Raw genomic sequence first — 230,686 nt, forward strand, 5'->3', positions numbered from 1 at the left:
TGGATATCTACAACGTGGAGCGGCCGCATCATGCGTTGAAATACAGAACCCCCGATGCAGTGCATCGGGGGTTCTGAGTGGAGAAATGCTAGCCGAAAATGTGTAAACCTATTTCAGGACTAGACATATGTCCCAATTACGTGTTGCATGGGGTGCCCCAGCGCCTCATGCAAACACGCTTTGATATTCCCCCCCTTCCGTAACGTTCCAGCATCCTGCGCCAACCCAGGTAATTCTTCAGGTAGTGGGTCGCCACGCCATGGAACCGCTCCATCCACTCTTTCAACCGATGGTGATATCCGTTTACATGCTGGATGTGATACGCACCAACCACCCGTTCGCCCCGACGATTGTGCTCCACCTGATGGGTCACCCCCTGCGCTTGACTGAAACTGGCATACGCGCCCGCACCATCGCTACACAGTACCGCGTCAGGTGAAACCAAGGGCTTCAAGACCGCTATCACTGTTTCGGCATTCATCTTATCCAGCTGAAAATCCGCATGGTGGCCTGCCCGGTCTTGTACCACCATCACCGGAATGTAATCCGGCCCGGTTCCACGGGTTCGCCCTTTACCACCGCGATGCCGTGGCGGACGCGGCAGTCCCCGTTGCCCCTTGAACGATTCGAGGAAGAAGGTCTCATCAACCTCAATGATGCCCTCTTCCCGTGTGGCTTGATGGGTTGCCATCGCGCGCAAGAAGCGGTGACGCCAGAGGAAGGCGGTATTTTTGCTGACGCCGCAACGCAGCGCGGCCTGACGGACGGTCAGCCCTTCAATGAGGGCCTGCGCGTAGTCCTCCCAGCACTGGGCTTTGCGCAACCGGGCCAGGGGCGTTTTGGTGAGCACGGTGCTGGTGCGCAGACACAGTTTGCAACGGTAGCGGCGCAGTCCCCGACTCCATCCCCAAGGCGCCAGCTGAGCAGGAGCGGCCTGACAATGAGGGCAACCGCTGCATGCTGGTAACTGGGTATTGAGTGAGGTAATGGCGTGTGGCGCCGTGAGCTCCTGCTGGGCAACACGGCGCTGGCGCAGGGTAAGCAGTGGAAAGAGGGATAACAGGTGTTGAAAGGCTGGGGTATCCATGATGGTAGACCTCAAGGTGATGGCCTACTTCAAGCTTAGCCTTTCAACACACAATTGGGACAGAGCCTTTTTTATTGGCTGCGAGTTATTGGTGATAGGGATCACTTAAGGGTGAGAGCAGACCGGGCAGTCGGGGCGTTTTGGCAGTTTCATCTCGCGGAAGGTGCCAGTAAGGCCGTCGATCATCAGGAGGCGGCCGCTGTAACTGCGGCCCATCCCCGCCAGCAGCTTGATGGCCTCCAGCGCTTGCAGGCTGCCGACCAGTCCGACTACGGGGGCGAGCACCCCCGCTTCGACGCAGGTCAGCGCCTGCTCGCCAAACAGGGCGCTGAGGCAGGCGTAACAGGGTTCACTCTCCTGCCAGGTAAAGCTGCACAACTGCCCTTCGAGCCGGATGGCGGCACCACTGACCAGCGGTACCCCGTGTTTGCGCGCGTATTGGTTGAGCAGATTGCGGATGGCCAGGTTGTCGGTGCAATCCAATACCAGCTGGTGCCGGGGCAACAGAGCATCGAGCAGTGCCTCGTCGGCAACCGCGGCGTGAGTCTCCACTTTGAGCCAGGGAGTGAGGGCGCGCAGCGCCTCTGCCGCTGACGCCACCTTGAGCTGGCCAATGCGCGCATCCGTGTGCAGCACCTGGCGTTGCAGGTTGGAGAGTTCCACCTTGTCAAAATCCACCAGCGTGAGCTGGCCGACCCCGGCCACCGCCAGATACTGGCTGGCGGCGCAGCCCAGGCCCCCCGCGCCAATGACCAGCACGCTGGCCTGTTTGAGCGCCTCCTGCCCCTCGAAATCGAAGGATTTGAGCACTATCTGGCGGTTGTAGCGCAAGAGTTCTGCGTCAGAGAGAATGTCGTTCACAACAGCAAGCTCCCGAACGGCTCGACGGTGACGGTTTCCCCTGCCGCCACCTTGCCCCGCTCACGCTCCAGCACTATGTAGCAGTTGGCGTGGGACAATGAACTGAACACGGCGGAATCCTGGGAGCCTGTGCTGCGCACTTCCAGGCCGTCTGGCCCCTGGCTCAGGATGCCGCGCTGAAAATCGAGCCGCCCCGGGGCTTTTTTGAGGGGCTCGGCAGCGACGGCCAGCAGTTGCAGCGGACGCTCGAATTGCTGGCCGGCCAGCTTGGCCAGCGCAGGCTGTACCAGCTGATCGAAGGTGACCATGGCAGAGACAGGATTGCCCGGCAGGCCAAAGAACCAGGCGCGGGGCAGGCGGCCGAAGGCGAATGGTTTGCCCGGCTTGATGGCCAGTTTCCAGAAGCCGATCTCGCCGAGCTCCTCCAGCAACTGCTTGGTGAAGTCTGCTTCACCGACCGACACGCCACCCGTGGTAATGAGGGCATCGGCCTCGCTGTCGGCCCGCAGGAAGGCGGCGCGAAGGGCAGCAGGGTCGTCCGGTATGATGCCAAGGTCGAGGCACTCACAGCCAAGGCGGCTTAGCATGGCCTTGACCCCGTAGCGGTTGGAGTCATAGATGTCGCCGTGGGCGAGCGGGGTACCGACCGGCTTGAGCTCGTCCCCCGTGCTGAAGATGGCGACTTTTAGCGGGCGGCGCACCGGCACGGTGGCGATGCCCAAGGAGGCCAGCAGTGGCAGCTCTCGCGGGGTGAGGCGGCAACCCGCACTCAGTACGCTGGCCCCCTCGTGAATGTCTTCCCCGCGGCGGCGGATATTCTGGCCCAGGGTGGGCGGCACCAGAAAGGTGATCTGGTTGCCGTCGGCCTGCGTTTCTTCCTGCATCACCACCGCATCCGTGCCTTCTGGCACGGGCGCGCCTGTCATGATCCGCACACAGTGACCGGCGGGCCACTCCCCCTGATAGGGCTGACCGGCAAACGCCTTGCCTGCCATGGTGAGAGGAGTGCCGGAAGCCAGATCCGCCAGCCGCACTGCGTAACCGTCCATGGCCGCGTTGTCGAAGGGAGGCACTGACAGAGGGGAGGCGATATCGCCAGCGATCACGCGGCCAAGGGCGTGGGGCAGGGGCACTTGCTCTGTGTCGCAGCAGCAGGCGAGTTGGTCCAGCATCCCTTGCAGGGCATCGCTCAGGGGGAGTAGTCCGCTGGTATCAAATCCCATCGTCATTACCTCTTTGGTGTGGTTGAGGGCAGATTATCCCAAAAATCAGTGTGGATGGGCAGGCTTATCAAGGGCTGGCACCAGGTTGTCTGGCACAGGGTGGTGGTGGAATTGCGGTGGAATAGAGGTCGTTTGTCGCAACCCTCCCCGTATGGGGTGGGTCATCAAGGGGTAAAACCCGACGGATTGGCATAAAGTCAGGAGACGGACTTGAGTTAGCTTGAATTATGGCAATAATCGCCGTTTACTATTGCGCCACAACAAAGTGCCGCCACAGACAAGGTGGCCATTACAGTCCCTGAGCGTGGGAGAGGAACAAGATGACGAGCTTAAGCCAGGAAGCCCTGTTGGTCAGGGCAGCCCTCGAGGCCGAGGGCCTCGAGACACCTCTGGTGGCCAATGCGTTGAATGGTCAGCAGAAGAAGGAGAAGATCGAAGGCCACATGCGCGCCATCATGGAGACGCTGGGGCTGGATCTGACCGATGACAGTCTGGCGGAGACGCCGCACCGCATCGCCAAGATGTACGTGAACGAGATCTTCTCCGGTCTCGATTACACCACCTTCCCCAAGGTGACTGTGATCGAGAACAAGATGAAGGTGGACGAGATGATCATGGTGCGGGATATCAGCCTCACCAGCACCTGCGAACACCACTTCGTCACTATCGACGGGCTGGCCCATGTGGCCTATATCCCCCGTGGCAAGGTGATCGGGCTGTCGAAGATCAACCGCATAGTGCAGTTCTTCGCCCGCCGTCCCCAGGTTCAAGAGCGCCTCACCCAGCAGATCCTGCTGGCGTTGCAGACCCTGCTTGGCACCAAGGATGTGGCCATCAGCATCAAGGCGACCCACTTCTGCGTGAAGGCTCGGGGCGTGATGGATTCCACCTCCTACACCACCACCACCTCCCTCGGTGGTGTGTTCAAGACCCAACCCGATACCCGCGCCGAGTTTCTGGGCGGTTTGAAGGGCTGATCTGTCGGGAGGCATGGCACCATGGTGTCATGCCTCCTTTCTCCCTCTTCAGCTCATGGGGCCTGTCGGCCATCTCTCCTGTTTCATCCACAAATTTCCTTAAGGGATTGACCGGTGCGGTCGATATACCTCGGTATGGTTCACTTTGGCTCTCTTTTTGGCCCATGCTGAGCCGCAAGGGACGGGCATCTGTGGTTATGTTGGCCGCAGCCATGCCTCCCAGCAGGCCTGAACGGGCTTGTCAGGCAGGCACCCCGCACCCTTGAAAGGTTCTCGCCTCGTTCATGTAAGGATACATATTCATCAGGGCTGGATGAGCCGCCATGGAGGGCAGTCACAGATCCGTGCCGACAGGCGCGGATCAAGCGGGCGCTATCTGTTCACTCATATCCAGGACATACCATGAATACCAGTACCATGACCATAGGCAAGAAGCTCACCGCCGGCTTTGCCGTGCTCGGCCTGATGGTGGCCTTTATTGGCGGCTTCTCGCTGCTCGAGTTCAGCAACATGAACCGGGCCGCCATCGGTTTCACCGACAGCATTTTGCCCGCCGTCAACCGCACCAGCGCCATCGGCGAGAGCATCAGTGATCTGCGCCGCTATGAGCTGGGATTCTTCCTGGTGGCTTCGGATCCGCAGAAAAAAGCGAAGTATCGCAGCGAAACCAGCCGCAGGTTTGAACAGGTCGTCCAGCAACTGGTCGAGCATGACGCCACCATCTGGGCGGAAGATGTGGAAGAGCGCCGCACCTTCGATACCGTCAAGGCTGACTGGGCCCGCTACGCGGCGCTGCACCAGCGGGTGAAGCAGTTGCAGGATAGCGATCAGCTGGCGGCTGCCCAGCAGGTCTTCATGAGCGAGGGGATCCCGCTCTACCTCAACCTGACCAAGTCGGTCAGTGACCTCATTCGCATCAACCATGGCTATGCCAAGGCGTCGCGCAAGGTGGTGGTGGCCGCTTATGACTCCGCCAAGTTGAGCGTCACCGTATCGCTGTTAGTCGGTCTGGTGCTGGTGGTCGCCCTATCTGTGGTGCTGACCCGTCAGATCCGGGACCCCCTCATCATGCTGGCCCGTCAAGCTCAGCGCATTGCCAACGGCGATCTGGGCAAGGGGGAGTTGCAGGAGTGGATCCAGGACAACCGCTTCAACCGCGACGAGCTGGGTCAACTGGGCTCGGCGCTCAACCGGATGCAAAACGCGCTGGCCAATCTGGTGAGCGAAATCGCCGGTTCGGTGAGCCAGCTCAGCAGTGCTGTGGAGGAGGTGAGCGCCATCTCCGAACAGTCTGCCACCGGCATGGCCCGCCAGCAGAGCGAGGTTTCCCAGGTGGCTACCGCCATGAACGAGATGCAGTCCACCGTCAATGAAGTGGCTCGCAATACCACGGATGCCATGAGTGCGGCCAAGGATGCTTCCCATACCTCGGCCCAGGGCAACCAGGTGGTGAGCAGCGCCATCAGCAGCATCGAGGATGTGTCGGTCAAGATTGAACAGGCGGGCGCCGTGGTGCAGCAGCTGGAGACCGACAGCGCCAACATCAGCATGGTGCTGGACGTTATTCGCGACATCGCCGGCCAGACCAACCTGCTGGCGCTCAACGCCGCCATCGAGGCCGCTCGCGCCGGTGAGCAGGGTCGCGGTTTTGCGGTGGTGGCGGACGAAGTGCGCTCCCTGGCGCAGCGTACCCAGGACTCCACTGCCGAGATCAGCAAGATGATAGAGCTGCTGCAGAGCCGCGCCGCCGAGGCGGGCAGCGCCATGCAGCTGAGCCGTCAGCAGATGCAGGCGAGCGTCGGGTTGGCGCGGGATGCGGGCAGCAGCATAGATACCATCAATGGGGCCGTCACCCAGATCACCGACATGAACACCCTGATCGCCACCGCGACCGAGGAGCAGAATGCGGTGACCGAGGAGCTCAACCGCAGCATAGTCAACATCCACAATGCCGCCGACGAGAACGCCCAGGGGGCGCAGCAGACTGCCCAGGCCTGTGTCGAACTGAGCAAGCTGGCCACCTCGCTGCATCATATGACCCAGCGCTTCACCCTCTAGGGGCAAACCCGTCACTTAACGGGTGACCGCTGTTATAAAACAAGGCCCCGCCAAATTGGCGGGGCCTTGTTGTTTCTGGCGATCTTGAGCATGGAGTACGTCAGCTCAAGCCGACTATCTCGCCGTCTTCGTCGATATCGATATGGCGATAGGCAGGCAGACTGCCGAGTCCCGGCATTGTCATGATGGGGCCTGCCAGCGCATAGACGAAACCGGCACCGGCGCACAGCTTCACCTCGTCGATGGGCACCTCGAAATCGGTCGGTACCCCCTTCCTGGCTGGATCGTGGCTGATGGAGAGCGGCGTCTTGGCCACGCAGATGGGCAGGTGATCCCAGCCTGCGGCCGAGAGCGCTGCCAGCTGTCGGTGCGCCTTGTCAGAGAGGATGACACCACGGCCGCCATAGCCGCACTCCACCAGGGTGGCGAGCTTGGCACACAAGCTCATCTCATCGGGATAGAGCAGCTGGATCTGGCTTGGCATCTCGCAGGCGGCGACCACTGCCCTGGCCAGTTCACTGGCGCCCGCACCGCCCTCTACAAAGGCGGTAGATATGGCTGCACCACAGGCACCGGCTTGGCGCGCCTCGCGCATCAGCAGATCCAGCTCGGCCTGGCTGTCGGTAGGGAAGCGGTTGACCGCCACCACCACGGGCACGCCATAACGGCGGGCATTGTTGATATGCCAGGCGAGATTGGCGCAGCCTTTCTCAAGGGTGGGCAAGTCTTCCCCCAGCAGGCTCGCAGGCAGCGGCTGGCCCGGGCGGATGTCGAGCAGGCCGCTGTTGGCCTTGAGGCCGCGCACCGTTGCCACCAGTACCACGCAGGCCGGCGTGATGCCGGACTGGCGGCTCTTGATGTTGAAGAACTTCTCCAATCCCATGTCGGAGCCAAACCCGGCCTCTGTCACCACATAGTCGGTCAGTTGCAGCGCCATGCGGTCGGCAATCACAGAAGAGTTGCCGTGGGCTATGTTGGCAAAGGGGCCGGCGTGCACCAGCACAGGGGTCTGCTCCGTGGTCTGCATCAGGGTCGGTTGCAGCGCGTCTTTGAGCAGCACCGTCATGGCGCCGGCGACTTCCAGCTGCTCGGCCGTGATGGGGTTGCCCTGGCTATCGAGGGCCAGCTGGATGCGGCCGATGCGTTCGCGCAAGTCTTTCAAGTCGCTTGCCAGCGCCAGAATGGCCATCAGCTCGGAGGCGGCGGTGATGACGAAGCGATCCTGGCGTTCAACGCCATCGGCGGCGGCCCCCTGCCCAATCGTGAGGTGGCGCAGGGCGCGATCGTTCATGTCGAGGGTGCGCGGCCAGAGGATGTTGGCGGGATCGATATCGAGCCGTGCCAGCCCCGTCCTGGTGGTGAACTGACTGCCGAGTTTGGTCTCATGGAACAGGCGGGCATCCAGCGCGGCGGCCGCCAGGTTGTGGGCGGCGGTGAGGGCGTGGAAGTCACCGGTCAGGTGCAGGTTCATCTCCTCCATCGGCACCACCTGGGCGTGACCACCCCCAGCGGCGCCCCCCTTGACCCCGAATACGGGACCGAGACTCGGCTGGCGAATGGTGGCGATGCTGGGCTGGCCTATGTGGTTGAGCCCCATGGAGAGGCCCAGGGTGGTGACCGTCTTGCCCTCGCCAAGGGGCGTCGGCGTGATGGCGCTCACCAGCACCAGCTTGCCCGCTTTTTCGCCGGGCTTGCTGGCGGCTTGCTTGAGCAGTTCGAGACTGAGCTTGCCCTTGTAGTGGCCGTGAGGGCTGAGCAGATGGGCCGGGATGCCCAGGCGCGAAGCCAGGGCCTGGATGGAGAGACGGGGGGACTGGCGGGAGACCTCGATATCGCTTAGCATCAGCACCTCGTTGGCATGTCAGGTCAAATATGCGGCGCAGTCTAGTGGAATCAACAAGGTTATCCAATGAGTAATAACATTTTGTCCGGCAGTCGTGAGCTGCATCTAACCCCCATACTGCTGGATCTCAATGCGCTCTACCATCCGCCCAAGCGGCCGCTGACTGCCCTTGGCGTGATCAGCGCCTTCATGCCGCTGTTTGGTTATGGCTGGCAGGCGATGACCCAGGATCCCGAGACCCACTTTCGCCATGAGATTGGCAAACGCATCAACAAGCACAAGACGGATGAGGCCAACCTCATTCTGATGTTGCAGCTGGCCGGCATGCTCGATTGCCACTGCCTGCACATCACGCTGCCCTATGCCCTCGGCGAGGAGCCGCTCGCCACCTTGCAGCGCCGTCTGCCGCGCTGGCAAATAACGCAGACCGATCAACTGCTGGTGGCCGAGCTGCCGTTGCCCGCCGCACCCGCATCTCCACAGTCCGACACCTCTGCATCATAAATCCCGGCACTGGCTCACGCTTTGCGATCCCAGTAGTGAGGCGCCAGGTAGCGCTCCTGCACGAACTCGATAAAGCAGCGCACCTTGCCGGAGACGAATCTGCGATGAGGGTAGAGGGCATAGAGACCCACCTGCCCCTTCTCCCACTCCGGCAGCAAGGGAACCAGCTCCCCTGAACGCAGCGCATCCCCGACGATGAAGGTGGGCTGCAAGATAATGCCCTGATGATCGCAGGCGGCCCGGGTCAGGGCCACGCCATTGTTGGCGCGAAGCGGCCCCTGCGGGCGCACGCTCAGCTGTTCTCCCCCCTGCTTGAAGACCCAGTCAGGCTGGGTCAGGGTATAGATGAGGCAGTCGTGCTGCTTGAGATCCTCGGGGCTGTTCGGGGTGCCCCTGCGGGCCAGATAGGTGGGGCTGGCACACACCTCCAGCTTCATCATGGCCAGCGGCTTGGCGACCAGAGAGGAGTCCGGCAGGTTGCCGATGCGCAGCGCCAGATCGAACCCCTCTTCCACCAGGGCCACCCGCCGGTCGCTGTACTCTATTTCCAGTTTCAGATCCGGGAAGCGTTCACGAAACAGCGGCAGGGCAGGGGAGAGATGCAGGTAGCCAAAGTCCATCGGTACCGATAGCTTGAGGGTACCCTGGGGCTGCTGGTTGTTGCGGGTGAGCTGGCTGTGAGTCTCTTCCAGCTCTGCCAGCAGGGCCTGGGAGCGCTGGTAGTAGAACTGTCCCGCCTCAGTGGGGTTGACCTGACGGGTGGTGCGCGACAGCAAGCGGGTGGAGAGGGACTCCTCCAGTTGCTGCATCAGCTTGGAGGTCATGGCGACCGAGATGCCGAGCTGGTTGGCGGCCTTGGTAAAACTCTGACATTCCACCACCTTGATGAAGGTGCGCATGGCGGCTATCTGGTCCATCTTTCACTCTCAGTTGATAATTATTTTAATAAATCGCTGATTATCTATTCCGATATGGAGGTTAGCATCTTGGTTGTTGTTGTGAACCCCCAATATGAAGGAACGAACGGATGAAAATGACTCAGGCCCTGCTGGCCTCCTGCCTGTTTATGGCGGCTCCCCTGATGGCGGCCGATTACGACGTCGATGCGGCTCACACCACAGTCCAGTTCAAGGTGGGACACCTCGGCTTCTCCGAGCTGGTAGGCCGATTCAACACCTTCAGCGGCACCTTCAGTATGGACGATGCCAACCCGGCAGCGGCCAAGGCGAGCTTCGAGATCGATGCCGCCAGCGTGGACTCCAACCATGAAGCCCGCGACAAACACCTGCGCAGCCCCGATTTTCTGGACGTGAAGCAGTACCCCAAGATGACCTTCGTCAGCACAGCGTATGAAGGGACCAAGGAGAAGGGCGTATTGAAAGGCACCCTGACCCTGCACGGCGTTTCCAAGGAAGTGGCGTTTGACCTGGTCAAGATTGGTGAAGGCAAGGATCCCTGGGGCGGCTATCGCAGCGGCTTCAACGCCTCCACCACCATCAAGCGCAGCGACTTTGGCGTGAACTACATGTTACCGGGTATCCCGGACGAGATGAGCATCAATCTGTTCGTCGAAGGTGTGCGCAAGTAATGGGCGCAGCACTCTTGCTACAAACCCTGGCGGCCCCTTTGGGGGCCGCTTTGCTGTCATGGCGCTGGCCACGACTCGGGTATCTGTGGGGCGCCCTGGCGCTCTGGCTGGTGGGCTGCCTGCTGGGTGGCGTCTATGGCGTGCCGGTCAAGGCGTGGCAGTGGCTGCCACTGACCTTGCTGGTGCCGGCGATTGCTGCGCAACTGGCAGACAAGCGGGCCGCGTTGTTGCTGTTCGCCGGGCTCGGTGCCCTGGTGTGGTGGCAGGGGCTTGCCTCTGTGTTGACCAGTGAACCGCGCATCTGGCTGGCGTTGCTGCCTGCCATCGTCTGGGTTGGCTGGACTGATCTGCGTGGTGACAGCCGGGAAGGGCTGGGTTTTGCCCTTGGCTTTATCTGGTTGGCGCTGGTGATCGGTATCGATGGCAGCCTGCTGATTGCCCAGCTGGCCGGGGCGATCGCTGCCTTTGCCGGTTTCCGTGCCCTGATCGCTGTGTTTGCGGGTGTGACCGCCACCCCTGCGGCCCTGGCCCTGGCGCTCGCCTTTATGCAGATGCTTGCCTGGCAGTATGTTGAAGTACCACTCACTGTCTTGCTGCCGGTCTGGCTGCTGCCCCTGCTGGAGTGGACCCTGCGAAACAAACCTTGGCTACAGCGCTGGCTTGTGCTGATCCTGCTGGCGGGTGCGGGCACGGGGTTGAGTCTGTGGAAGGTGTGGCCCGAGGCCTCTCTTTACTGATTTTTAGCATAAAAAACAGGCTATTAACGCTAAAGTTGCCGACCTCGTCATAGTCTGTACAGATAAAGATTGAGCCACTTGGTGGTTTCAGATAAAAAGGATTTTCAATTATCTGGACACACACAGAACCCGGTCATGCCGGGTTTTGTTTGCCTGCATGTTTGCGGCGCGCTAAGGAGGCCACAGTTGCGCAGTCAAGGATCTGAGCATCTGTTTTTTCGCCATTTCACCGAGCAGGGACGTCTCGACGGTCTCTGCATCCTGCTGGTTACCCATCTGCTTCCCGATCGCCCCCAGTTTATCCAGGCCCTCGCGCAAATCGGGCGGATCGGCGCCATCTTGCCCAAACCCAAGTCAGTACACGGACCGACCCTGACCTGGGCCCAGCAGCACTATCCCGTGCTGCCACTGAACCGGCAGTGGACCAATGCGCCGCAGGGGGTGATCGATCATATCGCCCCCTTGGTCGCCCCCCACGAGCGGCTCATCATACTGGATATAGGTGGCTACTTTGCCAAGACCCAGGCGACCCTGAGCGAGTATTTCGGTCCCCGTTTTCTCGGTGTGGTGGAGATGACTGAAAATGGTCATCAGCGCTACGAGCAGGAGGTGCTGGCCACCCCTGTCATTTCGGTGGCGCGCAGTCCCCTCAAGCAGGCCGAGGATATCCAGATTGGCCTGAGTGTTGTTTATTCCGCCGAGTCGCTGGTCCGTACCCTCAACCGTACCTTCAACGTCTGCCAGGCCGCCCTGTTTGGCTATGGCAAGGTGGGGCGCAGCATTGCCCGCGAGCTCAGGTGCCGCAATTTGCACCTGGAGCTGGTGGAGACAGATGTGCTGCGCCAGGTGGAGGCGCTCTCCCACGGCTTCAAGCTGGTGGGAAAAGAAGAGGCCCTCAGCCGGGCCGAGCTGGTGATCTGCTCCACCGGCAACGGCTCGCTGGACCTGGCCGATTTGCAGCGATTGCGCCCCGGCACCATGCTGGCGTCGGTCACCTCGGCCGACGACGAGTTTGCATTTTGTCTCTCCCAGTTGCCCTGGCCAAGCCAGGAGGTGTGCCCCCATGTACTGGCGCTGACGCGCCCGGATGGCAGCCAGATTTTTTTGCTCAATCGGGGGGAGGCGGTCAACTTCGTCCACGGCGCCGTCATCGGCGAATATGTCTATCTGGTGCTGGCGGAGATCATCGAAGGGGTGCGCCAACTGGCGCAGCAATCCATGGCCCCCGGCCTGTTCGATCTGCCGCAATCGACCATGCGCACCATAGCCCGCCACTGGTTGGCCGATTTTCACGGGGTCAGCCAATAAGCGAGGCAGGTCGCGCATCTGCTTTTTGAGCAAGGCATGGCGGGCGGTTATTGGTTTATCATCCGCTGGCCGATTTTTATGGAGTGATTCAATGACCGACGTACAGATCCCCATCAGCAAGCCCCGTATCGAAATTCGTTACTGCACCCTCTGTCGCTGGATGCTGCGCGCTGCCTGGCTGGCCCAGGAGCTGCTATCCACATTTGACAGCGATCTTGGCGAGGTGGCGCTGGTGCCTGCCAGCAAGGGGGAATTTCGCATTCTGGTGAATGGCGTGCTGGTGTGGGACAGGGTAGCCGACGAGGGTTTTCCCGAGGCGAAAGAGATCAAGCAGCGGGTGCGCGACATTATCGCCCCACAGCGGGATCTGGGTCACTCGGATCGCAAACCTGCCGGTGAGTGATGGCCGGGGATCGAATATAACAATGTGGATATAAGCGATTCGGATACAAACAGGGAGGCGGCGGCCTCCCTGTTTGTTGTCTGCCCGTCACTGTCTGTGGCGTATGCTCAGGCGCGCGCCGCTGTGGCAGCGGGTGTCCTGCCTTGTTCATCCAGATGGGGGCCGTCGGGCTGGTCGCCAATCTGCTGGCTGCCGATATAGCGGGCCCGCTTGTGGGGTTTGATGCGACTCACGTCCACCCACACCAGGCCATCGATGCAGTGGTTGAAATCGGGGTCGATGCCAAAGTCCATAAACTGCACGCCTCCCGGTTCGCACAGCTCGGAATACTGCTTGTAGAGGGTGGGGATGGCACAACCCAGGTTGTCGAGCCTGGCCTTGAGCGCCTTGAGATCCGTCCCGTAATCCTGCCCCTCAAATAGCGGCAGCGTCTCGGGATAGGGGCGACGGGAGGGGGCCAGCGCCAGCTCGGGGGCAAAGTGCTGGCGATAAAAGCTCACCAGCAGATCCTTGGCCGCTGGCGGCAGGCTGCCGGAGAGTGAGACGGGTCCGAACAGGTAGCGGTAGTGGGGATAGCGGGCCAAGTAGGCGCCGATGCCGAACCAGAGGTAATCCAGTCCCCGTTTGCCCCAGTAGGCGGGCTGAATAAAGCTGCGGCCCAGCTCGATGGCCAGCTCAAGTCTTGGCAGCAGCCTGGCTTCAAAGCCGAACAGGGTGTGGCTGTAGAGGCCATCCAGTCCCTTGCTCGCCATCAGCTCGGCCACAGGGGCGAAGCGATAGGCGCCTATGATCTCGAGCCTGGCCGGATCCCACAGGATCAGGTGGTGATAGTCATCGTCGAAGCCATCGAGATCCCGCCGTTTGCCCGAGCCTTCCCCCACGGCGCGAAAGGCGATCTCCCGCAGACGGCCGAGCTCGCGCAGTATCACCGAATGGCTCAGCTCATGGCGCCGGTAGAGGTAGATCCCCTGACCATCGGGGGTGTGGCCGAGAGCTTCACTCGCCTCTATGGCCTGTTTGAGCTGACGGCGCTCCTCCGGCTGGGCAATGGGGGCCTCTGTCGCCAGCTTGCCCTTTTTACCTCTCCCGATGCGATAGAGGTGGCTGCGCACCAGTTGCGCCGCCGTCTTGGCGGGCAGGTCGCGAAAGCTGTCGACGGGAATGCGCGCCCCTATGGTGACGGGGATGCGCCCCCCTTGCTGGCGAAACAGTTGCTTGACCAGCAAGAGCCCCGCCCAGGCGTTGTTGAGCCAGGCGCCGAGATAAAACCCCAGGCCATTGCGCCCGCCGACGTGAATGGGCACCAGCGGGGTACGGGTGCGTTGGGCCAGCTTGATAAAGCCCCCTTGCCAGGGGCCATCCTTCACCCCCTTGATGCTGAGTCGCGACACTTCGCCGGCGGGGAAGATCACCAGGGCCCCCTCACTGGCCAGATGCTCGCCCATGGCCAGGATTGCGCGCCTGTCCGTCTTGCCATGCATGTTGTCGACCGGCAGCAGCAGCGGGCGCAGCGCCGTGAGTTGTGCCAGCAGCTGGTTGGCGACTATCTTCACGTCCGGCCGGATGCGGCCGAGCAGGCGCAGCAGTGCCAGCCCGTCCAGCGACCCTATGGGATGGTTGGCCACAATGATGACCCGGCCGCTGCTGGGTATGTGCTCCAGCTCCGCCTCGCTCACCTTGTAGTCAAAGTCGATCTGTTGCAGCGCCTGCTCGACAAAGTCGAGGCCGCGCAGATGGGGGTAGCTGCTGGCAAAGTGCTGGAAGGCCTTCTCGTGCAGCAACCAGCGCAGGCCCTGGCCAAGCAGGGGGCGCAGCACTGGGTTGTTCGAGAGATGGGGAAGGTGCTGTCGTAGCAGGGTATCGACGCTGAACATGGGGCTGGGCTCCGGTGATCCTTTGCCCCAGCATGTGCCGCCTCTGTTCCCGCTGTGTGTCGGCGGTATGACAATTTTGTGGCAGGGGCTGCTTGTTACCCCGGTACTCGCATTTCCTGTTTCCCCTTTTCTTGGTGTCGGCAGGATAACAATGTTGTGGCAGGGCTGCTTGTTACCCTCGTTCCCTCTCTTTGCTGGCCGCGAAATGGCCGTGTGATGGTGGGGCGAGCGCATTGTCTCGCCCCGCACGAACCCGGGTTATCCCCGCCAGGCGGAGGTCAGCCGTACCAGCGCCACCAGGGTGGCGACCGCTTTTTCCATGGATTGCAGCGGGATGAACTCGTGCTTGCCGTGGAAGTTGTGACCGCCGGTGAAGAGGTTGGGGCAGGGCAGCCCCATAAAGGAGAGGCGGGCCCCATCGGTGCCGCCACGGATGGGTTTGATCTTGGGCACCACGTCGGCCGTCAGCATGGCCGCCCTGGCCAGCTCGACTATGTGCATGTGCGGCTCTATCTGGCTGCGCATGTTGCGATAGCTGTCGGTCAGGGTGAGCTCGATGCGGGCCTTGGGGGCATCCAGCTGTAGCGAGGCGACCCGCTCCTTGAGCTGGGCCTTGCGGGCGGCGAAGGCGTCATCATCAAAGTCGCGGATGATGTAGTGCAGTGTGCTCTCCTCCACAGTGCCGCTCATCTGGGCCAGGTGGAAGAAGCCCTCGTAACCGTCAGTACACTCCGGGGTCTGCTCGGGGGGCATGGCGGCATGAAAGCGGGCGGCCAGGGTCTGGCTGTTGATCATGCTGCCCTTGGCGGTGCCGGGGTGAACATTGTTGCCCGTGATGCGCACGGTGGCGCTGGCGGCGTTGAAGTTCTCGTATTCGAGCTCCCCCAGCTCGCCACCATCGACGGTATAAGCCCATTTGGCCGGGAATCTGTCCAGGGGGAAGAGATCGGCGCCACGGCCTATCTCTTCATCCGGGGTGAGACCGACCCAGAGATCGCCGCGGGGGATGTCGGGGTGGGCCAGCAGATAGTCGATGGCGGTGAGGATCTCGGCGATCCCGGCCTTGTCATCGGCCCCCAGCAGGGTAGAACCGTCGGTGGTGATGAGATCCTGCCCCAGGTAGTTTTTCAGGCAGCGGTATTGGCGAATGGCCAGTACCTCGTCCCCCTTGCCAAGGCAAATATCGCCTCCCTGATAGCTTTCGATGATCTGGGGCACCACCTGCTCGGCGGCGTAATCGGCTGTGTCCATGTGGGCGATGAGGCCGATGGCAGGGGCATCCGGCTGGTTGCCTGGCAGGCAGGCAGTCAGGTAGCCGTGCTCATCCAGGGTGACCCGGGTCAGCCCCATCTGCTCCATTTCATCTCGCAGGGCCCGGGCAAAAATCAGTTGCCCCTCGCTACTGGGACAGGCGGGATTGGTCGCATCGGAGCGGGTATGAAAAGTCACGTAACGCAGAAAACGCTCAAGCAGGGTATCCATTGGCAAGCCTCACACTTCAAACCGGTAATGAAGGGCCATTTTGGCCAATCAGGTTGCGTGTCTTACTGCGTCAGCGCAGGTTTCCCCCATTTTCTGACGCAGCGGCCTGGGAGGGATTGAGTCGGAGGTGGCAGTTTGTTGCCATTTTTCATGCATAAAAATAGCGTTTTTATTGATACGCAAGCATCGCCATAACGACAGGAAATCCCCTGAACTGCCCCCTGACAAGGCATGCAGCCTGCCATGCCCCGAGAGCAGGCTTTTCATGGGGGGCAACCGCAGGGGAATATTCTGCGCCATCCCAGAGCCAGCCTGCCTGGCAGCAAGATTTGCTCACCTTATTAAAAGCAGTTTTTGAACACTATTTTTTATTGTCACCGCTGGCGGTAAGTGTGTACACTCCGCGCCGATCCAAGGGTAACTCTGAAGCAGGCAGATGCCACCAGAAACCTGAAAGATCATACGCCTATAGGGCGAGGCACGCAGAAACGACAGACACTGCTGGGGTATGGTTTCTTTAATACCGGTTAGGCTCCGGTATCAGGGAGAACAACGGACACTCATTAACCATCTGACCGAGTGAGCCAGCGGCTCATCATCTTCCCTTGTCATGGGCGGTCACTGGTGTTGGGTAGGCTGTGGTTGTTGTCGTCTATCAACACGCTTGCGTGCTGACGCCTTCGCTTCTCTTCCTTGAAACCTCCCTTGTCGTTGTGATGGTGCCGAATGATGAACTGACGGCGTGGCTGATGCTGTCTGTCATCAAAGTACCGCGGCGCCCCCGTTAAGGTGGCACCGCATACCGTTGAGCTTGATGTAAAGCCACCAGCCCCACATCAAGACTCGTTACTTCCCAAGATCCACCAGGCAGCCTTTGGCTTGCCGCGATGTGCAATAGCTGGATGTGATGGAAGGTAACAAGTGGTGAAACGAAGGCGGTCATCCGTCGCGCTTTCATGACTCGTTGCTGTTCAGATCCCACCAGGCAGCCTTGGCTTGCCGCAACTTGCAATCGATGGTCTGGATGTGATTGAGGGTAACGAAGGCGGCCACTGGTCGCTCATTTGCGAGGCATAGCCCATGACTAACTGGTCCAGCAAGGACTCCTTGAAGGTCTACAACGTTCCCTACTGGGGTGCGGGTTTTTTCAACATCAATGACGCCGGTCATGTGACCGTCGCTCCCGACAAATCGCGCCCTGATGCACACATTGTCATCTCTGATGCCATCGAACAGTTGCGCCAGTCCGGTTTGACCACTCCCGTGTTGCTGCGTTTCCCCGACATCCTCAAGAGTCGGGTCGATGCACTGTTCAACGCTTTTGGTCAGGCCATCGAGAAGTCAGGCTATGAAGGGGATTACCTCTGTGTTTACCCGATCAAGGTAAACCAGCAGAGTCGAGTCATCGAGACCATCAGCCAGTCTTACAGCGACAAGCCACGTCTTGGCCTGGAAGCGGGTTCCAAACCGGAGCTGCTGGCCGTGCTCTCCCATCACCATGAGCAAGGCTCGGTGATCGTCTGCAACGGTTACAAAGACCGCGAATATATCCGCCACGCCCTGCTCGGCAACCTGATGGGCCACAAGGTCTACATAGTGGTGGAAAAACCCTCCGAACTGGAAATGGTGCTGGACGAGTCAGCTCGCCTCAACATCAAGCCCAATATCGGGGTACGTGCCAAGCTCGCGTCCACCGGCTCCGGCATGTGGGAATCGAGCGGCGGCTCCATGTCCAAATTTGGTCTCTCCGCCTCCCAGATCCTGGCGCTGGTCGAGCGTCTGCGCAGCCTGGACAAGCTGGATTGCCTGCAACTGCTGCACTTCCATCTGGGCTCCCAGATCGCCAACATCCGTGACATTCAGGGCGGTATCCGCGAGTGCGGTCGCTTCTATTCCGAGTTGCGTCGTCTGGGTGTGCCCATCGACGTGGTCGACGTCGGCGGTGGCCTGGGTGTGGACTATGAGGGCACTCGCTCCCAGAGCCACTGCTCCGCCAACTACAGCCTGTCCGAGTACGCCAACAACGTGGTGTGGGGCATCGGCGATGTGTGCCGCGAGTTTGATCTGCCGCACCCGACCATCATCAGCGAGTCTGGCCGTGCCCTGACCGCTCACCACGCCGTGCTGGTCACCAATCTGATTGGTGCCGAAGGGGTGGAGATGAGCGACATCAGCGCGCCGGATGAGGATGCGCCGACCCTCTTGCAGAACATGTGGCAAGGGTGGCTGGACCTGCGCGGTGAAGATCCCTCTTTGCTGGAGATCTTCCACGACTCAGTGGCGGATCTGGGTGATGTGAATGCCCAGTACACCATGGGCTTGCTCAATCTGGAGCAACGCGCCTGGGCCGAGATGCTGCACCAAAACACCTGTCTGGCACTGAAAGAGATGCTCAACCCGGTCAACCGCAACCACCGCGCCCTGGCCGACGAGCTCTCCGAGAAACTGGCCGACAAGTGCTTTGCCAACTTCTCCCTGTTCCAGTCCCTGCCTGATGCCTGGGGTATCGGTCAGGTGTTCCCCGTGATGCCGCTGACCGGGCTCGATCGTCCGCTCAGTCGTCGTGGCATCCTGATGGACATCACCTGTGACTCCGACGGTCAGGTTGAACACTACGTCGATGGCCTGGGTGTTGAAAGCACGCTGCCGATGCCGCAGTATGAAGAGAACGAAGTGTGCTACGTCGGTTTCTTCCTGGTCGGTGCCTATCAGGAGATCCTGGGGGATCTGCACAACCTGTTCGGTGACACCCACTGCGCGGAAGTGTGTCTCGATGAAGAGGGCAAGATGGACATTCGCAATGTGGTGCGCGGCGATACCGTCGACCAGCTGCTGCGTTACGTCAACATCGACCCCTCCGTCATTCGCGAGAACTACCAGCGTATTGTCTCCCACCCGGCGCTGGATGACGCGACTCGCAAAGCCCTGCTCGACGAGCTGGAGCTGGGTCTGCAAGGCTACGCCTATCTGGAAGACGAATAAGCCTCAGGCTTGTTCACCCCGTCGGTGGAAACAAAAAGACGGGAATGAAAAAACGGCGCCTTCGGGCGCCGTTTTTGTTGATGGCATCTCATCCCCTTCCCGAAAGCAGGGAAGCGGACAGCCATCTTCATATGAGTGGTGGATGGCGGTAGTGCGCGGCTCAGGGCACGGATCCGGCAGATATCCGCCTCAGCCAGCCTCTTCCCTTGATCTGCATCAAGCCTGTCGCGGGCGGGTTATTTTACGGTCAGGAGTGATGTGGGTGGTATGTAACAAAAGGATGTGACTATGGAACTGGAAAGGGACCCGAGATGCTATACCGACCTCTGTATCGACGGTAAGTGGTACCACTATGACCACTGCAGCACGCATGTCTACATGCTGATGGGGGGCGCGGCCCCGAGTCTGGAGCTGACCCATGAGCCCCGCAGCGAAGAGGAGCTGATCGAGATGCTCCAGCAACTGGCCCGCTTCTGACGCAGGCTGTCTGCGGCTCGTCACATGGCCATCGGACACCTTGCCGCGATGGCCACTTATCGTCTCTTGCTGGTTTTCTGCTAACGATGCCTGCTGGCGACTTCGGTTAACGAGTCTTGTCAGCGTGTTTTGCCGCCCAACAACCCCTTGCCGACGTCCATCAGGGCGATCGCCGCAGCGTAGCCACTGTCTGATTTGCCCATCTCGTCTGCCACGTAGAGGAAGTTGGATTTGTATTTCTCGACGGCCTCACTGCGACTCGCGGCATCGATAAAGTCTTCTTGTACCTCGAATCCCTGCGCCAGCAGCGCCTCTTTCTCGGTCAGAAAGGTGGGGGAGGCCATGTCGATAAATGTGTACTGCTGCCGGTTGGATGCCGGAATGGAGAAAAACTGGTATCTAGCCATGTGCGATTCCTCGCCTGTACGGGTGATAAATGATGTGACCTTCTTCTCGTCGAACTGTCCCCTTGGGCGCCATGATAAACGGCCATAAAAAGTAACGTTCGAGTCTTGTTTTTGCTCGAGATTACCCTGACTCAAAGCACGGCACAACGAAAATGTGCGACTTTTTTCGCCAAGAAAAAAATGAAGTGTTTTCCTCCTCCTGACAATGAAAGTCAGGCCCACTCTGGTCAGGTTTTCATGGCCGCACTGTTTCAGCGCGCATAGCTTGGGGGATTGCCCCGGCCGATTGAAGCCTGGGTCCTGCTCGTCTTGTCCCGTTTGTATCTGTGTCCGTACGGCACATCTGTTATCATCATGGCCTTTCATGCCACTTATCTAATTGAACTTGCTGGAGAAACCATGTCTCGAACCCTTTATCTGCTTCGTCACGGCCAGACCCGCTATAACGCCGAGCAGCGGTTGCAGGGGCGCTGCAATTCCGACCTGACTGACAAGGGGGAGGTGCAGGCCACCGCCATGGGGGCTCGTCTGCGCGACGTGCTGGACGAACCCGCAGGCTGGACTCTCTACGCCAGCCCCCTTGGCCGAGCTCGGCAGACGGCGCTGTTGGTGTGCCAGCAGCTGGGGCTCGATAGTGAGCGCATCGTCTGGGATGAGCGACTGGTGGAGTTGAACATGGGGGAGTGGGAGGGCTGCCGGGTATCGGATCTGGTGGCAGCTCACCCCGAGCTTGATATCAGCCAGCCGGACTGGTATCTGCAGGCGCCCAGTGGTGAAGATTTTCAATGCATACAGCGCCGGGCCCAACAGTGGCTGCAGGATGATCGCATTGCCGAGCGCGCCATCGTGGTTTCCCACGGTTTGTTTGGCGCCATGCTGCGCGGTGCCTATGCCGACATCGACTACACCACCACCTGGTCACAAGACCTGCCGCAGGATGCTTTCTTCAAACTCAGCGGCGGCCAGATCGAGCGGATTGAGTGCTGACCCCGACGAAAACGGCTCGCCACTGGCGAGCCGTTTTCTTTAACAGGAGTTAGCCAACCGCCAACTTTGCTGCTTCTTTCCACATGAAGGGAGGCATCGGAGTAGCCAACCGCCATTTGATGTTCATCGGCTGGCTGCCGCTATGGGAGATGTACTCCACTTCGCCAAAGTTCACAAAGCCAAGGGTGCGGCCAAATTCATCTTTGCTCTGCTCACGGACGAACAAAAACAAGCGCTTACCCTCTGCTCTGTGTTGAATGTAACTCAGGCCCTTACCCCGCTCGGGGCGAGCGCTGTTTTGGCTCTGCCAATGGAACAGTGACTCATTGATGGCGTAGTCGTGATAACGGGTGGTAGGGGAGAAGTGCTGCTCCGTTTTGTTCAGGGTCACGAACAGCAACTCGATATTTTGCTCTGCGATGACATACACCCCTTCTCTAGCTGGTGGTTGCTGCTCGAAACTGGTAGCACCAAAGCCAACCAGCACCTGCTCTCTGGCATATCGGGCATGCAGTTGCAGCGGATTACCGGGAAGGTCAGGCATGGCTAGTTGTTCGTGCTGCACCCGATTGATCAGCATGGGTAGCAGGTCTGCCAACTCGGCCCTTAACGCTGGTTGATTGAGTTGTTTCAGGCTGTGTGCCAAGGAGCTAAAGCCTGCGTTGGGGCCGCTCTGTTGCCAGAAGTCGTAGTGGCACATCAACGCCATACGTTCATCGTGCTCAGCCGTTAAGGTAAAGGCATCTGCTACCAAGGTTTGTAAGAATTTCAAGTAATGGAGCGCATCGCAGCCTAGTAGCCGGGTTTTGATGGCCCGGGTGTAGAGGGTAGATAGCTTCTCATCGCTCATTTCAGAAATGCTATGGTTGCGGGCCTGTTTGACCAAGGTGCTCCAGTTACCGCGCTTGTAGATCTCCTCAATGCTGATATGAGGGTAAAACTTCAAAAAGTTCGCCAACGTCAGCGGTAAATCGCAATCCTGCGAGAAACGGCGGATCAGGCCCATGAGTCGCGAGGTATTGAGGGTCGCCTTCTTGATATTGCTCAGAATTAACTCTTGGGTCTGTTTTGAGAGCTCGATGCGGCAGCCCAAGGGCGCGTGAGGGAAGCCCTGTTTGATTTCGTGGCTGATCGCCTTATTGGTTTTACCCACCAGTGCCCGAAATTTCTGGGCAAAGTCATATTCCGCATGGGCATTGCCAACAAAGTCCAACACGGTGCAGCACTCTTTATTGCTCGCCAGCCGCAGGCCCCGCCCTAATTGCTGCAAGAAGATGGTGAGGCTTTCCGTTGGTCGTAAAAACAGCAAGGTATCGACTTCCGGGATATCGACACCTTCGTTAAAGATGTCCACCACGCAGAGAATATTGATAACGCCGGTACGCAAATCCTGTTGTTTACTATGGCGCTCGTCTCGGTTATCGCTGGTGAGGATGTCAGCCTTGATGCCCTTCAATAAAAATGCCTTGCACATAAAATCGGCATGTTCGCGGCTCACACAAAATGCCAGCGCTTTGATCTTGGTAATATCGGTGACGATCTCATCGAGGCTCTGGACTATCTTCTGTACCCGCTGCTGATTGTGGGTATAGATATTGGTGAGCTCAGTGATGTCATAACGACCATGTTTCCAAGCGACTTGGCGCAAGTCAGTATCATCATCGATACCAAAATATTGGAATGGGCAGAGATGGCGACGATTGATGGCCTCGGGCAAGCGGATTTCTGCTGCGATCACACCACAAAAGTCAGCAAGAATATCACCGCCATCATGGCGCTCTGGCGTTGCGGTCAATCCCAACAGAATGTGAGGATCAAAGGCTGCGAGCAAACCACGATAACTGGCCGCCGCAATATGGTGAACCTCATCGATGACGATGTAATCGAAATAGTCTGGGCTAAGGCGCAACGTAGCCAGCTGGTTATTCAAGGATTGCACCGAGGCAAATAGCTGACGGTAGTGGGTTGGCACGGCGCCGCCGACCAAGAGTTCGCCAAAATTGGATTGCTTGAGCACACCGCGGTACGAGGCCAATGCTTGGCGCAAGATCTCCTCTTTGTGGGCGACAAACAGAAACTTGGCGTCGGGTTTGGTTTTCAGAAAACGTGCAAAATCAAAGGCGGAGATCAGGGTTTTCCCTGTACCGGTGGCCGCAACCACCAAGTTACGAAAGCGCTGGTGTAAAGAGCGCTCCATCGCCAATTGCTCAAGGATCTCCTGTTGATGGGGAAACGGCGTGATATCAAAGAAATAGGCAGGACTATTTTTGTCACCATCCCCACGGGCCTCTTGCAGCGCATGCTTTAATTTCGTGCGGCTTTCGAGCTTGCCATCGAACAGCTCAAAATCATCGGACTCCCAATAGGTTTCAAAGGTACTCAGGGATTTCTCAATAATATGAGGGATCTCTTGCGAGGTGATTTTTAGGTTCCACTCCAAGCCACTGGTGAGGGCAGAATGAGAGAGGTTGGATGAACCTATATAGCCGGTATGAAAGCCAGTATTTCGGCAAAAGAGATAGCTTTTGGCATGCAACCGCTCGCGCTGGGTGTTATAGCTGAGTTTGACTTCAGTGTTGGGCAGGCTAGCTAAAAATTCGACCGCCTTGGCGTCGGTTGCCCCCATATAAGAGGTGGTAATCACTTTTAATTGGCGGCCGCTGCGAGTGAACTCTTCCAGCTCATGACGGAAAATACGGATACCTGCCCATTTGATAAATGAGACCAGCCAGCAGATGCTATCTGCCGATAATATCTCCCGTTTAATCTCCGACTCCATCGACAAACCCGCATTGCTGCCGCAGAACAGCTCACTTTGCGTCAGACCTGTCAGAGGGAAAATATCCTCGGCATATTGCTTTAAATTGGCTGAGATGGGGCTATCCAACTGGTAGAGCGCCGTCAGAATTTTTCCCTGACTATTGATGAGGTTCTCGCCAATAAAGTCTGGGTCTTGCGTGCGATCCTTTAGCCAAAGCAATAACTGGTTAGCCAGCTCAATCTGCCGTTGCAGCTGATCCTCTCCAGTGACCGAGCCCACCGCATATTCCAAAACCCGGCTCAGAAATCGCGATAACCAGACTGCCGCTTCGGCAGGTTCAAGCTGGCGTTCCCCTACGTAAAAGCGCTCGCGGTCGAGTCGAGATGTCAGCAGTTGAGTAATGAGTTGTTCATAAATACCGCATTGTTGCATCGCACACAGGCCTTGAACGTTGTACATGAGGGTGGCGAGAAGAGTATCATTTTTCCCAACCAAATCAGTAAGCTGTTGTCGCCTGTTACTCGTTTGAAAATCGCCCCGGTTTTCGGTAATAAAGCCCGGCAGTGACAACCACAGGGAGGTGGTGATGGATCCGGTTTCTTATCTTTTTTCGGCCTATCTCAATCTGGTACAGCAGCAGGTGTCGGATCACTACGGCACAGAGCCCAAGACGTTGGTGGTGGAATATGAGGGGGAGCAGGTGCCCTTTGCTTTCCAGTTTTGGCAGATCCAACCCAAAAGCGTCTGTCGCTCTTATGAACAGGATGTGCGGCGCTTTAGCCAGTGTACGGTCAAGGCGGCTGCTCTGTTTCAGACGCTCTGCGATGATCTGACTCGACAGGATGATAGCAGCTGGCAACTGCCCAAATTTCGCACCATGTACTGCTCGGCGGCTATCAGCTATCGGCCAATGATTGCGGAGATTGGGGATGCCCAGCAGAGTCCGGCCAAGCTGGCGGAGCGCGCCTGCAATCAGGCGATTTTGGCTGCGATGGACAGTGACGATGAGACCTTACTGGCCCAGCGCGACAAAGCGTGCGCCGCGGTGCAGTGAGGCGGATTTATTTGACAACATACTCACTTGGCTTGTCTGTGCGCGCCACGACACACATCCGCTTCTCCTTGCCGGGTATGATGGGGTTGCTCACGGTTGTGGAAAGCGTCGGGCATTCATGGGCATATGCCTGCTACATCAGCCAGATCACCACCAGGAGGAACCATGATCAGCCACATCGACCATCTGGTATTGACGGTTAGTGATATTGAGCGGGCCGTGGCGTTTTACAGTTCGGTGCTCAAGATGGAGGCCATCACCTTTGGTGCAGGGCGCCGGGCGCTGCGTTTTGGCAACCAGAAGATCAATCTGCAATTGCCGGGGCAGGAGTCGCGCAACCGGGCTCAGGTGGGGGCGGGGGATCTTTGCCTCATCACCCGTTGGCCGCTGGCACAGGTCATCGCTCAGCTTGCCAGCCACGGGGTGGCGATAGTCGAAGGGCCCGTCACCAAGAGCGGCGCCTGCGGGCCCATCGAATCAATCTATTGCCTCGACCCGGATCAGAATCTTGTCGAGATCAGCCGCTATCCTTGAGCCCGGCTGTCAGCTGATTGCCAACTCCTGCTTCTTGTCGCTTGCCTAAAAAGGTAAATCCGGCGTGTCTGTTTCCTGTAAAAACGTCTCTATCTCTGCCTCATAGGCGGCATCGGTGCGCTTGTCGCTGGCCGGTTTCGCCTGGGGTGAGGCGAGTGGCGATGGGGGCTGAAGGGGCGCCGCCAGTGTCTCCATGACCCTCTCTTGCAGATAGGGATAGAAGGGGTTGGAGGAGGTGCGGGTGAGGGCGCCTGGATTGACGATCAACATGCCGCGCTCCCCGCGCAGGGCCAGCCCGCCCAGGTTGATACCGTACTGGTTCATTTGCTCCGGGCGCGGCGCCATGCCGTAGAGGGGATCGTCCATGGGGAAGGGCAGCGCCACGTGGGAGAGGGAGTAGATCTCCTTGGGGTAGTCGATGCCAAGGGGGCGAACTTGCTCGAGCATGCTGCCTGCGACCATCGTTTTGGCCTGGGTCTGGGGGCTGGACGCCGCCTCGTTGCCCACCACTGTCAGCCGATAGGGCTGGGGCTGGCTCGGCAGCAGATGGCTAAGGGCCAGCTCGGAGGCACTATTGAGCAAGGGGCCGAAGACAGAGCCGCGATTGATGTCGAACAGCACCAGCTCGCTGCCGTTGGCCGGCAGAAAGTGGTAGAGATCGGCGATGATGGAGCGGGTGCTGACCGTGTAGTCCATCACCGACTGGAAGGTGAGTGCCGGCGGGAAGGCCGCCAGTTCACCGCTGGTTGCCAGTTGGCGCACCTGCTGCTGAATGGCGTGGGTCAGCCGGTAGGATTGACGTGCCCCGTTGACCGGGAAGGAGTTGTATTTGAACGGGTTGAATTCGGGCATGATGCCGAGCCAGGCCGCGTTGGCAAAGGCGGGCAGCAGGGCGGGTACTGCCTTCAATCCGGCGAAACGGGCAAAGCGGGTCACCCCTATCATGGGGGAGATGAGCACCAGCCGATCCGGCCTTGCCAATGTCCCCGTTTTGTCTTCCAGCGCATCCAGCGCGTATTTCACCGCCAGCGCGCCGCCGTTGGAAAAACCCACCAGATGCAGTGGCAGCGGGCCCGGGGCTTGTACTCTGGCCTCGCGCACCGCCAGTCGTGTGGCCGCCAGCCAGGTCTCCCACGCCATATTGACCAGCCCGGCCGGCACTGTGCCGTGGCCGGGTATGCGCAAACCAAGGGCGATAAAGCCCCGCTCGCGATAGCGCTGGGCCAGGTGGCGCAGGCTGTAAGGGGAATCGGTCAGGCCGTGCAGGAACACGGCTACTCCCTTCACCTCGCCCTCGGGGCGCAGCAGGTAGGAGCGATTCCAGTCGTCTTGAAAGCGGGCTGGGTTGATGGGCGAGCCCTGATAGTAGCGATTGCCCGCCAGCTGTTGCTCCGGCGGCGTCTTGGCGACCACCTCCTGCTCCACCAGATCGAACAACTGTTGCTCGCGGGCCTGATAGGCTGGCCAGTCGCTGCTATCCAGTTCGTCGGCGCTGAGCTCGGGGGGAATAAAGGTATGCCACAGCTGCAGCGGCGCAGCCTGCCAGGCGAAGTAGGCGATCACCCCCCAAGCGACCAGCAGCGCAAGCAAGAGGGTCAGAAGAGAGCGGCGAAGGAGGCGACGGGTACGAGCCAGCATGGTGTGATCCCTGGGCGATGGCGGTCGGGGCGAACTGCAGTCAAGCTGGCTCGCCGTGTCTGTCTGAACAGTTCAAACCTTGAAGCAAGGCTTAAAGCCTAATGTAAACAAGGTGATAAGTACAGGTGGCGGGCGATCGTCAAGACCATGAAAAGACGGCAGCCCATGGGCTGCCGTCTGGTGTTGCACGTCGTGCTCAATGCTTGCTGATGGCTCATCCTTGCCGGGACTAGCAGACTCCCTGCGCCAGCATGGCATCGGCCACCTTGACGAAACCGGCGATATTGGCGCCGCTCTCATAGTTCACGTGGCCCTGCTCCTCTTCACCGTAACGCACACAGGTGGCGTGTATGCTGGTCATGATCCCCTTGAGGCGGGCATCCACCTCCTCCCGTGTCCAGGAGAGGCGCTGGGCATTCTGGCTCATCTCAAGCCCGGAGGTGGCGACGCCCCCTGCATTGGCCGCCTTGCCCGGGGCAAACAGCACCTTTGCCTCATGAAAGACTTTGATGGCGGCGGCGCAGCTCGGCATGTTGGCGCCCTCGGCCACCAGCTGTACGCCATTGGCGACAAGTGCGGTGGCGTCTTCTTCCCCCAGCTCGTTCTGGGTGGCGCAGGGCAGGGCTATCTGGGTCGGCAGGTGCCAGGGTGTGCGGCCACTGAAATACTCCAGCCCCTGATCATGGGCATAATCGGCGATACGCTGGCGTTGCTCGTTCTTGAGCTCCATCAATCTGGCGAGTTTGTCGGGGGTGAAACCGTCAGGATCATAGACTGTGCCACCCGAGTCGGAGGCGGTGATCACCTTGGCACCCAGCGCCATCGCCTTCTCGATGGCATATTGCGCCACGTTGCCGGAGCCCGACACAGAGACAGTCATGCCCGCCAGCGACTGGTCACGGTTGGCCAGCATGGCCTCGACAAAATAGAGCAGGCCGTAGCCGGTGGCCTCAGGGCGAATGAGGCTGCCCCCAAACGAAAGCCCCTTGCCGGTGAAGATACATTCGGCGCTGTTGGTGAGCTTCTTCATCATGCCTGCCATGTAGCTCACCTCGCGCCCGCCCACCCCGATATCGCCGGCAGGCACATCGGTATTGGCCCCCAGATGACGGTAGAGCTCCAGCATCAGCGCCTGACAGAAGCGCATCACTTCCCCCTCGCTCTTGCCCTTGGGGTCAAAATCGCTGCCGCCCTTGCCGCCACCCATGGGCAGGGTAGTGAGGGCGTTCTTGAAGGTCTGCTCGAAGGCGAGGAACTTGAGCACAGAGAGATCCACAGAGGGATGAAAACGCATGCCCCCCTTGAAGGGGCCGATAGCCGAGCTGTGCTGGATGCGATAGCCGCGATTGACTTGCACCTTACCCTTGTCATCGACCCAGCTTATTCGAAACTGGATAAGTCGCTCCGGCTCCACCAGCCGCTCCAGCAGGCCCTGTTGCAGGTAGCGGGGGTGACGTTCCACGTAAGGCCAGATGGAGGCGATCACCTCGCTCACTGCCTGAATAAATTCCGGTTGATGGGGATTGCGGCTGGCCACCTGGGCCAGAAAATCCGCCTGAGATAGGGAATGACTCATCTGTAACTCCTGTAGTGAATGATGAAATTGGCCTCTTGCCAGAGAAAAGCGCATGCCGTGCATCCAAATTTATGATTTGTGTTGGGGATGAATGCGGACAAAAATTCTATCTTGTACCGAGTTTGCCAACGATTGTTGGATTAGCCGCCGAAAACGACAGAATGCAGACAGGGTCATGGCAAGATAATTCGCGCAGATTTGAATCTTTTTATGCGTTTTTATTTAATAAATAGCAAGGTGCTTCTTTATAGGATGTGGCGTGATGGCAAGCGGGCTGCATATTGTGTGAATGTTACATGCCCGCGCCGAGCGCCGTTTTTCTGTCCGGCCTGCGACCGTATTTTGTGTTTTTTTCTCAGCCCTCTGGATCCTGACCCCGTCGTCTGGTCCGCGTTATCAGGAAATAGGCTTGCGGTATGCGGTGATGAGAGTGGGATCCAGGCACACAGGACCGGAGTGGGTGACAAGTATCCGGCGTGCTGGACGGGGCAATATGCTACTGTATCGGCGTTTTTTGATGGTTAAGCTGGCCTTGGCCTTTTTGAAGATGGAATGGTATGCAGAACTTTGACGTAGTGAGCCGGCTGATGCAGCAAACAGCCTCCCCGACGATGCCGGCACCGGCAACCGTGCAACTGGATGGGGCTATCAGCCTGTGGCAGGTGACCCATGCTGGCTAATGAATCCATGCGCCTGAACAAGTACATCAGCGAGAGCGGCATCTGCTCGCGCCGCGAGGCCGACCGCTTTATCGAGCAGGGTCAGGTCTTTATTAACGGCAAGCGGGCCGGGATCGGCGATCAGGTGTTTGCCGGGGATCTGGTCAAGGTCAATGGTCAGGTGATCGAGGCGCGGGAAGCCGACAGCCTGGTCTTTATCGTGCTCAACAAGCCGGTGGGCATAGTCTCCACCACGGAGGCGGGCGAGAAGGACAATATCGTCGATTTCGTCAACCACAGCACCCGTGTCTTCCCCATAGGGCGGCTCGACAAGGACTCCCAGGGGCTCATCTTCCTGACCAACCACGGCGATCTGGTCAACAAGATACTGCGGGCGGGCAACGATCACGAGAAAGAGTACCTGGTGACCGTCGACAAGCCGGTGACCGATGACTTTATCAAAGGGATGGGGGCCGGTGTGCCTATCCTCGGGGCCGTCACCAAGAAGTGCAAGGTGAAGAAAGAGGCGCCCTTCGTGTTTCGCATCACCCTGGTGCAGGGGCTGAATCGCCAGATCCGCCGCATGTGCGAGCACTTCGGCTTCGAGGTGACCAAGCTGGAGCGCATTCGCATCATGAACGTCAGCCTCAAGGGGTTGCCGGTGGGCGAGTGGCGCGATCTGACCGACGATGAGCTGATCGAGCTGTTCAAGCTGATTGAGGACTCCTCCTCCGAAGTGAAACCGGCCAAAGGCGACAAGCCCAAGGTAGCCAAAGCCGCTGTTGCTCAAACCGGCAAAGCGGCGCAAGGCAAAAAGCCGCGCCGGGATGATGACCACGAGATTGGCGGCCGCCCCAATGTGCCGGGCCCGGAAGCCTTCGAGAAGAAGATCCCCGTGGGCAAGGGGGCTGTTGGCAAAGGCGGCACCGGTAAAGCCGCCACGGGCAAAGGCAGTGCAGGTAAAGGGGCGCCCAACAAGGGCAGCAAACCGGCCGCAGCCAAACCGCGTGCCGGCCAGTCCGGCCGCCAGAAGAAGGGGCGCTGAGGCGTAACCCTGAGCTGCGTCAGCCTCCCCATTTGTTATCCCCAAAAACACCGGCCTCAGGCCGGTGTTTTGGTATCTGCATACAGGGATTACAGCTCGTCGCGGGGTGTGGTGACGTAGTCAGGTAGTGTGCTGATCGCGCGCTCCTCTTGTAACACAGTGGCAGGATCAAGGTTTCCACCCACGTTGCGCGGATCCGTCGGTATGGTGGAGGGGATCACCACCGCCTGCTCCGCCAGGCGCCATCCCAATATGGTTTCGAGGCGTCCACCTTCTTCTTCCGGCCCTGTGATGGCGTCCAGTTGCAGCGGCAAGGGATGCCCAATCAGGCGACTGACCTCATCAACAGCATCAGAGGACGCCAGTGTCAACGAAGTGGCATAGAGACGGGGCAGGGCGGTACGGGGAACATAGACCCGTAACAGGACGCCATTGCGGATCCGTCCCCGCTCATCTGCGTCCTGATCCTGGGCGTAGCCATAGGCGAGGGCAGGATCTCCTGCGACATAGAAGCCTTGCCAGGGGGCTATCGAGGATTGATCGCGCTCGTGAACGCCTTCAAACACTATGCTGTGGGCCGCTTCGATAAAAGTGCCGTGGTAGCCGACAAAGGCATAGCCACTGTCAATCAACTGTTGATGGGCCTGGCTTAGACGGGCCATCGACCAATTCTGGGTGCCAGCCGTTGTAAAACGGACGCTCTCCCCCTCACCCAGGAAGTTGGCACCATTCGGATAATCTCGCTCTTGCAGGGCATTGGCACTGTCGGCCGGAGAAAGGCAATTGAGATCTGCAGCCGGACAGGTGAGATTGACGACATCTGCGCTGGCAGCTTGCTCTTGAGTATTGTCTGCATGCTGTCGGGTAAAGGCGTCACTCTGGGCGGCGGCCATGGTCAGGGCCAGTCGCGCCTGGGCCGGGTTTTCCCGAATGGCTTGTGCCAGCTGCCCTCGGGGGGTTGAACCATCCTCGGGAGTGGTGTGGCTCAGCGCCTGGGCAATCACGGAATCAAGCTGGGACCATGGCAAGCGTGTCAGGATATAAAGGGTGATCAGATTGTGGACCGGGTAGCCGCATTGGCTCAGTTCTTCCCAGCCTCTGGGTTGACGACTGCGCGCCAACGCTTCGAGCGGAATGGCACACACCTGATGGGTGGTCAGGGCTGCCAGGCTGTCGGCCTTGGCAAAATGGAGGCGATGGCTGATGGCGGTAGGGACAATATGGGTGTCGTGAGAAGCCGGAGTCCCAGCCAGTATCCGATAAACCTTGCCTTCCCAGGTATCACCCAGATTACAGCTGCGTTGAGATAGATAGTTGTAAACCGCATCCAGCGGGTCCAACAGGCAAAGCACCTTGCCGGTATGCCACTCGCTCCAGCGCTTTTGGCGACTGTGATGGGTCGGCGCGGCCACGAAGCCGACTCCCGCAGCGCTGAGGGTGAGTGTGCGGTTGACTTCGTTGTTTTCAACATGTCTGACATAGAGTGTCGCGTTTTTTGCCATGTTGCGCAGCAGAGCGTCACTGACTTCGATGCTGTAAATGGGGGAGATGTGGCTGATGTCGGAACCTGCATCCAGCTCATGGAAGAAGACCTTGATGCTGGCGGGCGCTTCATTCCCGACGGGCACCAGCCAGTGCAGGGACCAACTGCCCTTCCCCTGTCTGTGGTAGCTGTAACTGCGAGGCTCCTTGCCTGCGGTGGCGCTGGTTAGCGTGATGCTTGAGCCATCGCTGCGCAGGGTCAGGGCATTGTCGATGGCGAGTTTGAGGCTGTTGCTTCCTTCACCCAGCACCATGGAGTAGTGCAATACGCCTTGTTCTGCTTGTTCATCAAGCAAAGTGGAGAGATCGAGTTGGCTGGATCTGACACCTTGGCCAAGGTCCAGGTTGCAGCGGGTTGCGCACTCCTGCCAAAGATTGAATGACTCTTCCGCCATGGCCGGTGAGATGACACCGCCTAACATGGCCAAGCCACTGAGTAGAGAAGCCCATTTTGCATTTTTCCGCATGTTTTTACCTTCTGGTGATATCAGGGCCACTGGTGTGTGGCGTTGTCTTCCTTGGTGATTACGACATCATCCCTGCCAGACGAAATGAGAATTATGCTCGTCTGAGCTCCTCACCATAACGGCCCATAATGCTGGGGCAACCCTCCATATGGGGTCGGTTAATATGTTTAAAATCAATGTGATATGAAATCATCTGTTGATGATTTACACAGCTGGCAGTGGTGAAGGGCATGATGGCAACCGTTTTGCCAGCGAGGAAGCGGGCAGGCAGGAGACATCCTCACCCGGTCGGGGTGAGGATGTGCTGATGCAGAAGGGTCAATTGACGGCGACGGGGTTGGGGGCCTGCTTGGCCAGCCCCATTACGCTGGGGTAGTGGCGGGGATCCAGGCGCAGCACCAGCAGGCTCATCAGCGCCAATCCCCCCAGTTGCCACTGCCAGGCGGCCGCGAAGTCGCCACTCAGATGATGGAGGCGGGCCGCAACCCAGGGGCCGGTTGCCGCCAGCATAAAGCCGAATCCCTGCATCAGGGCGCTGAGGGTGCCGGCGCGGCGCGGGTCAGGCAGGTGATCCAGCGCTATCACCATGATGAGGGAAAAGCTGCCGCCAAGCCCGGCGCCGCACAGCATGCACCAGAGGATGGGGGCGGCTTGTGGGGCGAGCCAGAGGCCGCCAAATCCTGCTACCTGCATGATGATGGCAAGGCCCATCCAGGGGCGGCGATCTGTGTTGCGTGCCGCCAGCAGTGGCAGGCCGAGACCGCTGGCTGTCTGGGCCAGCGCCAGCCAGGCCACCAGCTCGCCTCCCTGCTGGGCGCTCCACCCTTGCGCCATATAGGCGGGCGCCAGCCAGGCGACCACGATGCCGTAACCGCTGTTGATGATGCCAAAGCAGCCGATCAGCAACCAGCTGCGGGGCAGGGTGATCAGCCGTTGCTCGCCGTGGGGAATAGCCACCACGGCGGCGCTTGGCAGGCGGACTTTCCACCCTAGCCAGACCATGGCCAACAGCACCGGCAGGCTCCACAGGGCAAGCGCCCGCGACCAGTCGAGGCTTGCCGCCAGTTGCGGGGTGAGGCTGGCTCCCAGCGCCCCGCCTCCCATCATGCAGGCAGAGAAGATCCCCATCACCAGTGGCACCTTGTGGGCGAAGCTCTGCTTGATAAGGCCGGGCAGCACCCCTTGCACCAGCGCCGAGCCGAGGCCACAAAGCGCCGCGCTGGCGATCAGCAGGGCGCCGCTTTGGGCATCAAAGCGCATGGCGTTTCCCATCCCCAGCAGCAAGAGAGCAGCCCCCAGCAGTTGGCTTGGGCCCGTGAGGCGGCGCAGGCCAGGTGTGATCAGCACGCCGACGCCGATAAGCCAGAGGGGCAGCAGGGTGAGCCAGGCCAGGGTATCCATGCCGAGGCCAAGGCGGTTGTCTATCGCTTGGGCCAGCGGCCCTATGGCGGTGAGAAAGGGACGCAGATTGAGGCCAATCAGGATCACCAGCACCAGCAGGGCCAGATCCTGCTTGCTGTGGTGCAGGGTGCTGGCGGGCAGGTCCTTACTCATGGGCTGGTTCCGCCTCTGAGTTGTCTCCATAGAGCGCGGCGGCGGCGAGGGCGACTGGCAGCTTGATGAGGGGCAGAGGTGGCGGGCTGAGGGGCAGTCGCAGCTTGTCATAGCTCGATGTGCTGTCAAAGCCGAAGGGGGCCGCATCATGGTTATCAAAGGCGTAATAGACGGCGCGGATGCCATTCATCACCAGCGCACTCAGGCACATGGGACAGGGGTGACCGCTGGCGTAGACGATGGCCCCCGCCAGCGGCCCGGATTGGCTGGCCTGGCGCAGGGCTTCCAGCTCCGCATGGCGGGTGGGGTCACCCTCCAGATGCATGGTATTGACGGCGCTTGCCACCAGTCGGTCATTTTGTACCAGCAGGGCCGCGAAGGGGCGACCTCCTCGCTGCCGATTCTGCAGGGCCAGTTGCAGCGCCTGCTCCAGCCACTCTGGATGGGAATGGGCCGTGAGGGCGGTCAGCGACGAGACAAGGTGGGAGCCGGCGGGCTCGGCAGGAGAGTGGGGCATGAGAGAAACCTTGAACCTATGGGGGAGCAGACCAGCCTAGTGGCGCCATCAATCATTTGGAAATTAAATGATAGAATGACATCCAGTAATTTTGTAAATGGAGAATGCCATGCTGGATCCCCTGTTGCTGCGCAGCTTCGTCGCCATCATAGACACCGGCAGCTTCACCCGTGCCGGTGAGCGGGTGCACCTGACCCAGTCCACCATCAGCCAGCAGATACGGCGCCTCGAGCAGCAGCTCGGCTGCCCGCTGCTGGACAGAAGTGGTCGTCAGGTGGTGACCACGGCGGAGGGGGAAAAACTGCTGGGGCTGGCCCGCCGCATTCTGGCGCTGCTGGCAGAAGCCGAGGCACAGGTGACAGAAGCGAGCCTGCAATTGAACCTGGGGGTGCCGGAGGATTTCGCCGCTGGCGCCATTGCCCCCGTGCTGGCCGCATTTGCTCGCCAATATCCACAGGTGCGGCTGGAGGTACAAAGTGGCCTCAGCCACGGGATTTGGCAGCGCTTCGAGGCCGGTGAGCTGGATCTGGCGCTGGTCAAGCAGGGCCGGGGGCGAGGAGCACCACTCGCCAGCTGGCGTGAACCCCTGGCCTGGGTCGACAGCCGCGACTGGCCTGCCTGTGATCGCGATCCCCTGCCGCTGGTGGTGTTCCCAAGTGAAGGGCTCTATCGACGCCAGATCACGGATGCGCTCGATGGGCAGGGGCGGCGCTGGCGCATCGCCTATGTCAGTGCCAGCCTCGCCAGCTTGCAGGGTGCGGTGAGCGCCGGGATCGGGGTCAGTCTGCTGCCAACACGCCTGTTGCAACCGGATCAGGTGGCTCTTTCGCACTGGCCCAGGATCAATCCGGTCGAGTTGGCCCTGCATCTGGGGGCGGAGCGGGGCGAACCCCTGGCCCGCCTCAGCGAGGCCCTGATCGCCCTGTGCGACCAGGTGATGGGGCCTGCCTGAATGGGTCGGGCGCGCTGTTGAGGGGCCAGCTTCAGGCCATGGCCTGGCGCGGCACAACAGCGAGCCAGAGTTCCACTTCGCCGCTGCCGGTGTGGGGGTCATATTCGGCGCCATAGCGCTCGAAGTCGGGCTGGTGGGCAGACTGGTAATCCGATTGCGCCAGCCAGTCCAGTGCCTGCTGCCAGGTGTTTGGCATGGTCGAGACATGACCCTGATGCAAAAAGACGGCATAGGTCTGGGGCTGGATGCGCATCCGCCCCAGCGTCTTGGGCAGTACCTCCAGCGCGGCGACTTCCACCGCGCACATATATTCGCATTCCGTGGCGGTCACGCCGCAAATGACGCCATAGGCATGCTCCCCCAGCTGGCCCGGCAGCGGGCCCAGGGCGCTGAAATCGCGCCACTGACCGCCGAAGTCGGCGTGCGCGAATGCATGATGGCGACGCAGGCCGCCAAACAGCATGGGGCGGCCACTTTCGAAACGGATGGGATCTGTCATCTTGCCTCCTGTGCGGGGTGAGGCGGCAGCGCTGCCGCCCTCAGTGATCCTTGCCTTCCTTGAGCTTGCGTTGATAGTCCTCGGACACGATGGCCAGCGCAGCCAAGGCCAGCGCGGGATCGATCCGGTTGGTTTCCAGCAGCTCGATAAGATCCACCGCCAGCTTGACCTCGGGCGGGGCATTTTCCAATGACATGACAGACTCCGTAATGGGAAAAGCGCCATTATACAGAGCCGCACCCGGATAGGGACCGGCCCTGTATCACAGGGGATGAAGGGCTCAGAGGTGCTGACGCATCTCCTTGTCTATCTCCTCGCGCAGGGCCATCAGTTTTTTGGCGTATTGCTGCAAGCTCAGATCGGCGGCCGAGACAGGTTGCCACTGGGGCACCCTGGTCGGTGTGCCCGTCTCGTCCATGGCGACGAAGATGATGATGCAGTGGGTGGTCTTGTGGCGCTGCCGGTCCGCTGGATGGCGGCTGTAGACATCCACCGACAGGTGCATGCTGGTTGTGCCTGTGTGGATCACCTGGGCGTGTACCTCCACCAGTTGGCCTATCTGGATGGGCCGCAGGAAGCGGATCCCCCCCACGTAGACGGTGACCGCATAGCCGCTGCACCAGCCGGCGGCGCAGGCGTAACCGGCCTGATCGATCCACTTCATCACCATGCCGCCGTGCACCTTGCCGCCAAAGTTCACGTCGGCGGGTTCTGCCAGAAACTGCAGGGTCAGCTCGCGGGGTGGGGTCATGCTCTCTCCTTGTCTTGACATAGTCGCGGTACCGGTTGGTTCATTGGCGCCATGGCGGGCCTGAGAAGCTGGCCAGCATTTATGTCAGGTATACCGCGAATGGCGACAAGATGCACAGCGCCCGGCGTGATATTGGGCGCGTATTCACTCTTGGTTCATAAACTCGGCGCAAGCATGGGGGGTCAATTGCGAGGAGTCATGATGAAACAAATGCTGGATCAGTTGTTGGGCGCTGGCAAAGGTTGGCTCAACGAAGGCGGCGACAGCCGCAAGGCGCAGATGAAGGGTATGGCGCAGGGCGGCTTGGCTGCCGGTGCCATGGCCTTGCTGCTCGGCAACAAGAAGATCCGCAAGTATGGCGGCAAGGTGGCGGCGGTGGGCGGTGCAGCGGCCCTCGGCGGGCTGGCCTACAAGCTTTATCAGGATTGGCAGGCCCAGCAGTCGAGCCCGGCGCAACCGACCCAGCCCCTCGATACCTTGCAGGGCAATGCGCTGGATGCCCGCGCAGCCTTGCTGGTCCGCGCCATGGTGGCGGCCGCCCGGGCCGATGGTCATATCGACAGTGCCGAGCGCGAGAAGATCCAGCAGTACCTGACCGAGCAGGGTCAAAGTGATACGGCACGCTGGATTGATACCGAGCTTGCCCGCCCCCTCGACCCTCATGCCCTGGCGCGTGAGGTGACCGACATGGAGCTGGCCACCGAGGTGTACCTTGCCTCCTTGCTCGCCATCGAGACGGATCACTTTATGGAGCGCGGTTATCTCGACGAGCTGGCCCGTGCGCTCAAGCTTGATGACAACCTCAAGAGCAGCATAGAGCGGCAGGTAGCCCAGCTGGCGCAGCCGGCCTGATCCCCGTCACGAACAAGGATTATCGACAAGGCCCCGTGACGGGGCCTTGTCGTGTCTGGTCACCGGCCGAAGGCCGATCGAGCCACTTCTTATCGGAGTGGGCAGCCACTATGATGGATCCTCGACCAAAAGGGAGCAGATGAGACCGTCTCATCGTCAGGGCACAGAGGCAAGGAGAGCATCCATTGGAAATACGCAAGGCACAGGAGCCGGACATCGACGCCATCCTCGAGCTGAACCGGCAGATAGGAGAGATCCACTATGAGCACTATCCCGAGGTGTTCTGCCCGCCTTCGCCAGAGGAGCGGGCATTCTTGCTCACTGCCATCGCCGCCGAAGGGCGACTGTTTTGCGTTGCCGAGCTGGATGGTGCTGTGGTGGGTTTTCTGACCGCGCGCATCGACATCAACGAGAGCATCCCGTTTCTCAGCAAGCAGCCCATCTGCCGCATCGGCTCAGTGGTGGTCGATGAGGGGCACCGCTCGCAAGGTATCGGCAGGGCGCTGATTGCTCACTGCGACCACTGGGCCAGGGCTCACGATGCCCACCAGATCCGGCTGGAGGTGATGGCCTTCAACGAGCGCGCCAAGGCGCTTTATGAAACATTAGGGTTCAAGGTGCAGTCACAGATCATGGCCAGATAAGTCGCGTTGTCTCCCACACAAAGGCCCGTTACAGGCCTCTGTTGTTTGCTTTTTCTGGTGAGTCATCTTCTGCCGGGCTCTGCTTATACGTTGCCGATATTGAGTGGCAGAATAATATCTAACTGTGCTGGTTTTAATGAACAAATGAAATTGTAATGCAGGGCTGGAACATTTTGTAACAATTTATGGAGTTGTAAAGGAATGTAATTCGACTCTTTACTTGTGGCAGGTGTGATCATGCGTTTAAAATGCACTGCGCATATCGTAGGCGCTGCTAAATAAAATCAACCACTGTGCAAGATAATATTGGCTAGTTACCTTTATGTTTTTCTTGTCAGAAACCGGATTGGTTTTACTTCCGTATTGTTTGTTCTTTTATTGGGAGATTGAGATGAAGATTTCTATTATCGCGACAGCATTGGTACTGGCTGGTTCATGTTTCGCTGCAAACGCTTCAACGGTTGGGGACATCGCCGTATATGCAACAGCAAAATCGCAAGGATCAATATCGATAGGAACTAAAGATGCTTACACAAAAACCTTTGAAATTGCTTTGGCAAAGCTATCTGGTAATGACATCGATTTATCAAAAACTTGCTTGAAAGCATACGCCAAGAATAATCAGGAGTTCAAGTTAGATACCGTTGATGAAGCCCTGGTTTCAGGTGTTCTGAAAAAGGGTGATATGGTGAAAGGGATTGCAGTATTTGCTGATAATAATGATGCTGTCCTTAACGCTGCACTGGTAAAAATATCTGATAACTGTCATTAAACTTCACCCTCAACTTATGATGTTGGAATGCCAGTCGCATACGCGACTGGTTGGGGAGATTAAATCGTGATTAAGGTTTATGCCGTTTTTATACGCATACGTTAAGCGCATTTTCCAAACATTTCATGTGCCATGGAAAGTGACGCTTATTCATACGAAGAGCTTTGCTTAAGTGTGGCGTCGATAAGCCCGGCCAGTTTGATCAGGGCGCTCTCCAACTGCTCGCTCCAGGGATGGGAGCTGTTGAGGCGCAGGCAGTGGTTGTACTGCCCCTGACTGGAGAAGAGCGCGCCGGGCGCCAGTGAAAAGCCGCAGGTGAGCGCCCTGGCGTGCAGTGCCCGACTGTCGAGACGGGTGTCAAACTCCAGCCAGAGGAAGTAGCCGCCATCGGGGGCGCTGATGCGCACTTCATCCGGAAAGAGGCGCAGCAGGGCGGCCCGCATCTGTTGCTGGCGCTGGGCCAGGGTGTGGCGCAGACGGCGAAAGTGGGCATCTACCCCGCCCTGGCGCAACATCTCGGCCAGTGCCAGCTGGCTTGGCACATTGGTCGACAGGGTCGACATCAGTTGCAGCCGCTGAATGCGCTCTGCATGGGGCCCTGCCACCACCCAGCCGACCCGAAAACCAGGGGCCAGGCATTTGGAAAACGAGCTGCACAGCAGGCTGTCGCCCCGCACATCCCAGCATTTGAGCGGCTTGGGCCGTTCACGGCCAAAGTAGAGATCGGCGTAGACGTCGTCCTCCACCAGTGGCACCTCATGCTGGCTCAGCAACTGCATCAGCGCCTGCTTGTGGTCGTCTGGCATTGTGTGGCCCAAGGGGTGCTGCACATTGCCCATCAGCCAGCACGCCTTGATGGGGCGCTGGGCCAGCGCCTCGGCCAGCAGGGCGAGATCTATGCCCACCCCCGGGATCACGGGGATCTCCACCGCATTGAGTTTCAGCCGCTCTATGGCCTGCAGGGCGCCATAGAAAGTGGGGGATTCCACCACCACCCAGTCCCCCGGCTCTGTCAGTACCTGCAAGCTCAAGGAGAGTGCCTCCATGGCCCCGGTTGTGATGATGATCTCCTGCGGGCTCACCGCCAGGCCATCACTGGCGTAGCGCTGGGCGATGGCGCGGCGCAGCGCCTCGTTGCCGGGAGGCAAATCGGCTACTGTGCTGAAGGGATCGAGTTTGCGCATGCAGCTCGCCAGTGCGCGCCCGAGCTGGGGATGGGGGAACAGGGTCGGATCGGCCACCGACATGCCCAGCGGCACCAGTTCCCGTGACTTGCTCGCCTGCAGCACCTCGAACACCAGATCGTTGATGTCCACCGAGCCTGTGTAGTGCGCTTGCTGCTGTGTGCTGGCTAGCAGCGGGGAGGGGGCGGCCTTGACGTAGTAGCCGGACTGGGGCCGCGCCAGTATGAGACCGCGGCTTTCCAGCAGCTGATAGGCCTGCAGCACCGTCATGGGGCTCAGATGGTGGATCTTGCAGCTCTGGCGGATGGAGGGAATGCGCTCCCCCGCTTGCCAGACGCCGCTCGCTATCTGTTGTTGCAACTGATCTGCCAGCTGGCCGTAGAGGGACATGGGGCACTCAAACTGTTATAGGTGTAATTCACTATAACTGCATCTGTTATAGGTGTCATGACCCATGGTGTACTTAACGGACGAGAACCTGTCTGTTAAATGCAACATAGAGAGTCATGCATGATAAGCCTGGATGATGTGGTCAGCCTGTCCCGAATACAGTTCGGTGCGACGGCGATGTTCCATTTTCTGTTTGTGCCCCTCACACTGGGGCTGTCCTGGATCCTGGTGATCGCCGAGTCGGCCTACGTGATGACCGGCAAGGTGATCTACAAGGACATTACCCGCTTCTGGGGCAAACTGTTTGGTATCAACTTCGTGATGGGAGTGACTACGGGGATCACCCTGGAGTTCCAGTTCGGCACCAACTGGGCTTACTACTCCCAGTATGTGGGGGACATCTTCGGTACCCCGCTGGCGGTGGAGGGGCTGATGGCCTTCTTCCTGGAATCCACTTTGGTCGGCCTCTTTTTTTTCGGCTGGGACAAGCTCTCCCGCGGTCAACACCTGCTGGTGACCATGCTGGTGGCGCTCGGCTCCAATCTCTCCGCGCTCTGGATCCTCATTGCCAACGGCTGGATGCAGAACCCGGTGGGCGCCGAGTTCAACCCCGTCACAATGCGCATGGAGCTGGTGGATATCGCCGCCGTGCTGTTCAACCCTGTGGCTCAGGTCAAGTTCGTGCATACGGTGGCGGCGGGTTATGTGGCGGCGTCCCTGTTCGTGATGGGGATCAGCAGCTGGTATCTGTTGCGCCGGATGGAAGTACGCTTCGCCCTGCGATCCTTCGCCATCGCTTCGGGCTTTGGTCTGGCCGCCATCCTCTCGGTCATCATACTGGGTGACGAGTCGGGCTATACCTCGGGGGAGGTGCAGAAGGTCAAACTCGCCGCCATTGAGGCGGAGTGGGAGACAGAGCCAGCCCCGGCTGCCTTCACCCTGTTCGGCTGGCCCGATCAGGATGCCGAGACCACCCATGCCGCCGTCAAAATCCCCTACCTGATGGGCATCATAGCCACCCGTTCCTTCGATGAGGCGGTGACCGGCATCAAGGATCTCAAGGTGCAGCACGAGGCGCGGATCCGCAGCGGCATGCTGGCTCATGATGCGCTGGAAGCGCTGAGGGCAGATGGCAGCAACGCAGCCGCGCAGGCCACCTTCGAGCGTCACCGTCATGATCTCGGTTACGGCCTGCTGCTCACCCCCTATGCCAGGGAGATCGGCAAAGCAGATGAAGGGGCCATTGCCAGGGCCGTGGCGGACTCAATCCCGCAAGTGGCGCCACTGTTCTGGAGCTTCAGGCTGATGGTGGGGATAGGCATAGTGCTGCTGGTGCTGTTTGCCGCCTCTTTCCTGCAACTGTGTCGTGGCAGACTGGTGCAGTCGCCGCGCCTGCTCAAAGTACTGTGCTGGAGCATACCCCTGCCCTGGATTGCCATAGAGGCGGGCTGGTTCGTGGCCGAGTTCGGCCGCCAGCCCTGGACCATCAGCGACGTGATGCCGGTGTCTGCCTCCGTCTCCTTGCTGCAACCGGGCCAGCTCTGGTTCAGTCTCATCGCCATCTGTCTCATCTACACCAGCTTGCTGGTGGTAGAGCTGTTCTTGTTGCGTCATGTGATCCGCAAAGGGCCTGCCAGCCTGCAGACGGGTCGTTATCAAGGTGAAGTGTTGCAAAACGGGAGTCCTGCCTGATGGATTACGAAACCCTGAAATTGGTCTGGTGGGGGCTGGTGCTCTTCATGCTCATCGGCTTCGTGGTGATGGATGGCTTCGACCTGGGGGTTGGCCTGCTGTTGCCCCTGGTCGGCAAAACAGACGATGAGCGGCGGGTGCTGCTCAACAGTGTGGGCCCTGTGTGGGAGGGCAATCAGGTGTGGCTGATTGCCGGTGCAGGCGCCCTGTTTGCCGCCTGGCCCCTGGTCTATGCCGCCGCCTTCTCGGCGCTCTACGTGCCCTTCATGTTCCTGCTGTTTGGGCTTTTTCTGCGCCCGGTCGGCTTTGACTATCGCAGCAAGCTGGCCTCACCCCGCTGGCGACGCTGGTGGGACAGAGCCCTGGTGACGGGAGCCCTGCTGCCGACCCTGGTGTTTGGTGCGACGCTCGGTTTTCTGCTGCAAGGCTTGCCGTTTCGCTTCGACGCTGCCCTGCGCATCCACTACGGTGCCTTTGAGTTTCACTGGCCCTTGTTGTTGACCTGCATGGGCACGGCACTGGCCCTGCTGATGCTGCACGGTGCCAGCTTCTTGCAGTGCAAGACGCAAGGGGTTATCGCCGAGCGCTGCGCCCGTCAGAGCCTCTGGCTCGGCCCCCTTGCCAGTGGCCTGTTTGCCCTCGGCGGCGTCTGGCTCAGCCAGATGGCGGGTTACCAGATAAATGAGATAGGTGATCTTAATGGTGCCCTCACGCCGCTGATGAAGCAGGTGGGGCTGGCGCCGGCGGGTTGGTTCACCAACTTCCTGTCGTACCCCTGGCTCTGGAGTGTGCCGGTCCTCGGCCTCTTGCTGCCCATGGTGAGCACGCTGGCAAGCAGTTTTGGCCGGGCGCGGCTGGCCATCCTTGCCAGCGGCGGTGCCTGCGCCACCATGATGCTGACTATCGCCATCGCCCTGTTCCCCTTCGTACTGCCCTCGTCGCTGGATCCGTCGAGCAGTCTGACCCTGTGGGATGGCACCTCCAGCGAGCGCACCCTCTTCATCATGCTGGGGATAGTCGCCGTGCTGATGCCCATCAATATCGGCTACACCTTCTGGGTCTACCGGGTGGTGCGGGGCAAGGTGAGCACCCAGCAGGTGCGCCAGCACGGCCATAGCCTCTACTAACTCAACTAAAGGGACATCTCGACTATGTGGTATTTCACCTGGATATTGGGGCTGGGGTTTGCCCTGTTGTGCGGCTTGGTCAACCTGCTCTGGCTGGAGGCCCGCTGGGCCGCTGACGAGGATCTCAAGGAGTCTTGAGTCCGCTATCGCTGTTTTGGATATGGAAAAGGCCGACACCCAGTGTCGGCCTTTTGTCTGCACAAGGGTTAGCGTGCCAGCGCCAGTCTGGCTTCGCGCCGCTCGCTGACATGGGTCAACCCATAGGCCAGCAGCACGATAAGGGCACCAATCCAGGGGGTGTGCATCAGGCCAAGGTGTTCCACCACTAAGCCACCCACCACGGATCCCAGTGCTATGCCGACGTTGAAGGCGGCGATGTTGAGGCCGGAGGCGACATCCACCGCATTGGGGGTATGGCGCTCGGCCTGTTGCACCACCAGCACCTGCAAGCCTGGCACGTTGCCAAAGGCAAAGGCGCCCCACACCAGCACGGTCAGCACCGCCAGCACAGGGTGTGGCGCAGTGAAGGTCAGCACCAGCAACACCAGCGCCAGACCACCGAACAGCAGTTTCAGGGCGGGCAGGGGGCCGAGTCGGTCTGCCAGCTTGCCACCCCAGATGTTGCCAAAGGCCACAGAGACACCGTACACCAGCAGGATCAGGCTCACGGCACCGGCACCAAAGCCGCTCACCTGCTGCAAGATGGGGGCGAGGAAAGTAAAGGCGGTGAAGGCGCCGCCGTAACCCAGGGCTGTCTTGGCATACACCAGCAGCAGCGGTTTCTTGGTCAGCACGGCGAGCTGTTCGCGGATGGTCGAGGCCGCCCCCTTGGGCAGGTTACTCGGGATCAGCAGCAGGCTGCCCACCATGGCGATGACCCCGAGCAGGCTCACTACCAGAAAGGTTTCACGCCAGCCAAACACCTGACCAATCCAGGTGCCGAGTGGCACGCCGGTCACCAGCGCCACTGTCAGGCCGCTGAACATGATGGCGATGGCGCTCGCCGCCTTCTCTTTGGCCACCAGGCCGGTGGCTATGGTGCTTCCCACCGAGAAGAAGACCCCGTGGGCCAGACCTGTCAGGATGCGGGCAACGATCAGGCTCTCGTAACCCGGTGCCTGCCAGGCCAGCAGGTTGCCGGCGGTAAAGAGCGCCATCAAGCCCACCAGCAGCCACTTGCGCGGCAACTTGCCGGTGAGCGCAGTCAGCAGCGGCGCGCCTATGGCCACCCCCATGGCATAGAGGCTGACCAAGAGGCCCGCCGAGGGCAGCGACACATTGAGTTGTTCTGCAATGGTGGGAATGAGCCCCACGATCACGAATTCGGTGGTGCCGATCGCAAAGGCACTTAAGGTAAGGGCAAATAACGCCAGTGGCATACAAACTCCTTGGATAGTGACTCCCGACGGGAGAAGGTGGCCAGTATGCCGAGTCGCTTTGTTGGCAAAAATGACGGTGACATCAAATTACTTTTGCCAAATCAGCATCAATAGGCGGCGTGACTGCACCACAATCGACCCGCGTGATCGCAGGTCGCGAGCGGGAGGCTGGCATGACCAAGGAGTAAGAGCAGTAGGGCGAAACCTGGCTGACAAGTGAGGGTGGCAGCAGGCAGCAGAGGGCGGGATAACCTGTGACCGGGATTGGCGCGCGCCGCAGCAAGGGGTGGCAAGAGCGGCAATAGAAAGCGGGAGGCACTGTGCCTCCCGCTGGTTTTTTGCTGATTCTCTCAGACCCTTCTTTGCGCCCTGCTTCCCGAATGGGAGAAGGAACGAGGATGCACAGGCAATGACAAGACGTCGCTTTGCCCTCACGCGCTCTCACAGGGCGAGGACAAAGCCTGTTTAGTCCCAAGCCGGTGCAAAGTCGGGGTCGGCGCAGCGTTCACCTCGCTCCAGGGTGGCGATCTGGGCCATCTCTTCACTGCTCAGGGAAACCTCGAGGGCAGCCAGATTGGCGGCCTGATTCTCCCGCTTGGTGGAGCTCGGGATCACCGTCATGCCCTGGGCCAGCAGCCAGGCCAGCGACACCTGGGCTGCCGACACCTTGTGGTACTTGCCGATCTCCATCAAGATCGGCTCACTCAGCACCTTGCCGTAAGCCAGCGGCATATAGGCGGTGATGGCGATGCCCTGCTCCTGGCAGAATTCCACCACCTTGCGGTTTTGCAGCAAAGGGTGGATCTCTACCTGCTGGTGAGCGATGGCGCCGGGACCCAGAATGTCGATGGCTTCTTTAAGCTGGGTAACCGTGAAGTTGGAGACCCCAATTTCCCGGGTCAGGCCCAGGGATTTGGCTTCGGCCAGTTGCTCCAGATAGACCGCCATCGGCACCTCGTCGTTGGGGGAGGGCCAATGGATCAGCGCCAGGTCCAGATAGTCGGTGCGCAGTTTCTGAAGGCTGGTCTTGAGGCTGGGGATCAGCTGGCCCGGGCCGAACTCGCTGGTCCACACCTTGGTGGTGAGGTAGATATCCGAGCGGGGCACCGAGGTCGTCGCCAGCACCTCGCCCACTTCGCTTTCGTTGTCGTAAATCTGGGCAGTATCGATATGGCGATAACCGAGCGCCAGACCGGTATTCAGGGTTGCAAGCAGTGGCTCACCTTTCAGGCGAAAGGTGCCCAGACCCATGGCAGGCATTTTCATCATCAATTTCCTCAAATGGGGTGTTTGGCCCTTGCCCAGAGCAAAGGCGTTGGCTTGGTGCAAAGGCCGTGGCGGCGGTGCAAGTTGGCAGCGCCATCGTCAACGAGTCTCGGAATACTCAGGCCGGCAGTCGGCGGTAATTGCGAATATTGCTGCTGGCAAACCAGGGCTCGGCCCTGGCGATAAAGTCGAGGAAGTGAGCTTGCTGCTGGTGGGCCGTGAGCGCGGCTTCGCTCTCCCACTCTTCGTGCAGCATCCAGCAGTGGGGATTGTCCCTATCCTGATGCAGCTGGTAGCGCTGGCAGCCAGATTCCCGCAGGGTGGCCGCCATCAGCGGCTCAAGGGCGGCCCGGAACTGGGCGGAAAATTCGGGTTTGGCTTCAAGTTGGGCAATCACAATCACGGGTGATGACATCTGAACCTCCTTGCTAAAACGAAGGTCAGTATGCCTGCCGCAAGGGGAGGGGAATAGGGCAACAGTCGCAAAACACTATTGAGAAAAAAGCAGCAATGAAAGCGCAGACGCTGCATCAGAGGCCGATATGGGTGAAGGGTTAATAGGGGGGAATAGAGAAGGGGACGGCTGGCGCGCCCCCTTGCCATCAGGCATTGGCTGGCTCGGACCAGACCGCAAATTCATTGCCGCTGGGCTCGACAAAGTGAAAACGGCGGCCACCGGGGAAATCAAACAGGGGGCGGTTGATGGTACCGCCATACTGGCTCACCTTGGCCTGGGTTGCCTCTATATCTGCGCTGTAGAACACCAGCAGGGCGCCCCCCTGAGCTGTGTGGCTGCACAGATCCGCTTTATAGAAACCACCATCCAGCCCCTCATCGGCAAAGGCGCAGTAGTCGGGACCGTAATCGACAAACTGCCAGCCAAATACGGCTTGAAAGAAGGCTTTGGTGGCCGCAAGATCTCGCGCCGCAAACTCCACATAGTTCAGTTTTTCATGGGTTTTGATCATGAGGGGTCCTTGTTGATTGTGGTGGTTATTTCGGTTGCCAGCGTTGCTGGGTGCGGCGCGTGGACTGCGGCAAGGCATCCCAGGGGGTCAGCTTGAGCTGCTTGCGGCGCACCAGCAAGAAGATCGCCATCAGCAGACCGACCCCTATGCCGAACAGCAGGCTTTGGCGCAGGGCGAATGCCGGGGTCACCTCATCTTGCCAGCCGAGGTACCACATCAACAACCCCCAGAAGGCGCCGATGGGGAATCCCATCGCGAGCACGTTGACCAGAAAGCGCTCATGGTGGGGCGGTCTGAGTCGCAGCCCCAGTCTGCGCAACACTCTGAACAGTGGCGGGTTGTAGTTGAGCATCTGCACGCCCTTGTCGGCCAGTTCCCTATGGGCGGCGGCCAGCCTGTTTTCGAATGTCATTAGGTCGTCCTTGTCATGGGTGGCGCCATACGATGCCGCTTTGGCAGCATTGTACCGGCAAAGGGAGAGTCTGGTTTGAGCTGAGCATCACGTTATTTATCTGTGGAAATAAAGAATTTGGGATCATGACGACCTTGCCAACCCTGAGCGATTACACCTATAAAGACCCAATACTCTTGCCTGGATAACAGCAATGAAGACCCATTCTGATGAACTGACCCTGTTCGTGGCCGTGGTGGAGGCGGGCAGTTTTCGCCAGGCGGCGGAGAACCTCGGCATGGACAACTCTGTGGTGAGTCGCGGCATCAAGCGGCTCGAGGAGAAGCTCGCCACTCTGCTGCTCAATCGCACCACCCGTCGGGTCAGTTTGACGGAGGAGGGGAGCTGGTTCTATCAGCGGGCGGTAAATATCCTGACCGAGATGAGCGAGGCGGAGGGGCATCTGTTGATGCGCAAGGAGCAGCCGGAGGGAATATTGCGGGTCGATGCGGCCACCCCCTTTATCCTGCACCGGCTGGTGCCCATCATAGGCGAGTTTCGCCGCCGCTATCCCGCCATCGAGCTGCAACTGCACAGCTCGGAAGGTTTCATCAATCTGATGGAGCGGCGGGTAGACATGGCCATTCGTATCGGCGAGCTGACGGATTCTTCCCTGCGCGCCTTGCCGCTGGGGCGTTCGCGGCTGCGGCTGCTGGCATCCCCTGCGTATTTGAACGAACGTGGCACACCGCGCCAACCGGCGGATCTGCTGGCGGGCCACGAACTGCTGGGTTTTTTGCATCCCGATCACCTCAACCACTGGCCGCTGCTCAGTGTCGAGCAGGGGGATCGCTTCGCCATCACCCCGACCCTGCGGGCCAGCAGCGGCGAGACCCTGCGTCAGCTGGCGCTGGCGGGGCAGGGGATCGTCTGCCTGTCGGACTTCATGACTGGGCCGGATCGTGCAAGCGGGGCTCTGGTGGAGGTGCTGGCTCGCAGCAACAGCGGTGCCTCGCGTCCCGTCAATGCGGTCTTCTACTCCGATGCCCAGCGGGATATCCGGTTGCGGGTCTGGCTCGACTTTATCAAGGAGCAGATCGGCAGCCATACCCTGTGAGGGGGGAGTGGGAAGGGCCGCCCCCTCCCGGCTTCCCCTTTGCAGGGGGGAAGACGTCGCTGGCACCCAGCCGTGACAAGGGGAAGGGAGCTGACTGGCCGGCAGATATACGTTGCCAATGGCCGGAGTGGATAAAGAGCTCAAAGAAGAGGCCGACATCGCTGTCGGCCTCTTTGTTTGTTCATCTCGGAAAGATGTCGGTTGCCCGATTAATCCTCTTCGGCCCAGCGGCGTGAACGCTCAACCGCTTTCTGCCAGCCGTGGTAGAGCTTGTTGCGCTCTTCGTGGCTCATCTGCGGGATGAATTCACGATCCACGCTGAACTTGTCTTCCAGCTCGTCAGAGCTCTTCCAGAAGCCGACGGCCAGACCGGCCAGGAAGGCGGCGCCCATGGCGGTGGTCTCGATACGGGTCGGACGCACCACAGGGGTGTGCATCATGTCGGACTGGAACTGCATCAGGAAGTCGTTGGCAACCGCGCCGCCGTCTACCTTGAGGGCGGCCAGCTTGATGCCGGAGTCCTGCTGCATGGCATCCAGCACATCACGGCTCTGGTAGGCGATGGATTCCAGCGCGGCACGAATGATGTGGTTGCGGTTGGCGCCACGGGTCAGGCCGACCATGGTGCCGCGAGCATAGGGATCCCAGTAGGGTGCGCCCAGGCCGACGAAGGCCGGCACCAGATAGACGCCGTTGGTGTCACCCACCTTGGAGGCGAAGTAGTCGGTATCGCGGGCATCGTGGATGAGTTTCAGCTCGTCACGCAGCCACTGCACGGTAGCGCCGCCCATAAAGACAGCCCCTTCCAGCGCGTAGTTCACTTCCCCTTTCGGGCCGATGGCGACCGTGGTCAGCAGGCCGTTGCTGGAGCGAACCGGCTCTGTGCCCGTGTTCATCAGCAAGAAGCAGCCGGTACCGTAGGTGTTCTTGGCCATCCCTTTTTCGAAGCAGAGCTGGCCGAACAGGGCAGACTGCTGGTCACCGGCAATGCCGGCGATGGGGATGCGGGAGCCGCCGCCACGGGTGGTGTAGCCATACACTTCGGAAGAGGGCTTGACCTCTGGCAGCATGGACAAGGGAATGCCCAGCTCGTCCAGCATCTTCTCGTCCCACTTCAGGTCGCGAATGTTGTAAAGCATGGTGCGGGAGGCGTTGGTCGGGTCGGTGACATGCACTTCGCCGTTGGTCATCTTCCACACCAGCCAGGTGTCTATGGTGCCGAACAGCAGCTCGCCGTTCATCGCCTTCTCGCGGGCCCCTTCGACGTTGTCGAGGATCCACTTCACCTTGGTGCCGGAGAAGTAGGCATCCAGCACCAGGCCGGTGTTCTCGCGAACATACTCTTCCAGGCCACGGGCCTTGAGCTCTTCGCAGATGGCTGCGGTGCGGCGGCACTGCCAGACAATGGCGTTGTAGATGGGTTTGCCGGTGGCCTTTTCCCATACCACTGTGGTTTCACGCTGGTTGGTGATGCCGATGGCGGCAATCTCTTCGCTGCGCAGGCCAGTCTTGGCCAGTACTTCGGTGAAGACGGAGGACTGGGTCGCCCAGATCTCCATGGGGTCGTGCTCTACCCAGCCCGCTTTCGGGTAGTGCTGGGTGAATTCGCGCTGGGAGGTGCCGACGATATTGGCATCCTGGTCAAACACGATGGCGCGGGAGGAGGTAGTACCCTGGTCCAGAGCGACGACATATTTTTTTTCAGCAGACATGATGTTCTCCACGTTTTTATTTTCCACGTTGTTACACGTTGGGGAGGGCCGCTCTTATGCGGCGGCCTCTTCTTTGGCGGTTTGGGCAGCTTGCTCGGTGGCGGCAACACGGTTGCCAGGCACACAGGGAGCCAACACTTTCACATACAGGGCGGTACCAAGCTGGGCACCGACGATGGGGCCAAGGATGGGCACCCAGAAGTAGGGGTTGTCACGACCACCAGTCATGGCCACGTCACCCCAGCCTGCCAGGAAGGCAAACAGTTTGGGGCCGAAATCACGGGCAGGGTTCATGGCAAAGCCGGTTAACGGGCCGAGGGAGGCACCGATCACGGCGATCAGGATACCGATCAGCAGGGCGGCGGCGAAGCCTTTGGGGGCGCCGTTGTTGTTGTCACCCAGCGCCATGATGCCCAGCATCAGAACGGCGGTGATCACCAGCTCGACCGCGAAGGCTTGCATGTTGGAGAGCAGGGCGTTCGGGTAGGTGGAGAAGATGCCGGCGGAGCCGAGGCTCTCGACGCTGCCGCGTACCACGTTGTGGGTCACTTCCCACTGGGTGAACAGGCCGCCATAAAGGAAGTAGACAAGGGCGGCGAAGCTGAAGGCACCGGCGACCTGAGCGATGATGTAGGGCACCACTTTACGCTTGTCGAACCCGCAGAAGGTCATCAGCGCCAGGGTCACGGCCGGGTTCAGGTGGGCACCTGAAATACCGCCGGTCACATAGATGGCGATGGCGACACCCAGACCCCAGGTAATAGAGATTTCCCATTGTCCGAAGTTGGCACCGGCCAGCACCAGGGCGGCCACACAACCGACGCCGAAAAATATCAGCAGGCCGGTTCCGATAAACTCGGCGATGCACTCGCCAAGCAGGGTATTGGGTCTTTGTATGCTCATACTTTTATTCCTTATATCCACCCAGAGTAGGTTTGATGTTCCGTTTTGTTGTTTTTTCAGTCCCATTACTGCATCCGAAAACGTTTTTTCTTGTTTTTTGAGCTGACGCAAACGTTATGCTCGTTTGCGCTCGTTCTCGGACGAGAGAGAAAATAAACCTAAATCGGCCATTCACCACTCCCTCCCCGCAGGAACTGTGGACAAGATCCCATTCATTGCTAAAAAAATGTGACGGAAAGCAAGTTGCAACAGGGCTTATACCACTTAGTGGGTACCGCTATCCCTTGCCCTGCAAGGGATAGCCGCTGATGAGTGTTTACTCATTCGGCGCTTTATTTTGTAATAAAACTGCAATATTTGAGCCTCCATCACAGATTAAATGTTCACATGTGAGCACAATAGGCTCGCTTTCGAATCAGGACTCCTCTGGTTGGTCAGCATGGACAGGGCACCCTCAACCGCCCACAACAACAATAAGGAAGCAGAACATGCTTAGTCTCTTCAGGCCTGCACCACACATAGACAGGCTTCCGGCCGACAAGGTCGACCCCTTCTACAAACGCATGCGTTGGCAGGTGTTTTTCGGGATCTTCTTTGGTTATGCCGGTTACTACCTGGTACGGAAAAACTTCAGTCTGGCGATGCCTTACCTGATCGAACAGGGATTCTCCCGCGGTGATCTGGGCCTGGCCCTGTCCGGGGTTTCCATTGCCTATGGTCTGTCCAAGTTCCTGATGGGGAACGTGTCTGACCGATCCAACGCCCGCTACTTCCTCTCTGCCGGTCTGCTGTTGTCGGCCGGTATCATGTTCATGATGGGGACTGTGCACTGGGCTACCTCCAGCATCGCCATCATGTTCGTGCTCTTGTTCCTGAACGGTTGGGTACAAGGCATGGGCTGGCCGCCCTGCGGTCGCACCATGGTGCACTGGTGGTCACAGAAAGAGCGTGGCGAAGTGGTCGCGGTCTGGAACGTGGCGCACAACGTCGGCGGTGGCCTGATTGGCCCGCTGTTCATCCTGGGGATGGGCTGGTTCAATGACTGGCGCAGTGCCTTCTATGTACCGGCTGCTGCCGCTGCCGCCATTGCGGTGATCGCCTTCTTCGTGATGCGTGACACCCCGCAATCGGTCGGTCTGCCGCCCATCGAGGAGTACAAGGACGACTATCCGAAGGACTATGACGCCAGCCACGAGAAGGAGTTTTCCGCCAAGGAAATCTTCATGAAGTACGTGCTGCACAACAAGCTGCTGTGGTACATCGCCATTGCCAACGCCTTCGTTTACCTCATTCGTTACGGTGTGCTGGACTGGGCTCCGACCTATCTGAAAGAGGCCAAGGATTTCACTGTCGACAACTCTTCCTGGGCCTATTTCCTGTACGAGTGGGCCGGTATTCCGGGCACCCTGCTGTGCGGCTGGATCTCTGACAAGATGTTCCAGGGCCGCCGCGCCCCGGCCGGCATCCTCTTCATGGTGCTGGTCACCCTGGCTGTGCTGGTCTACTGGCTCAACCCGGCGGGCAACCCCACCGTCGACATGCTGGCTCTGGTCGCCATCGGCTTCCTGATCTATGGTCCCGTCATGCTGATCGGTCTGTATGCACTGGAGCTGGCACCCAAGAAGGCAGCCGGTACCGCGGCAGGCTTCACCGGGCTGTTCGGTTATCTGGGTGGTGCAGTGGCGGCCAACGCCATGCTGGGCTATACCGTTGACCACTTCGGTTGGGATGGCGGTTTCATGGTGCTGACCGCGTCTTGCGTGATCTCCATCATACTGCTGGCCATGACCCTCAAGCATGAGAACATCGCCGTCGCTGCCAAGAAGGCGGCTGCCGATAAGGCATAAAACGTGATCCTGCCCTTATCGATCCGAAAAGGGATCAGGTAAACTGCCAAAGGCCCCGCATCTGCCGGGGCCTTTTTTCGTCTCATCATCGGAGTTCAAGCGTGAAGCAAACCCAACGACATCTGGAGATACTGGACGTCCTGACGCGGCAGGGCTTTGTCTCGACGGAGGATCTGGTGACCCACTTTGACGTCAGCCCCCAGACCATTCGCCGTGATCTGAACGATCTCGCCGAACAGAACAAGATCCGGCGCCATCATGGCGGTGCCTCCCTGCATTCGAGTACCGTCAATACCGCCTACAGTGCCCGCAAAGTGATGCAGCTCAAGGAGAAAGAGCGTATCGCCCGCGAAGTGGCCGCCAATATTCCCGATGGCTCTTCCCTCTTCATCGACATAGGGACCACCACGGAGGCCATCGCCCGCGCCCTGCTCGATCACCGCGAGCTGCGCGTGGTGACCAACAACCTCAACGTCGCCAGCATTCTCACCGCCAAGGATGACTTCACCGTCATCATCGCCGGTGGCGAGATCCGCAACCGGGATGGCGGCATAGTGGGGGAGGCGACCCGCGATTTCATCGGTCAGTTCCGCATGGATTACGGTGTCATCGGTATCTCGGGCATCGACAATGACGGCTCTCTGCTCGATTTCGACTACCACGAGGTGAAGATTGCCCAAGCCATCATAGCCCACTCCCGCCAGGTGTTTCTGGCCGCCGACCACACCAAGTTCGGTCGCAACGCCATGGTCAATCTGGGCAATCTCAACCAGATCCACGCCCTGTTCACCGATCAGGAGCCACCGGAGAAGCTGATGCGGCTCATGTCCCAGCACCAGATCGAATGCCATATCTGCTGAGTCACCGTTAACCCCTCTCTGGCACCAGGCCGCCATGACGGCGGCCGCTTTTTCCCCTGTTTTCCTCTTCCTCCTGCTGTTTTCCGGCTTACTACCACCCTGGGTATGAGCGCGATCTCGCGCACGCTATTTTGCCAGCCAGCCCCTTGCTGACGTCCTGATCACCGACTGGCAGCATTTTTAGCATTGCCAAAACAATCGCGATCACATTTTCTCCATAAAATGTTCGTTTATCATTTTTTCATGCTCTAATATGAGCGAAATCAAACATTGCTGTCATAGCAAACCCAAAATAAGAAAGAGTAGGTGAACATGAGCGAACATTATGATCTGGTCGTCGTTGGCGGCGGCATCAATGGGGTGGGCATTGCGGCTGATGCAGCGGGTCGGGGTCTGAAGGTTGCCCTGTTCGAGGCACAGGATCTCGCCTCTGCCACCTCCTCCAACTCCAGCAAGCTGATCCACGGCGGCTTGCGTTACCTCGAACATTACGAATTCCGGCTGGTGAAAGAGGCCTTGGCTGAGCGGGAAGTGCTGCTTGGCATGGCACCGCATATCGCCCGCCCCATGCGTTTTCGTCTGCCGCACCGCCCGCACCTGCGTCCGGCCTGGATGATACGTGCCGGCCTCTTCCTGTATGACAACCTGGCCAAGCGCGACAAGCTCAAGGGCAGTTGCGGCGTGCGTTTCCTGCCTCAGGACGGCTTGACAGCCGGTATCAACAAGGGTTTCGAGTACTCGGATGCCTGGGTCGATGACGCCCGCCTGGTGGTACTCAACGCCATGATGGCGCGTGATAAAGGGGCCGAGGTGCAGACCCGCACCCGCTGCATCAAGGCGGTGCGCGGCTCCAAGCACTGGACGTTGACTCTGGAGCGGGAAGGGGGCGAGCAGTTCACCGTCACCTGCCGTGGTCTGGTCAATGCAGCCGGTCCCTGGGTCAAGACCTTCTATGACGAGAGCCTGCACGAGAAATCCCCGCGCGGCATTCGCCTCATCAAGGGCAGCCATATCATAGTGCCGCGTATCCATGAGCGCGAAGAGGCCTATATCCTGCAAAACGAAGACAACCGCATCGTCTTTGTCATCCCTTATCAGCAGGATTACTCCCTGATCGGCACCACGGACGTGGAGCACAAGGGCAGCCCGCGCGAAGCCAAGATCAGCGACGCCGAAATCAACTACCTGTGCAAGGTGGTCAACGCTCACTTTACCCGCCAGATAGCACCCAAAGATGTCATCTGGACCTATGCCGGCGTGCGACCGCTCTGCGATGACGAGTCCGATTCCCCCCAGGCCGTGACCCGTGACTATACCCTCGAGCTCTCCGGTGAATCCGACGGCGCGCCACTCTTGTCCGTGTTTGGCGGCAAGCTCACCACTTATCGCAAGCTGGCCCAGGCCGCCTGCAACAAGCTCAAGCCCTGGTTCAGCCAGATGGGCGAAGACTGGACCGCCACCAGCCGTCTGCCCGGTGGTGAGTTTGATTGCTCCACTACCGAGCTGGCCCGTGCCTATATGCTCGAATTCGACTGGCTGGATGAGCGCAACGCCCGTCGCATCGCCGAGGCCTATGGCAGCCACGCCCGCCTCTGGTTGCACGAGGAGCGCGGCCAGCACTTTGGGGCCGGTCTGTACGAGTCGGAAGTGCGTTATCTGATGAGCCGCGAGTGGGCCCATTCGATGGAAGACATACTGTGGCGCCGCAGCAAGCTGGGGCTGCGCCTCTCCCTGCCTGAGCAGCAGCAGTTGCACGCCTGGCTGGAACAACATCAGCACGCCTTGCCCAAGGCAAGCTGATGAAGAAGCGGGCGGCCCCTTGGCCGCCCGTCGTTAAAATGCAACAAACCTCTGCTATAACAAACACCTACACCAAATAAACAATAACAAAGAGCACCTCGCATGAAAAAAATCTCTCTCTCCCTGATTGCCCTTGGCCTGGGGGCCGCCCTTGCATTGCCCGCTCTTGCTGCCGACGAAGGCAAGATAGTGATCGCCCACCGTGGCGCCTCAGGCTATCTGCCCGAGCACACCCTGGCATCCAAGGCGCTGGCCTATGGCATGGGAGCCGATTATCTGGAGCAGGATCTGGTGATGACCAAGGATGACCAGCTGGTGGTGATGCACGATCACTTCCTCGATGGCATCACGGACGTGGCCGAGCGTTTCCCCGGTCGGGCCCGCCCGGACGGTCGTTACTATGTGGTGGACTTCACCCTGGCCGAGGTGCGCTCCCTGAGCATGACGGAGCCGTTCCAGCTGGTGGATGGCAAGCAGGTGCCCGTTTATCCGGCCCGCTTCCCGCTCTGGAAGTCCAGCTTCAAGATCCACACCTTCCAGGAAGAGATAGAGATGATCCAGGGGCTCAACAAGAGCACTGGCAAGAACATCGGCATCTACCCGGAGATCAAGGCCCCCTGGCTGTTCCGCCACGAAGGCAAGGACATCTCCAAGGCGGTGCTCACGGTACTCAAGGAGTACGGCTACACAGGGAAGGATGACAAGGTCTATCTGCAGTGCTTCGATGCCAACGAGCTCAAGCGCATCAACAGCGAACTGATGCCCGCCTTAGGCATGGACTTGAAATTGGTGCAGCTAATGGCCGAGACCGACTGGAACGAGACCATGGTCTATGACGCCAAGGGCCAGGCAACCCCTTACGACTATGACTGGATGTTCAAGCCGGGGGCCATGAAGACTATCGCCGGCTACGCGGAAGGCATAGGCCCCTGGAAGCCGATGATAGTCACGGAGCCGGGCACCCCGGGCAAACCTGTGTTTACCGGCATGGTGAAAGAGGCCCACGCCGCTGGCCTTAAAGTACACCCTTATACCTTCCGTCAGGATGAGGGGCAGATCCCGGCCTACGCCAAGGATTTCAGCGATCTGCTCAACATCTTCCTCTATCAGGCCGATGTGGACGGTGTGTTCAGCGACTTCCCGGACAAGGCGGTCGACGCCATCAAGGCACACGGAAAATCATAAAAGAAGAGCAAGACGGGAACGCAAGCGGGGCCAGGTGCCCCGCTTTTTTTATAAAATGGTGGCAAGGGCAGGCATGGGATAGTGGTCGAGCAGCGCTGACGGCAGTATCAGGGTGTAACTATATGTTTACGGTTTTGTCGGGTCATGGGCTTTTTACTCGCTACTTTCTGGCTGTTTAGGTCGCCTTGCTGGTCGTTTATCCACCTGTTAGACAGTTAATCCGCTAGTTTCACTTGATTGTTTGTTTTTCCTTGGTAAGGTGAGGGCGGTTGCGTAACAAAGCGCTGACTTGTGTAAACAAATGAATACACCCAGTGCAATTGGCTTAAATACTGTAGAGAGAATGAGAAAATGCAAAGAGACCCCTTGAACAACATCCATATCCAATCCGAACAAGTGATGATCACGCCTGCCCAGCTCAAGGAGAAGCTACCCATCTCCGACCAGGCGCTGGCTTTCGTGCAAGGGGCCCGCACTGCCATCGCTGACATCATCCACCGTCGTGATCACCGCCTGCTGGTGATCTGTGGACCCTGTTCCATCCACGACATGGACGCCGCCAAAGAGTACGCAACCAGACTCAAAGCGCTGCATGATGCCTATCAGGATTCTCTCTACATTGTCATGCGGGTCTACTTTGAGAAGCCGCGCACCACGGTCGGCTGGAAGGGCTTTATCAACGACCCGAACCTGGATGGCACCTTCGATGTGGAGCTGGGGCTGCATCGCGCCCGTGAGCTGCTCTGCTGGCTGGCGGAGCTGGAATTGCCGCTGGCGACCGAGGCGCTCGATCCCATCAGCCCGCAATACCTGGCCGAGCTCTTCTCCTGGTCGGCCATCGGCGCCCGTACCACAGAATCCCAGACCCACAGGGAGATGGCGTCCGGCCTCTCCATGCCGGTGGGCTTCAAGAACGGCACAGACGGCAACCTGGGTACCGCCATCAATGCGCTGCAGGCGGCCTCCAGCCCTCATGCCTTCATGGGGATCAACCAGCAGGGCCAGGTTGCCTTGCTGCAGACCCAGGGCAACCCGGATGGCCACGTCATCCTGCGCGGCGGCAAGCACCCGAACTACGACTCGGTCAATGTGTCGCTGGCGGAAGAGGCACTGGAAAAGGCGGGCCTGCTGCCCGGTCTGGTGGTGGATTGCAGTCACGGCAACTCCAGCAAGGATCATCGTTTGCAGCCCAAGGTGGCCGACAACGTCATCCACCAGATCCAGGAGGGCAACCGCTCCATCATAGGGGTGATGCTCGAATCCAACCTGTTCGAGGGCAACCAGTCCAGCGAGCAGCCCAAGGAGCAGATGCATTACGGCGTCTCCATCACCGATGCCTGCATCGACTGGGATAGCACAGCCGCTCTGCTGGAGCGATGCCATCGCGAGCTGGCGGCGCCGCTCAAGGGCAGAACTGCACGGTAAGCCGTGGTATCTTGTCGTAACTGATTGAACCATAGAGGTATCACTGCCCACGCAGTGATACCTTGTTGCCTCTTGAATCACAGGGCGCCGCCGCCAGCGGCGCCAGCAGGGACTGGATATGGCTGAAGAGTTGAATGCCCTCAGGGACAAGATTGATGCGGTGGACAGACAGCTGATCGATCTGCTGGCCGCACGACTGGCTCTGGTGGGGGAAGTGGGTGAGGTGAAGAGCCGCCACGGCCTGCCCATCTATGCACCGGACAGGGAGGCGAGCATGCTGGCCCGCCGTCGCACCGAGGCCGAACTGCTGGGGGTGCCGGGGGACCTCATCGAGGATGTGCTGCGCCGGGTCATGCGTGAATCTTATGCCAGCGAAAAAGACACCGGCTTCAAGTGCATGAAGCCGGATCTTGGCAAAGTGGTCATCATAGGCGGACAGGGCCAACTTGGCCGCTTGTTCGGCCATATGTTCAGCCTCTCCGGCTACCGGGTCGAGACCCTAGAACAAGCAGACTGGCCGCGAGCTGACGAGATCCTGGCCGACGCGGGTCTGGTGATGGTGGCCGTGCCCATCGACATCACCTGCCAGATCATCGACCGGCTCGGTTCATTGCCCGCCGATTGTCTGCTGGTGGATGTCACCAGCGTCAAGAGCGAGCCGCTTGCCCATATGTTGGCAGTGCACAAAGGTCCTGTTCTGGGGCTGCATCCCATGTTCGGACCGGATGTGGCGAGCCTTGCCAAGCAGGTGATCGTCTGCTGTCAGGGCCGTGATGCGGCCGCCAGTCAGTGGTTGCTGGATCAGATGACCATCTGGGGCGCGCGCTTGCAGCAAGTTGAGGCCAAAGCCCACGACGAGGCCATGACCCTCATTCAGGCGCTGCGCCACTTCGCCACTTTTGCCTATGGCTGGCACCTCTCCCGGGAGCAGGCCAACATCGACCGCCTGCTTAACTTAAGCTCCCCCATCTACCGGTTGGAACTGGCCATGGTGGGGCGGTTGTTTGCCCAGGATCCTGAGCTTTATGCCGACATCATATTGTCGTCACCGCAGAATCTGGCGATGATCCGCCGCTACTACCAGAACTTCGGCGAGGTGCTGGGGCTCTTGGAGCAGGGGGACAGAGCCGGCTTTATCGATGCCTTCTCGCAGGTATCCGGCTTTTTTGGCGAGCATGCCGACGAGTTTCTGCGCGAGAGCCGCATGTTGCTGGCCCAGGCCAACGATCGTCGCCAGCACGGCTGATGCAATTGCACGCAAGCACCATAAAAAAGGGGCCTTTTCGGCCCCTTTTCTGTCTGTGCTATCGCCCGAGGTTATTCAGGCTGCGGCAAGCGCAGATCGGCGCCATCCCAGCCAAGGGGCAGGGTCAGCAGCCGATCGATCAGCTCCCGACGATCGGATTTCTCCAGATAGGCGAGGTAGAGCGGGCGGCTCAGTGGCTGGCCTCCCTCCACCAGATGCAGCTGCCCCTTTTCCAGGAAGGGACTCACCATCCGCCGTGGCAGATAGGCGGCACCCCCATTGGCCAGCACGAACTGCAGCGCCATGTTGGCGGAGCTCGAGTGCAGCACGGGGGTTTTTTGCAGGCTCTGCAAGCGGCTGGGTTGCGGCTCCAGACTGGTGCCCCAGTCGAGGTGAATGTGGGGCATTTGCATCAGGCTGTCGGCGTTGGCTGTGCTATCCCGGCTCACCAGTTCAAACACCAGTTCGCCGATGGGATGCAGGGCAATCTCGTCGATCTTGGTTGGCTCGGAGAGCAGGGCCAAGTCGAGGGAGCGTTCCAGAAGCTGGCGGCACAGGTGCTCGCGGGATGCGGTTTCGAGCCGCACGGCGAGGCCGGGAGCCAGCGCATAGACATGATTGAGCCAGTCGTTGAAATCGAGCTCCCAGAACACGGCGGGCGCGCCTATGGCGAGCTGCTGGCTGAAACCGGGGGAGAGCGCCACGTCCTGCTTGGCCCGACCCAGGGTATGCAAGATGGCGTCTGCATAGGGCAGCAGACGCTCGCCGGACGCGGTCAGGCGGATGTTGTTGCGATGACGGGCAAACAAACTGACCCCGAGTTGCTGCTCGAGCTGGCGGATCCGAAAGCTCACCGCCGACTGGGTCAGGTAGAGATTCTCAGCAGCCCGGCCAAAGTGCCGGGTCTTGCTGACCTCGATAAAGGTCCGAAGCAGTTCGGTATCCATTAATCGATGGACTCGTCGCTGCCGCCGCCGTTGCCGCCGTCAAAACCACCGCCGCCGGTTTCCTCGTTGGCGCCGCCTGCGACTGTGCACAGACGATGCACGCGCTTGGGACCTATCACCTTCAGATACTTGAACCACACCTTGGCGTGGGGATTGCTGCCGGCAGCGCCGGATTTGACCTGTTCGATAAAGGCGCTTTCTACGTCATCGCGCGGCGCCAGGTTGCCCTGATAAAGCGCCAGCATGGCGGTGCCGTATTTTTCCAGACTGTCCGCTTCGGCAACAGTGAATTCACCACTGCGACGCAGGCCACGGGGAAAATGTTTGAAGTCGTTGAAACGCTTGTCGGATTCGAAGCTCATAGTGCTCTTTTTCTGGTTAGTTTGACCTTTGCGGGCAAGTATCATCAGGCCGTCGCAGAGTGCAAAATCAATTTTTTCACTATATGGATAAATCATTTTCATCGAAAGTGATTTAGCCATGATCCAGTGGACATTCGGGGAGGGCAGGAGCAAAAAAGCGAGAAAAAAAGCGGAGTTATGTCAGGTTATGTCAAGGTTAGGCCGTCTGGGGCGACGAAATTTGGTTAAAAATAAAGCGCCATTCGGCGCTCTATCTTGTGTCATTCATGAACCAAAGCGGGAGGTTTGGTCTCGATAGAGACTTACTCTATCATGGCTGGCTGGGCCAGGTTGTCCGCACGCCACAGACGGTAGCGCACTTCATACTCCTGCGGGACGTAGAGCACGAACGGCAGCTTGGAGTTGTAGTTAACGAAGAAGCCCTGACCGTAGATCTGGACGAAGGTCTCTTTCTTCTGGACATCCGGGCAGGCCATCAGGGTGCTGATGGGGTCGGATACCTTGCCGAGCATCAGGTAGTTGTAGCCCCAGCCCTTGACGCTGTGCTGCTCAAGGTTGCCGGCGAAACGCGGCACATTGCAGTCGACCATCATTTTTTTTCCGACCTGCAGCTCGACCATCATGTCGGCTTCGTTCTCGACTTCCGGCAGGCGGATCACGACACGTTCCTGGTTTACTTCGGCGGCCGGAAACATGCTGATATCAAATTTTTTCGGTTCGGCGGCGAAGGCATGGCCGCCCAGCAACAAGGCGCCCAGCAGGCTAAAACGCAATACGGTTTTCATCTGTACCTCATGGGGATTGGTTCAACGCCGCTAGACTAACCGCTCTGCCCGTTTCATGCCAGCGATCCGGGGTGCAAATCCTGCCAGATCCGGCACAGGATGACGTCTTCTGGCTATTTTCTGACAAGGCGCACATTCGGTGTACAGCGCTTTTGCACAGCTCGGAGGTGGCTGGACAAGGATCCGCTTTTCAGCGGGATCCTGTGGCCACCCCCGCGCAATCAACGCACCAGGAGCAGCTGTTTGGCCCAGGCGCCGGGCGCCCGCATGCCGACGGCGCCGCTGGTGATATCCAGATAGGCGACGCTCTTGCTGGCCGGCACCGGGGTCGAGGACCAGAGATAGACGTAACCGTCGTTCACCTCTTTCCCTTCACCGGCCATGGCGCGGGGGAAGATGGTTTCGTTGAGCGCCGGCTTGTAGCAGGCGGACTCCAGCACGCTGGTCAGCTCCTTGATGGTGGGCAGGCGCCAATCCCGGTAGCCGCCAAAGCCGTACAGGGTATGGCTCGGTTCGGTTCGGATCCGCTCTGCCGTCAGCAGGGCCTGCTGCCAGTAAAGCCGGGTTGGCTCGCCGCTGCAGCTCTGGTTGCGCCAGGTCTGGCCAAGCTGGCAGCGCATCCAGGTCAGGCCCGTGCTTCTGTCGGTGACTGTGCCGTTGCCGCGGTCGATGAAGCGGGCGGTGGGGCTGGTTCTGGGCATGGTGTCGTCGCAGATGGCGGTGGCTAGGGCGAGAGGGCTGCCGAGGGTCAGCAGCAGGGTCAGCATCAATCGGTTCATCGGGTTACCTCCGCCACCAGTCGCAGTTGCAGACCGTTGGCATCATCGCTGTTTTGAACTGTGGTGGCGTAGTCGGTGCCGGCGTCATCGCCGAGGAAGATATGGGCGATGGCGCTCAGGGGGGCGCTCTCCAGCCGACGGGACGGGGTCAGGGTCTGGCTCCAGTAGTAGCCGCTGAAATCCTTGGTGGTGGTGCCGACATCGGGGAAGTAGCGCACATCCATGGTGACCAGCTGGCCATACTGGCGGGCGAGCGAGCCGTAGTGTTGCAGGCTCATCAGCTCGCGCGAGTGGGGCATGCGCCAGCTGCTGATGCCGCACAGCTGCTGGGTGTTGAGCCACTGGCGATATTGCTGTGTAGTGCAGATGGCCTCGCCTTGCGGGCAGGCGTAGTCAAGCTCCTGCTGGGTGGGGTGATAGTCGCCAAGCTCCCATGCGAAAGTGCGGTGCAGATCGCGGGGGCTGGCAGGATCATCGAGCTTCTTCTCCCAGACGAGGCGGGTAGTGAGATCCTCCACACATTCCCACTGGGGGGCGTCATCCGGCAGGGGCTGGCCCTTGCCATCCAGCTTGCGATAGCGCAAGGGGGCCTTGCCCAAGCTGGCTTCCTGGCCCGGGTGGTCGGCGGGCTCTTCGGTGAGCAGGTAGTCGACACCATCCGTGTAGGTAGTGACGCCGCCGCCGGTGACCAGGGGATGGGAGTATTGCTGTTGCAGCAGGCGGGTGACGCTCTCTTGCAGGCTGGTCAGCTCGCCGTGCTGGGCAAAGTGGCTGGCGAGCTCGGGCAGCAGGCTGCCGAGGGCCGGCCACACCACGGCTTGCAGGAGGACGGGCGAAAGGTCCGATATCTCCGGCTCTGCATCGAGCACCGCCAGCAGCCGTTGCCCCAGCGCCAGGTTGAAGTCGGCCAGTTGCGACAGGGCGGCCAGCCCTTGACCTGGTTGCAGCGGCGCCAGCGCGGCCAACATCTCGTCGAGTGCCTGTTTGGGCGGATGTCCCTCGGCGATGCGGCTTTGCAACAGGGTGCTGAGCAGGCTGGGGGTCAGGGTCTGGCCATCCAGTCGGGCGGCCGGATGCAGCAGCGCCGGCGCTGCCGGGTTGGTTGGCAGGAACAGCAGCGGACTGGTCAGCAAGGCGGGGGAGGTGCCGCTCAGCTGACGGGCACCGGCCACGCCGCTGACGCTGGGCTCCCCCTCGTCACAGCGGGTATTCTGGTTGAGATTGACGCACAGGGTGCCACTCTCGGGCAGATTGACGTTCAGGGTATAGGCAGGTGCCGCCAGCGGCGCCTCATCCGAGCCGCCGCCACCGCAGGCGGTGAGCAGGGGGGCCAGCAGGCAGGCCAGGCGGGAATAGGTTGGATTCATCTCTTGTCCTTGGGAAGGGGCCAGGGCCCCTTCTTATATATGGGTGGGTTACTCAGCCGCGCTGGCGAAGGCGGCGCCAGATCGCCAGCGGCAGCAGCCAGAGCAGGTTGGCCGCACCGCCGCCACTGCTGTCGTCCACCGGGAAGTGGATGATGCCGTCATCCGGCGGGGCTATGGGTTCACCACACTGGGCGCCGATGCGCTGGCTGATGCTCCAGCCATTGATGCGGCCCTGATGCCCGGGTTTGCTGTCCACCACTTCCAGCGTCCATCTGCCGGCCAGCGGCTCTCCCAGCAAGGGGGTGAAGGCTTGCAGGGGCAGCAGCTCGGTAGGGAAGACGCCTTTCAGCCGTGGCAGTGGGCTGTAGCCCTTGTCCCAGATCTGGATGCGGGTGCCGGAGGGGGAGTTGAGCCAAATTTCCAGCTCATCCAGGGCGTCGTGTTGCAGATCCAGGGTCAGTTGCAACTGCTCGCTCACTTTGGCGTTGGTCTTCTCCAGCAGCAGGCTGGCTTGGCTCAAGCCGCGTACTTCCTCGCTCTGGGCATCGCTGAGGAGCAGCGGCTGGCCAGTGGCGCGGCTGATGATGGGCGTGCCTATGGGCAGGCTCAGTGGCTGCTGCCACTGGCGCTCGGTCGGACTGGTCCCCGTCATGACGAGGCTTACCGGCAGGCTCACCTCATCACCGCAGGCCAGCGGGCTCTGGGCCAGCAGTCGCAGCGTGGTGGTGGTACTGGCACCTGCCGCCAGTGTGGTGGCTTGCCATTGGTAGGGATCGGCCTGCAGCCCGGCGGGCAGGGTCAGGGTCAGCTCATTGAGGGTCACTGGCGCCGAGCCCTGATTGGTGAGTGTCACCTGTACGGATTGACGCTGTCCCAGCTCGATGGCGCTGCCCTCGGCCAGCGCGATATTGACCGGCGCCAGCAAGAGGCCGTGCTGACGGAAGGCGTGCTCCAGATGGCTGGCGTAGTGACGGGCGGGGTAGAGCCGCGCCGCCGTGTCCACTGTGATGCGGGCCAGCTGTGGCATGCGAATGGCCGGGCCCAGCCCGAAGTGGGATTCGATGATGACGCGGTCAAACTCGTCCCGGGCCCCTTCGCCATGCTCGGTCACCGACGCCAGCAGGGCCTGGAACAGCGGTGTGCCCCACAACTGATCGCCGTTGCTGCCGTTGATGGTGCGGTGGGCCGGGTAGCTGTAGTCCGGGTGGTAGCGGGCACGCAGATCATCCAGCTGGCGCGGGGTGCGGTCGGTAAAACGGGCATCCCAGTTGAACACCATGGTCGGTTCGAACTGGCGACCCGCCTCGCTGCGCTGGCGGTGGCTGGCGGCCAGGTAGTCGCTGAAGCCCTCGCCGATGGCGCCCCAGTCTGCCTCCTCCCCGAGATCCGGCACTATGTGGTGCTGCACAGCGTGGCCGAACTCGTGCCAGATCACCATGGGATCCTCGGCATCGGGCACGCCGCTGCGGCCCAGCTCCAGCCTGCGCTCGAACGGGTCATAGAGGGAGTTGTCCTGATAGCCGGCCTCTGTATCTATGTCGAGGGCCCCGGGGATGAGCCCGGTAAAGCCCAGCTTCTTGATGTGGCGCTGGGCCAAGTCAAGGTGGTAATAGGCGTTGATGTCGGCAAAGCCCCGATCGTCCCGGGTCAACCGGAATGCCTGCTGATCATCACTGCTGAAAGGCGCGGTATCGGGCTCCATGGCATCCACTACCCGGGCGTGAGGGCCGCTCAGCAGATAGCGTCCCCCTTGCAGTGTGACCGGCAGGGGAACTCTGTCCTGATAGGCGGCGTCCGCCAGTACCAGTTCGTCGTGCCAGACCAGGCTGGCGTCTTGCAGCTGGGTGCGGGGATCCGGGTCGAACACCCGCGCCTCGACGACGACATCCCCCACCTCTGCGGTGCGGCTGGCCTGGGTGCTGGCCGCATCCATCCAGCGGCCCAGCTCCCGGCTGCCGTCGCAACTGGCGAACAGCTGTACATAGGTAGCCTTGGCGTTGCCTGCCTGGTGTTCGCGCACCCGCTGGCGCAGGGCGGGCACCAGAGTGTCGCCGTCGCGCCAGTACCAGGCTTCGACCGCTCCCTGCGGGTCGATCTTGTTGCCCGCATCGCGCAACTGGCTGAGCAGGGGATCCAGGTTGCCGCTGGCATCACAGCCTGGCTCACTGCTCTGCAGCGGTCGGCTGTTGTGATAGAGGCGCCAGGGCTTGCCGGTCTTGTCGACGCTGACGGCAGCTTGTATGGTGGCCACCGGCAGGCCGTTGACCAGTTGGCGGAAGCTGTAGTGATGGCCGAGCAGGCTGGCCCTGTCGTAGTCGGGGGCGAGCGTGACGCCGAGGCGCTGCTCGAGCCACTGCTGCGGCGTGGTGGTAATGGGTTTTTCATCGACGAACTGCAACTCGGCCGCCAGCAGAGGCTGTGAGAGCAAGGTTGCCGCCAGCCAGAGGGCCAGGGAAGAGGGTTTCATGGTTTACTCCAACACAAAATGAGAAAAGGATGCGCCATCAGCGGGTAACGCCAGCCAGGGTGAGCAGGAAGGCATATTCTCGCGCGGCCTGCTGGTGGGCCTTGCCGGCACTGGCCTGGTGGCCGCTGTCGAGAGCCGTGCTCAGCAGATAGGGGCCCGTGCCTGTACTGTGCTCCCGCAGCCGGGCGACCCATTTGAGCGGCTCCCAGTAAGGCACCTGGCTGTCGTGCAGTCCGGCGGTCACGTAAACCGGGGGATAGGGCTGCCGTTGCAGGTTGTCATAGGGGCTCAGGCGACGCATGGCAGCATAGTCGGCGGGAATGGCCGGATTGCCCCACTCGGCGTACTCCTGGCGGGTGAGCGGCAGTTCGGGATCGCTCATGGTGCCGAGCAGATCGACAAAGGGCACCTGCAACACGGCGCCGGCAAAGCGGGTTGGTGCCTGATTGAGCGCCGCCGCCACCAGCAGACCGCCGGCACTGCCGCCCATGGCGAACAGCCGGGCGGGATCGATGGCCGGATCCCGGGCCAGCGCCTCGGCCACGGTCAGGAAGTCGTCCACGCTGTGCTGTTTTTGCTGGCCACGCCCTGCCAGATACCAGTCGTCTCCCAGCATGCCGCCGCCGCGCACGTGAGCGATGGCGTAGACAAAACCGCGATCCAGCAGGCTCAGCACCTGAGGCTGGTAGTAGGGGCGCATGGGGGTGCCATAGGCGCCGTAGCCGTAGAGCAGCAGCGCCTTGGGCTTGATGATGTCGGTGCGCCACACCAGAGAAACGGGCACCTTGACGCCGTCCTTGCCCACCACCCAGCGTCGCTCGCTGCGGTAGGGGGAGGGTGCCTGCGCCTGGGCGCCAGCTTGCCACTGACCGCTGGCCAGATTGAGCCAGCGCTGGTGGGGCGGCTCGGCCATCCCTTGCCTGCGGATCAGGATCTGCTGACTGGCCGGGTCATGAGCGCCCTGGATCCAGGCCGTGCCAGCTCCCTCGGTGAGATGCACGCGCTGGCTGAGCTGGCCGCTTGAATCCAGCACATCGAGCCAGTCGTCCCCTGCCTTGCGGTATTGCAGGACCGTATGGTCGGCAAACAGGCGCCACTTCTCCAGGCTCTTGTTTTCGCCGGACCAGAGGGGTTGCCAGTGCCCCTCGGCCACCTGTGCCAGACCGGTCACCTGATAAAGGCCGAGGGCACCATCTTTGTTGCTCTTGATGAGCACTCGCTCCCCCTGGGTATCCAGGTAGTACTCGACACCGGCCTGACGGGCCTTGAGCAGAGAGGGGGTCCCCTCGTCCAGCAAGTACTGCTCCGAGCTGTCGTGGTTGTTGCTCTGCAGCAGCAGGTGGCGCTTGTCCGTGGTGCCATAGAGGCTGAGCAGCCAGGCGGGATTGGCCTCCTGGTGTACTAGCCGCTCCTTGCCATCCTGCCAGGCCCACAGCTGCCAGGGGCGCAGGGTGCGGCGCTCATTGGCAAGGGTGTAGAGGGTCTTGCCGTCCAGGCTCCAGAGCAGATCGGCTGCCCTGCGCGCCAGGGTGGTCAGGGTCTTGCCGCTATCCAGATCCAGCAGGGTGATGCGGTAGTCCAGATCGCCGCGAAGGTCTTCGGCCAGGGCCAGCCAGCGTCCGTTCGGGTGCAGTGCCCAGCCGGCGAGCTCGTAATAGCCGCTTGCGGGTTGGCGCGGCGCCAGTCGCTGACGGGGCGGCTCCTGGTCGCTGGTCCGCTGCCACAGGCTGCCATCGGCCTCCATTCGCCACTGACTGCCCGCTTCACTGTGCCACTCGGCGGGCATGGGCTCGCCGCGCGATTGCGCCTGCCACTCGGCTTGCAGCGCCTGCTCCAGCGGCCGCTGGCTGGCGAGCTGCTGCTCGGTCCAGCGGTTCTGCTCGGCCAGCATGGCCAGCAGGGCGGGATCCTGGCGGCTGTCGTCGCGCCAGCCGCCATAGGGATCCCACCGCGCTACCTTGCCCTTCATCAGCAGGGGACGCTTGGCAATGGCTGGCGCGCTCTGTGGCGCCGTGGTGGTTGCCGTCATGCCCGCGGCCTCGCTGGGTGAGGCCGCCACCGGATTGGCCAGCAGAGCCGTCATTATCAATAGCGCGTGCATCAGATCCCCACGAAGGTGTAGCGCAGGCTGGCGCTCAGGTAGCGGCCCGTCTGGGTATAGAGTCCCGCATCGCTGCCCGCTTCCTGCCCGGCCACATCCTGATAGCGGGTGTAACGGGTATCGAGCAGGTTATCGAGCTTGAGGTTGGCCTTGAGGGCGTCTGTGATCTGCCAGTCAGCGGTCAGGGCGAAGCTGAGCCAGCCCGCACTCTTCATGCACTCGCTCTGCTGCTGGGTCAGGCTGTTGCCGCAAGTGGGCACCCGGCTCATGGCGGCGGCATAGTCGGCTTGCAGCCCCAGGCTCCAGTCGTTGGCCTGATAGCTGAGGCGGGTATTGCCCTCCAGCGGGGTCAGGTTGCGCGGTGACTCGCCCTGGCTGTCCTTGCCATCCACCCAGCCGAACTTGGTGGCCAGTTCCCACTGCTGGGTCAGCCAGTAGCTGGCGGCGATCTCGGCGCCCCAGGTCTCGGACTTGGCCACGTTGCGGTATTGGCGCAGCATGACGCCGTCCCGCAGACGGAAGCCTACCTGGCGCCAGTCGACGAAGTTGTAGTAGCGGTTGTAGAAGAGGGCCGGCTTGATGCTCCACTCATCCCCTTTACCGCTCACACCCCACTCGAAGCTGTGGCTGGTCTCCTCCTTGAGGTCCGGGTTGGCGATGATCTCGAACGGTGGCAGGGCAAAGTAGTGGGGAATATTGCCGTACACCTTGTCGTAGGAGGGGGCACTAAAACCGTTGGCATAGCTGAGCCAGCTGCGCCACTGATCGTTGAAGCGGTAGCTGGTGGCCAGACTGGGGGAGAGGTGCCAGCTATGGTTGCTGGCGCCCTTGCCATCTTGCGGGCTCAGCCACTGGTGATCCATGCGCAGTGTGGGGGTGAATTGCCATTGCCCGAGGCTCGCCACATCCCCCAGCCAGATGCCGGCGCGGTCCGTGCGGGCGCTGCTGAAGGGGGCGGATTGGCCGGGCTGGGGAATGCCCGCCTCCAAGGTCAGCTTGTCGACCGGTCGCTCGTGGCTTGCGCGCTCCAGTTCGACGCCATAGCTCAGCTTGTGTTCGATGGCGCCGGTCGTCAGATCTCGGCGAATGTCCAGCTCGCCGCCGAGCAGATCCTCGGTGAAGGTGGCCAGTTCCCGTTCGCTACGATAGCGGGGATAGCCGCTCAGCAGGTCATTTTGCAGCAGGCTGCGTTTGTTGGCGCTGTTCTTGGCATGATTGCCGTGCAGGCTCAAGGTGAACTGATCCGCCAGCAGATGGTCGAGACTGCGCGCCTCCCAGCTCAGCTTGGCGCCCTGGGAGCGCTGGGTACTGTCCTCGCGATACTGGCGGACCTGCCATTTGCCATCGGGCTGGGGGACTTCGCGCGGCCCCTGATCCCGCTTGGCGTTGTCCTCGAAGTAGTCGAGTTCGAGGCGCAGCAGGTGGTGCTCGTTCAGGATGAAACGAGAGCTGGTGGAGGCACTCAGGCCATCCAGATCCGCCGGGATGCGGCTCTCGTCATAGTTGGCGGTCTCGTGCCCCTGCCAGCCGGAGACGCGCAGCAGGTGTTCTGTTTCAGCCCAGCGGGCGGCACCGGTGGCGCTCAACTTCTGCTTGTCGCTGCTGCCATCGTGTAGGATCTTGCTGCTGAGGTAGGCATCCTGCCCCTGCAGATAATCCTCCGGCTGCTTGGTGGAGATGACGATGGTGCCGCCGATGGCGTCTGATCCGTGCAGGGCGGAGCCGGCCCCCTTGGCCACCTCAATCTGCTTGACGTCATCCAGATCGAAGCTGAAACGGCCCACCTTGTCGTTGAGGTCGTCGGCGCCGAAGCCGTCGCTGACCCTGACCCCATCCTTGATGATCAACACCCGGTTGCCGCCAATGCCGCGGATGCTGATGTTTTGCGGACGCCCTGCCGAGCCGGTCACAGATACGCCGGGTTCGTTCTTGAACACGTCTGTGAGTTCGGTGGCGACCTGGCGATCCAGGTCCTCTTCGGTGATGACTGTGATGGCGCCCGAGATATCGGACAGCTTCTGTTCGACCCGCTGGCCCTTGACCACTATGGTCTCGCGCGCCTTGAGGTGAGCAGGGGTACCAGTCCCATCGAGTTGGGTCTGATCGCTGGCGGCCAGCGCTGTGCCGGACAGCAGCATGGGCCAGTAGTGCAGCAGTATTTTCATTTTGAGAATGATTGTTATTTGAGCCTGAAGGGCGCGGATTATTACAGAGTGGTCCATCCAGATCAATGATTGATAATCATTATCATTTTGTTTTTATGATCTTGATCAGATTGATATTTTTGATGGAAGAGTCAGTAGTGAAAAGAAGAACGTTTGCGCCGGCAAGTGAGAACATGAAGGGGAGAAGAGGGCTATCTGTCTGGGCAGTAAACCCGTCCCCTATGGGTTCCCTTGGGCATAGATGCCAGGTGTTGTTTTCCGGCCCGTGCTGCACGCAATAAAAAGCCCGCTACGGGAGCGGGCTTGGTGAGTTGTGGTTTTCTGGCCGTCAGGGGGCGCGATAGAAGCGGTTGAGCTCGTTCATCACCTGGATCATGACACCCATGTCGGGGGTGCCGTGCTTGATGGGACGGTAGCTGTTGCGCTCCAGCAGTTCAAAGTCACCCTGCTTGTTGAAGTGGGTGATGGTGTTGCCCTGATAGATGGCAAAATCACGCTGATCCCCGGCCAGCAGCCAGTTGCGCGGGCTGTTGTCGAACAGACTGCGGCCTGTGCTGTAGTCCCGCGCCGGGTTACGCACCCCCAGCATGCCCTGCATCAGGGTGGGCACCAGATCCAGATGGCTGCTCAACTGGCTCTGTGCCAGGGTGTCGTTGCCCGGCCAGGCCAGCACGAAAGGCACCTGCACCTGATAGGGCGAGTAGTTGGTGCCATAACCCCAGCTGTTGCTGCGAGTATCGTTGAACTCCTGACCGTGGTTGGAGGTCACCACGACTATGGTCTGCTCGTTCAGGCCCTGCTGTTGCAGCTGGCTCAGCATCTGTTCCAGCAACTGATCGGTGTAGAAGACGGTGTTCTTGTAACGGTTCTCCAGCTTCTGCAGGTTTTTGGCCTGATAAGCGGTGGCCGGATTGAACTTGGTCAGCTCGGGCTGGAAGGGGCCCTTCATGTCGGCCGGCAGCTGGTAATCACCGGGGCTCGACAGATAGACCAGCGAGAACCAGGGTCTGTCCGGCGAGCGCTTGGCGAGCCACTGCTGCCAGTCACCGATCAGCAGCTGATCATTGGTCTGCTCGGAGACAAACACCTGCTTGCGCAGACCGGAGAGGATGCTCTGGCGATACTGCTGCGCATCTTCCAGTGCGCCAAACAGGCCGAACTGGTAATCCTGGCGCAGCATCTCGTCGAACAGTACCGGCGGTGTCTTGTCGTTGCGGATGTCGTCGTAATAGTGGCCGGGCAGGCCATAGAAGAGGCTGAACATTCCCATCACATCGTCATTGCCGCCACTCATGTGGTTGCGGAAATTGAGATGGCTGTCTGCATAACGCTGCAGATTGGGCATGTTGATGCTGTTGAGCATGTCGGCTCGCAACGAATCCACCACCACCACCAGCAGGTTCTTGTGGGTAATGGGGGCGTTGACGCTGAGCGGGCGCAGGGGATAGCGCAAGCGGCTCTCGCTCTCGCCATCCTGGGATTCAGCCTTCTTCTCGTACTGATCCAGGTCCAGCCAGCCGTGCTTGGCCAGGAAGCTCTTGGCGGTCATGGGGTAGGAGAGCGGGAAGTTGGCGCGCTGCATGGTAATGGGCTGATACAGGGTAGCATCGGCCCAGCTGTTGACCACGTGGGTCAGAATGAAGCAGACCAGCAGGGCCAGCCCCACCTGATTGCCATACTGACGGCGCTTGCGCTTGTTGATCTTGCGCCACACATAGGCTGACAGCAGCAGTTGCAGCAGGAAGATGGTTGGCACCGCCACGAAGATGATGCTCCAGATCGAGCCTTCCTCGGTCTGGGCCTGATCCAGCAGCAACTGCCACACCTGAGCATTCAAGTGGAACTTGAACAGCTGGAACACCTGAGTGTCGATGAGCAGGAGCACCAGCGCCAGGGTGGCGATGATGGCCGAAATGAAGCGCAGCAGCTTCTCTTTGGGCAGCACGAAACTCAGCGGGAATATGGTCAACAGGTAGGTGACAAAGCTCAGAAACGAGAAGTGACCTATCCAGCTGATGATGAGATAGGTCACGCCGAGCGTGGTCGATGGCCAGCTGATGGCACCCAGATAGCGGGTGGCAATCAGCATGGCCAGAATGATGTTGAAGAAGGAGAACCAATGCCCCCAGGTGATCAGGCGAGAGACATTATCACGATAGGGGTTGCCGGTTTCGACCATAGTGATCCATCTGCTTTGAGAAACGTCAAAAAAAGGCGGCGACTCAGTGAGTGTCGTGGCGAGTGTCGACCGAGGAAGTCAGTGCCTGGACATATTTTTCAGTGATCGCCTGGCGTTGTGCCGGGGCCATGCTGTTGATGATATTGGTCGTCACGTTACCCAGCACCATGAGGCTGAGGTCGACTGGCGCCTTGTGCTTCTCCAGTACAGTGATCAGGTCATTCATCAGGTCATCAAATTGCTGGTTTGTGTACTTTGATACGATGGGCATAATCTTCAGTTCATCTCGGTTCAAAGCGCCTTATAATACTTCACCCTTTCGGCTAACACTATGGCTTTGTGACATGAGTCTCGATATCGACAAGATCATTCTTCACTCCCTGCGCCAGGGCGGCGATGGTCAACCTCACGCCGACACCCGCAGCCAGACCCTGCCTGCTGATGAGGCGGTTCAGGGGCTGATGGCGGAGCTGCATCGCATTTACAACGGCAAGGGTGGCAAGGGCTTTGGCTTTTTCGCTGACCCCGAAGCCGCCGTCGCCGAGCTGGCCGACGGTGAGGAAGCTCCCAAGCAGCCTTCTCCCGCCTTTCGCATTGCCCTTGAGCAGCTGCTCGGCGATCAGCTCGAATTCGTCCCCTTCTCGGTCAATATGACCCAGCTGCTGGTCAAGAACCTGGTGGATCACGCCCTCGACGAACAGGGTGTATTGCTGTTTGCCAAATACAACTATGTGGGGGTCGATTACCTGATGGTCGCCCTGCTGGAAGGCAAGGAAAGCGTCACCGTCAGCGAGGCGCTGGACTTGCGCCATATCCATTATCTGGATATCGGCAAGCTCAATCTGGTGGCCCGCATCGATTTGACCGAATGGAAAACCCAGCCAGACTCTCGCCGCTATATCACCTTCAGCAAGGGGCGGGTCGGTCGCAAACTGGGGGACTTTTTCATGGACTTGCTGGGTGCCCGCGAGGGGATGGATGCCAAGATCCAAAATAAGGGATTGCTGCAGGCGGTGGACGATTATTGCGACAGTCGTCAGCTCGAAGCGGCCGAGCGCAACGACTACAAGAAGCAGGTCTTCAAATATTGCACCGAGCAGGCCAGCGCAGGTGAAGAGATCGAAATCAAGGAGCTCTCCGCAGAATTACCCGGTGACGGCGATCTCGATTTTTACAGCTTCATCGGTCAGGAGTATGAGCTGGAAGAGCGCTTCCCCGCAGATCGCTCCACCCTGCGCGGCCTGACCAAGTTCGTCGGCTCCGGTGGCGGTCTGACCCTGAGCTTCGAGCAGAAATTGCTGAACAGCCGGGTGTTTTACGATCCCCAGACAGATACCCTGACCATTCGCGGCGTGCCACCGAATCTCAAGGATCAGCTGCTGCGCCAGTCGTAATGTGATCTGCTTTCCATTTTTGGCAAAAAGACACCGCACTTCGCTGCGGTGTCTTTTTATTTAAGGGGGTAAGTCGCCTCGAAACCAACTCGGTGCTTTGTTAACAATTTAAACAGAATAACCACCGTGAAAGGGTTTTCAATGCAGTGAAAACCCTTTCATTTGTGTTTTTTTATTTCCATTTGGTAATTTAATTTCTGTTTTTGGCGAGAAATATGCCAATAAATGGCGATAACCCCCTGAAATAAGAAAATGTTTTCATAACTTTCTGGAAGAAAATACGTAATTGCATTTCAAAAATGCGAGTTGCGTCATGTGAGGCAGTAGCGGCTTGGGATAATATTCATCTCGCACACAATGCTCTTACAGCGCGGAACTAATACAAGGAAAGGCTCATGAAAAAGAAATTGCTGTCATCCCTGATCGGTCTGGCTACTCTGGGCGTGGCTTGCTCTGCCACTGCCGCCATTGACGAAGGTCAACTGACCATCTGGATTAACGGTGACAAGGGATACAATGGTCTGGCTGAAGTAGGTAAGAAGTTTGAAGCCGAAACCGGCATCAAGGTGACGGTTGCTCACCCTGATCAGGTGGAAGTGAAATTCCAGCAAGCCGCTGCCACCGGCAACGGTCCGGACATCTTCTTCTGGGCTCACGACCGTTACGGTGAGTGGGTCAAGGCCGGTCTGCTGGTACCTGTTACCCCGAACGCAGCCACCAAAGCCAAGTTTGAACAGTTCGCCTGGGATGCCATGGCAGTGGATGGCAAGACCTACGGTTATCCGGTTGCGGTAGAAGCCGTGAGCCTTATCTATAACAAGGATCTGCTGCCCGAGCCGCCGAAAACCTTCGAAGAGATCGCCAAGATCGACGAAGCGCTGAAGAAAAATGGCAAGCGCGCCATCATGTGGGCCTATGACACCCCCTATTTCAGCTACCCGCTGGTGGCTGCCAACGGTGGCTATGCCTTCAAGAAAACCGCTACCGGTTATGACGTGAAAGATACCGGCGTGAACAACGCAGGTGCCAAGGCCGGTGTTGGCTACATCTCCGAGATGATCAAATCCGGTCACCTGGAAAAAGGCATCGACTACGGTGTGATGGACGCCAAGTTCAACAAGGGCGAAGTGGCCATGATGATCAACGGTCCCTGGGCCTGGAGCAACCTGGACAAGAGCGGCATCAAGTACGGTGTAGCGTCCCTGCCGACCCTGAAGGGCAACCCGGCCAAAGCCTTCGTTGGCGTACTGGGTGCGACCATCAACGCCGCCAGCCCGAACAAGGATCTGGCTATCGAGTTCCTGGAAAACTACCTGCTGACCGATGCTGGTCTGGCGCCGGTCAACGCCGACAAGCCGTTGGGTGCCGTGGCACTGAAGTCCTTCCAGAAGACCCTGGAATCCGATCCGCACATCAAGGCAACCATGGTGAACGCCCAGAATGGCGAGCCGATGCCGTCCGTGCCTGAGATGAGCCGTTTCTGGTCTTCCTTCGAAACTGCCCTCAAGAACGTGACCTCCGGCCGTCAGAGCGTTGACGAAGCCCTGGATACCGCTGCCAAGCGTATCGTTCAGTAAGCATGCACTACCCGGGAGGCCGCAACGGCCTCCCACTCTCTCAAATCTCTCTTGGCGTTATAAAGGTTAATTGGCATGGAAGTAGTACCTTCTATTGAATCCTATGCCGGTCCGAAGGATAAGCACACCTGGCTTAAGTGGACCATCGCTGCTCTGGTAGCCATCCTCAACGGTTATGCGGCCGTGATGATGTACGCCAGCGGTGAGTGGGTATTCGCTCTGCTCGATCTGGTGGTGGTGTCCGTCGGTCTGTATGTCTTCATGAACAAGAAGACTTATGCCCACCGCTATATCTTCCCCGGTGTGGCTGGCATGGTTGTGTTTATCATCTTCCCTCTTGCCTACACGATCGGCATCGCCTTCACCAACTATTCGGGATCCAACTTGCTCTCCCTTGAGCAGGCACGGGATTACCATCTGAAAAAAAGCTACAAGGTGGCTGGCGGTGAATTCGATTTCACCCTTCTGGGTGGTGAGAACAATCAGTTTCAGCTGTTGCTGAAACAGGACGACCAAGCCTTTATCAGTCAACCCCTTACTCTGATGAACAACAAGGCCCGTGAACTGGCTGTCCGCGAGGGCAGAGTCCATGACGCGGTCCAGGTTGTTCAGTTGCAGCCTCTGGCAGAAGAGGCCGTGGACAAGGTGGCCCCCATTCGTGCCATCGTCGATCATCGCACTCACCTGAGCGCGCTGGATCTGGTGTTGCCGGAAGGTGGCATTCACCTGACCCTGAGCAGCCTGCGCAAGTTTGCCGCCCAGAAGCAGCAGTACACCCGGCTGATGGATGGCGCCGTGCTCAAATCCGGCGTGGTGATCAAGGACAGCAACCTGCTGCGTGACACCCAGACCGGCGAGCTGATGCTGCCCAACGGTGACACCGGATTCTATCAATACATCGACGAGCAGGGACAGTTTGTCGGCAAGGGCATGGCCCCCGGTTTCGTGGTGAGCGTGGGTTGGAAAAACTTCGTGCGCATCATGACAGACCCGGGTATCCAGGGTCCCTTCATGCAGATCTTCGTCTGGACTGTGATCTTCTCCGCCGGCTCAGTGGGCTTCACCCTGGCCATCGGCATGGTGATGGCATGTCTGGTGCAGTGGGAACAGCTCAGAGGTCGCGGCTTCTACCGGGTCATGCTGATCCTGCCCTATGCGATACCGGCGTTTATCTCCATCCTGGTGTTCAAGGGCTTGTTCAACCAGAACTTCGGCGAGATCAACCTGTTTCTGGAAGCGGCGTTCGGCATCAAGCCGGACTGGTACACCACCCCCTTCCTGGCCAAGGTGATGATCCTCATCGTCAATACCTGGCTTGGCTACCCCTACATGATGATCCTCTGCATGGGCTTGCTCAAAGCCATTCCGGATGATCTCTACGAGGCGTCCGCCATGGACGGTGCCGGCCCTGTGCAGAACTTCTTCAAGATCACGGTTCCGCTCTTGATGAAGCCGCTCACTCCGCTGCTGATTGCATCCTTTGCTTTCAACTTCAACAACTTCGTACTCATACAGTTGTTGACCAACGGAGCACCGGACATCATAGGCGCCAGTACCCCGGCCGGTACCACGGATCTGTTGGTGAACTACACCTACCGGATTGCGTTCCAGGGCTCGGGTGGTCAGGACTACGGTCTGGCCAGTGCCATCGCTACCGCCATCTTCCTGATCGTCGGCGCGCTTGCACTGCTCAACCTGAAATTGTCCAAAGCCGACAAGCAACAGTAAGGAGGCTTCTCAATGGCTATCGTACAACCCAAATCAGTCAAATACCGGGTGTGGGCAACCCACCTGGTCATGTGGGCCTTCCTGGCGCTGATCATCTTCCCGGTGATCATGGTCATCGCCATCTCGTTTCGTAACGGCAATTTCTCGGTGGGGGAAATCATCCCCTCCGATCCGACCCTGGATCACTGGAAGCTGGCGCTGGGCATGTCCATCACCAACGCCGACGGCAGCATAACGCCGCCGCCGTTCCCCGTGCTGACCTGGCTGTGGAACTCCATCAAGATCGCCGGCATCACGGCCCTGATGATAGTGACGTTGTCGACCACCTGTGCCTATGCGTTTGCCCGCCTGCGTTTTCGCGGCAAGCAGACCATATTGCAAGGGATGCTGATCTTCCAGATGTTCCCGGCCGTGCTGGCACTGGTGGCCATCTATGCGCTGTTCAACAAGATAGGTGACTATGTGCCCTGGTTGGGTCTCAACACCCACGGTGGCCTTATCCTGGCTTACATGGGCGGCATAGCGCTGCACGTCTGGACCATCAAGGGCTACTTCGAGACCATAGACTCCTCGCTGGAAGAGGCGGCAGCCATCGATGGTGCGACCCCGTGGCAGGCGTTCCGTCTGATCCTGTTGCCCCTGTCGGTCCCCATTCTGGCGGTGGTGTTCATTCTGGCCTTCATCGGAACCATCACCGAGGTGCCCGTGGCCTCCATCCTGCTGCAGGATGTGAACAACCTGACCCTGGCGGTCGGTGCCCAGCAATACCTCTATCCGCAGAACTATCTGTGGGGTGACTTTGCGGCTGCAGCCGTCCTGTCGGGGCTGCCAATTACTGTGGTCTTCCTGATGGCGCAGCGCTGGTTGGTTGGTGGCCTAACCGCCGGTGGTGTGAAAGGTTAAGTTTATGGCCGGGGGAGCTGACTCCCCCGCCGTCACGATTTGCAAAGATTCAAGAGCGGAGCTCGTCATGGCTGAAGTAGTACTCAACAACGTTCGCAAGAACTACGATCCGGCGGTCCACAAGGACACGCTGCGCAACATCAACCTGGCCATCAAGGAAGGGGAGTTCATCGTCTTCGTCGGCCCGTCCGGCTGCGGCAAGTCCACCCTGCTGCGGATGATCGCAGGTCTGGAAGACATCACCAGCGGTGAGCTGACTATCGGCGGTCGTTACATGAACGACGTGCCGCCGGTTGAGCGCAACGTCGGCATGGTGTTCCAGTCCTACGCTCTCTATCCGCACATGAACATCTACGAGAACATGGCCTTTGGCCTCAAGCTCAAGAAGATGGACAAGGAGAACATCCACAAGCGGGTGATGCGCGCCGCCGAAATCCTGGGGCTTGAGCCATTGCTGGACAGAAAACCCAAGGCGCTCTCCGGCGGTCAGCGCCAGCGGGTGGCCATAGGTCGCTCCATAGTGCAGCAGCCGCAGGTGTTCCTGTTTGACGAACCCTTGTCCAACCTGGATGCCGCCCTGCGGGTCAAGATGCGCATCGAGATCGCCAAGCTGCACAAGGAGCTCAACTCCACCATCATCTACGTGACCCACGATCAGGTGGAAGCCATGACACTGGCCAACCGCATCGTGGTGCTGAGCCCGCTCAAGGGCGAGGCCCAAACCAACCTGGAGCAGTTCGGCACCCCGCTTGATCTCTACCACAACCCGGACAACAAGTTCGTGGCGGGCTTTATCGGCTCACCCAAGATGAACTTCCTGTCGGGCGAATTGCTGGAGATTGGCGAGCAGGAGTGTGTGGTCAAACTCACCTCCGGCGATACGGTGCGGGCGCGGGTCGATGCCCGTCGTGGCTCGGTCGGTGACAAGGTAGAGCTGGGTATTCGTCCCGAGCATCTGTTCCCGCTCGATCACCCCCATGCTCACAGCAAGGTGAGCGGGATAGTGCAGGTGGCTGAACACCTGGGCGCGGAATCCTTCGTTTATATGGATGTGGATGGTCACGACTTTACCGTCAAGGCCACCTCGGACGTGGATGTGGCAACCGGTCAGACCTACAGCGTGGGTATCCCGGCTGAAGCCTGTTATCTGTTTGACGCCAAAGAGCAGGCGTTCCCTCGTACCGCCAAGTACATTCGTACCTGATTTTTTGCGCTGGTTTTCCTTAGTATTCAATGCCTTTTTGCCGGTCGTCAGACCGGCTTTTTATTGCCTGCCGTTCGGGAAACATGGCAGGCAGGGTGATGGTGATCAGGCCTCCAGCTCGGCGGTAATGTCGGGTACAAAGGTCTGGCTGGCCAGCGGCGGGCGTTCGTACCCCTCTGTCTTGATGGGGGGCAGCTTGATGGGTTCGTAGTGGATCGCCTCGTAGGGCACCTTGCCGAGCAGGTGGGCGATGCAGTTGAGCCGAGCCCGGCGCTTGTCGTCGGCATCGACCACGAACCAGGGACAGTCTTCCGTGTCCGTGTAGGTGAACATGTCATCCTTGGCGCGGGAGTACTCCACCCAGCGCGAGCGGGATTGCAAGTCCATGGGGCTGAACTTCCAGCGCTTGATGGGGGTGTTGATCCGCTCCTTGAAACGCTTCTCCTGTTCTTCGTCCGAGACCGAGAACCAGTATTTGATCAGGGTTATCCCTGAGCGGATCAGCATGCGTTCAAACTCGGGACAGGCCCGTAAAAACTCGCGATACTCCGCATCGCTGCAAAACCCCATCACCCGCTCGACCCCGGCCCGGTTGTACCAGGAACGGTCAAACAGCACCATTTCACCGGCGGCGGGCAGGTGGGCGGCATAGCGTTGAAAATACCACTGGGATCGCTCTCTATCGGAGGGGGCGGGCAAGGCGGTGACCCGACAGACCCGGGGATTGAGCGGTTCTGTGATGGCCTTGATGACGCCGCCCTTGCCGGCGGCATCGCGTCCCTCGAACAGCACCACCACTTTCAGCCCCTCCTGCTTGACCCACTCCTGCAACTTGACCAGCTCCTCCTGCAGATGGGTGAGGTGATGCTCATAGCACTTCTTGTCCAGACGCGGGCGCTTCTTGATCTTTTCCTTCGGCATGGCTTTCTCCTTTTTGAGTCCTTTCCTTGAGTCATCTTCAGCTTGCACCAGGGAGGCGCCACTGCCAAGGACTGCGTGTTACACTGCCGCCCCGTCGCTGGCAGCAAAACAGCATGGCGATTTACACTGCCGCCTCATCAGCCGCTGGCAATAGAAAAAACATGACGCCATTTATGGCGATTTGCATTGCCGTCTCATCATCAGCAGCTGGCAACAGGAGAAAACATGAAGCAATTTATGGAGATAGCGGGCCGCCAAATGGCCTATCTGGACGAGGGGCAGGGCCCGGTTCTGTTGTTTGGCCACAGCTACCTGTGGGACAGCGCCATGTGGGCGCCGCAGATTGCCGCGCTCAAGGGCCAGTACCGCTGTATCGTGCCCGAGCTGTGGGGCCATGGCGATTCCGACCGGTTGCCGGAAGGTCCCTGCACCCTGGCGACCCTGGCCCGGGATCATCTGGCGCTGCTCGATGCCCTCGGGGTCGAAGAGTGTGTGCTGGTGGGTCTTTCCATCGGTGGCATGTGGGGTGTCGAGCTGGCCAGGATGGCACCGACCCGTCTCAAGGGAGTGGTGCTGATGGACAGCTTCGTCGGTCTCGAGCCCCAGATCACCTGTGAACGTTACCTCGGCATGCTGGGCATGATTGGGCAGCTCGGCACAATACCGGCCCCCATAGTGGAGCAGGTGGCACCGCTGTTTTTTGCCAATCAGCCGAATGCGGCCTTGATAGACGGGTTCAAGGAACGCCTTGCCTCCTGGCCGGGGGAGAAGATAGCCGCCATGGTGGCGGTGGGCCGCAGCTTTGTGACCCGGGAAGACCGTATCGACTGGCTGGAAGAGATCAGGGTGCCGGCGCTGGTCATGACCGGCTGCGAAGACAAGGCGCGCCCCGTGCTGGAGGGTTATCTGATGGCCGAAGTGCTGGGTTGCCCCTTCAAGGAGATACCGGCCGCAGGCCATATCTCCACGCTGGAAAATCCCGCCTTCGTCAATCAGGCCCTGACGGCATTTCTGGCCGGGCTCTGATATCGACAACCGCTATTGCATGACGAAGAAGGGAGCCGTGGGCTCCCTTCTTCGTTTCATGATTGCCTCTGTCACCGGAGAGGTGCATGCGCCCTCAGACGCCGGGCAGGGCAGGATCATCCCGCTTGGGCCAGGCATTGATCACCGCCTTGACCAGGGTGGCGAGGGGAATGGCGAAAAAGACGCCCCAGAAACCCCACAGGCCGCCAAACACCAGCACGGCTATGATGATGGCCACCGGATGCAGGTTGACCGCCTCGGAGAAAAGCAGAGGCACCAGCAGGTTGCCATCGAGGGCCTGGATCACCAGATAGGCCACCATCAGCCAGACGAAATCAGAAGAGAATCCCCACTGGAACAGGGCCACCATGGCCACAGGTACAGTGACCGCTGCCGCGCCTATGTAAGGAATGAGCACGGAGAAGCCGACCGCCACCGCCAGCAGGGCGGAGTAGCGCAGTCCCATCAGGGCAAAGGGGATATAGGTAGCCACCCCGACGATAAGGATCTCGATCACCTTGCCCCGAACATAGTTGATGATCTGGCCGTTCATCTCGGTCCAGACTCGCTTGACCAGAGCCCGGTTGCGCGGCATGAAGCGGGTGAGCCCGCTGAGCAATGGCTGCTTGTCCTTGAGCATGAAGAACACCATCAGCGGCACCAGAATGAGGTAAATAAGAAGAGCGACTACGTTCACCAGCGAGCTGAGGGAGGCGCTCACCAGATGCTCGCCGCCACTCAGGATGCGTTGGCGAATGTTGTCTATCACAGTCTCGACCAGGGTGACGTCGATGATCTCGGGATAGAGGTCTGGCAGGGTGCGCACATAGTCCTGGGCATGGGCCAGCATGGAGGGAGACTCCTTGGCCAGATTGATGCCCTGACTCACCAGGGTCGGGATCAGTCCCAGCAAGGCCATCACTGTCAGTGCGATGAACAGCAGCAGCACCAGCGTGGTGGCTAGCGCGCGGGAGAGCCCGGTCCGTTGCAGCCGGTTGACTGGCCACTCCAGCAGATAAGCCATGACAATGGCCACCAGTATGGGAGCCAGCAGGTTGCCAAACAGCCAGAGCACGGCAAAGCCGAACACCAGCAACAGGAAGAGGGTGACCGCATCGGGGTCGGAGAAACGGGTCTGATACCAGCGCTTGAGTACTTCTAACATGACAGTATCCTTTCGTGACTGGGGCTCATGATGGCTGTTTGGCCCCGACAACCAACTGCAAAAAGATCGTATTGTCCGGCTCCTGTCGCAACCAGAAGTTGTGCCCCTGGCGTTGCAAGTAGGCTGGAATATCCTGCCGGGAGCCCGGGTCTGCCAGCTGGATGGACAAGGACTGACCGGGCGTCGCCTGACGCAACCAGAGCTTGAGCCGGATCAGCGGCTCGGGGCAGCGCCAGGGGGTCAGATCGAGGTGTTCCATAGGGGCTCCATCGGGCATGAAGCGGTTATTATGGCCGTGATAAGAGCATGAAACAACGCTTGTAGCCCTTGAGGGGCAAGGGTATTCTGCCGGTGTCCCGGTAGGGTCTGATTGGAGATAGAGATAACGTGGCACGCTTTTCCCCTTTGATGGCATCGCTTCCCCTGCTGGCTTCCCTGATGGGGGCCACTTTCCATGCCCAGGCGAGCAATCAGCTTCCCGACATAGGCACCGCCGGGGTGGCCGCCCTGCCCATCGAGCAGGAGGTACGCTATGGCAATGCCTTCATGCGTTTCGCCCGGGCCGGTTTGCCGATCATAGATGATCCCGTGCTGAGTCAGTACATAGACGATCTGGGGCAGCGCTTGCTGACCAACGCCGACGGGGTGCGTTTTCCCTTTACCTTCTTCCTTATCAATGATCCCAGCATCAACGCGGCCGCCTTCCTCGGCGGTCGGGTCAAGGTGCACACCGGCCTCTTCCTCTATGCCGACAGCGAGAGCGAGCTGGCCTCGGTACTGGCGCACGAAATCACCCACGTGACCCAGCGTCACATCGCCCGCTACATGGAGGCGCAGGCGAGCAGCTCCGCCATGACCCTGGCCGGGTTGGTGGGCTCCATTGCGCTCGCGGTGATCAACCCCACCGCCGGTATCGCCGCCTTGCAGACCACCCTCGGATTGTCGATGCAATCGGCCATCAACTACACCCGCGACAACGAATATGAAGCGGACCGGATCGGCATGAAGACCCTGTATGACGCCGGGTTTGACCCCATGGGCATGGCCAACTTCTTCCAGAAACTGGCGGCCGAGTATCGCTACGCCAGCAAGCCGCCCCAGATGCTGCTCACTCACCCCCTGCCCGAGACCCGGATCTCCGAGGCCCGTGGCCGAGCCAACAGCTATGGGCGCCGCAACTTGCCCCCCAGCCTCGACTTCTGGCTGGCCAAGGTGCGCATTCAGGTGCGCTATGGCACCGAGACCCCACAGGCGCTGCTCAGCTATTTCGACAGTCGTCTGCAAAAAGGGGATTACCCCCTCAAGGATGCGGCCACCTATGGCAAGGCGCTGGCCTTGTTGCAACTCAAGCGCACCGATGAGGCTGACACCCTGATGCAGGAGCTGGCCACCCGTCATCCGGAAGACTTGTTCGTGGTCGATGCCCTGACCGATATCGATCTCGCCAAGGGACGCAGCGCCCAGGCCATTGCACGGCTGGAGAAGTTCCGCGCCCGCATGCCGGATAACGAAGTGGTGGTGGTCAACCTGGGTAACGCTTATCTGGAAGGGGGCGATTACAAGAAATCCATCGCCATCCTGGACCCCTATGCCCGGGATCACGAAGAGAACAGCCTGGCCTGGAACCTGCTCTCCGACGCCTATCGCAAGGCGGGCCGAATGACAGAGTTGCACATGGCGCGCGCCGAGATGCTTTCCCTGCGCGGGGATTATCAAGCCGCCATCGACGAGCTGATCGTGGCCCGCGGCACCACCAGCGACAAGCTGACCCTGGCCAGACTGGAGGCGCGCATCACAGAGCTGGAGCGCGCGAAAAAGGATCTCGACAGCCTGAAAGGGTGATGACTCAGACAAACGGTGAAACGGGGTGCGCCAGCAATGGCGCGCCCCGTTTTCTTTCCGGGCGGAAGACTCTTCTCTGCCACCCATTCACAAGGGGGCGGGGCGGCAGACTCGTGATGAAAGAGAAGCGTCTCAGACGCTCAAATGTCAGGAAGGCGCATCGGCGTTTCCCCTGGCAAGGGGAGGGGAGCGTCTCTAACGAAATTGTGCAGCCCGCACCTTGAGGGCGGCAATCTTCTGCTCGTCGAGCTCTCCCACCAGCACCTCTTGCAATCGGCCCTCGCCATCGAGCAGATAGCTGGTGGGCAGCCCGGTTGGGGGAGAGAAGGGGAGGTGCGCCTCTTTATCGGCGATCAGCAGCGGGACTTTGATGTGATGCCGACTGGCCAGTGCCCCCAGCTCGGCTGGGGTGGCGGGATCGTAACTGATGATCACCACGGCTATCTTGCCCTCCTGCGCCAGTGTCTCCAGCAGCGGCAATTCCCGCAGGCAGGGGGCGCACCAGGGCGCGAAGTAGTTGACCAGGAGCGGCTTGCCGGCAAACTGCGCCAGCGTCACCGGCTGACCCTGGCCGTTGCTGAACTCAGGGGCCGGGGAGCAGGCCGTCAGCAGAGCCGCCACAATCATCCAACAAATTCGTTTCATTTCCTGTGCCCTGCCGCTTACCCTGACCATCCGTTTCCCCTACAATAGCGCCGTTTCTTGTCCCATCTTGCCACATCAGGGAGTTACCATGAGCGAGACCCAAATCTACCACAATCCGCGCTGTTCAAAGAGCCGTGAAACCCTGGCTCTGCTGGAACAACACGGGATCACCCCGGATGTGGTGCTCTATCTGGAGCAGGCGCCGAGTGAAGATGTCATTCGCACCCTGCTGACCCAACTGGGCTTTGCCGATCCGCGCCAGCTGATGCGCACCAAGGAAGATCTCTACAAAGAGCTGGGGCTGGCGGATCAGAGCGGCGATGCCCTCATTCGCGCCATGCACCAGCATCCCAAGCTCATCGAGCGCCCCATCGTCATCAAAGATGGCAAGGCCCGCATCGGCCGCCCCCCAGAGCAGGTGCTGGAGATCCTCAAGTGACCACTCGCTTCGCCCGTCTGCTGACCCTGGTCGGCTTCTTTGGCCTGCTGGGTTGGGTCATCCTCTGGCACCTGTTTCTCTCCCCCCACCCTGACCTCAATCCCTGGTTGCTGCCGGTGATCTGGACCGTGCCGCTCCTGTTCCCGCTCAAGGGCATAGCACAGGGCAACCCTTACACCCACGCCTGGGGCAACTTCGTGCTGATGCCCTATTTCCTGCACGCCCTGACGCTGATCACCACGGATGAGGGGGAGCGTTGGCTGGCTGTGGTTGAACTGGTGTTCACCACACTGGCGTTTGTCGGCACCATCTATTACGCCCGCCTGCGCGGCCGGGAGCTGGGCCTCAGCATTCGCAAGAAGAAGGGTGAGCTGTCACAAGAAGAGAAATAAGGCACTGGTTCAGTGCGCCTTTATCTGCAAACCGGACCCCTGGGGCCGGTTTTTTATGGCCGCAATCCGGCGTGGCCGCCCGTCTCGCGATAGTGGGCGAGCTGCTGCTCGCTAAATGCCATCAGCTGGGGATAGAAGCGCAGAAAGCCCAGCTCGCAGGTGTGCCAATCCATCTCATCCAGGGTGGTGAGGGCATCGCCGAGCAACACAGGGCGGCGCAGACGATGGCCTATGCCGTTGAGGGCACGGCCCAGCCCCTCTTTGTGACGATAGGAGGCAATCCAGTTCTGCTCCGCCATCCGTTTCAGTGCCGCTGGCAAGCCGTCTGCCAGCAGCAGGTGATCTGCCAAGAGCTGGTCATAGCTGTGCTGCAAAAAGCGGGGCAGAGGCTCTGCGCAAAATTGTGGCCAGTGCACACTGAGCCAGTGGTCGTAGAGCATGTCCACCAGTATGCCGCCAAAGCGGCGCCAGGGCGCCTCAAAGCAGGCCACCGCCGCCCTGTGCTCCGGGTGTGCATCGGTGAAGGCATCAATTTTGCGATGCAACCAGATCCCCTCGTCGAACTCGGGGGTGAGGGCGCTTGGCAGTGGTCCCTTGATAAAATCCCCCAGCAGATTGCCGGTGAGGGAGCTTCGGGTATGGGCAGCCAGATGCAGATGAGCCAGATAATTCATGGGGCTAGGGTTGACCAGCAAATGAAAACTGAGGGTGAGCCTAGCGGATCCGGCTCTGCTTGCCTATGGCTGGCGAACCGGCGCCAAGGAGTTGGCACAAAAAAGCCCGACACTCGGGTCGGGCGTGATGGGGTTGGCAGGTTTAAATGGCCAGGAAGCCCAGGATCAGGATGGGGCCGAGCAGGCTCAGGATAAAGCCGGAGACAATCGCCACAGGTACTACCTGGATGCCACCGGATTTCTGAATGACCGGCAGGGTGAAGTCCAGCGCAGTGGCGCCACCGTAGCCGATGGCGGCAGAGGGGTGGCGGCGCATCAACATGGGGATGATGAGAATGGCGATAAGCTCGCGACCCAGATCGTTGATAAAGGCGGCGGAGCCGAGCACAGGCCCCAGCTTGTCGGCCACCAGAATGCCCGACAGCGAATACCAGCCGAAGCTGGAGCTGATCGCCAAGCCATGACTGAATGGCATGCCGAGCAACTGGGCTGCCAGCAGGCTGCCCAGCCAGCTGCTGACGATGACGGTAAAGGCGATTTTCATGCCCCAGGGATTGAGCAGGATCTGGCGCAGTCGCATGCCGGAGTTGCGCATCTGCACCCCGATCAGCAGCAGCAACAACATCAGGGCCCACTCACTCAACTTGTCGATGGGCAAGATCCGTAGATCCACCAGCAGCCCCAGCAGCACGCCCCCCAGCACCACGAAGCAGAGCTGGAGTGATTCCCACAGTAGGTGCAGCTTGCTCGGCATCTTGGCGTCACTCGCCTCATGGGTCGGCGGGCTGCGTTTGTCGAGCCACCAGAGCGCCAGCAGGTTGCAGAAGGTAATTGCGGCCAGCATGACACCGGCCACCTTGAAGATCACCGCCAGATTGCTGCCCAGGTTCTCCACATAGGCGAGCCCCAGCCCCATCAGAAACAGGATGAGATAGACCATCTTGCCCAGCGACTGATTGACCAGCTTGATGAGTCGGGCGGAAGAGAGGGGGATCAGATAGCCGATTGCCAGCGGCAGCAGGATCAGCAATACATTGAGCAACATCGGGGCCTCGATCACAAAAACTGATAAAAATGACACCTTATCACTACTTATTGGCTCTGTGTCACATATCTGTGAGTTTGGATGTTTCATCCGGGGCTTTTTTATCAAGTTGTTATGTTTTTGGTGCAAATCCATGCACTGATGTGGCGCAGTGGCTCGCCTTGGTGCAGCAGGAGAATCGACGAGTCAGCCCACTTTTCAACAAGATGCAAACATCCGTAGGGTGAATAAAGCTGCTTGGGTACGGTTATGACCATGATGCAGGAATTTTCTTGCCACCCTTGCGATGTGGGTATAAAAAGGCGGTGTTGCCGCACTGGTCTGGATAGGGTTTTATGCAGACAAAGTGCTGAAAAATACCGATTAGACCAATAAAAATACAGACAAAACACCAAAGACCACCGTTCTGTATTGTTTTTTGACTAGTCGAGTGATATTTTCGCTGAAGGTTGCCATCGGTTAACTTTTTGTTAAATGGACGATGGCTGAGTCACGCCGTAGCGGCGTCTAGGGACAGACAAGGTTGTAATGGATGAGCGACGTTGCCGCACTGGAAGTTCGTGAACTGCACAAGTATTTCGGCACCCACGAAGTGCTCAAGGGCATCGACATGACCGCCCACAAGGGAGACGTGATCTCCCTGATCGGCTCCTCCGGCTCGGGGAAGTCGACCTTTCTTCGCTGTATCAATTTGCTGGAAACACCCTCTTCCGGCACGGTTTCGCTTCATGGCGAGCTTATCCGGATGAAAACCAACCGGGCTGGCGAGCGGCTGGCGGAGGATGTGCGTCAGGTGGAGCGTATCCGTAGCCGTCTGGCAATGGTGTTTCAAAGTTTCAACCTCTGGTCGCACATGACCATCATGCAGAACATCATCGAAGTACCTATCCAGGTGCTGAAGATCCCCCGCGCCGAAGCCATTGCCAAGGCGGAGCATCTGCTCAATCGGGTGGGCCTGTGGGAGCGCCGGGATTACTACCCTGGCCACCTCTCCGGTGGTCAGCAGCAGCGTGCGGCCATTGCCCGGGCGCTGGCGGTGGATCCCGAAGTGATGCTGTTTGATGAACCCACTTCGGCGCTCGATCCCGAGCTGGTGGGTGAGGTGCTCGGCCTGATGCGTGAGCTGGCCGAAGAGGGGCGCACCATGCTGGTGGTGACCCACGAGATGTCGTTTGCCCGTGATGTGTCGAACAAGGTAATGTTTTTGCATCAGGGGCGCGTGGAAGAGGAGGGCAACCCCAAGGAGATTTTCGCCCATCCCAAATCGGAACGGTTCAAGCAATTTATCTCTTCCATCTATTGATGGGCGGGATCCAACGTTAACAGTCGACGATTTTATCAAGGAGAGATACATGAACAAGCTGATGCTGGCGACTGCCATAGTGACTGCCCTGTCTTCCGGTAGCCTGATGGCCAAGGAGTGGAAAGAAGTGCGGATCGGGGTGGAAGGTGCTTATCCTCCCTTCTCCTGGACCGAGCCCAGTGGCGAAGTGAAAGGCTTTGACATCGATATCGCCAACGCCCTGTGCGCAGAGATGAAGGTGAAGTGCACCCTGGTCAAACAGGATTGGGACGGCATCATACCGGCGCTGCTGTCGCGCAAATATGACGCCATCATCGCCACCATGGACATCACGGAAGAGCGCAAGAAGAAGGTGGACTTCACCCAGAAGTACCAGCACATTCCGGCCCGCTTCGCCGCCAAGAAAGGCACTGACGTCCAACTCGACAAAGCCTTCATGGATGGCAAGGCCGTGGCGGTGCAACGCGCTACCTCCATGGATACCTACATCACCGACAACTTTCCCAACGCCACCATCAAGCGTTACGGCACCGCAGATGAAGCTTACCTCGATCTGAAATCCGGTCGTGTCGACTATGTGCTGGCCGATTCCGCTGCCATCACGGATGGTCTGCTGAAAAAAGAGGGCGGTGACGGCTTTGAGTTCGTCGGCCCGAAACTGACCGATCCCAAGTGGTTTGGTGAGGGTGCCGGCATCGCCGTTCGCAAGGCTGACAAGGATCTGAAAGAGAAATTCAACACGGCGATCCTGGCCCTGCGCGCCAACGGCAAGTACAAGGAAATCAACGACAAGTACTTCGAGTTCGACGTTTACGGCGAATAAGCAGAGGGTCGTTTACGGCGAGTAAGAAAGCGACGTCTACGGCGAATAACAACCGAACGTCGTCTACGGCGGATCATCAAAACCCCCTCCTGGCCTCCCCTTCACAAGGGGGAGGCGTTGCAAACTCCCTCCCTTGTATGAAAGAGCCAGGAGGAGGCTTGGGGTCCTTGCGGTGCCGACGGCGAACCAGGAACGACAGGCTGACTGCCGTCAGTCGTCATATCGGGCCCGTTATCTCCCGCAAGGAGTGATGGGCCTGCTTGATTGCAATGGAGCTGCATATGTGTGGTTTTAAAGAATATGGAGCCTCTGCTTGGGAGGGGCGAGCCCACTCAATATGCAATGGAGCTGCATATGTTTGATTTGAAAGGATACGAAGCCTCCCTGCTGGAGGGCGCCTGGGTCACTCTGGAAGTGGCGCTGGCCTCGCTGCTGCTGGCACTGCTGCTGGGGATGCTGGGGGCGCTCGCCAAACTGTCGCCCTACAAGTGGGCCAGGGGCATTGCGACCACTTACACCACCGTCATTCGCGGCATTCCCGATCTGGTGCTGATGATGCTGCTGTTCTTCGGCGGTCAGGTGCTGATCAACAGCGTCTGTACCTGGGTCAACGAGACCTACAACAACTTCTTGCTTGAGAGCAATCCCAATCAGGAGTGGGTCTCCCTTCTGCCTGATTACATCGATATCAGCCCGTTTGCAGCCGGAGTCGCCACCATAGGTTTCATCTTCGGTGCCTACATGACAGAGACATTCCGCGGCGCCATCCTGGCGGTGGACAAGGGGGAGCTGGAAGCCGCTCGCGCCTTTGGCATGCGGGCGACTCAGGTCTTTGTGCGGGTCCTGTTTCCCCAGATGATGCGCCATGCTCTGCCGGGGTTTGGCAACAACTGGCTGGTACTGCTCAAGACCACGGCGCTGGTCTCCATCATCGGCCTCGATGACATGGTGCGCAAAGCGTCCCTGGCGGCAGGCTCGACCCAGTTGCCCTTCACCTTTTACATGGCGGTGGCGCTGATCTTCCTGATCTTCACTGCGGTTTCCACCTCGGCACTGAAGTGGGCCGAGCGTCACTATGCGATAAAGACGAGGTAAGCCATGGATTTCTCAATCATTCTCAAAGAGTGGCCTACCTACTGGCAGGGGCTTTACACCACAGTGCTGCTGGTGGCGGCATCCCTCATACTCGGTCTGGCGCTGGCGGTGCCCATGGGGATACTGCGCAACAGTCGCAACTGGCTGATCAAGGGGCCGATCTGGGCCTATATCTACTTCTTTCGTGGCACTCCCTTGCTGGTACAGCTCTTTATCATCTACTACGGCGCAGCCCAGTGGGAGTGGCTGAAAAACAGCGCAGCCTGGACCCTGTTTGCCGAAGCCTGGTTCTGCGCTTTGCTGGCGTTCACCCTCAATACCGGCGCCTACACCGCAGAGATAGTGCGCGGCGCCGTGCTCAACATGCCCAAGGGGCAGATTGAAGCGGCCAACGCCTTTGGCATGAGCCGCTGGCAAACCCTCACCCGCATCATTTTGCCCAACTCGTTTCGTCGAGCGCTGCCCGCCTACAGCAACGAGGTGATCTTCATGCTGCAGGGCTCGGCGGTGGCTGGCATCATCACCATCGTCGACCTGACCGGCGCCGCGCGGATCATCAACTCCCGCTACTACAGCCCGTTCGAGGCCTTCCTGACCGCTGGCCTGCTCTACATGCTGCTCACCTTCGTCATCGTCTGGCTGTTCAAGAAGTGGGAAGCACGCTGGCACGCCCACCTGCGCCCCCGCAGCTTGTAACGGTATATCTAGAGCTGTTGCTGGAAGGCTATGATCACTGCGGTCGTCAGACAAAAAACGCCACAACGGGATTCAGGCCTTCCAATATTTGCTCAGTGAGTTGCCATAATTTTGGTCAGCAACGAGATATTTTCCGATATAAATTGCCATAAAATAGGCCCCCTCTGGCTGGTGTAGTTGGTGCCGAGCATGAAGGGGTTACCAACTATCCAGATAGCTTGTCAGCTTACATTCCTATGCTGGCAGCATTGTGCCCAAACATGCATGGTATATTGACAATCTCCACTGCGACTGACTATTCCTGAGGTGTGCCCATTTGAGTTTGAGGGGGCGCACCGGATAACAAGGACGTAGGAGGGGACATGCGCGCTAACACACTCTTGCTCTCGGGACTGCTGGCTTCATTGATAGCCAGCACCGGAGCCATCGCCAATGACAACATTGTTGCCTTGCAACTGGGCACACCCGCCGAAAACGAGAAACTCAGCATCTTCACGGCAGACGTCAAATACCATCACATGTTCTGGCGCTGGGGGGATTCTGGCTGCCAGTTTGGTCTGGGCGTGCGTGGCGGCATGCTGAAGGTGGGGGATGAGCGCACTGCCAGATTGGGCACAGGGGCGCGCGCCGAATGTCTGTGGGGGAGCTGGGTGGTATGGATCCCGGCTGAGGTGCTCTGGCTGGCGGAGCATGAGTTCGGCCATCGCGGCAATGGCTTCAAGGATTACGGCGGTCCCTTCCAGTTTGCTTCCGGCATTGGTCTGGGGTACGCGATCACCAAGAACTGGCTGATTGGCTATCAGTATGAGCACATGTCCAACGCCAAGATGTATGACCAAAACCCCGGCCTGGATACCCACTCCCTGCATATCGAATACCGCTTCTAAGCTCTGATCCTCTTGTTGCCAGGCCCCTGCTCGTCAGGGGCTTTTGCTGTCTGTGGGCGAGTGTTGTGTCGCAGGCAGGCAAGCATGGCGCACGCGCTTAGCGTCCCAGGTATTCCCGATCGAAGAAGGTGTTGACCCAGTGGGGGCGGTAGACGGCAAGCAAAGTCATGGTCATGCCGTTGAGCAGGGCTTCGGGGAAGAGCAGCAGCGGCCAGATGGAGAGGTAGTCGGCGCTGATGGTATGCCACGGATAGGCGCCGCTCATCCCCATCAGCAGGGCGCTGGCGATCATCTTGACCGAGATGCTCAGCGCCCCGCCAAAAAAGGCGACCACGAACAGATAGACGAACAGATGGCGGGGCATCCAGGCCCAGCTCGCCAGGAACAGCAGCCAGCTGGTAGCGACCGGCAGGGCGATGCCAATCAGCGCCTGCCAGCCAAAATCGGCGAGGGGGGCAACCCCGAAGTAACCCAGAACAAGCAGTGTCAGGCAGGGAGCAAGCAGGGCCAGACGCCACCCCAGCAGCAGGGTCAGGCTGGTGAGGCCGAGAAAGTGCACTTCCAGCCCTTCATGCAGGCCGGCGCGCAAGGTCCAGAGCGGGACCAGTACGATGGCGCCGCCAAGGCAGAGGTGCTGATAGAGGGGTTGATCAAGCAGGGTACGCAGCAGGGGGCCACGCAGGCTGAATATCAGCAGCAATACCCAGAGCAGGAGGGCGGCCGCTTGTCCTTCATTCATGGCATTTCCTTGTCATGTGATGGCGCGCTGGGCGGGCAGTGATGCAGTGTCTCAATATCAGCAGGGCTGGCGTATTCCTTGCCAGCCCTGCTGAGGCATCAGTATTTGACGTTGTTGTGGTACTTGGCGAGTATGCCCTGAACTCTGTCCATGGTCTCCTTGCTGGGGGGCTTGATCCCGGTCAGATCATAGTTTTCACCCAGAACGTCCCACTTGTGCTTGCCCAGCTCGTGATAGGGCAGCAGTTCCACCTTCTCGACACTATCCCCCAGTTCGGCGATGAACTGGCCCAGTCCCTCTGCGCTCTCGTCATCGTCCGACCAGGTCGGCACCACCACGTAGCGGATCCACATTGTCTTGCCTTTGGCTGCGAGATAACGGGCGAACTCCAGGGTGTACTTGTTGCTGACGTGGGTCAGGGGAATGTGCTTCTCGTCATTGATCTGCTTGATGTCAAGCAGCACCAGATCCGTGTTGTCGAGCACCTTGTCGAGCTGTTCGTCGTAGTGACGCACAAAGCCGTTGGTATCGAGGCAGGTGTGAACACCCTTCTCCTTGCAGGCGGCAAACAGTTCGGCGATAAAATTTTGTTGCAACATGGCTTCGCCACCGGAGGCGGTAACACCGCCACCCGAGGCATTCATGAAGTGGCGATAGCTGGTGATGTCGCTCATCAACTCCGGCACTGTCACTTCGCGGCCACCCTGGGTATCCCAGGTATCCCGATTGTGGCAGTACTTGCAGCGCATCAGACAGCCTTGCATGAATACGATAAACCGTATTCCGGGGCCATCAACGGTGCCGCAGGTTTCAACGGAATGGATCCGGCCAATGACACCGGATGCACTGGTTTCAACGGCAGGGATCTGATTACTGACAGACATAGACGACTCCAACGATTCGAGCAGGCCGTGATTTTATTACATAAATCCCTATAAATCCTACCTGTTTAGCCCGACTGGGCCGCGCCGAGCAGGCTTTCCAGGGCTTTTACCGTCAGCGGCCGACTGGTCAGGAAACCTTGATAATGCTGGCATCCCAAGGTTTTGAGGATGGCGAGCTGCTCCTCATCTTCCACCCCTTCGGCGGTGACGGTAAAGCGGAAAACCTTGGCCAGATCCAGGATGGCCTTGACGATGGCCTTGTCCTGTTCGCTGTGAACCAGGGTTTGAATGAAGCTTCGGTCGAGCTTCACTTCGTCCGCCGGCAGATCCCGCAGATAGGCCAGCGACGAGTAGCCGGTGCCGAAGTCATCGATGGAGAGCAGTATGCCGAGATCCTTGAGTTGCCGCATGCGGGCTATGCTCTCCAGCCGGTTTTCCAGCACCACGGATTCGGTCACTTCCAGCAGCAGGCGGGAAGGGGGCACCCCTGTGTCGCGCAGTATGTATTCCACCTGCTGCACGAAGCCTGCGGTGTGGAACTGACGGGCGCTGACGTTGACCGACAGGTGGGGAATGGCAAAGCCGCGATTGAGCCAGAAACTGTACTGGGCACAGGCGGTCTTCATCACCCAGTAGCCGATGTCCTGGATGAGGCTGGTCTCTTCGGCGATAGGGATGAACTCGGCCGGCGGCACCATGGTGCCGTCGCTGCGCTGCCAGCGCAGCAGTGCCTCTATGCCGGACAAGCTGCCATTATCGACCCTGTATTGCGGCTGATAGTGCAGTTGCAGCTCATGGTGGCGCAGGGCATCGCGCAGCTGGTTGTTGATGGTGAGCTTGCTCTTCTCTTTCTCGGCCATGGCCTCGCTGAAGAAGACATAGTTGCCTTGACCGGCCCGCTTGGCCATGTGGGTGGCGGTGTCGGCCTGCTGCATCAGCACCAGATGATCCTGGTCTTCGCTGGAAAACAGGCTGATCCCCACAGATGCGCTGCAATGGAGTTTGTGATCCTCGATGTCGAACGGGGTGCGAAACAGCCCCATCAGCTCGCGGGCGAAGTGCTCGGCCAGGATCTTGGCAGTGACATAACCCTGACCCAGGGCGGTGAACAGCAGGGCGAATTCATCCCCCGAGATGCGGGCCAGCACCAGGTTGTCCTGAGGCAGTCCCTTGAGCCGCTCGACCACGGCTTGCAGCAGTTGATCGCCACAGGCATGGCCGAGGGAGTCGTTGATCGACTTGAAGTTGTCCAGATCCACCAGCAGCAAGGCGCCCCATTGACCGTTCGGTGCCTGCAGGGTGCATTGCATTATGTTGTTGAGGCTGCGCCTGTTGTAGAGGCCGCACAGATCGTCGTAATAGGCGAGCTGCTCTATGTGACGGGCGGCGTCTTTTTCCTTGGTGATGTCGTAGAAGCTGCAGACGTAGTGACTGAATTCGCCGAGCTCATCCTTGACCCCGCTCACCATGAGACGCACCGGGAACAGATGCCCATCCTTGTGCAGGCAGCGCTCCTCGCCCATCCAGAACTCCTGCTCATCGATGGCCCGTCTGACATCCTCTTTCAGGTGATCGCCATAATAGGTCGGTCGAAGCCTGACAATATGCTGGCCGATCATCTCATCGTTGCCAAACCCCGTGATGCGGCCAAAGGAGTGATTGACCTTGAGAATGATCCCCTGGTGATCCATGACCAGCAGACCGTCGTGGGTGTTGAAGGCCACTTCTGCCAGGCGCAGGGCATCGTCGGCGGCGAGCCGCTGCAACTCGATGGCGGCCCGTTCGTGCTGACTGCTGAGGGCATCGAGCAAGGGCATGGGGTCGGCTAGCGGCGTGTCGAGCAGCAAGGTGAGCTGTCCCATGGGGGCACCGCTCGGACCGTGCAACGGCACGCCGACATAGGCCTTGGCATTGAGGGCCAGCAGTTGGGTGGCGTGTGGATAGCGCAGGGGCAGGTCTTCCACATAGAGGGCCTGACCGTGCTGGAACAACTCCTGGGCGGGGCCGGGGTCCAGTTGTAAGGGTTTGAGGATGGAGAAGGTTTCTCCTTCCAGCACGCAGCGCGGAATGATCCAGAGCTCCTGGCCTCGCGGCTGGTATTCGCCGACCCAGCCGATGCGGGCACCACTCATGGTGACGGCCCAGTTTACCAGTGCACGGCAATAGGCGATGCCGGTCAACAGGGTCAGCTCGCCGGGCAAGGCCAGCACAGGATTGATGAGGGGTTCAGGCTCTGGCTGCCAGTGGCCGAGCAATTGGGCGCTGTGGCGCACCAGTTGCAGCATCTCTTCGCTCAGCACTGTGGCGCTGAGGTACTCAAGGCTCAGCACGCCGATGAGTTTTTCCTGCTCCAGCAGGGCGCCATCGAGGCGCGAACTCACCCCTGCATTGGCCAGATAGTAGTGCTGGCTCAACATGGGCTGGTGGGCCGCCTCGGAAAAACTCAAGGATTTGCGGGTGCGCAAGGCACGAATGTAGCGACTGTCACCGCGAATAGCCGAAAGCCCCTCGGCGCCGAGGGCAAAGACTGGGGTCAGCTGTTCGCTGCCGAGGGAGCCATTGGCCTGATAGTGCCAGAGGATCAGGCGATCGGCCCCCAGGCTCTCCTTGAGGGCTTCCAGCATGGCGACGAACTGTTGCTGGCTGGCCATCTGGCTCAGGCGTGGCAGCTGCAAGGCGAGATCGGCGATGGGTTCCTGGCGCTGGGTCTGCAGGCAGATGAGCCAGAAGGCATCCTGTTCATGGGAGAGGGCGATATGCCACTGCTGTCCGGCGAAGCGCAGCATCAGCTTGCCCCCCTGACCCTTGGCAAGGGCTTGCTCTATGGGCAGTCGCAGGGCATCCGGCAGTTGGGCCGGCCAGGCACTTCTCGGTTCATCCAGCCAATGAAGCGGGGTTTGCATCACATCGGTCAGGGCGACCAGCCGTTGGCTGCGCACATCCAGACGAAAGAACAGCGGTGTCTGGCTGGCAGGAGGAAGGTGACTGAGCGCGGTAGACGACATGAACTGATAACATCCTGTTGAACAACTGTCGGGTGGCAAGAATACTGCAAAACCGGTGCAAACAAAATTTCATTGAAATCTAAATTAGAAATCGCTAATTTAATGGCAATTTGTTGTTCACCGGAGTCTTGCTGATGAAACGGATCCTGATTGTAGGCGGTGTGGCTGGCGGCGCCTCTGCGGCGGCCAGAGCTCGCCGTCTGAGCGAAGAGGCCGAGATAGTGGTATTCGAGCGTGGCGAGTTTGTCAGCTTCGCCAACTGCGGTCTGCCTTACCACATAGGGGGGGACATACAGGATAGGGATGCCCTGCTGTTGCAGACACCCCAGAGCTTCAAGCGCCGTTTCAATGTGGATGTGCGAGTCTTTCACGATGTGATCGAGATAGACAAGGCTGGCAAGACCCTGCTGGTGCGTAATCTGCAAACCGGTGAAGAGCGGCGAGAGCCTTACGATCAACTGCTGCTGAGCCCGGGGGCCGCGCCAATCCGTCCTCCCTTCCCCGGCATCGACAGCCCGCATGTTTATACCCTGCGCAATATCCCTGACATGGATCGCATCCTTGCTGCTCTGCAGCATGATCATCCGCGCCATGTCACTGTAGTCGGTGGCGGCTTTATCGGGTTGGAGATGATGGAGGCACTGCATCAGCGCAAGCTGGAGGTCACCCTGCTGGAGCTCTCCGATCAGGTGATGGCGCCGGTGGATAAAGAGATGGCCAATATGCTCCACGCCCGTATCCAGGAAGAGGGCATAGATCTGCGGCTGCGCACCGGTCTTGCCGCCATCGAAAGTCTGGATGTGCTGGCGGAGAAAACCGCCGCCGTGGCGAGCGCCACGCGCAGTGGCTTGCGTCTGACCCTGAGTGATGGCTCACATCTTGAAACCGGTCTGTTGATCCTGGCCATCGGCGTCAAGCCAGAAACCCTGCTCGCCGCAAAAGCGGGGCTGGAGTTGGGCCCGCGCGGCGGCATCAAGGTAGATGCCGGCATGCGCACCTCGGATCCCTTCATCCATGCGGTGGGGGATGCGGTGGAAGAGACAGATTTTGTGACCGGCGAATCCGTGCTGATCCCCCTGGCGGGGCCTGCCAACCGGCAAGGGCGCATCGCCGCCGACAACATGCTGGGGCGGGCCGAAACCTACAAGAAGACCCAGGGCACCGCCATCTGCAAGCTGTTCGATCTGGCGGTGGCCAGCACGGGTCTCAACGAGAAGCGCCTGGTGCAACTGGGCCTGCCGTTCGAGAAGGCTTATGTGCATCCGGGCAGCCACGCCAGTTACTACCCGGGCGCCCATCCGGTCAGCCTCAAGCTGCTGTTCGCCCCCGATGGCAAGATCTACGGTGCCCAGGCCATCGGCAAGAATGGGGTCGACAAGCGCATCGACGTACTGGCGGTGGCCCAGCGCGCCGGACTGACGGTGTTTGACTTGCAGGATCTGGAGCTTACCTATGCACCGCCGTTCGGCTCGGCCAAGGATGTGATCAACATGGCGGGCTTTGTGGCGAGCAACCACTTGAAGGGGGATACCATCCTCTGCCACGCTGCCGAGGTACAGGCTCGTCACCCCCATCAACAGGTGCTGGATGTGCGCAATGGCCCCGAACTCGACAAGCTGGGTCGCATCCCGGGTGCCCTGCACATTCCCCTCGATGAGCTGCGCACTCGCCTCAATGAATTGCCCAGGGATAAGGAGCTGCTCATCAGCTGTCAGGTGGGCTTGCGGGGACACGTGGCTTGCCGCCTACTCAGCCAGCACGGCTTCAAGGTGAAGAACCTCTCCGGCGGTTTTAAAACCTGGCAGATGGCGGTGATGGACTAACCGACTCACCGCTGCCGTGAAACGCCGACCTCAGGGTCGGCTTTTTGTTATCTGTCTGGTGGCAATCTGTGCTCGACATTTTGCAATGAGTTTTGTGTCAAGCGAGTCGGATGTCTTATCCTGTTGCCTATCGCGCTGCTATGGCAGCGATCCAATCCGGGATGGAACCTATGCGCCCTTTCGACCCTCGCCCTGCTGCTCACCAATGTGCTCATGCTTTCGTCTCACCACTTAGGCGCTGCTGGTCAGCCCTGTTGCTCACAGGGCTGACCGGTCTGCTCTTGGCCGGTTGCGGCCCGGACAAGCCGGCAACCGCCGATCAGGCGTCCGCAGCCCGGCAAGTTGCGGGGGCGCCAGACACTGTGGTGCAGGCCAATGCCCGCCAGTATCGGGATGCACCGGCGCTGGCGCTGGTCTTCTCCGGCCCGCTGGCGCCCAAGTCCAATTGGCAAACCTGGCTCAGTGTGAGCGAGGGGGGCAAGCAGTTGCAGGGGGAGTGGGTCCTGGCCGAGGATGGCCGCACCCTCTACTTCCCGCAGGTCGCACCCGACAAGCGTTACAAGGTGACCCTCAAAGCAGGGCTGGGGCCTGAGGCGCAGAGCTGGACCCTCAAGACCCGGCCACTGGAGGCGGGAGCCTCCTTTGCAGCGAGCGGCATGGTACTGCCGCTTCGTCAGGAGTTGCGCCTGCCCATCAGCGCGGTCAACGTGGATGAGGTCAATATCGATTTCTTCCGGGTCGATGCCGAGTATCTGCCACGTTTTCTGGCCGAATACAGACCCGGCGCAGGCATGGGCAACTGGGAGCTCGAGCAGATCACCAGCCGCGCCAAGCGGGTGTTCAGCGGCCGTTACGCCCTTGAGCTAGATCCCAATCGCCGCGAGACCCGCCTCATCAACGTCAAGGAGCCGCAGCTGGCCGAGGCCGGCGTCTACTTTGCGGTCATGTCCCCCCTGGGCAACTACGACTGGCGCAAGGAGACCACCTATTTCGCGGTGAGCGACATGGGGCTCAGTGCCCGTCGCTATCGGGACCAGCTGGAGGTGTTTGTCAGCGCGCTCTCGAGCGCGGATCCCCTCAAGGAGGTACAACTCTCTTTGCTCGACGAGAAGGGCAACCGGCTGCAGGTGCAACAGACCGATCTGCGGGGGCATCGCCGCTTCGATCAGGTGCAGGGTGCGCGCCTGCTGCTGGCCGAGCAGGGCAAGCATCTGGCTGTGCTGCGCCTCGATGGCGCCGCGCTGGATCTCTCCGCCTTTGAATTGGGCACCCAGCCCTGGCAGGCCCAGCAGCTTTATCTGTTCAGCGGGCGGGATCTCTACCGCCCCGGCGAGCGGCTTGACAGTGAAATTTTGCTAAAAGGGCAGGATGGCCAGCTGCTGCCGGGCATGGCGGTGGAGCTGGAAGTGAAACAGCCGGATGGCCAGCTGCTGGAGCAAAAACGTCTGCTGCCGGACAGCCTGGGCGCCGCCCATTATGGCCTGCGCCTGCCGGATGATGCGCCACTCGGCCGCTGGACCATCACCCTGAAAACCGCCGCTGGCAGCCGCTTCGAGTGGCCCTTCCTGGTGGAAGAGTTCCTGCCGGAGCGGCTCAAGCTGCAACTCGGCAAGGGACCGGATGGTGAATTACTGAACCCGCAGGAGGCACTCACCTTGCCGTTGCAGGGGGATTATCTCTATGGCGCCCCGGCGAGTGCCACCAAGGCCAAGGCAGAGGTGAAGATAAGCCGCGCCTCCATGCCCTTCACCCAGTGGCAGGAGTTTACGCTGGGGGATGTGCTGCTGACCGAGCAGGCCAGGGATCTGGAGCCTGTCACGCTCACCCTGGACCAGCAGGGGCATGGCGCATTTTCGCTGGTGGATCAACTTGCCAGCGTGGGGACCCTGGGGCCGCTGGAGGTGGCTTATCGTGTCTCTTTATCCGAGCCCGGTGGCAGGGCGGTCAATCGCAGCCGTACCCAGTACGGCTGGCCCACCGGTAGCCAGTGGCCTGCGCTCAAGGCCGATTTCGTGGCAGACAGAGTGGAGGGGGGCAAGACGCTGCCTTTCCAGATCCTCAACCTCGATGAGCAGGGCCAGCCGGTGGCGGGCGAGGTAAAGGTGCGTCTGGTCAATGAATTCCGTGACTACTACTGGCACTACGCCGATGGCGAAGGGTGGAAGTACGAGTTCAACAGTCAGCCCTATCTGGAGCAGGAGCAGACACTGCAACTGGATGGCAAGGGGCCGACCACCCTCAGCTTGCCCTTGGCGGCGGGCTGGTATCGGTTGGAGGTGGAGAACAGTCAGGGCCATCAGTCCAGTCTGCGGGTCGAGATCGGCAGTTACGCCTGGGGTGGCGGTGGTGAGCAGGCGCGGCCTGACAAGATTGCCATCACCCTCGACAAACGCGCCTATCAGGCGGGTGACAAGGCGAAAGTGACTCTGGTTGCCCCCCGTGCGGGCAAGGGGCTCTTGCTGGTGGAGGATGGTGACGGCCTGCGCTGGTGGCAGCGTATCGAGCTGCGAGCCGAAGGTGGTGGATTGGCAGAGGCGCGTGGCGAGTTCGAGATCCCCGTCAGCCCTGAGTGGCAGCGCCATGATCTGCATATCTCTGCCCAGATTGCCGCCCCTGACAGCGAATCAAAGCCGGTGAGCCAAAAGAGTGTGCAGAGCCTGCGGTCGGTCGGTCTGGTGCCGCTCGCGCTCGACCGGGAGGCCCGCCGCCTGCCGCTCACCTTGAGTGCGCCGGACAAGGCGGTGCCGCTCACTCGCCTCGAGGTGGCGGTGACCTCGACACCAAACAGCCAGGGCCGGGTGGTACTTGCTGCGGTGGATAGGGGCGTGCTCAATATCAGCGATTACCAACCCCTCGATCCGTTCGAGATCTTCTTTGGCCGCAAGCGCTTCGCGCAAGACTTGTTCGACAACTACGGTCAGGTGATACCGCCGCAGGATGGCAAGCTGGCTCGCCTCAACTACGGCGGTGATGCGCCGGCCCTGAAGAAGGGAGGGGCGCTGGAGAGCCGGGTCGAGGTGGCGGCGCTCTGGAGCGGCGAGGTGAGTTTTGACGAGAGTGGCAAGGCGGTGATCCCGCTTGATCTGCCCAACTTCAACGGCGAGCTGGCGCTGATGGCGCTGGCCTGGAACGAGCAGCAGGTGGGTCAGGCCGAGCGTGCCGTCAAAGTCGTGGCGCCGTTGGTGGCCGAGATAGGCTGGCCGCGTTTTGGGGCCAGAGGGGATGAGACCCGTGCCCTGGTGCAACTGCGCAACATGAGTGGTGAAGATCAGAACCTGTCGCTGACCTGGACTCTGACCGGTGGCTTGCAGGCGGGCGGCGAACTGCCCGGGACGCTGGCGCTGAAAAATGGCGAGGAGCAGTGGCTGACCCTGCCGCTCACAGTGACCGGGGCGAGCGGAGTGGCTCGCCTGCAACTGGCCGCCAGCGGCAAGGATTTTGCGGTAAACCGCGAATGGTCGCTGTCGCTGCGATCCCCCTGGCCAGCCCAGACGCGCCAGCGCTATCAGATGCTGGCACCCAACCAGCAGATGAGCTTTGCCCAGAGCGAGCTGGCCGGGCTGGATCCCGTCAATCTGCAAGGGCTGCTCAGCCTCTCCGGCACGCCTCCCTGGGATCCGGCCGGCCAGTGGCAAGCGCTTGCCCAGTACCCCTACGCCTGTCTGGAGCAGACCCTGTCTCGCGCCTGGCCTTACTTGCTGACTACGGCGGATGAGCGTGCTGCCTGGTCAAACAATCTGCCAAACGTGGACAAGCCGGTGAGCGAGGTGGACCTGCAGCGCGCCCTGCTGCAACGGTTGCAACGACTGCAATTGCCCAGCGGCGGCTTTGGTCTGTGGGATGGCCGCTCCGATGAGGAGCAGTGGCTCACCGCCTATGCGGCCGACTATCTGCTGACAAGAAAAGAGGCCGGAGATGCCGTGCCCGAGGCCATGTTGAGTCAGGCCATCAACCGTTTGCAGAGCTATCTCGGCGACAGCCAGTATGGGGAACGCTGGAGCAGTGCCCCCGAACACAGCCGGCTGGCTTATCAGGCTTACAGTGCCTTCGTGCTGGCGCGAGTAGGCAAGGCGCCACTTTCCACCTTGCGCCTCATCTGGGAGCAGCAGGCGGATCATGCCCGCTCCGGTTTGCCGCTGTTGCACCTCTCGCTGGCGCTTTCCGCCATGGGGGATGAGCAGACGGCTGCCAAGGCTGTGACTCGGGCGCTGGCAACCCCGCGCGGCGATGACTATCTGGCCGATTACGGCTCGCCCCTGCGCGATGGGGCGTTGGAGCTCGCCTTGCTGCGCCAGCACAAGCTGGCCGAGGATCGCTGGCCCGAGCTCAGCGCCAAGGTGGCCGATACCCTGGCCCATCGCCAGTGGCTAAGCACTCAGGAGCGGCTGGCCCTGTTGCGGTTGGCACAGGTCGATCCTGCGGCTGACTGGCAGGCCAGGGTAGCGTCAATCAGTGGCAACCAGGCCGTTGCCGGTAAAAACAGTGTGCAGATCGGTGCCCCCGAGGCACTGGCGGCGACTGGCGTGACCAATGAAGGCAAGGGCTCCCTCTATGTGCAGCGCACCCTGGTAGGCTACCCGGAGCAGGCCCCCGTACGCATCAGCCAGGGCATGAGCGTGACTCGCAGCTGGTTCAATGCCGATGGTAAGCAGCTCGATCCTGCCAAGGTCAAGGTGGGCGATTTGGTGGTGGTGCGGCTCAATGTGAGCAGCGAGCAGACGGTGCCCGATGCCTTGCTGGTGGAGATGCTGCCGGCGGGATTTGAGCTGGAAAACCCGGCCCTTGGCACCAGCATCAAGCTCGAGGAGCTCAGTATCGAGGGCAAGCCTGCGTGGCAGAGCGAGTGGAGCGACTACCTCAAACATCAGGAGTTTAGAGACGATCGTTACACGGCCGCGCTGGATCTGAGCGAGGGGGGCAATCAGCAACTGGTCTATCTGATGCGAGCAGTGACCCCGGGTCGTTATCAGGTGCCGCCGACCCAAGTGGAAGACATGTATCGACCCGAACTGCGGGCGGTGGGCCAGGATATCCATGAGGTGGCCATTTCTGAGTAATTCGCCTTTGCAGGACGAGGCGCGTCCAGCCGGTTTTTGGTCGCGTGCTCGCCAGTGGTTGCATCAGGGCAGGCTTGCTTTGCCAGGTTTGCCTCGCTGGCTGCGGCTGACGGGGTTGGGAATGGGGGCTCTCATCCTGGTGTTGCTGGTGCTGGATCGCGCCTACCCGCCGCCACCGCTGGATCCTGCCTATGCGCGGGTGGTGCTCGATATGAAGGGGCGCCCCCTGCGCGCCTTTGCCGATACCAGCGGGGTGTGGCGCTATCCGGTGACCCTGGCGCAGGTCTCTCCCCGTTACATAGAGGCATTGCTCGGCTACGAGGATCGCCATTTCTGGCGCCATCCCGGGGTCAACCCTGTGGCCATGGTGCGCGGGGTCTGGCAGTGGCTGCGTTACGGGCGGGCCGTGTCGGGGGGCTCGACCCTTACCATGCAGGTGGCCCGCCTGATCGAGCCCTATCACAGGAGCGTGCCCGGCAAGCTGCGCCAGATGGCGCGGGCGCTGCAGCTGGAGTGGCACTACGACAAGCGCACCCTGCTCACCGTTTATCTCAACCGTGCCCCCTTTGGTGGCAACCTTGAAGGGGTACAGGCGGCCAGCTTTGCCTATCTGGGCAAGAGTGCGGCCAAACTCACCCATGCCGAGGCCGCCCTGTTGGCGGTGCTGCCGCAGGCCCCCAGCCGTTACCGACCCGATCGCCATCCGGATCGCGCCCGCGCCGCCCGTGACAAGGTGATGCAGCGGCTGGTCAAACAGGGAGCCTGGCCAGACGCCGTGTGGCGTGAAGGGCGAATAGAACCCGTGCTGGCGCGCGGTCACTTCACCCCCATGGAGGCGCCGCTGTTTGCCCGTTTGGCCGCCGACAGTCAGCCGGGCGCCCTGGTGCACACCACCATAGACGGCGATCTGCAGCGCTGGCTGGAGGCGCGGGTGGCGACTTATATCCGTCGTTTCCCGGAACAGACCTCCGCCGCCCTGCTGCTGGTGGATAACCAGACCATGGCGGTGCGCGCCTACGTGGGCAGCGCCGAGTATGGCAATCTGCGCCGTCATGGCTACCTCGACATGGTGCAGGCGATCCGCTCACCCGGCTCCACCCTCAAGCCGTTTATCTATGGTCTGGCCCTCGATGCCGGCCTGGTTCATTCGGCCTCCCTGCTCTCCGATGCACCCAGATTGGGATCGGACTATCGACCCGCCAATTTTACCGGCGCCTTTCAGGGGCCTGTCACCCTGACCCGGGCGTTGCAGCAATCCCTCAACGTCCCCGCCGTGCAGGTACTGGAGGCCCTGGGGCCCGATACTCTGGTCAATCGACTGGACAACGCCGGGGTCAGGCTGGCCCTCTCCGACAAGCCCAATCCGGCTATTGCGCTGGGGGCGGCCGGCGTCAGGCTGGAACAACTGGTGGCGCTATATAGCTCCCTCACCCGGCAGGGACAGGTGGCGATGCCGGTCTGGCTGGCGGGGCAACAGGCGGTCTCGCGCCCCTTGCTGAGCCCCGGGGCCGCCTGGATCACCTGGCAAATTTTAAGCTCGCAGGGGCGTGCTGATCAGCCCTTTGCCAGCGAGGCGACCGGCCGGGTCAACCGGCTGGCCTGGAAGACGGGCACCAGCTATGGCTATCGGGACAGCTGGGCGCTGGGAGTCTCCGGCCGCTGGACCCTGGGGGTCTGGCTGGGGCGGCCCGATGGCACCCCCTTGCCCGGTTTTTATGGCCAGAGCGCGGCTGTGCCGCTGCTGCTCTCAGTCTATTCGCGACTGGGGGACAACAGCCTCTTGCCGGCGCAACCCAATACGGTGAGCGAGGCCGAGATCTGTTGGCCACTGGGGCGGCGGGTGAGTGCCACCCTGCCTGAGGCCTGCTTGCAGCATCAGCGCGCCTGGCTGCTGGATGAGCGGGATCCCCCTACCTTGCCAGACCCCATGGATTGGCCTTCCCCCTTGCGCCAGGTGGCACTGACCAGTCAGGGCAAGCCGACCCTGGCCCGTTGTGACGATGCCAGCCAATCTGTCTGGCGGGCGCTGTGGCCCTTGTCGCTGGAGCCCTGGCGCGCGCCAGGCGAGCGGCGCAAGGCGCTGCTCGCCAGCGGTTGTGAGGGAGAGGCACAGGGGGCGGATCTGCAGGCGCCGATTCGCATCGTCGCCCTGGGGGAGGGCAGCCTTATCCGTAGCCAGCGCTATCGCCTGCAACCCAGGGTGCTGGGTGGCGTGGGCAAGCCATTCTGGTTTCTCAATGGCCAACGTCTGCGCTGGGATGGGGATCAGGTATTGAGCAAGGCAGGCCGCTACCAGCTGGTGGTGGTCGACGAGGCGGGCAACAGCGACAGGGTGGAGTTTCGGTTAGAGAATCCCTCCTGAAGAGGGGGATCCTCCTGATTTGGCCGGGCAGCGCGCCGGCATATTGGCGCAGCCTCATATCATCACGGCGGACTCAGGATTTGACCTGGCCCAGCCGGGTGAAGAAGTGCTGGCTCTTGCGCTGGTGAAAGTGGCTCTTCTTGATGGGATGGAAGATGAGGTTGCTAGTCGGGTGGCTTGCCTTGAGCTGATGGATCATTGCCATGGCGGGCAATGAACAGCTGATCAGGGTGGTGAGCGGCAGGCTGTGAGTCGCTGGCCCCAGCAGCTGATTGAGCCCTTGCTGCGCCAGCTCGAAACGGGTCAGGGCTGCTGGCTCGGCGTAGCCGCTGCCCAGCATGGTGAGCATGGCATCGAGGGCCTGATGGAACTCGGCCAGTTGCTGGCGAAAGCCGCTGCGGGCGCGCAGTGCAATCAATTCCTCGAAGGAGATTTCGCTCAGGTGAGTGGGCACTTGCAATGGTATCTCGAGGTGGAAGCAATCCTGGCCGCCTCTATTGTGGTAGCGGGATTCGAGCAGGTGCAGCAGCCTGTCCAGATAGTCGTGATCCGTGATGAGCGCCCCCTCATTGGCGAGTGCCCACTCACGGGCGAGGCGCATGGAGAGCAGATTGGCAAAGCGCCGCGCCATCTTGATCCCCCCCTCATCCTGGCTGGCAAAGCCGTGGGTGAGGCAAAAGCCGTGCAGCCGTTCAAGGCCGGCCTGGGTCGGGCAGAAGCAGTCGTGATTGGCGCTTTGACGCCAGCGAGTGATGAGTTCCCTGTTGCCAAATACCTTGTGGCGGGCAAAGTCGGGCGCAACAAGACCGCCGAGCTGACTCTCCAGCTGAGGGGTGATATCTGCAAAGAAGGCTGGCTCGGGCCGCTCTGCCAGCAAGTCGGTTCGCTGCTCCAGTGTACTTAGCAAAGTGGTGAGGCCGCTTTTCTCACTGATGGTGAAGACGAAGGCGAGCCGCTCCAGATAGAGCAGGGCAAACTTGAGCCAGAGCTCGTCACGTACCTCCATACCGGGGTAGTAGATATAAGTCTTCATCGGATCTTCTGTGTTGAAGCATCTTGCCAGGGCGCAGGTTCGGGAATATACGCAAGATTGCCGCCGGGCCGCAAACATTGAGTGGGAGAATATGGGTGAACGCTCAGCCTGTAGGCGTTGGCAACAAAGTTCTGATATAATCCGCGCCCTTAAATCAAGGCCACCCGAGTTGAAACCATGAAGTTCATTATCAAGCTGTTCCCGGAAATCACCATCAAGAGCAAGTCAGTGCGCCAGCGCTTCACCAAGATGTTGCAGGGCAACATTCGCAACGTGTTGCGCCGCTTCGACGAAGATGCCCGCGTACGGATGGATTGGGACAAGCTGGTAGTGAGCTCCCGCAATGATCAGTTCCACGCCCAGTATCTGGAAACCCTGGCCTGCATCCCGGGCATCCAGTACTTCCTCGAAGTGAAACTGAGCAACTTCACCGACCTGCACGACATCTTCGAGCAGACCCGCGCCGTCTGGGGCGATCGCCTGAAAGGCAAGACCTTCTGCGTGCGTGCTCGCCGTGTCGGCAAACACGATTTCAGCTCGCTGGAGCTGGAGCGTTATGTGGGTGGTGGCCTCAACCAGCATTGCGAAACGGCCGGCGTACGTCTGAAAAAGCCTGACATCCAGGTCAACCTGGAAGTGGAAAACGACGAGCTTTACATCATCAGCGCCGTTCACCATGGCATGGGTGGTTTCCCCATGGCGACCCAGGAAGACGTGCTGAGCCTTCTCTCCGGCGGCTTCGACTCGGGCGTGGCTTCCTACCAGTTCATCAAGCGTGGCTGCCGCGTGCACTATTGCTTCTTTAACCTCGGCGGTGCCGCCCACGAGATCGGGGTCAAGCAGGTGGCCTACTACCTGTGGAGCAAGTTTGGTGCTTCCCATAAGGTGCGCTTCACCGCCATCGACTTTGAACCCGTGGTCGCCGAGATCCTGGAGAAGGTGGATAACGGCCAGATGGGGGTAGTGCTCAAGCGCATGATGATGCGCGCCGCAGGCCAGGTGGCGGACTACTTCCAGATCCCGGCCCTGGTGACAGGGGAGTGCGTGGGTCAGGTCTCCAGCCAGACCCTCACCAACCTCAACGTCATCGATCGGGTGACCGACAAGGTGATCCTGCGCCCGCTCATCACCTGGGACAAGCCTGACATCATCAGCGAAGCCCGTCGTATCGGCACCCTAGAGTTTGCCGAGACAATGCCGGAGTATTGCGGCGTCATCTCCAAGAAGCCGACCGTGAAGGCCGAGCTTTCCCGTATCGAGGCGGAAGAGGCCAACTTCGACTTCGCCATTCTGGACAAGGTGGTGACAGAGGCCCGTTACCTCGACATTCGCCGCATCGGTGAAGAGACCGCCGCCGAGGTTCAAGAGATAGAGACCACAGAAGTGCTGGCCGCTGACGAGGTGATCCTGGACATTCGTTCCGCCGACGAGCGCGACGAGAAACCCTTGGTGGTGGAAGGCCGTGAAGTGCTGCACATCCCCTTCTTCAAGCTGGCCACCGCCTTTGGTGATCTGCCCAAAGAGCAGACCTATCTGCTCTACTGCGATCGCGGCGTGATGAGCAAGCTGCAGGCGCTCTACCTGAAAGAGAAGGGTTTTGACAACGTCAAGGTGTACCGCCCGTAATCAGGGGTGACGTTTCGAATAAAAAATCCGGCCGATGAGCCGGATTTTTTATTTCACTGCGCATCACGCTCAGATGGCGTGTCAAGACAACGTGAGGATCAGGGGCAGGGGACAGGGGTAAAGGTTGACTCGCCCTGGCAACGCCAGCCCATCTCGGCCTGCTTCATCTGCCACAGGTTATTGCTGCGAAACAGGGTCAGGATATAAAGCATGTCACTCTTGTTGCCATCGAGGGCAACTGACAGCACCAGATCATTATCCAGTTGCTGTGCCTGGATGCGACTGGGTATGTCGCTATGGCCGACAAAACGCAGTGCTACTTCACGATAATCATTGACCCAGGTTTGCCGGGTCGTGCTTGCCTGACGGATCTGCTGGTTGAACTGCTGCACCGGAGTAGAAGCCAGTCGTCCAAACAGTACCTGTGTATCGGCGTGCGCCGTTGCCACATTCATCAGTAGCAGGGAAGTAATGAGCCCAAGTTTTTGCATGAGGGATTCCGGCTTACAACGACTGGATCCTATGACAACAGAAAAGCCCGCTTGGTTCAACGTAACGAGGCCGGGAGTGCGACATGCCCCCCGGCCCGAACATCAATGGCGTTGCAGCGAAAAGGTGGGCAGTGACAGGTGCCAGTAAATGGCAGCGACCCGCAGACCAAATACCCCCAGCATGCTGATCAGCATGGCGGTCACCCTGTCCACGTTGACCTCCAGTGCCAGGGTATAGAGGATGCCCCCCAGAATGCAGGCAGTGGCATAGATCTCCTTTTGCAGCACCATGGGCACCTCCCGTGCCAGCACATCGCGGATCATGCCGCCAGCCACACCCGTCATGGTCCCCATGATCACCGCAATCAGACCTGGGGTACCGAAGTTGAGTGCCTTCTGGGCACCGATCACGGTAAAGAGAGCCAGCCCGAAGGCATCCGCTACCGGCAACACATACCAGGGCATTCGCTTGGGTAGCTTGACCATCCACATACCCACCAGCGCAGTGGCAATCACCACCCAGATATAGAGAGGGTCACGCACCCAGAATACGGGGGTGGCACCCAATATCATGTCGCGGATGGTGCCACCGCCAATGGCAGTTACCGCCGCCAGCACCATGACGCCGAAGGCATCCATCCTGAGCCGCCCTGCTACCAGGACGCCCGAAAACGCGAATACCGCAGTACCAAACATGTCGCTGATGTAAACAATCTGCTCAACCAGTGTCTGCATGGAGAACAACTCACGTCCAATTGTTGATGGGGTCGCGATTTTAGGGGGTGGACAGGCTTCTGACCAATGATGGCCTGCAAAAATGAGAGCCAGCCCCAGTTTTTGCAAATGGGATGTGGGTGCGCGGATGCGCGCTGACACCTTGCAGGTCAGGGCACTTGCTTTGTCATGGCCTTTGGCCTGTGCGGCATCCTTCTGATAAGGGGAACTTTTTGGATTTTTTCTCTTAAGTAAAACGGGAATGTGCCGATAAATAGGGTAAGCGGCGTTAATGCGATGAAGCGTTAAAAATAATGCTAAAGACATCGAAAAAGAGGCCGTTAAATAATACGCATCGGACAGGAAAGACAATAAAGTCCGAGCAAATTAGATAGTAAATTTAATAGCTTAGGAGAATGGTTATGGCACTTTATATCAATACAAACGTTTCATCGCTTAACGCCCAGCGTAACCTGATGAACACCAACAAATCTCTGGATACTTCTTACACCCGTCTGGCATCTGGTCTGCGCATCAACAGCGCAAAAGACGATGCGGCAGGTCTGCAAATATCCAACCGTTTGACCTCCCAGATCAATGGACTGGACCAGGGTAACCGTAACGCCAACGATGGCATTTCCGTTGCCCAGACCGCAGAAGGTGCCATGGATGAAGTGACCTCCATGCTGCAACGGATGCGCACCCTGGCTCAGCAATCTGCCAACGGTTCCAACAACACCGATGACCGTACCGCTTTGCAGCAAGAGTACACTCAGTTGATGACTGAAATCGACCGGGTGGCAAAAGACACCACCTTTGGTGGCCAGAACTTGCTCAGTGGTGGCTATGTGGGCTCCTTCCAGGTTGGCGCCGACGCAGGTCAGACCATCACCTTCCGGATGACCACTGCCTTCACCATCTCGGGCATGGCATCTGCCACCAGTGGCAGTGCTTCTGTAACTGTGTCTACAGCAGCTACTGGTGAGCCCTACACCATCAACAAGACGGCAGGTACACCGGTTACCTCTACCAGTATGTCATCCATCCAGGCGGCAAGTTCAGCCCAGTCTGCCATGGCTAACCTGGACTACATGATCAAGGTGGTGGACAGCAAGCGTGCGGAATTGGGTGCGGTACAAAACCGTTTTGACTCAACCATCCGCAACCAGGCGAACATCTCGGAGAACGTCAGTGCGGCTCGCTCACGTATTCGTGACGCAGACTTTGCGACCGAAACGGCCAACCTGACCAAGCAAAACATTTTGCAACAGGCGGCATCCACCATACTGTCGCAGGCAAACCAGCGTCCCCAGTCTGCACTCTCGCTGCTGCAGGGCTAACAAAAGAAAACAGGGCGGTTGTTCAGGCCGCCCTGGTCAAGAGATGGAACAAAGGGGTGTTCGGTTTGCACTCTGTTCTATCGGGAGAGAATCAATTCTCTATATTAGTAATGCCAAGTGTTGTACAGCTGTTCAGTTCTGTCATCCTTGGTCATATTCTCCTGAGCGTATGCTCATTTTAGGCCGGTTTTCCGGCCTCTTTTTATTGTGTCGTCAAATTGACGCCACTCGCCCATATCAAAGCACAAACCGTGCCAAAAGCAGCCAACGCCTCTATCCGGCTCCTCGGCCAACTCTAGACCCCCTGGCTACTCTCCTGTCCTCTTCCCCTTTGCCGCCTGCCGGATAAAACTTGCCGCCTTCGGCAATTATTTTCCTAAAGCTTGTGTCCCTGCGGCCGTTAAATAAAGTGAAGCAATCGAGGGGTGTTCGGAATCCAACGCTTGCACTACTGCGGGTGGCCTGTTCGTTCAAACAGACACCCGCCAGAAGACACAGGATTGTTCAACCTGTACTTCTAACGGTGGGACGTCGCTTTGTCGGCGCAACCCGCAGTCGCATGTTCTTCGGGAGAATATTTTTATGGCCATGTACATCAACACGAATACTTCATCACTGAACGCCCAGCGTAACCTGATGAACACCAACAAGTCCCTGGATACGTCCTATACCAGACTGGCCTCCGGTCTGCGTATCAACACCGCCAAGGACGATGCCGCCGGTCTGCAGATCTCCAACCGTTTGACCTCACAAGTCAATGGTCTGGATCAAGGTAACCGCAACGCCAACGATGGTATCTCGGTTGCGCAAACTGCCGAAGGTGCCATGGATGAAGTCACCTCCATGTTGCAGCGTATGCGTACCCTGGCTCAGCAATCCGCCAACGGTTCCAACAACACTGACGACCGTACTGCACTGCAGCAAGAGTTCGATCAGCTGACCACCGAGATCAATCGTATCTCCAGTGATACCACCTTTGGTGGCCAGAAGCTGCTGGATGGCTCTTACAAGGGATCCTTCCAGGTGGGTGCCGATGCTGGTCAGACCATCACCTTCAAGATGACATCCGCGTTCACCATCAGCGGTATTGCGTCATCGACCAAGGGGAGTGCTACGGTTGCAGTATCAACTGCTGCGACAGGTGAGCCTTACTCGGTGAGCAAAGGCACCACGGCAGTGACCTCCACCAGTGTGAGCAGCATCACCACTGCCAGTGCCGCCCAACTGGCCATGGCCAACCTTGATTTCATGATCAAGGCCGTTGATAGCAAACGGGCAGAGCTGGGTGCGGTGCAAAACCGGTTTGACTCGACCATTCGCAACCAGTCCAACGTCTCAGAAAACCTGAGTGCAGCACGCTCTCGTATTCGCGATGCGGACTTTGCGACTGAAACAGCCAACCTGACCAAGCAGAACATTCTGCAACAGGCGGCCTCCAGCATCCTGGCGCAAGCCAACCAAAGACCGCAGTCTGCCTTGTCCCTGCTGGGTTAACAGGCAGTGATGAGATAGAAAGAGGAGCGACGATATGGCCAATGACATTGGAATACCCTCATCTGTCACTCCTTCTTCTCTTCAGTCAAGTAGCAAGAGCGGCCAATCGGCCGCTCAAGTGCTATCTGGCACGACGGAAGAGCAGCGGGTGATGGCACAGGATGTGAAGAAGCAGCAAGAGGAGAAGGCGCAAGAGAAAGTCAGAAAACAGGATATTTCTGAGGTTGATATTGAAAAGGAGGTCCAAAACTTGCAAGAGTTCAGTAAGTTGCAAGGATGGACTGTCAATTTCAGTGTCGAAAAGGATCTCGAGCAGGTTGTCATCAAGGTGATGGATGCCCACACCAAGTCGATGATCCGTCAGATCCCGAGCGAAGAGTTGCTGGCCATCAGCAAACGGATCAAGGATCTGCGCGAAGGCGATGCGACCGGCGGAGGTTCCCGTGTCGGGCTGCTGCTCGATAACGAGATCTAATACGCAAGCATAACGAGGAGAGTGAGTATGACCACAGTAACTTCTGCCGGTGCCGGCTCGGGACTCGATCTTGAGTCTGTGATTGCTGCCAGTGTGGATGCCAAAAAGGCACAACTGCTGCAGCCAATTACCACCAAGAAGACCAATGCTCAAATCACTCTCTCAGGTGTTGGGCAACTGAAATCAGCCATCGCTTCCTTTGTGACCACGCTCAAGGCGATGTCCAAGGACGATGCATTCAACAAACGCGCCATCAACATTACTCAGGACAAGGACAATCCCGTACTCAAGGTGGAGAGTAAAACGGGGGCCTCCAACGGGCAGTACGACATCACAGTCAACAAATTGGCGAAGACCAGCAAGTTTGAAGGTGAATTTGACAAATCCACCGACCCTATGATCACCCAGGATGGGAAACTGACCTTCAAGGCGGGTGACAAAACCTTTGATGTGGATGTTAAGGCGGGGGATACGCTGCAATCCATTCGCAAGCGTATCAATAATGATGGCGATAACTTTGGCCTCAGCGTCAACATCATGAACACGGCCAATGGCAAGTCCAAACTTGTTATCGACTCCGGTGTCAGTGGTACTGGCAAGGACTTGCAGATTACTGGCAACACCACAGAGTTGACCGACAACTTCATCTCCAAACTGACTCAGACACAAGAGGCCAGGGATGCCGAGATCACGGTGGACGGCAGCACACTGACCAGTGCAACCAATACCTTTGATGGTACGATTCTCGGACTCAAGGTCACAGTGTTGAGAGAGTCCGACAAAAATGCGGACAATTCGCTCAAATCCAACAAGGTGGATGTGACCACAGACAAGGCTGGCATCAAGGACATGGTCAAGAGCTTCATCGATGGCTACAACGCCCTGGTGAAGAAGAGCGGTGATCTTGGCAAGCGCAGTTCGATTGTGGCCGGGGTCAGTCAAAATGATGGGGGTGCCTTGGCTGGCGATGCCACTACCCGCGCCGTGACAAATATGATGACCGGGGCCATCACAGAGCCTTCCAAGAACTCTTCCACGTTTTCGACCATCTTTCAGCTGGGTGTCAAGATGGACAACAAGGGGGTGCTCTCCCTTGATAGTGAGAAATTCGATGAGGCGGTTGACAAGAACTTCGACCAGGTTGTGGCCCTGTTTGGTGGCAAGGATGGCGTGGCCGGCAAGATGGCCGGGCAACTGGAAAGTTACTCCAAAACCGGTGGCTTGCTTGCCAAGCGGGAAGATAGCCTGAATTCGGATCTGCGTGATGTCAATCGCAAGCAATCGGATGTTTCGGCCCAGCTGACCAAGTATGAAGAGACACTGCGTGCCCGTTACGGGAGCCTGGACAGCATGCTGGCCAAGATGAACAAGTCAGCCTCATATTTGAACCTGCTCAACACCAAGAACAGTAATTCATAGTCAGGATCGGTGTTTCTATGTATCGGAAAAATATCAAAGCCTATACCACCCAGAGTCTGCAATCCGAGCTGGCAGTGGCCGACCCTTATCGCGTCATTCAGCTACTGATGCAGGGATGTCTCGAGCGTCTTGCCCAGGCGCGTGGCGCGATTGAGCGTCGCGACTTTGAGCACAAGTCCCAGTCCATTTCCAAAACGATGGCCATCATCAACGGCCTGCAGGACTCGCTGGATCTCTCTTATGGCAAAGTACCCGAGGACTTGTTCGCGCTTTATGATTACATGAAGGCCCGGATGATGGATGCCAGCCGGGATATGGATATCAGTGCGGTTGACGAGGTGATTAACCTGATGCTGACCGTAAAAAGCGGGTGGGATGCGATTCCCGTCGAAGAGCGCGACAAGGCGCTGGCACAGCAAAAAGTAGGCAGGGCGGAATGAACCGCCCCCCTCTGATTGTATTGATGGAAACTGGCAACCAGCTGTTGGCGCTGCTCGAGCAGCGCCAGCTGCAGGAGGCTGACAAGCTGGTAGAGCCTTATCTCGGTGCGCTTGATAGTGCGTTTCAACACATTCCATCGGGTGCTGTGCTTGATGCGGAGCACCGTCAGGCATTGCAGCAGTTTCAAGCCATCCATGAGTGGGTGGGAAAAGAGAAACATCTTGCAGAAGAGGAGTTGCTGCAGTTTTCCAAAGCGGGTCGCGCCTCTGATCTTTACAAGCTGAATGCAGGTTAGGCACATCATGGATTTTAATAAAAACATTGCCGATGTAGAAAATGAACTCTCTCGCTTAGAGCGGCAAAAAAAACAGGAAGCCGCCATGCTGGACGTGCTTCCTGTTCGTCATCAGCTCAATATGGCTGCTTTCGCAAAACACATGCCCGGCATTCATGATTATTTCAAAGATTATCAGCCTGTCCGGCCATTTCGTTTTTTCTGCAATGACAATGGTATTCCCAATATCTTGTGGCTTGATGATGGGGTGTCTCTTTATGGTGAGGATCCGTTTGCCGAGGTACAGGCACAGATAGCAGAAGTGATCGAGCAGAGTGTGTTGCAGTGCATCGATTTTATTCCTCAGTGGCATATCGATGGCCAGATCCACATAAAATTTAATAATGAAATATCCAAATTAAAAGAAAAATCAGCCTTGGAAGGCTTGCGGTTGAACAGTGCCCTGCACTCAGATATTCCGTTGTCACTGATGTACGGGATCGGCTTGGGATACCAGCTGGGTTATCTCTATGAGCAGTGCAAGATCAGGAACCTGTTTGCCTTCGAGCCTGATCTCGATATGTTCTATGCCTCACTCTATTGTTTCGATTGGCATGAATTGTTCGAATATATGGAGCGTGAGTCACTTAGCCTGCATCTGTTCATCGGTGTCGACGAGCAACTGCTGGCAGCGGATATGATGGAAGCCCTTCATCGCAAGGGAGCATTCTGGTCGGCTAGCTACTTCTCTTTTTGCCATTATCATTCTCCCAAGCTGCACGCGCTGATAAATCAGGTAGAGAGCGAGTTTTACCTGCTCAAAACGGGCTGGGGCTTCTTTGACGACAATATCTACGCGCTGGCTCACAGCCACAATCATTTGCAAGAGGGAACTCCGTTCCTGAAGCGGCAGCGTGATACATCGGCATTCAGCCAGGTGCCAGTGTTTGTTGTGGGTAATGGTCCTTCTCTGGATCAGAGCATTGACTTTATAAAGCAGCATCAGCAACAGGCTGTCATCATCGCCTGTGGTACGGCTGTCAGTGCGCTTCACAAGGCGGGTGTCAAGCCAGATATTTATGTGGCCGTAGAGCGTACCAAGAGTTCGGCAGATTTCCTGCGCATTCTTGATGCCGATGACTTTATCAAGGATACCGTCTTCCTGAGCGTTGATGTTATTCACCCCGAGTGCAAAGGATTCTTCCGCAAGACGGGATTGACGTTCAAACCCAATGAACCCATGTTTTCCATGCTGGTCAGTGCCTTTGGTCAGGCATTTGAATATGACACCATTGAGTTTTCCAACCCGTTTGTGGGGAATACCGGACTCAACTATGCCGCTTTGCTGGGCTTCAAACAGGTGTATCTATTCGGCATCGATAATGGCTACAAGTCGGCAGGCAAACACCACTCCAGTTTGAGCTTGTATTACAACGACAAGAAAGAAGCCAAATATAACGAGAATCTGAAAGATACCTTCCCGGCACCGGGCAATTTTGGTGGGGAGGTGCGCATCAATCATTTGTTTGGGCTCGCCATCCATAATATGGAGCGTGTGCTGAATAATTATCCTGATTTGCGCTGCATCAACAGCAGTGATGGGGCCTATATCGAGGGCGCCATACCTCAAAGTGTCGAATCCTTGCAGCCATCCTGGCCCGAACTGGATAAAGTACGATTGATGGATGAGGTGATGGATCGCTGCTTCCAGCCTTTCGACATGACCAGCATTGACTTCAATGCCGCGCTCAATGTGTCGCTTTTCGATGAGCTGATAGATAAATTTCAAGCGGATTGGCAAAAGGTGCCGCGTGAGCACAATGCCGTGTTGGCTCTTATGCAACGACACCATGACTATCTTCTTTACTTGCTCATGAGCCGTGAATGCCATCTCTATCGTGTGATGATAGGCTCGATAAACTATTTCTATGCCAATATCATCAGCCTGATGATGGCCTTGGTAAATGCAGACTCTGACGAGTTTGAAATAAAGCTGAAAGAAGCTGAATCAATACTCGGGCGCTTCTTTGAGGAGAGCAAGGTCATGTATGCAGATGCATTCCAGCGGCAGGACTCCACCTACTTTGCTGGGCTCAATGTGTTCAAACATACCTGACCAGCAGGTAATGCCTTTCAGTGACGAGAAGGTTTTCAGACACAACAAGACGCCGGCAGATGCCGGCGTCTCTGTTTTCAATATCGCTGTGTTAGTGCCAGTGGCTATTTTGCTTGCACGCGAGCGATGGCATTGCATACCTGCTCCACGGCATTGAGCGCCCTCGGGGTGAAGCGGTGCAGTTCATCCGAGTTGATGAGTTGCAATCGTTGATGTTTGACCGCATCGACCATGGGCCATTGTTGCCAGTGACGTAAAGCGTCAGGATCCTGGCTACCAGCCAGAATGAGCGCAGGGTCAGACTTGATCACCTGCTCCAAATTGACCTGAGGGTAAGGGGTTCTGGCGCCAGCCATCAGGTTCTCTGCACCGCACAGTTCGATGGCCTGGGCTGGCCACGCCGAGCCGCTGACGCTGGTCAGGGGCGGATACCAGAGCTGATAAAACACCTTGATATGGTTGGGCTGACCATAACGTTGCTTGAGCGCCGCCAGTCTGGCGAGGTAGGCATCGGCCTGAGTGTTCGCTGTCTGCTCCAGGTCCAGCAGTGCTCCCAGCGCCCGAATTTCGGTGGCCAGGGAGGCAAAATCCGTGGGCTCAGAGTAGAACACCGGGATCCCCAGCTGTTCGACAGGTGCCAGCATACGGGATTGGGCAGAGCGCCAGGCCACGACCAGATCCGGTTTCTGGGCCAGCAGGGCTTCAAGGTTGATGCTGCGGTAGTTGGCCACGTGCGGGCGATCGTTCACTTCTGGCGGAAAATCCGATGCATCATCGGTGGCGACGATGCGCTCGCCTGCCCCGACGAGGAACAACAGCTCGGTCAGATGGGGGGTCAGACTGACGATGCGCATCGGTGTTGCAGCCTGCAGCGTCAACGACCAGCAGAGCAGGCAAAACAGGGCGAAATAGTTAGCCATGGAGCTGCTCCAGCACTGTGAGCAATGCGGCCAGTGCGAGCCAACCCCAGCCAATCAGTTGCAACCGGTTGAGTACGCGTAGTGCGGTGGCGGCGGCCGGGTCGCTTGGTGCATCAAATACCGGGAAGCGGAACAGGGTGTCCTGATAATAGCGGGGGCCACCCAGCCGGATGCCAAGCGAGCTGGATAGCTGGGCGAGCAAGATGCCCATGGCGGGGTAGGGCCACTGAATGGCAGTGCGCATCCTGGCGCCCAGCTGGCGCACTTGGGTCAGGCACAGGGGCAGTGCCAGCAGCAGAATGGCAGGGGTGCAGAGGGCCTGATAAAGCACGGCGGCGGCGCGGCCGAAGTGGCTGAACGTCGCTTGCTTGGGGCTCCAGCCCTGATCCATCAACTGGGCGAGTCTCCACAGCAGGGCGCCCTGAACGCCTGCCAGTGCAAACCCGAGCAAGGGACCCGCCCATTGTCCTGCCAGGCGCAGTGCACAGGTCTCGCTGACGGCCTTGGCAATCCCCATCACGGAGAGCTTGCCGGTATCGCGCCTGAGCCAGGGGGTTGCCTGCAGGCGGGCAACGACCAGCGTCTCCTGGCTTGCCAGGGAACGGGTGGCCTTGGCCAGCTCACGCAATGGACGGGACTCTATCATCAGCAACAGAAACAACAGGTCAAACAGCGGCTCGGAGAGGGAGAGGTTGCGCACAGCCCAGAGTCCGGCGGCGCATGGCAGCCAGACGACCAGCAGGGCCAGCAGGCCGGCCCGAAATTGTTGCTGAGGGGAGCCATCGGGGCGGTGAACCTTGTGGCCCAGGCGGGTCAGCAGGGGTACCAGGGCAGAGAGTCTGAACTGGGCAGGCCAGGGCAGTATGGCTTCCAGCAGCGCGGCCCCGAGCAAAATGGCCGCCGGAGTGGCGGCCATGTGTTCCAGTGTGGCGAGGTCGATCACAGCTTGCCGAGCATCTTGATGATCATCTCGGCGGAATGCTGGCCCGCCACCTCGATGAAGGCATCGAAGGATTCAACCTGTTCCTTGCCGGCGATGTCCGACATGGCGCGCACGACCAGATAGGGCACCTTGAACATGTGGCACACCTGGCCGATGGCGGCCCCTTCCATTTCGACCGCCAGCATCTGCGGGAAATCGGCACGGGCCTTGGCGATGGCGTCTGGTTTGCACATGAACTGATCACCGGTGCAGATGAGGCCAACTTTGGTCTGATGCTTGCCTTGCTCGGCGATGCAATCCTGCGCCACCGCGATCAGTTTCTTATCGCAGGGGAAGGCGGCGGGTTGCTGTGCCATCTGGCCCATCTCATAACCAAAGGCGGTCACGTCCACATCGTGAAAGCGCATCTCATCGGCGATGACCACATCACCGATGTGCAGATCCTGGGCGAAGCCGCCAGCTGAGCCTGTGTTGATGACACAATCCGGGGCAAATTTTTCCAGCAGCAGGCTGGTGGCGATACTGGCGGCGACCTTACCGATGCCGGAGCGAGTCAGGATCACCTCTTTGCCTGCCAGCTTGCCTTGATAGAATTCGCAGCCGCCCAGTTGCAGCGTGGTTGGCTCGTTCATCTGGCTGCGCAGCAGGGCCACTTCCTGTTCCATGGCGCCGATAATACCTACTTTCATCACTCACCTCGTCTCGATGGCCGCACGGCCGAATAAGTTGTTGTGGATCATAACAAAAGTTGGTGATGGCGCCGAGCATTCAGATGGCATGGGGAAAGATACGCTAGCGGTAATGCTCGACCAGGCTGGCCAGCTCCCCGCTGTTGGCGACTTGCTGCAGCGTGTTGGCAAACAGGCCAAGCCGTTCGGGCGACGTCTGCTGGTAAAACAGGATATAAAAGGGCGTTTCCTCCATGACGGTCGGGAGTATGCGGATCTGGCTGGCGAGGTTGTGCTGGCGGATATCGAATTCAAAACCCGGTGAGCGGTAATAGACGAAACGTCCCCGTTTCATCAGCAGCTTGTGGTAATTGGCTGAACTGCTGATCCCGCCGCTATCTATGATGAGACCACCTATGGTTTGCAGCCGCGCTATGGCGCCGCTGCCATGGTTGATAAGGATGGTGCCCTCCTTGCCGAGTGCTCTGACATCATCCCAGCCCTTGACCTCGACAGGGTCGTCGCTGCGCACCGCCAGGTGGTAGCGCACGGTAAACACAGGTGGTTGCAGATAGATAAACTGATGCCGACGCGCCGGGTTGTCGCCGACACCACAGATAAAATCGAGCTGGCCATGCAGCACGCTCTTCTCCAACCGCCTTAGCGGCAGGAAGGCTTGATCGCCCTGGATGCGCAGGGCGGGCTCTCGCTGCTCCATGAGGCGAAACAGGTCGACGCAGATGCCGCCGATCCGGCCATCCGGATTTCCAATGTACTTGGGCGCCGATTCCGGTTGCGCCGCCGTGTGATAAACCTCGGGGGAACTGGCTGCCCAGAGTGCAGGGGCAAGCAGGCAAAGCAGTGAGGCCACCCAGGATCTCATGTCATGCAGGCCCTCGATGAAGGCTCGGGGAGATCCCGATGCCAGCTATGTCAGTATCGTCAACGAATGAGATATCAGGCTATTTATCAGCATGTTATCAACCCAAGGCGGTGTCGAGGGTCATCATAAGGGCAAAGCCGGCCATCAGCCCCAGAGTGGCGTGGGTCTGGTGACCATTGCGGTGCGTTTCCGGGATCACCTCGTGGGAGACCACAAACAGCATGGCGCCTGCGGCCAGCCCCAGCCCTATGGGATAGGCGATGGCCATGCCGCTGGAGAGGCCGACCCCAAGCAGGGCACCGAGGGGTTCGAGCAAGCCGCTTGCTATGGCGACCAATACCGCACCCCAGGGTCTGAATCCGGCGGCGCACATGGCCAGCGCCACCGCCAGCCCTTCCGGAATGTCTTGCAGGGCGATGGCCGTGGTCAGCGGCAGCCCCACCGACATGTCCCCCTGAGAGAAGCTGACCCCGATGGCCATCCCCTCCGGCAGGTTGTGCAGAGCGATGGCAAACACGAACAGCCATACCCGGGAGCACTGCTGGTGACCTGGGCCGCAGGGGCCTGTCTTGTCGTGCTCATGGGGGGTGAACTGATCCAGCCCCAGCATCAGCAGTACCCCCAGGGTCATGCCGGCCACCACCACGGCCGCGGCGAGAAAGCCATCCCCTGTGATCCCTTCTGCTGCTTCGAGCCCCGGCAGCAGCAGGGAGAAGGCGCTGGCGGCCAGCATCATGCCGGCGGCAAAGCCCAGCATGGCGTCTTCCACTCGTTGTGGCACGGAATGCAAGAAGAGTGCCGGCAGGGCGCCGAGGGCGGTGGCGGCAAAGCCCGCTACCCCGCCGATGAGACCATAACGGACGCCTGTGCTCATATCGTCAGTCGCCAGCATGATGAGGCTCTGCAATAGCAGCAGCAAGACGGCGGCCAGCGCGATGAGCAGACCGAGGGCGGTCAGTGGGCGAGCCTGCACCTGCTCGCGCAGTTGGACTGACCAGGAGGAAACCGGCAGGGCCGATACGTTATCCATAAACTTGACCTCTCTACAGCAGATGAGGATGGCTTGTAACCATCCTGTGCATTACACCCAGCCTGACCGGCTTTGTCCATGCCCGCCCGTCGATTGTCCCCATCGGCTAAGTATTTGAAATGATTTGGTCGCTATAAAAAGTGCGTGATGAAAGTCTGGTTATGGGGAAAAACAACTTGCTTTCTCGCCGATAAATCCGGTGAAGGAGTGAGCGGTTTTATGGTAAAGTGCCGCCCTCGCGAAACCCGCCCTTCCCTTGGTCTTTCGCAACGTCCTACCTCCCGGCAGGAATGTCCGGGTATCAGCTCATACGGATGTGATCGCCACAGTGCACCTGCTTGTCAGCAGTTGAGGATCACCAGCCACCATGTTTTATAAAAATCTGTCTATCGGCAAAAAGATTGCCGTGGTTTTTGCGGTCATTGCCGCCGTCAATGTGATATTCGGTATTTTCCTTTCCAGCGAGTTGCGCGGCGTGCGCGACCGCGTGCTGAACTTTACCGACTCCACCCTGCCGAGCGTGCTCTCGGTAGAAAAATTGCTCTACGACGTCTCCTATGTGCGTCGTGCCCAGTTTGCCCTGTTGATGGTTGACGATGCCGCCGATCTGCAGGCCCGTCGTGGCCGCATCCAGGACAATGTCCAGAAGGTCGAGCGTGCTTTCCGTGCCTACGAGGCAACGGTCGGTGCCGATCATGAGCGCCAGGTATTCAATCGTGCCAAGCAGGACTGGCAACAGTACCTGAACTCGGTCAATGCCGTTGATCAGATGCTGGTGCAAGGTCAGCCTGCCGAGGCCAAGGCGTTGCTATTCCAGTCAAACGCCGCCTATGGCGCCCTGGAGCAGTCAGTCAACAACCTGGTGGAGGTGAATCTCGGCTTCGTGAAAGAGAATCGGGGCAGCCTGCTCGACAGCGTCAACATGGTGACCAGTTTTGCCATGGTGAGCATCGGCGGCTTGCTGCTGTTCATGATGGCCATGACCTGGTTCCTGACTCGCCAGATCTGTTTGCCGCTGTACGCCGTCGTGGCACAGGCCAACGCCATCGCCTCCGGTGACCTGACCCATCAGCTGGATCGTCAGCACATAGGTCGCGATGAGCTGGGCATGCTGGCCAAGGCATCCCTCAAGATGCAGGACAATCTGCGTGGTCTGATTGAAGAAGTGGTGGCTGCCGTGACTCAGCTTGGCGCCGCCATCGAAGAGGTGAGCGCCGTTTCCGAACAATCGGCGCAAGGGATCCAGAGCCAGCAGCAGGAGATCTCTCTGGTCGCGACCGCCATGACCCAGATGAAGGCGACCGTGGCCGACGTGGCCGGCAACACAGAGACAGCTTCCGAATCCGCCAGCTCTGCCAACGCCCTTGCCCGTCGCGGCAATCAGGATGTGCAGAGCTCGCTGGTGGCCATTACCCGGGTCGCCGAGGAGATTGAACAGGCGGGGACCCTGGTCGCCGAGCTGGAGCGTGAATCTGCCCAGATCAATCTGGTGGTGGACGTGATCCGCGGCATCGCCGATCAGACCAATCTGCTGGCGCTCAACGCCGCCATCGAGGCGGCTCGTGCCGGTGAGCAGGGTCGTGGCTTCGCCGTGGTGGCCGATGAGGTACGAACCCTGGCGGGTCGTACCCAGGCATCCACCGGCGAGATAGTGGCCATCATAGAAACCTTGCAGGCGCGCGCCAACCAGGCGAAAGAGGTGACAGGCCAAAGCTGTGACATGATCCGTCAGTGCGTGGTGCAGAGCGAGCAGACCAGCAACGGCATTCAGCAAATTGAAGAGGCGGTCGCCCAGATTGCCGACATGGCCATTCAGATTGCCAGTGCCTGTGGCGAGCAGGATGCTGTCTCCGATGAACTGGGTCGCAACGTGGAGCGGATCAATGAATCCTCCAACGAGGTTGCCATCGGCGCCGATCACACCGCCCGTGCCTGTCTGGAGCTGAGCCAGCTGGCCGCTGGCCTGAAGCAGACCATGGGTCGCTTCCGTCTGGCTTGATGACATGAGGGCAGTGCCGGGTCGGCTCACGCTGAGCTGGCACTGTCCCCGTTGGATTGATAACAAAACCCGGCTCAGGTCGGGTTTTGTTATTTGGCAAAGACGACAGTATTGAAAAGGCCGGCGCCCAGTGAATAAACTCCTGTTTGCGGCTGATTGAGCCAAGGTGGGCAGGTTGCAAAGGGGAGGGACTTGATATCGATTGCAAGACACTTGCTGAGTGCATGCGTATATCAAGCTCCCGGCTGAGGGAATGGTAGGTGCCGGGCAGGATTGTTTTGCGGCTTTGCAGATAAATTGCTTTGCAATAGACATAAAAAAACCCGGCCTGGACCGGGTTCAATGTGTGTGCGTTGCGGGTAACGGCTTACTTGGCCAGAGATTCCGGCAGGTTCTCACGGATCTTGCCGAGCATCTCTTTCAGGACGCGCGGGTTGGCAACCACTATGTTGCCGGAGTTTTCGTAGTTGTGACCACCCACGAAGTCGGTGACGATGGCACCGGACTCTTTGGCCAGCAGTTCACCGGCTGCGGTATCCCAAGGCTTGAGGCCGATCTCCCAGAAACCGTCGACGCGACCGGCGGCCACATAGGCCAGATCCAGCGCGGCAGAGCCGGAGCGACGGATGTCGGCACATTCGATGAACATGCTCTGGAACATCTTCAGGTAGGGCTCGATATGATGCTTCTGCTTGAATGGGAAACCGGTGGCCAGAACGGTACCAGCCAGCTCTTTGGCCTTGCCGACACGGATGCGGTAGCCGTTCAGCTGGGCGCCGTTACCACGGGTCGCGGTAAACAACTCGTCACGGATGGGATCGTAGACGACGGCTTGTTCTGTCTTGCCCTTGACGCGCAGGGCGATGGAGACGGCAAAGTGCGGAATGCCCTTGACGAGGTTGGTCGTGCCATCCAGTGGGTCAATGATCCATTGGTAGTCCGGATTGGTACCGGCAATCTCACCAGACTCTTCAGCAATGATGCTGTGTTCCGGGTAAGATTTTTTGATGGTGTGAATGATGGCCGCTTCGGCGTCACGGTCAACGTTGGTCACGAAGTCATTGCTGCCTTTCTGGATGGCCTCGATGTTTTCGGGCTGGGAAAAGGCTTTTACTACTACTTGACCGGCGTTGCGCGCAGCGCGCACGGCGATATTCAGCATCGGATGCATAGGTTCACCACTGGATGTTAAAGAACGGGGGATAAAAGGACGCGGTATGATACCAGTCTTTTCGATAATGGCAACCGTTATACGCCTTCTCCCCGACCTTGGCGACTGCCAGATCTGACGGCTCCAATACAGACTCTTTTTGGTCTAGTCTTATGGCAGTAGCCGAATAACAGGCTGCATGAGCATAGGGATGTGGATCATGAATTTGTCATTAGTCAGTCAAAAACCGTCGGCAGCAACTACCCAGGGACTGCTAGCGGCGTTGAGAGCATCAACCGGATATGGCGCTTACTTCGACGAGGTGAATATTACCCAGCCATCGCAGTGGCAGCCGGGTAAAGAGGAGGCGGCCATTCTGCTGCTCGATGGCGATACTGTCTGGCCCGAGTTCGGTTGGCAGCGAAGTGGCGATAGCTTCGGCTTGCCGGTATTGCCGCTGCTGATGCACAGGGGGGATGACTCCCTCACCATTCAGGGGCCGGATGTACGGGATCCCCGTTTTTATTTTGTCTCCAATGGCATAGCGCTGGCCGAGTCTGAACTGGCTGATCCCGCCTGCAGCCGGGTGCTATTAAACAAGCTTGAGTCCTACTTTCCGCTGCTGTCCCGCCTCATTCTGCTGCGCCAGCGCCAACCCATGGGGTTGTGCAGCTAACCTGGCGTCCTCTTTTATCGGGCTGTTCAAGCGGCGCAATATTTGTCATAACTGGCTGATATTGTGCCGCTGCTGCGAGATGCGCAGCCCACATCCAAGTTGTCTTATTGCATGTGTACATAGCACCAACCCGGATCCGGCACAAATGGGCCGAGGTTAGCCTCTGCGCCCGGGCCTGAATCACAAGGAGTCCATGATGATCGATTTTTATACCGCAGCCACCCCCAATGGTTTCAAGGTGGCGATTGCCCTCGAAGAGCTGGGCTTGCCCTATCGGGTGATCCCGCTCGATTTGTCGGCGCTGGATCAGAAAAAGCCCGAGTTTCTGGCCATCAACCCCAATGGTCGAATCCCGGCCATCGTCGATCGGGATAACGGCGATTTCGCGGTGTTCGAGTCCGGCGCCATTTTGCTCTATCTGGCAGAGAAGGCAGGCAAGTTGTTGCCGCAGGATCCCAAGCGTCGCTCCCAGGCCATCCAGTGGCTGATGTTCCAGATGGGCGGTGTCGGTCCCATGATGGGGCAGGCCAACGTCTTCTATCGCTACTTCCCGGAGAAGATCCCGGCCGCCATCGAGCGCTATCAGAAAGAGGGGCGACGCCTGTTCGAGGTGCTCGACACCCATCTGGCGGAGCACGAGTATCTGGCCGATGAGTACAGCATCGCCGATATCGCCACCTGGCCTTGGGTGCGAATCTATGACTGGAGCGGTATCTCCATCGACGGGTTGACCCATCTGCAAGCCTGGATGGCACGTATGGCGGCTCGCCCCGCCTGCCAGAAAGGGATTGCCATACCGCCGCGCAACGAGGATCCGGCCGATCTGGTCAAGCAAGCCCAGCAGATGGTGACTCGCTAAGCTGACAAGATGGCCCCGTGACGGGCCATCTTTTTTCTCGCTTCTCCCCCTTGTCTTCACATCACCATTTCCCGCCGTTGCATCATTCATGCTCGCTGAGAAGGATCGTCTGGCCCCGCTATTAACTCCCTACAAACGAGTGATTCATCAAGAGTGGAAAGTCATTCTGCCTGATTAATTGTTATGTTATAACGACAACCTTTCAGTTGATGACAATGATTATTCGGATGGAGACGATGACAAAAAAATACGCCTATTCAGGATGGTGTGCCCTGGCGTTGCTGGCAGGCATGAGTGCTGGTGCCCATGGCAAGCCGCTGACCATGGTGGGGCCATGGGAAATCCACAGCATCGACCCGGCCAGCAACGGTGTCTTTTTTACCCGTTTGCAGGTAGCCGAGACCCTGGTCGAAGTTGACAGTCAGGGAGGCTTGCAGCCGGGGCTGGCCAGTGATTGGTCCCGCTCAGAGGATGGCTTGCAGTGGCGATTCACGCTGCGCCCCCACGCCCATTTTCACGATGGCAGCAAGGTGAATACCGAGCAGGCTGCGTTTGCGTTGCAACAGGCCTGGCGCAAACCAGGGGTACTGACCAGCGCACCGATTACCGCCATTGAGGCCAAAGAGGGGGCACTGCTTGTCACCCTTGCCCACCCCTTCGCCTCGCTGGCGGCTGTGCTGGCCCATCCCAGTACCCAGATCCTGGCCAGGGGGGCCTATGACGACAAGGGGGAGGTGACGCAGGTGATTGGATCCGGCCCCTATCGCATTACCCGTTTGCAGCAGCCTCAGCGGATCGAAACAGCGCGTTTTGACCGCTGGGATGGCCCCCAGGCCGCCATCGAGCAGGTCAGCTACCTGACGGTCGGGCGCGCCGAGAGCCGTACCCTGATGGCAGAGAGTGGTCAGGCCGACATCGCATGGGGGCTGGATCCGGTCAGCATACGCCGCTTGCAACAAGCGCCCAGGGTGAGCATCGCCTCTGTGACCTTGCCACGCACCATACAGCTCAAACTCAATGGGGCCGATCCACGCCTGAGCGATCCGGCCGTGCGGCGTGCGCTCAGTCTGGCCATCAACCGCAGCGGCATGGCGGCAGCCCTGCTGCGGGATCCCGAGATGGCGGCGACCCAGCTATTTCCTCCCAGTCTGAAGGAATGGCATCAGCCCGGCTTGACACCGCTTGCCTATGACGTGCAGGCGGCGCAAGCGGCCTTTGCCGCGGCAGGCTGGCAGAAGGGGGCCGATGGCGTGCTGCACAAAGGGAAGGATCGCTTTACTCTGACCCTGCGCACCTTCCCGGATCGCCCCGAGTTGCCTCAGCTGGCGACGGCGTTGCAGGCTCAGTGGAAGGAAGTGGGTGTCGAGCTCAAGGTGGCGGTGGGCAACTCGAGCGAGATCCCGGCAGGTCATCAGGATGGCTCGCTCCAGCTCGGTCTTTATGCCCGCAACTATGCGTTGGTGCCGGATCCGCTGGTGACCCTGCTGGGGGACCTGTCCCCTGCCGGTGCCGACTGGGGGGTAATGAACTGGCAATCCCCTGTACTGACAGCTCAACTGGCGCGGCTTGGTCATGAAGCCTTGCCCACGCAAGAGGCCGCCATGCTGAGGCGTGACATCGCCGCTACCTTGCAACAGGAGTTGCCGCTGCTGCCCATTGCCTGGTATCGCCAGAGTGCAGCCGTCAGCCGCCAGCTCAAGGGTTTTGAACTGGATCCCCAAGAGCGCAGTTATTACCTGACCAGGCTGACTTGGGGGGCGCAATGACAGGCTTGCCCTTGTCTGCTGTCGTGGGCGTCCTGAGTCAGCGTCTGGTACAGGCACTGATGGTGGCGCTGCTGGTGGCCGGGCTCTGTTTTCTGATGGTGCAATCCCTGCCCGGGGATATCGCCTTTCGCATCGCCGCCGGTCGCTATGGGTATGACTATGTCACCGCAGAGGCGGCGAGCGCTGTGCGCCATGAACTGGGGCTGGCCGAGTCGGCCCTGTCCCGCTTCGGCGACTGGCTGGCCGCCTTGCTCCAGGGGGATCTGGGCAGCTCGCTGGTCACCGGGGCTCCGGTCGTCGGTGAGATTGGTCATCATCTGGGGGCGACTTTGTCGCTGGCACTGGCCGCCGTTGTGCTGGCCTTGTTGCTGGCGCTGCCCCTTGGCAGCCTGAGCGCCTTGCGTCCAGGGGGGCTCTTCGATCGGCTGACTCTGGCCTGGAGCGTACTGATGCGGGCACTGCCGCCCTTTCTGCTGGGTCTGGTGCTGATGGTGCTGCTCTCGGTGGAGCTGGGCTGGTTCAGTGCCGCCGGGCACGGGGAGGGGCACAACCTCTGGCTGCCCGCCCTTACCCTTGGGCTTGGCCTGTCCGGCGTGCTGGCCCGGGTCGTGCGAGAAAGCGTGCTCACTGTCGTGCAGTCCGATTATTACCGCTTTGCCCTCACCAAGGGGCTGTCGCCAGCACGGGTATTTCTGCGCCATGGGTTGCGCAATACCGGGGTCAGCGTCATTGCCTACACCAGCGTACAGCTGGTGCTCCTAATTGAAGGTGTGGTGGTGGTCGAGAGTCTGTTTGCCTGGCCCGGCATCGGCCATGCGCTGGTGCATGCCATCTTCTGGCGCGACGTGCCCATGGTGCAGGGCACAGTGCTGGTGCTGGCTGCGCTGTTTGTGCTGCTCAACACCCTGACCGATCTGCTCTGCCTCGCCATTGATCCTCGCGGTCCCAAGGAGTCTTGATCATGTCTCTCTCATTGAAAGCCGGCGGGAGCCTGCTCCTGCTGGTGGTGCTGTTTGCCTTGCTGGCACCGCTCATCTGGCCCGATCCTGCCGCCCAGGATCTGGTCAACTTTCTGGCCAACCCTTCCTGGCAGGAGCCCCTCGGGCGGGATCAGCTGGGGCGCAGCCTGATGGCGCGGCTGGCCGCGGCTACCCGCTTGTCGCTGCTACTGGGGATCCTGTGCGTCATGACGGCCGCCCTACTCGGTTCTCTGCTGGGTTGGCTCTCGGCCTGGCGTGGTGGTTGGGCAGACGGGCTGCTGCGCAGCCTGGCCGACGGTGTGCTGGCCCTGCCCAGCCTGCTGCTGGTGCTGTTGTTCTCCGCCATGGCTCAGGGCGGCTTTGCCATCCTCTATCTCGGTCTGGCCATGGCACAGTGGGTGGAATACTACCGGGTGGTGCGGGCCCGCAGTCGCACCTTGCTCGCATCACCCCAGGTGGAGGCGTCCCGTCTGCTCGGTTTTGGCAACGGCTATATAGTGCGCCGCCACCTCTGGCCCGAGCTGGCACCCCAGTTGCTGACCATGATGGCGTTCGGTCTGGCGGGGGCCATTCTGACCCTCTCCACCCTGGGCTTTGTCGGGGTGGGCATTCAGCCCCCCACCCCCGAGCTGGGGCTGATGATGACGGAGGCGTTGCCGCACTATCAGGAGGCTCCCCGTCTACTGCTGGCCCCCATCATGGTGATGGGATTGATGTTGCTGGCATTGGTGCTGCTCAACCAGAAGGCAGTGCCCCATCCCCGTTCTGCACAAGGAGCCAGGTCATGACTGCTATTCATATCAAGGGCGTGCAGGTTGGCGATGGCAAGCAGACCCTGCTGCAAGCGCTGGACTTGACCCTGACTCCCGGCAGTGCCCTGACCCTGGTGGGGGAGAGTGGCTCGGGCAAATCCCTGCTGGCCCATGCCCTGATGGGCACGCTGCCTGCACCGCTACTTGGGCAAGGCCAGCTTGAGGTGGCCGGTCATCACTACGATCTGGCCGAGCCCCATCAACTTCGTGCCCTGTGGGGGCGGGAGTTGGCGATGTTGCCGCAAGAGCCTGTGATGGCACTCGACCCTACCATGGGGCTGCTGTACCAAGTGGAGGAGGGCTGGCTTGCGGGATGTCAACAGGCCCGCTCGCGGGCGAGAGCCTCCCTCGAGCACCTGGGGCTTGCAGGGCGTGAGCGTCATTTCGCGCACCAGCTTTCCGGCGGCATGGCCCAGCGCGCCGCCTTTGCGGCCGCCACCCTGGGGCAGGCCCGACTGCTCATTGCCGACGAGCCCACCAAGGGGCTGGACAGTCTGGCCCGCGCCAGGCTGCAAGGGCTGCTGCTGGGCTATCTGGCGCAGGCTCGTCAGTTGTTGACCATCACCCACGACCTGACTCTGGCCCGGGCGCTGGGTGGCTGGGTGTTGGTGGTCAAGGGGGGCGAGATAGTGGAGCAAGGGCCCGCCGAGCGGGTGTTGCATCACCCGGCCCACGACTACACCCGGGCCCTGCTGGCGGCAGAGCCGGCGGCCTGGCCCAGGAAAAGTGCACCGGCCACAGGCGACTGGTTGCTCAGGGGCGAGGGGCTGACCATGGGGTATGGCGAACAGACCCTGTTCCAGGGGCTCGATGTGCAACTGGCACAAGGGGAGCGGCTTGCCATCATGGCGCCGAGCGGTGCGGGCAAGAGCACCCTCGGCAATGTGCTGCTCGGGCTGCAGCGTCCCTTGCAGGGGCATGTGCTGCGCCGGGAAGGGGTCGCTCACCATCGCTGGCAGAAACTCTATCAGGATCCTGTGCAGGCGTTTGCCAGTCGGGTGCGCCTCGGGACCCTGTTTGACGATCTGCTGCGCCGCCATCGGTTGCCCCGTCAGCGTCTCATCGATTATCTGGCGAGGCTTGGGCTCGATGAGAGCTTGCTGAGGCGTCTGCCGGGTCAGGTATCAGGGGGCGAGTTGCAGCGGTTGTCGCTGATCAGGGCCCTGTTGCTGCGCCCCGTTCTACTGTTTGCCGATGAGCCCACCTCCCGGCTCGATCCCCTCAGTCAGCAGCAGACCATGACCTGCCTGCTGGAGGAGCTGGGAGAGATCGGCTGTGCCCTGCTGCTGGTGACCCATGACGAAGCCCTGGCCGACAAGGTGGGGGAACGCTGTCTGCGGCTGGGGATGACGGCAGGCACCCAAGATGAGGGGCTGGATGTTGCCCGCGTGCGGCGGACAGTATGATGACGAGGTCTGAAGGCATCTTGTCGATGATAACCCCTTGATTTGTGTCGCTGACGGGGTGAATAACCCCGTCACATTAGAAAAACTAGGGAAAGCTGATTATAAAGATTCGTTCGTTTTTCGTGATCTGAATCACTAAGATCACCCCAAGCCAAGGGAGTGTCCTGCTCCCGGCCGGTGCGGGTTCTCCGCCTTGTATTTTCACCTTTGATTGACTCTGTTTTTTGGATCCCCTCTGCAGATTATCTGCCAGGGGAGCGGCAGCTTTTGATGATTTGCGGGACTGAGATATGTATCGGCACAGTTTTTACCCTCTGTTTTTTCTGACCATTCTCATGGTCGCTGTGGGCCAGATGACCCAGACCCTGTATGTGCCCTCCATTCCCATGATGGCGGGGGACTTCAACGTGGCCTCCGGCCAGTTGCAGGCGGTGATGGCCTGTTACCTGATCCCGTACGGGCTCTCCCAGTTTGTCTATGGTCCGCTGTCGGATCGCATCGGCCGTCGCCCCGTGCTGCTTGTCGGCATGATGGTGTTTCTGGTGGGGACACTGACCATTCAGCTGATCCCGAGCTTCACGGCCCTGCTGATCGGCAGCCTGATCCAGGGGCTGGGTACCGGTGCCGGTGGTGCGATGAGCCGGACCGTGATGCGCGACCGCTACAGCGGCGCCGAGCTCAATCGGGCCAACAGTCTGGTGAGCATGGGGGTGATCTTCTCCCCGCTGCTGGCCCCCGTGTTGGGCGGCTGGTTGACCGAGCTGTTCAACTGGCGTGCCGGCTACTGGTTCCTGTTTGGTTTTGGTGCCGTGACTACCCTGGCCCTGCTGGCCTGGTTTGGTGAAACCCTGCCGGTGGCGGCGCGTCAAGAGCGGCTGCGGGTCGGCGCCGCCTACCGCCACGTGCTGGGCAATCCACGCTTTCAGGGCAACCTGCTCTGCCTGATGGCGACCTTTGCAGGACTTGCCGTGTTTGAAGCGGCGGCAGGCGTGCTGCTCGGCGATGTGCTCAAACTGAGCGCCCGCACTGTCAGCGTATTGTTCGTGCTGCCGCTGCCCGGTTATCTGTTTGGTGCCTGGCTCTCTGCCAAGCTCAGTTTTCGCCTGAGCCAGGGCAAACTGATGCGCCTGGGCATCGCCTTCCTGGCGCTGGGGGCGCTCATCATACTGCTGCCAGGCCTGTTCGGGGTGGTGAGTGCCGCCTCTTTGGTGGGAGGCGCCGCTGTTTACTTCATCGGTAGCGGCATCCTCTATCCGACCGCGACTTCCTGCGCCATCGAACCCTTCCCGGGTCAGGCAGGGACGGCTGGCGCCATTCTCGGCGGGATGCAGAATCTGGGGGCGGGGATAGTCACCCTGCTGGCGGCTTGCTTCCCGATGGAGGGCCAGGTGACCCTGGGGGCCATCATGACGATCATGGTCCTGCTGGTAGCCCTGAGCTTTGCCTGGCTGCGCCACCATGGATCGCCCCACGAGCAGATGGCGACCTGATCCTGTCTGTGCTCCTTGCATAACGAAGAAGCCCGCCATTGGCGGGCTTCTTCGTTATTGCCCCCGGCCTATGGTGGCGTCTTCTGCCACCAGATCCAGAAAGGCCCTCATGGCGGGGGTGATGCTGTGCTGGCGAGTGAGGAAGACGGTGCTGCCGGCTTCGATCGGTTCTAGGGGGTGACAGACCAGATCAGAGAGCTGGCTGGCGGAGTGGGCGAGGCCAGCGCTGACGATGGCCCAGCCCAGCTGGTGGCGCACCGCACTCACCAGATGGAACAGGGAGTCTGTCTCCAGCACCACATTCAGGTTTATCCGTGCGCGCTCGGCGGCGAGATCCAGGTATCGGCGAAACTGCATGGAGCGGCTTGGCAGCACCAGTGGCCGGGTTTGCAGACTGGCCAGGGTCATGGGCGCAGAGGAGGGGAGGGGCTCCGCCGCGCTGCGGTTCATCAACACCGCCATCCGGTTATGACCCTGAGAGTAAAGGTTGAAGGCGTGCCTGCCGGGTTCACCGGGGGGCTCGTCAAACCCCAGACCTATGTCGCACTGGTGCAGCGCCAGCTGTGACAACAGGGCTTCGTTGCTCAGCACCGACAGGCGAATGACGATATCTGGGTAGCGCTGCTTGCACCTGGCAATGAGCGGCATGATGTCGACATTGGATTGGGGCACTATGCCGATGCGCAAGGTGCCCGACAGTTCGCCGTGAAACAGCGCCAGCTCCTGCTTGAGCGCCTCCTGTTCCAGCAGCATCCGCTCGGCGTACTGGCGCACCAGCTCGCCCGCCTCGGTGAGGGCGACGAACTGGCTGGTGCGCACCACCAGATCCGTGCCCAGGTTTTTTTCCAGTGCTGTTATGCTGGCCGACAGGGTCGGCTGGGTGATGTGGCAGGCTTTGGCGGCCTTGGCAAAATGCCGATGCCTGGCCAGTTCGTGGAAATAGTGCAGTTGCTTGATGTTCATCGCGATCTTGCGAGGCGTCTGGCGGGGTGATAGTTCAAATTAATCAATTGAAAATTCATCGTCAATAGAGTGATTCTATCGAGAGATAGATTTAATTCATTGGTTTTGCCGGTGCGGCCTCTCTAAACTTGAATGCAGTTTGCATTTTTAGGCCAACCTTTCATGCCAGCAGCCAACCCCATGGTTCAACCTGCCGTCCACCATGCCTTGCCTTCGCTGGATCATCTGGTGGAAGAGGTGGCGGTATCCATCAATATCAATGGCATCAACCATGCGGTGATGATGGCGACACCGGACGATCTCGACGATTTTGCCATAGGATTTCTGTTCTGCGAGTCGATCATCCGGCACAACCACGATGTGCACGATATCCGGGTATCCCCCGCTGAACATGGCTTTGTGCTGGATGTTACCATCGCCAATCGTTGTCTGGCGCAGCTACAGCAGCGTCGGCGCAGGCTGACCGGCGCCACCGGCTGCGGCATCTGCGGGGTGGAGGCGGTCGAGCAGGCGTTTCCCCCCTTGCCAGCACTGCCGCTCACCCCACCCCTTGATGTCGCCTTGCTGGCCGAACTGCGCCCGCAGATCGCCCGCTGGCAGCTCAAAGGGCAGCACTCTGGCGCCCTCCATGCGGCGCTGGCGCTGGATGAGCAGGGGCTGATCCTCCATTGCCGCGAAGATATAGGGCGCCACAATGCTCTCGACAAGCTGATCGGTCTCCTGTTGCGCCAACCACAGGCCTGCGACACCCTGGTGGTGACCAGTCGCTGCGGCAGCGAGCTGGTGCAAAAAGCAGCGCTGTTCGGCGCTCGCCACCTCGTTTGTCTGGCGTCCCCTAGCCAGCTGGCGGTCAGGCTGGCCCTCAAATACAACCTCAATGTCGTCCATATTCCCAAGTTTGATACCCCGGTCAGCTACTCCAGCTATCGCCCGGCGGATCCCATCGGAGAGTGCCATGAGTCATATTGAAAAACCTGCCAAAGCAGGCGGTTTCTCGTCCCTGCAGTCCACCATGAAGCAGGTGTTGCGCAGCCAGAAGACCCGCCAGAACATCAAAAATCTGCTGCGGGTCAACCAGACCGATGGCTTCGACTGTCCGGGCTGCGCCTGGGGCGACAACGATCACGGCGCCTTCCAGTTTTGCGAAAACGGGGCCAAGGCGGTGGCCTGGGAGTCTACCGGCAAGACGGTGGGGGCCGCGTTTTTTGCGGCCCACTCGGTGCGCCAGCTGGCCACCCAGAGCGACTACTGGCTGGAGTATCAGGGGCGGCTGACCGAGCCCCTGCGCTACAACCCGGCGACCGATCACTATGAACCGATAAGCTGGGATGAGGCCTTTTCGCTGATCGCCGATACCCTCAAGGGGCTCGACAGCCCGGATGAGGTGGAGTTCTACACCTCGGGGCGCGCCAGTAACGAGGCTTCCTACCTCTATCAGTTGTTTGGCCGCCTGTTTGGCACCAACAACTTCCCCGACTGCTCCAACATGTGCCACGAGGCGAGCGGGGTGGCGCTGACTCAGTCGGTCGGCGTCGGCAAGGGCACTGTGGTGCTGGATGATTTTGACCGTGCCGAGGCGGTGTTCGTCTATGGCCAGAACCCGGGTACCAACCATCCGCGCATGATGAATGCCCTGCGCAAGGCGGCGCGCAACGGCTGCAAGATTGTCAGCTTCAACAACCTCAAAGAGGTGGCCCTCGAGCGTTTTGCCAGTCCGCAGAGCCCCCTTGAGCTGCTGACCCCGGCGGCCACCACCATCAGCCATCAATACCTGACGCCCAAACTGGGCGGCGACATGGCCGCTATCCGCGGCATGGCCAAATACATGCTGGAAGAGGCGCCCGAGGTGGTGGATCGCGACTTCATCGCCCGCCATACCCGTCATTTTGACGAGTACGAGGCGCAGGTGCGCGCCACCGGCTGGGTCGAGATCGAGCAGCAATCCAGCCTTTCCCGCGCCGATATTGTGCAGGCTGCCCGGGTGTTTGCCGCCAGCCGCAGCGTCATCAGCTGCTGGGCCATGGGGCTGACCCAGCATCTGCACTCGGTCGACACCATCCGCGAGATAGTCAACCTGCACCTGATGCGCGGCCAGATGGGCAAGCCGGGGGCAGGGCTCTGTCCGGTACGGGGCCACAGCAATGTGCAGGGCAACCGCACCATGGGGATCAACGAGAAGCCGACCGCAGCCTTTATCGAGCGGCTCGAGCGCCATCTGCAGGTGAGCCTGCCCAGGGCTCGTGGTCACAACGTCTATGAGGCGCTCAAGGCATTGCACGAGGGCAAGAGCAAGGTGCTCATCTGCCTGGGTGGCAACCTGGCTGCGGCAGCACCCGACACCGACTTCACCTACGGAGCCATGAAGAGGGCCGCGCTCAATATACAGATCAGCACCAAGCTCAACCGCAGCCATCTGCAGGTGGGCAAGGCGGCGCTGATCCTGCCCTGTCTGGGTCGTACCGAGCTCGATATCCAGCGCACGGGCAACCAGAAAATCACGGTGGAGGATACTTTCAGCATGGTGCACGCCTCGACCGGTACGGCCGAGCCGGTGTCGCCGCTCTGCTTGTCAGAGACCGACATAGTGGCGCGGATGGCCCACGCTACTCTTGGCAGCGAGCGGGTCGATTGGTTGGCGCTGCGCGATGACTATGGCCGCATCCGCGATCTCATCGAGCAGACCATCGCAGGTTTCACCGATTTCAATACCCGCATCCAGCAGCCGTGTGGCTTTCATCTGGACAACGCCGCGGCGCAACTGACGTGGAATACCGCCAGCGGCAGCGCCGAGTTTCGCGCCAGCACCCTGCCGCGTTCTGTGTTGCCGGAGTGTACCCGCCATGCCGAACAGATGAGCGAACAGCCGGTCTTGCTGCTGCAAAGCCTGCGATCCCATGATCAGTACAACACCACCATCTACGGCATGGACGATCGCTATCGCGGCATCAAGGGCCAGCGCAACGTGGTGTTTATGAACGGGGCGGATGCCCGCCGCCTCGGTTTTGCCGAAGGGGATAGGGTCGATATGGCGGCCATCTGCAACGACGGGCGCGAGCGGATCGTTACCGGATTCAATGTGGTGATCTACGAGATCCCGCAGGGCAATATCGCGGCTTATTATCCCGAAACCAACCCGCTGGTGCCCATCGACAGCATAGGGGAGGGCTCGTATACCCCCACCTCCAAGTCGATACCCGTGCTGGTGACAGCCTCTCGTCAGCAGGAAAATCTGCTGCTGAGCAAATGAGATAGCGCTGCCGTGCCGGTTGGTGAGTGATCTTCAAGCAAAGAAAAAGCCCGTCATCGTGATGACGGGCTTTTTGCTGTTGGTACCCCGGAGATGCCGTTGCCGGTTTGGGCCCTTGAACCGTAGGTTCAAGGCGGGAATCGAATCTGACCGCAGGCTTCTCGGTCGTGCCGAGCATGCGCAATAGCCAGAAGGCCGATCCCCTGTTGGGTATGATTATCGGCTCGGGGACTTGAACCGGCTGACGCACATCCCAGGGAATTTTAAAACGTTGCGCGATTAGGGCTGCTGGCCCTGTTCGCTGGATTCGCCATACTGTCCGTGTTCGATCAGCGCCGCTTCTATGGTGCGTTGCAGCATCTTGATCCGCTTGTCCATGGTCTCAGAGTATTGGTGATTCTTCTCTTTTTCAAGGCAGAGCTCATGGCAAAAATTGAGTGCTGCCATCACCGCCAGCTGTTCGTTGCTGGAGACCTTGGAGCGCTGACGCAGCTCTATGAGTTTGTCAGTCAGCTGGTCGGCGGCCTGGCGCAGGGCGTCCTGCTGTCCCAAGGGACAGGATACCTTGTAGGGACGTCCCAAAATGACGATTTCTACGGCCTCTGTGCTCATGCCTTCCTCAATACGGCGGTGCTGATTTCCGCCTTTATCCACGTGGACAACTGGGCGGGACTATATAGCGCAGATGCAGAAGTTTCAAGGCCTTGCTGGCTCTGGAAGGGGGAGAATGCTAGGATCCTGACCATTAATTCTGCATATTTGCCTGAACTTTGAGCGGATCTTCGATGAGCAAAACGAACCCCCTGAAATACACGGCCGTGGCCGACCTGATGGAACAGCATGAGCTGATGGCAACGGCGGTAGAGGCCCATGGCGTGATCTGCGGTCTCGTCTGCGGTGGCGTGGCACTGGATGACAAGAGCTGGTTGCCGCCTTTCAACGATCTGGTCAACGACGGTTTCGGCCTGCCAGCCCCGGTGCGCCAGGTGATGACAGATCTCTATCACGAGATAGTCGAGAGCCTGATGGCCCAGAAGGGTGTCGAGCTGCTGCTGCCAAGCGACGAGGCGCCGCTCGACGAGCGCATCGATTCGCTGGTGGACTGGTCCCAGGCATTCCTGGCCGGTTTTGGTGTGGCGCAGCAGGAGCTGTCCAAAGCGTCTGAAGAGTTGCAGGAGATGATTCAGGACATCGCCAGCATCACCCAGGTTTCTGCCGAGTTCGATCAGGAGGATGACGAGAACGAAGCCTCCTTCCTGGTGCTCTACGAGCATGTGCGCCTGGGGGTCATGATGACCTTCGAGGAGTTTGGCAAACGCCCGGATACCCCGATCGCACCGCCGACCTTGCATTGATTGGCCCTTGCGATCGTCACTGCGACAGAAACAGCATAAAACAACGCAGAGCGCCCAGGTGGCGCTCTGCTTTTATCCGGCCGGGTTGCAGGTGTCGGCTTGCCGACATAGTCCGGCAGGTTTTCGATTGCGTCATGGCCGCCCCCCCGATTTTTGCCCGTGGCTTCGCATCCTGGCCCACTGCTTTGTGATAGCATGAGGCCACGTTTTAGCTTCTCCCTCTCATCTCATGTCTCAATCTGATCTGGTTCACGTCGATGTGGCTATCGTCGGCGGTGGAATGAGTGGCGCCGTGCTGGCGCTCTCCCTCGCAGCGCTACGAGGTGCTGATGGCAAGCCCCTGCAGATCCTGCTGCTGGAGGCGAGTGCCCCCGAGCTCACGCTTCACCCTGGCTTCGATGCCCGTGCCATAGCGCTCTCTGCAGGCACCTGCGAGGCGCTTGCCCGCCACGGACTCTGGCCTCGCTTCGCCCCTCACTGCTCCCCCATCACCCAGGTTCATGTCTCGGATCGGGGCCATTGTGGTCAGGCCAGACTGTCGGCGACGGAATATGGTTTGCCCGCGCTCGGTCAGGTGATTGAGCTATCGGCGGCAGGGATTGAGTTGCAACAGGCGATCGCAGCCTGCCCGCAGATCCGGATGCAGTGCCCGGCCATGCTGGCCAGGGTCGAGCCGCTGGAAGAGGGGGTGGATTTACTGCTGGCCAGCGGTGAGCGTTATCAGACCCGACTGCTGGTGGCGGCCGATGGCGGCAACTCCTTCGTGCGCCAGCACTTCAAGATGGCGGTGACCCGCCACGATTTTGAGCAGAGCGCCATCATAGCTACCGTCAAGACGGCGCAGGATCCTGCCGGTCGGGCGTTCGAGCGCTTCACCGAGGGGGGCCCGCTGGCCTTGTTGCCGATGCAGGAGGGGCTCTCCTCTCTGGTGTGGAGCGTCGGGCGGGATCAGGTGGATGAACTGATGGCGCTCGATGAAGCCGCGTTTCTCGCCCGGCTGCAACAGGCGTTTGGCTGGCGGCTGGGGCGCTTCGAGCGGGCCGGTCAGCGCCACGTTTATCCGTTGGTGCTAACGGCGGCTGACTATCCACTGGCCCAGCGCACCGTGCTGGTGGGCAATGCCGCTCACCTGCTGCACCCTATCGCAGGGCAGGGCTTCAACCTCGGCATGCGCGACCTTGACCTGCTCACCCAGGCGGTCGCTCGTGCGTTTGCAGTGGGGGAGGACATCGGCAGTTTCGGCGTGCTGAGCGGCTACTGGCAGCAACGCAAGGAGGATCAGGCCCAGACCATCTGGCTCACCTCCTCCCTGGCACAGCTCTTCTCCAATGGTCATGAGCCCCTGGTGGCGGGCCGCAACCTCTTGCTCTCCCTGATGGGGCGGCTGACTTGTCTCAAGGCGCCGCTGGCTTCCCGCACTCTGGGGTTTGTGGCCGACCTGTGCCGTAAATAAGGTGTGCCGCCCATAGGCGGCAGCAAACCGCGTATTGAACGGGGTCGATGCCAATGGGCGTCCCCTGCTGACCCTGTCGGTCAGCCACGAAAGGAACAGATGATGCAGATGCAAAACGTGGATGTGGTGATTGTGGGAGGTGGCATGGTGGGCCTGGGGCTCGCCGCCGCACTCAAGGAGAGCGGCCTCAAGATTGCCATCGTGGAGGGGCAGTTGCCCGAACCCCAGCTAGGCGAGGCACCGGACAACCGGGTCAGTGCCCTGAGTCTGGCCAGCCAGCGCATCTTGCAGCAGGTTGGCGCCTGGGCCGGTATCGAGGCGCGCCGCCTGCAGCCCTACGAGAAGATGCAGGTGTGGGAGCAAGACAGCTTCGGCCAGATTGGTTTTGATGCCGCCAGCCTGCGCCAGGCGGCGCTCGGCCACATAGTCGAGAATCGGGTCATCCAGCTGGCGCTGCTGGAGGCGATCCTCGGTGACAGTAACGGGGAGGCGAGCAACACGAGCAACACCAGCCTGCTGAGCCCCGCCCGGGCAGCCAGCCTGCAAAGTGGCGAGGCGGGGTCGCTCCTGCTGCTGGACGATGGCCGCGCGCTGTCTGCCAAGCTGGTGGTGGCCGCCGATGGCGCCCACTCCTGGGTGCGCCGGCAGGCCGACATTCCGCTCACCAGCTGGGATTACGGCCACCATGCCCTGGTGGCGACGGTACGCTGTGCCGAGCCCCATGAGGCGGTGGCCCGCCAGATCTTCACCCCGGAGGGGCCGCTCGCCTTCCTGCCCCTGTGGCAACCCAACCTCTGCTCCATCGTCTGGTCCGTGCCCGCCACCCGGGCCGAGGCGCTGTGCGCCTGCGATGATGAACAGTTCAACCGCCAGCTCACCACCGCTTTCGATGGGCGGCTGGGATTGTGCAAGGTGGAAGGGGCGCGCAACGCCATTCCGCTCACCGCCCGCTATGCTCGCGACTTCGCCCGCGAGCGGCTGGTGCTGGTGGGGGATGCGGCCCACACCATACATCCGCTGGCGGGGCTGGGGGTCAACCTCGGCCTGCTGGATGCCGCCGCGCTGGCCGAGCAGATAGTGCAGAGCCAGCGTGCTGGCATTGATATCGGTCTGCTGGCCAACTTGCGCGGCTATGAGCGCTGGCGCAAGAGCGAGGCTGCCCGCATGTTGGCGGCGATGGAAGGGCTCAAGCGACTGTTCAGCGGGGCCAACCCCCTCAAGAAGCTGGTACGCGGGGTGGGATTGTGCGCCTTCGATGCGCTGGTGCCGCTCAAGCAGGGAGTGATCCGGGCTGCCATGGGGCTCGATGGCGAACTGCCTGCGCTGGCCAAGGGTGAAAAAATCTAATACTACTCAGGTTTTTTTACAACAAAACTAATGTGACGAGGCTGATGACCCATTTTGGGCATCAGCCTTTAATCTGGGTGGCAGGCGAAACGTTTTTCTTCAAATTGTGACGAAACGGTAAAAATCAAAATTTAATCTCGTGTGAGTCGCTGTTCGACTGTTTTTATCACTGTTTTTACCTTAGTGTCTGGGGTCTGTTTACTGGCGGTGGATTAGTTTTTTTTGAGCGGCGCGCTCGCCCTCTTGTCATATAATCCGCTGCGTTCAAGGAATCACTCTTGCCCCGCGGGGCTGGAACGAGCACAGACTCCGACTGTCTCTTCTCTTTCTGTTGCACAGGCGATTGACCGTACTGTTGGCTGTCAGAGGAAGGCGGATTGCGAGTGTTGTCGCGAACGCTTAAGGAAACACAGCGATGATCCAGACTACAGTACTGCATCCCAAGCACCTGGAAGCCGGCGCCAAAATGGTGGACTTCCACGGTTGGGAAATGCCCATCAACTACGGCTCCCAGCTGGAAGAGCACCACGCGGTGCGCACCGATGCCGGCATGTTCGACGTCTCCCACATGACCATAGTCGACTTGACCGGCGAACGGGTCAAAGCCTTCCTGCAACACCTGCTGGCCAACGACGTGGCCAAACTCACAGTCCCGGGCAAGGCCCTCTACAGCGGCATGCTCAACCCCGATGGCGGCGTCATCGATGACCTCATTACCTATTATCTGACCGATACCTTCTACCGTCTGGTGGTGAACTCCGCCACTCGCGAGAAGGATCTGGCCTGGATCCGCCACCACGCCATCGATTTTGCCGTGAGCGTGACCGAACGCCCCGAACTCGCCATGATCGCGGTACAGGGCCCCAACGCCAAGGCCAAGGCGGCCAAGGTGTTCACCCCTGAGCAGAACGCGGCAGTAGAAGGCATGAAGCCCTTCTTCGGCGTGCAGGCAGGGGATCTCTTTATCGCCACCACAGGTTACACAGGTGAAGACGGTTATGAAATCGTGGTGCCGCAAGAGAAGGCGTGTGACCTGTGGCAGGCGCTGCTGGATAACGGCGTGGCCCCGTGCGGACTGGGTGCCCGCGATACCCTGCGTCTCGAAGCCGGCATGAACCTCTACAGCCAGGATATGGACGAAAGCATCAGCCCGCTCGCCGCCAACATGGCCTGGACCCTGGCCTTCGAGCCGGCCTCCCGCCAGTTTATCGGTCGCGCCGCGCTGGAAGCACAAAAAGCGGCGGGTACCCAGCCCAAGCAGGTCGGTCTGGTGATGGAAGAGAAGGGCGTACTGCGTGCCGGCATGCCAGTCACCTTCACCACCGCCAGCGGCGAGAAACGGGAAGGTGTGATCACCTCCGGCTCTTTCTCGCCGACCCTGGGCTACAGTATTGCCCTGGCGCGGGTGCCCCGCGATATCGGCGAGCAGGCCGAGGTGGAGATCCGCAAGAAGCTGGTCACCGTCAAAGTCACCAAGCCCGCTTTCGTGCGCAACGGCCAGAAACTGGTGTAACAACCCCATTGCGGCGAAGGGGATCGCCTTCGCCAGTACCCCTTGTACCCCCTCCAGGTACAAGTGATCCAAGTGAATAAGGAAGCACAAATGAGCCATATCCCGAGCGAACTGAAATATGCCACCTCCCACGAGTGGATCCGTGTTGAAGCCAACGGCGAGGCCGTGGTCGGTATCACAGAGCACGCCCAGGATCTGCTGGGAGACATGGTATTTGTCGACCTGCCGGAAGTGGGCAAGCAAATTGGTGCCGGTGATGACTGCGCCGTGGCCGAGTCGGTCAAGGCCGCCTCTGACATCTACAGCCCGGTGAGTGGCGAGATTGTTGCCATCAACGAGGAGCTGGAAGGCAGCCCTGAGCTGGTCAACTCAGACCCCTACGGCGCTGGCTGGCTGTTCCGCATCAAGCTGGACGACGCGGGTGAGCTCGCCAACCTGCTGGATGCTGAAGGCTACCAGAACCTGGTGGACGAAGAGTAATGCCCCCGGGCCCTGCCAACACGGCAGGGCCTGTTTGTATGTCTGCCAGCCGGACCCGTACCGGCCGGCATCAGGGTGAAGTCGCCCGCGCCCGCCGCTTGCAGGTATTGCCTGCCATCGGGCCAGTCTGTTTGTGCGCCAGGTTATGCGTAACAAGGTGCCCCCCTGTCGATGCTGTCGCAGCATCCGGTACTGCACTGTGCACACTGCCTGCGGTATTCAGAACATGAGTGGAGTCGGTATCAGCCGGCTATCAGGAACATCAGGTCTTGGTTACCAGGACTTATTACCAGGAATAGGGAAATGACCCAGTCACTGTTTGAACTCGAACAAAAAACCGATTTCATCCGCCGCCACATAGGCCCGGGTGAGGAAGAGCTGCGTGTGCTGCTGGCCGAGGTGGGCGCCGAGAGTCTGGATGACCTGATTGAGCAGACGGTCCCCGCCGCCATTCGCCGTCCGGGCCCGCTTGGCATTGGTGCCTCCATGACCGAAGTGGAGGCACTGGCCAAACTCAAGGGCTACGCCGCCCAGAACAAGATTGCCAAGAGCTACATCGGCATGGGTTATCACGATACCCATGTGCCCCATGTCATCTTGCGCAACGTGCTGGAAAACCCGGGCTGGTATACCGCCTACACCCCCTATCAGCCTGAGCTGGCTCAGGGCCGCCTCGAAGCCCTGCTCAACTTCCAGCAGCTCACGCTGGACTTGACCGGCATGGATCTCGCCAGCGCCTCCCTGCTGGATGAAGCCACCGCCGCTGCCGAAGCCATGGCGCTGGCCAAGCGCATGGCCAAGTCCAAGTCTCATCTCTTCTTCGTGGCCGATGACGTGCACCCGCAGGTGATCGACGTGGTCAAGGAGCGCGCCGTGCACTTTGGCTTCGACGTGGCCGTCGGCCCTGCCAGCGAGGCGGTGAGCGAAGAGGTGTTCGGTGCCCTGTTCCAGTATCCCACCACCACGGGGGAAGTGAAGGATGTACGGGCACTGGTCGCCGCCGTGCAAGCCCAGAAGGGGCTGGCCTGCGTCAGTGCCGACCTGCTCTCCCTGCTGTTGCTCAAATCCCCGGGTGAACTGGGCGCCGACGTGGTGTTCGGCTCCGCCCAGCGCTTCGGCGTGCCCATGGGTTACGGTGGCCCCCACGCCGCTTTCTTCGCCACCCGCGACGCCTACAAGCGTTCCATGCCGGGTCGCATCATAGGCGTCTCCAAGGATGCCCGTGGCAAGAGTGCCCTGCGCATGGCGATGCAGACCCGCGAGCAACATATCCGCCGCGAGAAGGCCAACTCCAATATCTGTACCGCCCAGGTGCTCTTGGCCAATATGGCGAGCTTCTACGCCGTCTACCACGGCCCCGTGGGGTTGAAAACCATCGCCTCCCGCGTGCACCGTCTCACCACCATCCTGGCGCTGGGGCTTAAAACCAAGGGCGTGGCCCTCAAACACGCCAGCTGGTTCGATACGCTCACAGTGCTGACCGCCGACAAGGCGGCACTGATCGCCAAAGCCGAAGGGCTTGGTATCAACCTGCGTGCCGATCTCGATGGTGCCGTGGGTGTGTCACTCTCCGAAACCACCACCCGCGCCGACGTGGCCGAGCTGTTTGATCTCTTCCTCGGCAAGGGACACGGCCTGGACGTGGAAGCGCTCGACAAGGCGGCCCAGACCCATCAGGGCATTCCGCAGGATCTGCTGCGCACCGACGCCGTGCTGACCCACGAGGTGTTCAACAAGTACCACTCAGAAACCGAGATGCTGCGTTACATCCACCGTCTCGAAGCCAAGGATCTGGCGCTCAACTACGCCATGATTTCCCTGGGTTCTTGCACCATGAAGCTCAACGCCACCGCCGAGATGATCCCGGTGACCTGGCCCGAGTTCGGCAAGCTGCACCCCTTCGCCCCGCTTGCCCAGGCCAAGGGCTACCAGCTGCTGCTGGCAGACCTCGAAGACTGGCTGGTGAAGGTGACCGGTTACGATGCGGTCTGCATGCAGCCGAACTCTGGCGCCCAGGGCGAGTACGCAGGCTTGCTCGCCATCAAGAAGTACCACGAGTCCCGTGGTGACGGTCATCGCGATATCTGCCTCATTCCGGCTTCCGCTCACGGCACCAACCCTGCTTCTGCCCAGATGGCGGGTCTGCGGGTCATCGTCACCGCCTGTGACAAGTCCGGCAACGTGGATCTCGACGACCTGCGCGCCAAGGCCGCCGAGGCGGGGGAGAAGCTTAGCTGTCTGATGGTGACCTATCCCTCCACCCACGGGGTGTACGAGGAGACCATCAAGGAGGTGTGCGACATCGTTCACCAGCACGGTGGTCAGGTCTACCTCGACGGTGCCAACATGAACGCCCAGGTGGGCCTCACGGCGCCGGGCTTTATCGGCGCGGACGTATCCCACCTCAACCTGCACAAGACCTTCGCCATCCCTCACGGTGGTGGCGGTCCGGGCATGGGCCCCATAGGCGTGAAGAAACACCTGGCACCCTTTGTGGCCGGCCACGCCGTGGTCAAGACCGACAAGGAGAGCCGCAACAACGGCGCCGTGTCGGCGGCACCGTTCGGTTCGGCCAGCATATTGCCCATCAGCTGGATGTATATCGCCATGCTGGGTGACGAGGGGCTGAAGAAATCCACTCAGGTGGCCATCCTCAACGCCAACTATCTGGCCAAGAAGCTGGGGGAGTCCTTCCCGGTGCTCTATTCCGGGCGCAACGGCCGGGTGGCTCACGAGTGCATCCTGGATATCCGTCCGCTGAAAGAGGCGTCCGGTATCAGCGAGATGGACGTGGCCAAGCGGCTGATGGACTACGGCTTCCACGCGCCGACCATGAGCTTCCCGGTAGCGGGCACCCTGATGGTCGAGCCGACGGAATCCGAATCCAAGCGCGAGCTGGATCGCTTCGTCGAGGCGATGACTGCGATTCGCGCCGAGATTGCCAAGGTGCAGGACGGGCAGTGGAGCCTGACCGACAACCCGCTGGTCAACGCGCCCCACACCCAGGATGACGTGATGGACAGCGAGTGGAATCGTGGCTACAGCCGCGCCGAGGCGGTGTTCCCGTCCGACGCCGTGCGTGCAGCCAAGCTCTGGCCGTCAGTGAATCGCATCGACGATGTCTACGGTGATCGCAACCTGTTCTGCGCCTGCATCCCCACCGAGGATTACGCCAAGTAATAACGGTGCAGAGTGAATGAGGGTTAGCTACCCGATAAAACCAAGGCCACCCCAGCGGGTGGCCTTGTTGTTTGTGGCGCATGTCTGACATGACATCACGCCGGAGCCTTCGCAGCCTAGGGTTGCGTCAGGACTTGGCCGGTGCGAGGATCGCCAGGGCTTTGGCCAGGGTATCGACGGATGCCTGATGCTTGCCTGCCTTGTGCAGGGTTTCCCCTTCGGCGCGCAGCCTTTTCACCTCGGCCAGTTGCTCTGCACTGAGGGCAGGGCCTTTTGCGAGGGCGTCATCGATGATCTTCATGTCTGCGGGGCAGTGAAAGGCGAGGGCATTGCCGGCAAAGAGCAGGCCGGTCATCAGCAGTTTGGTTTTCATGTTTGTTACCTCAAGGAAGGGGCTCATCAAGGATAGCGCGCCCCTTGCAGGACCGGTTGGGTTGATGTGGGCAGGAAGCAAGCGGTACCATGGCTGTTTAGCTCATTAATGAGCCACACAGGGAGACCCAATGTCACTCACAAGGTTGCTGTCACCCTTGGCCAGTCTGGTGATTTTTATTCTGGGCCACGGCATGTTCAATACCCTGCTGACGGTACGCCTCTCGGCCGAGCAGGTGTCGGTGCAAGCCATAGGCCTGGTGTCGGCTGCCTATTTTGGCGGTCTGGTGCTGGGCGCTTTCGTCAATGCGCGCCTCATTATCCGGGTGGGTCATATCCGGGCCTATGCGGCCTACGCCTCCCTGCTCTGTTTTCTGTTCCTGCTGCACGGCATGGTAGTGGAACCCGTCAGCTGGGCGGCGCTGCGGCTGGTGGGGGGCTTTGCCACCGGCGGTCTGTTCGTGGTGCTGGAGTCCTGGATGCTGGTCTCTAGTTCCCCGGCCAACCGGGGGCGGCTGATGTCGCTCTACATGATCCTGCTCTACGGATCCCTGGCCATGGGCCAGTTGCTGCTCAAGTGGGTGGATCCCATGGTGCTGACACCGTTTGCCCTGTGTGCCATGGCGGCCACCCTGTCGGTGGTGCCGCTTGCGCTCTCCCGGGTGGCGACACCGGCCATGGTGGCGCCCCAACCGGTCGGGGTGATTGAGCTGGTGCGGCTCACCCCGGCGGGCATGGGCAGCAGTTTCACCTCAGGTCTTATCCTCGGTGCCATCTACGGTCTGTTGCCGCTTTATTTTACCGACAGCGGGGCTTCGCTTTCGCGGGTGGCGGACATGATGGCGCTGGTGATCCTGGGGGGCATGTGCCTGCAGTATCCCATTGGCCGCATCTCTGATCGCTATGACCGGCGGCTGGTGATCCTGCTGCTCAGTGCCGTGCTGACCCTGCTCGCTTTGCTGATGGTGTTGTTGCCCGAGGATTGGCGCGAGCCGATCGCCGGCGTCCTGGTGTTCTTGCTGGGGGGGATGGCGTTCTCCATTTATCCCCTGAGTCTGAGCCATGCTTGCGATGAGCTGCGCCCGGATCAGGTGTTGGGGGCCAATCAGGGGTTGCTGCTCGCCTACAGTTTGGGCGCCATGATAGGGCCATTGTTGGCGCCTTTTGTCATGATGCAGTTCGGGCCACAGGGGCTGTTTGTCTACTTTGCCCTGTGCGGCGCCCTGCTGACGGCGTATCTGGGCTGGCGCAAGCGGCAGCGGGCACCCATTCCACTGGCCGAGCATCAGGTGTTCATGCCGGTACCGCCCAATACCCCCATGACAGCGGAGCTGGAGCCGAGAACGGATCTGGAAGGGGAAGCTGTGCCTGCGACCTTTGCCACGCCCGAGGCGGAGGATGTGAAGGCCAACTAGCACCTGGTGAATAACACGGATAAAAAAGCCGACTCCAGGGAGTCGGCTTTTTACTGGCACGAGGGCCGTTATCAGGCGGTCACGGCATCGGCCTTGGCGGATGTTTCTGCCGCTTCCGGCGCCGCATTGCGGATGAGGTAATCAAATGCCCCCAGCGCTGCGGTTGCACCGGCTCCCATGGAGATGATGATCTGCTTGAACGGCACTGTAGTGGCGTCACCGGCAGCATAGACACCGGGCAGGGAAGTGGCGCCCTTGGTGTCGATCTCGATCTCGCCGAAGCGGGTCAGTGCCACCTCGCTCCCCTTGAGGAACTCGGTGTTCGGCACCAGTCCGATCTGGACGAAGATGCCAGCGACCGCCAGGTGTTTGATTTCACCCGTGGTGCGATCTTCATAATCCATCCCCACCACCTTGCTGCCATCACCGATCACTTCGGTGGTGCGGGCGCTCATGATGATGTCGATGTTGCCCATGGAGCGGGCTTTCTTCTGCAGCACCTCGTCGGCGCGCAGGGTATCGGCAAATTCCACCACTGTGACGTGCTCGACGATGCCGGCGAGATCGATGGCCGCTTCGATACCGGAGTTACCACCACCTATCACTGCCACGCGCTTGCCCTTGAAGAAGGGACCGTCGCAGTGGGGGCAGTAGGCCACGCCCTTGGTGCGGTACTCGAGCTCGCCCGGCACGTTCAGGTCACGCCAGCGGGCACCGGTCGCCAGGATCACGGCGCGGCTCTTGAGGGTGGCACCAGAGGCAAGCTCCACATTCACATAGCCGTCCTTGCTGATGGCGGCGGCACGCTGCTCGGTGATCACTTCCACACCGTACTGCTTGACGTGCTGCTCCAGGCTTGCGGCCAGCTTGGGACCTTCGGTGTAGGGCACGGAGATGAAGTTCTCGATCCCGACCGTGTCCATCACCTGACCACCAAACCGCTCGGCGACGATGGCGGTGCGAATGCCTTTACGAGCGGCATAGATGGCTGCTGCGGCACCAGCCGGGCCACCACCCACTACCAGCACGTCATAGGGTGCTTTTTCGCTCAGTTCTGCGGCCTTGCGATCGGCCGCACCGGTATCGAGCTTGGCAATGATCTCTTCCAGCGAGATACGGCCCTGGCTGAACGGCTGACCGTTCATGTAGACGTTTGGTACCGCCATGATCTGGCGCTCGTTCACTTCGTCCTGGAACAGGGCACCGTCGATCATGGTGTGGGTGATACCGGGATTCAGGGTCGCCATCAGGTTCAGCGCCTGTACCACGTCCGGGCAGTTGTGGCAGGAGAGGGAGATATAAGTCTCGAAGTGAAACTCGCCCTTCAGCTGCTTGATCTGCTCCAGTACGGCCGGATCTGTCTTGGAAGGGTGGCCGCCGCTTTGCAGCAAGGCGAGCACCAGAGAGGTAAATTCATGACCCATGGGGATGCCGGCAAAATGAACGCGCGGGGCTTGGCCCTGTGGTGCAACGCTCATGGAAGGCTTGCGGGCATTGCTGCCATCAGTCATGGCAATTTTGGGGGACATCTCGCTGATTTCGCTGGCCAATGCCAGCAGCTCTGCGGATTTGTCACTGTCGTTGCCGGACACGCTGATCTCGATGGGATTGACGATGTACTGCAGATAGGTGTTCAGCTGTTGTTTGAGGTTGGTATCCAACATCTTCGAATTCCTTCTTAATGATTGCGGGTCGGCGATGACTGGCCTGGTGCTCCAAGAGGAGGCCAGAAAGCAGACCGGCCCTTGAATGGGCCGGTCTTGGAAGCGGGAGGCTTAGATTTTGCCTACCAGATCCAGGGACGGGGCCAGGGTGGCGTCGCCTTCTTTCCACTTGGCCGGGCACACTTCACCCGGGTGGGAAGCTACGTACTGAGCGGCTTTGACCTTGCGCAGCAGTTCCAGCGCGTCACGACCGATACCGCCTGCGTTGATTTCAACGATCTGGATGATGCCTTGCGGGTCGATAACGAAGGTGCCGCGGTCAGCCAGGCCAGCTTCTTCGATCATGACGCCGAAGTTGCGGGTGATGGCGCCGGTCGGGTCACCAATCATCGGATACTGGATCTTCTGGATGGTGTCGGAAGTATCGTGCCACGCCTTGTGAGTGAAGTGGGTGTCGGTGGAGACGGAGTAGATCTCGACGCCCAGCTTCTGGAATTCGGCGTAGTTGTCAGCCAGGTCACCCAGCTCGGTCGGGCAAACGAAGGTGAAGTCAGCCGGGTAGAAGAACACCACGGACCACTTGCCTTTCAGGTCTGCGTCAGACACCTGAACGAACTTGCCATTGTGGTAGGCGGTGGCGTTGAACGGCTTGATTTCAGTGTTGATATAGGTAGACATGTATTAGCTCCTTGGTGATGTACATATGCCTGTCTGGTATTGAAGAGTCTGTCCGGACCAGGCGTTTAACGTTCGATGGATTCATCATAGGGGCTTTTCTTAATCGATTAAAGCCGCAAAATTGAATCACTTCAATCTATCTATTAGATAACTCATCGCTGCTGTACCTAACATGAATATCTCTGGCGTACAGAGGTAACCCCTTGTCGAGATTCAACATCTGTGCGGCACATCGGCTTTTCAAGGTCCGAATGGCTATTTGTTTTGTGAGGCGGCAGGACGGTGCAGTGGCGTGCTACGCAATGGGAGCAGGAAGGGCAAGGCCGGGCAGGATAGTGCAGATAAAAAAATCCCGGCGTTGTCGCTATGACAAGGCCGGGTCATCAAACAAGGAATGGCTATATAAACAAAAGCTTTACAGCAAAGACTAACTACGGGGTGTGCAAACTTGCAGACATATGAGAGGAAGAGGCTGGGTGCACAATCCCTCGTCTCCCCCTCGGCAACTATTGCATGGGGGAGATAATAGTGTGATGCAGATCACAAAGCAAGGTTATGGTGTAAAACTTCAATCAAAATGAAAGCATTTCAGCTCTAATGCCGATTTAATATGCCGAAAACGCTTTTATTGTAATTTTATTACATTGTTTTCAGATCAGAAGTCGCTGGGTGGCTCCTGTTCTTCCATCAGTTCGAGCAGGTTGATGGCGACCGCAATGAAATCCGACTCTGTCACTATGCCGATCAGCTTGCGCCCCTTGAGCACCGGCAGGCAGCCATATTTGTGGCGCTGCAGGTAGAGGGCCGCCTCCTTGATGCCGGCGTGGGGATCCACGCTCGCCACCTGGCGGGTCATGATCTCGTCGAGCTGGACGCTGTCGGTGAATTCCGCCTCCCGCTCCGGGTTGATGAGCAGCAGTTTGGACTCGCGGGTGGCCAGGATGTCGGTGAGGGTGACCAGACCCAGCAGATAATGGTGTTCGTCGACGATGGGAATATGGCGTATCCGCTCCTGCTGCATCAGATCCATCGCCTGCTTGACGCTGTTTTCCGGACCCAGAGTGAAGGGATGTTCTGTCATGATCTCGGATAAGGTCATCATGGTGGGCCTCCTTGTGTATCTGCTTTCACCCTAGCCCAGCCCCCGCAGGCAAAACATGATCAGGGTCAATACAGATCATTAAAGAATCATTAACCGGATGGATGTCGCAATATTGCTCGCTATCCCTTGTCTCTCTTGGGTTTTTGGTCTTTTGGGTTGCCTTGGAAGAGGGGGATAACTAGACTAGCCGCCGATTCCCCAGAGGTGAAAGATGCAAGTATCCGATTTTCATTTTGATCTGCCAGACGAGCTGATTGCCCGCTATCCGATGGCAGAGCGTACCGCCAGCCGCCTGTTGCAGCTCGATGGTCAAAGCGGCGCCCTGCGCCATGGTCAATTTGTGGATGTGCTGGACCAGCTCAACCCCGGCGATCTGCTGGTATTCAACAACACCCGTGTCATTCCGGCGCGCATGTTTGGCCAGAAGGCCAGCGGTGGCAAGCTGGAGGTGCTGGTGGAGCGCATCTTGGACGAGCACAGCGTGCTGGCACATGTGCGGGCCTCCAAGGCGCCCAAGCCGGGCACCCGCCTTATCCTGGATGGCGGCCCCGATGGCGAAAAGGTCGATGCCGAGATGCGTGCCCGCCACGATGCCCTGTTCGAGATCCACTTTCTCGACCCGCGCCCTGTGCTGGAGATTCTGGAAGCCATAGGCCATATGCCGTTGCCCCCCTATATCGACCGTCCCGATGAGGACGCCGACAAGGAGCGCTACCAGACCGTTTACAATCAGAAACCGGGCGCCGTGGCGGCGCCGACCGCCGGCCTGCACTTCGATGAGCCGCTGCTGGCAAAGATCCGCGCCAAAGGGGTTGAAACGGCCTTTGTCACCCTGCATGTAGGGGCGGGGACCTTCCAGCCGGTGCGGGTGGACAAGATTGAAGATCACCACATGCACTCCGAATACGCCGAAGTGCCGCAGGAGGTGGTGGATGCGATCAACGCAACTCGCGCCCGGGGTGGCCGGGTGATTGCGGTGGGCACCACCTCGGTACGCTCCCTGGAGAGCGCAGCCAAGGCAAGTCTGGCCCAGGGCAAGCCGCTGGCGCCCTTTTTCAGCGACACCGACATCTTCATCTTCCCCGGCTACCAGTTTCAGGTAGTCGATGCCATGGTCACCAACTTCCATCTGCCGGAGTCGACCCTGATCATGCTGGTCAGCGCCTTCGCCGGGTACGATCAGGTGATGGCGGCCTATCAGGCGGCCGTGGCCGAGCAGTACCGTTTCTTCAGCTACGGGGACGCCATGTTCGTCACCCGTCGCCGGGCAGTGGCATAAGCCTCGCCCTTTATACCGGGCCTTCGGGCTCTCTATTGTCAGACTGTTTCTCTGACGCAACGAGGTAGCAATGAAATTTGAACTGAAAACCACCGACGGCCGTGCCCGTCGCGGTCAACTGGTCTTCGAACGTGGCGTGGTACAAACGCCAGCCTTTATGCCGGTCGGTACCTATGGCACCGTCAAGGGAATGACCCCGGAAGAAGTACGCGAGACCGGCGCCGAGATCCTGCTTGGCAACACCTTCCACCTCTGGCTGCGGCCGGGGCAGGAAGTGATGCGCGCCCACGGCGATCTGCACGACTTCATGAACTGGCAGGGCCCGATCCTGACCGACTCGGGTGGTTTCCAGGTGTTCAGCCTGGGGCACATTCGCAAGATCACCGAGGCGGGCGTGCACTTCCGTCACCCCATCAACGGTGAGAAGATCTTCCTGGACCCCGAAAAATCCATGGAGATCCAGTACGATCTGGGCTCCGACATCGTGATGATCTTCGACGAGTGCACCCCGTATCCGGCCACTTACGAAGAAGCGCGCAAGTCCATGGAGATGTCCCTGCGCTGGGGCAAGCGTTCCCGCGACAAGTTTGATGCGCTGGGCAACAAGAACGCCCTGTTCGGTATCATTCAGGGTTCCGTGTATGAAGAGTTGCGGGATGTGTCCCTCAACGGCCTGCTGGAGATCGGCTTCGACGGTTATGCGGTCGGCGGTCTGGCGGTGGGTGAGCCCAAGGAAGACATGCACCGCATCCTCGAGCACGTCTGCCCGAAAATTCCGGCTGACAAGCCGCGCTACCTGATGGGCGTGGGCAAACCGGAAGATCTGGTGGAAGGGGTGCGCCGCGGGGTCGACATGTTCGACTGCGTGATGCCGACCCGCAATGCCCGCAACGGCCATCTGTTCACCACGGATGGGGTGGTCAAGATCCGCAACGCCAAGTATCGCAGCGACACCAGTACCCTGGATGCGGACTGCGATTGCTACACCTGCAAGAATTACACCCGCAGCTATTTGTACCATCTGGACAAGTGCAACGAGATCCTTGGTGCCCGTCTGAACACCATTCACAACCTGCGTTATTACCAGCGAGTGATGCAGGGTTTGCGGGACGCGATCGAGCAGGGTAAATTAGACGACTTTGTAACTGAGTTTTACCGTCGGCAAGGGAAGCCCGTGCCTCCGTTAGCTGAAAATGACGTGAAATAACAACGATATATAAGTTAGTTATCAAATCTACATCAAATGAGAGGTTGTTAAATGAGCATTATCTCCAAGGCGTATGCAGAAGGCGCAGTTCCGGGTGCACAGGGTGGTGGCATGGAAATGATCATCATGCTGGCCGTGTTCGGCCTTATCTTCTACTTCATGATCTACCGTCCCCAAGCCAAGCGTGCCAAGGATCACCGCAACCTGATGAGCTCCCTGGCCAAGGGTGATGAAGTGCTCACCTCAGGTGGCCTGGTTGGCAAGATCGCCAAAGTGTCCGCCGATAGCGAATACATTGTGCTGTCCCTGAACGATCAGACCCAGGTCACCATCAAGCGTGATTTCGTCTCTGCCGTACTGCCCAAGGGTTCTATCCAGTCCCTTTAATCTCCTGAGGAGCACAGCGTGTTAAATCGCTATCCGCTGTGGAAATACCTGATGGTGGTCTTCGTGATCGCCATCGGTTTTCTATATGCAGCCCCCAATCTTTACGGTGAAGACCCGGCCTTGCAGGTGTCTGCCAGCCGTGGTGCCGAAGTCAAGCTGGACACCCTTGACTTGGTCAAAGAGACCCTTGAGGCCGCCAGCATTCCGGTCAAGCATGCTGCATTTGAGCATGGTCTCATCCTCGTTCGTTTCCAGAATACCGAAGATCAGCTCAAGGCGCGTGATCTGGTTGCCAACAAGCTCGGTGACAATTTCATTACCGCCCTGAATCTGGCGCCGTCTACCCCTGCCTGGCTCGAAGCCATCGGTGCAGCGCCGTTGAAGCTGGGTCTTGACCTGCGCGGCGGTGTGCACTTCCTGATGGAAGTGGACATGGCCGAGGCGCTGACCAAGCAGCAAGAGCAGATGGTGCAGGATTTTCGCACCGAGCTGCGTACCCAGAAGATCCGTTACTCCGGCGTACGTCGGGTCGGTGATCAGGTACAGGTTCTGTTCCGTGATGAAGCTGATCAGGAACGTGCCGTCTCTTATCTGCGTCGTCAGAACCCGGATTTGACCTTCACCACAGAGCAGAAAGGGGATGAGTTCGTTCTCAACGCTGCCCTCAGTGATGCCAAGATCAAAGAGGTGAGAAAGTATGCTCTCGAGCAGAACATCACCATCATCCGCAACCGGGTTAACGAGCTGGGCGTGGCTGAGCCGCTGGTTCAGCAGCAGGGTGCCGAACGCATAGTGGTGCAGCTGCCTGGTATTCAGGATACCGCCCGTGCCAAGGAGATCCTGGGCGCGACAGCGACTCTGGAATTCCACATGGTCGATGAAACGGCCGATATCCAGGCTGCTGCCGATGGTCGTGTACCGCCGAGTTCCAAGGTGTACAACGACCGCAACGGTCGCCCCGTCGTGTTGCAAAAACGGGTGATCCTGACCGGTGACCACATAGTGGGTGCCCAGTCCGGTTTCGATGAATACAGCCGTCCCCAGGTCAACATCAAGCTTGATGGCCAGGGTGGCAACAAGATGGCGAACTTTACCAAGGACAACGTTGGTAAAGGCATGGCGACCGTCTTCATCGAATACAAGCCTGTGGGCCAACCCGGTCCGGATGGCAAGCGCAAGTTCCGCAAGCAGGAAGAGGTGATCAACGTCGCCACTATCCAGTCGCGCCTTGGCAGCCAGTTCCGCATCACGGGTATCGACAACGCCAACGAAGCCCATAACCTGGCGCTGCTGTTGCGTGCCGGTGCCCTGATCGCACCCATCCAGATCGTTGAAGAGCGCACCATAGGCCCAAGCCTGGGTCAGCAAAACATCGATAACGGTATGGAAGCCATCGGCTGGGCCATGCTGGTGATAGTGCTGTTCATGGGGATCTACTACCGCACCTTCGGCTGGGTGGCCAACCTGGCGCTGGTGTTCAACCTGGTATTGATCGTCGGCATCATGTCGATGATCCCGGGGGCCACCATGACACTGCCGGGCATTGCCGGTATCGTCTTGACGCTCGGTATGGCGGTGGATGCCAACGTGCTGATCTTCGAGCGTATCCGGGAAGAGATCCGCAATGGTCGCGGTGTGCAGCAGGCCATTCATATGGGTTTTGACCGCGCATTTTCGACCATCGCGGACTCCAACGTTACCTCGCTCATCACCTGTGTGATCCTGTTCGGTATCGGTACCGGTGCCATCAAGGGCTTTGCCTTGACCCTGGGTATTGGTCTGACGGCTTCCATGTTTACTGCCATCACGGTTTCCCGCGCCATTATCAATCTGGGCTGGGGTGGACGGCGTATCGACAAGCTGCCGATCTAAGGAAGAGACATGTTTCAGATTCTACATTTTGAAAAACCTATCCCGTTTATGCGCTATGCCAAGCCGGGTGTGGTCTTCTCTACCCTGCTGATGGTGATCTCCCTGTTCTTCCTGTTCGATCGGGGCCTGAACTGGGGTCTGGACTTTACCGGCGGTACCACCATAGAGGTGGGATTCCAGCAGTCGGTGAGCCTGGACAAGATCCACGAGGTGCTGGATGAGCAGAAGATTGAAGGGGCGACCCTGCAACACTTCGGCTCCAGCCGCGATGTGCTGGTGCGCATGACCCCAGAAGAGGGGGTCAAGGTGGAACAGCAGGGCAACGAAGTGCTGGCGGCAGCCAGGCAGATCGATCCTGATGCCGTGCTCAAGCGTGTCGAGTTCGTCGGCCCCTCAGTGGGTGATGAACTGGCCACCGATGGCGCCTTGGCCATGCTGGCTTCCATCCTCTGCATCATGGCGTATGTAGCGGTGCGCTTCGAGTGGCGTCTGGCGTTGGGGGGGATTGTTTCCCTGGTGCACGACGTTGTCATCACCCTGGGCGTGTTTGCCTACTTCCAGTACGAGTTTGACTTGACCGTGCTGGCGGCGCTGATGACCCTGGTGGGTTACTCCTTGAATGACACCATAGTGGTGTTCGACCGGCTGCGGGAAAATTTCCGCAAGGTGCGCAAGGGGGATACGGAGTACATCCTGGATCTCTCCATGACCGAGACCCTGAGTCGGACCATCATTACCTCGGGTCTGACCTTTGTGGTGGTGCTGGCACTGCTGCTCAAGGGCGGTGCCCTGATCCACGGGTTTGCGGTGGCCATGGTGATAGGTGTTGCTTTCGGTACCTACTCCTCCATCTATGTGGCGAGTGCCTTCGCCATGTTCCTCGGGGTCAAGCGGGAGCACATGCTGCCGACCCTGGTGGAAAAAGAGGGCGCGGATCAGCAAGAGATCCTGCCGTAATCGACAAGGGCGCCGTGAGGCGCCCTTTCTCTTATGGGGCGGGTGAGTCATTATGCTCCCCGATGACCCATCTTCCATTACCTAAGGCAAGGAGCAAGCCATGCAACACAATCCCCGTTTTCTGGCCCTGGTCGAGGCCATTCGCCCTCAGGTGCAAGAGACTGATGTGCACCAGATCAAACGTTGGCAGGATGAGGGGCGTGCTTTTCACCTGATCGACGTGCGGGAAGAGAGCGAGTGGGCCAGAGGTCACCTGCCAGGGGCGGCCTACCTTGGTCGCGGCGTGATTGAACGCGATATCGAGACCCGCTATCCGGATCCGCAGACTGAACTCTATCTCTATTGTGGTGGGGGTTTCCGCTCCATCCTGGTGGCGGAAAATCTGCAAAAAATGGGTTATAGCCGGGTTGTCAGTGTCGATGGCGGTTTTCGGGGCTGGTGTGAGGCCGGATACCCTGTCGAATCCTGATTTATTTGAGGGAGAGGGGAACCGCCACATGACAAAGTGGCGGTTGACCTTTACCATATGCGGGGTCAAGCGTAAGCGTCGGAGTGTTCATTGAACGTCAGGAAAGGGATTGGATACCTCCTTGGTGTCCTGTTGTTGCTCCCCATGTGGGGTTGCAGCAGTAGCAGTCAGGTTAAAGCGCCTCAAGTTCCCAAGCCGCAACCCGCTTCACTGGTATTGGCGACCCCCCTGCAGGTCTCTTACCAGAGCGAGTTGGCGTTGGCGCGACTCGGTCAGATGCTCGGTGAGATGGAATTGACCACAGAGCAACGTGCCGAACTGTTTTATGAGCGTGCCGTGGTGTTTGATCGGGTCGGCTTGCGCTCCCTGGCGAGGCTGGATTTCAACCGTGCCTTGCGGGAGAAACCGGATTTTGCCGAGGCCTATAATTTCATCGGCGTCTATCTGGTGCAGCAGCAGAATTATGACGAAGCCTACGAGGCATTTGATTCCGCTCTCGAACTGGCTCCCGACTATGACTATGCCTATCTCAACCGCGGGATCGCACTCTATTACGGTAATCGCCCCGAGCTGGCCGCCGCCGACATGAAACGCTTCTATGAAGCGCAGCCGGAAGACCCGTATCGGGTGATGTGGCTCTATCTGGCTGAGCAGAAGCTCAATGCGCCGGCTGCCATGAGCAGGATGCGAGAGCGTCTCAACAAATATGACGACGACGCCTGGAACTGGGATCTGGTTCGCCTCTATACCGGTGAGCTCAATGCCACCCAGTTGATGGGCAATGTGGTGAAAGGAGTGAAGGATAACCGGGAGCTCGCCGAGCGCCTGTGTGAAACTTACTTCTATCTGGGCAAGTTTGAACTGGCCAAGGGCAACCGCAAGGAAGCCATCAGCTACTTCAAGCTGGCGCTCGCCAACAACGTGTATGACTTCATCGAGCACAGATACGCCCTGCTGGAGCTGGAGCTGATGGCGCGCAAACCCTTGCCGCCGGGCGCCCAGAGCTCACAGGGCAAGAGCAGCAAGCAGGCCTCCTGATTTGCCTGTGTCTGCGATGTAAAAAAGGCCTCTTGATGAGGCCTTTTTGCTGTCTGCGTGCTGGCATTGGTACGGTGTTATTTCATCAGAGCTTATGCTGGGGATATTTGACACCAGCAGCCGTGGCCGCCGTGCTCAGATCCGGCATTGGTGCTGTGTTATTCCACCAGACTTATGCCGGGGATATTTGACACCAGCAGCCATAGCCGCCGCGCTCAGATCCGGTATTGGTGCTGTGTTATTCCATCAGGACTTATGCCGGGGATATTTGACTCCAGCAGCCGTGGCTGCCGCGCTCATGTCTGGCACTGGTGCTGTGTCATTCCACCAGGCTTAAACCGGGGATATTTGACACCAGCAGCCGTGGCCACCCCGCTCAGGTCCGGCATTGGTGCTGTGTCATTCCACCAGACTCATGCCGGGGATCTGGCGCCAGTAACCGTTGCAGTCCCGCTCCTGTTGCAGTGGCAGAGGGGCCTGTCCCTGCTGGTTGGCCTTGAAGCGGGCCAGCATATCAAGGGTGTCCAGTCCCTCCGGGGAGAGGCGTACCACATCCACCAGATCCGCCATACTGCCAAGCTCGTTGCCGAGGTTGTAACAGTAACCGGACTGGGTCTGGATGCCGTTGAGATTGAACACCTTCTGCCCTTCGCGGCTGCTGGCCAGCCGGCCAGTGGGGTAATGGATGCAGGCGAGCTCGCAGTTGTCTTTGGGCTTGTCGAGGGAGCGGGCGGTAAAGCAGCGCGCCGAATAGGCGAGCGGCAGATGGCCGTAGGCAAACACCTCCACTTCAAACTGCTGACGGGCAGCGCCCAGATCCTGACTGAGCTGAACCAGCCAGTCGCGGGAGAGCTCCACCGGCATCACCCAGCGTGTCATCCCCTGTTTGAGCAGCATGCGCAGCACATCGGCATTGTAGGCGTTGATGGCGGGGCCACAGACAAACGGGAGCCCGGCCTCGCTGGCGAGTTGAACAGTGCCCAGATCGTTGGCTTCGACCAGCAGGTCGCCGTTGTCGACCAGCCGCTTCACCTCCTTGAGTTCGGAGGGGGCAGAGATGAGGGCCAGGGTCGAGAGCACCACCTGCTTGCCGGTGCTGGCTACCTGGCGGGCGAGGGCAATCCAGTCATCTGCTTTCAGCTCGCGGCGTTTGCTGCAGACGGTTTCTCCCAGATAGATGATATCTGCCTGGCTGTCGGCAGCGGCTTGGTAGAAGGCCTGGGTGTCGGCCTTGGGCCAGTAGAAGAGCAGGGGCCCGAGAGAAAATTGCATTAGTTGTGCTCCTTGTGGCGACTGAAGGGGCTGAAGGCAGCATCGGTTGTTTCGGGACGAAATGGCATCGGGCCTCCTTATTGCCACTGACGGTGATAGGCGCCCAGGGTAGTCTGACTCCCCTCCGAGACGCGGGCGAGCTGGGCATCCCATTCTGCCTTGACCTGATAGGCCTCGGGATTGGCCTGATAGGCGTCGATGGCTGCGCGCCAGACCCGGGTAACCTGCTCCACATAGGCGGGGCTGCGCTGGCGCCCTTCAATCTTGACTGACTGGATGCCGGTCTGGAACAGCTCGGGCAAGAGCCCAAGGGTGTTGAGACTGGTCGGCTCTTCCAGTGCGTGGTAGGTCTGGCCATCCACCTCGAAGCGCCCCTTGCACAGGGTCGGATAACCGGCGTTTTCACCCGGGCCGTAGCGGTCGATCAGCACCTCATTGAGGCGGGATTCGAGGCCCAGTGGGGTCTCTTCCCAGCGGACGAACCTGGCCGGTGAGCAGGCGCCGACCGTGTTGGGGCTCTCGCCAGTCATGTAGGAGGAGAGGTAGCAGCGGCCCTCCGCCATGATGCAGAGGCTGCCGAAGGCGAACACTTCCAGGCCGACGTCGGTCTCGCGGGCCAGCTGCCGGACCTGGTGCATGGAGAGCACCCGTGGCAAGACCACCCGGCCGACGTTGAAATGCTGCTGATAGAAACGGATGGCGGCGGCGTTGGTGGCACTGGCTTGCACAGAAACGTGCAGCTCCATGTCCGGATAATGGCGGCTGGCGTAATCGAGCACGGCGAGATCGGCGATGATAAGCGCATCTGCACCCAGGGCAACCCCCCTGTCTACTGCCTGTTTCCATCTGGTATCGGAGCCCGGGTGGGCGAAGGTATTGATGGCGATGTGCAGCTTGCGGCCATGTTGATGCACGTAGTCCACCGCCTTTTCCAGCTTGCTGTCGGTGAAGTTGAGACCGGCAAAGTGGCGGGCATTGGTGTCATCCTTGAAGCCGATATAAACCGCATCGGCCCCGTTATCCACGGCTGTTTTCAGTGCCGGCAAGCTGCCTGCCGGACAGAGTAATTCCATCGGGTACGCTCCGAGAGTGGAAAAATGCAAAAGTGGCCCGATTGTATTCATCGATGCCTTCCCACTTTTTGACCTGAGGCAGCTTTGTGTGGCTTTACCCTTCTTGAGGTAAGTCGGCACAAGTTTGATTTCCCACAGGATCCAGAGTGCAACCCTGTGCTTGAATGCGTAAAAACTTGGGAGTTCATCGTGTTTCAACAACTGCAACGTCGTCTGGTCGAACAGGCCCCCCGCTTTTTGCGTCACCCCCTCAAACTGGTGCCTTTTACCCTGCAGCAGAACCTGATGGAGCGCCTGCTGGCGCGGGTGTTCAAGGAGGCCATCGAAGATGGCGATTTCGAGTTTCTGGCTGGCAAGTGGCTGAAAGTCGAGGTATCGGATCTTGAGCTTTGCTGGTTTATCAGCGAACAGAATGGAAAGCTGGTGGTGGCACGCCATTGCGATCATGCGGATGTCTGTTTCAGCGGAACCACCAACGACCTCATCCTGATCGCTGGTCGCAAAGAGGATCCTGATTCCCTTTTCTTTCAGCGCAAGCTGAAGATTGAGGGAGATACCGAGCTGGGACTGGAGGTGAAGAACCTGATGGACAGCCTGGATCTGGACGGTTTGCCGAGGCTGATGCGCTATCCCCTGATGGATCTCGCTACCTTTATTGAAGGGGCGCGTGCCCTGTCAGCGCAGGAGTCGCACCCTGCGCCGACGGGCGGGATCCCGTCTCAAGTGTGAAGCCAAGCCAGCGGCATGGTGGCGGTAGTGACTGCGCACCCACAGGCAGCGGCATGCCCAGGCACAAGGAAGCAAGGCCATCAGGGCCATGGCATCGGGGAGGTGAGAGAGCAGCAACCCCAGCGCCAGCCAGATAAAGGGCTGGGCCTCGTAGAGCCATTCCGGCTGGAACCAGCGCTTGGTCGGAAAGATGACCAGGTCGGTACGCCGATAGCTGGAGCGCATCATCCAGCTCGCCGCACCGGCCACAAACAGCAGGGCACCTGCCAGCCAGAGCAAAGGGGAGTCGGTGAGCATGATCATGCCGACTGCCGTCAACAAATAGCAGGCAGGCAACCTCTCATAAAGCCAATGTGGGCACATGTCTCCTCCACTCGTTTCCTTCTCCATCCTCCAAGTTTAGCCAGCCTCCCCGGTTGGCTAATGATGCTTTGTTCTACAAAATGACGGTTTTGTTGTGAAATGGGACGCCATTTACGGTGCCAAAATAGCGATTGGCTATGTTACAATTGCGCGCCATTTTTGACTGAAGATTGACTGGGCATGTTGGATCAGATTCGTATCGTTTTGGTAAACACCTCTCACACAGGCAACATGGGATCCGCGGCGCGAGCCATGAAGACCATGGGGCTGACCCGGTTGGTGTTGGTTGATCCGCAAACCTTGCCAGATGACAGCGCTCATGCGCTGGCTGCAGGTGCCAGTGACGTGCTCGCCAATGCCCGTATCGTATCGACACTGGATGAGGCCATTGCTGACTGCGGTCTGGTCATCGGCACCAGTGCCCGTTCCCGTACCCTGAGCTGGCCCATGCTGGATCCCCGTGAAGCAGGGGAAAAAGCCGTGGGGGAGGGGATGCAGCACCCGGTTGCCTTGGTGTTTGGCCGTGAACGCACTGGCCTCACCAACGACGAGTTGCAGAAATGCCACTACCATGTGGCCATTCCGGCCAATCCGGAATACAGCTCCCTCAATCTGGCCATGGCGGTACAGACTATCTGCTATGAAGTGCGGATGTGCTGGCTGAAGGATCAGGCTCCCGAGGTGGAGAGCGAGGCGGATTATCCCAGCGCCCATCAGCTGGAAGGCTTTTATCAGCATCTGGAGCAGACTCTGCTCAAAACAGGCTTCATTGCCGACGACCACCCGGGTCAGGTGATGAGCAAGCTGCGCCGCCTGTTCAATCGGGCCCGTCCGGAAGCGATAGAACTCAATATTTTGCGCGGCATTCTGACCTCGATCCAGAAGCCAAAGCCGCAGGATTAAACCCGACTGTATTACTCAACCATATACTTGACTGTTTTAGTCGGGTATGTGACCATGTGCCCATATTGATTGGTTCGCAAGACGGTAAGGCATATGAGACTGACCTCAAAAGGACGTTACGCTGTGACTGCCATGCTCGACGTGGCGTTGCATGCAGAGCAGGGGCCTGTGCCCCTGGCTGATATTTCAGAGCGCCAGGGCATCTCCTTGTCCTATCTCGAGCAACTGTTTGCCCGCCTGCGCAAGCATGGTCTGGTGAGCAGTGTGCGTGGTCCGGGCGGTGGTTATCGCCTCGGTCTGGCCCCTGATGCTATCTCTGTCGGTCAGGTGATCACTGCAGTCGACGAGTCGGTTGATGCCACCAAGTGTCTCGGCAAGGGTGGCTGTCACGGCGGTACCCAGTGTCTCACTCACTCCCTGTGGCGTGATCTCAGCGAGCGTATTTCCAGTTTCCTGGGGGATATCACCCTGGCTGAGCTGGTGGGTCAGGCGGACGTGCGCCGGATTGCCGGCAAGCAAGATGAACAAATGAAAACCGTGTTGTCCCTGGTTGATCGGGTAGAACACGGCGATGTGAGCTTGAAAGTCCAACTATAAACAAACGTGCTTTCCACAGCCGGTCGATGTGTGACCCTGGCTGTAACGGAGAAAAACATGAAACTGCCTATTTACCTTGATTATTCGGCAACCTGTCCGGTGGACCCGCGTGTCGCAGAAAAAATGATGCAGTGTCTCACCATGGATGGCCTGTTCGGCAATCCAGCTTCCCGTTCCCACCGCTTTGGCTGGCAAGCCGAAGAGGCGGTAGACCTGGCCCGTAATCAAGTGGCAGAGCTGATCGGTGCAGACCCGCGCGAGATCGTCTTTACCTCCGGCGCGACCGAATCCAACAACCTGGCCATCAAGGGCGTTGCCCATTTTTATGCTGGCAAGGGCAAGCACATCATCACCTCCAAGACAGAGCATAAGGCAGTACTCGATACTTGCCGCCAGCTGGAGCGTGAAGGCTATGAGGTGACTTACCTCGAGCCGATGCCCAATGGCCTGTTCACTCTGGAGCAGATCGAAGGCGCCCTGCGCGATGACACCATTTTGGTGAGCATCATGCACGTCAACAACGAAATTGGCGTTGTGCAAAACATTGCCGCCATCGGCGAGCTGTGCCGCTCCCGCAAGATCTTGCTGCACGTGGACGCAGTCCAGAGCGTGGGCAAGATCCCGGTGGATGTGGAAGCGCTGAAAGTTGACCTGCTCTCTGTTTCTGCGCACAAGGTATACGGCCCGAAAGGGATCGGTGCCCTGTTTGTGCGTCGCAAGCCCCGCGTTCGTCTGGAAGCCCAGATGCACGGTGGTGGCCACGAACGTGGCATGCGTTCAGGCACACTGCCGACTCACCAGATCGTTGGCATGGGTGAAGCTTTCCGTATCGCCAAAGAAGAGATGGCGAGCGAAGGCCAGCACATCATGGCCCTGCGTCAGCGTCTGTGGGATGGCATCAAGGATATTGAAGCCGTCTACATCAACGGTGACCTGGAACAGCGTGTACCGGGCAACCTCAACGTCAGCTTCGCTTATGTGGAAGGGGAATCCCTGATCATGGCGCTGAAAGATCTGGCGGTCTCTTCCGGTTCTGCCTGTACCTCGGCTAGCCTGGAACCCTCCTATGTACTGCGCGCGCTGGGCCTGAACGACGAGCTGGCGCACAGCTCCATCCGTTTCAGCCTGGGTCGCTTTACCACAGAAGAAGAGATTGATTACGCAATCAAGCTTATCCGTGACTCCATCGGTCGTCTGCGCGAGATGTCTCCCCTGTGGGAGATGTACAAAGACGGCGTCGATCTGAACACGGTCGAATGGGCTCATCACTGATCCATCGGACCAGTGATCAACGGAATTAGCAGGAGTTAGATATGGCTTACAGTGAAAAAGTAATCGACCACTACGAGAATCCCCGCAACGTAGGTGGCTTCGACAAGAACGATCCCAACATAGCGACCGGTATGGTCGGTGCTCCGGCGTGTGGCGACGTGATGAAGCTGCAACTGAAGATCAGCGACGACGGCATCATCGAAGACGCCAAGTTCAAGACCTACGGCTGTGGCTCCGCCATTGCCTCCAGCTCCCTGGTGACCGAGTGGGTCAAGGGCAAGACCCTAGACGAAGCCGCCGGCATCAAGAACACTGACATCGCCGAAGAGCTGGCTCTGCCACCGGTGAAGATCCACTGCTCCATTCTGGCTGAGGATGCCATCAAGGCCGCCATCGCCGATTACAAGCAGAAGAAAGGTCTCTAAGGTCAGGAGAGCAGTATGGCCATTACCATGACAGATGCCGCAGCGGCACGGGTTTCCTCTTTTCTGACCAACCGGGGCAAGGGCATAGGCCTTCGCCTCGGCGTCAAGACCACCGGCTGTTCGGGTCTTGCCTATGTGCTCGAGTTTGTCGATGAGCTGGCGGATGAAGATCAGGTGTTTGAGCAGAACGGTGTCAGAATCATCGTCGATGCCAAGAGCCTGATCCATCTGGATGGCACCGAACTGGACTTCGTCAAGGAAGGCCTCAATGAGGGCTTCCAGTTCAATAACCCCAACGCCAAGGGCGAGTGTGGTTGCGGCGAAAGTTTCAGTGTCTGACAGGTTTGACATACATGATGTCCTGCCGGTTGAACTGGTCGAAAACGACCAGTTCAACAACACCCGGCTCAGCGTTTTTGGCGAGTTTGGTGGCGGTGAAAACGTCTGTGTCTAAGAGGTTTGCATGAATCATTTCGAGCTGTTTGGGCTGGTTGAAGGCTTCGAGCTCGATACCCGTCAGCTGGCGGACACCTACCGTCAGTTGCAAACCCAGTTCCACCCCGATCGTTTTGCCACGGCGCCCGAGCGGGAACAACTGGTTGCGGTGCAACGAGCCGCCCAGATCAACGATGCCTATACCACCCTCAAGACGCCCCTGCGCCGAGCCGAGTATTTGCTCTCCCTGCGAGGCACCGATATTCGTGGCGAGCAGCAAACCCTGCAAGACACCAGCTTCCTGATGCAACAACTTGAGTGGCGTGAGCGCCTGGCCGACTTGAAAGGGGAAGCCGACCCTGAGGGTGCCATCAAGGATTTTCGCCAGGAAATAGGGCATGATCACCAGCTGTTGATGCAACAGCTGACACTGACGCTTGCCGCTGGTGATGATCTGATCGCGGCTGATTGCGTCCGCAAACTCAAGTTTGTCGACAAGCTCCTCGAAGAGCTGGAACGATTCGAAGACTCACTGTTCGAGTCTTGATCCTTTAACGCTGGAATTTTGATTACCCATGGCATTACTGCAAATCGCCGAGCCCGGCCAGAGCGCCGCACCTCATCAGCATAAACGTGCCGTTGGCATCGATCTTGGCACCACCAATTCTCTGGTCGCGGCAGTGCGCAGCGGCCACGCCGATACCCTCTGCGACGAGCAGGGGCGGGATCTGCTGCCCTCAGTGGTGCACTATCAGGTTGATGCTATTCGTGTCGGCTTTGACGCCAAGCGTGAAGCCTCACTCGATCCTCACAACACCATCGTCTCCGCCAAGCGGATGATGGGCAAGGCCCTGGCCGACATCGATACTCGCCAGCAGCCTTACCAGTTTGTGGCCGCCGATAACGGCATGCCCCAGCTGCAGACCCGTCAGGGGCTGGTCAACCCGGTACAGGTTTCAGCCGAAATTCTGAAGAAACTGGCAGAGCGTGGTGCCGCCGCACTGGGTGGCGAGCTGGATGGCGTTGTCATTACCGTGCCCGCCTATTTTGATGATGCCCAGCGTCAGGGTACCAAGGACGCGGCCCGTCTGGCCGGTCTGCACGTACTGCGCCTGCTCAACGAACCCACTGCCGCCGCGATTGCCTACGGCCTCGACTCCGGTCAGGAAGGGGTGATAGCAGTGTATGATCTCGGCGGCGGGACCTTTGATATCTCCATCCTTCGTCTGCACCGCGGTGTGTTTGAAGTGATGGCTACCGGTGGTGACTCGGCGCTGGGGGGCGATGATTTCGATCACCTGCTGGCGGACTGGATCAAGGCACAAGCCGGCCTTGAAGGTCAGCTCGATGCCAGCACCCAGCGCGAATTGCTGGATGTGGCCGCCGCCGTCAAACACGGCCTGACCGATGCCGATCTGGTGCCCTGTGCCTTTGCCGGTTGGCAGGGGGAGGTGAGCCGCCACCTGTTTGAGGAACTCATCACTCCGCTGGTCAAGCGTACCTTGCTGGCCTGTCGCCGCGCCCTGCGTGATGCGGGGCTGGAGCAGGTGGAAGTGCTGGAGGTGGTGATGGTCGGTGGCTCTACCCGGGTGCCGCTGGTACGCGAGCGAGTGGGGGAATTCTTCCAGCGTACGCCGCTGACCAGTATCGACCCGGACAAGGTGGTCGCCATTGGCGCCGCCATCCAGGCCGATATCCTGGTGGGCAACAAGCCTGATGCCGAGATGCTGCTGCTGGACGTGATCCCGCTCTCCCTTGGCCTTGAGACCATGGGTGGCCTCGCCGAGAAGGTGATACCGCGCAATACCACGATTCCGGTGGCCCGCGCCCAGGAGTTCACCACCTTCAAGGATGGCCAGACAGCGATGGCAATCCACGTGGTGCAAGGGGAGCGTGAACTGGTGGCCGATTGCCGCTCTCTGGCCCGTTTCACCCTGACCGGGATCCCCCCTATGGCGGCGGGGGCTGCCCACATTCGCGTCACCTTCCAGGTGGATGCGGATGGTCTGCTGTCGGTCAGTGCCATGGAGAAATCCTCCGGCGTGCAGGCCGAGATCCAGGTAAAGCCTTCCTACGGGCTGGGGGAGGAGGACATACTCACCATGCTGAGTGCCTCCATCGCCAACGCCCAGCAAGACATGGATGCCCGCATGCTGGCAGAGCAGCAGGTGGAGGCCGACCGAGTGGTCGAAAGCCTCAATGCTGCCCTGGCCGCCGATGGCGATGCACTGCTGAGCACCGCCGAGCGCGCTGCCATAGACAGTGCGATCACCCATCTGCTGTCTGTGCGCGCCGCAGGGACAACCAATCAAATCAAAGATGCCATCGAGGCGGCGGACGCTGTCAGTGGTGAATTTGCAGCCCGCCGGATGGACGCCTCCATCCGCAAGGTGCTGACCGGACAAAACGTCAACAAGGTGTAATATGCCAAAACTGATTATTCTGCCCCATCCCGAGCTCTGTCCGGACGGTGCCGCGCTCGAAGGCAAGAGTGGCGAGACCATCCTGGATGTGGCGCTGCGCAATGGCATCGAGATCGAGCATGCTTGCGAGAAGTCCTGCGCCTGCACCACCTGTCATTGCGTGGTGCGGGAGGGGTTCGACTCCCTCGAGCCGAGCGATGAGCTGGAAGATGACATGCTGGACAAGGCATGGGGACTGGAGCCGGAATCCCGTCTCAGTTGCCAGGCCAGACTGGCAGACGAGGATCTGGTGGTGGAGCTGCCCAAGTACACCATCAACCTCGCTTCAGAACGCCATTGATGGCACCTTAATTACACATGAGTGAATTGAGCGTGCAGCATCCCATGGTGCAGTAATGATATGGTGAAGGCCGTGACCCTTGAGGGGAACGGCCTTTTTTGTGCTCGTTATTTCCCTATTGATTAATGAAAGTGCCAATAAAAAGGAAGCAAGAGAACATGGCTGACATGATGAACGTACGCTTGTCCCTCCAGGCCGCCGCCGCCCAGTGGGGCGAAGGTGCCCAGCTCAGTTTCAACGGTGACGAGGCCCGCATTCATCTGGGCGCTATCGCCCAGGAAGATGACACCTTGCGCACCATACAGCGTGCGGCCCGCCGTCTCGAGTCCAGCGGCATCAAGCGGGTGAAGCTGGCCGGTGATGATTGGGATCTGGAACGCCGTTACGCCTTCGCCCAGGGCTTCTACGCCGCCAAGGGGGCGCGTGAGCTGGACTTCGGCCCACAGAGCGAGTCCGATGCCCGCGAGCTGGATGCGCTGATCAAGGCGACCCGCTGGGTACGCGAGGTGACCAACGGTTGTCCGGAAGCCATTTATCCCATGAGCCTGGCGGAATCAGCCTTGCTGCTGATCCGTGGTCTGGGTGGGGATCAGGTCACTGCCCGTATCACAGCCGGCGAGGCGTTGCGTGAGGCCGGCCATATCGGCATCTGGTCGGTAGGTCGTGGCAGCGAGCGAGAGCCCGTGCTGCTGGAGCTCGACTACAACCCGACCGGGGATCGCAATGCCCCCGTGGTGGCCGCCCTGGTGGGCAAGGGCATCACCTTCGATTCCGGTGGCTATTCCATGAAGTCCTCTGACAACATGCTGCCGATGAAGTCCGACATGGGCGGTGCAGCCATGGTGACAGGCGCTCTGGCGTTGGCCATCAGCCGTGGCCTGAACAAGCGGGTGAAGCTCATTCTCTGTTGCGCCGAGAATCTGGTCTCCGGCCATGCCTTCAAGCTCGGCGACATCCTCACCTACAAGAACGGCATCTCGGTCGAGATCCAGAATACCGATGCAGAAGGGCGTCTGGTGCTGGCCGATGGTCTGATGGCCGCCTCCGACAGTGGCGCGACCTACATCCTGGATGCCGCTACCCTGACCGGCGCCGCCAAGACGGCGCTGGGTCGTGACTACAACGCCGTGTTTGCCCTCGATGAAGTCGAGCAGCAACGGGCACTGGCAGCCGCCAAAGCCGAACACGAGAAGGCCTGGGCCCTGCCACTCGAACCCTGGCACGTGGGCCAGCTCACCTCTGCCTTTGCCGAGCTGGGCAACGTGGCCTCTGCCGAAGGCACGGCCGGGGCCACCACGGCGGCCGCTTTCTTGTCCCGTTTCGTGCGTGACGAGGGCAAGGGCTGGGTACACCTGGATCTGGCGGCTTCTTATCAAAAATCAGGCAATGATCTCTGGGCAACCGGGGCCAAAGGCCACGGTCTGCGCACTATCGCACGCTGGCTGCAGGAGGTGAGTGCATGAAGGTCAGCTTACATTGCCGGTTGCAGGAGGTACTTGAATGAACATCTGGTTAAGCCGTGAGTTTGCTTCCGCCGAGTGGGGGGAGGGGGCGCTGCTCTCTCACCGTGCCGATGGCATGGTGATCCATCTGGTGACCGCTACGCCGCTGATCGATATCCAGCAGGCGGCGCGTCGCCTGTGCAGCCAGGGGATCCAGAAAGTGGCCCTGGCCGGTCATTGGGAGCGCGAGCAGCAGTGGGCCTTCGCCCAGGGACTGCAGACCCCCAAGGCCGAAGTCGAGCTGCAATGGGCCACCTCGTCTGAAGAGGACAGGGAGGAGCTGGAGGCTCGCTGGCTGTGCGGACGCTGGGTCCGCGAGATGACCAATGCCACCCCGGAGCAACTGGGGCCGCTGGAGCTGGCGGTGGAGGCGGCGGCCTTTATTACCGAGCTGGCGCCGGACAGGATCAGTCATCGCATCCTGAAAGGAGAAGCGTTGCAACAGGCTGGCTGGGTCGGTCTCTATCAGGTTGGCCGTGGCAGCGATCGCGAGCCCGTGCTGCTGGAGCTGGACTACAACCCGACCGGGGATCGCAACGCCCCGGTGGCGGCGGCCCTGGTGGGCAAGGGCATCACCTTCGACTCCGGTGGCTACTCCATGAAAACCTCCCAGGGCATGCTCACCATGAAACATGACATGGGGGGGGCGGCCATAGTGACCGGTGCCCTGGCGCTGGCCATACTGCGCGGCCTCGACAAGCGGGTGAAGCTCATCCTCTGTTGCGCCGAGAATCTGGTCTCCGGCCACGCCTACAAGCTGGGTGATATCCTCACCTACAAGAACGGCACCACGGTCGAGATCGTCAATACCGATGCCGAGGGGCGCCTGGTGCTGGCCGACGGCCTGCAACTGGCAAGCGACAGCGGGGCGTCGCTCATCATAGATGCAGCCACCCTGACGGGCGCCGCCGTCATGGCGCTGGGGGGGCGTTACAACGCCCTGTTTGGACTGGACAAAGGACTGGTGAGTCGTGCCATGGCTTACGCGGATGCCGAGCAGGAGCCCGCCTGGCCGCTGCCGCTGGAGCCCTGGCACCGCCAGCAGTGCCCGTCTCACTATGCCGACACGGCCAACAGCCGCCCAGTGCCGGGCGGTGGCCCTGGCGGCGCCTCCAACGCGGCGGGCTTCCTCTCCCGCTTCGTCGGCAATGAAGGACGGGGTTGGTTGCACGTCGATCTGGCCGCCAGTTTCAGTGAGAACGGTGACAGCCTGTGGGCGCCGGGCGCCAACACCCTGGGGATGCGCACCATAGCGCATACCCTGCTGGCGGAAGCGCGCTGAGCAGGATGACAATCGTCAAGGAAGGGCACCTGAGGGTGCCCTTTTCAGCAGTGCTGCATTAGTCAGCAATAGGCAGGGTTTCAGGGGCTTAACACGGCTATCGTGCACAAGCGCACATTTTTTCCTGCCGCACTGGGCCAAGATGAGTGGTGATGTTGTTTTAAGGACGTGTTTGTTTAATAAAAAGTTGCTTTTTTGTGTGTTATTTCGGTTTTTGTTTACGTATAATCGCCGCCGAACATGGATTCTAACAATAAAACTCTGTAGTTAAGGAAAGATCTCAATGGCCATCGAACGTACCTTTTCTATCGTCAAGCCGGATGCAGTCAGCAAAAACTTGATCGGTGCCATCTATAACCGCTTCGAGAGCGCGGGTCTGAAAGTCATCGCCGCCAAGATGCTGCACATGAGCAGCGAGCAAGCCGCTGGTTTCTATGCCGAACACCAGGGCAAGCCTTTCTATGACGGATTGGTCAGCTTCATGACGTCTGGTCCTGTCATGGTACAGGTGCTGGAAGGGGAAGATGCCATCCGCCGTCATCGTGAAATCATGGGGGCGACCAACCCGAAAGAGGCCCTGGCCGGCACCCTGCGTGCCTGCTACGCCGAGAGCATCGACCGCAACGCCGTGCACGGTTCCGACGCGCCGGCCTCTGCCGCCCGTGAAATCGCCTACTTCTTCTCCGACGACGAGATCTGCCCGCGCGGCTGAGTCTGGCGTTTGAAGATGATCAAGGGAGCCTCGGCTCCCTTTTGTTTTTTGGCCTTTTGGTCAATATCCCCTTATTCTCCGGGTAGAAAGCCAGACCCATTATTTGTACAATGCCGCCCCCTGACATCGTCAGCCAATAATTTATGTAGTTTGTGGACTGAGGCCTTTGATGAGCGAAATAAAAACCAACCTGCTGGATCTTGATCGGGATGCCATGCGTGCCTTCTTCGTCGAACTGGGCGAGAAGCCATTCCGGGCAGATCAGATCATGAAGTGGATTTATCACTTCGGTTGTGATGATTTCGATCAGATGAACAACGTCAACAAGGTACTGCGCGAGCGCCTGAAGGCGATCGCCGAGATCCGGGCGCCGGAAGTGAGCCGTGAACAACGTTCCTCTGACGGCACCATCAAGTGGGCGCTGCAGGTGGGCGGTCAGGAAGTGGAAACCGTCTACATCCCGGAAGAAGACAGGGCGACCCTGTGCGTCTCCTCCCAGGTGGGTTGTGCGCTGGCGTGCAAATTCTGCTCCACCGCTCAACAGGGTTTTAACCGCAACCTGAAAGTGTCCGAGATCATCGGCCAGGTGTGGCGCGCCGCCAAAATCGTCGGTGGCAAGCGCCCCATCACCAACGTTGTGATGATGGGCATGGGGGAGCCGCTGCTCAACCTTGCCAATGTGATACCGGCCATGCGCCTGATGATGGATGACTTCGGTTACGGCATCTCCAAGCGTCGTGTCACCATCTCCACCTCGGGTGTGGTGCCTGCACTGGACATTCTCGGCGATCAAATTGACGTGGCCCTGGCCATCTCCCTGCATGCGCCGAACGACAAGCTGCGCTCCGAGATCATGCCGATCAACGACAAGTACAACATCGAGGACTTCCTCGCCGGTGTGCGCCGTTATCTGGCCAAGTCCAATGCCAACGGCGGTCGCGTGACCGTGGAGTATGTGCTGCTCGATCACATCAATGATGACATGCAGCATGCCCACGAGCTGGCCAAGGTGCTCAAAGACACCCCGAGCAAGATCAACCTGATCCCGTTCAATCCCTTCCCGGGCAATCCCTATGGCAAGCCGAGCAACAGCCGCATCGACCGTTTCTCCAAGGTGTTGATGGAATATGGCTTCACCGTCATCGTCCGCAAGACCCGTGGTGACGACATCGATGCCGCCTGTGGTCAGCTGGTGGGGGAGGTCATCGATCGCACCAAGCGCACCATGAAAAATCGGATGCAACAGGATGGGATTTCCGTCAAAATGGTTTAACTTGCTAAGCCATTGTATAGTCAGGGAATGGATACACGTACATTGATCGTAGTGGCAGCGCTCAGCGCGCTGCCCGGCTGTGTTACCGAGACCACTTACGCTGGCCAGAACTCTACCCAGCGTGAAGTGGGTCCCGACCTCAAGGCGGCTGCTCAGACCCGTCTGGATTTAGGTATTCAATATCTGCGGCAGGGCAATGCCGAACAGGCCAAGTTCAACCTTGATCGCGCTCTTCAATACGACCCCGACAACCCCAAGGTCCAGATCGGCTTCGCCTACTTCTACCAGCAGGTAGAGGACTACAAGGCGGCCGAAGAGAGCTACAAGAAAGCCCTCGCCATGGATCCGTCCAATGCTGACGCAATGAACAACTATGGTGCCTTCCTGTGCAACCGTGGCCGCTTCGACGAGGCGGAGAAGGCATTCCTGCAGGCCGTGAGTCAACCCGACTATATCCGGATTGCCGATACCTATGAAAATGCGGCACTTTGCGCCGCTCAAAATCGCAGAAATGATAAAGCAAGCGAGTACTATCGCTTGGCCTTGGGGTATAATCCCCGCAATCCAAGGTTATTGCTGGACATGGCTGAGCTTTCCATGAAAGATGGCAAGCTGCCTGATGTGCAAGCCTATCTCGTCCGTTTTGCCAATGTGTCAGACGAGAATGAAAGCAGTCTCTGGTTGAGATTGCGGCTGGCTCAGGCCATGGACAAACCGGCACTCCTTCACCAATTCGGGACTGAGCTGGTAAGGCAATATCCCACTTCGCAACAAGCCAAGCGTTACTTAGCCAATGACTACTGAACAGCCACACGATATTCAAGACGACTCTCAGGCAGCAGGCCCAGGCCAGCTGCTGCGCAACGCCCGTGAACAGCTTGGCTGGACACGAGAACAGGTTGCGTCCCGCATTCACCTTCGTCTGACCCTGATTGCTGCGATCGAATCAGATACGTATGACAAACAGACTTCCCATACTTTCATTCGGGGTTATCTGCGCACCTACGCCAAGCTGGTCGGCATCCCGGATGAAACCATTCTGGCTGCCTACGACAAGCTGGGGCTGACGCCACCTGACAACATCGACATGCAGAGCTTCTCCCGCCGTTCCCGCCAGCAAGCCAACGACAGTCGGCTCAAGGTAGTGACCTGGCTGGTGATCCTGGTGCTGATCGCGCTCTCCGTCGCCTGGTGGTGGCAGAGTACGGCGCGTCGCTCCGCCGGTGACGAGGCTCTGGCGGCAACAGAAATGAGCAGTACGACCGACATGGGTGTGACTGGCAATATGCCGGGCGCCACCCTGGCCCCTGCGATGGAGATGGCGGATCCTGCCGTCATGCCGGCGGTCTCTGATGCGGCGGCAACTGCCGTTGAGCAGACCGTGAGCAGTGCTGCTGCAACCGCTGCGCCAGCGACCCCAAGCAGTGCAGCTGCAACGGATGTGTCCGCTGAGGTGGCAACATCGGCTGGGGAAGGCGAGACAGCGAGTGATGCAGCCACTGCCTCCCAACTCAAGATAAACTTCACAGCAGACTGCTGGCTGGACGTCAAGGATGCCAATGGCAAGACGCTGTTCAGCGGTCTGAAAAAAGCAAATGATCAACTGGTATTGGAAGGATCCGAGCCGCTCAAGCTCATCATTGGCGCGCCCATGGCGGTCAATATCGAGTATCAGGGCAAGTCCATCGACATGAGCCGTTACAACAACGGCCGGACTGCTCGCCTCTCACTGCCGCAGGAGTAATCTGTCCGCCATGTCCGCTCACGAATCTCCCATTATTCGTCGTAAATCCAGGCAGATCATGGTCGGTAACGTGCCGGTTGGGGGCGATGCCCCCATCACTGTGCAGACCATGACCAACACCAAAACCACGGACGTGGCCGCCACCGTCGAGCAGATCCGGCGGATCGAGCGGGTCGGCGCCGACATAGTCCGGGTCTCGGTGCCCACCATGGAAGCGGCTGAAGCCTTCAGGCTCATCAAGCAGCAGACCCGCATTCCCATCGTCGCCGATATTCACTTCGACTACCGCATCGCCCTGAAAGTGGCCGAGTACGGCGCCGACTGCCTGCGCATCAACCCGGGCAACATCGGTAACGAAGAGCGGGTACGGGCCGTGGTCGATTGCGCGCGCCACTACAACATCCCGATCCGCATCGGCGTCAACGGCGGCTCTCTGGAGAAAGACATCCAGGAGAAGTACGGCGAGCCGACCCCGGAGGCCTTGCTCGAGTCAGCTATGCGCCATGTGGACTATCTGGATCGCCTCAACTTCGATAACTTCAAGGTGAGCGTCAAGGCGTCTGACGTCTTCCTGGCCATCGGTGCCTATCGCCTGCTGGCCAAGCAGATCGAGCAGCCGCTGCACCTTGGCATCACGGAAGCGGGCGGTTTTCGCGCCGGCGCGGTGAAATCCGCCGTCGGGCTCGGCATGCTGCTGGCCGATGGCATCGGCGATACCATCCGCATCTCCCTGGCGGCTGACCCGGTGGAAGAGATCAAGGTGGGCTTTGATATCCTCAAATCCCTGCGCATCCGTTCCCGCGGTATCAACTTCATCGCCTGTCCCTCCTGCTCCCGTCAGGAGTTCGATGTGATCGCCACCGTCAATGCTCTGGAAGAGCGGCTGGAAGACATCATCACGCCGATGGATGTTTCCATCATCGGCTGTGTGGTGAATGGTCCGGGTGAGGCGTTGGTCTCTGATCTCGGGCTGGCGGGGGCGGCCAACAAGAGCGCCTTCTACGAGGGCGGCCAGCGGGTCGACCGGCTCGACAACAAGGATCTCATCCCGATCCTGGAGCGCCGTATTCGCGCCCGGGCGGCCATGCTGGATCCAGCCAACCAGATCCAAGTGGATAAAGGTTGAGCCAATGTGGGGCCACCTAGGGTGGCCCCGTCTTTAGGTTGCTGATTTTAAATCCCGCTTTGGAACACCCTGATTTTACCTCAGGGTCGAAAATCCCTATAATGCGGCCAAATTTCACGTCTTTTCTCGAGTATCAACGTGGCAAAACAGATCCAAGCTATTCGCGGTATGAACGATTGCCTGCCGGAGCAGAGCCCGGTATGGCAGAAAGTAGAACAGATACTGCGCCAGGTTGTTGCCAGCTATGGCTACAGCGAAGTACGCATGCCGATTGTCGAGCAGACTCATCTGTTCAAGCGTGCCATCGGTGAAGTGACCGATGTGGTCGAAAAAGAGATGTATACCTTCGAGGATCGCAACGGCGACAGCCTGAGCCTGCGTCCTGAAGGGACAGCCAGCTGCGTGCGTGCCGGCATCGAGCATGGCCTGCTCTATAACCAGGAACGCCGGATGTGGTACATGGGTCCCATGTTCCGTCACGAGCGTCCCCAGAAGGGCCGTTACCGCCAGTTCCATCAGTTCGGTGTCGAGCTGTTTGGCATCAAGGGGCCAGATATTGACGCCGAGCTCATCATGCTGACCCACCGTCTGTGGCGTCTGTTCGGCATCAGCGATCATGTTACCCTGCAGCTCAACACGCTCGGCCAGAGCAGTGAGCGCGCCGCTTACCGCGATGCGCTGGTAGCCTATCTGGAGCAGTACAAGGATCAGCTGGACGAAGAGAGCCAGCGCCGCATGTACAGCAACCCGCTGCGGGTGCTCGACTCCAAGGATGAGAAGGTACAGGCCATGCTGGTGAAGGCTCCGCGCCTGTTCGACCATCTGGGGGAAGAGAGTCTGGCCCATTTCGAGGGGCTCAAACGCCTGCTCGAGTCTGCCGGCATCAAATATGAAGTGAACGAGCGTCTGGTTCGGGGTCTTGACTACTACAACCTGACCGTGTTCGAGTGGGTCACCACCAGCCTGGGTGCCCAGGGGACTGTCTGTGCCGGTGGCCGTTACGACGGTCTGGTGGAGCAACTCGGTGGTCAGGCGACTCCGGGCGTGGGCTTTGCCATGGGCATGGAACGTCTGGTGCTGATGCTCGAAACGCTGGAACTCAATGCCGATATCCGTCCTGATGTGGATGTGTATCTGGCCATGGTGGGTGAGGGTACCGAGCAGGCAGGCTTCCAGCTGGCAGAGCGTCTGCGCGATGCCCTGCCGGATTTGCGCCTGATGAGCCACTGCGGTGGCGGCAATTTCAAGAAACAACTCAAGCGTGCCGACAAGAGCGGCGCGGCCATTGCCCTGATCCTTGGCGAGACCGAGGTGCAAAACGGGGAGATCACCATCAAATATCTGCGTGGCCAGGCTGAGCAACAGACCGTCACGGTCGACGCCGCCATTGCCCTGCTGGCAGCCAAAGGAGACTAAGCAGTGGAAGTTTATACCACCGAAGAACAACAGGTTGAGGTCATCAAGAGCTGGTGGAAAGAGAACGGAACCTCGGTGCTCGCAGGAACTGTTATCGGTCTGGTCGGACTCTTTGGCTGGCGCTATTACAACGATTATCAGCTCACCAATCAGGAAGCTGCCTCCCAGGCTTACAACGAGATCTCGGCCCAGCTGGCCAAGGGTGATGCTGCCACCTTCGAACAGGTGCAAGCCTTCATCACTGATCACAAGGGTGAGGCTTATGCCGAGCTGGCTGCCCTGCAACTGGCTGCGGCGGCCGTCAAGGCGAACAAGCTGGATCTGGCTGCCGAACAGCTGACTCAGGTCGCGAGCAATGGCGATGAGAGCATTCGTCCCATCGCTGCTTTGCGTCTGGCCCGTGTGCTGAACGATCAGGGCAAGGCTGACGAGGCTCTGACCCAGCTTGGCAAGATCAACAACGATGCCTTCAAAGCCCAGGTGGCGGAAGTGCGTGGCGACATACTCTACAAGCAGGGCAAGGCCGAAGAGGCCCGCGATGCTTATCAGGCAGCGGCTGATGCCGGTGGTCTGCAGGGCAGCGCCGAGCTCAAGCTGAAGATGGACGATCTGGCGCTGCCAGCCGTGACCACGGGTGGTGCTCCGGATGCGTAATTTGTTCAAAATGGTGGCCTTGGGGGCGGCAGTCTCCTTCGCCCTGCAGGGGTGTTCCCTGTTCAGCTCGGAAGAAGATCTCAACCCCATGGCGCCTTTGCCCGTGGTTGAATCTGCCTTCACCGCTGATACCGCCTGGTCCTCGTCTGTCGGCGATGGCATCGGCGACTTCTACTCCCAGCTCAAGCCGGTGGTGGAAGAGGATCGCATCTATGCCGCAGCACGCGATGGCGACGTAACGGCCTTTGATCGTGCGAGCGGAAAAGAGTTGTGGAGCGTGGATCTGGCCGATTTGCCGGTCAACGCCGAGAAGCGCAGTGCCCGTCTCTCCGGCGGCCTGGTTGCCCGTTATGGCAAGCTGTTCCTCGGATCCGAGAACGGGGTGGTTTACGCCCTGAACGAAGAGAACGGGGAAGTGCTGTGGCAGACCACTGTGCCGGGTGAGGTCGTGGCCAGCCCCGCCGTCGAAGACGGTCGCGTGGTGGTGCTGACGACATCCGGTCGTCTGGTGGCCCTCGATACCGATGAAGGCAAGTTGCAGTGGACCCTGGCTGAAGAACAGCCGCCGCTGACCCTGCGCAGCGCCGGTGCTCCCGTCATTACCAACGGCGCCGTGCTCTATGGCCGCGCTGATGGCAAGGTGGGCATAGCCTTGCTGAGCAACGGTCAGCCGGTGCGTCAGTCCAAGGTGGCGGATCCGCGCGGTGCGACCGAGCTGGATCGCATGGTGGACGTGGATGCAACGCCGCTGATCGCCGGTGATGAGCTCTATGCCATCGCCTATAATGGCCAGCTGATGGCACGCAAGCTGATGACCGGTGACGAGGTGTGGAAGCGCAAGTATTCCGGCTACCGCGACATGGCGGTGACCGGCAATGCCATAGTGCTGACCGACAGCCGCAGCCATCTGTTTGCGGTCGACCGTCGCAACGGGCTTGAGTTGTGGTCCAACACCCAGCTGGAAAATCGCACCGTTACGGCCCCTGTCATCCTGGGTGACTATGTGGTGGTCGGCGATGTGGAAGGTTACCTGTATTGGCTGGATCGTACCGACGGTACCATCAAGGCCATGCAGCAGCTCGACAGCAGTGGTCTCTACGCCGCCCCCCTGGTGGACGGTGACACCCTGTATGTGCAGAGCCGTGGCGGCAAGTTGTACGCTATCCCGCGTCCCTGATCGTCCGTCAATGTGAATATCCGGCTCCTGGTCTTCGGACCCGGAGCCTTTGTCGTCTTGAGAATGAGGCTTTTATGACTCCTGTAGTAGCCCTGGTGGGCCGCCCCAACGTGGGGAAATCCACCCTGTTTAACCGCTTGACCCGTACCCGGGATGCCCTGGTGGCCGACTTCCCCGGTTTGACCCGGGACCGTAAATACGGTCAGGCGAAGTTGGGCGAGCTGGAATTTATCGTGGTTGATACCGGCGGTATCGATGGCACCGAAGAGGGGATCGAGCTGAAGATGGCCGAGCAATCCCTGCTGGCCATCGAAGAAGCCGATGTGGTGCTGTTTATGGTGGATGCGCGCGCAGGATTGACGGCAGCCGATCAGGCTATCGCAGCGCATCTGCGCAAGACCCACAAGAAGGTGTTTCTGGTGGCCAACAAGACCGACGGCATCGACGGTGATTCCGCCGTGTCCGAGTTCTACAGCCTGGCGCTGGGCGATGTCTACCAGATCGCGGCCGCTCACGGTCGTGGCGTGCTGAGCCTGCTGGAACTGGCCCTGGCTCCCCATCTGGAAACCCTGGTTGACGCCGCTGCCGAAGAAGATGCGCAGGATGAAGAAGAGGAGGACTTCGACGAAGAAGCCCTGCTGCGCATGGTAGCCGCCGGTGATCTCGATACCAGGGAAGATACCAAGGAGACCCCGTTCGCCGACTTGCCCATCAAGTTTGCCATCGTCGGTCGCCCCAACGTCGGCAAATCGACCTTGACCAACCGCATGCTGGGTGAAGACCGCGTCATCGTCTATGACATGCCGGGCACCACCCGCGACTCCGTCTATGTTCCGATGGAGCGTGACGAGCAGAAGTACGTCATCATCGACACCGCCGGTGTGCGTCGTCGTGGCAAGGTGCACGAGACGGTGGAGAAGTTCTCCGTCATCAAGACCCTCAAAGCCATTGAAGATGCCAACGTCTGCCTGCTGGTGATCGATGCCCAGGAGACCATCACGGATCAGGACTTGAGCATCCTCGGCTTCGTGCTCCACTCAGGCCGCTCGGTGGTACTGGTGGTGAACAAGTGGGACGGCCTGGATCAGAAGGTGAAAGAGGACGTCAAGAACGAGCTGGACAGACGCCTGGGCTTCATCGATTTCGCCCGTGTTCACTTCATCTCCGCCCTGCACGGCAGCGGTGTCGGCCACTTGTTCGAATCCATTCAGGAGGCGTACCAGTCCGCCACCCGCCGTACCAGTACCGCCATGCTGACCCGAATCATGCAGATGGCGCAGGAAGATCACCAGCCACCGATGGTGAACGGTCGCCGCGTCAAGCTCAAATATGCTCACGCCGGTGGTTACAACCCGCCCCGTATTGTGATCCACGGCAACCAGTTGAATGACCTGCCGGATTCGTACAAGCGGTATCTCATCAACTACTTCCGCAAGTCGCTCAAGATCATGGGCTCCCCGATCCGGGTCGAGTTCCAGGAGTCTGCCAACCCGTTCGAGGGTCGGAAGAACACCATGACCCTGAGCCAGGAGCGTCAACGCAAGCGCCTGCTCAAGGCCAAAACCAAGAAATAAGGCCCAGCGGCTGCCCTCACCGGCAGCCGTTTTTTCTTGGGAAGAGGCGAGGGGGATCTGCTGTGGGTTGGCTCACAGCAGATCCACTTTGAGAGGAGTCGAGTATGAATTCCCTGATTTGCCCGGCCTGCAACACAGCGCTGGACAGCCGTAGCCGCGAGGTGAGTTGTAGCCAGTGTCAGGCCCGTTATCGAGTCCGGGCCCTGTGTCCTGGCTGCCAGCAGGAGCTGGAGCGGCTCAAGGCGTGCGGCGCTGTGGATTACTTCTGCAATCACTGCAACTGTCTGGTATCGAAGCGGTCGGTGATCTTTGAGGCGACCCCGGCCGCGCAACAGTAAGAGAATAAAAAACCCGGCAAATGCCGGGTTTATGCTGTGTGTTCTGCTATCAGCAAGGTGTAGGAGCGGTTTCTGCGCCAAATCTTGCGTTTGATGTCATTGAGCTTGAGTTTGCGTCTGGGGCTCCAGGCGCTCTTGGCTTTTCTGACCAGAGTGGTTCTTCTGCGAGCTCGCATCTTGGTCTCCTCCCATTGGGTGGCCATTTGGTACTACGAATGGAGCCTATCCGAAAATGCTGTCTACCAGTAGTTAACTTGATGAAATAAAGCGATAAAAACAATTTCGGACAGGCTCCGGTCTGTCCGGATGGTAACAGAGAACTCACCCGGAAAACAAATCTGTCAACAAGGACTCAACGCAGTGTGATCTGCTTGACCACTTCGGCGATGACGGTGGGGCGCTCTGTGCTTTGTGGCTCGCTGCTGTCGTCCTCATCCAACTCTTCACGTCTGTGTGCTTTTTGCTGTTCGTTGTCGAGCCAGAGCAGGCTCTGGTAGTACTGGCGAACGTTGTTGACGTAGTTGCGCGCCTCACCGCCACGGGCATAGCCGTAGCGGACCTTGCGGTGCCAGCGTGCCTGCTGCAGCAGAGGCAGCACCTCTTTCACATCGCTCCAGGCATCGGGATTCTTGCCCAGCTCCTTGGTCAGACGACGGGCATCCATCATGTGGCCATAGCCGATGTTGTAGGCGGTAAGTGCAAACCACACTTTCTCGTCTTCGGGCACAGAGGCGGGCACCTTCTCCATCATATGTTGCAGATAGCGAGCCCCCCCTTCGATGCTCTCCTCCGGATGAGTTCTGTCTTTGACCCCCATCGCCTTGGCGGTGGGCTCGGTCAGCATCATCATGCCGCGCACCCCTGTGTAGGAGCGGGCCTGCGGGTCCCAGTGGGACTCCTGATAGCTGATGGCCGCCAGCAGACGCCAGTCCACCGTGCGGGCATGAGTCTTGAACAGATCCTGATACTTGGGCAGCAGGCTCTTGGCCCGCTGTAAAAAGGTGCGGGTGTCGACGAAGTCGAAGTTCTGCACATGGCCGAAGTATTTCTCGTCCAGCTTGGCGATGGCGCCATCCATGAAGCGCTGGCCGAAGAAGTCGATGATGCTGGCGTAGAGACTGTCATCGGGCAGCTTGGTCATGGCCCAAGCCACCGTCTGGTTCTTGGAGAGCGTCAGCCCCTCGGTGAGCTCGGGGTAGTAGCGCTGGGTGCGGGCCAGCACTGTGTCCTGCACCACCGTATAGTCAATCTTGCCGTCGGCCACCTGCTTGAGCAGCTCCTCCACGTCGGCGTCCCGGTTGGTACTCCATTTCAGCCCGGGGTACTCCTTGGCCAGCTCCCTGAGCAGATCCTCACCGGTGGAGCCTGCCGGTACCACTATGGAGCCCTTCAGATCACCAATGTCCTTTGGCTTGGGCGAGCCATAGCGATACACCAGCTTGGGGGAGACCTGATAAAAACCGGGGCCGAAGCGAAACAGGGCACGCCGCTCCGGGGTGACTACGATGGCGGCGGCGGCGAGATCCAGCTTGCCTTTCTCAAGCAGCTCGACCAGTTCTGCGATGGAATAGACGGGGACTATGGTGAGCTTGACCCCCAACCAGTCGGCATAGCTCTTCGCCAGCTCGTAATCGAACCCCTGGGCGAGGTCGTCACGCTGGTAATAAGAGGTGGAGCCATAGATGGTGCCAACCCGGATCTCGCCCCGTTGGCGGATCTGTTCCAGCTGGCTGGAGGGGGTGTAGAAGTCGCAGCCGACCAGGGTCAGCAGCAACATCAGCCCGATAAACAGTCGAAAAATGCAGCGCAAGTAGGTGAGTACCCTTGTTGAAAAAATCGGCATTTGTCAGAAAAGAGGGACCTTTATACCAGAGAGTGTGCACCGAGTCACACTCGGTAAATCAAGAAAAACGTTTGTCCGGCGTGAGCCAGATCCCTATAATACGCGCGTCTCAAATCCCCCCACACTTTAAAACTTGGTGAGAAAGGTCATATGGAAATCTTGCGAGGTGCGCCTGCACTGTCTGAGTTTCGTATCCAAAAACTGTTGCAACGCTTTGCACAGATGGCAACGGCGAGTGGAGTAGAGAGCGGAGTAGAGATAGAGAGCGTTTACGCGGAATACGTGCATTTTGCCGAGCTGTCGGCCCCCCTGTCGCCGCCCGAGCGAGCGACCTTGGGCCAGCTTCTGCGCTATGGCCCGACCATTCCTGAACACACCCCCAGCGGTCAGCTGTTTCTCGTTACCCCCCGTCCTGGCACTATCTCCCCCTGGTCTTCCAAAGCAAGCGACATCGCCCATAACTGCGGCCTGACCCAGGTCAAGCGGCTGGAGCGCGGCATTGCCTATTACGTGCAGACCAAGGGTGAATTGAGCGCAGCCCAGCGCAATGAGGTCGCAGCCCTGCTGCACGATCGCATGATGGAAGTGGTGTTCGGCGACATGGAAGAGGCGAGCGCCCTGTTTGCCCACCAGGCGCCGCGTTCTTTCACCCAGGTGGATGTACTGGGTGGTGGTCGCCAGGCGCTGGCAGAGGCCAACGTGGCGCTGGGTCTGGCGCTGGCCGATGACGAAATTGACTACCTGGTGGAGAACTTCACCCGGCTGGGTCGCAACCCCAACGACATCGAGCTCTACATGTTTGCCCAGGCGAACTCGGAGCACTGTCGTCACAAGATTTTCAACGCCGACTGGACCATAGACGGCGAGCAGCAGCCCAAGTCGCTGTTCAAGATGATCAAGAACACCTTCGAGCAGACGCCGGATCATGTCCTGTCTGCCTATAAAGACAACGCCGCCGTGATGGAAGGGAGCCAGGGTGGCCGTTTCTTCCCGAGCCCTGCCAGTGGTGAGTACCAGTATCATCAGGAGCAGGTCGACATACTGATGAAGGTGGAAACCCACAACCACCCGACCGCCATCTCCCCCTTCCCGGGAGCGGCTACCGGCTCCGGCGGCGAGATCCGCGACGAGGGTGCAACCGGCCGTGGTGCCAAGCCCAAGGCGGGTCTGGTGGGCTTTACCGTCTCCAACCTGCGCATTCCCGGTTTCGAACAGCCCTGGGAGCAGGATTTCGGCAAGCCGAGCCGCATCGTCAGTGCCTTTGACATCATGCAGGAGGGGCCGCTCGGCGGCGCCGCCTTCAACAATGAATTCGGTCGCCCGGCCATTCTCGGTTACTTCCGTACCTTCGAAGAGGAGGTGCCGAGCCACAACGGCATCGAGGTGCGTGGTTATCACAAGCCCATCATGCTGGCGGGCGGCATCGGCAACATCCGCACCGATCATGTCCAGAAAGGGGAGATCCCGGTCGGGGCGGCCCTGATAGTGCTGGGCGGTCCGGCCATGAACATCGGTCTGGGTGGCGGTGCAGCCTCCTCCATGGCCTCCGGTCAGTCAGCCGAAGATCTCGACTTTGCCTCGGTGCAGCGCGACAACCCCGAGATGGAGCGTCGTTGTCAGGAAGTGATCGACCGCTGCTGGCAGCTGGGCGATGCCAACCCCATCGTCTTCATCCACGACGTGGGAGCGGGTGGCCTCTCCAACGCCATGCCGGAGCTGGTCAATGACGGTGAGCGCGGTGGCCGTTTCGATTTGCGCGCCATCCAGAGCGACGAGCCGGGCATGAGCCCGCTGGAGATCTGGTGCAACGAATCCCAGGAGCGTTACGTGCTGGCGGTGGCGCAGGACAAGCTGCCACTGTTCAAGGCTCTGTGCGAGCGTGAGCGCGCGCCTTATGCCGTGATCGGCACCGCCACCGAAGAGAAGCATCTCACCCTCTCTGACAGCCACTTTGACAACCAGCCCATCGATTTGCCGCTGGACGTGCTGCTCGGCAAGGCGCCCAAGATGCACCGCGATGTCACTACCCTGCCAGCTCAGGGCAAGCCGCTGCAACTGGACGGCATCACGCTGAACGAGGCGGCCGAGCGGGTACTGCGCTTGCCGACCGTGGCGGAGAAGTCCTTCCTCATCACCATCGGCGATCGCAGCGTGACCGGTCTGGTCAACCGTGACCAGATGGTCGGTCCCTGGCAGATCCCGGTGGCCGATTGCGCCGTTACTGCTGCCACCTACGACAGCTATCACGGCGAAGCCATGTCCATGGGCGAGCGTACTCCGGTGGCGCTGCTCTCCCACGCCGCATCCGCCCGCATGGCGGTAGCCGAAGCCCTGACCAACCTGGCGCCGACTCATATCGGGTCACTGAAGCGGGTCAAGCTCTCCGCCAACTGGATGGCCGCTGCCGGTCATCCGGGGGAAGATGCCGGTCTCTATGAGGCGGTGAAAGCGGTGGGTGAAGAGCTCTGCCCGGCCCTTGGCATTACCATACCGGTGGGCAAGGACTCCATGTCCATGAAGACCCGCTGGCAGCAAGATGGCAAGGAGCAAAGCGTCACCTCGCCGCTCTCCCTGCTCATCACCGCCTTTGCCCGGGTGGAAGATGTTCGCAATACTGTGACGCCGCAACTGCGTACCGATCTGGGTGAGACCGACCTTATCCTGATTGACCTTGGCAACGGCAAGCAGCGCCTCGGCGCCTCGGCCCTGGCTCAGGTCTACCGTCAGCTGGGTGACAAGGCACCGGATCTCGACAATCCGGTGCAACTGAAAGGCTTCTTCAACGCCATTCAGGCACTGGTGGCCGATCGCAAGCTGATCGCCTACCACGACCGCTCCGACGGCGGCCTGTTCGTCACCCTGACCGAGATGGCCTTCGCCGGTCACTGCGGTCTCGATATCCAGCTGGACCGCATCGGTGGCGAGCTGTTGCCGGCGCTGTTCAACGAGGAGCTGGGCGCCGTCATTCAGGTGCGTCGCGACGACAAGGAAGCCGTGATGACACTGCTGGCCGGTCACGGCCTGGCTGCCTGCTCCCATGTGCTGGGCACAGTGCGCGAGGGGGACCTCATCACACTGCAGCGCGCGGGTACAGAAGTGTATCGTGCCAGCCGCACCGCCCTGCGTACCCTTTGGGGCGAGACCAGCTGGCAGATGCAGCGTCTGCGGGACAACCCCGAGTGCGCGGATCAGGAACATGCCGCCCGTCAGGATGCCACCGACCCGGGTCTGCAGGCCAGGCTCAGCTACAACCCGTCCGAGGATGTGGCCGCGCCCTATATCGCCAAGGGGGTCTCCCCCCGTCTGGCGGTGCTGCGCGAGCAGGGGGTCAACTCCCATGTGGAGATGGCGGCTGCGTTCGATCGTGCCGGCTTTGCCGCTGTCGACGTCCATATGAGCGACATTCTCTCCGGCCGGATCAAGCTGGAAGCGTTCCAGACCCTGGTGGCCTGTGGCGGCTTCTCCTACGGCGACGTACTGGGGGCGGGCGAGGGCTGGGCCAAGTCCATCCTGTTCAACGACAACACCCGTGAGCAGTTCCAGCGCTTCTTCGAGCGTGGCGATACCCTCTCCTTGGGCGTGTGCAACGGCTGCCAGATGATGTCCAACCTGCGCACCCTGATCCCGGGGGCCGATCTGTGGCCGCGCTTTGTGCGCAACCGCTCCGAGCGCTTCGAAGCACGCTTCAGCCTGGTGGAGGTGCAGGACTCTCCGTCCGCCTTCTTCGCTGGCATGGCGGGCTCAGTGATGCCCATCGCCGTCTCCCACGGGGAAGGGCGAGTGGAGGTGCGCGACGCCGCTCACTTGAGCGCGTTGCAAGCCAGTGGTCTGGTGGGTCTGCGTTTTGTCGACAACCGTGGTCAGGTGACCGAGCAATACCCGGCCAACCCGAACGGTTCGCCGGATGGCATTACCGCCGTGACCACCACGGATGGCCGGGCCACCATCATGATGCCGCACCCGGAGCGGGTGTTCCGCACCGTGGCCAACTCCTGGCACCCGGACAACTGGGGCGAGGATGGCGCCTGGATGCGGATGTTCCGCAACGCCCGTGTACGACTGGGTTAAATCCCGTCACCCACGCTGCAGCGCATCAAAAACCGGCCACTTGGCCGGTTTTTTTATTGGCGGAGGCGTGGCGCAGGCATGTCCAGTGTGGGCATCCCTGCTATCTGTGGAGGAGACGAGCGTTGGTTCGATGCAGATAAAAAATCCGGAACCAACCGGGCTGGTTTCGGATTTTGTGCATCGGGCGCAGGGAGCAATGGATCTTGGCGCATGGTATCCCGGCTTGGTGAGCCATTTCTCTATGACGTGGTTTTCATGGACTAAAAACCCGAGCCGGGTTGCTGCAAAAAATCGGCTTCTTGTGGCGTGTCTGCGCGACCCAGTATGGCATTGCGATGGGGGAAGCGGCCGAAGCGCTCGATGATCGCCTGATGGCGGCGGGCAAAGTCGGCAAACCCTTCGAAGGTCGCTTGGGCCGGGGTTGCTGACTGTTCGGCCGCCAGCGCCTCGAACGGGGTCACGCTCCTGGCTTGCTGCTCGCGAGACTCGGCGTGCTCCAGCGGCAGGTAGAAAAAGACCCGAGCCAGCGGGGAGAGCGCCCTGTCTGCTCCAATAGACAATCCTTTCAGGCAGAGGTCGCGAGCATGGGGATCCCGGGTAAAGGCGTCGGGTGTGCCGCGATGTACATTGCGCGGCAGCTGGTCCAGCAGCAGGATCAGTGCCAACCGACCGACGGGTACCTCGGCCCAGTGGGCCAGGCTGCCAGCGGCCGCTGCCTCGGCCAGTTCGCCAAAGCGGCTCGCCAGCAGGGCATCGGTTTCGCGGTTTTTTCCCCACCAGAGTGAGGCTTGCCGCGCGGCACGGGTGGCATCATCGCCAAACCAGAAATCGAGCAGAGGCTGCCAGGGTTGCATGGGAACTCCTTGGATCAGAGGGTCTGGGAGGAAAACAAGGCCAATTGACCCTGATGTGGTAGCTGCCGAAATGGCGGCTTCTCGTTACACTGTGCCATCTTTTACCCGAAATGAGGAACCCTCTCTGGTCGGCATTCGCCTGTGGCGCCTGCCCGGCGAGATGGCCTGCGTGCCAGGGGGGAGTTTTCCACTGATATGAGGAATGCCTGATATGGCCGGAACCAGTTTGTTGGCCCTGCTCGATGATATTGCCAGCGTGCTCGATGACGTGGCGCTGATGACCAAGGTTGCGGCCAAGAAGACGGCCGGCGTGCTGGGGGACGATCTTGCCCTCAATGCCGAGCAGGTTTCCGGCGTGCGGGCAGAGCGAGAGCTGCCTGTGGTGTGGGCGGTGGCCAAGGGGTCGTTTCGCAACAAGCTGATCCTGGTGCCTGCCGCCATCGCCATCAGTGCCCTGGTGCCCTGGCTCATTACCCCCTTGCTGATGCTGGGGGGCGCCTATCTCTGCTTTGAGGGGGCGGAGAAGCTGGCCCACAAGTTGTTGCCACACGATGCAGCAGAAGATGAGCCGAGCAGCCAGGTTGTTCCCGACGATCTGGTGGCCTTTGAACAGCAGAAGGTTAAAGGGGCCATTCGCACCGACTTTATCCTCTCCGCCGAGATCATCGTGATCGCGCTCGGCACTGTGCAAGGCAGCAGCCTGGGTTTGCAGATCTCCGTGGTGGCAGGCATAGCGCTTTTGATGACGGTGGGGGTCTATGGTCTGGTGGGACTTATCGTCAAACTCGACGACATAGGTCTGCACCTGCTGCAAAAGTCCGACGGCAGCGCCTTGCGCCGCGCAGTCGGGCAGGGGCTGCTGGTGACGGCGCCCCGTTTGATGCATCTGCTGGCGCTGGTGGGGACCATCGCCATGTTCATGGTAGGGGGCGGTATACTGGTGCACGGTTGGCCCTTCGCCCATCACCTGATAGAAGGGGCGGCCGGGGCACTTGCCACCTTGCCAACAGTGGGTACAGTGCTGGCCGCCATCACGCCAACCCTGCTCAACGCCGTGGCCGGTGTGGTGGCAGGCCTGCTGCTGGTGCTGGCGATGACACTGGTGAGCAAACTCAAACCCGCCAGATAACGGCGGTTTGTCCACTCTCGGTGCCCGGCCGACAGAGGCCGTCGCACAGATGATTGTTTGTCCTGTTTGTTGACTCGGATGGGGGCTAGGCAAGTGCCGGCCCCCTTCGTACTATCCGAACTGGCACCCGCCCATAGAGGCAGGGTCACATGACATGGATGCAAACAAACAAGGACCATTATGAACCCACCCGAATGGCTGGATGATCACATCTATGCCGCCCCCGACTGCCCGGCGGTCGACGCCGATTTTCATCAGGCCCGCCATACGCTGACGACCTTGAGTCAATTGCTGGACGAGCTTCCTCAAACCACTGACGTCAATGGCTTGCGCCACCTGCTGCGGGCCATCAGAGCCTGCTGGACCGACGTGAATCGGTTGGTATGGAACAGCCAGACCTATGCCTACAACCGGCTCAGTCGCAATGGTTGCGACGAAGCGGCCAAGGTGCTGCTCTCCCGTGGTCAGCAGTTGCAGGCTACCCTGGCCCAGCTCAGCAAGCCGGTGACCCTGTTCTGGGCAAGCGCCCCCGAGGGGCAGGTTCGAGCCTTGCTGCAGGATGCCGAGCTGTTCGAGCTTGCCTACCTCATCCGTCATGATCGCCGCCTGCAGGATCAACGGCTGTCGCTCGAGAGCGAGCAGCTGATCGAGGGGCTCTCGGTGGATGGACTGCAAGGCTGGGGGGATCTCTACGACAGTCTGGTGGGCCGACTCAGGCCCGTGGTGGACGGAGAGCCCATGGGACTGGCCCAGGCGGACAACTTGCTGGCTCACCCGGATCGGGCGCGCCGTGCCAGCGCCTGGCACGGTATCCAGGCCGCCTGGCAGGCAGAGCAGGAGACGGTAGCCGCTATCCTCAACGCCATCAACGGCTGGCGCAACGAACTCGCCGCCCGGCGTGGCAAGACGCGTCGGCTCGATGCGCTGGATGTCTCCTGCCATCAGAGCCATATCGAGCGCGCCACCCTGGATACCCTGATGGCCGAGGCTGACGCCCACAAAGCGCTGGGACGGCGAGCCCTGCACGCCATGGCCAGCGCCCAGCAGATCACCGATTTTGCCCCCTGGGATCTCTATGCCCCTGCGCCCGCCGCGCCCTCGGCCCTGCTTAGCTTCGAGCAGGCACTGACCCTGGTGGCCGATGCCTTCGCCGGTTTTGACCCTGAAATGGGTGCCTTTGCCCGCATGATGGCCGAGAAGGGCTGGATTGATGCAGCCCCCAGCGCAAACCGGCGCAGCGGTGCCTACAGTACCGAATATGCCCATCCTCCCGAGCCTCGGGTGTTTCTCACTTTCGAGGGCACCATGGACAACCTCATCACCCTAGCCCACGAGCTGGGCCATGCCTGGCACAGCTGGCTGTTGCGGGACTTGCCGCTGGAGCAGCGCGACTACCCCAAGACGCTGGCCGAGACCGCCTCCCTGTTTGCCGAGGCCCTGGTGCGTGATGCCCTGTTGGCCGCCACCGACAACATGGAGCAGCGCAGGGCCATCGCCTGGCTGGACGGGGAGCGCGCCGCCAGCCTGCTGCTCGACGTTCCGGCCCGCTTCACCTTCGAGCGGACCCTGGTGGCGGCGCGGGAGCAGGGCTATGTGGGGGCAAGCCAGCTGCGGCAAATGATGAAATCCGCGCAGCAGCAGTGCTATGGTGACACCCTCAGCCAGTACGACGAGCTGTTTTGGGCCAGCAAGGGCCACTTCTCCATCACCGAGCTCGGGTTTTACAACTACCCCTACCTGTTCGGCTACCTGTTCAGCCTGGGGCTCTATGCCCAGAAGGAGCGGGCCGGGGGCGATTTTGCCCACGCCTATCGCGCGCTGCTCACCGACACGGGCCGCATGAGCGCCGAGGATCTGGTGGAGAAACACCTGGGGGTCGACATTCGCGAACCCGCCTTCTGGCAGGAGAGCCTGCGCTATGTGGAGGAGGCGGTCGAGCGCCTCGAACGACTGGTGTGACGGGCTGGCCCGTCTATCGCATTGGCTGATCAGACCGGCCGTTCGGGGGCGCCCCGGCGGCCCTTGTTTCTTTCGTGGCGGGCCCGCAGCGGCCCGGCCATGTGCATTTCACCCTAGGCAGCCTCTGCCCCTGATATTGATGACGAGCGTTTGATGCAGCAACGAATTTATCCACAACAGTGGCACAACCAGCATATCTATCCCGCCCTCGACTGCCCCGAGCTGGAAGCGGACATGAGCCTGGCCCGTGCCAACCTCGCCGTGCTTGCCGGTTTTATCGACGGTCTTGAGCAGGTATTGGGCAATACCGACGCCTTGCCCGATTTTTTGCGCGAAGTACGCCTGCGGGCCCAGCGGATCCGCAATATCGGCTGGAACGTCGCCGTGCTGGCGGCATCAAAGGGCAGTCAGGATGCCTGCGATCCGCTCGCCAAGCAGCTGGCCTCCCGCGCGAGGGCCCTCAATGCCGACCTGTTCAAGGCACTGGCGCCGGTCGAAGACCTGATGCTGGGACTGCCCGAGCCCGAGTTTGAGCGGCTGATGCAGGATCCCTTGCTCGGAGAAGAGGCGTACCGACTGCGCCATGAGCGCCGCTTGCGGGATCAGCGTCTGCCGGTGGAGGCGGAGCAGCTGGTGATCGGCCTTGGTACCGACGGCCTGCATGGCTGGGGCAACCTCTACAACGATCTGGTGGGCAAGATCCGTCTCGTTGTCGACGGTCGCGAGATGGGGCTGGCCGAGGCAAGCAATCTGCTCTCCAGCCCAATACGGGCACTGCGCCGCGAGGCCTTTGATGCCATCAGTGCCGGCTGGGAAGGGGAGCAGGAGACGGTGGCCGCCATCCTCAATGCCCTCAACGGCTGGCGGCTGGAGCTGGCGCGCCAGCGTGGCAAGGTGCGAACCCTCGATGCGCTGGATCTCTCCTGCCACCAGAGTCATATCGAGCGGGCCACCCTGGATACGCTTATGGCCGAGACGTATCAAGCACGGGCGCTGGGACAACGGGCGCTGGGGCTGATGGCCCGGCAGCTTGGTATCACAGATCCGGGACCGGAGGATTTGTTTGCACCACCCCCGGCGGCCAGCAGTCGCGAGATCCCGTTTGAAGAGGCGATCGAGATCATAGCCGCGGCCTTTGCCCGCTTCGATCCCGAGATGGGGGAGTTTGCCCGCATGATGGCCGAGAAGGGCTGGATTGATGCTGCGCCCACCCCGAACCGGCGCACTGGTGCCTACTGCACCAAGTTTGCCGAGCCGGTGGAGCCGAGGGTCTTTATCACCTATGCCGGCACCATGGACAATGTCATCACGCTCGCCCATGAGCTGGGTCACGCCTGGCACAACTGGCTCATTCGCGATCTGCCCATGAGCCAGCGTAGCTATCCCATGACGCTGGCGGAGACCGCCTCCATCTTCGCCGAGACCCTGGTGCGCAGCGCCCTGTTCGAACAGGCGCAGACGCCGGAGCAGCAGCAGGCCATCGCCTGGGCCGAGGCGGACGGCGCCGCCACCTTCCTGGTCAACATTCCGGCCCGCTTTGACTTCGAGCAGGCGCTGGTGGCGGAGCGGGCGCAGGGCTATGTGTCGGCAGAGCGACTCAAGGTGCTGACCGACGAGGCGTGGGGCCGCTGGTATGAGGGGAGTCTGGTGCGTTATTACCCTCTGTTCTGGGCGGCCAAGGCGCATTTTTCCATCGCCGGGCTCGGTTTTTACAACTACCCCTACCTGTTTGGCTATCTGTTCAGCCTGGGGGTCTATCAGCAGTTGATGAGCCGTCAGTCCGCAGGGGAAACGAATGTGGCCGAGGCTTATCGCGCCCTGCTGCGCGATACCGGCCGTATGAGCGCCGAAGATCTGGTGGCAAAACACCTGGGTCAGGATATCCGCGAGGCTGCCTTCTGGCAGGGCAGCATGGCGCTGGTGGCGGCGGCGGTGGATCGCTTCGAGCAGACCTGCTGCTAGGGGTCTTTGCCGCGTAAAAAGCCGCCGGGCAGTGTGTCTGCCCGGCGGCTTTTTTATGGTTTCCCACAGATGATGCTGTGCAGGGGGTGGGGCTGATCATGGCTGATAAAGAGGGCTGCCTTGTGGTACTGAACAACCGTGGTGGGCAATCGTTTGCTATCCCATGGCACAGCCACTTGCCTCGCTAGCCAGGTGATCCCTTCGCCACAGCGGGTGCCCACTTTCATTGCCGAACGGAGCAGGTGAGGTATCTGATTGACTTAATCTGGTTTCATCCGCAACTGGAGGCGTGATCCAAAGCAAGAAAGTGGGATGTTTTGGTGGCGCAAGGCCCCGCCGCTGGGGTAGTTTCGATAGAACCGACACAGTTTTTGAGGTCTTGTCCATGATCATCTATCTGCATGGCTTTGATGCCACCAGCCTCGGCAATCATGAAAAAGTGCTGCAGTTGCAGTTTATCGATGATGATGTGCGTTTCGTGCACTACAGCACGGTTCATCCCCGTCATGACATGAGCCACCTGCTCAAGGAAGTGAAAAAGCAGCTCGACATGAGCACAGACCCCAAGCCTCTCATCTGCGGGGTGGGGCTGGGAGGTTACTGGAGCGAGCGGATCGGCTTCTTGTGCGGCATCAAACAGGTGATCTTCAACCCCAATCTGCACCCCGAGATCACCATGCAGGGCAAGATAGACAGACCGGAAGAGTACGAGGATATAGGCACTAAATGTGTGTCTGAATTTCGTAGTAAAAATTCAGGAAATTGCCTCTGCATCCTTTCCGTTCAGGATGAAATCCGCGATAATGGCGACATTGAGCGTGAATTGAAGAATTATTACAACATCGTGTGGGATGAGCGAGAGACTCACAAGTTCAAAAATATCTCTCATCACCTGCAACAGATGAAGGCTTTCAAAGAAGCCTGATCGATTGTCACGTCATGGATTCAACTATCAAGGGAGCCGATGGCTCCCTTCGCTTTAATGGAACCGAGGTAATTAACCATGACCAATATTGTTGTCGTCGGCGGTGGAGCTGGCGGTCTGGAGCTGGCTACCAGCCTGGGTCGCAAACTGGGCAAGAAGAACAAGGCCAAGATCACCCTGGTCGACCGTAACCGTACCCACCTGTGGAAACCCCTGCTGCACGAAGTGGCCACCGGCTCCATGGACGCGGGTATCGATGCCCTGAGCTACCAGTCCCATGCCAAAAACCACGGTTTCGATTTCCAGCTGGGCAGCCTGACTGACATCAAGCGCGACGAAAAACGCATCGTGCTGGGGAAGATCGTCGATGAGAATGGCGACATAGTGGTGCATGAGCGGGAGGTGCCGTACGACATCCTGGTGATGGCCATCGGTTCCGTTTCCAACGACTTCAACACCAAGGGCATCAAGGATCACTGCATCTTCCTGGACAGCCCCTCCCAGGCGCACCGTTTCCACAACAGCATGATGAACCGCTTCCTGCAGTTCGCCACCGAATACCAGCCTGGTGACAAGGTGAAGATCGCCATCGTTGGCGGCGGTGCCACTGGCGTCGAGCTCTCTGCCGAGCTCTATAACGCTGTGGAGCAGCTCTATGCCTACGGTTTCAAGAACCTCACCACAGAGAGCCTGAAGGTGACTCTGGTGGAAGCGGGCCCCCGCATACTGCCAGCGCTGCCGGAGCGCATCAGTGGTGCGGCTCATCAGGAACTGGTCAAACTGGGGGTGGATGTGCGTACCGCCACCATGATCACCGAAGCCACCAGCGATGGGCTGCACACCAAGGATGGGGAGCTCATCGAAGCTGATCTCATGGTGTGGGCTGCCGGTATCAAGGCGCCGGATTTCATGAAGGATATCGCCGGCCTTGAAACCAACCGCATCAACCAGCTGGTAGTGAAAGAGACACTGCAAACCAGCCGTGACGAGAACATCTTCGTCATCGGTGACTGCGCTGCCTGCCCGCAGCCGGATGGCAAATTCGTGCCGCCACGCGCCCAGTCCGCCCACCAGATGGCGACCCAGGCATGCAAGAATATCCTAGCCAAGCTGGAAGGGGGCGAGATGAAGCCTTACCTCTATCACGATCACGGCTCGCTGGTCTCTTTGAGCCGCTTCTCCACAGTGGGCAGCCTGATGGGCAACCTGATGCGCGGCTCCATGATGGTAGAAGGCTACATAGCACGCATGGTTTACATCTCGCTGTACCGGATGCACCAGGTCGCTCTGCACGGCTACATCAAGACGGGTCTCATCATGCTGGTGGGCCGCATCAACCGGGTACTGCGCCCGACCCTGAAGCTGCACTAAGCTGCCATCAGCACACGAAAAGGAGAGGCCTGGCCTCTCCTTTTTATCGTTCGGGCCCAGGTTCCGGCGATGAGCGCGAGCCAAATGGCGGCATGGTCGCCTGCAACGGCAACCATTATCGTGCAACTGGCTATTAGGGGGCGGGGGATGTTGTCCGGCCGAGGTTTGGGGTAGTCTGAAACCCATTTTCACCTCAGGAGCGCAAGATGATCCTCTCAACCACCCCCACGCTGGAAGGCAAAACCATTCGTGAATACCGCGGCATCGTCGTTGGCGAAGCCATTCTCGGTGCCAATATCTTCAAGGATCTGTTTGCCGGTATCCGCGATATCATTGGTGGCCGCTCCGGTGCCTACGAAAAAGAGCTGGCCCGCGCCCGCGAGATTGCCTTCGATGAACTGAAAGAGCGCGCGCAGGCGCTGGGCGCCAACGCCGTGGTCGGTATCGATATCGACTACGAGGTGGTGGGGCAGAACGGCAGCATGCTGATGGTCAGCATCAGCGGTACCGCCGTTGTAATCTAAGCCCTGTCAGCCATTGAAAAACCGGCAACCTTCTGCCGGTTTTTTTGTTTCTGCCCCGGCGTTGACCGGAACTGTGACAAATCCGGTGATCTTGCTGGCCAGCCTGCATACGCAGGGTTGCCCACTGCCGCCATACTGAAGCAAGGGAAACAGGCAGAGAGGTCAATCATGTGGCATTTTCGGTGGTTATTGTTGTGGTGCTGGCTGGGCAGCGTCGTGGGGGCCAACATTCAGGCGGTAACAGAGGAGCTTCCTCCTTACAACTATCGGGACAGAGACGGTCTGGTAACGGGTCTGTCGGTGGATCTCCTGCAACGGATGGTCGACAGGAGCAAGCTTTCGCTCGACAGCAAGGGGGTGCAACTCCTGCCCTGGGCGCGGGCCTATCAGATGGCATTGCATCAGCCCAACACCGTCATCTTCAGCATTGTACGTCTGCCGGAACGAGAGGCTCTCTTTCATTGGGTTGGCCCCATAGCGCCTCGCACTCTCTGGTTTTATCGCCTGGCGAAACGGGAAGAGGTGACGGCCAGCCATCTCTCTGAGCTGACGCCCTGGCGGATTGCGGTGGTGCGTAATTCCGCAGCGGCACGGGAGCTTGCCGAGATGGGGCTCAACCTGGTGCTGGTGCACGATGAGGATGACAAGTTTCGCATGATGCTGCGCAGGCGAGCGGACATAGCACCTGCCCTGCAGATGGGGCGGCCTATCACATAGAGTCGCTGGGCCACAGCTATTCGGATTTTGTCCCCCTGTTTCAGTATCAGGACACCAAGCAGTTCTACTTTGCCTTCAGCCTGGAGACGGACGAGGCCATCATCAAGGCACTGCAAGGGACCCTGGACAGCATGCGCGCGGATGGGACTTACGATGAGATCACCCAGAAATGGGAGCGTCGCTTCTGGATCAGGCCGGCTAGCGAATGAGCGTCTGCGCGGTGGCCCATGTCAGTACTGAGGTGGCAAGGGGGGTTGTGATGGTTCGCCGCGTTTCGCCGAATCGCTCACCGGGGCCAAGCAGCTTATCCTGATGTCTTTAGGGTCATTTGCGGGTTACTATGAGTCCCTCAAGGTTGGCGCCATAATGCCAGATGGCCGCACTCGGGACAGGACACCTGACAATGACATCACTCAAGCCGCCAGGGCTCAAGCCTGGCGACACCATAGGTTTTTTCTCCCCCTCCAGCGCTGCCACGGCCTGGGCGCCAAACCGCTTTGCCCGTGCAAAGCGGTTTATGGAAGCGCAGGGCTTCAGGCTCAAGGCGGGCAGCCTCACCGGCCAGCAGGATCACTGGCGATCCGGCACCATAGCCGCGCGGGCTGCCGAGCTCAATGAACTGATTCGCGATCCGCACGTGCGTTGCATCATGTCGGTGATTGGCGGCAGCAACTCCAACTCCCTGTTGCCGTATCTCGATTTTGATGCGCTCAAACGGGATCCCAAGATCATCATCGGCTACTCGGATGTGACGGCCCTGCTGCTCGGCATTTATGCCAAAACCGGCCTCGTCACCTTTTATGGCCCGGCGCTGGTGGCCTCGTTCGGCGAATTGCCCCCGCTGGTGGATGAGACCCTGGCCGGGTTTAGCCAGATCTGCCTGGCGGGTGGGGGCGCCATGCCTCATACCTTGCCGACCCCTGCTTATTGGACCGACGAGCGGCTCGATTGGGAAAATCAGACTCGGGCCAAGCAGTGTCAGCCCAACCGGTTGATCTCGGTGGGGACAGGTCGGGTGCGGGGACGGCTGCTGGGTGGCAATCTCAATACCCTGACGGGGATCTGGGGCTCTCCTTACATGCCGGCCATAGCGCACGGAGATATTCTGCTGCTGGAAGACAGCCTCTTGACAGCTGATACGGTGGAGCGCTCCTTCGCCCATCTCAAGCTGTGCGGTGTGTTTGACCGCATCGGCGCCCTGGTTCTCGGCAAGCACGAGCTGTTCGATCATCAGGGCAGTGGCAAGCGGCCGCTCGATATTCTGCTGGAGGTGGTGGGGGAGCCGACCTTTCCCATACTGGCGGAGTTTGACTGTGCCCACACTCATCCCATGCTGACTCTGCCTCTTGGCATCGAGGCTGAGCTGGATCTCGATGCCCGGACCCTTACCTTGTGCGAACCCTGGCTTGGCGAGTGAGTTATCCCGTCAACCGCATTATGCAAAGAGGCCGCAACAGCGGCCTCTTTCACTTTCTCAGGTCCGGGATCAGGGCAGGGCATTGGCCCTGAAGCTGGCCCGGATCTGGGGCACAAGGGGAGAGACGTCGAAGCCTTTCTCCTCCCCCAGCACAGGGTGGAGCAGGGGGAGATCCGGGATCGGGGTCAGATCCCCTGCCAGCAGCTGGCGAGTGGCCTGGCCCATCTGATAGAGCTGGCGCACAGGGGCGAATTGCCGTTCGAGAGAGAGGGCACCATCATCGCGGGTAAAGGCCATCATGGGGATCTGGTAGCTGGCATCGCGGGGCGGTTTGTCGCCGTGAATGCCCTTGCCTGCCGACATCAGAAAGGGTTGATGATCGCCAAAGGCCACCACCAGATAGCGTTTGCCAGAATTGTCCAGCCGTTTGAGCAGCCGCTCCAGGGAAGCCATGGCATCCACCACCCCCGTGTAGTAGGTGTTGAGCAGCTGGCGGTCTGCCGCACTCTGATCCGGACAAGCCTTGTCGAGTTGCTGGGCCTGATAGCGATCCCCGTCGAAGGGGCCGTGGCCCTGCATGGTAACCGCGTAGGCAAAGAGCGGTGAGGCGTCCTGCTCGCTGCGTCTGAGCAGATGGTCGATCAGCGCATCGTCGGAGATGTAAAGCCCCTTGTGCTCGAGACTGGTAAAGCGGGTATCAAACCAGCGCTCTTCATAGCCAAGGGCCGGCATCGCCTTGGCACGGCCCCAGAACTTCTCCACGTAAGGGTGGGCAAACAGGGTGTGATAGCCGCTTTGCTTTGCGCTTTGTGCAAGGCCGGGCACCTGCTCGGACAGGTAGTAATAGGGCACGACGCCCTGCTTGAGCAGGCCCACCGGCAGACCCGTGTTCATCTCGAACTCGGCCAGCACCGTCATGCCGCCTGTGGTGGGGGAGTGGATGGTCTTTTGCCACTGCTGCACGCTGGCGGGCAGGCTCAATGTGGGAGGCGGGGCGCAGATCCTGCCCTGCCAGCCGAGCCAGAGCGACTCGTATTGCAGCACTATTACCAGATCGAAGCGCGGGGGCTGTCCCTGGCTCACATGGCTGATCTGTGGAGTGAACTCATTGATCTGCAAGGGATAGCGAAACACACTGCCGCTTTGCAGCATCTCGTCTACCAGATTGAACAGATAGAGGCCGGGGCCGGAGCGGATGAGATCCCTGTGATAGTTGACCGCTCTGTCCACGTAGCGAATGTTGGCCCCCAGCAGCTTGTTGCCGGTCTGGGTCGCGAACACACACAGGGCAAAAAAGGCGGCGGTGGCGGCGGTCGTGCGAAACAGGCCGCGCAAGACCCAGCGTGACAGGGCGAAACGCCAGCAGACAAACAGCAGCGCAGCGACGCCGAGCACAGGCAATACCGGATGCTGATCCAGCAGGATCCGCAGTAGTGCCAGCAGATTGCCAAGGTCGTCCCCCCCCAGCGGCACCCCGTAGATGGCGATCTTCATGAAGTTGGCGAGCAGGCCAATGCCGGAAAGCGCCGTGAACACCAGCCCCATATAGAGATTGAAGCCCGCCAGGGCACAGAGGCTCCAGCCCAGCACCATGCTGCCCCAGGCGAGATAGTAGTGCTCGGGCCTGAAGCCGGACCAGAGCAGAAACTCCCCCAGTTTGAATACCACAAAGCCGTGCAGCAGCACGAAGGTGAGGTTGCCGAGCAGCAGGCTGCCGATGATCCGCCAGCGCAAACTGCGCCTGAGCTTGGGCAGCAAGGCTTTGAGCACGGCGGCGCTCAGTGCCAGTACCAATAGCAGGCTGGTGAAGAGGTAGGTGAGGTTGAAACCCTGCTCCGGCAGAGTCTGCAGGATCTGGCTGAATTCAGCGCTCTCGGGTCGATCTGCCAGCAGCAGGCCGATCCGCAGCTGATAGCGACTGGCGAGGGCATCGTCCGGTGCCCGCAAGGTGCTGTTGAGATCCAGGGTGCAGCGTCCTTTATTGCATCGCTGGCGTTTTTCTACCGCCTGGCTCAGCTGATCTATGCGCTCCCCTTTGTCGTTGAGCAGCTCCACCCGCACTTTGTCCCCCGCTTGCAGCGGTTTGAGCAGCTGCCACTGGCTGCGCACCACCAGATAGAGGCCACGGTTGTCACTCTTGTAGAGCAGAGAGTGACGCGTGAGCGTCGCTATGGGTTGGTCAGCAGGTCCCAGCACCAGCGGCCGGGCCTGGCCGAGCCAGCTGCCGGGATTGATCTGCGGCAGTATCAGGGTCAGCAGCAGCAGCGCAGCCAGCAAGCCAAGCAGCAGGGAAGGCAGGCTGGGGATCCTGGCTGACCGGCGTGCTGAGGAGGGGACTTTCATATGAGCTCATCCTTTGAGCGAGTAACGACGAATGGCTGCTGCATTTAATGTGACCCGATGGTGAGGGGCTTGTTCCTTGTTGTCAATTTAATGACCAAACAATGAATATTTCGTGACCATGAAGCCATGCAAACTGTGATCCTGATCGGGCCGTCACACTCATTCTGTGATGAAAGCGTCATCATGACGCTTTGCTGCTGGTCTGCACCTGCCTTGCTGCTTAGTCTCTCAATAATGGATGGAGGTACATGTATGAATCCCAAGGTAGCGGCACGTCAGGCAAGATTGCTCCGCATGCTGGAGAGCAAGGAGGAGATCCGGATCGGGCGCGAGCAGGATTGTCCCTTGCCACTGGCACAGCTGGTGAGACTCAGAGAGGATAATCCCTCCGTGCTCAAGGTCTATCGTCACGGGCTCACCGCCGAGGTGTTTCACCTCAAGGTGGAGGGACATCACTGGTGCCTGAAACGGCGCAGGCATGACTCCCTGGTGGCCAATATCGACGGCAAGACCGCCTTCCTGACCGAGCTGGAGCGGCGCCGCGAGATAGAGGCGCTGCGTGAGCTGCATCCCACCATTCTCTCTCACGTGGTTTGTACCTGCTTTGGCTCGGCCAGGGCCGGGGTGCTCGTCTCTCCCTGGTTGCGAGGGGTGCCGGTACACGACCTCAATGAGCGCAATCTGGCCCAGATGCTGGCGGTGCAGGCCGAGCTCGCCCATTGGGGCTGGTTTGACTGGGATCCGAGCCCGGGCAACCTGCTCGATGATGGCCAGCAGATCGCCGTGTTCGATTTTGGCTACATGTGGCCGTTCGATCCCCGCCATGAATTCAACTCAAACGGCCTCTCCGATCCCCAGTTTCATGTGCCGGAACGGCTGGAGACCCGCACCCTCTCGGGTCTCTGGCTCGACGAGCCGGATCCGTTGCCGCAGTTTCGCTACTGGCGTGGACTCTGTCTGGGCTGGGTGCAGCGCGAATTGCAATATCTGACCCGGGAGGGGGCAAGCTCGGCAGTGCTGGCTCGATTGCAAGGGTTGCAGGGGGAGTGGCGCTCGGCACTGGCAAGCGACGACGCGCTGGCCGCCAACTGGTGGCGGGACATGTATCGCAGCCATCGGCTCGACATCATGGATGACCTCAGCGGCAAGAGCTGCGGCCCGCTCACCCTGCGCCGGCTCGACTGGCTTGAGAAGGCGGTGACCGACCATTTCGCCGAGCTGGCGGATAATCTGGGGCCTGACGAGGCAGGCTATAGCCAGGCAGCGCTGCTGGCCAGACTCGCGGGTCTGCGTGAAGAGATCCGCACCTGCCTGTTGCCGGTGCCGACTCTGGCGGGGTAGGGGCTGGTATCTGCATCGATGACATGGGCATCAACGACAAGAGGGGCACCCTGAGTGCCCCTCTTTTATACCGTGTCCAATCTCGGCTGACTCAGTCGAGCAGCTCCTGGTGGAGGCGATTGACGATGTGGCCCGCTTCTTCTTCCTTGACCAGGAAGCAGAGATTGTGGGCACTGGCGCCATAACAGATCATGCGGATGTTGTGCTCGCGAATGGCGTCAAAGACCTGACTGCCTACACCGGCCGCCTCGCTCATGCGGTTGCCGATGAGCGCCACCAGTGCCAGACCGGTTTCCACCTTCACCTTGCACAGCTGACCCAGCTCGGCCAGCACCTTGTCGCTGAGCACGGGCTCGCCGTTGCTCTGGCTGCCGGTGTGATCCAGGGTGAGCGACACGCTCACTTCCGAGGTGGTGATGAGATCCACCGAGATGCGGTGGCGGGCCAGGATGCCGAACACCTCGGCCAGGAAGCCGTAGGCGTGGAACATGTTGAGGCTGTGCAGTGTGACCAGCACTTGCTGGCGGCGCAATGCCACGGCGCGAAATAGCGGGTTGGTGCTGGTGCTGGCACGGATCCAGGTGCCGCCGGCGGCGGGATCCTTGCTGGAGCCGACAAAGACAGGAATGTCCTGGCGCACCGCAGGTTGCAGGGTGGCCGGGTGCAGCACCTTGGCGCCAAAAGTAGCCATCTCGGCCGCTTCCACGAAGCTTATTTCGGGAATGGGGCGTGCACGTGTCACCAGTCGCGGATCCGTGGTGTAGATGCCGGGCACATCGGTCCAGATCTCTATGCTGCCCGCATCCAGCGCTTCGGCGAGCAGTGCTGCGCTGTAATCGGAGCCGCCGCGACCAAGCGTGGTGGTGCGGCCATCGGCATCCGAGCCGATGAAGCCCTGGGTGATGATGAGGCTGTCGCCGAGCAGAGGCCCCAGCGTCTGTTGGCAGAGGTCGCGAGTGGCGGCGAGATCCACGGTCGCCTTGCCAAATCGGCTGTCGGTGCGCATCAGCTGGCGCACATCCTGCCAGTGGGCCTTGATACCACGCTGGTGCAACAGCTCGATGAAGAGGCGGGTAGACATCAGCTCGCCACAGGCGATGAGCCTGTCAGCCAGTTCCGCATCCGTATGCTGACTGGCCTGGCGGGCCATGGTGCGGATCTCGCCGAGGGTGGCATGGATCAGGGTACTCACGTCGGCGGGATCGCCCAGTGCCGTCAGTATGGCCTGCTGGATCTCGGCCAGTTTGGCCAGCTGTGCCTCCTGGCCTGCCTCGTCCAGATCGCCCTGGGCCAGTGCCACCAGCAGATTGGTGACGCCGGCGCTGGCGCTCAGTACCACCACCCGGGTTGCCGGATTGGCCAGCACCACATTAGCGCAATTGTTCATGGCCGCGGCATTGGCGACACTGGTTCCGCCAAACTTGGCGACATTGATCGGGCTCATTGCTTACTCCTGTCTTAATATAAAAATCCGGTTCCATCGGGCAAAAAGAGAGGAGGAGGCTGAAAATGGCAGGAATGAGAGAAGCTATCCCGGCCAGAAGCACTCCACCCGCAGAGCCCATCCCGTACCCGCCCCTGATGGGGCGCGGTGGGGGATGACCACTACCGATGACAACCCGGGGGATTCAGCCCCCGCAGCCGACGTTGAGGTATCCAGTTGCCTCACACATCTCGGCGCTGCTCCCCCTGACCCAAGTTCATCGGACGCTGGTGTCCTCCCTTGGGCTGCCTGGGCAGCGCTCCTCTTCTGGCTCCACCGCAGGCGGTGGAGTGCAATTAGAAATACCCTGTGCTGGATTGCACTGTCAATCGAGATTGTGAAAAAGTTAACAATCGACGACAACTCGGCACAAGATCAACAAGTTACGAAATGGTTTTTGACAAAACCTTGGAGCGGCGCTGCCAGTTGTAGAGCCGTTGCCGTTCCACCGGCAGGTCTTCCACCTCCAGCGGATCGAAGCCCCGTTCCCGGAACCAGTGAATGGAGCGGGTAGTGAGTACGAACAGGCGACGAATGCCGAGCCGCTTGGCCCGCTCGGCCACCTTGGCCACCAGCTGATCCCCCCGATTGGAGTTGCGATACTCGGGGTGAATGGCGACGCAGGCCATCTCCGCCATTGCCTCTTCCATGAAGCAGTAGAGCGCCGCGCAGCCGATGATGAGGCCGTCGCGCTCTATGATGGTGAACTTGTCTATTTCCATCTCCAGCTGCTCGCGAGAGCGGCGCACCAAAATGCCGTCCTCCTCCAGCGGGCGAATGAGATCCAGAATGCCGCCAATGTCTTCGATGGTGGCTGCGCGGGCCTGCTCGGCGCTTTCCCGCACTATCTGGGTACCGAGGCCGTCGCGACTGAACAGCTCTTGCAACATGGCGCCGTCATCCTGATAGCTCACCAGATGGGAGCGGGGCACGCCGCCCCGGCAGGAGGCAATTGCCGCACGCAGGTAACGGGCTGTGCCTGACATCTCTTCCCCCGCCTGCTCCAGCTCCACCAGCAGCTCCTCGGCCTGCTCGGGGAAGAGCTCCGAGATGGCTTCGCCGTGTCTGTCCATGACGCCCTGGGTGCTGCTGAAACAGATAAGCTTGTCGGCTTTGAGATCCACCGCCACCCGGCGGGCGACCTCTTCCGAGCTCAGGTTGAAGCTCTCGCCGGTGACCGAGCAGCCGATGGGGGAGATGAGCACCAGCCCCTTCTGATCCAGCTGGCGCGTGATCCCCTCCACGTCGATGCGGCGTACCCGACCGCTGTGACAAAAGTCGATGCCATCATCCACCCCCAGCGGCTGGGCGGTGACGAAGTTGCCACTCACCACGCTGATGCGGGCTCCCTGCATGGGGGTGTTGGCCAGCCCCATGGAGAGCTGGGCCGTGATGTCGTACTGCAGGCCGCCACACACCTGTTTGATGATGGCGAAGCTCTCGTCATCGGTGACCCGGATCCGCCTGTGGTACTGGGCTTCGATGCCCGCGCGAGCCAGTGCCTCGTCGTTTTGCGGACGTGAACCGAACACCAGCACCAAACGAATTCCCAGCGTCTGCAGCAGGGCGATATCGCTGACGATATTGGCAAAATTGGGGTGGCAGATGGCTTCCCCTCCCATCATCAGCACAAAGGTGGCGCCTCTGTGCACATTGACATAGGGGGTAGACTGCCGAAAGGCATAGACCAGGCTGGGTTCGCGTTCACGCACTTGAGGCTTCTTCCATAAAAAAACAGCAATGGGCTCAATATATGAAAATAAATTCACAAATCAAGACTAAATATTGATTTGGCCATTTTATGCCACCATTTTGTCCGCTTGATGACGCTGAAGAAAAACGAGAGACGAGAAGGCGGTGAAAAATACAGCAACACCAGTCTGGCTGTGGCCTTGGTTGATCCCGGCTCATAACCTGTTATCTTCGAGACTCCTTTTCGTCAGCTGTGCGATGACACAGGTTTTTATACAAGGACAGGGTTCATGGAACAGATTATTTCACCGGCAGATGCACTGCCGGGACGCCGCGATGCGATGGTGATTGGCCAGCAACATGCCGTCAATGGTCACCCGACTCAGGGCCCCTGGCCTGAAGAGATGGCAGTAGCCTGGTTTGGCATGGGGTGTTTCTGGGGTGTTGAGCGTCTGTTCTGGCAGCAGCCCGGTGTCTACTCCACCGCCGCTGGCTATCAGGGTGGCGTCACCCAGAATCCCACCTACAAGGAGGTGTGCAGCGGTCTGACCGGTCACGCCGAAACGGTACAGGTGGTGTTTGACCCCAGCGTCATCAGTTATGCCGCCCTGCTCAAGCTGTTCTGGGAGCAGCATGATCCGGCCCAGGGCATGCGCCAGGGTGGCGATGTCGGTACCCAGTACCGTTCGGTGATCTTCTATGGCGACGAAACCCAGCAGGTGATCGCCCAGCAGAGCCAGGCCGCCTATCAGCAGGCCATGATGGCCAGTGGCGACAGCCGTGCCATCACCACCCGCATCTTGCCGCTGGCGCCCTTCTATTACGCCGAGGATTACCATCAGCAATATCTGGAGAAAAATCCGGAAGGGTATTGCGGGCTGGGGGGGATCGGAGTCTGTTTGCCGCCGAGCCTCAATCGCTAACAGATGGTGCCATGCTAGATCACCCCTGCTTTGATACCAAAAGAGGCCGCATTTGCGGCCTCTTTTACGCCTGATGTCGACTGACTGTCGGCGCAGTGAAAAAATCGTAAAAAAAGATGTCATGAACGGGAACTAAATAGAATTGGCCCTGCCGAACTAAGTAGCTTCCAAGGATGGCAGCCAAGACCAGACACATTTCTTGCCTCGACCTTCACTGAACGCCACTGAAAAGCTGGATAGATTGAAATGATAGCAAGCAGGGCTGCCCATTGAGGCGGCCCTTTTCATGTGTGCTGTGTGCGGAAAAATACGGGCGTCTGGGTCGGCGCCACGTCGATCAGGTGTTTCGACGGATTAGCTGATGGCGCCGTCAAACAGGTTTTTGATGAGGTCGATGAACTCTTCGAGGAAGGCTTGCTGGGCCGGGGTAGGGGCACGCAGCCAGACGGCGGAGAGCACCTCTTCCAGATCGGCGACCACGGCATCGGCTTCCTGCATGATCATGAAGCGCAATTTGGGATCGAGCTGCGGGTTCTGTTCGCAGATGGCCATCAGGTTGCTCGCCACCCGGCTGCTCACCAGATCTTCGATGGTCTGTTCACCACCGCTCTGCTGCTGGGCTTCAAACAGTCCCAGACTCTCCACCAGATACTCAATCAGGGCGATATAGCCTTCGCTTTCTACAACCATGGCGGCCTCAATCCTCAACAATACGAAAAAACTGTGCGTATTTTAGTGGCTGGTCCTAGCTTGGCAAGCGGCAGTGCAGACGATAGCGGATAAAACTGACTCCACCCCGCTCCACGCTTTCCAATCCGGTCAGCTCAAAGCCATACCGTAAAAATAGCCCATAGCTGAAGGCGCTGGCTTCCGTCGTCAGAGTCTGGATGCCGAGCCGAGTCGCCTGGCTGAGGGCTGTGGCGAGCAAGAGGCCGCCAAACCCCTGCCGTTGGTGATCTGCGCTCACATAAAGCAGGCTCAGGTGACCATCGTCGCTGAGGGTGACGAAGCCGAGCACGGCGCCGGCTTGCTCCAGCACCCAGCCGTGGTGCTCACGCAACTGGCTGACAAAGCCGGGATGATGGGCACCGAGGGCCCACTGCGCTACCTGCGCCTCGCTGTAGTGCTCGGGGCCGCGTTGGCGAACCGACTGCTCGAACAGGGTAATGAGGGCGGGGATATGCGGCTCGCTCAGAGGGACTATTTTGGGCTGCTCCGGCATGGGATGGCTCACAGTGTCGGCGCTTGCGGCCGTTTGGCCTTGGGCAGGCCGGCAACCACCCGTTCATAGGAGTGGTGGACCCAGCCTTGCCAGAGATCGCTGGCAAGGGTGTCGCTCAGGGTAACCGTGTTCCAGTGCTGCTTGTTCATGTGCCAACCGGGTTTGACCTCGGGGTGGATCTCCCGCAGCAGCAGGGCGAGCTCGGGCTCACATTTGAGGTTGATGGTGAGCGGGTCTGCCTGCCAATTCACCAGCGCGAACATCTTGCCGGCGATGCGATAGACCAGGATCTCCGGGCCGAAGGGGGTGTCCTCCTGAGTGCCCGGCAGGGTCAGCAGAAAGGCTCTCAAACTCGTCAACTCCATGGTCACGCTCCTCGCCAGTTGCCATGCAAACGTATTTTTTGGGTGAAAATATCTGCTAAGATGCGCGCCTACTATACCCCAATGCCGTCGATGAGGGAGTCGCAAGATGCTGTATCACAAGACGTTCGAGCTTGGCCCCGACAGGGATTGGGTGGTATTCGTGCACGGTGCCGGTGGCAGCTCCTCCATCTGGTTCAAGCAACTGCGCGCCTATCGCGAGCACTTCAACGTGCTGCTGCTGGATCTGCGTGGCCACGGTCAGTCCCACCAGTTGCAGCAGGTGGTCAAGGGGCACTACAGCTTCCGGGCCGTGACCGAAGACATAGTGCGTCTGCTCGATCATCTCAATATCCGTTGCGCTCACTTTGTCGGCATCTCCCTTGGCACCATCCTCATTCGCCATCTGGCGGAGCTCTGCCCGGAGCGGGTCAAGAGCATGGTATTGGGCGGCGCCATACTGCGGCTGGATATTCGCTCCCGGGTATTGGTGCAACTGGGGCGCCTCGGTCAGCACATCCTGCCCTACATGTGGCTCTACCGTCTGTTCGCCTTCATCATAATGCCGCGCCAGCACCATCAGGAGTCGCGCAACCTCTTTGTGCGCGAGGCCCGCAAGCTCTGCCAGAAGGAGTTCAAACGCTGGTTCCGCCTCGCCACCGAGGTCAACCCCCTGATGCGCTACTTCAAGGAGCGCGCCCTGCCGATCCCGACCCTCTATGTGATGGGGGAGGAGGATCATATGTTCCTGGCACCGGTGCGCGAGCAGGTGGCCCGCGATGCCTACAGCCAGCTCGAGATCATCGAAAACTGCGGCCATGTTTGCAATGTGGAGCAGCCGGATCACTTTAATCGGCAGTCGTTGGCGTTTATATCCAACCAGACGGCTGCGATATAAGCCATTTAATAGATAAGGTTTGGCGTAGGTTGGGTTGAGCGGAGCGAAACCCAACACGGTAATATTACTTTCAACAAGTTGAACACAGGTTTTGATTATTTCGAGTAGGTTCGATTAGCGAAGCGTAATCGAACGCACGGAAAGGAAATATCTATCTTTGGTTGCGTTATTTACTCTTATCCAAGGATGGTTTTTAATATATGGATACACCCCCCCTGATTTTACTGGAAAGGGGCGTTTCGCTAATCTAACCTACGAATTTAATTAATTCTATACGCCTAAACTTCCACTTACATGCCATTTGCTTATGTTAGGAAATGGCATGTTTTTATTTTTAAGGCGAATCCTTACATCATCCCAATCAAGAATTACTGAGAACTTCTCAGCAATTTGTTCAGAGGATATTTCTGATTTAATGCTATACGCATAAATTCCAATGGCGTCTCCATTATTGGAATTTTTGTATATGTTTATCATGTTTTGAATACATTCTCTTGCCGCTGTGACATTACCTTCGATAAGTTTTCTGATCTTATCGTGCACATTGCTGAATGAACCAACGTAAACTCTTGTTGCTCTTACTAAATCTGTCTTTTCTTCTATTTCTTTAAAGACAGATTTTTTAAATTTTTCATTTTCTTTAAGCTCATCTTTCAAAGAAAATAATCTTATGGTATTAATCATTTGCTTTCCATCACCCTCACCGATCCACCGACTAGGCAATGATAAAGAATGTACAGCGAGCCCATAGTGTTGAACATGATTTCTTAATGCCTCCATGAAACGATATTCTTGGTGATTATCATACTCTTCACTAAAGTAATATTTAGCCAGGTTTCCCGATGACTCGCAGCCATGCTGACAGGTACGAACATGCTTTTCAATCTGATCGTAATACAGTTTTGTAGATGTGAGAAGGTTAATTACTCTTCGGTTAAACACACTGATGATATCGTGGCTTTCATTATATGAGTTTTGAGAGAAAACCATCTGCTGAGCAACTTGAGTCAATAATTCTTTCTCTAGCTCTAGAAAATTGGAGACCAATAAATCATATTTTTCTTCTATTGCCATTGCAGAGGAAAGAATGTTTCGTGATATCTTTAGTGTTTCAAATTGAACCTCATCAAGAGGCAGAGCAACTGTCTTACCAAGAATCATTTGCTTTATAAAATACTTCATAAGTATTCCTATACAGTATTGTTCATTCAGCTCAGCTCAACTCAGCCTATCAGTTCAATATCCCGTCATCTCCAGATAGCCCAGCCCTTTGGCATCTCCCTCCACCGTCACAGCCCCCTCCCAGTAGTCAAAGCGACCGGTCATGGCTTGATTGGGCTGGCGCGCCCGTATGGTGAGGGTCATCCCGGCGGCCTCAAGTTGCCACTCGACGGGGTAGGGCTGCCCCTTGGGGCCGCGCCAGGTGTTGCCCGGTGTAAGGCGAATAGCGTCGGGGGCGAGCACCCGGCTGCTGCCATCTTGTTCAATTAAAATGCCGTAGCGGTTTTCGGGATTAGCGCGGCCCGCCTTGGTGCGCAGGCGAAACAGCAAGGTAGGTTGGGCTGAGCTTGCGAAGCCCAACGTTTACCGAGACGTAAGGATAAGGAATTGCTCTATTCGCCATGTCTTTAAAATAAGGTGGTGGTGCAATGCGCTTCGCTTATTGACACCCTACGGCCGGGATAGCTACCGCACGGGGTTACAGCTCCCCGTGCGCTGCTTTTAACCAGATTGAAAATGGGTAAATCATGGGCTTACCTCGGCTGCTTTTGGGGCTGTTAGGGCCAGATGAGCAAGGTATCAAACACCGACCAACAAAAGTGAGTAAAAAGTTAGTTATCGCTCGGATTTTGAAAGGATTTTTGACAGGGATCAGACTTGAGCCAAGTTGGCAGCGGGTTGAGTGGGTGAGGGTGTTCGATAAATAAACAGATAAGGCAACTGGCGCCCAGTGACAGGAGTGGCTGGGCAATATCACTGTGATGCCCTGTTATAAGGGCTATTTGTTTCGGGTCATCGAGCAGACCGGCCACCCCGGTAGCCGGTATCTGCAGAGCGCCGCAGTCAGTGGTGTGGCAAGTGAGGATCAATCACGGCCCTCTTTTTTGAGGCTCAGCAGCCAAGGCACTATGGTCAGAATAAACAGCGCTATCAAGGTAGCGAGCACCGCAGTGGATTCTCGGCCCATCCCTGCGGCAATGCCGATGGCTGCCGTGACCCAGATACCGGCTGCCGTTGTCAGCCCCTGGGTTTCTGTCTGCCGGGTGCCCAGAATGATGGTGCCGGCCCCCAGAAATCCCACACCGGCAGTCAGACCCTGCAACACCCGGGTCAGGTCGGCGGTTGATGCCCCAGCTTGCTGGGGGATCAGAACGAACAGGGCGGCACCAATACTGACCAGCATATGGGTGCGGATCCCGGCACTTTTCCCTTTCTGTTCACGCTCGTAGCCTAATAGACCACCCAATAAGCCGGCTACCAGCAGACGTAATACAATCTGCGTCATCTGCTGGATATCTTGAATATCCGCAAATTCAGACAAGACAGTTTTCCATATTTCTTGCCACATAAATTCCATCCTTGTACTTGCAACTTACCGACTGAAGATAATGAGAAGTTCATTATGTCGCCATCAGAGACGAGCGCATGAGCTCTTCGTGGGCAGACATGCATGCAAGTTGAAAGGGTATCAAATGGTGATTGATTCTGTTGAACAAAACCTTATCCACCCCGTGGAATTTGAACGCAATTTTGATGGCAGTCTGGTTTCTGCCTGTGCTGGTGTGGGGATAGCTGAGTAGGGAAGTGTCTATAGGGGGAAGGTCTGATTCAATGGCCGGCCTTGTTGCTGCGTGACTCTTCGTTTGTTGCCAAGCGTGTTGGGTTGGCAGACGGGGTGAGCGAATGGCGCTCAACATTTCTTCCAGTCACCGGCCTTCCTGTTGCGATATTGGGTGCGCTGTCTGCGTCTTGTTACCCAAGTCCTTGTAACAGCTGGTTACAGATCTCCATTCGACTGGCGAACCCTCCCTCCAGTAAATTCAGCGGCGATTGAATGCACCTCACATAACAAAGCAATTGCAAGGAACAAGCGTCAATGAGAATGCACCACAAAGCCATGCTGGCCATTGCCTGCACCGCCGCCCTGTCTGCCTGTGACAGCGAGAAAGCCGCCAACAGTATTGCCAAGCGCGCGCCGCTGCCACTGCCTGACGCGGGTCTTTACGAAGCCAGCCTGTTGAGTCGCGATAATGACAAGGCGTCGTTCAAAATGATCAAGGGGCTGGAAGGGATGGCACTTATCTATCCCAAGGCGGATCGCGAGCAGCGTTGGGGTGTCTGGGTCGATAAGGATGCGGGCAAGGTGGCGACCAACAGCCAGTGGATCGGCAGGGCGGCTCAGAAAGAGAACAAGGATGGGATATATCCCGTCTTGCTGGAGCGTACCTCCGAGCGTGGCAACAAGGTCGATAGCCAGAGCAACGACCACAACCTCATCAGCTTCCGTGATCAGTCGGTGATTGACGTGAATGGTAAAGAGGCCAAGCGCTGGACCTTTGACTTTACCCGTACCGGCACCCAGTTCCGGGAGCCGGATCAGAGCACGACCCTCTACCCATCCTGGAGCGGCCACGTCGCCGTCAGCAAGCTGACTACCCGGGCGATCAGCAGCGACAGCTGGTCAGTTGCAGACGATGAGGGCTTCACCGACGCCATGGTGGGCCAGATCAAGAGCACCAACAATAGCGGCTCCCTGACGGTGGAGATGGAATTCCCCAGCGCCGGTTGCACCCTGACCGGCAAGGGCAAGGCCGATCAGCACAATGGCCTGAGCAAGCTGACCGTGAGCGGCTTTGACAAGTGCCGCTTCAAAGCCTCGAGCGATTTCACGCCGATTGAGAACAAGTGGGTGTTGAGTCTGGCCAACGCCAGGGACGGGGCTCTAGCCTATGCCGCCGCGTTCACCATCCCCAATACCAAGCAGACTGCATTGGTGGTTGGTTTCCCCGAGCAAAACGGTCTGGTGCTGATGGCGGACAAACAGCCCTGAGCCACTGTTGAAGCCGCCTTGGCTGACGCATAGCGCAGCCGAGGTGATGACCGACCGAAGTGTTTTATGTTCCACCCCGTGTTTACCCCGGCCATGCCGGGGTCTTTTTGCTGGAATGAAAGCTTGTGTCGGTGAGGACCAGGGTTGTTATGTGCAACCGTATGGGGGGATTGGCTGTGAGCGTTCGCACTCCCCTCGCTCAGTACCCCGTCATCTCCAGATACCCCAGCCCCTTTGCATCCCCTGATACCGTAACGGCCCCCTCCCAGTAGTCAAAGCGCCCTGTCATGGCCTGATTGGGCTGGCGGGCCTGGATGCTGAGCTTGAGATCCCCAGCGCTTAGCTGCCACTCGACGGGATAGGCTTGGCCCTTGGGGCCGCGCCAGGTTTTGCCGGGCACAAGGCGAATGCTGTCGGGGGAGAGCACCCGACTGCTGCCATCGCGCTCGATCAGGATGCCGTAGCGGTTCTCCGGTTCGGGACGACCTTCCTTGGTGCGCAGGCGAAACAGCATCAGCTCGCGGCCATCGGCGAGCTGGAGCGAAAACCAGTCCCAACCTGACTGCCAGTCGGCCAATACCGAGCTGCTCCACTCGTGATCAAACCAGCCCTGACCCGTGACCTTGCGCGCCTCGCCATCGAGGGTCAAAGTGCCGGTGAGCGTCAAGCGCGGGTAGGAGTAGTAAAACGAGGCATTGCCCGGGCTCTTCTCGCTGTAACCCTGCTTGCCCTGCAAGACCACAGGCTTGGCGGCATCGACCTTGAGGTTCAGCTCGCCAATCTTGCTCTGCACCTTGAGGGTGGCGGGAAAGAGTGGCTTCCCCTGTGAGGCAAGCACCCATTCCCTGAGCCAATACTCGCCGCCGCTGGCACCCGCGAGCCCGGGGCCCTGGCGGCTGGTGCGCTCATCCTGTTGGTGGCTGCCTTTGCCGAGGTCAGTGATGGCAAACTGGGCCAGCCAGAGCTGGGGAGTGAGCCAGGGGTTGTCCGTTTGTATCTGCTGTTCAATACCCTGGCGAAACAGGGTCCACTGCAGGCCATATTCGCGCCCCTGCTCATCCTTGAGGTTGCCGGTGAGATACCACCACTCGGAGCGGTAGTCGGGGTGGGCCGCGTGATCGGCGGGCAGCGTGATGGATTGACCCGGCAGAGCCTTTTTGAACTGATCGCTGCCGCCGCCGAGGATGGTGCCTAGGTCGTTGGCCCAGACTGCCCCGCCATACAGGGTGCAGGTGAGCAGCAGTAGCCAGACATTGCGTTTTTTCATACCAGTTTCCTTGCGGCAAACCAGGATGCGAGCGCCGCGCACACAGGGGCCAGCAACAGGGCCGTGACGGCATGCAAGGGGGCGGCCTCGAAGGCGAGACGCCAGCCAAAGGCGCGGGGGTTGACCACCTCAATCAGCACCCAGGCCAGCCCATAGCCTACCGGCAGCGCCAGCAGCGCAGTGAGCAGCCCCAGGCCCGCACCTTGCCACACCAGCAGGCGGCGACAGTGACGAGGGCTCAATCCCAGACTCTGCAAGGTCTGCAACTCGCTGCGCCTTGCCAGCCCCAGCACCATGAAGGCCGAGCCTATGCCGACGAAGGCGATGCCCAGGATCAGCAGTTTAAGCAACTCGGTCACCACAAAGGTCTGGTCGAACACCTTGAGGGCAGCGGCGTGAATGGCAGGGGCCGCCAGCAGGTTGACCCCTTCGCCAAAACGGGTGCGCAGGCTGTCGGCCAGCTGTTCCGGCATTTTGCTAAAGAGGGCGAGGGATTGCACTGGGCCATCTTCGAAGGCGTGCAGAACTTGCCCCTTGTCGCTGCCGTAATCCTGATAGACGCCGGTGACGGTGAGCTCCCTTGGGCCCTGTTCGCTGGTGATGCTGAGCGTCTGGCCCACCCTGACTCCGAGTCGCACCGTCAGGGGCTCGCTGGCCAGCACCTCGTCTGGAGTGGCGGGCCAGCGCCCGGCCAGCAGGGGATAGGCCGCCTTGAGGGGTGGGATAAAGTCCATTTGTGCCCACTCGATGGGTTGTCCCTGCCAGCGGGCGGGCTGCACAGAACGCCGCGAGGCTTGCTCCACGGCTGGGTTGGCGAGAATGGCATCCAGGGTGGCCTGGTTCAGTATGCCCCTGCTGCCCGCTGCGCCTTTGGGGGCGGTGACATAGAGATCGGCGGCGAGACGCTGGCCCAGCCAGATCTCCACGCTCGAGCGAAAGCTCGATACCATGACGCCTATGCCGATGGCTGCGGCGATGGCCAGTTGCAGTGCCATGACGGCGATGGCGGTGCGATCCAGATGATATTGGGTCTCAGCCACCGCCAGTTGGGCTGTCAGGTTGCTGCACCCGTGCTGGCGACCCATGCGCTGGCGTAACTGACCCAGCACCCAGCGCAGGGCATCCGGCAGCCAGAGCGCCATGGCCAGCAGCCAGCCACCGGCGATAAACAGGGCACCCGGCAACCCTGTCCGGGGCAGGGCGAGGCAAAGGGCGCACAGCAGCAGTATGACGATGGCGAGCCAGCGCCGACGCCACGGATGGGTGGCGGGGCGGCTGTTGCCCTCGCGAAGCGCAAGGGGGGACTGGCGCAGCAGTTGCCACCAGCCGGGCAGGTTGGCGGCAAGCGTCCCGCCAAGACCAATCAGCAGTGCCTTGAACAGGCTGATGGGGGAGAGGCGCAGCAGGTCGATGGGGTTGGGGCCATAAAGGTCGGCCAGCGCCTGGGTCAGTTGTCCCATGAGGGTGAGGGCCAGGAGGCTACCGAGCACCAGTCCGAGCAGGGTGCCCAGAGTGGCGAGAAGGAGCAGCTCCAGTACCAGCCAGTGCAGTACCCGGCGAGGCGGCAGCCCCAGAATGATCAGCTGGGCCAGCTGGGGGCGACGCACGCTCTGTACAAAGCGCTGGGCGTTGAACACCAGAAACAGTCCCACCGCCATGGCGAGCAGAGAGAGGGCGGTGAGGTTGAGCGCCAGCGCATCGCCGAGCTGGCTGGCATCGAGCGCCGGGCTGATGGGCTCGAGCCAGAGCGGCTGATGGGGGAGATAGGCTTGCAGGGTCGCTTGCAGTGTGCGGGCCTCGGCGTCACTTAGCTTGAACACGATGCGATCCAGCCTTCCCGCCTTGCCCAGCATGTGTTGGGCCAGACCTATGTCGGTCACCAGCAGCCGCTCCATGGGCACGGCGCCGGGCTCGAAGGTGCCCGCGAGCGTCAGGATCAGTGGGCGATCACCCTCGCCACCGCCGCCCAGCACAAAGGTGCGGGCCTGGCCCGGCAGCCAGCCTAGCCGTTTGGCCTCCGGCGTCGCCAGCCAGACGCTGTCTGCCTGGCTCAGTGAAAAAGAGGGGGCTTCTTCTTTACTCACGCTGGCAAACAGCTGGCTCAGGGGGCCGGTGTTGAAGAGATCCATTCCCAGCAACTGAACGCTGCGATCCTGCTCGTCTTTGAGCCAGGCGTGCAGCTGCGGCATGGCATTGAGGCTTGGTTGGCTGCGCACCAGTTTGACGTAAAGCTGCTCATCCAGGCCGCCGCTCGGGGCCAGTCGATAGTTGGCATCTCCCGCCAGCTGGGTGCGGGCGGCGACGAAGTTGGTGCTGGCGCTGTGGTTCAGCAGATCAATAGCCACCACCAGCGAGACCCCCAGCATGAGCCCGGTCAGACTCATCAGCAGCAGCCAGGGATGCCAGCGATAGAGGCGCAGCAGCGCCTTCAGCGGCAGCATAAGGCGGCCTCGCGATCACGGCTGGCCTCACTCATGGTGCGCCCCCTTGAGCTCAATCAGCTGGCCCCCTTCGAGGCGAAGCACTCTGTCAGCCAGGGCACCATAGGCCGGATTGTGGCTCACCAGCAAGAGACCCGCGCCGGTTTCACGCACCGCTTCCATCATCAGTGCCATCACCTGCTCGGCGTTGTGCTCATCGAGGCTCCCTGTGGGTTCGTCGGCCAAGAGCCAGCGGGGCTTGTGAATGAGGGCGCGGGCCAGGGCCACCCGCTGGCGCTGGCCGCCGGAAAGTTGCTCCGGCCAGGCGTGGCGCTTGTGGACGAGATCGAGCCTTTTCAGCAAATCGTCAATCTCTGTCTCATGGCGTGGCAGGCCGTTGATCGACAGGGGCAGGCAGAGGTTCTCCTCCACTGTCAGGGTCGGCAGCAAGTTGAAATCCTGATAGACGATGCCAAAATGCCGGCCGCGCAGGCGGGCCCGTTCATCCGGGGATTGGGTGTCGAGCCGGGTTTCCCCCAGCCAGATCTCCCCCTCATCCGGGGGGAGCAGGCCTGCTATCAGGTTGAGCAGGGTCGACTTGCCACAGCCGCTCTGCCCCAGCAGCAAGCTTGTCTCGCCAGCGGTCAGAGTGAGGTCCAGACTGTGGAACAGCGGCAGGCGTTCGCTACCGTTATCAAAGCTCTTGCAGAGGTTGCGCAGGGTCAGCATGGGATAACCGCTTGATGGTCAATGGCTTTCATCATGCCATCTACGCTACCACGGCCGAGAATGATCAACACGCCTTGCAACTGATCAAGAGCGCCAGTTAGTGATCACCCCAGCAAAAGAGGTGAGGATCCTCGCTGGATCCCGCTTGGCAGAGGTGGTTAGAATAGGAGCTTCCATGGGTCACAGGATGAGCAAGGATGTTACACAAGCAAGTCAGTTTTATCATCGATAGCAAGGGCAACAAGCAGGCTGCCGTCGTCCCCATCGAGATTTATAACGAGCTGATGACCCTTCAAAAGGCGCTCTCCGACAACAAGCCGGGGGAGCGCGAGCTCTACCACTTCAACGGCAAGGGGGCCGAAGCTCACGGTTACCCGGTGGGCAAGCGGCAAAACCCCGGCTTCATGGTGCTGGCGGGATCCACCGCCAATGGCGAGGATGCTGCCTCCCTGCGCGAAGCCGTGATCGAACTGCGCCAGGAGCTGCTGGGCAAGGGGATCCTCACCCCGCGCAGTGAAGGTGGGTTTGTGTTCACCGCCGATCAGCTGTTCAACAGCCCGAGCCTGGCCGCCAGTCTGGTGGCGGGCAACAACCGCAGTGGCCTGGATGCCTGGCAAAACAGCGCTGGCTACACCCTCAAGCTGTCGGGCTTTGGCAAGAAATAACCCTTTTGCCTCGACCATGCATTAATTGATAATTCATTGACCTGGATGAACTTTTGTTTTCATCCAGGTGCTAGCATCCCAGCCAGATGGTTCTATAAGGAAGAGGCCCATGTCTGTGCTCACCCGCTTTGCCGTATTGCTGTCCCTGTTCATCTCTCCTGCCCAGGCCAGTAGCGGCCCCATTCCGTTAACCCTGTCCACAATCGGCCTGTTTTGCGTGGGCCTGTTCGTATTGGCCTATGCGCTGGTGATGGCCGAAGAGTATTTGCAACTGCGCAAGTCAAAACCCGTGCTGGTGGCTGCCGGCGTGATCTGGATCCTGATCGGCATTGCCTATGCGCAAAATGGCATGAGCCCGGCCGCAGAGCAGGCATTTCGCCATACCCTGCTTGAATACGCCGAGCTGATGCTGTTTCTGCTGGTGGCGATGACCTACATCAACGCCATGGAAGACAGAAATCTGTTCGATGCGCTCAGGGCCTGGCTGATCCGGTCCGGTTTTCAGTTGCGAACCCTGTTCTGGTTGACGGGGGGGCTGGCATTTTGCATCTCGCCGGTGGCCGACAACCTCACCACAGCGCTTCTGATGTGCGCCGTTGTGCTGAAAGTCGCCAACGGGGATCGACGCTTCATCAATCTTGCCTGCATCAATATCGTGATTGCGGCCAATGCCGGCGGCGCCTTCAGCCCCTTTGGCGACATCACCACCCTGATGGTGTGGCAGGCTGGCAAGGTGCAATTTAGCCAGTTCTTTGCCCTGTTCATTCCATCCCTGCTCAATTTTCTGGTGCCCGCCCTGCTGATGAGTCTGATGGTGCCTCGCCATGTGCCTGAGGCGGCCAGTGAAGCGGTGGAGCTGAAACGGGGAGCCCGCCGCATAGTGCTGCTGTTCCTGCTGACCATCACCACGGCTGTGCTCTGCCACAGTTTCCTCCATCTGCCCCCTGTCCTCGGCATGATGCTGGGTCTGGGATATCTGCAATTTTTCGGCTTCTATCTGCGCAAGTCACTGCCGCTCTCCCTGGCGCGCAAGCGGGCACTCTATGAGCGCACCGGGGATCATGAACGGCTGCGCAGCCTTGGCTCCATAGTGCCATTCGATGTCTTCAACAAGGTGGCCAAGGCGGAGTGGGACACACTGCTGTTCTTCTATGGCGTCGTGATGTGCGTGGGGGGGCTGGGGTTCATGGGCTATCTGGAGCTGGTGTCACACTTGCTGTATGACGGTGGCAACCCGACGATGGCGAACATCTGTATCGGTATCCTGTCAGCCATTGTCGACAACATTCCTGTGATGTTTGCCGTGCTGTCGATGGACCCTGACATGGTGCAGGGGCAGTGGCTGCTGGTGACCCTGACCGCCGGTGTGGGGGGCAGCTTGCTGTCCATTGGCTCTGCGGCCGGGGTTGCCCTGATGGGGCAGGCCCACGGCATGTATACCTTCTTTAGCCATCTCAAGTGGTTACCGGCCATCCTGCTCGGCTATCTGGTGAGCATAGGTGCACATCTCTGGCTCAATAGTGCCATGTTCTGATATATGCAGCCAGGCCTGACCCCTGATGCAAAAAAGCCCTGTCATGCAGACAGGGCTTTTTCAGGATCAGAGTGAGGCGCAGGTCATCAGGCCACCGCAGATCGCTTGCCGGTCAGCAGCCAGTAACTGATGGCAGAGCCAAAGCCGCAGCCGGCGATGGCGATGGCCATGGGCAGCGGGGATTGTGGTGGGTCTAGGTTGACCAGGATGCCGACCACGGCGCCTATGCCAAAACGCAGGGTGCCGGCCAGCGCGGAGGCCGTGCCCGCCGATTGGGGAAAGTGCCCCATCAGGCCCGTCATGGCGTTGGCTCCCACCAGACTGATGTGACCGACGAACAGCACCACAGGGATGACGATGCCCCACAGGCCGCCGGTCTGGCTCCAGGCGTTGTAGATGAGCAGGGCGCCGGCACAGGGCAGCATCAGCAGCCCGTATTGCAGCATGCGCTCGGCGCCCACCCCCTTCACCAACCGGCTGTTGACGAAGGTGACCAGCATCATCAGCAGAATATTGAGGCCGAACAACCAGCCGTAGTGCTCGGTCGGCACCTTGAAATATTCGATGTAGACGTAAGGGGATGCGCTGATAAAGGCAAACATGCCGGAGCTCGACAGGGATCCGCACAGCACATAACCCATGGCACCTCGATGGGAGAGCACACTCCAGTAGTTCTTCAGGATCTGGCCCAGCTTGAGCGGTTGTCTGTGCTCAGGCTTCAAGGTCTCCTGAATTTTCCACTGCATCACCACGCAGACCAGCAGGCTGATCCCCACCAGCAGCCAGAAGATCACGCGCCAGTCGCTGTGGGCGCTGATGTAGCCGCCGATCACGGGGGCGACCAGCGGTGCCAATGTCATCACCAGGATGACGAACGACATGGCGCGGGAAAATGCATCCTTTTCAAACAGATCTCGCAGCAGTGCATTGACCACCACCGAGCCCGCCGCCCCGCCAGCCGCTTGCAGCATCCGATAAGCCAGCAGTTCGGGCAGGGAGTCTGCCATGGCGCAGCCCACAGAGGCGATGGCAAACATGGTGAGCCCCGCCAGGATGACCGGTTTGCGGCCATAGCTGTCTGCCAGCGGGCCGTAAAACAGCTGGCCGATGGCAAAGCCACCGAGGAAGGCACTGATGGTGAGCTGGGCCCCGTCTATGCTGGTGGCCAGATCCCGGGCAATGGCCGGAATGGCGGGCAGGTACATGTCGACCGCCAGCGGGGTCAGGCCCGCCAGGGCGCCAAGCAGGATAAACAGAAAGCGGGGAGAGAGGGGTAAGGGTTGGGGCATAGGATGTCCGATCGTGAGCAAGTTCGCGTGAAATAAGGTAACAGGGGTGAGTCTATCAGTTTTGGCGGACTTGGGCAGGACTATGCCCAAGCCCGCCCCCCGTCACGCTATCACCCGTGTCCGGGTCACACGCTTTTTGGGTTTTTTGGCCCCCAGGCAGGCGAGCACCAGCCAGCAGAGCCAGCCCAACAGGGAGAGCCCAATACCCCACCGCTCTGGCCAGCGTGCCGCCAGCTTGAGAGTGAGGGTGTGCTGACCCGCCGGTATCCAGACCTGCAGCAGTCCTTGCCGGTTTGCACTGACAGCGAGTGTCAGCGAATCATCCAGTCTGGCCTGCCAGCCGGGGTAGTCATATTGGTGCAGTATGAGTTTGGTGGGCTGCTGCGCCTTCACGTCCAGCTCCAGCCATCTGGGCTGCCAGCGAATGATCTTCCACGCAGCGCTCGGCTGCTCTGTGGTGACGGGGGGTTGAAACTCCCCTTTCCAGGCGAGCAAGGTCGGAGTGAACTGCCCTCTGGGCACCTGATTGGGGCGATATTCCTGGGCACTGCGCTTGCTGTCGAATTCGCTCTCAATCATGTCCTTGCGCGGTGCCTGGGTGAGAGGGGAGTAAGCCACATAGGCAAGGCTGGAGACGAGCGTGACCAGCAGCAGACCCCACCAGATCCACTGCCAGGGACGGTCGACAGGGGTGCCCAGTGCCACTACGGCCACAGTGGCCAGGGCTAGGATCAGGTTGCACCGCCAGGGAAATTGCACTCGTTGCAACGGTGGCAGCAGATGCCAGATGGGCTCGCTCAGGGGCAGCATCATGAGAAAGGAGACTGTCCCTATGATCCCCCACATCAACTCCATGGAGATGGCGCCTTGATCCAGCAGGGCAGGCAGCAGCAGGGTCGCAGCCATGACCAGCCCCAGCACTTGGGCCATTGCCACTAGCTGGATCGGAAACAGGATGCGGGATCGCCAGGCTTGCAGCAGGGCGCGCAGTGTGAGCAGCCCCATCATCAGCAGCAGGCTGGGGAGGTGAGAAAACGCCAGCAATGCCAGCGCCAGAGTCAGCAAGGGAAGTCCCTTGCGACTGCGCTGGTTGGCGAGATCTTGTCCCAGCAAGATCAGGGGAGCCCAGACGAAAGCCCAGAATTCGGCCAGGGCAAAGCGGGCATAGAGATCCATGCCCAGATGATAAGGCAAGGCGAGATAAAGCAGGGTGGCGGCCAGGGCCCGCAAGGGGGAGGCAAAACTGCGCAGCCAGAGATAGGCAAAGAGGCCGGACAGCAGCAAGGCCAGACTGGCGCTCCAGAGCAGGGGCGTGATGGCGTCATGCAGGGGGGCCTGGGGTCCGGCAAACAGGGCGCTGACATAGTAGGGCAAGGGGGGATAAAAGAAGAAGGTAGGGCTGCCAAAGCCGCCATTCATGGCCATCAACCAGCGTGGGTAGATCTCCCCCTGCCACAGTTGTTGTGCAAAATAGTGGCCGGAAAGCAGATGATGAAACAGGTCATGCCCCTGGCTTCCCCCCTGTAACCAGAGTGGCAATAGCAAGGCTCCGCTGGCCAGTATCAGTGTCAGGTGGATGAGAAACCACTCGCTTGATCTCTTCATGGATAGACTCACTTGTCACGGATGCGCAGTGAGTGTAGCCGACCGGGGCGCCAGAGCCGTTAGTCAAATGGTCGCCAAAGTGCGTTGCACTGCCAACTAAGGGTAAAAGTAGGTGGGTATCCCGAGCCAGATACCTGGCTCAGCACGAAAACGAGGTGAAAACCACTGCTGCTGGTTTGGTACCGGCATGTCAGCGGTGGCTATGGGTCGTCGGCTGAGACGGCAGGCTCCCTGTGCCAGTGCGAGTCGTGCATCCCCCCGATACCAGCCATCGGTGACGGCCAGGGGAGTGGTCTCTCGCAGCAGACGTACTCCCCACTGAGTCACCAGCGCAGGACACGCTTTCTCTGCCACCCTGGCCGCCTGCACCATAGCGGGCGGACGGGGCAGGGTGAAGGTCGTGCCGAGCAGCAGCAATCCGGCCACCGCGACCAGCCCCTCGCCACGGCGCGGCAGCCAGCCTGCCAGCAGCACTATGCCGAGCAGGGTAATGGGCGCCAGATGGCGGGGATTGTCGGGATTCTGGCCAAACAGTGTCCAGATCAGCAGGGCGAGCCAATAGAGAGACCAGAGCGGTGAGAGGGCAGTGGCTTGGCCTTTTGCTCTTTGCCTGAGCGGTAGCACCAGCAAGGCTCCGACAGCCAGTGGCCAGAGCGGGGTGAGCTGATCGTTGAAAGTGCGCGCCCAGCTCAGCAGTCGATCACCATGGGCCGCCGCCGTGTTGCCCCACAGGGTAAAGTGGCCGTCGGTAAAGCGCCGCCCCTCGCTGAAATAGGCCCAGCCATCGGCCTGCCAGACAAAGAGCAGGCTGGTGAGCCCCACCAGCGCGATGGGGAGCACAAACCTGACGCGCGTGCCCTGCTGCGCCATCCCGAGCCAAAGGGGCAGCAGGGCCAGCACAAAATAGGAGGGGCGCAGGGCTATCATCAAGCCAAGCATGAGGCCAGCCAGCGCTATCTTTCGATGCTGCAAGGCCAAGAGTGCCCCGAGCCAGGCAGCCAGTGCCGGCCCGTCCGAGAGACCGGAGAGGGCGAGCGTCGGGGTGAGCGGGAGGGCCAGCACCAGCAGCCAGATGGGGGTGAGCAGGGCAGGGCGATGCCACAGCCTGACCGCCAACAGTGCCGCCAGTGGCGCCAGCAAGCTGGTGCCGAGCAGGCTTGCCCACTGCACAGCGCGGGCCGGATCGTCGACCAACAGGTTGATCAGCCGCGCCAACCAGATAAAGGCGGGGTAGCCCGGAAAGTGGGGGGAGAACTCCAGCACGCTAAAGCGCGTCACCCCGTGAGCGAAATTGAGGGCATCGTCGGAATCGAGCGCCACCGGGAAGGTCAGCAACCAGCCAAGCCAGGCCAGTTGCAGCAAGATCAGCAAGTAGGGTCGATTAGCGAAGCGTAATCGGCCGTGGTGACCCCCCCCTTCTCCCGCTAGGGGAGAAGGGGACGAACCAGCATCCGGGTGCATCTATCGGCAGGCAGTGCGTAGGGTGGGTAGCGCGAAGCGAAACCCACCGTTTGTCACAGCGAGATGGCGCAATGATTGGCAGGTGGTCATCAAAGCGGCGCCAGCACAGCCATCAGCGCTTTTTCTGCATCGCTAAAGGCGGCGGCATCGGCGGGCTTGGCGCCTACTCCGAACACCCCAGGGTTGCCGATGGCATCGAGCACCTTGGCCAGCGCCTGTTCGGCCGCCTTGCGATCCCCTTCACTGAGGGAGGGGAGGATCAGGTCTAGAAAGCGCTTGCTCTTGACCACCAGCACCTTGGCGGTCTGGTAATCGCCAAGATTCTGGCTGGCCCCTTCGAGGCGGCGCTCGATCTCCGCCTTGTAGGCGCGATTGAGCATGGCTGCGGTGGCGGCGGCATCTTTCCCCTTGATGGCGGCGGCCAGCGGCGCTTGCAGTTCGACCTTGTGGTGCTGTTCCAGATAGGTCAGCTCGTCGGCAATCTCGCTCAAGGTGGCGCTGGCATCCTTGCCGTCAGTGGCGGCGCCAAGCAGTGCTTCGCGGGCGTCGATCAGTGGCTCCTTGCCGGCGGCGGCGTAGGAGTAAGCCTGCGCCTGCCCGCTCAGGGTCAGCAGCAGGGTGAGGGCAAGCAAACCCGGGCGTATGGTCATCCTGTTCTCCTTACTTATGCCAAGAGGTTATGCCAATGGCGCGGCACTCAGGCCACGCTCTGGGTTTCGATCACGGTATTTTCGTTGCGATGATTGAAGATGGCATGGCGTCTGTCCACTCCGTCGATCACCATGTCGGCGGCCATCATCCCCATCTCCATGGCGGTGTCGGTGAAGATGTAGCGGAATGTCCCCTGACGGCCGGTCATGATGAGGTTGCCAATCGGCATCAGTGCCTGAATGGCGGCGTCGCGGCGTGCCTGATAGCCGAGATCCATCAGCGGATAGGCGTACTCGCTGCGGGCTTCGAAGGTCTCATCGCCAAGCTTGGTGGTGTCCACGCCAAGGCTTGCCAGATCGGCCGTGACCCGGCCGCGCAGATCGGCGAGCGGGGCCTGCCAGGTGGCATCTCCCGGATTGCAGGGGATCTCCAGCATCACCGAGGTCTGGCCTTCTGGCGCCATAAAGGGGCTGCGGCGGCGCGGCTCCTGCAAGCGGGTGGCCAGAATATGGGGGTCTGAGAGGTACTGCCAGGTGTTGTCCGACAGGTTCTCCTGTTTGAGCGGCATATTGACGAAGCGAAGCGACCGGTAGTGCAGATCGCACGGCAAACCCAGATGCTGACAGGTGAGCGGCAGCGGCAGGGTGGAGATCACCTGATCAAAACCTTCGCTCTGCTCAACGCCATCTTGTTGCCAATAAACTCGTTCGATCCGGCCATCGACTTGCTCAAGGCGGGTGATGGTGGCGCCGGTTTTCAGCAGGGTCCCCTCTGCCACCAGCCGCTCCCCCAGGGTCGCGAAGATCTGGCCGAAGCCATATTTGGGGTAGCGGTATTTGCGGGCATAGGTGCGCACCGAGAGGTTGCCGTTGCGTCTTGGCAGCAGGCGGCGCGCCACATCTTTGAGATCGATCAGGCTGATGCGCTGACCGGCCCAGTCGGCGGAGAGCCTGTCCGGGTTGATGCCCCACAGCTTAGCCGTGTAGCCCTCGAAGAACTGGCGGTAGAGGGTGCGACCGAAGTGGCTCTGGATCCACTCGGCAAAGCTCGCCTTGGCGAAATCGGTGGGCTTCTTGGCAAAAGGCAGCAGCAGCAAGTCTTTCACCGCACCGGCCATCAGCGGCAGCGGGGCTGTCTTGATCAGGTTGGGTAGGTTCAAGGGGTAGTCATAGGTGCGCCCGCCAAAGCGGATGACGCTCTTGCGATCGGCGTGGAGCAGGTCGTCGCCCATCAGCTCGTCGATAAAGGCGAGCAGCTCGGGGTTCTTGGTGATAAAGCGGTGGCCGCCGTAGTCGAAGCGATACTCCCCATCGCGCCCCTTGAAGGTCTGGGTGGCGCACATGCCGCCGACGACCGGCTCCTGCTCGAACAGGGTGACTGCATAACCGGCGCGGCGCAGGCGCCAGGCGGCCATCAAACCGGCGGGGCCGGCGCCCAGCACCGCAATGTTCTTCTTGTTGTGATCGCTCATGACGTTTTCCGAAACTGCTTGATTGAGCAGGGGCGACGTCAATGCACCGCCCCCTGAATATGTTGTTGCCGAGAGTGGCGACACTCTTTTATCCCTTGGCGGGCGCGGCGCTTACCTTTGGACGATAGCTGCGCTGCCAGAGGGTGACGAAGATCGCCAGATAGAGGGCCCAGGTCAGCAGCTGCAAGCCAGCGGGTGAGGCATTGTAGCCAAACAGGGCGCGCAGGAAGGTACCAAATACCCCCTGATCGTCGAGAATGTGGCTGATGTTGAATACCGGCGTGGTCCAGAAGGTGATGATGTCTGCCGCCTGCAACATGTTGACGGCAGACGACAATAGACCTGCGGCGATGATGATGATGAGCAGCCCTGTCCAGCGGAAGAAGGGGGCCAGCGCCACCTTGCGGGTGGAGCGCAGCAGCCCCCACACCAGCGCGATGGAGACCAGCAGCCCTGCCAGTGCGCCCATCAGGCCGGATTGCAGATCCACCCCTTGCCCGGAGTAGAGCAGGGCGGAGAAGAACAGCACGGTTTCAAACCCTTCGCGCATCACAGCTAGGAAGGCGAGCAGCACCAGACCAAACAGGTTGCCGCCATCGATGGCCGCATCGATGCGCGCCGTCATGGCTCCCACCTGGGATTTGGCCTGCTTTTGCATCCAGATCGCCATATAGGTGAGCACAAGGGTGGCAAAAATCAGGATCCCCGCCATCAAGAGGTGGTTGTAACGCTCGCTCTCGAACTGGCTCACCACCACCTGAAACAGGAAGGCGACGACAAGGGAGGCGACAAGGCCGAGCCCCACCCCCAGATAGATGAATTTGTTGTAGCGGCTCGCCCCCAGCTTGGCGAGGTAGGAGAGGCAGATGCCGACCAGCAGGAAGGCTTCCAGCCCCTCGCGCAGGGTAATGAGAAAACTTGCAAACATCAGGATTGAGGCTCCGTAGCGGGCGTGACGGGGAGGGGCTGCAAGGTGAGTAGCAGCCGATTAAGTTGTAGCCGAGCGAGCTGCACTATGGGTGGCTCCGGCAAGCTGGGCTCGGCGGCGCGCACCGCATCATTGACCCACTTGGGGTAGGTGCGGAAATTGAGTTTGATATCGGCCTTGAAGGGCCCTTGGGCATCTGCGGGCAGCGGCCAGGCTTCATCGCGCCAGCCATCGGCTGGAATGCGGGTATCTTCCAGCAGTTTGGCGTAACGCCAGAACTTGAGCCCCACCGGTTTGCCCTCGGCATCGCCGAACACTTTTCTAAATAGCCGCGCATCTTCAGGGACGGCGCCATCCACCGGCTGGCCGCTTGCAAGCACCACCTTGCCGGTGGCGTCAGTGACGGTCAGCTCCAGCCAGAGTTCACGAAAATCGGCCACTCCGGTCGGCAGGGCGTGGCCCGCGCCGGTATTGGCGACCCGCACCACCAGTTGCTGGCTATCGGCAGCCCCTTCGATGCGGGCGGAGAGCGTCGCGCTGGATCGCAGCAGGGCCAGACTCTCCTGCTCTAGCGTTGCACTCCTCAGCCCCACCAGCTGGTGCTGGGCGCCGGTAAAGTTGTGGCGATAGAGCCGCGGCTTCATGGTGCCGTTTTCGGTGGAGTGGCCCGTGACCGGCGCGCCGCCATTGCCTGGCTCCGGGTTCATATGGCAGTCGATGCAGGTACGCCGCTTGGCAGGATCCTCGGCCTTGGCGAAGCTGGATTTTTCCCACTCGTCCCAGGTGTTGACGATATTGGCGCCGGTGCCCGGGGCAAACTCGTTGTGGCACGACTTGCACAGGGCCGCGTCGCGGTAGAAATCCTTCTGATAGGAGGCTTTGTGGGCCGCCGGACGGGCATTGATCTGTCGCTCGGCCAGCCAGTGCTGGATGCTGCCGCCCGGTGCATCCTCGAACACATAGCTCTCGCGGTCTTTCAAATTCACCGTAAAGGCGCTGTTGCCGCCCGCATCTTCCACTTTGGTGATGCGATGGCAGAGCACACAGCCAGTCCCTTCCTCAACCACAGGTTCGCCCGCCTTGTGGGCGGCAATCAGCGAGGCGCCGCCCTGCTCGAACATATGGGAGCCCTTGGGCAGATCCATCTGGCCGGTCATCACCTGCTGGGGCATGTGGCAGCCCTGACACCACTGGCCAAACGCTTCCCCTTCGGTTTCGCGGGCCAGCGCTTGCACCACCTTGTAATAAGGGTGGGAGTTACCCATCAGTCGGTGGTTGCTCTCGCTCCAGTCCTTGAACGCTTGGCTGTGGCAGTTCTGGCAGGAGGCGGAGTTGAGCCACGCCTTCGGGTGAGTGGTCGGCGCCTTGGCAGGATCCGTGCGCGGGGCATCGAGCCGCAGCCAGTTGGCGAGATAGGGGAGGTTGCCATCAGCGGTCACGAAGGCGTGCAAGTCTTCCATCATCGCTTTCACTTCCGGTTGTGGCTTGGCGGGGTCAACCACCTCGGCGCCATCGCGGGTGTCATGGCCCATGCCGCCCTGGGTCTGCTGGGTCATGCGCAGGTATTCGCCGACAAAATCCCCCGCCACCATATTGGTAAGGTTGGCGTGGCCGTTGATGGCGTTGTCGCCGCTCTGCTGGCGGTGGGCCGCCATCAGATGGCGGTTGGTGAAATTGAACCCATCCAGATGGCAGGAGTTGCAGCTCATCCAGTTGTCCCCCGCCATGGGGAAGCGACTGTTCGCAGTGGTATTAGCCAGGTTGAACAGCTGCTCGCCGCGCTTGAGCGGTTCGGGGCGGGGATCCGTCGTTACCAGCTTGGCAAAGTGGGGCACATCGACTGTGACCCGGGCAAACGGGCCGCTGCCGCCACTATTGAGGCGAGTAAGATCCTGCCCCATGGCGTTGTGCACCAGAATGTGGTCGTCATCGATCAGCAAATCCCGCGGATTCTGGCCCGGCAGGTGACGCAAGAGCTGGGTCGCCTTGGCGCCCCCCTGAAACTTCTTGCGTCTGTGACGATTGCTGTTGGATTTGCCACTGCGCGACAGGTCAAACACCAACAAGTCTTCCGAGCCCGCCAGGGTCAGGTAGACCCGCTTGCCGTCGGCGGCGAAGCGCGCAGCAAAGGGGTTGGAGACAATCTGGCTGCGGTTGCCGACGCTTGGCAGATTGATCTGCAAAAAGAGCTGCTTTCTTTCATCTACCCGCTCTTTCTCCTCATCCAGATCGATGATGGAGACCGCCGGAAAGACAGTGCTCTGAAACTGGAAGGGGTGGCTGAAACTCCAGAGCACGTGGGGCAACCAGGCTTCGCTGCCATCGGGGGAGAGGGCGATGCCATCGAGCAGGCGCGGCAATCCCTGAGAGTCGCTTGGGGTGTCGCTGTGGGTCTCGGCCAGGGTGATGAGTTTGGGCTTGGGCAGGGTGGCGCCCTTGGCGTTGTTGCCAAGCTTGGCGAGATCATAGATGGCGAGCTGGCCCGTCATGGCATGAGTGAGCAGCAGGCGATCGTCGTCGGTCAGGGCCAGCCCGCGCGGGGTCTCGGCGGTTTTGGTATCCAGCTGCAGCTTGCCCGCTGTGTCGTAGGCTTGCAGGCGAGCTGATTCGAACAGCGTGACCCAGAACCACTGCCGCTTGGGATCGAAGATGACCCCATAGGGTCTATGGCCGGTGGGGATCGCCTTTTCCAGAGTGAGGACATCATCCAGCAGCAGCAGGCGATCGCCGCTGTAATCGGTGACCAGCAGGGTGCCGTCATCGGCGCGGGCAAGCTGGCGCAGATCGCCCCCCAGCTGCACCTCTTTGAGCCGCTTGCCGCTATCGCGCTCAAGCAGGGTGACGGAACCTGCGCTCAGGTTGGCGGTGACGAGGCGCGGGCTTTGCCCCTCCTCATAGGCGAGCATACCGGCGCCCATCTGCTGGGCAAACGCGAAGGAGCTTGCCAGCAGCAGGACGAGGGTCAGCAGGGGTGACAAACATGTACAAAGAGATGACTTCAACATGGGATCAGGCGCGCCATTTCAGAATGGTCCAGCGCCAGGCGTGGCGCAGCACCAGAGGAGTTAACGCCAACGCGCTCAGCCAGTGGGCCCAGCTGGCGAAGCTGCCCATGCTGTCCCCCGGGGTGCCGTGCAGCAGCAGCAGCAGACCGCTGGCCAGACACACCAGCAGCAAGGCCTCGATGATACGACCAGTGATCCGCAAGAAGGGTTTGTTGCTCTTGTTCAACAGGCTGCGATGAGAGAGCCAGAAGGCGCCAAACAGCAGGGGAAACAGGGTGAGCGAAAGCATCACGTGGAGAAACAGATTCCAGCGCGCCAGGGACCAGAGCGGGGTCAGCGGCTCCCACAGCAGCATGCCGGAGAAGAACATCAGATAGAGGGAGCCCTCGGCGGCCTGATGGTGATAGGCCAGCCACTGCCAGCAGTGTCGGGGTGAGAGAGAAAGGCTTGTCATAGGTGCTCCAGCGCCCGGGCAGTGCAGCCCGGGGGAGCAAGTTTACAATGGGGTAAAGGTAATGAAAAGAGTTATCAATTCCGGTCTTGATGAATCAATCCTGAATGAAAACAAGGGCTGGCTACTTGTGGTCCGCCAACCTTTCTGTGATTGCATAGATAAGCGCTGCCGCCGAGAAGGCCAAAAAGACGATGACTGACCACTTCATCTCCACTTCATTGCCGGTACCATCGTCCAGAAAGGCCTTGAGCACCTCAATCCCGGCTATGGTCACCAGGGAGTTGATGACGATGAGCTTCAGGGAGGCGAAGTTGATCTTGCTGAGCCAGTTGTTGCCGAGCGCCTCGCGCTGCTCCTGAGTCTGAATAAACTGCACATAGCCGCAGATGGCCACCAGGATCAGCATCTGCGCCACCAGTACGAAGTCCACCAGAGTCAGCACCCCTGTGATGAGGTCAAGATAATGGATGTCGATGATGTCGCGGCACAGCGTATAGAGCTGCATGGCAAACTTCACCATCAAGAGCGCCACGCACACCAGAATGCACACATAAAACGGGAACATCATCAACCGGCTGCCATTGAGCATAAAGTTGAATCGACGCATGAGAACTCCTGAGTA

Annotated in this window: 197 protein-coding genes, 1 other RNA gene, 2 pseudogenes and 1 riboswitch; of the genes and pseudogenes, 113 read left to right on the plus strand and 87 right to left on the minus strand. The window is 59.7% G+C overall.

The window, feature by feature from the left end; all coding sequences use genetic code 11:
* Positions 1-119: 119 nt before the first annotated feature.
* From GWQ27_RS03680 to moeA, 3 genes and pseudogenes are all read right to left on the minus strand, one after another.
* Positions 120-1,087: pseudogene (locus tag GWQ27_RS03680) on the minus strand (IS1595 family transposase).
* Positions 1,088-1,192: 105 nt separating this feature from the next.
* Positions 1,193-1,948, minus strand: a complete 756-nt coding sequence (gene moeB, locus GWQ27_RS03685) for a molybdopterin-synthase adenylyltransferase MoeB (protein WP_275906701.1) — start codon at positions 1,946-1,948, stop codon at positions 1,193-1,195.
* A complete protein-coding gene (gene moeA / locus GWQ27_RS03690) occupies positions 1,945-3,171 on the minus strand; it encodes a molybdopterin molybdotransferase MoeA (protein ID WP_275906702.1) in 1,227 nt (408 codons plus the stop codon). The genes moeB and moeA overlap by 4 nt, the downstream gene beginning before the upstream one ends.
* 320 nt (positions 3,172-3,491) lie before the next feature.
* Between moeA and folE the strand changes: the two genes are divergently transcribed.
* Together folE and GWQ27_RS03700 are read left to right on the plus strand one after the other, a co-directional pair.
* Positions 3,492-4,148 carry a GTP cyclohydrolase I FolE gene (gene folE, locus GWQ27_RS03695; protein ID WP_059113584.1) on the plus strand — a complete coding sequence of 219 codons (657 nt, stop codon included), beginning with the start codon at positions 3,492-3,494 and terminating at the stop codon, positions 4,146-4,148.
* Between the two features lie 402 nt (positions 4,149-4,550).
* A complete protein-coding gene (locus GWQ27_RS03700; RefSeq protein ID WP_275906703.1) occupies positions 4,551-6,206 on the plus strand; it encodes a methyl-accepting chemotaxis protein in 1,656 nt (551 codons plus the stop codon).
* A 100-nt stretch (positions 6,207-6,306) separates the two neighbouring features.
* Here the strand turns inward: GWQ27_RS03700 and GWQ27_RS03705 are convergent, their stop codons facing one another.
* Entirely contained in the window at positions 6,307-8,049 is a 1,743-nt protein-coding gene (locus tag GWQ27_RS03705) for a formate--tetrahydrofolate ligase (protein ID WP_275906704.1), read from the minus strand.
* A gap of 66 nt (positions 8,050-8,115) precedes the next feature.
* On the opposite strand from GWQ27_RS03705, the gene GWQ27_RS03710 reads away from it, so the two are divergent.
* The gene (locus tag GWQ27_RS03710) at positions 8,116-8,553 is read left to right on the plus strand and encodes a hypothetical protein (protein WP_271771214.1); all 438 of its coding nucleotides are present in this window, start codon (positions 8,116-8,118) and stop codon (positions 8,551-8,553) included.
* A 14-nt stretch (positions 8,554-8,567) separates the two neighbouring features.
* On the opposite strand, the gene GWQ27_RS03715 is transcribed toward GWQ27_RS03710, so the two are convergent.
* Positions 8,568-9,470, minus strand: coding sequence for a LysR family transcriptional regulator (locus GWQ27_RS03715; RefSeq protein ID WP_005309942.1), 903 nt, complete (start codon positions 9,468-9,470; stop codon positions 8,568-8,570).
* Between the two features lie 110 nt (positions 9,471-9,580).
* Here GWQ27_RS03715 and GWQ27_RS03720 point away from each other — a divergent pair, with 110 nt between their 5' ends.
* The 4 genes from GWQ27_RS03720 (at position 9,581) to GWQ27_RS03735 (ending at position 12,589) form a co-directional block, all read left to right on the plus strand.
* Positions 9,581-10,141, plus strand: coding sequence for a YceI family protein (locus GWQ27_RS03720; RefSeq protein ID WP_219615440.1), 561 nt, complete (start codon positions 9,581-9,583; stop codon positions 10,139-10,141).
* Complete coding sequence (locus GWQ27_RS03725; protein WP_275906705.1) at positions 10,141-10,878, plus strand: hypothetical protein; 738 nt, start codon at positions 10,141-10,143, stop codon at positions 10,876-10,878. Before GWQ27_RS03720 ends, GWQ27_RS03725 begins: the two co-directional genes overlap by 1 nt.
* A gap of 186 nt (positions 10,879-11,064) precedes the next feature.
* The gene (locus GWQ27_RS03730; RefSeq protein ID WP_021137850.1) at positions 11,065-12,186 is read left to right on the plus strand and encodes an adenosylhomocysteinase; all 1,122 of its coding nucleotides are present in this window, start codon (positions 11,065-11,067) and stop codon (positions 12,184-12,186) included.
* 91 nt (positions 12,187-12,277) lie between these two features.
* Positions 12,278-12,589 (plus strand): SelT/SelW/SelH family protein, encoded by a 312-nt coding sequence (locus GWQ27_RS03735; RefSeq protein WP_059168568.1) that lies wholly within the window; start codon positions 12,278-12,280, stop codon positions 12,587-12,589.
* Positions 12,590-12,696: 107 nt separating this feature from the next.
* Here GWQ27_RS03735 and GWQ27_RS03740 read toward each other — a convergent pair whose 3' ends face one another.
* Together GWQ27_RS03740 and pepT are read right to left on the minus strand one after the other, a co-directional pair.
* A complete protein-coding gene (locus tag GWQ27_RS03740; RefSeq protein WP_275906706.1) occupies positions 12,697-14,463 on the minus strand; it encodes a GNAT family N-acyltransferase in 1,767 nt (588 codons plus the stop codon).
* 258 nt (positions 14,464-14,721) lie between these two features.
* A complete protein-coding gene (gene pepT, locus GWQ27_RS03745; RefSeq protein WP_275906707.1) occupies positions 14,722-15,945 on the minus strand; it encodes a peptidase T in 1,224 nt (407 codons plus the stop codon).
* Between the two features lie 1,080 nt (positions 15,946-17,025).
* Here pepT and speA point away from each other — a divergent pair.
* Both speA and GWQ27_RS03755 read left to right on the plus strand, forming a co-directional pair.
* On the plus strand, positions 17,026-18,927 hold the full coding sequence (gene speA, locus GWQ27_RS03750) for a biosynthetic arginine decarboxylase (protein WP_275906708.1): 1,902 nt from the start codon (positions 17,026-17,028) through the stop codon (positions 18,925-18,927).
* Between the two features lie 288 nt (positions 18,928-19,215).
* Complete coding sequence (locus GWQ27_RS03755) at positions 19,216-19,404, plus strand: hypothetical protein (RefSeq protein WP_005309974.1); 189 nt, start codon at positions 19,216-19,218, stop codon at positions 19,402-19,404.
* Between the two features lie 119 nt (positions 19,405-19,523).
* Here the strand turns inward: GWQ27_RS03755 and GWQ27_RS03760 are convergent, their stop codons facing one another.
* A complete protein-coding gene (locus tag GWQ27_RS03760) occupies positions 19,524-19,811 on the minus strand; it encodes a hypothetical protein (RefSeq protein WP_005309977.1) in 288 nt (95 codons plus the stop codon).
* Positions 19,812-20,210: 399 nt separating this feature from the next.
* On the opposite strand from GWQ27_RS03760, the gene GWQ27_RS03765 reads away from it, so the two are divergent.
* A complete protein-coding gene (locus GWQ27_RS03765) occupies positions 20,211-20,798 on the plus strand; it encodes a histidine phosphatase family protein (protein ID WP_275906709.1) in 588 nt (195 codons plus the stop codon).
* 49 nt (positions 20,799-20,847) lie between these two features.
* On the opposite strand, the gene GWQ27_RS03770 is transcribed toward GWQ27_RS03765, so the two are convergent.
* Positions 20,848-23,991 carry a DEAD/DEAH box helicase gene (locus GWQ27_RS03770; protein WP_275906795.1) on the minus strand — a complete coding sequence of 1,048 codons (3,144 nt, stop codon included), beginning with the start codon at positions 23,989-23,991 and terminating at the stop codon, positions 20,848-20,850.
* Positions 23,992-24,145: 154 nt separating this feature from the next.
* On the opposite strand from GWQ27_RS03770, the gene GWQ27_RS03775 reads away from it, so the two are divergent.
* Positions 24,146-24,613 carry a hypothetical protein gene (locus tag GWQ27_RS03775; RefSeq protein ID WP_265431123.1) on the plus strand — a complete coding sequence of 156 codons (468 nt, stop codon included), beginning with the start codon at positions 24,146-24,148 and terminating at the stop codon, positions 24,611-24,613.
* A gap of 165 nt (positions 24,614-24,778) precedes the next feature.
* The gene (locus GWQ27_RS03780; protein ID WP_275906710.1) at positions 24,779-25,147 is read left to right on the plus strand and encodes a VOC family protein; all 369 of its coding nucleotides are present in this window, start codon (positions 24,779-24,781) and stop codon (positions 25,145-25,147) included.
* A 45-nt stretch (positions 25,148-25,192) separates the two neighbouring features.
* Here the strand turns inward: GWQ27_RS03780 and GWQ27_RS03785 are convergent, their stop codons facing one another.
* A complete protein-coding gene (locus GWQ27_RS03785) occupies positions 25,193-26,785 on the minus strand; it encodes an alpha/beta hydrolase (protein ID WP_275906711.1) in 1,593 nt (530 codons plus the stop codon).
* 229 nt (positions 26,786-27,014) lie between these two features.
* Entirely contained in the window at positions 27,015-28,361 is a 1,347-nt protein-coding gene (gene gdhA / locus GWQ27_RS03790) for an NADP-specific glutamate dehydrogenase (protein WP_212540547.1), read from the minus strand.
* A 557-nt stretch (positions 28,362-28,918) separates the two neighbouring features.
* Here gdhA and GWQ27_RS03795 point away from each other — a divergent pair.
* Positions 28,919-29,041, plus strand: coding sequence for a hypothetical protein (locus GWQ27_RS03795; protein ID WP_275906712.1), 123 nt, complete (start codon positions 28,919-28,921; stop codon positions 29,039-29,041).
* The gene (gene rluF / locus GWQ27_RS03800; protein ID WP_275906713.1) at positions 29,031-30,065 is read left to right on the plus strand and encodes a 23S rRNA pseudouridine(2604) synthase RluF; all 1,035 of its coding nucleotides are present in this window, start codon (positions 29,031-29,033) and stop codon (positions 30,063-30,065) included. The genes GWQ27_RS03795 and rluF overlap by 11 nt, the downstream gene beginning before the upstream one ends.
* 89 nt (positions 30,066-30,154) lie before the next feature.
* Here the strand turns inward: rluF and GWQ27_RS03805 are convergent, their stop codons facing one another.
* From GWQ27_RS03805 to GWQ27_RS03815, 3 genes are all read right to left on the minus strand, one after another.
* A complete protein-coding gene (locus tag GWQ27_RS03805; RefSeq protein ID WP_345893531.1) occupies positions 30,155-32,035 on the minus strand; it encodes an exotoxin A binding domain-containing protein in 1,881 nt (626 codons plus the stop codon).
* A 357-nt stretch (positions 32,036-32,392) separates the two neighbouring features.
* Positions 32,393-33,628: a cyanate transporter gene (locus GWQ27_RS03810; protein ID WP_275906715.1), complete on the minus strand. Its 1,236-nt coding sequence runs from the start codon at positions 33,626-33,628 to the stop codon at positions 32,393-32,395.
* Positions 33,621-34,145 carry a nucleoside deaminase gene (locus tag GWQ27_RS03815; RefSeq protein WP_275906716.1) on the minus strand — a complete coding sequence of 175 codons (525 nt, stop codon included), beginning with the start codon at positions 34,143-34,145 and terminating at the stop codon, positions 33,621-33,623. The genes GWQ27_RS03810 and GWQ27_RS03815 overlap by 8 nt, the downstream gene beginning before the upstream one ends.
* Before the next feature lie 109 nt (positions 34,146-34,254).
* Here GWQ27_RS03815 and GWQ27_RS03820 point away from each other — a divergent pair, with 109 nt between their 5' ends.
* Positions 34,255-35,097 carry a LysR family transcriptional regulator gene (locus GWQ27_RS03820; protein WP_275906717.1) on the plus strand — a complete coding sequence of 281 codons (843 nt, stop codon included), beginning with the start codon at positions 34,255-34,257 and terminating at the stop codon, positions 35,095-35,097.
* Between the two features lie 31 nt (positions 35,098-35,128).
* Here the strand turns inward: GWQ27_RS03820 and GWQ27_RS03825 are convergent, their stop codons facing one another.
* The 3 genes from GWQ27_RS03825 to GWQ27_RS03835 form a co-directional block, all read right to left on the minus strand.
* Positions 35,129-35,596, minus strand: coding sequence for a GyrI-like domain-containing protein (locus GWQ27_RS03825; RefSeq protein WP_219593663.1), 468 nt, complete (start codon positions 35,594-35,596; stop codon positions 35,129-35,131).
* A gap of 40 nt (positions 35,597-35,636) precedes the next feature.
* Positions 35,637-35,792 (minus strand): pleiotropic regulatory protein RsmS, encoded by a 156-nt coding sequence (gene rsmS / locus GWQ27_RS03830; RefSeq protein WP_005310018.1) that lies wholly within the window; start codon positions 35,790-35,792, stop codon positions 35,637-35,639.
* Between the two features lie 84 nt (positions 35,793-35,876).
* Complete coding sequence (locus GWQ27_RS03835; RefSeq protein ID WP_059113603.1) at positions 35,877-36,347, minus strand: acyl-CoA thioesterase; 471 nt, start codon at positions 36,345-36,347, stop codon at positions 35,877-35,879.
* Positions 36,348-36,548: 201 nt separating this feature from the next.
* Here GWQ27_RS03835 and GWQ27_RS03840 point away from each other — a divergent pair, with 201 nt between their 5' ends.
* From GWQ27_RS03840 to GWQ27_RS03850, 3 genes are all read left to right on the plus strand, one after another.
* Positions 36,549-37,199 (plus strand): tellurite resistance TerB family protein, encoded by a 651-nt coding sequence (locus GWQ27_RS03840; protein ID WP_059113604.1) that lies wholly within the window; start codon positions 36,549-36,551, stop codon positions 37,197-37,199.
* A 185-nt stretch (positions 37,200-37,384) separates the two neighbouring features.
* Positions 37,385-37,843, plus strand: coding sequence for a GNAT family N-acetyltransferase (locus tag GWQ27_RS03845; protein ID WP_275906718.1), 459 nt, complete (start codon positions 37,385-37,387; stop codon positions 37,841-37,843).
* 391 nt (positions 37,844-38,234) lie between these two features.
* Positions 38,235-38,615 (plus strand): DUF4354 family protein, encoded by a 381-nt coding sequence (locus GWQ27_RS03850; RefSeq protein ID WP_275906719.1) that lies wholly within the window; start codon positions 38,235-38,237, stop codon positions 38,613-38,615.
* Between the two features lie 146 nt (positions 38,616-38,761).
* On the opposite strand, the gene GWQ27_RS03855 is transcribed toward GWQ27_RS03850, so the two are convergent.
* Positions 38,762-40,189 (minus strand): PLP-dependent aminotransferase family protein, encoded by a 1,428-nt coding sequence (locus tag GWQ27_RS03855; protein WP_275906720.1) that lies wholly within the window; start codon positions 40,187-40,189, stop codon positions 38,762-38,764.
* Positions 40,190-40,309: 120 nt separating this feature from the next.
* Here GWQ27_RS03855 and GWQ27_RS03860 point away from each other — a divergent pair, with 120 nt between their 5' ends.
* From GWQ27_RS03860 to cydX, 3 genes are read left to right on the plus strand one after another with little or no spacing between them, the layout of a single operon-like run.
* On the plus strand, positions 40,310-41,881 hold the full coding sequence (locus tag GWQ27_RS03860) for a cytochrome ubiquinol oxidase subunit I (RefSeq protein ID WP_275906721.1): 1,572 nt from the start codon (positions 40,310-40,312) through the stop codon (positions 41,879-41,881).
* Positions 41,881-43,008 carry a cytochrome d ubiquinol oxidase subunit II gene (gene cydB / locus GWQ27_RS03865; protein ID WP_275906722.1) on the plus strand — a complete coding sequence of 376 codons (1,128 nt, stop codon included), beginning with the start codon at positions 41,881-41,883 and terminating at the stop codon, positions 43,006-43,008. The genes GWQ27_RS03860 and cydB overlap by 1 nt, the downstream gene beginning before the upstream one ends.
* 24 nt (positions 43,009-43,032) lie before the next feature.
* Complete coding sequence (gene cydX / locus GWQ27_RS03870; protein WP_005310033.1) at positions 43,033-43,146, plus strand: cytochrome bd-I oxidase subunit CydX; 114 nt, start codon at positions 43,033-43,035, stop codon at positions 43,144-43,146.
* Between the two features lie 68 nt (positions 43,147-43,214).
* Here cydX and GWQ27_RS03875 read toward each other — a convergent pair whose 3' ends face one another.
* The 5 genes from GWQ27_RS03875 to GWQ27_RS03895 form a co-directional block, all read right to left on the minus strand.
* Positions 43,215-44,387 carry an MFS transporter gene (locus GWQ27_RS03875; protein WP_275906723.1) on the minus strand — a complete coding sequence of 391 codons (1,173 nt, stop codon included), beginning with the start codon at positions 44,385-44,387 and terminating at the stop codon, positions 43,215-43,217.
* 465 nt (positions 44,388-44,852) lie between these two features.
* Entirely contained in the window at positions 44,853-45,656 is an 804-nt protein-coding gene (dkgB, locus tag GWQ27_RS03880; RefSeq protein ID WP_169046397.1) for a 2,5-didehydrogluconate reductase DkgB, read from the minus strand.
* A gap of 115 nt (positions 45,657-45,771) precedes the next feature.
* Positions 45,772-46,068: a putative quinol monooxygenase gene (locus GWQ27_RS03885; protein WP_169046396.1), complete on the minus strand. Its 297-nt coding sequence runs from the start codon at positions 46,066-46,068 to the stop codon at positions 45,772-45,774.
* Between the two features lie 187 nt (positions 46,069-46,255).
* Complete coding sequence (locus GWQ27_RS03890) at positions 46,256-46,621, minus strand: VOC family protein (RefSeq protein WP_275906724.1); 366 nt, start codon at positions 46,619-46,621, stop codon at positions 46,256-46,258.
* A gap of 25 nt (positions 46,622-46,646) precedes the next feature.
* Positions 46,647-47,033, minus strand: coding sequence for a DUF6404 family protein (locus tag GWQ27_RS03895; protein ID WP_169046395.1), 387 nt, complete (start codon positions 47,031-47,033; stop codon positions 46,647-46,649).
* Positions 47,034-47,226: 193 nt separating this feature from the next.
* On the opposite strand from GWQ27_RS03895, the gene GWQ27_RS03900 reads away from it, so the two are divergent.
* Complete coding sequence (locus tag GWQ27_RS03900) at positions 47,227-48,129, plus strand: LysR substrate-binding domain-containing protein (protein ID WP_275906725.1); 903 nt, start codon at positions 47,227-47,229, stop codon at positions 48,127-48,129.
* 209 nt (positions 48,130-48,338) lie between these two features.
* On the opposite strand, the gene glpK is transcribed toward GWQ27_RS03900, so the two are convergent.
* Together glpK and GWQ27_RS03910 are read right to left on the minus strand one after the other, a co-directional pair.
* Positions 48,339-49,841, minus strand: coding sequence for a glycerol kinase GlpK (gene glpK / locus GWQ27_RS03905; protein WP_005310059.1), 1,503 nt, complete (start codon positions 49,839-49,841; stop codon positions 48,339-48,341).
* Positions 49,842-49,895: 54 nt separating this feature from the next.
* Positions 49,896-50,744 carry an MIP/aquaporin family protein gene (locus GWQ27_RS03910; protein ID WP_021138521.1) on the minus strand — a complete coding sequence of 283 codons (849 nt, stop codon included), beginning with the start codon at positions 50,742-50,744 and terminating at the stop codon, positions 49,896-49,898.
* Between the two features lie 488 nt (positions 50,745-51,232).
* Between GWQ27_RS03910 and glpT the strand changes: the two genes are divergently transcribed.
* From glpT to tyrA, 6 genes are all read left to right on the plus strand, one after another.
* On the plus strand, positions 51,233-52,591 hold the full coding sequence (gene glpT, locus GWQ27_RS03915) for a glycerol-3-phosphate transporter (RefSeq protein ID WP_021138522.1): 1,359 nt from the start codon (positions 51,233-51,235) through the stop codon (positions 52,589-52,591).
* 101 nt (positions 52,592-52,692) lie between these two features.
* Positions 52,693-53,451, plus strand: a complete 759-nt coding sequence (locus tag GWQ27_RS03920; RefSeq protein ID WP_005310067.1) for a DeoR/GlpR family transcriptional regulator — start codon at positions 52,693-52,695, stop codon at positions 53,449-53,451.
* Between the two features lie 312 nt (positions 53,452-53,763).
* A complete protein-coding gene (gene glpD, locus GWQ27_RS03925) occupies positions 53,764-55,251 on the plus strand; it encodes a glycerol-3-phosphate dehydrogenase (RefSeq protein WP_275906726.1) in 1,488 nt (495 codons plus the stop codon).
* A gap of 102 nt (positions 55,252-55,353) precedes the next feature.
* Entirely contained in the window at positions 55,354-56,436 is a 1,083-nt protein-coding gene (glpQ, locus tag GWQ27_RS03930; protein ID WP_275906727.1) for a glycerophosphodiester phosphodiesterase, read from the plus strand.
* A gap of 351 nt (positions 56,437-56,787) precedes the next feature.
* Entirely contained in the window at positions 56,788-57,861 is a 1,074-nt protein-coding gene (locus tag GWQ27_RS03935; protein WP_275906728.1) for a 3-deoxy-7-phosphoheptulonate synthase, read from the plus strand.
* Positions 57,862-57,979: 118 nt separating this feature from the next.
* The gene (gene tyrA, locus GWQ27_RS03940; RefSeq protein WP_265467302.1) at positions 57,980-59,107 is read left to right on the plus strand and encodes a bifunctional chorismate mutase/prephenate dehydrogenase; all 1,128 of its coding nucleotides are present in this window, start codon (positions 57,980-57,982) and stop codon (positions 59,105-59,107) included.
* A gap of 71 nt (positions 59,108-59,178) precedes the next feature.
* Here the strand turns inward: tyrA and hdfR are convergent, their stop codons facing one another.
* From hdfR to GWQ27_RS03990, 10 genes are all read right to left on the minus strand, one after another.
* On the minus strand, positions 59,179-60,054 hold the full coding sequence (gene hdfR, locus GWQ27_RS03945) for an HTH-type transcriptional regulator HdfR (protein WP_017412115.1): 876 nt from the start codon (positions 60,052-60,054) through the stop codon (positions 59,179-59,181).
* Complete coding sequence (locus tag GWQ27_RS03950) at positions 60,054-60,416, minus strand: DUF413 domain-containing protein (protein ID WP_005310084.1); 363 nt, start codon at positions 60,414-60,416, stop codon at positions 60,054-60,056. Before GWQ27_RS03950 ends, hdfR begins: the two co-directional genes overlap by 1 nt.
* A gap of 302 nt (positions 60,417-60,718) precedes the next feature.
* Positions 60,719-61,201 (minus strand): serine protease inhibitor ecotin, encoded by a 483-nt coding sequence (gene eco, locus GWQ27_RS03955; protein ID WP_005310087.1) that lies wholly within the window; start codon positions 61,199-61,201, stop codon positions 60,719-60,721.
* Between the two features lie 221 nt (positions 61,202-61,422).
* The gene (locus tag GWQ27_RS03960; protein WP_058395740.1) at positions 61,423-61,980 is read right to left on the minus strand and encodes a DUF1566 domain-containing protein; all 558 of its coding nucleotides are present in this window, start codon (positions 61,978-61,980) and stop codon (positions 61,423-61,425) included.
* A complete protein-coding gene (locus GWQ27_RS03965) occupies positions 61,977-63,347 on the minus strand; it encodes a DUF1566 domain-containing protein (RefSeq protein ID WP_275906729.1) in 1,371 nt (456 codons plus the stop codon). The genes GWQ27_RS03960 and GWQ27_RS03965 overlap by 4 nt, the downstream gene beginning before the upstream one ends.
* Before the next feature lie 52 nt (positions 63,348-63,399).
* A complete protein-coding gene (locus GWQ27_RS03970; RefSeq protein WP_275906730.1) occupies positions 63,400-65,814 on the minus strand; it encodes a proprotein convertase P-domain-containing protein in 2,415 nt (804 codons plus the stop codon).
* Positions 65,815-65,851: 37 nt separating this feature from the next.
* The gene (locus GWQ27_RS03975) at positions 65,852-67,915 is read right to left on the minus strand and encodes a prolyl oligopeptidase family serine peptidase (protein ID WP_275906731.1); all 2,064 of its coding nucleotides are present in this window, start codon (positions 67,913-67,915) and stop codon (positions 65,852-65,854) included.
* The gene (locus tag GWQ27_RS03980; protein WP_275906732.1) at positions 67,915-70,080 is read right to left on the minus strand and encodes a TonB-dependent hemoglobin/transferrin/lactoferrin family receptor; all 2,166 of its coding nucleotides are present in this window, start codon (positions 70,078-70,080) and stop codon (positions 67,915-67,917) included. Before GWQ27_RS03980 ends, GWQ27_RS03975 begins: the two co-directional genes overlap by 1 nt.
* A 328-nt stretch (positions 70,081-70,408) precedes the next feature.
* Positions 70,409-72,259, minus strand: a complete 1,851-nt coding sequence (locus tag GWQ27_RS03985; RefSeq protein WP_096118462.1) for a DUF3413 domain-containing protein — start codon at positions 72,257-72,259, stop codon at positions 70,409-70,411.
* A 43-nt stretch (positions 72,260-72,302) separates the two neighbouring features.
* Entirely contained in the window at positions 72,303-72,530 is a 228-nt protein-coding gene (locus GWQ27_RS03990) for a YejL family protein (RefSeq protein WP_275906733.1), read from the minus strand.
* 73 nt (positions 72,531-72,603) lie between these two features.
* Here GWQ27_RS03990 and yejK point away from each other — a divergent pair, with 73 nt between their 5' ends.
* The 5 genes from yejK (at position 72,604) to ugpC (ending at position 79,065) form a co-directional block, all read left to right on the plus strand.
* Positions 72,604-73,653, plus strand: a complete 1,050-nt coding sequence (yejK, locus tag GWQ27_RS03995; RefSeq protein WP_169046384.1) for a nucleoid-associated protein YejK — start codon at positions 72,604-72,606, stop codon at positions 73,651-73,653.
* A 395-nt stretch (positions 73,654-74,048) separates the two neighbouring features.
* Positions 74,049-75,230 carry a maltose/maltodextrin ABC transporter substrate-binding protein MalE gene (gene malE / locus GWQ27_RS04000; RefSeq protein ID WP_005310106.1) on the plus strand — a complete coding sequence of 394 codons (1,182 nt, stop codon included), beginning with the start codon at positions 74,049-74,051 and terminating at the stop codon, positions 75,228-75,230.
* 75 nt (positions 75,231-75,305) lie between these two features.
* Complete coding sequence (gene malF / locus GWQ27_RS04005) at positions 75,306-76,958, plus strand: maltose ABC transporter permease MalF (protein WP_005310108.1); 1,653 nt, start codon at positions 75,306-75,308, stop codon at positions 76,956-76,958.
* A 12-nt stretch (positions 76,959-76,970) separates the two neighbouring features.
* Positions 76,971-77,861: a maltose ABC transporter permease MalG gene (malG, locus tag GWQ27_RS04010; RefSeq protein ID WP_017412117.1), complete on the plus strand. Its 891-nt coding sequence runs from the start codon at positions 76,971-76,973 to the stop codon at positions 77,859-77,861.
* 67 nt (positions 77,862-77,928) lie between these two features.
* Positions 77,929-79,065 carry a sn-glycerol-3-phosphate ABC transporter ATP-binding protein UgpC gene (ugpC, locus tag GWQ27_RS04015; RefSeq protein ID WP_005310112.1) on the plus strand — a complete coding sequence of 379 codons (1,137 nt, stop codon included), beginning with the start codon at positions 77,929-77,931 and terminating at the stop codon, positions 79,063-79,065.
* Between the two features lie 105 nt (positions 79,066-79,170).
* Here the strand turns inward: ugpC and ppk2 are convergent, their stop codons facing one another.
* Positions 79,171-79,986: a polyphosphate kinase 2 gene (gene ppk2 / locus GWQ27_RS04020; protein ID WP_059113442.1), complete on the minus strand. Its 816-nt coding sequence runs from the start codon at positions 79,984-79,986 to the stop codon at positions 79,171-79,173.
* Between the two features lie 225 nt (positions 79,987-80,211).
* On the opposite strand from ppk2, the gene GWQ27_RS04025 reads away from it, so the two are divergent.
* On the plus strand, positions 80,212-81,012 hold the full coding sequence (locus tag GWQ27_RS04025) for an alpha/beta fold hydrolase (protein ID WP_111588649.1): 801 nt from the start codon (positions 80,212-80,214) through the stop codon (positions 81,010-81,012).
* A 94-nt stretch (positions 81,013-81,106) separates the two neighbouring features.
* Here GWQ27_RS04025 and GWQ27_RS04030 read toward each other — a convergent pair whose 3' ends face one another.
* Complete coding sequence (locus GWQ27_RS04030) at positions 81,107-82,177, minus strand: AI-2E family transporter (RefSeq protein WP_021138538.1); 1,071 nt, start codon at positions 82,175-82,177, stop codon at positions 81,107-81,109.
* A 25-nt stretch (positions 82,178-82,202) separates the two neighbouring features.
* Positions 82,203-82,436, minus strand: coding sequence for a sulfurtransferase TusA family protein (locus tag GWQ27_RS04035; protein WP_099992557.1), 234 nt, complete (start codon positions 82,434-82,436; stop codon positions 82,203-82,205).
* 149 nt (positions 82,437-82,585) lie between these two features.
* Between GWQ27_RS04035 and GWQ27_RS04040 the strand changes: the two genes are divergently transcribed.
* A complete protein-coding gene (locus GWQ27_RS04040; protein WP_021138540.1) occupies positions 82,586-84,019 on the plus strand; it encodes a M48 family metalloprotease in 1,434 nt (477 codons plus the stop codon).
* 195 nt (positions 84,020-84,214) lie between these two features.
* Here GWQ27_RS04040 and GWQ27_RS04045 read toward each other — a convergent pair whose 3' ends face one another.
* On the minus strand, positions 84,215-84,694 hold the full coding sequence (locus tag GWQ27_RS04045) for a TlpA disulfide reductase family protein (RefSeq protein WP_275906734.1): 480 nt from the start codon (positions 84,692-84,694) through the stop codon (positions 84,215-84,217).
* Between the two features lie 58 nt (positions 84,695-84,752).
* Between GWQ27_RS04045 and arsC the strand changes: the two genes are divergently transcribed.
* On the plus strand, positions 84,753-85,103 hold the full coding sequence (gene arsC / locus GWQ27_RS04050; RefSeq protein ID WP_058395753.1) for an arsenate reductase (glutaredoxin): 351 nt from the start codon (positions 84,753-84,755) through the stop codon (positions 85,101-85,103).
* Positions 85,100-85,495, plus strand: coding sequence for a DUF2069 domain-containing protein (locus GWQ27_RS04055; RefSeq protein WP_111588653.1), 396 nt, complete (start codon positions 85,100-85,102; stop codon positions 85,493-85,495). Before arsC ends, GWQ27_RS04055 begins: the two co-directional genes overlap by 4 nt.
* Before the next feature lie 53 nt (positions 85,496-85,548).
* On the opposite strand, the gene GWQ27_RS04060 is transcribed toward GWQ27_RS04055, so the two are convergent.
* Entirely contained in the window at positions 85,549-86,169 is a 621-nt protein-coding gene (locus tag GWQ27_RS04060; RefSeq protein WP_275906735.1) for an ACP phosphodiesterase, read from the minus strand.
* 142 nt (positions 86,170-86,311) lie between these two features.
* Positions 86,312-87,214 (minus strand): lysine exporter LysO family protein, encoded by a 903-nt coding sequence (locus GWQ27_RS04065; protein WP_034523538.1) that lies wholly within the window; start codon positions 87,212-87,214, stop codon positions 86,312-86,314.
* A 532-nt stretch (positions 87,215-87,746) separates the two neighbouring features.
* Between GWQ27_RS04065 and GWQ27_RS04070 the strand changes: the two genes are divergently transcribed.
* The 5 genes from GWQ27_RS04070 (at position 87,747) to GWQ27_RS04090 (ending at position 92,018) form a co-directional block, all read left to right on the plus strand.
* The gene (locus GWQ27_RS04070) at positions 87,747-88,517 is read left to right on the plus strand and encodes an ABC transporter ATP-binding protein (RefSeq protein ID WP_005310133.1); all 771 of its coding nucleotides are present in this window, start codon (positions 87,747-87,749) and stop codon (positions 88,515-88,517) included.
* A 49-nt stretch (positions 88,518-88,566) separates the two neighbouring features.
* On the plus strand, positions 88,567-89,340 hold the full coding sequence (locus tag GWQ27_RS04075) for an ABC transporter substrate-binding protein (protein WP_005310135.1): 774 nt from the start codon (positions 88,567-88,569) through the stop codon (positions 89,338-89,340).
* 354 nt (positions 89,341-89,694) lie between these two features.
* Complete coding sequence (locus tag GWQ27_RS04080; protein WP_275906736.1) at positions 89,695-90,435, plus strand: ABC transporter permease; 741 nt, start codon at positions 89,695-89,697, stop codon at positions 90,433-90,435.
* Positions 90,436-90,438: 3 nt separating this feature from the next.
* Entirely contained in the window at positions 90,439-91,131 is a 693-nt protein-coding gene (locus GWQ27_RS04085; RefSeq protein ID WP_005310139.1) for an ABC transporter permease, read from the plus strand.
* Positions 91,132-91,493: 362 nt separating this feature from the next.
* The gene (locus tag GWQ27_RS04090; protein ID WP_275906737.1) at positions 91,494-92,018 is read left to right on the plus strand and encodes an acyloxyacyl hydrolase; all 525 of its coding nucleotides are present in this window, start codon (positions 91,494-91,496) and stop codon (positions 92,016-92,018) included.
* Positions 92,019-92,115: 97 nt separating this feature from the next.
* On the opposite strand, the gene GWQ27_RS04095 is transcribed toward GWQ27_RS04090, so the two are convergent.
* The 3 genes from GWQ27_RS04095 to GWQ27_RS04105 form a co-directional block, all read right to left on the minus strand.
* Positions 92,116-92,757 carry an energy-coupling factor ABC transporter permease gene (locus GWQ27_RS04095; RefSeq protein ID WP_275906738.1) on the minus strand — a complete coding sequence of 214 codons (642 nt, stop codon included), beginning with the start codon at positions 92,755-92,757 and terminating at the stop codon, positions 92,116-92,118.
* Between the two features lie 98 nt (positions 92,758-92,855).
* Positions 92,856-93,641 (minus strand): pyruvate formate lyase 1-activating protein, encoded by a 786-nt coding sequence (gene pflA / locus GWQ27_RS04100; protein ID WP_059168524.1) that lies wholly within the window; start codon positions 93,639-93,641, stop codon positions 92,856-92,858.
* A 65-nt stretch (positions 93,642-93,706) separates the two neighbouring features.
* Entirely contained in the window at positions 93,707-96,646 is a 2,940-nt protein-coding gene (locus GWQ27_RS04105; RefSeq protein WP_192873358.1) for an EAL domain-containing protein, read from the minus strand.
* A 134-nt stretch (positions 96,647-96,780) separates the two neighbouring features.
* On the opposite strand from GWQ27_RS04105, the gene GWQ27_RS04110 reads away from it, so the two are divergent.
* From GWQ27_RS04110 to pbpC, 3 genes are all read left to right on the plus strand, one after another.
* A complete protein-coding gene (locus GWQ27_RS04110) occupies positions 96,781-98,469 on the plus strand; it encodes an FAD-dependent oxidoreductase (RefSeq protein WP_275906739.1) in 1,689 nt (562 codons plus the stop codon).
* A gap of 170 nt (positions 98,470-98,639) precedes the next feature.
* On the plus strand, positions 98,640-103,526 hold the full coding sequence (locus GWQ27_RS04115; protein WP_275906740.1) for an alpha-2-macroglobulin: 4,887 nt from the start codon (positions 98,640-98,642) through the stop codon (positions 103,524-103,526).
* Positions 103,504-105,888: a penicillin-binding protein 1C gene (gene pbpC, locus GWQ27_RS04120; protein ID WP_275906741.1), complete on the plus strand. Its 2,385-nt coding sequence runs from the start codon at positions 103,504-103,506 to the stop codon at positions 105,886-105,888. Before GWQ27_RS04115 ends, pbpC begins: the two co-directional genes overlap by 23 nt.
* Positions 105,889-105,961: 73 nt before the next feature.
* Here the strand turns inward: pbpC and GWQ27_RS04125 are convergent, their stop codons facing one another.
* Complete coding sequence (locus GWQ27_RS04125) at positions 105,962-106,921, minus strand: hypothetical protein (RefSeq protein ID WP_111588670.1); 960 nt, start codon at positions 106,919-106,921, stop codon at positions 105,962-105,964.
* A 177-nt stretch (positions 106,922-107,098) separates the two neighbouring features.
* On the opposite strand from GWQ27_RS04125, the gene thiI reads away from it, so the two are divergent.
* Complete coding sequence (gene thiI / locus GWQ27_RS04130; protein WP_111588671.1) at positions 107,099-108,547, plus strand: tRNA uracil 4-sulfurtransferase ThiI; 1,449 nt, start codon at positions 107,099-107,101, stop codon at positions 108,545-108,547.
* 98 nt (positions 108,548-108,645) lie between these two features.
* On the opposite strand, the gene GWQ27_RS04135 is transcribed toward thiI, so the two are convergent.
* Both GWQ27_RS04135 and GWQ27_RS04140 read right to left on the minus strand, forming a co-directional pair.
* Positions 108,646-109,038 carry a hypothetical protein gene (locus GWQ27_RS04135; protein WP_021138553.1) on the minus strand — a complete coding sequence of 131 codons (393 nt, stop codon included), beginning with the start codon at positions 109,036-109,038 and terminating at the stop codon, positions 108,646-108,648.
* Between the two features lie 102 nt (positions 109,039-109,140).
* Entirely contained in the window at positions 109,141-109,773 is a 633-nt protein-coding gene (locus tag GWQ27_RS04140; RefSeq protein WP_005310300.1) for a trimeric intracellular cation channel family protein, read from the minus strand.
* A gap of 401 nt (positions 109,774-110,174) precedes the next feature.
* Here GWQ27_RS04140 and flaA point away from each other — a divergent pair, with 401 nt between their 5' ends.
* The 7 genes from flaA (at position 110,175) to GWQ27_RS04175 (ending at position 117,311) form a co-directional block, all read left to right on the plus strand.
* On the plus strand, positions 110,175-111,092 hold the full coding sequence (flaA, locus tag GWQ27_RS04145) for a flagellin A (RefSeq protein ID WP_131731059.1): 918 nt from the start codon (positions 110,175-110,177) through the stop codon (positions 111,090-111,092).
* Between the two features lie 582 nt (positions 111,093-111,674).
* Positions 111,675-112,586, plus strand: a complete 912-nt coding sequence (gene flaB, locus GWQ27_RS04150) for a flagellin (RefSeq protein ID WP_212539862.1) — start codon at positions 111,675-111,677, stop codon at positions 112,584-112,586.
* A gap of 34 nt (positions 112,587-112,620) precedes the next feature.
* Positions 112,621-113,061 (plus strand): flagellar protein FlaG, encoded by a 441-nt coding sequence (locus tag GWQ27_RS04155; RefSeq protein WP_034523542.1) that lies wholly within the window; start codon positions 112,621-112,623, stop codon positions 113,059-113,061.
* Between the two features lie 27 nt (positions 113,062-113,088).
* Positions 113,089-114,480, plus strand: coding sequence for a flagellar filament capping protein FliD (gene fliD, locus GWQ27_RS04160; RefSeq protein WP_111589718.1), 1,392 nt, complete (start codon positions 113,089-113,091; stop codon positions 114,478-114,480).
* 17 nt (positions 114,481-114,497) lie between these two features.
* On the plus strand, positions 114,498-114,920 hold the full coding sequence (gene fliS, locus GWQ27_RS04165; protein ID WP_125607838.1) for a flagellar export chaperone FliS: 423 nt from the start codon (positions 114,498-114,500) through the stop codon (positions 114,918-114,920).
* The gene (locus GWQ27_RS04170) at positions 114,917-115,216 is read left to right on the plus strand and encodes a hypothetical protein (RefSeq protein ID WP_275906742.1); all 300 of its coding nucleotides are present in this window, start codon (positions 114,917-114,919) and stop codon (positions 115,214-115,216) included. Before fliS ends, GWQ27_RS04170 begins: the two co-directional genes overlap by 4 nt.
* Before the next feature lie 7 nt (positions 115,217-115,223).
* Positions 115,224-117,311, plus strand: coding sequence for a 6-hydroxymethylpterin diphosphokinase MptE-like protein (locus GWQ27_RS04175; protein ID WP_275906743.1), 2,088 nt, complete (start codon positions 115,224-115,226; stop codon positions 117,309-117,311).
* Positions 117,312-117,415: 104 nt separating this feature from the next.
* Here GWQ27_RS04175 and GWQ27_RS04180 read toward each other — a convergent pair whose 3' ends face one another.
* The 5 genes from GWQ27_RS04180 to GWQ27_RS04200 all read right to left on the minus strand — a co-directional run bounded on the left by GWQ27_RS04180 (position 117,416) and on the right by GWQ27_RS04200 (position 121,755).
* Complete coding sequence (locus GWQ27_RS04180) at positions 117,416-118,231, minus strand: cobalamin-binding protein (protein WP_275906744.1); 816 nt, start codon at positions 118,229-118,231, stop codon at positions 117,416-117,418.
* The gene (locus tag GWQ27_RS04185) at positions 118,224-119,174 is read right to left on the minus strand and encodes a cobalamin biosynthesis protein (RefSeq protein ID WP_275906745.1); all 951 of its coding nucleotides are present in this window, start codon (positions 119,172-119,174) and stop codon (positions 118,224-118,226) included. The genes GWQ27_RS04180 and GWQ27_RS04185 overlap by 8 nt, the downstream gene beginning before the upstream one ends.
* Complete coding sequence (mtnN, locus tag GWQ27_RS04190) at positions 119,171-119,863, minus strand: 5'-methylthioadenosine/S-adenosylhomocysteine nucleosidase (RefSeq protein WP_275906746.1); 693 nt, start codon at positions 119,861-119,863, stop codon at positions 119,171-119,173. Before mtnN ends, GWQ27_RS04185 begins: the two co-directional genes overlap by 4 nt.
* Before the next feature lie 103 nt (positions 119,864-119,966).
* Complete coding sequence (locus GWQ27_RS04195) at positions 119,967-120,725, minus strand: transporter substrate-binding domain-containing protein (protein ID WP_275906747.1); 759 nt, start codon at positions 120,723-120,725, stop codon at positions 119,967-119,969.
* 97 nt (positions 120,726-120,822) lie between these two features.
* Complete coding sequence (locus tag GWQ27_RS04200; RefSeq protein ID WP_275906748.1) at positions 120,823-121,755, minus strand: ZIP family metal transporter; 933 nt, start codon at positions 121,753-121,755, stop codon at positions 120,823-120,825.
* A 367-nt stretch (positions 121,756-122,122) separates the two neighbouring features.
* Here GWQ27_RS04200 and GWQ27_RS04205 point away from each other — a divergent pair, with 367 nt between their 5' ends.
* Complete coding sequence (locus GWQ27_RS04205; RefSeq protein WP_021138566.1) at positions 122,123-123,754, plus strand: methyl-accepting chemotaxis protein; 1,632 nt, start codon at positions 122,123-122,125, stop codon at positions 123,752-123,754.
* A 367-nt stretch (positions 123,755-124,121) separates the two neighbouring features.
* On the opposite strand, the gene suhB is transcribed toward GWQ27_RS04205, so the two are convergent.
* Positions 124,122-124,925, minus strand: a complete 804-nt coding sequence (gene suhB, locus GWQ27_RS04210; protein ID WP_005310327.1) for an inositol-1-monophosphatase — start codon at positions 124,923-124,925, stop codon at positions 124,122-124,124.
* 199 nt (positions 124,926-125,124) lie between these two features.
* On the opposite strand from suhB, the gene GWQ27_RS04215 reads away from it, so the two are divergent.
* The 7 genes from GWQ27_RS04215 (at position 125,125) to emrD (ending at position 132,893) form a co-directional block, all read left to right on the plus strand.
* A complete protein-coding gene (locus tag GWQ27_RS04215) occupies positions 125,125-125,580 on the plus strand; it encodes a hypothetical protein (RefSeq protein ID WP_011898874.1) in 456 nt (151 codons plus the stop codon).
* A 196-nt stretch (positions 125,581-125,776) separates the two neighbouring features.
* The gene (locus GWQ27_RS04220) at positions 125,777-126,439 is read left to right on the plus strand and encodes a glutathione S-transferase N-terminal domain-containing protein (protein ID WP_021139807.1); all 663 of its coding nucleotides are present in this window, start codon (positions 125,777-125,779) and stop codon (positions 126,437-126,439) included.
* Positions 126,440-126,675: 236 nt separating this feature from the next.
* On the plus strand, positions 126,676-128,205 hold the full coding sequence (locus GWQ27_RS04225; protein WP_275906749.1) for an ABC transporter substrate-binding protein: 1,530 nt from the start codon (positions 126,676-126,678) through the stop codon (positions 128,203-128,205).
* Entirely contained in the window at positions 128,202-129,164 is a 963-nt protein-coding gene (locus GWQ27_RS04230; protein ID WP_275906750.1) for an ABC transporter permease, read from the plus strand. Before GWQ27_RS04225 ends, GWQ27_RS04230 begins: the two co-directional genes overlap by 4 nt.
* A 2-nt stretch (positions 129,165-129,166) precedes the next feature.
* Positions 129,167-129,973, plus strand: coding sequence for an ABC transporter permease (locus GWQ27_RS04235; protein WP_275906751.1), 807 nt, complete (start codon positions 129,167-129,169; stop codon positions 129,971-129,973).
* Positions 129,970-131,403 carry an ATP-binding cassette domain-containing protein gene (locus GWQ27_RS04240; protein WP_275906752.1) on the plus strand — a complete coding sequence of 478 codons (1,434 nt, stop codon included), beginning with the start codon at positions 129,970-129,972 and terminating at the stop codon, positions 131,401-131,403. The genes GWQ27_RS04235 and GWQ27_RS04240 overlap by 4 nt, the downstream gene beginning before the upstream one ends.
* A gap of 290 nt (positions 131,404-131,693) precedes the next feature.
* Positions 131,694-132,893: a multidrug efflux MFS transporter EmrD gene (gene emrD, locus GWQ27_RS04245; protein ID WP_275906753.1), complete on the plus strand. Its 1,200-nt coding sequence runs from the start codon at positions 131,694-131,696 to the stop codon at positions 132,891-132,893.
* A gap of 54 nt (positions 132,894-132,947) precedes the next feature.
* Here the strand turns inward: emrD and GWQ27_RS04250 are convergent, their stop codons facing one another.
* Positions 132,948-133,856: a LysR family transcriptional regulator gene (locus GWQ27_RS04250; RefSeq protein WP_275906754.1), complete on the minus strand. Its 909-nt coding sequence runs from the start codon at positions 133,854-133,856 to the stop codon at positions 132,948-132,950.
* A 180-nt stretch (positions 133,857-134,036) separates the two neighbouring features.
* Here GWQ27_RS04250 and GWQ27_RS04255 point away from each other — a divergent pair, with 180 nt between their 5' ends.
* Positions 134,037-134,825 (plus strand): formate dehydrogenase accessory sulfurtransferase FdhD, encoded by a 789-nt coding sequence (locus GWQ27_RS04255; RefSeq protein ID WP_219592145.1) that lies wholly within the window; start codon positions 134,037-134,039, stop codon positions 134,823-134,825.
* Positions 134,812-137,103, plus strand: coding sequence for an FdhF/YdeP family oxidoreductase (locus GWQ27_RS04260; protein ID WP_275906755.1), 2,292 nt, complete (start codon positions 134,812-134,814; stop codon positions 137,101-137,103). The genes GWQ27_RS04255 and GWQ27_RS04260 overlap by 14 nt, the downstream gene beginning before the upstream one ends.
* An 80-nt stretch (positions 137,104-137,183) precedes the next feature.
* Here GWQ27_RS04260 and ssrS read toward each other — a convergent pair.
* A non-coding RNA gene (gene ssrS / locus GWQ27_RS04265) (6S RNA) lies at positions 137,184-137,366 on the minus strand.
* Positions 137,367-137,382: 16 nt separating this feature from the next.
* Complete coding sequence (zapA, locus tag GWQ27_RS04270; RefSeq protein ID WP_005310350.1) at positions 137,383-137,715, minus strand: cell division protein ZapA; 333 nt, start codon at positions 137,713-137,715, stop codon at positions 137,383-137,385.
* A 173-nt stretch (positions 137,716-137,888) separates the two neighbouring features.
* Between zapA and GWQ27_RS04275 the strand changes: the two genes are divergently transcribed.
* The 6 genes from GWQ27_RS04275 (at position 137,889) to gcvP (ending at position 146,431) form a co-directional block, all read left to right on the plus strand.
* Positions 137,889-138,458 (plus strand): UPF0149 family protein, encoded by a 570-nt coding sequence (locus tag GWQ27_RS04275; protein ID WP_017411397.1) that lies wholly within the window; start codon positions 137,889-137,891, stop codon positions 138,456-138,458.
* A gap of 229 nt (positions 138,459-138,687) precedes the next feature.
* Positions 138,688-139,911 (plus strand): 2-octaprenyl-6-methoxyphenyl hydroxylase, encoded by a 1,224-nt coding sequence (gene ubiH, locus GWQ27_RS04280; RefSeq protein ID WP_275906756.1) that lies wholly within the window; start codon positions 138,688-138,690, stop codon positions 139,909-139,911.
* A 102-nt stretch (positions 139,912-140,013) separates the two neighbouring features.
* Complete coding sequence (locus GWQ27_RS04285; protein ID WP_275906796.1) at positions 140,014-141,258, plus strand: FAD-dependent 2-octaprenylphenol hydroxylase; 1,245 nt, start codon at positions 140,014-140,016, stop codon at positions 141,256-141,258.
* A gap of 415 nt (positions 141,259-141,673) precedes the next feature.
* Positions 141,674-142,771, plus strand: a complete 1,098-nt coding sequence (gene gcvT / locus GWQ27_RS04290) for a glycine cleavage system aminomethyltransferase GcvT (RefSeq protein WP_043136808.1) — start codon at positions 141,674-141,676, stop codon at positions 142,769-142,771.
* Positions 142,772-142,861: 90 nt separating this feature from the next.
* Positions 142,862-143,251 carry a glycine cleavage system protein GcvH gene (gene gcvH / locus GWQ27_RS04295; protein ID WP_005310365.1) on the plus strand — a complete coding sequence of 130 codons (390 nt, stop codon included), beginning with the start codon at positions 142,862-142,864 and terminating at the stop codon, positions 143,249-143,251.
* Positions 143,252-143,554: 303 nt separating this feature from the next.
* Positions 143,555-146,431, plus strand: coding sequence for an aminomethyl-transferring glycine dehydrogenase (gene gcvP, locus GWQ27_RS04300; protein WP_275906757.1), 2,877 nt, complete (start codon positions 143,555-143,557; stop codon positions 146,429-146,431).
* 127 nt (positions 146,432-146,558) lie between these two features.
* Here gcvP and GWQ27_RS04305 read toward each other — a convergent pair whose 3' ends face one another.
* Positions 146,559-146,804 carry a hypothetical protein gene (locus GWQ27_RS04305; protein WP_275906758.1) on the minus strand — a complete coding sequence of 82 codons (246 nt, stop codon included), beginning with the start codon at positions 146,802-146,804 and terminating at the stop codon, positions 146,559-146,561.
* A gap of 130 nt (positions 146,805-146,934) precedes the next feature.
* Between GWQ27_RS04305 and GWQ27_RS04310 the strand changes: the two genes are divergently transcribed.
* Positions 146,935-148,218, plus strand: coding sequence for an MFS transporter (locus GWQ27_RS04310; RefSeq protein WP_034523940.1), 1,284 nt, complete (start codon positions 146,935-146,937; stop codon positions 148,216-148,218).
* Positions 148,219-148,289: 71 nt separating this feature from the next.
* Here the strand turns inward: GWQ27_RS04310 and ahpF are convergent, their stop codons facing one another.
* The 3 genes from ahpF to GWQ27_RS04325 all read right to left on the minus strand — a co-directional run bounded on the left by ahpF (position 148,290) and on the right by GWQ27_RS04325 (position 151,662).
* A complete protein-coding gene (ahpF, locus tag GWQ27_RS04315) occupies positions 148,290-149,882 on the minus strand; it encodes an alkyl hydroperoxide reductase subunit F (protein ID WP_275906759.1) in 1,593 nt (530 codons plus the stop codon).
* A gap of 111 nt (positions 149,883-149,993) precedes the next feature.
* Positions 149,994-150,560 (minus strand): alkyl hydroperoxide reductase subunit C, encoded by a 567-nt coding sequence (ahpC, locus tag GWQ27_RS04320; RefSeq protein ID WP_005900002.1) that lies wholly within the window; start codon positions 150,558-150,560, stop codon positions 149,994-149,996.
* 655 nt (positions 150,561-151,215) lie between these two features.
* Entirely contained in the window at positions 151,216-151,662 is a 447-nt protein-coding gene (locus tag GWQ27_RS04325; RefSeq protein WP_275906760.1) for a CBS domain-containing protein, read from the minus strand.
* Between the two features lie 211 nt (positions 151,663-151,873).
* Here GWQ27_RS04325 and queA point away from each other — a divergent pair, with 211 nt between their 5' ends.
* The 7 genes from queA (at position 151,874) to nlpI (ending at position 158,871) form a co-directional block, all read left to right on the plus strand.
* Complete coding sequence (gene queA / locus GWQ27_RS04330; protein WP_270687164.1) at positions 151,874-152,941, plus strand: tRNA preQ1(34) S-adenosylmethionine ribosyltransferase-isomerase QueA; 1,068 nt, start codon at positions 151,874-151,876, stop codon at positions 152,939-152,941.
* A 70-nt stretch (positions 152,942-153,011) separates the two neighbouring features.
* Positions 153,012-154,148: a tRNA guanosine(34) transglycosylase Tgt gene (gene tgt / locus GWQ27_RS04335; protein ID WP_021139831.1), complete on the plus strand. Its 1,137-nt coding sequence runs from the start codon at positions 153,012-153,014 to the stop codon at positions 154,146-154,148.
* A 51-nt stretch (positions 154,149-154,199) separates the two neighbouring features.
* Positions 154,200-154,535 (plus strand): preprotein translocase subunit YajC, encoded by a 336-nt coding sequence (gene yajC / locus GWQ27_RS04340; RefSeq protein WP_021139832.1) that lies wholly within the window; start codon positions 154,200-154,202, stop codon positions 154,533-154,535.
* Between the two features lie 18 nt (positions 154,536-154,553).
* The gene (gene secD, locus GWQ27_RS04345; protein WP_111589382.1) at positions 154,554-156,407 is read left to right on the plus strand and encodes a protein translocase subunit SecD; all 1,854 of its coding nucleotides are present in this window, start codon (positions 154,554-154,556) and stop codon (positions 156,405-156,407) included.
* Positions 156,408-156,416: 9 nt separating this feature from the next.
* Positions 156,417-157,364 (plus strand): protein translocase subunit SecF, encoded by a 948-nt coding sequence (gene secF / locus GWQ27_RS04350; RefSeq protein ID WP_111589383.1) that lies wholly within the window; start codon positions 156,417-156,419, stop codon positions 157,362-157,364.
* 100 nt (positions 157,365-157,464) lie between these two features.
* Positions 157,465-157,833 carry a rhodanese-like domain-containing protein gene (locus GWQ27_RS04355; protein ID WP_021139835.1) on the plus strand — a complete coding sequence of 123 codons (369 nt, stop codon included), beginning with the start codon at positions 157,465-157,467 and terminating at the stop codon, positions 157,831-157,833.
* A gap of 90 nt (positions 157,834-157,923) precedes the next feature.
* Positions 157,924-158,871 carry a lipoprotein NlpI gene (gene nlpI, locus GWQ27_RS04360; protein WP_282790523.1) on the plus strand — a complete coding sequence of 316 codons (948 nt, stop codon included), beginning with the start codon at positions 157,924-157,926 and terminating at the stop codon, positions 158,869-158,871.
* A 399-nt stretch (positions 158,872-159,270) separates the two neighbouring features.
* Here nlpI and GWQ27_RS04365 read toward each other — a convergent pair whose 3' ends face one another.
* Positions 159,271-160,143, minus strand: coding sequence for a U32 family peptidase (locus GWQ27_RS04365; protein ID WP_265432926.1), 873 nt, complete (start codon positions 160,141-160,143; stop codon positions 159,271-159,273).
* A 77-nt stretch (positions 160,144-160,220) separates the two neighbouring features.
* Positions 160,221-161,216, minus strand: coding sequence for a peptidase U32 family protein (locus tag GWQ27_RS04370; RefSeq protein ID WP_275906761.1), 996 nt, complete (start codon positions 161,214-161,216; stop codon positions 160,221-160,223).
* Between the two features lie 189 nt (positions 161,217-161,405).
* On the opposite strand from GWQ27_RS04370, the gene GWQ27_RS04375 reads away from it, so the two are divergent.
* Positions 161,406-161,945 (plus strand): SCP2 domain-containing protein, encoded by a 540-nt coding sequence (locus tag GWQ27_RS04375; protein WP_275906762.1) that lies wholly within the window; start codon positions 161,406-161,408, stop codon positions 161,943-161,945.
* On the opposite strand, the gene GWQ27_RS04380 is transcribed toward GWQ27_RS04375, so the two are convergent.
* Complete coding sequence (locus GWQ27_RS04380; RefSeq protein ID WP_059112290.1) at positions 161,892-162,308, minus strand: hypothetical protein; 417 nt, start codon at positions 162,306-162,308, stop codon at positions 161,892-161,894. The two genes, GWQ27_RS04375 and GWQ27_RS04380, sit on opposite strands and share 54 nt — an antisense overlap.
* A 180-nt stretch (positions 162,309-162,488) precedes the next feature.
* Between GWQ27_RS04380 and trmJ the strand changes: the two genes are divergently transcribed.
* From trmJ to GWQ27_RS04480, 20 genes are all read left to right on the plus strand, one after another.
* Positions 162,489-163,211 (plus strand): tRNA (cytosine(32)/uridine(32)-2'-O)-methyltransferase TrmJ, encoded by a 723-nt coding sequence (gene trmJ / locus GWQ27_RS04385; protein ID WP_265432928.1) that lies wholly within the window; start codon positions 162,489-162,491, stop codon positions 163,209-163,211.
* A gap of 93 nt (positions 163,212-163,304) precedes the next feature.
* Complete coding sequence (gene iscR, locus GWQ27_RS04390) at positions 163,305-163,808, plus strand: Fe-S cluster assembly transcriptional regulator IscR (RefSeq protein ID WP_017411386.1); 504 nt, start codon at positions 163,305-163,307, stop codon at positions 163,806-163,808.
* A 57-nt stretch (positions 163,809-163,865) separates the two neighbouring features.
* Positions 163,866-165,080 carry an IscS subfamily cysteine desulfurase gene (locus tag GWQ27_RS04395; RefSeq protein ID WP_059112288.1) on the plus strand — a complete coding sequence of 405 codons (1,215 nt, stop codon included), beginning with the start codon at positions 163,866-163,868 and terminating at the stop codon, positions 165,078-165,080.
* 41 nt (positions 165,081-165,121) lie between these two features.
* Positions 165,122-165,505: a Fe-S cluster assembly scaffold IscU gene (gene iscU / locus GWQ27_RS04400; RefSeq protein WP_005310405.1), complete on the plus strand. Its 384-nt coding sequence runs from the start codon at positions 165,122-165,124 to the stop codon at positions 165,503-165,505.
* Between the two features lie 15 nt (positions 165,506-165,520).
* Positions 165,521-165,844, plus strand: a complete 324-nt coding sequence (gene iscA, locus GWQ27_RS04405) for an iron-sulfur cluster assembly protein IscA (protein WP_005310407.1) — start codon at positions 165,521-165,523, stop codon at positions 165,842-165,844.
* Positions 165,845-165,968: 124 nt separating this feature from the next.
* Positions 165,969-166,487 carry a co-chaperone HscB gene (gene hscB / locus GWQ27_RS04410; RefSeq protein ID WP_058394705.1) on the plus strand — a complete coding sequence of 173 codons (519 nt, stop codon included), beginning with the start codon at positions 165,969-165,971 and terminating at the stop codon, positions 166,485-166,487.
* A gap of 28 nt (positions 166,488-166,515) precedes the next feature.
* The gene (hscA, locus tag GWQ27_RS04415) at positions 166,516-168,363 is read left to right on the plus strand and encodes a Fe-S protein assembly chaperone HscA (RefSeq protein ID WP_058394704.1); all 1,848 of its coding nucleotides are present in this window, start codon (positions 166,516-166,518) and stop codon (positions 168,361-168,363) included.
* 1 nt (position 168,364) lies between these two features.
* Positions 168,365-168,703, plus strand: coding sequence for an ISC system 2Fe-2S type ferredoxin (fdx, locus tag GWQ27_RS04420; RefSeq protein WP_005310414.1), 339 nt, complete (start codon positions 168,365-168,367; stop codon positions 168,701-168,703).
* 158 nt (positions 168,704-168,861) lie between these two features.
* Positions 168,862-170,166, plus strand: coding sequence for an aminopeptidase PepB (gene pepB / locus GWQ27_RS04425; protein WP_219597446.1), 1,305 nt, complete (start codon positions 168,862-168,864; stop codon positions 170,164-170,166).
* 37 nt (positions 170,167-170,203) lie between these two features.
* Entirely contained in the window at positions 170,204-171,487 is a 1,284-nt protein-coding gene (gene pepB, locus GWQ27_RS04430; protein ID WP_275906763.1) for an aminopeptidase PepB, read from the plus strand.
* 283 nt (positions 171,488-171,770) lie between these two features.
* Positions 171,771-172,199 (plus strand): nucleoside-diphosphate kinase, encoded by a 429-nt coding sequence (ndk, locus tag GWQ27_RS04435; RefSeq protein ID WP_005310418.1) that lies wholly within the window; start codon positions 171,771-171,773, stop codon positions 172,197-172,199.
* Between the two features lie 169 nt (positions 172,200-172,368).
* Positions 172,369-173,472 carry a bifunctional tRNA (adenosine(37)-C2)-methyltransferase TrmG/ribosomal RNA large subunit methyltransferase RlmN gene (locus GWQ27_RS04440; protein ID WP_005310420.1) on the plus strand — a complete coding sequence of 368 codons (1,104 nt, stop codon included), beginning with the start codon at positions 172,369-172,371 and terminating at the stop codon, positions 173,470-173,472.
* 12 nt (positions 173,473-173,484) lie between these two features.
* Positions 173,485-174,276 carry a PilW family type IVa pilus biogenesis/stability lipoprotein TapF gene (gene tapF, locus GWQ27_RS04445; protein WP_265451852.1) on the plus strand — a complete coding sequence of 264 codons (792 nt, stop codon included), beginning with the start codon at positions 173,485-173,487 and terminating at the stop codon, positions 174,274-174,276.
* Positions 174,266-175,216, plus strand: coding sequence for a cytoskeleton protein RodZ (gene rodZ / locus GWQ27_RS04450; RefSeq protein ID WP_275906764.1), 951 nt, complete (start codon positions 174,266-174,268; stop codon positions 175,214-175,216). The genes tapF and rodZ overlap by 11 nt, the downstream gene beginning before the upstream one ends.
* A gap of 10 nt (positions 175,217-175,226) precedes the next feature.
* Complete coding sequence (gene ispG / locus GWQ27_RS04455; protein WP_059112283.1) at positions 175,227-176,342, plus strand: flavodoxin-dependent (E)-4-hydroxy-3-methylbut-2-enyl-diphosphate synthase; 1,116 nt, start codon at positions 175,227-175,229, stop codon at positions 176,340-176,342.
* A gap of 138 nt (positions 176,343-176,480) precedes the next feature.
* Positions 176,481-177,758, plus strand: coding sequence for a histidine--tRNA ligase (gene hisS / locus GWQ27_RS04460; RefSeq protein ID WP_275906765.1), 1,278 nt, complete (start codon positions 176,481-176,483; stop codon positions 177,756-177,758).
* A gap of 3 nt (positions 177,759-177,761) precedes the next feature.
* Positions 177,762-178,412: a tetratricopeptide repeat protein gene (locus GWQ27_RS04465; RefSeq protein WP_005310432.1), complete on the plus strand. Its 651-nt coding sequence runs from the start codon at positions 177,762-177,764 to the stop codon at positions 178,410-178,412.
* Positions 178,405-179,589, plus strand: coding sequence for an outer membrane protein assembly factor BamB (bamB, locus tag GWQ27_RS04470; protein WP_058394697.1), 1,185 nt, complete (start codon positions 178,405-178,407; stop codon positions 179,587-179,589). The genes GWQ27_RS04465 and bamB overlap by 8 nt, the downstream gene beginning before the upstream one ends.
* A 74-nt stretch (positions 179,590-179,663) precedes the next feature.
* Positions 179,664-181,163, plus strand: coding sequence for a ribosome biogenesis GTPase Der (gene der / locus GWQ27_RS04475; RefSeq protein WP_017411381.1), 1,500 nt, complete (start codon positions 179,664-179,666; stop codon positions 181,161-181,163).
* A 104-nt stretch (positions 181,164-181,267) separates the two neighbouring features.
* A complete protein-coding gene (locus tag GWQ27_RS04480; RefSeq protein ID WP_265432934.1) occupies positions 181,268-181,501 on the plus strand; it encodes a zinc ribbon domain-containing protein in 234 nt (77 codons plus the stop codon).
* 29 nt (positions 181,502-181,530) lie between these two features.
* Here GWQ27_RS04480 and GWQ27_RS04485 read toward each other — a convergent pair whose 3' ends face one another.
* On the minus strand, positions 181,531-181,677 hold the full coding sequence (locus tag GWQ27_RS04485; RefSeq protein ID WP_011898860.1) for a hypothetical protein: 147 nt from the start codon (positions 181,675-181,677) through the stop codon (positions 181,531-181,533).
* Between the two features lie 176 nt (positions 181,678-181,853).
* Entirely contained in the window at positions 181,854-183,344 is a 1,491-nt protein-coding gene (gene mltF / locus GWQ27_RS04490) for a membrane-bound lytic murein transglycosylase MltF (protein WP_265432935.1), read from the minus strand.
* A 150-nt stretch (positions 183,345-183,494) separates the two neighbouring features.
* On the opposite strand from mltF, the gene purL reads away from it, so the two are divergent.
* The gene (gene purL / locus GWQ27_RS04495) at positions 183,495-187,412 is read left to right on the plus strand and encodes a phosphoribosylformylglycinamidine synthase (RefSeq protein WP_275906766.1); all 3,918 of its coding nucleotides are present in this window, start codon (positions 183,495-183,497) and stop codon (positions 187,410-187,412) included.
* A 260-nt stretch (positions 187,413-187,672) separates the two neighbouring features.
* On the opposite strand, the gene GWQ27_RS04500 is transcribed toward purL, so the two are convergent.
* Complete coding sequence (locus GWQ27_RS04500) at positions 187,673-188,266, minus strand: DUF924 family protein (protein WP_275906767.1); 594 nt, start codon at positions 188,264-188,266, stop codon at positions 187,673-187,675.
* Between the two features lie 211 nt (positions 188,267-188,477).
* Here GWQ27_RS04500 and GWQ27_RS04505 point away from each other — a divergent pair, with 211 nt between their 5' ends.
* From GWQ27_RS04505 to GWQ27_RS04545, 8 genes are all read left to right on the plus strand, one after another.
* Positions 188,478-189,395: a DUF808 domain-containing protein gene (locus GWQ27_RS04505; RefSeq protein WP_275906768.1), complete on the plus strand. Its 918-nt coding sequence runs from the start codon at positions 188,478-188,480 to the stop codon at positions 189,393-189,395.
* Between the two features lie 180 nt (positions 189,396-189,575).
* Positions 189,576-191,354, plus strand: coding sequence for a M3 family oligoendopeptidase (locus GWQ27_RS04510; protein WP_275906769.1), 1,779 nt, complete (start codon positions 189,576-189,578; stop codon positions 191,352-191,354).
* Positions 191,355-191,507: 153 nt separating this feature from the next.
* Positions 191,508-193,316: a M3 family oligoendopeptidase gene (locus GWQ27_RS04515; RefSeq protein WP_275906770.1), complete on the plus strand. Its 1,809-nt coding sequence runs from the start codon at positions 191,508-191,510 to the stop codon at positions 193,314-193,316.
* A 385-nt stretch (positions 193,317-193,701) separates the two neighbouring features.
* Positions 193,702-194,241 carry an alpha/beta hydrolase YcfP gene (gene ycfP, locus GWQ27_RS04520; RefSeq protein ID WP_005310449.1) on the plus strand — a complete coding sequence of 180 codons (540 nt, stop codon included), beginning with the start codon at positions 193,702-193,704 and terminating at the stop codon, positions 194,239-194,241.
* 78 nt (positions 194,242-194,319) lie between these two features.
* Positions 194,320-195,612, plus strand: a complete 1,293-nt coding sequence (locus tag GWQ27_RS04525; protein WP_005310451.1) for an NAD(P)/FAD-dependent oxidoreductase — start codon at positions 194,320-194,322, stop codon at positions 195,610-195,612.
* 206 nt (positions 195,613-195,818) lie between these two features.
* Complete coding sequence (locus tag GWQ27_RS04530) at positions 195,819-196,136, plus strand: heavy metal-binding domain-containing protein (protein ID WP_005310453.1); 318 nt, start codon at positions 195,819-195,821, stop codon at positions 196,134-196,136.
* 168 nt (positions 196,137-196,304) lie between these two features.
* Complete coding sequence (locus GWQ27_RS04535; RefSeq protein WP_275906771.1) at positions 196,305-196,853, plus strand: transporter substrate-binding domain-containing protein; 549 nt, start codon at positions 196,305-196,307, stop codon at positions 196,851-196,853.
* Between the two features lie 403 nt (positions 196,854-197,256).
* Positions 197,257-198,270 (plus strand): S66 peptidase family protein, encoded by a 1,014-nt coding sequence (locus tag GWQ27_RS04545; RefSeq protein ID WP_275906772.1) that lies wholly within the window; start codon positions 197,257-197,259, stop codon positions 198,268-198,270.
* A gap of 69 nt (positions 198,271-198,339) precedes the next feature.
* Here the strand turns inward: GWQ27_RS04545 and GWQ27_RS04550 are convergent, their stop codons facing one another.
* A complete protein-coding gene (locus tag GWQ27_RS04550; protein WP_275906773.1) occupies positions 198,340-200,613 on the minus strand; it encodes an alkaline phosphatase family protein in 2,274 nt (757 codons plus the stop codon).
* Between the two features lie 252 nt (positions 200,614-200,865).
* Between GWQ27_RS04550 and GWQ27_RS04555 the strand changes: the two genes are divergently transcribed.
* A complete protein-coding gene (locus GWQ27_RS04555) occupies positions 200,866-201,954 on the plus strand; it encodes a hypothetical protein (protein WP_275906774.1) in 1,089 nt (362 codons plus the stop codon).
* A 91-nt stretch (positions 201,955-202,045) separates the two neighbouring features.
* Here GWQ27_RS04555 and lysC read toward each other — a convergent pair whose 3' ends face one another.
* The gene (gene lysC, locus GWQ27_RS04560) at positions 202,046-203,398 is read right to left on the minus strand and encodes a lysine-sensitive aspartokinase 3 (RefSeq protein ID WP_275906775.1); all 1,353 of its coding nucleotides are present in this window, start codon (positions 203,396-203,398) and stop codon (positions 202,046-202,048) included.
* Positions 203,399-203,487: 89 nt separating this feature from the next.
* Positions 203,488-203,712: riboswitch (Lysine riboswitch) on the minus strand.
* Positions 203,713-203,820: 108 nt separating this feature from the next.
* Positions 203,821-205,149 carry an amino-acid N-acetyltransferase gene (gene argA / locus GWQ27_RS04565; protein WP_017411372.1) on the minus strand — a complete coding sequence of 443 codons (1,329 nt, stop codon included), beginning with the start codon at positions 205,147-205,149 and terminating at the stop codon, positions 203,821-203,823.
* Between the two features lie 270 nt (positions 205,150-205,419).
* On the opposite strand from argA, the gene msrA reads away from it, so the two are divergent.
* Positions 205,420-206,052 (plus strand): peptide-methionine (S)-S-oxide reductase MsrA, encoded by a 633-nt coding sequence (gene msrA / locus GWQ27_RS04570; RefSeq protein ID WP_111589408.1) that lies wholly within the window; start codon positions 205,420-205,422, stop codon positions 206,050-206,052.
* Positions 206,053-206,406: 354 nt separating this feature from the next.
* Here the strand turns inward: msrA and GWQ27_RS04575 are convergent, their stop codons facing one another.
* From GWQ27_RS04575 to GWQ27_RS04585, 3 genes are read right to left on the minus strand one after another with little or no spacing between them, the layout of a single operon-like run.
* Positions 206,407-206,742, minus strand: a complete 336-nt coding sequence (locus tag GWQ27_RS04575; RefSeq protein ID WP_005310468.1) for a DUF3802 family protein — start codon at positions 206,740-206,742, stop codon at positions 206,407-206,409.
* 55 nt (positions 206,743-206,797) lie between these two features.
* Entirely contained in the window at positions 206,798-207,274 is a 477-nt protein-coding gene (locus tag GWQ27_RS04580; protein WP_275906798.1) for a GNAT family N-acetyltransferase, read from the minus strand.
* A gap of 8 nt (positions 207,275-207,282) precedes the next feature.
* Entirely contained in the window at positions 207,283-207,639 is a 357-nt protein-coding gene (locus GWQ27_RS04585; RefSeq protein WP_275906776.1) for an MmcQ/YjbR family DNA-binding protein, read from the minus strand.
* A gap of 106 nt (positions 207,640-207,745) precedes the next feature.
* On the opposite strand from GWQ27_RS04585, the gene GWQ27_RS04590 reads away from it, so the two are divergent.
* Positions 207,746-208,534, plus strand: a complete 789-nt coding sequence (locus GWQ27_RS04590; protein WP_275906777.1) for an alpha/beta hydrolase — start codon at positions 207,746-207,748, stop codon at positions 208,532-208,534.
* A 270-nt stretch (positions 208,535-208,804) separates the two neighbouring features.
* On the opposite strand, the gene GWQ27_RS04595 is transcribed toward GWQ27_RS04590, so the two are convergent.
* The 3 genes and pseudogenes from GWQ27_RS04595 to GWQ27_RS04605 form a co-directional block, all read right to left on the minus strand.
* A complete protein-coding gene (locus tag GWQ27_RS04595) occupies positions 208,805-209,716 on the minus strand; it encodes a hypothetical protein (protein ID WP_275906778.1) in 912 nt (303 codons plus the stop codon).
* A gap of 54 nt (positions 209,717-209,770) precedes the next feature.
* Positions 209,771-210,085: pseudogene (locus tag GWQ27_RS04600) on the minus strand (lipocalin family protein); the annotation flags it as partial.
* Positions 210,086-210,620: 535 nt separating this feature from the next.
* The gene (locus GWQ27_RS04605) at positions 210,621-211,040 is read right to left on the minus strand and encodes an MgtC/SapB family protein (RefSeq protein ID WP_275906779.1); all 420 of its coding nucleotides are present in this window, start codon (positions 211,038-211,040) and stop codon (positions 210,621-210,623) included.
* A 597-nt stretch (positions 211,041-211,637) separates the two neighbouring features.
* On the opposite strand from GWQ27_RS04605, the gene GWQ27_RS04610 reads away from it, so the two are divergent.
* Complete coding sequence (locus tag GWQ27_RS04610; RefSeq protein WP_345893532.1) at positions 211,638-212,585, plus strand: hypothetical protein; 948 nt, start codon at positions 211,638-211,640, stop codon at positions 212,583-212,585.
* A 199-nt stretch (positions 212,586-212,784) separates the two neighbouring features.
* Here GWQ27_RS04610 and GWQ27_RS04615 read toward each other — a convergent pair whose 3' ends face one another.
* The 3 genes from GWQ27_RS04615 to GWQ27_RS04625 are packed head-to-tail and all read right to left on the minus strand — an operon-like array spanning position 212,785 to position 217,001.
* On the minus strand, positions 212,785-213,852 hold the full coding sequence (locus GWQ27_RS04615; protein ID WP_275906781.1) for a lipocalin-like domain-containing protein: 1,068 nt from the start codon (positions 213,850-213,852) through the stop codon (positions 212,785-212,787).
* Positions 213,849-216,293: an FtsX-like permease family protein gene (locus GWQ27_RS04620; RefSeq protein WP_275906782.1), complete on the minus strand. Its 2,445-nt coding sequence runs from the start codon at positions 216,291-216,293 to the stop codon at positions 213,849-213,851. The genes GWQ27_RS04615 and GWQ27_RS04620 overlap by 4 nt, the downstream gene beginning before the upstream one ends.
* A 27-nt stretch (positions 216,294-216,320) precedes the next feature.
* Positions 216,321-217,001, minus strand: coding sequence for an ABC transporter ATP-binding protein (locus GWQ27_RS04625; protein ID WP_042468585.1), 681 nt, complete (start codon positions 216,999-217,001; stop codon positions 216,321-216,323).
* Positions 217,002-217,198: 197 nt separating this feature from the next.
* Between GWQ27_RS04625 and GWQ27_RS04630 the strand changes: the two genes are divergently transcribed.
* The gene (locus GWQ27_RS04630) at positions 217,199-217,666 is read left to right on the plus strand and encodes a DUF4357 domain-containing protein (protein WP_005310491.1); all 468 of its coding nucleotides are present in this window, start codon (positions 217,199-217,201) and stop codon (positions 217,664-217,666) included.
* A gap of 109 nt (positions 217,667-217,775) precedes the next feature.
* Positions 217,776-219,200, plus strand: coding sequence for a sodium:proton antiporter NhaD (gene nhaD, locus GWQ27_RS04635; RefSeq protein ID WP_169046302.1), 1,425 nt, complete (start codon positions 217,776-217,778; stop codon positions 219,198-219,200).
* An 86-nt stretch (positions 219,201-219,286) separates the two neighbouring features.
* Here the strand turns inward: nhaD and GWQ27_RS04640 are convergent, their stop codons facing one another.
* The 9 genes from GWQ27_RS04640 to GWQ27_RS04680 form a co-directional block, all read right to left on the minus strand.
* The gene (locus GWQ27_RS04640; RefSeq protein WP_017412350.1) at positions 219,287-220,489 is read right to left on the minus strand and encodes a Bcr/CflA family multidrug efflux MFS transporter; all 1,203 of its coding nucleotides are present in this window, start codon (positions 220,487-220,489) and stop codon (positions 219,287-219,289) included.
* A 102-nt stretch (positions 220,490-220,591) separates the two neighbouring features.
* Complete coding sequence (locus GWQ27_RS04645; protein WP_275906783.1) at positions 220,592-222,094, minus strand: hypothetical protein; 1,503 nt, start codon at positions 222,092-222,094, stop codon at positions 220,592-220,594.
* Between the two features lie 96 nt (positions 222,095-222,190).
* On the minus strand, positions 222,191-223,465 hold the full coding sequence (locus tag GWQ27_RS04650) for a hypothetical protein (protein ID WP_275906784.1): 1,275 nt from the start codon (positions 223,463-223,465) through the stop codon (positions 222,191-222,193).
* Between the two features lie 179 nt (positions 223,466-223,644).
* Positions 223,645-224,205: a hypothetical protein gene (locus GWQ27_RS04655; RefSeq protein WP_275906785.1), complete on the minus strand. Its 561-nt coding sequence runs from the start codon at positions 224,203-224,205 to the stop codon at positions 223,645-223,647.
* Between the two features lie 47 nt (positions 224,206-224,252).
* Positions 224,253-225,677 (minus strand): NAD(P)/FAD-dependent oxidoreductase, encoded by a 1,425-nt coding sequence (locus GWQ27_RS04660; RefSeq protein WP_275906786.1) that lies wholly within the window; start codon positions 225,675-225,677, stop codon positions 224,253-224,255.
* A gap of 88 nt (positions 225,678-225,765) precedes the next feature.
* On the minus strand, positions 225,766-226,605 hold the full coding sequence (locus GWQ27_RS04665; RefSeq protein ID WP_275906787.1) for an FTR1 family protein: 840 nt from the start codon (positions 226,603-226,605) through the stop codon (positions 225,766-225,768).
* Positions 226,605-229,610, minus strand: coding sequence for a hypothetical protein (locus GWQ27_RS04670; protein WP_275906788.1), 3,006 nt, complete (start codon positions 229,608-229,610; stop codon positions 226,605-226,607). The genes GWQ27_RS04665 and GWQ27_RS04670 overlap by 1 nt, the downstream gene beginning before the upstream one ends.
* A 4-nt stretch (positions 229,611-229,614) precedes the next feature.
* On the minus strand, positions 229,615-230,064 hold the full coding sequence (locus tag GWQ27_RS04675) for a hypothetical protein (protein WP_219590142.1): 450 nt from the start codon (positions 230,062-230,064) through the stop codon (positions 229,615-229,617).
* 121 nt (positions 230,065-230,185) lie between these two features.
* A complete protein-coding gene (locus GWQ27_RS04680) occupies positions 230,186-230,671 on the minus strand; it encodes a YqhA family protein (protein WP_059112254.1) in 486 nt (161 codons plus the stop codon).
* Positions 230,672-230,686 lie beyond the last annotated feature (15 nt).

The sequence above is a fragment of the Aeromonas sp. 5HA1 genome, from assembly GCF_029237245.1.
GTDB classification, from domain to species: domain Bacteria; phylum Pseudomonadota; class Gammaproteobacteria; order Enterobacterales; family Aeromonadaceae; genus Aeromonas; species Aeromonas salmonicida.

Excerpts from the sequence above, each read along its gene's own strand:
- moeA (WP_275906702.1), bottom strand. The coding sequence starts at position 3,171 with ATGGGATTTGATACCAGCGGACTACTCCCCCTGAGCGATGCCCTGCAA.
- folE (WP_059113584.1), top strand. The coding sequence starts at position 3,492 with ATGACGAGCTTAAGCCAGGAAGCCCTGTTGGTCAGGGCAGCCCTCGAG.
- GWQ27_RS03700 (WP_275906703.1), top strand. The coding sequence starts at position 4,551 with ATGAATACCAGTACCATGACCATAGGCAAGAAGCTCACCGCCGGCTTT.
- GWQ27_RS03705 (WP_275906704.1), bottom strand. The coding sequence starts at position 8,049 with ATGCTAAGCGATATCGAGGTCTCCCGCCAGTCCCCCCGTCTCTCCATC.
- GWQ27_RS03710 (WP_271771214.1), top strand. The coding sequence starts at position 8,116 with ATGAGTAATAACATTTTGTCCGGCAGTCGTGAGCTGCATCTAACCCCC.
- GWQ27_RS03715 (WP_005309942.1), bottom strand. The coding sequence starts at position 9,470 with ATGGACCAGATAGCCGCCATGCGCACCTTCATCAAGGTGGTGGAATGT.
- GWQ27_RS03720 (WP_219615440.1), top strand. The coding sequence starts at position 9,581 with ATGAAAATGACTCAGGCCCTGCTGGCCTCCTGCCTGTTTATGGCGGCT.
- GWQ27_RS03725 (WP_275906705.1), top strand. The coding sequence starts at position 10,141 with ATGGGCGCAGCACTCTTGCTACAAACCCTGGCGGCCCCTTTGGGGGCC.
- GWQ27_RS03735 (WP_059168568.1), top strand. The coding sequence starts at position 12,278 with ATGACCGACGTACAGATCCCCATCAGCAAGCCCCGTATCGAAATTCGT.
- GWQ27_RS03740 (WP_275906706.1), bottom strand. The coding sequence starts at position 14,463 with ATGTTCAGCGTCGATACCCTGCTACGACAGCACCTTCCCCATCTCTCG.
- pepT (WP_275906707.1), bottom strand. The coding sequence starts at position 15,945 with ATGGATACCCTGCTTGAGCGTTTTCTGCGTTACGTGACTTTTCATACC.
- speA (WP_275906708.1), top strand. The coding sequence starts at position 17,026 with ATGACTAACTGGTCCAGCAAGGACTCCTTGAAGGTCTACAACGTTCCC.
- GWQ27_RS03755 (WP_005309974.1), top strand. The coding sequence starts at position 19,216 with ATGGAACTGGAAAGGGACCCGAGATGCTATACCGACCTCTGTATCGAC.
- GWQ27_RS03760 (WP_005309977.1), bottom strand. The coding sequence starts at position 19,811 with ATGGCTAGATACCAGTTTTTCTCCATTCCGGCATCCAACCGGCAGCAG.
- GWQ27_RS03765 (WP_275906709.1), top strand. The coding sequence starts at position 20,211 with ATGTCTCGAACCCTTTATCTGCTTCGTCACGGCCAGACCCGCTATAAC.
- GWQ27_RS03770 (WP_275906795.1), bottom strand. The coding sequence starts at position 23,991 with ATGCAACAATGCGGTATTTATGAACAACTCATTACTCAACTGCTGACA.
- GWQ27_RS03775 (WP_265431123.1), top strand. The coding sequence starts at position 24,146 with ATGGATCCGGTTTCTTATCTTTTTTCGGCCTATCTCAATCTGGTACAG.
- GWQ27_RS03780 (WP_275906710.1), top strand. The coding sequence starts at position 24,779 with ATGATCAGCCACATCGACCATCTGGTATTGACGGTTAGTGATATTGAG.
- GWQ27_RS03785 (WP_275906711.1), bottom strand. The coding sequence starts at position 26,785 with ATGCTGGCTCGTACCCGTCGCCTCCTTCGCCGCTCTCTTCTGACCCTC.
- gdhA (WP_212540547.1), bottom strand. The coding sequence starts at position 28,361 with ATGAGTCATTCCCTATCTCAGGCGGATTTTCTGGCCCAGGTGGCCAGC.
- GWQ27_RS03795 (WP_275906712.1), top strand. The coding sequence starts at position 28,919 with ATGCAGAACTTTGACGTAGTGAGCCGGCTGATGCAGCAAACAGCCTCC.
- rluF (WP_275906713.1), top strand. The coding sequence starts at position 29,031 with ATGCTGGCTAATGAATCCATGCGCCTGAACAAGTACATCAGCGAGAGC.
- GWQ27_RS03810 (WP_275906715.1), bottom strand. The coding sequence starts at position 33,628 with ATGAGTAAGGACCTGCCCGCCAGCACCCTGCACCACAGCAAGCAGGAT.
- GWQ27_RS03815 (WP_275906716.1), bottom strand. The coding sequence starts at position 34,145 with ATGCCCCACTCTCCTGCCGAGCCCGCCGGCTCCCACCTTGTCTCGTCG.
- GWQ27_RS03820 (WP_275906717.1), top strand. The coding sequence starts at position 34,255 with ATGCTGGATCCCCTGTTGCTGCGCAGCTTCGTCGCCATCATAGACACC.
- GWQ27_RS03825 (WP_219593663.1), bottom strand. The coding sequence starts at position 35,596 with ATGACAGATCCCATCCGTTTCGAAAGTGGCCGCCCCATGCTGTTTGGC.
- rsmS (WP_005310018.1), bottom strand. The coding sequence starts at position 35,792 with ATGTCATTGGAAAATGCCCCGCCCGAGGTCAAGCTGGCGGTGGATCTT.
- GWQ27_RS03835 (WP_059113603.1), bottom strand. The coding sequence starts at position 36,347 with ATGACCCCACCCCGCGAGCTGACCCTGCAGTTTCTGGCAGAACCCGCC.
- GWQ27_RS03840 (WP_059113604.1), top strand. The coding sequence starts at position 36,549 with ATGAAACAAATGCTGGATCAGTTGTTGGGCGCTGGCAAAGGTTGGCTC.
- GWQ27_RS03850 (WP_275906719.1), top strand. The coding sequence starts at position 38,235 with ATGAAGATTTCTATTATCGCGACAGCATTGGTACTGGCTGGTTCATGT.
- GWQ27_RS03855 (WP_275906720.1), bottom strand. The coding sequence starts at position 40,189 with ATGTCCCTCTACGGCCAGCTGGCAGATCAGTTGCAACAACAGATAGCG.
- GWQ27_RS03860 (WP_275906721.1), top strand. The coding sequence starts at position 40,310 with ATGATAAGCCTGGATGATGTGGTCAGCCTGTCCCGAATACAGTTCGGT.
- cydB (WP_275906722.1), top strand. The coding sequence starts at position 41,881 with ATGGATTACGAAACCCTGAAATTGGTCTGGTGGGGGCTGGTGCTCTTC.
- cydX (WP_005310033.1), top strand. The coding sequence starts at position 43,033 with ATGTGGTATTTCACCTGGATATTGGGGCTGGGGTTTGCCCTGTTGTGC.
- GWQ27_RS03875 (WP_275906723.1), bottom strand. The coding sequence starts at position 44,387 with ATGCCACTGGCGTTATTTGCCCTTACCTTAAGTGCCTTTGCGATCGGC.
- dkgB (WP_169046397.1), bottom strand. The coding sequence starts at position 45,656 with ATGATGAAAATGCCTGCCATGGGTCTGGGCACCTTTCGCCTGAAAGGT.
- GWQ27_RS03885 (WP_169046396.1), bottom strand. The coding sequence starts at position 46,068 with ATGTCATCACCCGTGATTGTGATTGCCCAACTTGAAGCCAAACCCGAA.
- GWQ27_RS03890 (WP_275906724.1), bottom strand. The coding sequence starts at position 46,621 with ATGATCAAAACCCATGAAAAACTGAACTATGTGGAGTTTGCGGCGCGA.
- GWQ27_RS03895 (WP_169046395.1), bottom strand. The coding sequence starts at position 47,033 with ATGACATTCGAAAACAGGCTGGCCGCCGCCCATAGGGAACTGGCCGAC.
- GWQ27_RS03900 (WP_275906725.1), top strand. The coding sequence starts at position 47,227 with ATGAAGACCCATTCTGATGAACTGACCCTGTTCGTGGCCGTGGTGGAG.
- glpK (WP_005310059.1), bottom strand. The coding sequence starts at position 49,841 with ATGTCTGCTGAAAAAAAATATGTCGTCGCTCTGGACCAGGGTACTACC.
- GWQ27_RS03910 (WP_021138521.1), bottom strand. The coding sequence starts at position 50,744 with ATGAGCATACAAAGACCCAATACCCTGCTTGGCGAGTGCATCGCCGAG.
- glpT (WP_021138522.1), top strand. The coding sequence starts at position 51,233 with ATGCTTAGTCTCTTCAGGCCTGCACCACACATAGACAGGCTTCCGGCC.
- glpD (WP_275906726.1), top strand. The coding sequence starts at position 53,764 with ATGAGCGAACATTATGATCTGGTCGTCGTTGGCGGCGGCATCAATGGG.
- glpQ (WP_275906727.1), top strand. The coding sequence starts at position 55,354 with ATGAAAAAAATCTCTCTCTCCCTGATTGCCCTTGGCCTGGGGGCCGCC.
- GWQ27_RS03935 (WP_275906728.1), top strand. The coding sequence starts at position 56,788 with ATGCAAAGAGACCCCTTGAACAACATCCATATCCAATCCGAACAAGTG.
- tyrA (WP_265467302.1), top strand. The coding sequence starts at position 57,980 with ATGGCTGAAGAGTTGAATGCCCTCAGGGACAAGATTGATGCGGTGGAC.
- hdfR (WP_017412115.1), bottom strand. The coding sequence starts at position 60,054 with ATGGATACCGAACTGCTTCGGACCTTTATCGAGGTCAGCAAGACCCGG.
- GWQ27_RS03950 (WP_005310084.1), bottom strand. The coding sequence starts at position 60,416 with ATGAGCTTCGAATCCGACAAGCGTTTCAACGACTTCAAACATTTTCCC.
- eco (WP_005310087.1), bottom strand. The coding sequence starts at position 61,201 with ATGAAAACCGTATTGCGTTTTAGCCTGCTGGGCGCCTTGTTGCTGGGC.
- GWQ27_RS03960 (WP_058395740.1), bottom strand. The coding sequence starts at position 61,980 with ATGAACCGATTGATGCTGACCCTGCTGCTGACCCTCGGCAGCCCTCTC.
- GWQ27_RS03965 (WP_275906729.1), bottom strand. The coding sequence starts at position 63,347 with ATGAATCCAACCTATTCCCGCCTGGCCTGCCTGCTGGCCCCCCTGCTC.
- GWQ27_RS03970 (WP_275906730.1), bottom strand. The coding sequence starts at position 65,814 with ATGAAACCCTCTTCCCTGGCCCTCTGGCTGGCGGCAACCTTGCTCTCA.
- GWQ27_RS03975 (WP_275906731.1), bottom strand. The coding sequence starts at position 67,915 with ATGCACGCGCTATTGATAATGACGGCTCTGCTGGCCAATCCGGTGGCG.
- GWQ27_RS03980 (WP_275906732.1), bottom strand. The coding sequence starts at position 70,080 with ATGAAAATACTGCTGCACTACTGGCCCATGCTGCTGTCCGGCACAGCG.
- GWQ27_RS03985 (WP_096118462.1), bottom strand. The coding sequence starts at position 72,259 with ATGGTCGAAACCGGCAACCCCTATCGTGATAATGTCTCTCGCCTGATC.
- GWQ27_RS03990 (WP_275906733.1), bottom strand. The coding sequence starts at position 72,530 with ATGCCCATCGTATCAAAGTACACAAACCAGCAATTTGATGACCTGATG.
- yejK (WP_169046384.1), top strand. The coding sequence starts at position 72,604 with ATGAGTCTCGATATCGACAAGATCATTCTTCACTCCCTGCGCCAGGGC.
- malE (WP_005310106.1), top strand. The coding sequence starts at position 74,049 with ATGAAAAAGAAATTGCTGTCATCCCTGATCGGTCTGGCTACTCTGGGC.
- malF (WP_005310108.1), top strand. The coding sequence starts at position 75,306 with ATGGAAGTAGTACCTTCTATTGAATCCTATGCCGGTCCGAAGGATAAG.
- malG (WP_017412117.1), top strand. The coding sequence starts at position 76,971 with ATGGCTATCGTACAACCCAAATCAGTCAAATACCGGGTGTGGGCAACC.
- ugpC (WP_005310112.1), top strand. The coding sequence starts at position 77,929 with ATGGCTGAAGTAGTACTCAACAACGTTCGCAAGAACTACGATCCGGCG.
- ppk2 (WP_059113442.1), bottom strand. The coding sequence starts at position 79,986 with ATGCCGAAGGAAAAGATCAAGAAGCGCCCGCGTCTGGACAAGAAGTGC.
- GWQ27_RS04025 (WP_111588649.1), top strand. The coding sequence starts at position 80,212 with ATGAAGCAATTTATGGAGATAGCGGGCCGCCAAATGGCCTATCTGGAC.
- GWQ27_RS04030 (WP_021138538.1), bottom strand. The coding sequence starts at position 82,177 with ATGTTAGAAGTACTCAAGCGCTGGTATCAGACCCGTTTCTCCGACCCC.
- GWQ27_RS04035 (WP_099992557.1), bottom strand. The coding sequence starts at position 82,436 with ATGGAACACCTCGATCTGACCCCCTGGCGCTGCCCCGAGCCGCTGATC.
- GWQ27_RS04040 (WP_021138540.1), top strand. The coding sequence starts at position 82,586 with ATGGCATCGCTTCCCCTGCTGGCTTCCCTGATGGGGGCCACTTTCCAT.
- GWQ27_RS04045 (WP_275906734.1), bottom strand. The coding sequence starts at position 84,694 with ATGGTCAGGGTAAGCGGCAGGGCACAGGAAATGAAACGAATTTGTTGG.
- arsC (WP_058395753.1), top strand. The coding sequence starts at position 84,753 with ATGAGCGAGACCCAAATCTACCACAATCCGCGCTGTTCAAAGAGCCGT.
- GWQ27_RS04060 (WP_275906735.1), bottom strand. The coding sequence starts at position 86,169 with ATGAATTATCTGGCTCATCTGCATCTGGCTGCCCATACCCGAAGCTCC.
- GWQ27_RS04065 (WP_034523538.1), bottom strand. The coding sequence starts at position 87,214 with ATGTTGCTCAATGTATTGCTGATCCTGCTGCCGCTGGCAATCGGCTAT.
- GWQ27_RS04070 (WP_005310133.1), top strand. The coding sequence starts at position 87,747 with ATGAGCGACGTTGCCGCACTGGAAGTTCGTGAACTGCACAAGTATTTC.
- GWQ27_RS04075 (WP_005310135.1), top strand. The coding sequence starts at position 88,567 with ATGAACAAGCTGATGCTGGCGACTGCCATAGTGACTGCCCTGTCTTCC.
- GWQ27_RS04080 (WP_275906736.1), top strand. The coding sequence starts at position 89,695 with ATGTTTGATTTGAAAGGATACGAAGCCTCCCTGCTGGAGGGCGCCTGG.
- GWQ27_RS04085 (WP_005310139.1), top strand. The coding sequence starts at position 90,439 with ATGGATTTCTCAATCATTCTCAAAGAGTGGCCTACCTACTGGCAGGGG.
- GWQ27_RS04090 (WP_275906737.1), top strand. The coding sequence starts at position 91,494 with ATGCGCGCTAACACACTCTTGCTCTCGGGACTGCTGGCTTCATTGATA.
- GWQ27_RS04095 (WP_275906738.1), bottom strand. The coding sequence starts at position 92,757 with ATGAATGAAGGACAAGCGGCCGCCCTCCTGCTCTGGGTATTGCTGCTG.
- pflA (WP_059168524.1), bottom strand. The coding sequence starts at position 93,641 with ATGTCTGTCAGTAATCAGATCCCTGCCGTTGAAACCAGTGCATCCGGT.
- GWQ27_RS04105 (WP_192873358.1), bottom strand. The coding sequence starts at position 96,646 with ATGTCGTCTACCGCGCTCAGTCACCTTCCTCCTGCCAGCCAGACACCG.
- GWQ27_RS04110 (WP_275906739.1), top strand. The coding sequence starts at position 96,781 with ATGAAACGGATCCTGATTGTAGGCGGTGTGGCTGGCGGCGCCTCTGCG.
- GWQ27_RS04115 (WP_275906740.1), top strand. The coding sequence starts at position 98,640 with ATGCGCCCTTTCGACCCTCGCCCTGCTGCTCACCAATGTGCTCATGCT.
- pbpC (WP_275906741.1), top strand. The coding sequence starts at position 103,504 with ATGAGGTGGCCATTTCTGAGTAATTCGCCTTTGCAGGACGAGGCGCGT.
- GWQ27_RS04125 (WP_111588670.1), bottom strand. The coding sequence starts at position 106,921 with ATGAAGACTTATATCTACTACCCCGGTATGGAGGTACGTGACGAGCTC.
- thiI (WP_111588671.1), top strand. The coding sequence starts at position 107,099 with ATGAAGTTCATTATCAAGCTGTTCCCGGAAATCACCATCAAGAGCAAG.
- GWQ27_RS04135 (WP_021138553.1), bottom strand. The coding sequence starts at position 109,038 with ATGCAAAAACTTGGGCTCATTACTTCCCTGCTACTGATGAATGTGGCA.
- GWQ27_RS04140 (WP_005310300.1), bottom strand. The coding sequence starts at position 109,773 with ATGCAGACACTGGTTGAGCAGATTGTTTACATCAGCGACATGTTTGGT.
- flaA (WP_131731059.1), top strand. The coding sequence starts at position 110,175 with ATGGCACTTTATATCAATACAAACGTTTCATCGCTTAACGCCCAGCGT.
- flaB (WP_212539862.1), top strand. The coding sequence starts at position 111,675 with ATGGCCATGTACATCAACACGAATACTTCATCACTGAACGCCCAGCGT.
- GWQ27_RS04155 (WP_034523542.1), top strand. The coding sequence starts at position 112,621 with ATGGCCAATGACATTGGAATACCCTCATCTGTCACTCCTTCTTCTCTT.
- fliD (WP_111589718.1), top strand. The coding sequence starts at position 113,089 with ATGACCACAGTAACTTCTGCCGGTGCCGGCTCGGGACTCGATCTTGAG.
- fliS (WP_125607838.1), top strand. The coding sequence starts at position 114,498 with ATGTATCGGAAAAATATCAAAGCCTATACCACCCAGAGTCTGCAATCC.
- GWQ27_RS04170 (WP_275906742.1), top strand. The coding sequence starts at position 114,917 with ATGAACCGCCCCCCTCTGATTGTATTGATGGAAACTGGCAACCAGCTG.
- GWQ27_RS04175 (WP_275906743.1), top strand. The coding sequence starts at position 115,224 with ATGGATTTTAATAAAAACATTGCCGATGTAGAAAATGAACTCTCTCGC.
- GWQ27_RS04180 (WP_275906744.1), bottom strand. The coding sequence starts at position 118,231 with ATGGCTAACTATTTCGCCCTGTTTTGCCTGCTCTGCTGGTCGTTGACG.
- mtnN (WP_275906746.1), bottom strand. The coding sequence starts at position 119,863 with ATGAAAGTAGGTATTATCGGCGCCATGGAACAGGAAGTGGCCCTGCTG.
- GWQ27_RS04195 (WP_275906747.1), bottom strand. The coding sequence starts at position 120,725 with ATGAGATCCTGGGTGGCCTCACTGCTTTGCCTGCTTGCCCCTGCACTC.
- GWQ27_RS04200 (WP_275906748.1), bottom strand. The coding sequence starts at position 121,755 with ATGGATAACGTATCGGCCCTGCCGGTTTCCTCCTGGTCAGTCCAACTG.
- GWQ27_RS04205 (WP_021138566.1), top strand. The coding sequence starts at position 122,123 with ATGTTTTATAAAAATCTGTCTATCGGCAAAAAGATTGCCGTGGTTTTT.
- suhB (WP_005310327.1), bottom strand. The coding sequence starts at position 124,925 with ATGCATCCGATGCTGAATATCGCCGTGCGCGCTGCGCGCAACGCCGGT.
- GWQ27_RS04215 (WP_011898874.1), top strand. The coding sequence starts at position 125,125 with ATGAATTTGTCATTAGTCAGTCAAAAACCGTCGGCAGCAACTACCCAG.
- GWQ27_RS04220 (WP_021139807.1), top strand. The coding sequence starts at position 125,777 with ATGATCGATTTTTATACCGCAGCCACCCCCAATGGTTTCAAGGTGGCG.
- GWQ27_RS04225 (WP_275906749.1), top strand. The coding sequence starts at position 126,676 with ATGACAAAAAAATACGCCTATTCAGGATGGTGTGCCCTGGCGTTGCTG.
- GWQ27_RS04230 (WP_275906750.1), top strand. The coding sequence starts at position 128,202 with ATGACAGGCTTGCCCTTGTCTGCTGTCGTGGGCGTCCTGAGTCAGCGT.
- GWQ27_RS04235 (WP_275906751.1), top strand. The coding sequence starts at position 129,167 with ATGTCTCTCTCATTGAAAGCCGGCGGGAGCCTGCTCCTGCTGGTGGTG.
- GWQ27_RS04240 (WP_275906752.1), top strand. The coding sequence starts at position 129,970 with ATGACTGCTATTCATATCAAGGGCGTGCAGGTTGGCGATGGCAAGCAG.
- emrD (WP_275906753.1), top strand. The coding sequence starts at position 131,694 with ATGTATCGGCACAGTTTTTACCCTCTGTTTTTTCTGACCATTCTCATG.
- GWQ27_RS04250 (WP_275906754.1), bottom strand. The coding sequence starts at position 133,856 with ATGAACATCAAGCAACTGCACTATTTCCACGAACTGGCCAGGCATCGG.
- GWQ27_RS04255 (WP_219592145.1), top strand. The coding sequence starts at position 134,037 with ATGGTTCAACCTGCCGTCCACCATGCCTTGCCTTCGCTGGATCATCTG.
- GWQ27_RS04260 (WP_275906755.1), top strand. The coding sequence starts at position 134,812 with ATGAGTCATATTGAAAAACCTGCCAAAGCAGGCGGTTTCTCGTCCCTG.
- zapA (WP_005310350.1), bottom strand. The coding sequence starts at position 137,715 with ATGAGCACAGAGGCCGTAGAAATCGTCATTTTGGGACGTCCCTACAAG.
- GWQ27_RS04275 (WP_017411397.1), top strand. The coding sequence starts at position 137,889 with ATGAGCAAAACGAACCCCCTGAAATACACGGCCGTGGCCGACCTGATG.
- ubiH (WP_275906756.1), top strand. The coding sequence starts at position 138,688 with ATGTCTCAATCTGATCTGGTTCACGTCGATGTGGCTATCGTCGGCGGT.
- GWQ27_RS04285 (WP_275906796.1), top strand. The coding sequence starts at position 140,014 with ATGCAGATGCAAAACGTGGATGTGGTGATTGTGGGAGGTGGCATGGTG.
- gcvT (WP_043136808.1), top strand. The coding sequence starts at position 141,674 with ATGATCCAGACTACAGTACTGCATCCCAAGCACCTGGAAGCCGGCGCC.
- gcvH (WP_005310365.1), top strand. The coding sequence starts at position 142,862 with ATGAGCCATATCCCGAGCGAACTGAAATATGCCACCTCCCACGAGTGG.
- gcvP (WP_275906757.1), top strand. The coding sequence starts at position 143,555 with ATGACCCAGTCACTGTTTGAACTCGAACAAAAAACCGATTTCATCCGC.
- GWQ27_RS04305 (WP_275906758.1), bottom strand. The coding sequence starts at position 146,804 with ATGAAAACCAAACTGCTGATGACCGGCCTGCTCTTTGCCGGCAATGCC.
- GWQ27_RS04310 (WP_034523940.1), top strand. The coding sequence starts at position 146,935 with ATGTCACTCACAAGGTTGCTGTCACCCTTGGCCAGTCTGGTGATTTTT.
- ahpF (WP_275906759.1), bottom strand. The coding sequence starts at position 149,882 with ATGTTGGATACCAACCTCAAACAACAGCTGAACACCTATCTGCAGTAC.
- ahpC (WP_005900002.1), bottom strand. The coding sequence starts at position 150,560 with ATGTCTACCTATATCAACACTGAAATCAAGCCGTTCAACGCCACCGCC.
- GWQ27_RS04325 (WP_275906760.1), bottom strand. The coding sequence starts at position 151,662 with ATGATGACCTTATCCGAGATCATGACAGAACATCCCTTCACTCTGGGT.
- queA (WP_270687164.1), top strand. The coding sequence starts at position 151,874 with ATGCAAGTATCCGATTTTCATTTTGATCTGCCAGACGAGCTGATTGCC.
- tgt (WP_021139831.1), top strand. The coding sequence starts at position 153,012 with ATGAAATTTGAACTGAAAACCACCGACGGCCGTGCCCGTCGCGGTCAA.
- yajC (WP_021139832.1), top strand. The coding sequence starts at position 154,200 with ATGAGCATTATCTCCAAGGCGTATGCAGAAGGCGCAGTTCCGGGTGCA.
- secF (WP_111589383.1), top strand. The coding sequence starts at position 156,417 with ATGTTTCAGATTCTACATTTTGAAAAACCTATCCCGTTTATGCGCTAT.
- GWQ27_RS04355 (WP_021139835.1), top strand. The coding sequence starts at position 157,465 with ATGCAACACAATCCCCGTTTTCTGGCCCTGGTCGAGGCCATTCGCCCT.
- GWQ27_RS04365 (WP_265432926.1), bottom strand. The coding sequence starts at position 160,143 with ATGCAATTTTCTCTCGGGCCCCTGCTCTTCTACTGGCCCAAGGCCGAC.
- GWQ27_RS04370 (WP_275906761.1), bottom strand. The coding sequence starts at position 161,216 with ATGGAATTACTCTGTCCGGCAGGCAGCTTGCCGGCACTGAAAACAGCC.
- GWQ27_RS04380 (WP_059112290.1), bottom strand. The coding sequence starts at position 162,308 with ATGTGCCCACATTGGCTTTATGAGAGGTTGCCTGCCTGCTATTTGTTG.
- trmJ (WP_265432928.1), top strand. The coding sequence starts at position 162,489 with ATGTTGGATCAGATTCGTATCGTTTTGGTAAACACCTCTCACACAGGC.
- iscR (WP_017411386.1), top strand. The coding sequence starts at position 163,305 with ATGAGACTGACCTCAAAAGGACGTTACGCTGTGACTGCCATGCTCGAC.
- GWQ27_RS04395 (WP_059112288.1), top strand. The coding sequence starts at position 163,866 with ATGAAACTGCCTATTTACCTTGATTATTCGGCAACCTGTCCGGTGGAC.
- iscU (WP_005310405.1), top strand. The coding sequence starts at position 165,122 with ATGGCTTACAGTGAAAAAGTAATCGACCACTACGAGAATCCCCGCAAC.
- iscA (WP_005310407.1), top strand. The coding sequence starts at position 165,521 with ATGGCCATTACCATGACAGATGCCGCAGCGGCACGGGTTTCCTCTTTT.
- hscB (WP_058394705.1), top strand. The coding sequence starts at position 165,969 with ATGAATCATTTCGAGCTGTTTGGGCTGGTTGAAGGCTTCGAGCTCGAT.
- hscA (WP_058394704.1), top strand. The coding sequence starts at position 166,516 with ATGGCATTACTGCAAATCGCCGAGCCCGGCCAGAGCGCCGCACCTCAT.
- fdx (WP_005310414.1), top strand. The coding sequence starts at position 168,365 with ATGCCAAAACTGATTATTCTGCCCCATCCCGAGCTCTGTCCGGACGGT.
- pepB (WP_219597446.1), top strand. The coding sequence starts at position 168,862 with ATGGCTGACATGATGAACGTACGCTTGTCCCTCCAGGCCGCCGCCGCC.
- pepB (WP_275906763.1), top strand. The coding sequence starts at position 170,204 with ATGAACATCTGGTTAAGCCGTGAGTTTGCTTCCGCCGAGTGGGGGGAG.
- ndk (WP_005310418.1), top strand. The coding sequence starts at position 171,771 with ATGGCCATCGAACGTACCTTTTCTATCGTCAAGCCGGATGCAGTCAGC.
- GWQ27_RS04440 (WP_005310420.1), top strand. The coding sequence starts at position 172,369 with ATGAGCGAAATAAAAACCAACCTGCTGGATCTTGATCGGGATGCCATG.
- rodZ (WP_275906764.1), top strand. The coding sequence starts at position 174,266 with ATGACTACTGAACAGCCACACGATATTCAAGACGACTCTCAGGCAGCA.
- ispG (WP_059112283.1), top strand. The coding sequence starts at position 175,227 with ATGTCCGCTCACGAATCTCCCATTATTCGTCGTAAATCCAGGCAGATC.
- bamB (WP_058394697.1), top strand. The coding sequence starts at position 178,405 with ATGCGTAATTTGTTCAAAATGGTGGCCTTGGGGGCGGCAGTCTCCTTC.
- der (WP_017411381.1), top strand. The coding sequence starts at position 179,664 with ATGACTCCTGTAGTAGCCCTGGTGGGCCGCCCCAACGTGGGGAAATCC.
- GWQ27_RS04480 (WP_265432934.1), top strand. The coding sequence starts at position 181,268 with ATGAATTCCCTGATTTGCCCGGCCTGCAACACAGCGCTGGACAGCCGT.
- GWQ27_RS04485 (WP_011898860.1), bottom strand. The coding sequence starts at position 181,677 with ATGCGAGCTCGCAGAAGAACCACTCTGGTCAGAAAAGCCAAGAGCGCC.
- mltF (WP_265432935.1), bottom strand. The coding sequence starts at position 183,344 with ATGCCGATTTTTTCAACAAGGGTACTCACCTACTTGCGCTGCATTTTT.
- purL (WP_275906766.1), top strand. The coding sequence starts at position 183,495 with ATGGAAATCTTGCGAGGTGCGCCTGCACTGTCTGAGTTTCGTATCCAA.
- GWQ27_RS04500 (WP_275906767.1), bottom strand. The coding sequence starts at position 188,266 with ATGCAACCCTGGCAGCCTCTGCTCGATTTCTGGTTTGGCGATGATGCC.
- GWQ27_RS04505 (WP_275906768.1), top strand. The coding sequence starts at position 188,478 with ATGGCCGGAACCAGTTTGTTGGCCCTGCTCGATGATATTGCCAGCGTG.
- GWQ27_RS04510 (WP_275906769.1), top strand. The coding sequence starts at position 189,576 with ATGAACCCACCCGAATGGCTGGATGATCACATCTATGCCGCCCCCGAC.
- GWQ27_RS04515 (WP_275906770.1), top strand. The coding sequence starts at position 191,508 with ATGCAGCAACGAATTTATCCACAACAGTGGCACAACCAGCATATCTAT.
- ycfP (WP_005310449.1), top strand. The coding sequence starts at position 193,702 with ATGATCATCTATCTGCATGGCTTTGATGCCACCAGCCTCGGCAATCAT.
- GWQ27_RS04525 (WP_005310451.1), top strand. The coding sequence starts at position 194,320 with ATGACCAATATTGTTGTCGTCGGCGGTGGAGCTGGCGGTCTGGAGCTG.
- GWQ27_RS04530 (WP_005310453.1), top strand. The coding sequence starts at position 195,819 with ATGATCCTCTCAACCACCCCCACGCTGGAAGGCAAAACCATTCGTGAA.
- GWQ27_RS04535 (WP_275906771.1), top strand. The coding sequence starts at position 196,305 with ATGTGGCATTTTCGGTGGTTATTGTTGTGGTGCTGGCTGGGCAGCGTC.
- GWQ27_RS04545 (WP_275906772.1), top strand. The coding sequence starts at position 197,257 with ATGACATCACTCAAGCCGCCAGGGCTCAAGCCTGGCGACACCATAGGT.
- GWQ27_RS04550 (WP_275906773.1), bottom strand. The coding sequence starts at position 200,613 with ATGAAAGTCCCCTCCTCAGCACGCCGGTCAGCCAGGATCCCCAGCCTG.
- GWQ27_RS04555 (WP_275906774.1), top strand. The coding sequence starts at position 200,866 with ATGAATCCCAAGGTAGCGGCACGTCAGGCAAGATTGCTCCGCATGCTG.
- lysC (WP_275906775.1), bottom strand. The coding sequence starts at position 203,398 with ATGAGCCCGATCAATGTCGCCAAGTTTGGCGGAACCAGTGTCGCCAAT.
- msrA (WP_111589408.1), top strand. The coding sequence starts at position 205,420 with ATGGAACAGATTATTTCACCGGCAGATGCACTGCCGGGACGCCGCGAT.
- GWQ27_RS04575 (WP_005310468.1), bottom strand. The coding sequence starts at position 206,742 with ATGGTTGTAGAAAGCGAAGGCTATATCGCCCTGATTGAGTATCTGGTG.
- GWQ27_RS04580 (WP_275906798.1), bottom strand. The coding sequence starts at position 207,274 with ATGCCGGAGCAGCCCAAAATAGTCCCTCTGAGCGAGCCGCATATCCCC.
- GWQ27_RS04585 (WP_275906776.1), bottom strand. The coding sequence starts at position 207,639 with ATGGAGTTGACGAGTTTGAGAGCCTTTCTGCTGACCCTGCCGGGCACT.
- GWQ27_RS04590 (WP_275906777.1), top strand. The coding sequence starts at position 207,746 with ATGCTGTATCACAAGACGTTCGAGCTTGGCCCCGACAGGGATTGGGTG.
- GWQ27_RS04595 (WP_275906778.1), bottom strand. The coding sequence starts at position 209,716 with ATGAAGTATTTTATAAAGCAAATGATTCTTGGTAAGACAGTTGCTCTG.
- GWQ27_RS04605 (WP_275906779.1), bottom strand. The coding sequence starts at position 211,040 with ATGACGCAGATTGTATTACGTCTGCTGGTAGCCGGCTTATTGGGTGGT.
- GWQ27_RS04610 (WP_345893532.1), top strand. The coding sequence starts at position 211,638 with ATGCACCACAAAGCCATGCTGGCCATTGCCTGCACCGCCGCCCTGTCT.
- GWQ27_RS04615 (WP_275906781.1), bottom strand. The coding sequence starts at position 213,852 with ATGAAAAAACGCAATGTCTGGCTACTGCTGCTCACCTGCACCCTGTAT.
- GWQ27_RS04620 (WP_275906782.1), bottom strand. The coding sequence starts at position 216,293 with ATGCTGCCGCTGAAGGCGCTGCTGCGCCTCTATCGCTGGCATCCCTGG.
- GWQ27_RS04625 (WP_042468585.1), bottom strand. The coding sequence starts at position 217,001 with ATGCTGACCCTGCGCAACCTCTGCAAGAGCTTTGATAACGGTAGCGAA.
- GWQ27_RS04630 (WP_005310491.1), top strand. The coding sequence starts at position 217,199 with ATGTTACACAAGCAAGTCAGTTTTATCATCGATAGCAAGGGCAACAAG.
- nhaD (WP_169046302.1), top strand. The coding sequence starts at position 217,776 with ATGTCTGTGCTCACCCGCTTTGCCGTATTGCTGTCCCTGTTCATCTCT.
- GWQ27_RS04640 (WP_017412350.1), bottom strand. The coding sequence starts at position 220,489 with ATGCCCCAACCCTTACCCCTCTCTCCCCGCTTTCTGTTTATCCTGCTT.
- GWQ27_RS04645 (WP_275906783.1), bottom strand. The coding sequence starts at position 222,094 with ATGAAGAGATCAAGCGAGTGGTTTCTCATCCACCTGACACTGATACTG.
- GWQ27_RS04655 (WP_275906785.1), bottom strand. The coding sequence starts at position 224,205 with ATGACCATACGCCCGGGTTTGCTTGCCCTCACCCTGCTGCTGACCCTG.
- GWQ27_RS04660 (WP_275906786.1), bottom strand. The coding sequence starts at position 225,677 with ATGAGCGATCACAACAAGAAGAACATTGCGGTGCTGGGCGCCGGCCCC.
- GWQ27_RS04665 (WP_275906787.1), bottom strand. The coding sequence starts at position 226,605 with ATGTTTGCAAGTTTTCTCATTACCCTGCGCGAGGGGCTGGAAGCCTTC.
- GWQ27_RS04670 (WP_275906788.1), bottom strand. The coding sequence starts at position 229,610 with ATGTTGAAGTCATCTCTTTGTACATGTTTGTCACCCCTGCTGACCCTC.
- GWQ27_RS04675 (WP_219590142.1), bottom strand. The coding sequence starts at position 230,064 with ATGACAAGCCTTTCTCTCTCACCCCGACACTGCTGGCAGTGGCTGGCC.
- GWQ27_RS04680 (WP_059112254.1), bottom strand. The coding sequence starts at position 230,671 with ATGCGTCGATTCAACTTTATGCTCAATGGCAGCCGGTTGATGATGTTC.